This window comes from Streptomyces sp. NBC_01454, from assembly GCF_036227565.1.
Classification (GTDB): Bacteria; Actinomycetota; Actinomycetes; order Streptomycetales; family Streptomycetaceae; genus Streptomyces.
This window is the reverse complement of the sequence record NZ_CP109460.1, coordinates 5,708,343-5,937,616: the sequence shown is the minus strand read 5'-3', so window position 1 is coordinate 5,937,616 and position 229,274 is coordinate 5,708,343. Positions and strand designations below refer to the sequence as shown.

The window sequence follows — 229,274 nt, the reverse complement described above, 5'->3', positions numbered from 1 at the left end:
GACCTTCGGCCCGGCGGTGCCGCTCGACGAGCTGGCCTACGAGGACTGGCGCACGGTGGTGGACACCAACCTCACCGGCGCGTTCCTGTGCGCCCAGGCCGCCTTCCGCGCCATGAAGACCCAGGAGCCGCAGGGCGGCCGGATCATCAACAACGGCTCCCTCTCCGCCCACACCCCGCGCCCGGACTCCATCGCGTACACCGCCACCAAGCACGCGGTCACCGGGCTGACCAAGTCGCTCTCCCTGGACGGCCGTCCGTACGGCATCGCCTGCGGACAGCTCGACATCGGCAACGCGGCGACCGAGATGACCGGCCGGATGCAGACCGGCATCCCGCAGGCCAACGGCGTGCCGGCGGTCGAGCCGGTGATGGACGCGGCGGATGTCGCCCGCACGGTCGTCCACATGGCGGCGCTGCCGCTGGAGGCCAATGTGCAGTTCGCCACCGTGATGGCCACGAACATGCCCTACATCGGGCGGGGTTGAGGCACTTTTCGGTCAGGACCGGCGGGCTCCGGGCGAAGTTGAGCCACCGCGCCGGTCCGGGCGCCGAATCCGCGTACGACCCCTGCCCTCCTGCCGTCTCCAGTGGCACCCTTACCCCGGATCCGCACCGCTCGTCTGCCGGGCCGCCCTCGCGCGGCTCGTCCCCCACGGCCGCGCGCAGCTGCCGCGCGGCCCCCGCAGAAGGAGTTACGCGTGAGACGAACCGTACGTGGCACAGCGGCAGTTCACGGCATACCGGCGCCGCACCCCGTGCGCAGATCCCGGGCCGCCCTGGGCGCCTTGACGGCCGCCGGTACGCTGCTCGCCCTGCTGCTCCCCGTCGCCCCGGCCGGCGCCGCCGGCACGCGCCCCGCCCACCGCTCACCCGCCCCGCAGTCCGCCCTCGACGCCTTCTGGACCGCGGACCGGATGCGCGCCGCCGAGCCCCTCGACCTCGCCACGCCCGCGCAGCGGCCCACCGCCGCGGTCCGGCACAGCGCCCCGCTCACGGTGGCACCCACCCTCCCCCGGCCCCCGAAGGCATCCGCCCGCCCCGGCGCCCTCCCCGAGGCCGGCGGACCGTGGACCGGCGGCGGCGCGATCACCAAGACCACCGGCCGGGTGTTCTTCACCTACCAGGGCCGCACGGCCGCCTGCTCCGGCGACGCGGTGACCAGCGGCAACAAGAGCACCGTGGTCACCGCGGGGCACTGTGTGAAGCTCGGCGGCGTCTGGCACACCGACTGGGTCTTCGTCCCGGGCTACCACGACGGCCAGGCCCCGTACGGCAAGTGGGCGGCCACCAAGACGCTCTCCACCCCGCAGTGGACGGCGAGCGAGGACATCAACTACGACGTCGGGGCCGCGGTCGTGGCCCCGCTCGACGGCAAGAAGCTGACCGACGTCGTCGGCGGCCAGGGCCTGTCCTTCAACTCCGGCTACAGCAAGGCGATGTACGCCTTCGGCTTCCCCGCGGCCGCCCCGTACGACGGCAGCAAGCTCATCTACTGCAGTGGCACCACCTTCAAGGACCCGCTGTTCTCCGGCGACCACGGCCTGGGCTGCAACATGACCGGTGGCTCCAGCGGCGGCCCCTGGTTCACCTCGTTCGACGAGAAGACCGGCACCGGTCTGCAGTCCTCGGTGAACAGCTTCGGCTACCAGTTCTGGGCCCACACCATGTTCGGCCCGTACTTCGGCGACGACGCGAAGAACCTCTACACCCAGGCCCAGGCGACCTGACCTGTGCCCACCGGCCGGCACCGCCCGGCACCGCCCGTCCGAAAGGGCGCCGGGCGGCGCCGGGCGGGATCCTCCCTTCGCGATCCCCTCAGTGCGGCGCCATCTCCCGCAGCGAGGCGAGCAGTTCGGTGCCGTCGGGGACCCCGAGACCGGTGCAGGGGTTCCAGCCGGGGGCGGCGCTGAAGGCACCGTTGGAGCCGTCGATGATCTCGCGGAAGCCGCGTGCGGTGCGGCCCGGTCTGGCACCGGCGTACAGCAGGGGGTGGAGCATGCCCAGCGGGCGCCCGAGCGACTGCACCAGCCGGCAGGTCAGGGCCGCCCAGAGGGGAGCCACCGCGCTGGTGCCGCCGATCACCGAGCGGTGGCCGTCCACCAGCACCTGATAGCCGGTGGCCGGATCGGCGACGCCCGACACATCCGGTACGCCACGGCCCGGCGGGCTCCCGTTGTGCGGCACCCCGGCGGTGGTCTGCCAGGCCGGCAGACCGAACGCCTCGCTGACCCCGCCACCGGTCGCGCCGCCGGCGGCGCTGCCGCCCCACACCCGCTCGTGGCGCACATGGCCGGTGGCCGGGTCGGCGTCCAGGCGGGTGCCACCGCAGGCCAGCGCGTGCGGACTGGAGGCCGGGAAGTCGGTGTGCGGCAGCCCGTCGCCGACGCCGTCCCCGCTGCCGTTGTCACCGGCCGCGGCGCACACCGTCACCCCGAGCGCCGCGGCGTCGGCGAGCGACTCGTCGACGACCGCCCGGGCCTGGTCGGTCCAGAACGGCTCGGCCGCGCCCCAGCTGATGCTCAGCGCGGCCGGCGTCGGGGTGTCGTGGACGGCCATGGCGAGCGCGTCCGCGAACCCCTGGTCGGTGTTGTGCGCGAAGTACACCTTCTGCTCCGCGCCGGGCGCCAGCGCGCCCGCGACCTCGATGTCCAGCAGTACCTCGCCGTCGGCACCGTCGGGGGCCCGGCCCGGCACATTGCGGGCCGTCCCGACGTTCACCGCGGTCACCCGGGGGGCCGTCGGCAGGCCCAGCGAGGCGAAGTAGGTGTCCAGCTCGGAGCGGGCGAAGCCGCCGCCGAGTTCGATGATCGCCAGGGTCTGGCCGCTGCCGTCGGTCCCGGGCGGGAAGTGGTAGATCTCGGCCAGCTGCGACGGCTTGTAGGAGATCCGGTGGGCCCTCGCCCTGGCCCGCCGCAGATGGGGACGGGCCTGCGGCCGGTCGTCCAGTCCGAGCACCGCGACGACCACGCCCGCCAGCTCTACGGGTACCTCCAGCGGGCCCTCACGGTGACGGTGCGCGACGGGTTCGCCGCCGGTGGGATCGGGGCTGGCCGCACGGACCAGCCGGGTCCGGAACGCCGCGGCCATCTCGTCCGCGGTACCCGTCACCGTGACCCGGCGGGACGCCAGGTCGACCTCCGTCACCCGCACCCCGAGGCGCCCCAGCACCTCGCGCACCAGCTCGGCGTCGGCCGGATCCGCACCGTACCTCCGCGCCAGCTCGGCCTGCGGAATCGTCTCGGGCCCCGTGATCAGCTCATGGGGCACCTCCGCCTTACGACGCAGCACCACGGTGGCCTCGACGCTCATCGAACCGTCGAGCGGCCCCGCCGGGCGCACCCGGGGCGCAACCGAGCGCTCACTGCCGGGCACAGGAACAAATCGCTCGCTCATAGCACAAATTATCGACCCAGCCGTACCGGAGCTGCACCTCGGCAAACGAAACCGCAGGCCCCCGGCGGGTTCAGCCTTCCCTTACGGAAAGCCCTTACGGAAAGGGGGTCCGCTTTCGTGGCAGCCTGGCGACCGCCAGAACGAAGGTAACGCCCAGCACGATGCTCGCGAAGACGAATCCGTGGAGAGTTGCCGAAGCCCTGATATTTCCCACGGCGTTGGATTCCGGATCGTTGGCCGCCAGAACGAGTGCGCCGGCCGCGGCGAGCCCGAAGGCCCCGCCCAATTGCCGCAGGGTTTGCCGGAGGACGGAGGCATCCGCACGGTCGTCAACGGATACGGAACTCATCATTTCCGCACTCAGCGCGGGAATGGGCATCCCCATCCCGAAGCCGGCAACGATCATCCCGGGCACCTGCCACAGGTATGCGCCCCCGGGAAGAGCGGCCGCCCAGCCGGCAGTCCCCAGAGTGGCGCCCGCCAATCCCCATAAGACAGGCACACGGACCGACCGGGAGTGCTCAAGGAGATACCCGGAGGTGAAAGTTCCCACAGCAAGAGCGGAGACAAACGGGAGCAGTGACACGCCCGCGCCGAGCACCGGCAGATGCAGGGCCTGTCGCAGATAGACAGCACCGTGCACCAGCACGGGAAATTGGGCGGCCCGGACCAGGAAGGTGACTGCCGCCGCTACGGCGTAGGTGGGATTCCTCAAAAGGCCCAAGTTGAGAACGGGATGGGCGGACCTGACGATGACCCGGACCGAGAGAGCCAGCAGCAGCAACCCGAAGGCCAGGGCAGGAACCGTCCTCGCACCAAGACCCCAGATTCCGCTCTGGTACAGGGCCGAAGCGAGCACGACCAGTGCCAGGGTCATGAGGAGCGGCTGCAGGACACGGACAGGCTCCCCCGGAGCCTGATCGCTCAGCCGGGCTCTGGCGAGCGTCCACAGGACTGCTCCCCCGAGGGGAATGTTGATCAGGAAGATGGAACGCCATCCGAAGAACTGCGTCAGCAAAGCCCCCGCCAGGGGCCCCACCACGAAGAACGTCTGAGCCAGACCGGCATACGTGGCCAGGGCCCGGCCACGCTCGTGTTCCTCGTAGACATCTGTGATCACCGTCGTGGCAACGGGGAGCATCAACGCCGCCCCCGCCCCCTGAGCTGCTCTCGCGGTGAGGACGAACGGTACGGCGAGCCCGCCGGCCGGCGTCAGTCCACAACACGCGGAAGCGAGGGAAAAGAGCACGGCCCCGGACCGGAAGACGGGAAGGAGGCCGAACTTTCGAGCCGCCATTCCGCCGACAGGCACGAGTGCCGCCAGCGACAAGGCGTAGAGGAGCACCACCCGGTGCATGGCGGACGTGCTCATGCCCAGACCCCGCGCCATCGGATCGAGGGCCACCGCGACGACCGTCTCGTCGAGGAGGACCATCCCCCCGGCGCATCCCATGGCGGCAAGGACACATCGCTTGCGGGGCAGCGAGAGATCCGTGCTCGGCGAAACCAATGTGAGCCCCTAGTGAACCCGTTGTCGTCACCGGCTCTGCTCGTCCTTCCCGTCCAGCCCACCGGCTGCCGGGCCCTGGCAGAGTGACGCCACATTAGGCCGGGACACCGTCACCGGCTGATGCTGTCGGCGCCCGGTCCCGGCGAACACACGAACGCACCCAGCTGCCTACGGATGAACAGGTGGCTCGCTATGGTCGACTGATGCAGGTAAGCGAGGAATACGTACGGTATCGGCAGGACGCGCAGGTGCTGGCGGAGGTGGGACGCCAGTTGGCGGGTCAGGTGTCCCCGTTGAGGGTCACCCTGTCCCGCGAGGCCGCCGAGGCTGCTGTTGCGGCGTGGGAGCGTGACGAGCTCGGCGTCGTCGGCGAGGAGACCGTCGAGGAGTTCGAGCTGCGGGACATGGCTGCCGAACTGGCCCTGATCGGTTCCGCGGTCACGCAGCGCGGAGTCTGGGAAGACGGTCAGGTCACCGTGGATCTCGGGGCTGTCCAGGTGGGGGCGGCTCTGCAGGCGGTGGCTCAGGTCCGGCAGCTGGATGGTTGAGGGCGCGTCCGCCCCCTCGGAACAGGTGAATTGCCGCGGCATGAGGCGGGAGCGGCGTGACCAAGCGCTGCTCGCGTTATTGGCCGCTTTCGCTTTTAAGGGCACGGCATTCGCACTGGCAACCCCCAATGTGGCTGAGGCGGTTGACCAGCAGCTTGGCATACCCAACCTAGCGGCACTGGCCATACACCTGCTCGGCGGCGTGGCCTTCAGCGCTTCAGTGCTCGTAGCGCTCACGTTCTGGGCGCATGCACCCGAACAGGCGTGGCCGAAAGCTCGGTGTCGACTTATCGTCGCCATCGTCATAATGCTGACAATGCTGTCGCTGTGGATCACAGCCGCAGCTGGATCGCCGGTGCACTCAATGCACCATCTCCTGCAAAACGTTCATCAGCCCGTGGTATCCGCGTATTCGCTCCTCTATGCGGGAACCGTACTGGTGGCACTTGTCGAGATCGTCCGTCTGTGTTGGAGATACGCCGAAGTCGCAGGGCAGCCATGGCTGCGCCGCGGTTTGCGTATAGCCGCCGCGGGTGCGCTGGTCTATTCGATCAACTTTGTGAACCGAGCTTCGGCTGTTATCTGCGTACAGTGCGGTCTCCACCCGCTGGAGTGGGAGGTACTTACGGTGCTGGGAGCGGGGATTGGCATACCACTCATCGTTGGTGGTCTCACCATGCCTTCCTGGGGGCCCCGCCTGTCGCCCCTGGGTACCTGGTGGAACAACTACCGTATCTACCGCAGCCTTGCACCCTTGTGGATCGCGATGTGCCAGGAACTGCCCGAGATCGTATTACGTTCTCCGACTTCAACCTTGTCAAATCTGAACTATCGTTTGTATCGCAGGGTCATCGAAATCCGTGACAGTCAGATTGCGCTGCGCCCCTACATGAACCCTGAGATAGCAGTGCGGGCGGCCGAACTGGGCGGGGAGGCCTGCCTGACCGGCAATGAAGTTTCCCCGTGATCCTGGACACTCTTCTTCTACGCTGCGAGTGTTTGGGCGTTACGGAACCGCTGACGCGTCTCGTGGGGTGTGAGGTACCCGAACACAGCGTGTTTGCGCAGGCGGCGCCGGTTGTAGAAGGTCTCAATGAACGTGAACACGTCGGCGCGGGCGGTCGCCCGGTCGGGCCAGATCCGGGTGCCGATCTCTTCCTTGAGCACGGCCCAGAAGCTCTCCGCCGCGGCGTTGTCGAAGCAGGAGCCAGTCCTGCCGGTGCTCTCACGAAGCCCCAACGTGTGTACTTCTGCGCGGAATTCAGCTGAGGTGTACTCGCTTCCGCGGTCGCTGTGTGTGATGCAGCCGTCTTCCAGGCCGCCCCGGCCGTGGGCCATCCGCAGTGCGTCGACCACCAGCGCGGCACGGTGGTGGTCCGCCATCGCGTAACCGACGACCTCGCGGGTGGCCAGGTCCAGCCAGCAGGCCAGATACAACCAGCCCTCACGGGTGGGCAGGTACGTGATGTCCCCAACCAGCCGGGTGCCGGGCCGGGCGGCGGTGAAGTCACGGCCGATCAGGTCCGGGGCGGGCCGTGCCTGCTTGTCGGGACGGGTCAGCGAGCGGCGTCTTCGGCGTGTGACGCCGGTGATCCGACGTTCGCGCATGACCCGCTCCACCCGCTTGCGGTTGACTGGTCGGCCCAGCCGCCGTAGCTCGGCGTGCACGCGCGGAACACCGTAGGCGCCCTTCGAGGCCAGGTGGATCACGGTGATCTCGTGGGCCAGCGCGTCATCCGCCCGCGTCCGGGCCTCCCGGGCATCCTCCGCCTCCAGCCAGGCGTAGAACGAGGAGCGGACCACGCCCAGGACACGGCACAGCAGGGCCACCGGGTAGACGGCCTTCTCCGCAGCGATGAACTGGTAGAACTCGCTCACCGGTCGCTGTCCTTCGCGAAGAAGGCCGCTTTTTTCAGGATCTCGATCGTCTTCTGCTGTTCGGCGCTCTGCCTGCGCAGCCGCTTCAGCTCCTCGCGCTCAGCGCTGGTCAGCTCGCCCGACGTGCCCCCGCCGCGGTCGATCCGGTCACGCTTGACCCAGCCACGCAGACTCTCCGGACTCACCCCCAGATCCCGCGCGACCTCCGTGATCGTCTTGTCGGAGGAGCGGGCCAACGCGATCGCGTCCCGCTTGAACTCCTCCGAATACCGCTTGGAGTACTGACTACCCACCTGGCACTACTTCCTCTGGAACCTCATGTCCCAGTCTCCAGGTGTCCAGTCACAAGGGGAAGCTTCACCACTGCGCTTCCCCGGCCAGTACTTCGACGCCGAGACACACCTGCACTACAACCTCAACCGCTACTACGACCCCGAAACCGCGCGCTACACAAGCCCGGACCCACTCGGCCTCAGCCCGTCCCCCAACCCCGACGCCTACGTCCACAATCCGCACACCTGGTGCGACCCGCTCGGCCTCATGGCGCAGAACCAGGGCGACCCCCTCAAAAAGGAGTTGATGGACCTGGGGAAGAAACGGATCCAGCATGTCGCCGACGGGCTCGGTGAGGATGACCATCTCCCGCTTGCCTACTCTGTGGGCAAGGACCGGACCACAGGTAAGGTCTACTACGGCGAAAGTGGGCCGGAATCCGGCCACGAGAAGGCTGTGATGGACGCAATGCCTGAGGAATCGCAACACCCATCAGGCCGTCCAGCTGGTGTATGCGGTGAACCTCGGATGTTCACCAACGCAATCAAGGACGGTGCGGACCCGAAGAACATTGATGTGGCGACCGTCAACATCAAGGGCAAGAAATTCAAAATGTGCGACAACTGCAAGACATGGGTACCCGGTTTCGGGGGAGAGGTCCTGACAGATTGAACGACAACCGCGAGCGGCCGGCAATTCGGAGACTACGGGACTCGCTTACCGGAGTCCGGCGGTTCGAGGCCGGCCCGATGGATCTCGCCGACGCCTGCAGCCAGTACTCCGAGGCCGGATACGAGGTCACTCCCCAGATTCGAACGTTCCTGGGCGATTACGGTGAGCTGACCGTTACCTGGATGTTCCGACAGTCGGAGGTTGAGCTCACCACGTCCGTCGAGCAGGCTCTGGAATTCCCGGCCAGGAACGTGCGCATCTACGCCAAGCGTATTGGCCAGCCAGTTCTACCGGTTGGCATCGTGTTTTCCACCGAGGACTGCGTCCTGCTGGCCGAGAACGGCGACATCTTGATCGGCGGAGACGCAGGGATCCAGCGCGTGGCCAACGGCTTCGCGGAGGCGGTCCAGGCCCTCATCACAGGCAACTGGGACAAGACGTTCTTCTGAGATGACCGGATCCGTCCACCGGCCCGGTCCGGCCCGCCCCAATGTGGCCGGACCGCGAGACGAGGTCCGATTGAAGCTAAACGATCCCCCTCCACCCGCGCCGTGGCTTGAATACGCAGCTTGCCGCCGCACGAACGACCAGCCATGTTCGGTGTCTCCTGCCGGGGACTCGAACCTGCACCAACCGTGCGTCGCCACCACCTGGGCGCTCACCGGCCACCGCTCCCCACCCGTCGCAAACCACCGGTCGTCTTCTCCCAGCGGTCGCACGCAGCGCTGTCCCGCATACCCAACCCAGTGCACATTCCCAAAGGCACTCCCGGGAACCCGCAGGTCAGCAAGGGAAGCCCGCCGGAACGCACAACAGCCCCGACCTAGGCATTCCCCCCGGTCAGGGCCGTAATGGCGGACGAGTCGGCCTGTACGCCGGGTTCTGTCGCCCCCGGTCCTTGCGGGCCGGGGGGAGACGGCCATCCATCTAGGGCTGCCGTTGCCGGCAGCCTCGTGCGGTCTACCCGCGGACTCGGGCGGGCAGCCCTCGGTCGTCCGCGCAGAGGCATCAGCCGATGCCTCCTCTTGACCTTGCTCCGGGTGGGGTTTACCTAGCCCTCCGAGTCACCTCGGAGGCTGGTGGTCTCTTACACCACCGTTTCACCCTTACCCGCGCCTTGCGGCACGGGCGGTTTGTTTTCTGTGGCACTGTCCCGCGGGTCACCCCGGGTGGGTGTTACCCACCACCCTGCCCTGTGGAGCCCGGACGTTCCTCGGGAGGATCCAGGATCCCCACGCGGCCGTCCGGCCGGCTCGTCCGCCGTGGCGACCATGCTACCCGCAGACGGCGGCGCCACGGCCCGCGGCCGGTCCCGTCCGAAAGCCCTTGACCTTGCCGCGGCGGCAACGTTTCTACTGAGCGCATGAGAATCGGGGAAATCGCGGGGCTGGTCGGCGTCAGCACCCGCGCGGTGCGTCACTACCACCACCTCGGGCTGCTGCCCGAGCCCGTCCGCCGGGCCAACGGCTACCGGGAGTACGGGCTGGCGGACGCGGTCACGCTCGCGCGGCTGCGCCGGCTGGTGGAGCTGGGGCTCGGGCTGGAGGAGGTGCGCGACGTGCTGGCGGACGACTCCGGGCGGGAGCTGGCCGAGGTGCTGGCCGAGCTGGATGCGGATCTGGCCCGGCAGGAGGAGGCGATCCGCTCTCGGCGGGTGCGGCTGGCCGCCCTGCGGCGGCAGGCGGAGGAGCTCGGCGGACTGCCCGCCGAGGGGCCCGTCTCGGATGAACTGGCCGCCGTCTTCGGGAAGATGGCCCGTGTCTCCGCCGCCCGCCCCGGTCCGGAACCCGCCATGGCGGCGAAGGAACGGGAGGTGCTGGCGCTGCTCGAAACGACGGGGCAGGAACCCGGGCGCCGGCGGGTGGCGGAGGTGCTGGGGGAGATGGCCGCGGAGCCGGGGGCGGTGGAGCGGATGTACGAGGTGTACGGGCTGTTCGAGGCGCTGGCGGAGGCCGCGCCGGACGACCCGCGGGTGGCGCGGGCCGCGCAGGCGCTCGCCGACTGCGTGCCGGACGCGGTGGCCGCCGAGCTCGTCGGCCCCGCGGGGACGGCCCGGCCGGACGCGGCGGCGGAGAACGGTTTTCTGGCGGCGTTCCACGCGCAGTTCACGCCCGCGCAGGCCGCGGCCGTGCGCGGGGCGGTCCACCTGATCACGGAGCGTGCGCGATGAGCCGGCGCGGCGCGCTGCGGCGGCTGGCCGCCCACGAGGGGCGGTGGCAGCGGAGTCTGCTGTGGTGGGTGGCGCGGCGGCGGATCGGGGTGGCGTCCGGGGAGCGGGCCCTGGGATACGCGGCGGCCCAGGCGGCGTTCGTCTACGGGCTGACGTTCGTGTGCGTGGTGGAGACGGTGGGGTTGAGTGTGCTGCTGGCCGGCGAACCGGTGGTCCACGGGGTGCTCCTGGTGCTCGATGTCTACACGGTGCTGATGGTGCTGGGCCTGCAGGCCGCGGCGGTCACCCGGCCGCATGTGCTGGGGGCGGGCGTCCTGCGGCTGCGCGACGGTGCGCGGCGGGAGCTGCGGATACCGGTCGGGCGGATCGCCTCGGTCCGCTACGACCTGCGGTTCGGCAGGGAGGAGGCCCGGGCCGGCGAGGGCGCGGCCGCGGGGGTGGCGGAGTTCGCCGTGGGCGGGCAGACCTCGGTCACCGTCGAGCTGACCGAACCGGTCGTGCTGGAGGGGCTGTTGGGGCGGCGGACGACCGTGGGCACGGTGCGGTTCCATGCGGACGACGCCCGGGCGGCGGTACGGGCCCTGCGGGAGGCCGTGGCGGGGGACGGCTCCCCCGGGGACGCGGCGGGAGCCGGCGGGGCGGCCGTCACGCGGCCGTGAAGCGGACCGGGTGGTGGCCCGGGTCGGCCTCGGCGAGGCGGACCGGGATACGGCGGCCGAGCGGCAGCGCGGGACCTTCCGGGGCCGCTTCGACGGGGCCGACGACGGCCGGGTCGACGAGGTGGACGGTGCCCTGGGTGGGGTCCTTCTCCTGGATCTCGACGACCAGGCCCTCGAAGACCTCCCCCACCCGGTCCCGCAGCAGCGCCGCCTCGACGAGGTCGACACAGGCCCGCTCCACCTGGTGGGCACGCCGGGTGCCCAGCTCCATCTCCCGTGGCAGGTCGGCCAGCGCGCCGCGGACCCAGGAGGGCGCCTCGGCGCCGGCCGAGGCGGCCAGGCACAGTTCGGAGGTGTAGCGGTCGACGAGCCGCCGCAGTGGTGCGGTGGCGTGCGCGTACGGGGCGGCGACCGCGGCGTGCAGGGCTTCGGAGGCCGGGGGTGCGGTGCCGTCGAAGGCGGTGTAGCCGGCGCCGCGCAGCAGCGCGGTGCAGTCCTGGAGGAACGCGGCGTGGGCGGGGCGGCGCGGGTCGAGGGTGCGCAGCAGCGCCGCGTACGAGGTGTGGTGCGGCCAGTCGACGCCGAGCGCCCGGGCGGTCAGCCGCAGCCGGGCGACCGAGCCGTCCGGGGCGGTGGGGAGCGTGCGGAGGATGCCGGTGCCGGCGGACAGCATCAGCTCGGCCGCCGCCATGCCGGTGAGCAGGGAGATTTGCGCGTGCCAGCCGTAGACCGGGAGCGGGGCGCGGTAGTCGAGGCGGTAGCAGCCGTCCTCCTCGACGATCTCCTGCTCCGGGACGTTCAGGGAGGTCGCGCCCCGGGCGACCTCCCGCTCCTCGCGCAGCAGTCCGATCTCGCGGAGCAGGGCGAGCGGCTCCTCGGCCGTCCCGTCGTCGAGGATCGGCTGCACGGCGGCGTAGTCCAGCCTGGCGCGGGAGCGGACCAGGGCGCGGCGCACCCGGACGCCGGCCGGGGCGCCGTCCGCGTCGAGGTCGAGCTGCCACAGGACGGCCGGGCGGTCCTGGTCGGGCAGCAGGCCGGCGGCGCCCTCACTCAGCACGGGCGGGTACAGCGGGACCCGCTCGTCGGGGAAGTAGAGGGTCGTCACCCGGTGGTGGGCCTCGGCGTCCAGGGCACCACCGGGGGTCACGAAGGAGGCGACGTCGGCGATGGCGTAGTGGACGCGGTAGCCGCCGCCGGTGCGGCGCGCGAGGAACATGGCCTGGTCGAGGTCGAGGGAGCCGGGCGGGTCGAGGGTGAAGAGCGGGAGGTCGGTGGCGTCCTCCAGGGTGTGCTCGGTCGCCACCGCGCCGTCGGCGGCCGGGATCCGCGGGGCACGGGCGGCGCTGTCCGCCTCGGCCTGCGCCGTGGGCGGGAAGTGGTCCGGGATCTCCAGCCGTCCGCGCAGCTCGTGCAGGGCCAGCCGCAGCGGGGACTCGGCTGCGTCGGTCACATGCATATGGAGACGGGGCATGAAACCGAGCGTATGGCGGGCGGCCGCTCCCGGCGCGGCGTGCGGTGACGCCCGGTGCCCGGCGGGGCGCGCGGGTGCCGTACCGGCCCGCCGCAGGCCATACGCTTTTCCCGGGGCCGCACCCCCGCCCGTACCGCCGCGAAGGAGATCCACGTGCTCGTGCTGTTGCCGCCGTCCGAAGGGAAGGCCGCGGGAGGGAAGGGGGCGCCGCTGGACACCGGGGCGCTGTCGCTGCCGGGGCTGACCGCGGCGCGCGAGGAGGTGCTCGCGGAGCTCGTCGAGCTGTGTGCCGCGGACGAGACCAAGGCGCAGGAGGTGCTCGGGCTCAGCGAGGGCCTGAAGAGCGAGATCGCGAAGAATGCGGGGCTGCGGACGGCGGGGGCCCGGCCGGCCGGGGAGATCTACACCGGGGTGCTCTATGACGCGCTCGGTCTGGCGTCGCTGGACGCGGCGGCGCGGCGGCGGGCCCGGCGCTCGCTGCTGGTGTTCTCGGGGCTGTGGGGCGCCGTCGGGGTCGGCGACCGGATTCCGTCGTACCGCTGCTCGATGGGGGTGAAGCTGCCGGGCCTGGGCGCGCTGGGCGCGTACTGGCGGGCGCCGATGGCCGAGGTGCTGCCCGCGGCGGCCGGGGACGGGCTGGTGCTCGATCTGCGGTCGGCGGCGTATGCGACGGCGTGGAAGCCCAAGGGCGAGGTGGCCGGGCGGACCGCGACGGTGCGGGTGCTGCAGTCCAGGACCGTGGCCGGGGTGGAGAAGCGGACGGTGGTCAGCCACTTCAACAAGGCGACCAAGGGGCGGCTGGTGCGGGACCTGCTGACGTCGGGGCGCGCGCCGGACGGCCCGGCGGAGCTGGTGGAGGCGCTGCGGGAGCTGGGTTACGCGGTGGAGGCGCAGCCTCCGGAGAAGCGCGGGAAGGCCTGGGCCGTCGATGTGATCGTGACGGAGCTGTAGGCGCGGTAGCGGCGCGGAGGGCCGGAGGCAGGGCCAGAGGCAGGGCCGGAGACCGCTCGTGGTTGCAACATGTGCAACGCTCGTTGCGGAGAGTGGGTGGCCGCGCGCACCATGGGCGGCGTGACCAGCGACGCCGCTTCCCCCGCTCCCCCGTCGGTGCTCGGGCTCGCGCCCGTCCTCCCGGTCGTGGTGCTCCATGACGTCGCGGACGCCGTACCGCTCGCCCGGGCGCTCGTCGCGGGCGGGCTGCCCGCGATCGAGGTGACGCTGCGGACGCCCGCCGCACTGGACGCGCTGCGCGCCATCGCCGACGAGGTCCCCGAGGCGGTGCCGGGCGCGGGGACCGTGCTGTCCCCGGCGCAGGCCGAAGCGGCCCGTGCGGCCGGCGCCCGCTTCCTGGTGAGTCCGGGGTTCTCGCCCCGGCTGCTGGGGGCGATGCGGGACTCGGGGATGCCGTTCCTGCCGGGCGTCTCGACGGCTTCGGAGGTGGTGACCCTGCTGGAGGAGGGCGTCACCGAGATGAAGTTCTTCCCGGCCGAGGCGGCGGGCGGCACCGCCTATCTGACCTCGCTGGCCGCGCCGCTGCCGCAGGCCCGCTTCTGCCCGACCGGCGGGATCGGCCCGGCGTCGGCGCCGGCCTATCTGGCGCTGCCGAACGTCGGCTGCGTAGGCGGCTCCTGGATGCTGCCGGCCGCGGCGACGGCCGCCAAGGACTGGGACCGGGTGCGCCAACTCGCCCTCCAAGCGGCGGCGTTGGCGGCCTGACGGGCGCCCGCACGAAGGACCACGAAGGGCCCGGCACCTCGGTCGTCCGAGATGCCGGGCCCTTCGCGTACCGCGGCGTCCGGCTGCCCGGGGCGGGCGGCTGCCGCCCCGGCTTCCCCGTCCGCCACCGCGGAGGTGCCGTCTACCGCAGATGCGCCGTCTCGTTCAGCAGCCGCACCGAGGCGTTGCCGTCGGAGTAGTAGGCGACGGCCGAGAGGGACGCCGCCGAGAGCTCCATCCGGAACAGCGCCTCCGGCGGGGCGCCCAGCGCCAGCCGGACCAGCGTCTTGACCGGCGTGACATGCGTGACCAGCAGGACGGTGCGGCCCGCGTGCCGGGCCAGGAGCTTGTCCCGGGCGACGGCGACCCGGCGGGCGACCGCGGCGAAGGACTCGCCACCGCCGGTGGGCGCCGCCTTTGCGGAGGCGAGCCAGGCGTCGAGGTCCTCGGAGTGGCGCTCGCGCACCTCGGCGAAGGTCAGCCCCTCCCACGCCCCGAAGTCGGTTTCCCGCAGGCCCTCCTCGATCCGGACCTCCAGACCGAGCCGGGACGCGACCGCCTCGGCGGTCTCCCGGCAGCGCCGCAGCGGTGAGCTGACGACGGCCTCGATCGTGCCGCGGGCGGCGAGCGCGGCGGCGGTCGCCTCGGCCTGGCGGCGTCCGGCGGCGGAGAGTTCGGGGTCGGTGCCGCCGCTGCCGGAGAAGCGCTTCTCGGGTGTGAGGGCGGTCTCGCCGTGCCGCAGCAGGACGAAGGTGGCGGGCGGGCCGAGGTCGGGACCCCAGCCTGCCGACGGTGCCTCCGGCGCCTCGTCGGACGCCTCCGCGGCGGCGTCCGCGGCCTGCGCGGCGGCACTGCGGGCGGGCGTCACCGCGCAGGTCGCCAAGGCCGCTCGGGAGTCCAGCGGCTCCCACTGCCGGCCCGCTTTCCCGGCGTCCATCGCCTCGTTGGCGAGCCGGTCGGCGTGCTTGTTCCGCGCGCGGGGGATCCACTCGTACGACACCCGGTCGGCCGGGAAGACCGACCCGGCCTCGGCCGCCAGCGGCTTCATGTCCGGGTGCTTGATCTTCCAGCGCCCCGACATCTGCTCGACGACGAGCTTGGAGTCCATCCGCACCCGGATGTCCGCCTCGGGGTCCAGGGCGTGCGCCGCCCGCAGACCGGCCACCAGGCCCTTGTACTCGGCGACGTTGTTGGTCGCCGTACCGATGAACTCGGCGGCCTCGGCGAGCGCTTCGCCGGTCTCCGGGTCGAGGACCACCGCGCCGTAGCCGGCCGGCCCCGGGTTGCCCCGGGAGCCGCCGTCCGCTTCGACGATCAGGGTGCGGGCCATGGCCTACAGGCCCGAGTCGGGCGTACGGACCAGGATGCGGCTGCAGTTCTCGCAGCGCAGGACGGTGTCGGCGGCGGCCGCGCGGACATCGTTGACCTCGGTGATGTTCAGCTCCAGGCGGCAGCCCTCGCAGCGGCGCTGGTAGAGGCGGGCCGCGCCGACGCCACCCTCCTTGGTGCGGATCTTGTCGTAGAGCTTGAGGAGTTCGGCCGGGATGTCGGCGACGGTCAGCTCGCGCTCCTTGGCGACCGTCGCACGCTCCGCCTCGATCTCGGCGAACGCGGCATCGCGGCGGGCGGTGGCGTCGTCGACCTTGGCCTGGATGGCCTCGACCCGGGAGGTGAGCTCGGTGACCCGCTCCTGGGCGGACTCCCGGCGCTCCATGACCTCCAGGACGATGTCCTCCAGGTCGCCCTGGCGCTTGGCCAGCGAGACGAGTTCACGCTGGAGGTGCTCGAGGTCCTTGGGGGAGGTGACGGCGCCGGAGTCCAGCCGCTTCTGGTCGCGGGCGGCGCGCTGGCGCACCTGGTCCACGTCCTGTTCGGCCTTGGTCTGCTCGCGGGTGGTGTCGCTCTCCTCGGTCTGCGCGGCGATGAGCAGGTCGCGCTGCTGGATGAGGTCGCCTTCCAGGGTCTGCAGTTCGGCCAGCTCGGGGAGGTTGTGACCCCGGTGGGCGAGCTGGGTGAGCCGGACATCCAGGGCCTGGACGTCGAGGAGGCGGATCTGGTCGGCGGGCGCGGCGTTCAGCGTGGGGCTCCTGTGGTGTGCGTCGGGGTGAAGAGAGGGGTGGACGCCGCGTGGGCGGTCCAGGGGTCGGTGACCGTACGGGAGACATGCGTGCGCAGTCCCCAGCCGTGCCGGTCGGAGACCGCGTCGAGCTGGGCCGCGGCCTGCTCGCACCACGGCCACTCGGTGGCCCAGTGGGCGGCGTCGAGCAGCGCCGGCGGGCGGTCCGCGGTGCTCTGGACGGCCTCGGAGGCCGGGTGGTGGCGCAGGTCGGCGGTGAGGAAGGCATCCACACCGGCCGCCCGGACGGCGCCGAAGAGGCTGTCGCCGGAGCCGCCGGAGACGGCGAGGGTCCGGATCTCGCGGTCCGGGTCACCGGCCGCCCGGATGCCCTGCGCGGTGGCGGGCAGCCGGCCGGCCGCATACGTCGCGAGAGCGGCCAGCGTCATCGGATGCGGCAGCTCGCAGATCCTGCCCAGGCCGCGGCGGCCGTCCGGATCATCCGGATCCGGCACCAGCGGGCCGAGGATGCGCAGATCCAGGGCACCGGCCAGGGCGTCGGAGACACCGGGGTCGGCGGTGTCGGCGTTGGTGTGCGCGACGTGCAGCGCGATGTCGTGCTTGATCAGGGTGTGCACGACCTTGCCCTTGAAGGTCGAGGCCGCGACCGTCGTCGTACCGCGCAGATAGAGCGGATGGTGGGTGACGAGGAGGTCGGCGCCGAGCTGCACCGCCTCGTCGGCGATCTCCTGGACCGGGTCGACGGCGAACAGCACACGGCGGACCTCGCTGCCGGGATCACCGCAGACCGTGCCGACGGCGTCCCACCCTTCGGCCCGCTCGGGGGGCCAGAGGGCGTCGAGCGCGGAGAGGACTTCAGACAGTACGGGCACGGGTGGAAGGTTACCTCCCAGCTGTGACACCGCGCGGGCCGTCCTGCGCGGGGCCCCGGCGGCCACCGTACGGAGGTGCGGCGGGTCCGCCCCGCCGGGGCCCGCCCCCGACGGCCGGAGGCGACGGCCGGGCGGGCCGATGCACAGCCGCCCCGCCCGGCACCGGCGAACCGGACAACTGCCACCCTTATGCGTGAAGTCCGGCAACTCGCCCTGTTCGGCCGGACGTGCGAAACCTACCTTCGGATGCCGACTGGAGGTGACCGCCCGATGACGATCTGTGCAACCGAGGACGCCACGGCGCCGACGCGCCCGCACCGCGCGACCCTGACGATCGCCGCCGACGGCTCGTACGCCGCCCGGCTCGCCCGTCACGACGACGCCGCCGGGAGCTGGTTCCCGGAGCGCTGGACGCTGGGCGGCCCCGAGCCGTACGCCGTGCCGCTGCAGGGCACCCAGCCCGAGGAGCCGGACAGCGCGCTGCTGGCGCTGGCCGACGGGCGGGTGCTCATCGCGCGCCGGGTCGCCGACCGTTTCGCCGTCTCCCTGCTCTACCCGGCGGGCCCGGGGACCGGTGAACTCCTGCTGGGGGCGGTGGAGGCGCCCGAGCTGACCCTGCTGCCGCCGGCACCGGACGGGACGCGCGGCTACGCCCTGGCGCCCGGCGCGGACCGCACCGCGCTGTGGCTGCTGCACGGCGGCGCGGGCGGGCCCGAGCGGGTCGCCGAGATCCCGGGGCGCTGCTCGGGCGGCGCCTGGCTGGACCGCGGCGGCCGGCTGCTGGCGCTGGACCAGGAGTGGGCGGGCCGGACGAAGGCCGTCACGGTCGACCTGGCACGGGGCGGCGAGACCGGCCCGCTGCTGCAGATCACCGAGGACAGCAACGACCGTCTGCTGCTCGCCGATCCGGACAGCGGACTGCTGCTGGTCCGGTCGGACGCGCCGGGCCAGGACCGGATCGGCTGGGGCGTCCTGGGCAGCCGGCTGCCGGTGCGTTTCCCGGAGTGCCTGTATCCGGCCGGCGCGACGGTCACCCCGTTCGCGATGCAGCCGCGGCAGATGCTGGCACCGGAGAGCTGCGCGGTGGCCTTCCGGGTGGACGGGGCGCACGGCACCTGGCTGGGCGTCTGGCGGCCCTCGGTACGGCAGCTGCGCCAATTCCCGGCACCGCGGGGGTGGCTGACGGGCGCCGGCCTGTGGACGGCCGGCGGCGAACTGCTGCTGCCGCACACGACGGCGGCGGAGCCGTGCGGGGTGGCGCGGCTGCGGATGGCCCTGCCGCCGGTGGCACCGGAGCCGGCGGGACAGCGGGAGCGGGAAGGACAGCGGGAGCGGGAAGGACAGCGGGAGCGGGAGCCGGAGCGGGAGCGGCGGCAGGAGGCGGAGCCGGGGCGGCCGGTGGAGCCCCTGCGGACGGTGGTGCCCGAGCGGGCGGTGCGGACCGTGGTGCCCGAGCGGCCGGTGCGGGCGGCGGTGCCCGGGCAGCCGGCGCGGACCGTGGAACCCCCGCAGGCGGCTTGGACGGTGGAGCCCGCCCGGGCGGTGGTGCCGGTGCGTGCGGCCCCGGCGAGGAGACCGTGGCAACTGGTCGGGCCCTTGCTGCCGGTGCAGGGCCCGCGTTCCGGGATGCGCGTCCGGATGCGTGCGGGGCTGCCTGCCGAGGTGCCGTCCGTCGCACCGTCCGAGGCGCCCTCCGAGGTGCCCTCCGAGGTGCCGTCCGGAGCGGACGCGGAGGCAGACATCGGAGCGGATGGCGAAGCGGGCGTCAGACCGGGCAGCAGACCGGACGCCACCTCGGGTGTCACGAACGACGGCAGGATTGTCCCGGATGCGGGCGAAATCGACAACCGCTCCACATCATCTGCACAACCCCGCGCCGCGGACGCGGAACCGCAGCGGATCACCGCACATCCCCCTTTGTGCAGGCCAGTTCCCTTGCAGCAGGCACCGCTGGCGGCCCGGTAGACCCGGTGGAGCGCGATTTCCGGCCCCGTTAGAATTTCGGGCGGGGGCAGCGCAGCCGGTTGACCGGCCACCGGTCGTGCCGTTCGGGGTCAGCCTTGGCGGTCGTCGGGCGAGGTCCCGACGCGTACAGCTGTAAGCGATCTGACGGAGACTCTTTTCATGTCCGAAGCCCGAACCGACACGACCCAGGCGCGCCCCCAGGAGGCTTCCGCCCAGGCCGCCGAGGCCGCAGGCAGGCACCGTGGCCCGGCCGCCGCGGAGGAGTCCGACTCCACCGCCCATGGCCGGCACCGCCGGAACAAGCAGACGCAGGACGCCTGAGGCCGGTCCGGCGGTCCCCGACCGCCGACCACACACCACGGGCCGTGGCCGCCGCACCGCTTCGCGCGGGTGGCGGCCACGGCTGGTTCACCGTCGTGCGCGGCCGACCTCAGCCGTGTGTGAGGCCCAGTACCTCGGCCGCCGCGAAGGTCTCGTCCGCCGGGCGCTGCGCGTAGTACGGCGTGAGCAGCTCGTCCAGCTCCGCGTAGCTGAAGACCTCCTTGGTGGTGTCGAACTTGGCGGCGATCCGCGGGCGTTCGGCGATGGCGACCATGCCGCCGTGCACCACCAGCAGCTGCCCGTTGACCCGGGCCGCGGCCGGTGCGGCGAGATAGCCGACGAGCGGCGCGACGTGTTCGGGCGCGAGCGGGTCCAGGGCGCCGTCCTCGGGCTCCTGGAAGCCGGCGAAGACGTCCTCGGTCATCCGGGTGCGGGCGCGCGGGCAGATCGCGTTGACGGTCACGCCGTATTTGGCCAGCGCCAGCGCCGTGGAGGTGGTCAGGCCGACGATGCCGCCCTTGGCCGCCGCGTAGTTGGGCTGGCCCGCCGAGCCCGCGAGGAAGGCTTCGGAGGAGGTGTTGACGATCCGGCCGTGGACCGGGCCGCCGGCCGCCTTGGCGCGCTCGCGCCAGTGGACGGCGGCGAAGTGCGTGGTGTTGAAGTGGCCCTTGAGATGGACGCGGATGACCGAGTCCCACTCGTCCTCGGTCATCGAGAACACCATCCGGTCGCGGAGAATGCCCGCGTTGTTGACCAGGATGTCGAGCTGTCCGTACGTCTCGACCGCCAGCCCGACCAGGGCGCGGGCCTGTGCGTGGTCGGCGACGTCACCGAGGTGGGCGATCGCCCGGCCGCCCGCCGCACGGATCTCGGCGGCGACGTCCTCGGCGGGCGCGGCACAGGCCGCGCCCGAGCCGTCGCGGCCCGGCTGCCCGTAGTCGTTGACCACGACCTGTGCGCCGAGGCGGGCGAGTTCAAGGGCTTCGGCGCGGCCCAGGCCGCGCCCGGCACCGGTGACGATCGCGGTCAGGCCCTCCAGTGGCTGTGCCATTCCTGTCCTCTCCAGTCATCGTGGAGCGTGGTGCGGGCGGTGGTGCGGGGGTGCGGGCCCGGGTAAGGGCCGTGCGTGGGGGCGTGTGTGGGGGCCTGTCCTGCCGGCGGCCCGGGGGTCAGATCTCGATGCAGGTGCGCAGTGCGGTGCCGGAGCGCATCTGGTCGAGGGCCTCATTGATCTCGGCCAGTTGGACGCGGTGGGTGATCAGGCCCTCCAGGTCGATCCGGCCGGCCCGCCACAGGGCGATCGCCCGCTCGTAGGAGCGCAGCACATCCGCGCCGCCGTACAGGGACGGCAGGATCCGCTTCTCGTCGAAGAACAGCTCGAACATGTTGACCTGGAAGGTGTCGTCCATGGCGCCCGCGCCGACCACGCACAGGGTGCCGCCGCGCCGGGTCATCTCGTAGGCGGTACGGGCGGTGGCGGACTTGCCGACCACCTCGAAGACGTAGTCGAAGCCCTCCCCCGCGGTGATCCGGGCCTTGGCGTCGGCGAACTCCTCGGGGGCGACGGCTTCGGTGGCGCCGAAGCGGAGCGCGGCCTCCCGGCGGGCGGGCACCGGGTCGACGGCGATGATCTCGGCCGCGCCGCAGGCCTTCGCCCCCTGGATGACGGAGATCCCGACACCGCCGCAGCCGATCACCGCGACCGAGGACGCGGCCTCCACCCGGGCCGTGTTGAGGGCCGCGCCGAGCCCGGTGGTGACACCGCAGCCGATCAGCGCGGCGATCTCGTACGGGACGTCGTCCGGGATCGGGACCGCGCAGTGGGCGGCGACCACGACCTCCTCGGCGAAGGTGCCGGTACCGGCGAAGCCGAAGACGTCCCCGTCGGGGCGCCGGAAGTTGGGTGTGCCGGCACTCATGAAGCCGGCCAGACACAGATGGCTCTGACCGCGCCGGCAGGACGGGCAGCTGCCGCACGCGGGCAGCCAGCACATCAGCACGCGGTCGCCCTGGTGGAGCCCGGTGACGCCGTCGCCGACGTCGAGGATCTCCCCGGCGCCCTCGTGCCCCGGGATGAACGGGGCGGGCTGCGGCAGCACCCCGTTCATCGCCGAGAGGTCGGAGTGGCACAGTCCGGTCGCCCGGATCCGGATCCTGACCTTGCCGGGGCCGAACCCCACCGGCTCGATGTCGTCGACGACTTCGAGCTTGTCCTGGCCTGTCTCGTGCAGTATGGCTGCGCGCATGTCACGGCTCCTCTCGGTTGTTCCACCGGTCCGGGGTGGCGGCCGGCGGGGGTGCGGACGGCGCCGGCCGCGCTAGCGGTGCGTCACCACGGTGTCCGCCAGTACGGGCGCGTCGTCCCGGTCGGCCGCCGTCACCGACACCTGGACCCGGCCGGGCGCGCGCCACATGCGCAGGCGCAGCGTCTCGCCCGGGAAGACGACGCCGGCGAACCGGGTGGTGTACGACGTCACCCGGGAGACCTCGCCGCCCAGCACCGTGTCGACCACGGCCTTCAGCGTCACGCCGTAGGTGCACAGCCCGTGCAGAATCGGCCGGTCGAACCCGGCGAGCGCGGCGAACTCCGGATCGGCATGCAGCGGGTTCCAGTCGCCGGAGAGGCGGTAGAGCAGCGCCTGGTCCTCGCGGATCCGGCGCTCGGTGTGCAGGTCCGGGGCGCGCTCGGGGAGTTCGAGGCGGGCGGACGGGCCGCGGTCGCCGCCGAAGCCGCCCTCGCCGCGGACGAAGATCTGGGTGTCGCAGGTCCACAGCGGGCCGTCGTCGTCGGCGACCTCGGAGCGCAGCACGATGACGGCGGCCTTGCCCTTGTCGTACACGGCGGGGACGGAGGAGGTCTGGACCCCGCGGCCGCGCACGGGGACGGGGCGGTGCACGGTGACGGTCTGGCCGCCGTGCAGGACCGCGGCGAGGTCGACCTCGATGCCGGGGGCGGAGAGTCCGCCGGCGAGTGCCATCCCCCCGCCCGCGACGGTGGCGAAGCTGGGCAGGACGTGCAGTGCGCTCTCCAGGGTGTAGCGCAGTTCGTCCGGGTCGGTGGCGGGGTGCGGTTTCTCCGGCGTGGCCGCGCCGGCGCCGATGCCGAGGTGGTAGAGCTGAACATCCTTGTGGTCCCAGGTGAGTTCGGTGCTCCGCGGTTCGGCGGAGGTGGCCTTGGCGGCGTCGATGGGCATGGGGCTGGCTGCTCCTTCACCACGAGGGGAAGACCCCGGCCCGGCCGTCCGCACCGTCGACCGGGCCGGGGTCGCATCTGGTCGGCCACGGCAGCGCTCCGACCGCGCACAGGGCACACTTCTAGAACGCGTTCTAGCCGATGGCTCTCATGTATAGCCGATCCGTCCGGCAGCTGGAAGACCTGACCTCTGACGACTTGTCAGGTACGGACGGCTCTCGGATACGGCCCGATACGGATGCCGCGGCAAGCCCAGCCCACGGGAGTCGCGCCCGGCCATGACATTTGTCAGGGGCGATGGTCCACATTCGCCTCTGCCGCGCGGCGGGCGACTCTCCGTAATGTCGGACGGGACAGAGAGAGGCGGGGCGGGCATGACAGGAACAACAGGGACTGCACCCACGGCAGCGGGCGTCACGGCCGTGGAGTTCTCCGGGGTGACGCGGAACTATGGCGCGGTGCGGGCCGTGGACGGTCTGGAGCTGACGATCACGGCGGGCGAGACGGTGGCACTCCTCGGGCGCAACGGCGCGGGGAAGTCCACCACCCTCACGATGCTGCTGGGGCTGCTGCCGCCCGACGAGGGCACGGTGGCGCTGTTCGGCGGCACGCCGGAGGCGGCGGTGCGGGCCGGCCGGGTGGGCGCCATGCTGCAGGACGGCAAGGCCATACCGCGGGTCACCGTCCGTGAGCTGGTCACCTTCGTCGCGGCCACCTACCCGCACCCCATGGACGTCACCGAGACCCTGGAGCTGGCCGGCCTCGGGGAGTTCGCCGGGCGGCGGGTGGACCGGCTGTCCGGCGGGCAGGCCCAGCGGGTCCGCTTCGCGGTGGCACTGGCCGGCAACCCCGAGCTGCTGGTGCTCGACGAGCCGACCGCCGCGCTGGACGTGGAGGCGCGCCGCGCCTTCTGGCACTCGATGCGGGCCTATGCGCGCCGCGGCCACACCATCGTGTTCTCCACCCACTATCTGGAGGAGGCGGACGCACACGCCGACCGGATCGTGGTCATGGACGGCGGCCGGGTGGTCGCCGACGGCAGCGGCGCGGCGATCAAGCGCCGGGCCGGCGGCACGCTGGTCTCCTTCGACCTCGCGGGCGCACCCACCGGACCGCTGCCGGGGCTGCCCGGGGTGAGCGCCGTGGAGGTGCGCGGCGACCGCGCGCTGCTGCGGACGACGGACTCCGACGCGACGGTGGTGGCGCTGGCCGGGCTGGGGCTCGTCCGCGGGCTCCAGGTCGCCCCCGCCAGCCTGGAGGACGCCTTCCTCTCGCTCACCTCCGCCGGGACCGCTCCCCCCGCCCCGGCCGCCGCCGGCACCCCCTCCACGAAGGAGCACGCGTGATGCTCGACTACGTCCGGCTCGAAGTCCGCCGCACGCTGCGCGACCGGGGCTTCGTCGTGTTCGGCATCGGGATGCCGGTGGTGATGTATGTGCTGATGACCAACATCGGGGCGGGGGCCGGCGGCGCCGCCATGGAGTGGAAGATCGCGTCGATGGTCGGGATGGCCGCCTACGGCGCACTGGGCTCGGCCATCGGCTCGGGCACCGGCGTGGCCGAGGACAAGCAGCTGGGCTGGTTGCGGCAGTTGCGGGTCACCCCCCTGAGCCCCGTACGGGTCGTGGTGGGCCGCGGGCTGACCGCCTCGGTGACGGTGCTGCCGGCCATCGCCGCCGTGCTGCTGGTCGGCGCGCTGTTCAACGGCGTACGGATGCCCGCCTGGCAGTGGGCCGCGCTGGCCGGGCTGCTGTGGCTGGGCACCGCCCCCTTCACCCTGCTCGGCCTCGGCAACGGCTACCGCCTCTCCGCCCAGTCCACGGGCGTGGTCAACACGGGCTGCATGGTGCTGCTCTCGATCATCGGCGGCCTGTGGTTCCCGGTCCAGCTGTTCCCCGGGTGGCTGCGCGCGCTGTCCTCCTGGACGCCCGGCAACCGCTTCGCCGAGCTCGGCCAGAGCGTCACGCAGGGCGAGGCGCCGGGCCTGGGCACAGTGGCGGTGCTCGCCGTCTGGCTGGCACTCTTCGGCAGTTACGCGGTGTACGCGTACCGTCGGGCCGCACGAACGGCCTGACCGGCGATGGCGCAGACCTGGGAAGCGACAGTGCAGCACACGAAGCAGCAAGGCGCCGGCACCGCGGAAGCGGGCGGCACACACGGCACGGACTCCGACCCGTGCCGGCCCCGCTGGGCGGAACGGAAGGCGGACGGGCCGGGGAAGTACGCCTTCCTGCCCTGGCTGCTGATGGGCCTGGGCGCGTTCTCCAACGTCATCCAGGGCAAGACCGAGCATCCCTGGCTGGCCGGCCTCGGGCTGCTCGCCTTCAACTCCGTCTACATCACCGTCGTGTGGACCTCGTTCGATCCCCGGCTGCGCGATTCCCGCCGGCCGCTGTACGCCCTGGCGCTGCTGACCGCCATCACCTTCGCCATCGCCCTCGGGTTCGGCGGCGACTGGTTCCTGTTCTTCCCGCTGCTGTCGCTGGCCTCCGGCACGGTCCGCGCGCTGCGCGGCAAGAAGCTCGCCGTGTGGCTGATCGCGCTCAGCGGCACGGCCGGCTATCTGACCGGCTGGCACGACGCCGGCCCCGGCGCCTTCGGGGTGGGTTACGGCACGTTCCTGTCCGGCATGGTGACGTCCACGGTCCTGAGCCTGTTCGACACCATCCAGGAGCTCAACACCACCCGCCAGGAACTGGCCCGCAGCGCCGTCGAGAAGGAACGGCTGCGCTTCTCCCGCGATCTGCACGACTTGCTGGGCCACACGCTGTCCGTGGTGGTGGTCAAGGCCGAGGCGGTCCGCCGGCTGGCGCCGCGCAACCTGGACGCCGCGCTCGCCCAGGTCGCCGACATCGAGGCCGTGGGCCGGCAGGCGCTGACCGAGATCCGCGAGGCCGTCACCGGCTACCGCGAGGGCAGCCTGGCCACCGAACTCGACCGCGCCCGTTCGGTGCTGGAGGCGGCCGGCATCGACCCCGTGGTGCGCCAGGCCGGGCCGCCGATGCCGCCGCAGGCCGGGGCGCTGCTGGGCTGGGTGGTCCGTGAGGGCGTCACCAACACCGTGCGGCACAGCGGCGCCACCCACTGCGAGATCTCCGTCCACGCCGACGAGGACCGGGTACGGCTGACGATCACGGACGACGGCCGCGGCCCGCTGCCCTCCGCTGCCGTCACGGCGGCCGCCCCGGGCCAGCCGCGCGACGGTGGTACCGGCAACGGCGCAGGCACGGGCGGCCGTCCCGGGCCGGTGGGCGGCACCGGGCTGAAGGGCCTGGCCGAGCGCCTGGCCGCGGCGGGCGGCACGCTGCAAAGCGGCCCCGACGGCCGGCGCGGCTTCCGCGTCACGGCCGAACTCCCGGTCGGCACGGGCGACATGGCAGGCGCGCAGGAGGTGAACGGGTAGACCGGGCAGCTGCCGTTGCTGTCGGGGGCGGTGACCTGGCTACTCTGACGCCATGACTGACGCGCCCGCCCCGCCCCCCACGAACAGCGTAAAAGTCCTCCTCGCCGAGGATCAGGGAATGATGCGGGGCGCGCTGGCGCTGCTGCTCGACCTGGAGGAGGACATGCAGGTCGTCGCCCAGGTCGCGGCGGGCGACCAGATCGTCACCACCGCCCTGGAGACCCGCCCCGACATCGCCCTCCTGGACATCGAACTCCCCGGCCGCAGCGGCCTGGACGCCGCCGCCGACCTGCGCGACCGACTGCCCTCCTGCAAGGTGCTGATCGTGACGACCTTCGGCCGGCCCGGCTATCTGCGCCGCGCCATGGAGGCCGGGGCGTCCGGGTTCCTGGTGAAGGACGGCCCGGTGGAGGACCTGGCGGCGGCGATCCGCCGGGTGCTGGCCGGCGAACGGGTCATCGACCCCGCTCTCGCCGCGGCGGCCCTGAGCGCCGGCCCCAACCCGCTGACCCAGCGCGAGCGGGATGTCCTGACCGCCGCCGTGGACGGCGCCACGGTCGCCGACATCGCCGGCAAGCTCCACCTCTCGCAGGCCACCGTCCGCAACTACCTCTCCGCGGCGATCGGCAAGACCGGCACCCGCAACCGCATGGAGGCGGTCCGGGCGGCGCGCCGGAACGGGTGGCTGTAGGGCGTCGCGAGCCAGGCGGGACTCCGAGGACACGCCCTGGGAAACGCCTCAGCCGTGCGCGGCGTCCGCCCGTCGCCGCGGCAGCGCCACGATCATCAGCACGATGCTGCCCAGCAGGATCAGCGAGCCGACGTGGAAGGCCAGACCGTAGCCGTCCGCCAGTGCCGTGAGGCCGTTGTCCCGCTCCGTACGGGAGGCCGCGACGGTGGACAGCACGGACAGGCCCAGCGCACCGCCCATCTGGCGGGAGGTGTTGATCAGGCCGGAGACCAGTCCCTGGTCGGCGGGGTCGGCCCCGGAGGTGGCGATGGAGGCGATCGGGGTCGCGGTCAGACCCGCGCCCAGCGCCATCAGGATGCCGGGGCCGAGGATCGTTGTGAGGTAGCTGCCGTGAACGTCCATCGTGCCCTGCCAGGCCATTCCGGCTGCGGAGATCACCGCGCCGGTGACGGCCAGGGTCTTGGCGCCCACCCGGTTCATCAGCCGCGGCGCGATCTTGGAGCCGAGGACGATGGACAGTGAGTGCGGGATGAAGGAGAGCCCGGCCTGCAACGGCCGGTAGCCCAGCACGTTCTGCACGTACAGGGACAGGAAGTACCACATCGAGAACATCGCGGCACCGGCCAGCACCATCGCCCCGTTCGCCGCCGAGACCGAGCGCAGCCGGAAGAGCCCCAGCGGCATCAGCGGCGCCTTCGCCCGCGCCTCGACCGCGAGGAACGCCGCGACCACCACCAGCCCGGCGCCCAGCGGCAGCAGCGCGGACGCCGAGGCCCAGCCGTGCGTCTCGGTCTGCACGATGCCGTACGCCACCAGCGCCAGCCCGCCGGTCACCAGCAGCGCTCCGGGCACATCGAGCCGCCGCCCCGTGCCCTGCCGGCTCTCGGTGAGCCACCGCACCGCGCCCGCCAGCACCAGCGCCCCCACCGGCACATTGATCAGCAACACCCAGCGCCAGGACAGGGATTCGGTGAGCACCCCGCCGACCAGACCGCCCACCGCGCCACCGCCGGCGCCGACCGCCGTCCAGGTGGCGATGGCGCGGGTACGGGCCGGGCCGGTCGGGAACGACGTGGTCAGGATCGTGAGGGTGGCCGGCGAGAGCACGGCGGCGCCGACGCCCTGCACGGTCCGGGCCGCGATCAGCTGCCAGGGCTGCTGCGCCAGCCCGCCGCCCAGGCTCGCGAGGGTGAACAGCGCCAGCCCCAGGACGAAGACGCGCTTGCGGCCGAACAGATCGGCGGCCCGCCCGCCGAGCAGCATGAAGCCCGCGAAGGTGATCACGTAGGCGTTGACGATCCACTGCAGGCCCAGTTCGCTCAGGCCCAGGCCGGTCCGCATGGCGGGCAGCGCCACATTCACCACGGAGACGTCCAGCACCACCAGGAACTGCCCTGCGCACACCAGCAGCATCACCAGCCACGCGGGGGCGGCCTTACGGCGCGCGGTATCGGGCAGCGTGGCGGAGGGGGCTATCGGCATGGGGACCATGCTCGCATTCGGCGCGTGACCCCCGCATCGGGATTTCGACGCACCTGTCCATGACAGGAGACGTAGGCCGGAAGGCGGAGGCGGAGGGGGAAGGCGGGGGTGGCGGGCCCGTACCGGGCGGTGGCCAAGAGCAAAGGCAAGGAGGTTGCGCCTCCTTGCCCTCTTCAACGTACAGCTCACCGGGGGGGCTTGCGACAAGGCCCCGGTCGTCGTGCAGAATCTCCGGCCTGGGCCGGAACCTGCGGAAATCGGCGATTCACGAGATATGCACTCTTTGCCCTGAATCCACTCTCGTCGAACGGGGCACCTGATGATTGACGTGATCATTGCCGGCGGCGGACCGACCGGCTTGATGCTGGCCGCCGAGTTGCGGCTGCACGGCGTGCACGTGGTCGTGCTGGAGAAGTTGACCGAGCCGACCGGGCAGCCCCGCGGGCGCGGGCTGCACACGCGCAGCGTCGAGCTGATGGACCAGCGCGGCCTGCTGGACCAATTCCTCGCCGTCGGTGAGAAGTTCCAGGTCGGCGGCTTCTTCGGCGGCATCCACAAGCCGTGGCCGGAGCGGCTGGACACCGCGCACCCCTACGGCCTCACCGTCCCGCAGCCGGTCACCGAGCGGCTGCTGAACGAGCGTGCCCTCGAACTCGGTGCCGAGATCCGGCGCAGCTGCGAGGTGGCCTGGCTGAGCCAGTCCGATGAGGGGGACGGGGCCGGGGTGACCGTCGGGCTGGCGGACGGTACGCGGCTGCGCTCGCGCTACCTCGTCGGGTGCGACGGGGGCCGCAGTGTGGTGCGCAAGCGGCTCGGCGTCGGCTTCCCCGGTGAACCCGCCACGGTCGAGACGCTGCTGGGCGACATGAAGGTGACCGAGGATCCGGCGACGATCGCCGCCGTCGTCGCGAAGGTCCGCACGACCCAGCTGCGGTTCGGCGTCCTCCCCCTCGACGACGGGTGGTCCCGCGTCGTCGTGCCCGCCGACGGCGTGGCCGAGGACCGTGCGACCGCGCCGACCCTGGAGGATTTCCGGACGCAGCTGCGGGCCTTCGCGGGCACCGACTTCGGTGTGCACGCGCCGCGCCGGCTCTCCCGGTTCGGCGACGCCACCCGGCAGGCCGAGCGCTACCGGGTCGGCCGGGTGCTGCTGGCCGGCGACGCGGCGCACGTCCACCCGCCGACCGGCGGGCAGGGGCTCGGCCTCGGCATCCAGGACGCGTTCAACCTCGGCTGGAAACTGGCCGCCGCCGTCAACGGGTGGGCACCGTCGGGGCTGCTGGACAGCTACCACGCCGAACGGCACCCGGTGGGCGCCGACGTGCTGGACAACACCCGCGCGCAGATCACGCTGCTGGGCGCCGAGCCGGGTCCGACCGCACTGCGCAAGCTGCTCTCGAAGCTGATGGACTTCGAGGAGGCGAACCGGTACATGACCGAGATGATCACCGCGGTCGGGGTCCGCTACGACTTCGGCGAGGGCCATGACCTGCTCGGCCGGCGGATGCGGGACGTGCAGCTGAAGCAGGGGCGCCTCTACGCGCTGATGCACGGCGGCCGCGGGCTGCTGCTCGACCGGACCGGCCGGCTCTCGGTCGCCGGGTGGGCGGACCGGGTCGACCACGTCGTCGACGCGAGCGAGGAACTGGACGTACCCGCGGTGCTGCTGCGGCCGGACGGCCATGTGGCGTGGGTCGGCGAGGAGCAGACGGATCTGGACGGCCGGCTGTCCACGTGGTTCGGCGCGCCCGTCGCCTGACCACGCGGCCCGGCCCGGCAGGGCGTCGGCGCACTCGCCCTCCCCGGCCGGGCCAACCACCCGCTCGTGGTGGGGAGTTAGTCCGCCGGGTGGTCTCCTCGCCGCAGCACGGTGACCACCGCCGCGCCGCCCAGGCCGATGTTGTGCGCCAGGCCCACCCGGGCGCCGGGGACCTGGCGTTCGCCCGCGGTGCCGCGGAGCTGCCAGACCAGCTCCGCGGCCTGCGCCAGGCCCGTCGCCCCCAGCGGGTGCCCCTTGGAGATCAGCCCGCCGGAGGGGTTGACCACCCAGCGGCCGCCGTAGGTGGTGGCGCCGTCAGCGACCAGCTTTCCCGACTCCCCTTCCGCGCACATCCCCAGCGCCTCGTACGTCAGCAGCTCATTGACCGAGAAGCAGTCGTGCAGCTCGATCACGTCCACGTCCTCGATGCCGAGGCCGCCGGCCGCGTACGCCTGCCGGGCCGCGGCCCGCGACATCGGCCGGCCGACCACATCGATGCAGGAGCCCGAGGCGAAGCTGTCGCCGGTGTCCGTCGTCATGGCCTGCGCGGCGATCTCCACCGCCCGGCCGGCCAGCCCGTGTTCCCGGACGAACCGCTCGGAGGCGACCACGGCGGCGGCCGCACCGTCCGAGGTCGGTGAGCACTGGAGCTTGGTCAGCGGCCGGTGGATGGTCGTGGCGGCGAGGACCTCCTCGACCGTGTAGACCTCCTGGAACTGGGCGTAGGGGTTGTGCGCGGAGTGCCGGTGGTTCTTGGCGCCGACCGCGGCGAGCTGTTCGGCGGTGGTGCCGTAGCGCGCCATGTGCTCGCGGGCCGCATTGCCGAAGATCTGGGCGGTGGGCGGGGTCCGCTCGAAGCCGTGGGCGGCGGCCATCACCCCGTAGTGGCGGGCCACCGGGGACGTCCGGAAATCGCCGCTGTCGGCGCCGCCGCCCAGGGCGCCGCGCTTCATCATCTCGAAGCCGAGGGCCAGCACACAGTCGTCGATGCCGCCCTCGACGAACTGGCGCGCCATCATCAGCGCGGTCGCGCCGGTCGCGCAGTTGTTGTTGACGTTGTAGACCGGGATGCCGGTCAGGCCCAGCTCATAGGTGGCGCGCTGCCCGGCCGTCGAGGGCTGGAAGCAGTAGCCTGCCGCCACCTGCTCGACGGCCTCGTAGTCGATCCCGGCGTCCGCGAGCGCGGCGCCGCCCGCCTCCTTCACCAGGCCCCAGTACGGCCGGTCGCCCGTCTCGGGCTTGACGAACCTGGTCATCCCGACGCCGACGATGTACGCCTTGCCAGCCATGCGTGTCCTCCAGGGGAGCGGACGGGCGGGGGTCAGATCAGGGGGCGGGGCTCCGGGTCGCGCGGCAGGCCGAGCAGCCGCTCCGCGACGACGTTCAGCTGCACCTGGGTGGTGCCGCCGGCGATGGTCAGACAGCGCGACATCAAGAAGCCGTGCAGCGCCCGCTCGCCGGCCCCTTCGCGCACCGCACCGGCCGGGCCGAGCAGCTCCAGCGCCAGCTCGGCGACCTTCTGCTGGTGCGGGGTCTGCACCAGCTTGCGGATGCTGGCGCCGGCCCCGGGCTCCAGGCCCGATACCTGCTGGAGCGTGGTGCGCAGCGAGATGCAGCCCAGGGCGTGCGCCTCGGCCGCCAGCGCGCCCAGCCGCACCCGCACCGCCTCGGCCGGCTCGCCGGCCCGGGCGAGAAGCTGTTCCAGGCCGGTGTCGAAGGTCAACTGATCGGCCATGTGGACGCGTTCGTTGTCCAGGGTGGTGCGGGCCACCTTCCAGCCGTCGTCGACCGCACCGACCACCGCGTCGGCCGGCAGCAGCACGTCGTCGAAGTAGACCTCGTTGAAGAGGGCGTCGCCGGTGATCTCCTTCAGCGGGCGGATGTCGATGCCGGGGGACTTCATGTCGACGACGAAGAAGGTCAGTCCCTTGCGCTTGGGGGCCTCGGGGTCGGTGCGGGCGAGCAGGATGCCGTGGCTCGACCACTGGGCGGCCGAGGTCCACACCTTCTGCCCGTTGATCCGCCAGCCACCGCCGTCCACCCGCTCGGCGCGGGTCCGCAAGGAGGCCAGGTCCGAGCCGGCCTCGGGCTCGGAGAACAGCTGGCACCACAGCCGCTCGCCGCGCAGGGTCGGCGGCAGATGGCGCTCCTGCTGCTCCCGGGTGCCGTGGGCGAGCAGCGCGGGCACCACCCAGGTGGCGATGCCCAGATCGCTGACCCGGACCCCGGCGGCCGCCAGTTCCTGCTGGATGGCGAGCTGCTGGACGGGGCCGGCGCCCAGCCCCCAGGGCCGGGGCAGGTGCGGGGCGGCATAGCCGGTGGGGGCCAGGGCGCGGCGGGCCGCCTGCGGGTCGAGGCCGCGTACGCCGTCGATGACCGTGCGGGCCCCGGCACGGAACCCGGCGGCCTCCGCGGGGAGTTCCAGCCGCAGCGCGCGCCGGGCACCGCCGGCGGCGAGGCGGGCGGCGCGCAGCCGGTGGGTGTCGCCGCCGCCGAGCAGCGCGCGGGCCACCAGGGCCCGGCGCAGATGGAGGTGGGCGTCGTGTTCCCAGGTGAAGCCGGTGCCGCCGAGGATCTGGATGCAGTCCTTGGCGCAGCCGACGGCGGCGTCCAGAGCGGTGGCGGTGGCCAGCGCCGCGGCCAGCGAGCGGACCTCGGGCGGCTCGTCCAGGGCGCGGGCCGCGTCCCAGACCAGGGCGCGGGCCTGTTCACAGCGGACGAGCATCTCGGCGCAGAGGTGTTTGACCGCCTGGAACTGGCCGATGGGGCGGCCGAACTGCTCGCGTACCGCGGCGTGTTCGGTGGCGGTGCGCAGCGCCCAGGCGGCCGTACCGCAGCTCTCGGCGGCGAACAGCACCCCGGCCAGGTCGCGGACCAGGGAGTCGTCGACGGCCAGCAGCCGGTCGGCGGGCACCAGGGCCCCCTCGGCGCGCACCTCGGCGGTCGGCCGGGTCGGGTCGGCGCTCTCCTGAACCCGTACGGTCAGCGCCGCGGCGTCGGCGGCGAGCCAGACCGGGCCGTCGGGGGTCCGCGCGGCCAGCACGATCAGGTCCGCGTCGGCGCCGGCGAGGACCGGGGGCGCGGTGCCGTCCAGGATGTAGCCGCCGTCGGCCCCGGTGGCGGTGAGCGAGCCCGCCCCGAGCGCGACGGCGCCGGTCAGGGTGCCGGCGGCGAGGTCCCGGACGAGGTGCCGGGCGCCGCCGCGGTGCAGCAGCTCGGCGGCGAGGACGGTGGGCAGATACGGGCCGGGGAACGCGGTGCGGCCCAACTCCTCCAGCACCACCGCGAGATCGAGCAGCTCACCGCCGCCCCCGCCGTCGGCCTCGGGGAGATGCAGCCCTAGCAGCCCCTGTGCGGCGAGCTGCTCCCAGTAGGCGGGCCGCCCCTGCGGCCCCGGCGCGGCGTCGAGCAGCTTGCGCACCTCTCCGGGCGGCATGACCCGCGCGGCCCAGCCCCCCACCGCCTCGGCCAGGTCACGTTGTTCTTGTGTGATTCCGATGCCCATGCGGGGCAGACTAGAACACGTTTCATTCTGACGGAAGGTCAGGTGGCCATGGGCGACGGGAAGGTGGGCGGATGCTCGCCCTTCGAGAACCTGAATGCGGGCAGCCCCACCTCACGGCGTCGCGACGGCGAGGGCCAGCTTGCCGGTGGTGCGCCCGGATTCGATGCGGCGGTGTGCCTCGGTGGCCTGTTCCAGCGGCAGGTACGCGACCTGCACCCGCAGAGTTCCCTGAGCTGCGGCCTGTACGGCGCGTCGCAGGGCCAGCCCGGCGTCTTGGGGGAAGGCAGCGGCGAAGGCGGCGAGGTTGAAGCCGGAGACGGTCTTGTTGGTGAACCACAGGTGGTTGGCGGGGATGTCGACGTCTTCGGCGCCCGAGGCGTTACCCATCACCACCAGCCGCCCCATGGGGGCCAGCCGGTCCAAGCCGGCAGTGCGGGAGGGGCCGCCGACCATGTCGACGACGATGTCGAACTCGCCTGCCCCGGCGACCTGGTCACGCAGGATCACCTCGTCGTAGCCGAATCGCTTGGCGGTCTCGATCTTCGCCTCGCTGCCGACCGTCCCGACCACACGGCCGGCGCCCAGCAGCCGGGCGACCTGGCCGAGCTGGCTGCCCACCCCGCCCGCCGCGGCATGGACCAGGACACGGTCTCCGGGCTCGATGCGCGCCACCCGGTCCAGGACCAGGAAAGCGGTGGTGCTGTTGGAGGGGAGTGCCGCGGCAACGCCGAGTCCGATACCGAGACCGTCCAGCGGGGCGACCAGGTCCGCGGAGGTGACCACCACCTCGGCGTAGCCGCCGCTGTCGACGATCGTCAGCGCAGCCACCGGCTGGCCGACGGTCAGGTCCGTGACGCCCTCGCCGAGGGCGCGGATGCGGCCGGAAACTTCGATGCCGGGCACGAAGGGCAGCGGTACGTCCACCACGCCGCGTCGGTAGAGCACCTCGGCGAAGTTGGCGCCCGCATAGGCCACGTCGATGGCCACCTGTCCGGGCCCGGGCTCGGGGACCGGCGTCTGCTCGACGCGGAGCACCTCGGCCTCGCCGAACTCGGGAATGGTCACTGCCTTCATCTGCGTGTTGCTGCTGTTCATGGCAGTGATCCTGCCGGACTGTCACGATGCCCTCCAGTGCCCGCTCATCCTGGGTGTGACACCACCAGGCTGTGCGGGCCCCTCCTTGCGCCGCAGCCCCGGCGTCCGCCGCCGCCCACCATCCGGCATACCGACATCAGCAGGTGAGACCCGAGCCCGGCGACTGCGCAGAAGCTCACGGAGCTCGACGCAACGACGGTCACGAGACACGGCAGAACGATCGCTGGTCATGGCCTCCGCCCTGCACGGGGACCCGTACAGGGGCCTCTCCGGGCCCGCACAAGAACCACTCCGGACGCACACAGGAAACGGCCAGGAGGCGCACAGAATCGGCCCGGTGAATTCCGCCGCACGTCTCGCCATTTCCCACTCTCCCCCTCCCGCCCCCTTCTCCACTCCCCGTACGCGAATTCACCGCATGCCGACATCCGGCCTTCCCGGTATCCGGGAAACGGGCGGGCGATACAAATCGAAGGGAACGCACGGAGAACGGACGGAAACCCGCCCGTGCGGCCGGCTCCCGGGGCGGGAATTACGAGCCGCCGTTCCGATATCCGAATCTCCGGTACCGGAGCGCCCCTCCCCTCGCCGCACACCACCCGCACACCACCCGCCCCACCCCATACGGCACGATGAGCCCCTGACCGCACCACCAGGAGGAAGCCCATGTCCGCTCCCACGGCTCCGACCGCTCCGCAGCCGGAGATTCTCGCCGCGTTCGAGGCGGCGAAGGGCTTCATGCCCGTGGACGAGGGGCTCGCCCTGTACGCGGCGGCGGCCGGGGCGGCCACGCTCGGGCTGCCGCTGGTGGAGGTCGGCACGTACTGCGGCCGGTCCACGATCCTGCTCGCGGACGCCGCGCGCGCCGCCGGGGTGATGGCCGTCACCGTCGACCACCACCGCGGCAGCGAGGAACAGCAGCCCGGCTGGGAGTACCACGATCCGACCGTCGTCGACCCGGAGGTCGGCCGGATGGACACCCTGCCCACCTTCCGCCGCACCCTGCACGCCGCGGGCCTGGAGGACCAGGTGATCGCCCTGGTGGGCCGGTCGCCGCAGGTCGCGGCCGTCTGGCAGGCCCCGGTCGGCCTGGTCTTCATCGACGGCGGGCACACCGACGCGCACGCCACCGCCGACTACGAGGGCTGGGCACCGCACCTCGCACCCGGCGGCCTGCTGGTCATCCACGATGTGTTCGCGGACCCGGCGGACGGCGGCCAGGCCCCGTACCGGATCTACCGCAGGGCCCTGGAGTCCGGCGCGTTCACCGAGGTGTCGGCCCACCGTTCACTGCACGTTCTGCGGCGCACCGGTCCCGGTTTCTGAGCGGGCTACCATCGCGGACGTGTCGAACGGCAACACTTTCCCACCGCACCGACGCCTGCGCGGCGTCCTCCTCGCCGTACTGACCGCTGTCGTGGTCGCCGGCGTGGGGGGCTGGCTGGCCTGGCGGGCGGCGGGCGGCGACGGCGGCCCGGCGCACGGAGCCGGGCCACCCGCCGCGAGCCGGTCACCGGGCAGCGCGGGCGGCCACGGCGCCACCGGCCACCCGCCGGACGGCAAGGACTCCCCCGGCCCGGGCACGGGCGCTGCGCACGGCAGCCTCAAGGGCAAGGTCGTGCTCCTCGACCCGGGCCACAATCCGCACAACCGGGATCACGGGCGGGAGATCGCCCGGCAGGTGGACATCGGCAACGCCCACAAGGAGTGCGACACCACCGGCACCTCCACCGACGACGGCTACGCCGAGGCGTCGTTCACGCTCGATGTGGCCCGCCGCGCCCGCACCCTCCTCCAGCGCGAGGGCGCCAAGGTCGTGTTCACCCAGGACGGCGACCGCCGGTACGGGCCGTGTGTGGACGAGCGGGCGGCCCGGGGGAACGAGGCGCACGCCGATGTGGCGCTCTCCGTCCACGCCGATGGCTCGGCCCCCGGGAACCGCGGTTTCCACGTCATCCTCCCGGCGCGCGTCACGGCCGGGCCGGCCGACAACGCCGCGATCGTGGCACCCTCACGGCAGCTGGGCGAACGGCTGGCCGGCCGGTTCCTCGCGGTCACCGGCAGCGCACCGTCCAATTACATCGGCCACGGCACCGGGCTCGATGTGCGCGCCGATCTCGGCGGCCTCAACCTCTCCACCGTGCCGAAGGTGTTCATCGAGTGCGGCAATATGCGCGATCCGAAGGACGCCGCGGAATTGACCGACGCACACTGGCGGCAGAAAGCGGCCCGTGGGATCACCGAGGGCATCACGGACTTCCTGACGCACTGATACCGCCCTGATACCGCACTGATGACGCACTGATGACGCACAGAACGGACCGCCCGCAACGGCTGCGGAACCCTTCCGATACCGGGCCCGATACGCGCTGCCGGCCGCACGGGGAAACCAACCCGACGGCCCGCCGGATTCGGCGGCGGGTTCCCCTTTACGATGGGTGCCCACCGCCGTGCCTCGCACTGCGCGCACCGCAACAGCGACGACCGGACCCACGAAACCGACAAAGGACCCTTACGTGAACATCCGCTCCCTCACTCGAGGCGACGGCGTGGTGATCGGAGCAGCGGTGCTGCTGTTCATCGCCTCGTTCCTCAGTCTCACCGGCGGCCCGGACTGCTCCGGCCTGCCCGCCAAGTACTGCCAGTCCCAGGCCTACTCCAGCCTCAACGCCTGGGATGCGCTGTCCACGCTCATGAGCATGTACCTGGCCGGTGTGATCGGCGCGGCGATCGTCGTCCTCAGCCGCCTGCTGCCGCAGCAGCGCAAGGTCGCCGGCCTCGATCTCGCCCAGTTCGGTGTCGCCCTCACCGTCTTCGCGGCGTGGACCGGGTTCTGGACCATCATCGGCAGCACCAACGCCGGCGCGGGCCTGATCATCGGCCTGATCGCCGCCCTGCTCCTGGCCGGCGGCGCCGTCGCCACGCCGCTGGTTCCGCCGCTCACGGTCGCCCTGGTCGGCGCCCCCAAGCCGCAGCCCGCGGCGGCCCCCTACGGGGCGGGCCCCAACCCGGGTTACGGCTACCCCGGCGCCCAGCAGCAGGCGGGCCACGGCTACGGCTACCCGGGCGGCCAGCAGCAGCCCCAGGGCGGCCAGGCCTACGGCCAGCAGGCGCCCGCCGTCGACGGAACGGCCGGGGGCGCGGCCGGTGCCACCCAGGCGGCCGGCAGCCCGTCGGACTTCGCGCCGTTCTGGTTCGCGGTGCCCGTCGCGCGCCCGCTCTACGGCGAGGACGGCTCGCCGGCGCCGATCGCCGAACTGGCGCCCGGCACCTGGTACCTCGCGGTGGAGCAGCGTGGCCAGGCCCTGATCGCGCAGACCCAGGACGGCCGCCGTGGCGTCCTGCAGGACACCACCGGTATCCAGCGCGGCTGACACCGGACGCACAGCGGTCCTTTCGCGGCCCCTCGCCCCTGCGGGCGGGGGGCCGTTGCGCTGCCCGCGACCCGGCCGTACAGTGCGCGGACGGAACTTGGCCTGACGCATCGTCAGAATCTGCCGTGCCACCCGCCGGAAGCCTCGCCACGCCGCCGAAGAGGGGCGATCAGCATGCGACTCGGTCTGCACCTGGGCTACTGGGGCCGCGGCCCCGACCCCCGCCACCTCGAACTGGCCCGCGAGGCGGAGCGCCTGGGCTATGACTCGGTGTGGACCGCGGAGGCCTGGGGCTCGGACGCCTTCACCGCGCTGGCCTGGATCGGCGCCCACACCTCCCGGATCACACTGGGCACCGGCATCGCCCAGATGGCGGCCCGCACCCCCACCGCCACCGCCATGCACGCCCTGACCCTGGACCATCTCTCCGGCGGCCGGCTGCTGCTGGGCCTGGGGCTGTCCGGGCCGCAGGTCGTCGAGGGGTGGTACGGGCGGCCGTTCCCCAAGAGCCCGCTGACCGCCACCCGCGAATACGTGGACGTGATCCGGCAAGTCCTGTGCCGGGAGGGGCCGGTGGTCTCGGAGGGGTCCTTCCATCCGCTCCCCTACCGCGGCCCGGACGGCACCGGACTGGGCAAGCCGCTCAAGCCCATCACCCACCCGCTGCGCGCCCGTCTGCCCGTTCTGCTGGGCGCCGAGGGGCCCAGGAACATCGCCCAGACGGCCCGGATCGCGGACGGCTGGCTGCCGCTGTACTGGTCACCGCAGCGCACCGACGTCTACCGGGCCTCGCTGGCGCACGCCCCGGACGGCTTTCTCATCGCGCCGATGGCACGCGCCCTGGTCTGTGACGACGTCGCCGAGGGGCTGCTGCCGGTCAAGGCGATGCTCGGCTTCTACATCGGTGGCATGGGCCACGCGGCAAAGAACTTCCATGCCGATCTGATGGCGCGGATGGGCTTCGAGGAGGAGGCCCGGCGGGTGCAGCGGCTCTTCCTCGAAGGGCGCAAGGAGGAGGCCGTCCTCGCCGTGCCGGACGCCTTCGCCGATGAGATCTCGCTGGTGGGCCCGCGCGAGCGGATCGCGGAGCGGCTGGAGTTGTGGCGGGCCGGCCCGGTCACCGACCTGCTGGTCACCGCCCCGGACCCGCACACGCTACGGGTGCTGGCCGAGCTGAACTCCTGACCGCGGCCGGCCGCTCACCCGAAGGACGCCCACGCCAGCCACCGGTCGAGCAGCGCGGCCTCGCCCAGCACCTCGACCCGGTCGCTGTCGGCGGGCAGCCGGCGGTAGAGGACCCGCAGCACGTCGGTCAGGGGGCCGCGCAGGGCGACCGCCGCCTTCTCGTGGGTGCGGCGGTGGGTGGGCGTCTCCCCCGTGAGGTCGAGCAGCCACTCGGCGGTCAGGCCGGGCGGGGCGTCGGTGGCGTGGACGTGGATCGTCCGGCCGGGGCCGCGCAGGTCCGCCGCACGCTCGGCGAAGCGGGCCGCCACCACCGGCAGTTCGCCGATCTGCAGCCACTCCTCCAGACAGTCCGCGGCGACCGGCGCCGGGACCTCGAAGGCGACGCCGGCGGTGAGCGCCGCATCGGCCCGGTGGATGACCGTCTCATGGGTCATCCGGCGGGCCCAGAACCCCGTGGTCCGCGCCGGCGTCCAGCTCCAGACCTCCGTATCGGGGCCGGCCTCCCGCAGCGCGGCCACCAACTGCGCGGCGCCCGCCGCCAGCCAGGCGTCCAGCGCCGCCGCGTCCTCGCCCTCCGGCCCGGCGCCCTCGGGGACGTCGGCGGGGTCGACGCCCTTCGAAGCGCGGGTGGCCACGATCGTGCCGACCCAGCGGTGCGCGCCCCCCACGTGCCGGGCGAGGTCGGCCAGCGTCCAGTCGGGGCAGGTCGGCACGGTCGCCGAGAGATCGGCCGTCCGCACGATCTCCCGGAGCCGGCCGGTCTCGGCGAGGATCCGGTCGCAGTATTCCTCGTGGGTGAGGGAGCCTTGGAGAGTCATGAACCGCACAGTAGTGCGCTCCCCAGGGCTCGTCCCGCGCTTTTCGGGCCCCCGGCCGGCCGCCTACCGGCAGCAGTCCGGCTCGAGCCCCGTCGGCAGCCACTCACCGCCGAAGACCGCGGTGGTGGCCTCGTCGCCGCCCAGGGCCGCGACCGCGAGCAGCATCGAGCCGGCCGTCCAGGAGGTGCGTTCGCGGGGCCAGATCGCGTCGTCGTCGAAGACGTAGCCGGTCCAGTACAGGCCGTCCTCGGCGCGCAGATGCTGGATCCACTTGAGGATCTGCACGGCCCGCTCGGACTCCCCCATCGCCCACAGCGCGAGCGCCAGTTCCGCGCTCTCGCCGCCGGTGACCCAGGGGTTGGGCAGGACGCAGCGCACGCCCAGGCCGGGCACGACGAAACGTTCCCAGTCGGCGTCGATCCGGTCCGTGGCCCGGTCGCCGCGGAGCGCGCCGCCCAGCACCGGGTAGTACCAGTCCATGGAGTAGCGGGACTTGTCCAGGAACCGTTCGGGGTGGCTTCGTATCGCATGGCCGAGCCGGCCGGCCGCCAGCTCCCAGTCGGGCTGCGGCTCCTCGCGCTGGTCGGCGAGCGCCAGGGCGCAGCGCAGGGCCTGGTAGATGGAGGAGGAGCCGGTCAGCAGCGCCTCGTTGACGGGGGTGCCGTCGTCCTCGCGCTTCCAGCCGATCTCCCCGCCGGGCTGCTGGAGCTCCAGCACGAAGGCGATCGACGAGCGGACCGCGGGCCACATGCGGTCGAGGAAGGTCTCGTCGCCGGTGGACAGGAAGTGGTGCCAGACGCCGACCGCGAGATAGGCGCAGAAGTTGGTCTCCCGGCCGCGGTCGGTGGGGGCCTCGGCGTCGCCGTCGGCGTAGGCCGCGTACCAGGACCCGTCCGCGTTCTGGTGCCGCACCAGCCAGTCGTACGCGGCCTCGGCGCGCTCGTGTTCGCCGGCCGCGTCCAGGGCCATGGCGGCCTCGGTGTGGTCCCACGGGTCGAGGTGGTGGCCCCGGAACCAGGGGATGGCGCCGTCCGGCCGCTGGGTCGCGAGGATGCCGGCGACCGTGCGGGCGGCCTGTTCGGCGGTGAGCACGCCCGGCAGGACGAGCCGTTCGGTACGCCCGGGACTCGTCACTTGGCGGCCCCGGCGGAGGGCTTGGCGGAGGGCTTGGTGGAGGGCTTGGTGGAGGCCGAAGCGCCGCGCTTCGCCTTGGACCTGGCGGTCTTCGCGGCGGGTGCGGGGGCGGCCTCGGCGGGCTCGTCCGCCTCAGCGGCGGCCGCCGCGGGCAGGTGCGGCTTGGTGGCGTAGACGACGAAGCTTTTGCCTATGACGGGGTTGAGCGCCCGCTCGGCGAGCCGGGTGGCCAGCGGCTTCTTCATGATGTCCCAGACCAGCAGCTTGTGGTACGCCTGCACCGGCAGCGCCGCGTCTTTACCGTCCCTGCCCACCCCGAAGGCGCACTTGAGCCACCAATACGGGCTGTGCAGCCCGTGGGCGTGGTGCGTGCCGTACGGTTCCAGGCCCGCCTCCCGCACCTTGTCGAGGAGTTCATCGCCGCGGTAGATGCGGATGTGGCCGCCCTCGACCTCGTGATAGGCGTCGCTGAGCGCCCAGCAGACCTTCTCGGGGCCGTAGCGGGGCACGGTGACGGCGATCCGGCCGCCGGGGCGCAGCACCCGGACCATCTCGGCGAGCACGCCCTTGTCGTCCGGGATGTGCTCCATCACCTCGGAGATGATCACGACGTCGAAACTGTCGTCGGGGAACGGCAGGTTGAGCGCATCGCCTTCCATCGCGGTGGCGGAGGCGCCCGCCGGGGCCTCGCCCGCCTCCTCCATCGCGGCGAACCACTTGGCGACCTCGCGGATCTCCTCGCCGTTCTGGTCGAGGGCGACGACCTGCGCGCCGCGCCGGTAGCACTCGAAGGCGTGCCGGCCGGCGCCGCACCCCAGATCGAGCACGCGGTCGCCCGGGGCGAGCGGGAAGCGGGAAAAGTCGACGGTCAGCACGGCGTTCTGCTTTCGTCCGGCGGTGGGTGGCGGTGGTGGCTGCGGAAGGAACTACGGGCCGGCTAGACGTGTCCGGCGGTGCTCGGCGCGGACGCGGTGCCGGCGGCCGCGCCGGTTGCCGCCCCGGGCAGGGTGCGGGCGGCGCCCTGGAGGGCGATGGCCTCGCGGTAGCGCTCGGCGGTGCCGAGGGCGGCCTGCCGCCAGGTGAAGCGGGCCAGCACCCGCTCGCGGCCGGCCGCGCCGAGCCGGCGGCGCAACTGCGCGTCGCCCAGGAGGCGGAGCAGCCCGCCGGCCAGTGCGCCGGCGTCGCCCGGGGGCACCGCGAGACAGGTCTCGCCGTCCGGCCCGGCGACCTCGGGGATGGCCCCGCCGGTGGTGGCCAGCAGCGGGGTGCCGGTGGCCATCGCCTCGGCGGCGGGCAGCGAGAAGCCCTCGTAGAGGGAGGGGACGCAGGCGATCTGGGCGCCGCGGACGAGGTCGACGAGCTCGCCGTCGGAGATGCCCTTGACGAATTCGACGGCGCCGGACAGGCCGAGCCGTTCGATGGCGGCGGCCACCGGCCCGTCGTCGGCGCGCTTGCCGACGACCACCAGATGGGCGTCGGGCTGCTCGGTGCGCACCTTGGCGAGCGCCTCGACGAGGTGGATCAGGCCCTTGAGGGGCACGTCCGCACTGGAGGTGGTGACGATCCGTCCGGGCACCTCGGGGACGGCGGGATCCGGCGAGAACAGCTCGGTGTCGGCGCCGATGTGCACGACGTGGATGCGGCCGGGGCGGACACCGAGGTCGTCGACGATTTCCTGGCGCGAGGAGCCGGAGACGGTCAGCACGGACGGCAGCCGGCGGGCGACCCGCTTCTGCATGCGGGTGAAGCCGTACCAGCGGCGCACGGAGGCGCGGCGCCGCCAGCCGCCGGCGGCTGCCAGGTCCAGCCGCCGGTCGACGGTGATGGGGTGGTGGATGGTGGTGACCAGCGGGGCGCCGAGCGCGCCGGGGCCGCCGAGCAGGCCGTAGCCGAGGGTCTGGTTGTCGTGGACGACGTCGAACTGGCCGTGGCGGGCGGCGAGATGGCGCCGGGCCCGCAGGGAGAAGGTCAGCGGCTCGGGGAAGCCGCCGGTCCACATCGTGCCGACCTCGAGGGCGTCGATCCAGTCGCGGTACTCGCCGCGCTTCGGCGTGCGGAACGGGTCCGGCTGGCGGTAGAGGTCCAAGCTGGGCAGCTCGGTCAGGGTCACCCCGTCGTCGACGACGGGGTAGGGCTGGGCGCCGATGACCTCGACGGTGTGGCCGAGGCGGGCCAGTTCGCGCGAGAGGTGGCGTACATAGACGCCCTGTCCGCCGCAGAACGGGTTCCCCTTATACGTGAGCATCGCGATGCGCAGGGGACGCTCACCGTTCGACGGGGCGGAGGCCGGGGTGGCCTCTGCGGGGCGAGGCGCGGCTGCCTGGACGGCCTCTGCGGTCACGCTCGGCCCCCTTCTCACTGGACTTTCGCCGGAGCGTAACCGCTGGCGGTAATCTAGAACAAGTTTCAGAACTGATTGGCTACTGATCAGTTCACCAAGCCTCGAATCTACCGGCCGAGAACGATGCGAAAAGAGCCGCACCAGGTGATTCGCGCCACCACCCGCGCCCCTGCCATGCTGTGCCGATCACACCACCGGCACTCGCCGCATCGCGGACGGAATGCCACGGAATGGGAAATATGACTACGGAATCCAAGGCAGCCAGGCCGACGCTTCCCGCGAGTCCTCCCCTGACCGAGCGTCAGGAGGCCAGACGCCGCCGCATCCTGCACACCAGCGCCCGGCTGGCGTCCCGTGGCGGCTTCGACGCCGTGCAGATGCGCGAGGTCGCGGAGTCCTCGGGCGTCGCCCTCGGCACCCTCTACCGCTACTTCCCCTCCAAGGTGCATCTGCTGGTCGCCACCATGCAGGACCAGCTCCAGCACATGCACGAGACGCTGCGCAAGCGCCCGCCGTCGGAGCAGGACCCCGGAGCCCGGGTGGCCCAGACCCTGATGCGGGCCTTTCGCGCGCTGCAGCGCGAGCCGCACCTCGCGGACGCGATGGTGCGCGCGCTGACCTTCGCCGACCGCTCGGTGAGCCCCGAGGTGGACACCGTCTCCCGGCTGACCACGGCGATCATCCTCGACGCGATGGCCCCGCCGGTCACCTCGCGCCACCCCTCGCAGGAGCCGGCCCACCCCGCCGCCGCGCCCACCCCCGAACAGCTCTCCGCGGTCCGGGTCATCGAACACACCTGGCACTCCGCGCTGATCACCTGGCTGTCGGGGCGGGCCTCGATCGCCCAGGTGAAGATCGACATCGAAACGGTGTGCCGCCTGATCGACCTCACGGCGCCGGACCGCGAGCGTTAACCTCCGCCCCGTCATGGGTAGTTGGCCCGCAAGGGGCCCTGCGGACCCCTACGGGACCCACCCCGCGCCCCCTTACGGGCCCCGCCACCCAACCCCCCACCCCGCCCCGCCGCCCTCACTCCTCCGGCGGGAACACCGCCTCGCCGCTGCCGGCCGCGGTCAGGGTGATCGCCTCGACGGGGCAGCCCTCGGCCGCCGCCAGGATGTCCGCCGCGGCGTCCGTCTCCGGCACCACCGGGTGCGACTGCCGGGCCGTGTCCAGCCGGAAGCCGTCCGGCGCGGCGGCGACGCACATCCCCGAGCCGATGCACACGCCCCGGTCCACCTCCACCTGCCAGCGGTCCCCCATCAGGCACCCGCCGGCAGATGGATCATCTTGTGCTCCAGATATTCGCCGAAGCCCTCGGGCCCGAACTCCCGCCCGATGCCGGAGTTCTTGTAGCCGCCGAAGGGGCCGAGCATGTCGATGCTGAAGGTGTTCACCGAGTACGTGCCGGTGCGCACCTGCCGTGCGAGATCGATGCCGTGGTCGACGTCGGCCGTCCACACCGAGCCGGAGAGCCCGTAGTCGGAGTCGTTGGCGATCCGTATCGCCTCCGCCTCGTCGCCGTACGGCAGCAGGCAGATGACCGGGCCGAAGATCTCCTCGCGGGCGATCCGCATGGAGTTGGTGACCTCGCCGAAGAGGGTCGGCTCGACATACCAGCCCGTGGGCCGGTCCGCGGGCCGGCCGCCGCCGGTGAGGACCTTGGCGCCTTCCTGCTGCCCCAGTGCGATGTAGTCCAGCGAGCGCTGCTGCTGGCGGCGGGCGACCAGCGGGCCCACCTCGGTGGCCGGATCCAGTGGGTCGCCGACGGTCAGCCCGCTCGCCGCGGCGGTGAACCGCTCGGCGATCTCGTCGTAGTGGCTGCGCGGGGCGAGGATCCGGGTCTGGGCCACACACGCCTGGCCGTTGATCATCCAGGCGAACGGCACGATGCCGGCCACCGCCGCGTCCAGATCGGCGTCCGGCAGGATCACCGCGGCGGACTTGCCGCCCAGCTCCAGCGTGACCCGGCTGAGGTGGCGGGAGGCGACCTCCATGACCCGCCGGCCCGCCGCCACCGAGCCGGTGAACGACACCTTGTCCACGCCCGGGTGTCCGACCAGGTATTCGCTCACCTCCCGGTCGGCCGGGAGGATCGACAGCACGCCCGGCGGCAGCCCGGCCTCCGTCGCGATCTCGGCGAGGAGGTAGGCGTCCAGCGGGGTCTCCGGGGACACCTTCAGCACCACCGAGCAGCCGGCCAGCAGCGCGGGGGCGAGCTTGGCGGCGGCGGTGAACTGCGGGACGTTCCACGGCACCACGGCCGCGACCACCCCGGCCGGCTCCCGCCGCACCAGCAGCGGCCCCAGCAGCCCGGCCCGCCGCTCCTCGAACGGGAAGTCCCGGGCGACCGTGAGCGCGGCGTCCCACACCAGCATCGCGGCCAGCGACTGCACCATGATCCCGGAGGTGAACGGGGTGCCGTTCTCGGAGCTGATGACCTTGGCGATCTCCTCGCTGCGGGCCGCGAAGGCGTCCTTGATGCGGGTGACCACCGCGATCCGGTCCGCCAGCGGGGCGTTCGCCCACTCCCCGGAGTCGAAGGACCGGCGGGCCGCGGCCACCGCCCGGTCGACATCGGCCCGCGAGGCGTGCGGCACCCGGCCGATGACCTGTTCGGTGTGGGGTGAGACGACCTCGATGGTGTCCCGGCCGGCCGGATCGGCCCACTCGCCGCCCAGGTAGAGCTTTCCGTGTTCGACGAGGTCGCTCATCGCTGCCGCCTCCCGACGGTTCCTGACGCTTCATCAGAATCACTCATCAGGAACTGATACCAGTTCTACCGGGAGGAGTCCACGGCGGGCGGGCCGAATCCCCCCGGCGGCCGCCCGGGGACCCGATTCCGGCCGCATTGAAACCCGTTCTAGTTATAGTGAGACGGGTGCCGGACGCCCGGCGGACCGAGAGGGGACCTGGATGACGACGCAGGTGACCGACCACCGGGGCGGGGTGTGGAGCATCGCCGTCCCCATCCCGGACAATCCGCTCGGCCACACCCTCGTCCACCTCCTGGAGACCGACCGGGGGCCGGTGCTCATCGACACCGGATGGGACGACCCGGACTCCTGGGAGGCGCTCGTCGCCGGCGTCACCGCCTGCGGCTTCGCCCTCACCGACCTCCACGGCGTGCTGATCACGCACCACCACCCCGACCACCACGGCCTCTCCGCCAAGGTGCGGGAGGCCTCCGGCGCCTGGATCGCGATGCACGCCGCGGACACCGCCGTGGTCCGCCGCACCCGCGAGGCCACACCGGACGGCTGGCTCGACCACCTCCTCACCCAGCTCACGGCGGCCGGCGCGCCGGAGGAGCATCTGGCGCCGCTGCGCACCGCCCGGGCCACCGGGGGCGGCCGGCGGATGCCCGGCCTGCGGGCCGCGCTGCCGGACCGCGAGATCGGCCCCGGCGAGCTGCTCGATCTGCCGGGGCGCCGGCTGCGCGCCCTCTGGACACCGGGGCACACCCCGGGCCATGTGTGTCTGCACCTGGAGGAGGAGCACCCCGCGCGGCGCGGCCGCGGCTTCGGCCGGCTCTTCTCCGGCGACCACCTCCTGCCGGGCATCACCCCGCACATCGGCCTGTACGGGGACCCGCATGCCGAAGACGGCCCGCCCGGCCTCCCCGGCTCGCACGGGGCGACCGGCCCGGGGGAGGCCGCCGACCCCCTGGGCGACTACCTCGACTCCCTCGAACGCGTCGGCCGGCTCGCCCCCGCCGAGGTGCTGCCCGCCCACCAACACGCCTTCACCGACGCCGGCGGACGCGTCCGCGCGCTCCTCGCCCACCACGAGGAGCGGCTCGCCCATCTCAGGACGCTGCTGAGCGCACCGCGCACGGCCTGGCAGCTCGCCACCGCCATGGAGTGGAACCGCCCCTGGGAGCAGATCCCTTACAGCTCCCGCACCATCGCCGTCTCGGAGGCCGAGGCGCATCTGCGCCGGCTGGTGAAGCTGGGCCGGGCGGAGTGCGTGCCGGGCCCCGGTCCCGTGCGGTACCAGGCGGTGGACGGAGCGCCGTAGCCGGTCGTCGCCTCGGTCGTCACCCCGGCCGTCACTTCGGTCGTCACTTCGGTCGTCACCTCGGCCGCCGACCGGCCCGGGGCGCGGAGCCGGTTCGTACGTGCGAGCGAAGGCCGGGCGGGCGCCGGTTAAGGTGTGCGGGACAACTTCATCCGTACCCGATCGGGGGAAGCCGGTGGAAATCCGGCGCTGACCCGCAACCGTGAGGACGGCCCACCCACGCCAGGCCCTGGCCGGCGCGGACGGGCCGTACGAGCCGGAACACCCGAAGGGCACGGCCAAGGCTCGCGCCACCGCGGCCGCCCGCCCGTGCGGACGGCCGGTGCGCGGCACCGTCGAGGTATACGGAGCTGAGCCCGGTGCCACCGCGCGCGATCCCGGATCGGTGCGCGGGTGGGCGGCCGAGCGCGGCTGTGTGACCCGCCGCGACCCGACCCGAGAGGCACCGACCCGATGGCTCCCACGGCTTCCCCGGCCCACCAGGCCCCTTCGCCGCATTCCGGCGCCCAGCTGGCGCGCCGCGCCACCACGGCGCTGGCCGCCGCGCTGGTGCTGGGCGCGGCCGCCGCCCCCGCGTACGCCGCTGCCGCGGGCTCGCCGTCCGTCCTGTCCAAGGCACCCGGGAAGCTGCCCGACGGTCTGTACGGCACCAAGGACCCGCAGTACGACGGGGTGTGGCGGCAGTCGCTCGCGCTGCTGGCGCAGCACACCGTGGGGGTGCGTCCGGCGGCGCCGGCGGTGCGGTGGCTGGTCGGGCAGCAGTGCGCGGACGGCGCGTTCACCGCGTTCCGTGCCGAGCCGGGCAAGGCCTGTGACGCCAAGACGATGCGGGACACCAACCAGACGGCCGCCGCGGTGCAGGCGCTGGCCGCGCTGGGCGGGCAGGGCGACGCCGTGCACAAGGCGGTGGGCTGGCTGACGTCGGTGCAGAACGACGACGGCAGCTGGAGCTCGATGCCCGGCTCGCCCGGCGACGCCAACTCCACCTCGGTGGTCATCGGGGCGCTCGCGGCGGCGGGGCAGAAGCCGGGGTCGGTGACGTCGAAGAAGGGCAAGAGCCCCTACGACGGGCTGCTCACCTTCCGGCTGGGCTGTGCGGGCAAGGAGGAGGCGCACGGCGCGTTCACCTTCCAGCTCAAGGGCGCGGCCCCGAACGCCGACGCCACCGCGGCCGCCGCGACCGGAGCGCTCGGCCGGGGCTTCGTCGTCGAGCCCGCCGGGCACCGTGCGCCCCTCACGCCGCCGGCCTGCAAGGACGGCGCGGACGCGAAGCCGGGCAAGGTCTCCGCGGCGCGGGCCGCGGACGGCGGCGCCGCGTATCTCGTCGCCCAGCTCGACAAGAACGGGCAGCATCTGGTCTCCGCGATGCCGGGCGCCAAGCCGCAGCCGGACGTCGGCAATACCGCGGACGCCGTGGTGGCGCTGGCGGCCGGCGGGCACGGCGGCGAAGCCCGGCGGCCGCTGGCCTGGCTGCAGAAGAACGCGGCGGACTGGGCGCGGCAGAGCGGCCCGGCCGCGTACGCCCAGCTGGTGCTGGCCGCGCACGCCACCGGCAGCGACCCGCGCTCCTTCGGCGGCAGCGACCTGGTGACCGCGCTCAACGCCACCGGCCCGGCGCCGGCGTCCCTTCCGGGGAAGCACTCCGGGGACGCCGACACCTCCGCCAAGGACGACGGTGGCGGCACCGTGTGGTGGATCACCGGCGTCGGTCTCGCCTTCGGCGCGGGCATCGGCTTCCTGCTCAGCAGCCGCAGGAAGAAGAGCCGGCCGTGAGGCGGCGGGCCGGTCTCGCCGGGGCCGCGCTGCTGGCCGGTACGGTCACCGGCCTGGCCGCCGGGCCCGCCCAGGCACAGGAGTACCGCTACTGGTCCTTCTGGGAGGGCAGGGCCAGTTCCTGGACGTACGCCTCCGAGGGGCCGGGCACGCTGCGGCCGGCCGACGGTGCGGTCGTCGGGTTCCGCTTCACCGTCAGCGCCGATTCCGCCGCGGCCGGCAAGCCCCGTGCGGCCGCCGGTTTCGGCGCGATCTGCGGTGACACCCCCGCCAAGGAGGGCCGCAAGCGGATCGGCGTCGTCGTGGACTTCGGCACCGCGGCGGACGCGCCCGGCGGTGAGCGGCCGCCGGCGTCCCGGACGGAGTGTGCGCAGGTGTCCGGGGACGCCTCGGCGGGCGAGGCGCTGGCGGCGGTCGCCCGGCCGCTGCGCTATGACGCGGACGCCCTGCTGTGTGCCGTCGCCGGCTATCCGAAGGCGGGGTGCGCGGAGCGGGTGAGCGGCTCGAAGGAGGCGCCGTCCGCATCGCCGTCCCCGGGGGCGGCCGCGGACGGCGGGGACGACGAGGGGCCGTCCGCCGGGCTGTTCGGCGGGATCGCGGTCCTGGTCGTCCTGGGTGCGGCGGCCGGGTGGCAGCTCCGCCGCCGGCGCGGATGAGCGCCCCGCACACGACCCGTACCACCGCGCTGCACGCCGGCGCCTGGTGGCTGTGGGCGCTCGGCCTGGCCACCGCGGCCTCCCGCACCACCGATCCCCTGCTGCTGGGGCTGCTGGTGGGCGTGGCCGGATATGTCGTCGCGGCCCGCCGTACGCAGGCGCCGTGGGCCCGTTCCTACGGTGCGTTCGTCAAGCTCGGCCTGGTCGTGATCGCCCTCCGGCTGGTCTTCGCCTTCTTCCTGGGGTCCCCGATCCCGGGTACGCACACCCTGGTCACGCTCCCCGAAGTGCCGCTGCCCGACTGGGCGAAGGGCGTCCGGATCGGCGGCCGGGTCACTGCGGAGGCCATGGTCTTCGCGCTGTACGACGGGCTGAAACTGGCCACCCTGCTGATCTGTGTGGGCGCCGCCAACGCGCTCGCCAACCCGGCGCGGCTGCTGAAGTCGCTGCCCGGTGCGCTCTATGAGGCGGGCGTCGCGGTCGTCGTCGCGATGACCTTCGCGCCGAACCTGGTCGCCGATGTCCAGCGGCTGCGGGCCGCCCGCCGGCTGCGCGGCCGCCCCGACCGCGGGTTCCGGGCGCTGCTCCAGGTCGGGGTGCCGGTGCTGGAGGGCGCGTTGGAGCGTTCGGTGGCGCTGGCCGCGGCCATGGACGCGCGCGGGTACGGCCGCAGTGCCGAGGTGCCGCGGGCCGTACGGCACACCACCTCGGCCCTGACCCTCGGCGGGCTGCTCGGCATCTGCGCCGGCACGTACGGGCTGCTGGGCGCGTCGGGGGGCGGCTACGGTCTGCCGCTGCTGCTGGCCGGGCTGGCGGCGGCGCTCGGCGGGCTGTGGCTCGGCGGCCGGCGGTCGGTGCGCAGCCGCTACCGGCCCGAGCGGTGGGGGGTGCGCGCCTGGCTGGTCGCGGGCTCCGGCATCGCCGTCGCCGCCCTGATGATCTGGGCCGGTGCCTATGCGCCCGCCGCGCTCCATCCGCCCGCCGTCCCGCTCACCGCCCCTGTCCTCCCCCTCTGGCCGGCCGTCTCCGTCCTGGTGGGACTGCTGCCCGCGTTCGTCGCCCCGCTCCCGCCGAGCGGGGACCGTGCGGCGCGCGCCGTGTCCCGTGGCCGTGCCCCCGATGTCGGTCCGCGTGTGAAGGAGCCCACCCCGTGATCCGGTTCGAGCAGGTCTCGGTCACCTACGGCGACGCCACGGCGCCGGCCGTCCAGGGCATCGACCTGACCGTCCCCGAGGGCGAACTGTGCCTGCTGGTCGGGCCCTCCGGCGTCGGCAAGTCCACCGTCCTGAACGCCGTGTGCGGGCTGGTCCCGCACTTCACCGGCGGCACCCTGCGCGGCCGGGTCACCGTCGACGGCCGGGACACCCGCACCCACAAGCCGCGCGAACTGGCCGATGTCGTCGGCACGGTGGGCCAGGACCCGCTGGCGCACTTCGTCACCGACACCGTCGAGGACGAGCTCGCCTACGGCATGGAGTCGCTCGGCCTCGCCCCCGACGTGATGCGCCGCCGGGTCGAGGAGACCCTGGATCTGCTGGGCCTGGCCGAGCTGCGCGACCGCGCCCTGGCCACGCTGTCCGGGGGCCAGCGGCAGCGGGTGGCGATCGGGTCGGTGCTGACGACCCACCCCAAGGTCCTGGTCCTCGACGAGCCGACCTCGGCGCTCGACCCGGCCGCCGCGGAGGAAGTGCTCGCCGTGCTCCAGCGCCTGGTCCACGACCTGGGCACCACGGTGCTGCTGGCCGAACACCGCCTGGAGCGCGTCGTTCAGTACGCCGACCAGGTCATCCTGCTTCCCTCCCCGGGCGCGGCCCCGGTCATGGGCGCCCCCGCCGACGTCATGGCCGTCTCCCCCGTCCACCCCCCGGTGGTGGCTCTCGGCCGCCTCGCGCACTGGTCCCCGCTCCCGCTGTCCGTGCGCGACGCCCGCCGCAAGGCCGGCGCCCTGCGCGAGCGGCTGACGGGGGTGGTGCCGCCGGGGCGGGGAGCCGGGACGGGAACGGTGCCGAGCCGCCCCGGGACGGAGGCGCCCCGGAGCGGCCTTGTCCCGGACAAGATCGCCGCGGCCGTGTCCGGGCTGGGCGTCCGGCGGGGGCGGGCCGAGGTGCTGCACCGGGTGGAGCTGACCGTGCGGCGCGGCGAGACCCTCGCGTTGATGGGCCGTAACGGGGCGGGGAAGTCGACGCTGCTGTCCACCCTCGTCGGGATGCACGAGCCGTCGTCCGGCTCGGTGCGGGTCGGCGGCCGCACCCCGCACCGCACCGGCCCCCGGGAGCTGCTGCGGCAGGTCGGTCTGGTCCCGCAGGAGCCCCGTGACCTGCTCTACGCGGACACCGTCGCCGCCGAGTGCGCCGCGGCCGACCAGGACGCGGGTGCCCCGGCCGGCAGCTGCCGGGCCCAGGTCACCCGGCTGCTGCCGGACGTCCCGGATTCCGTCCACCCCCGCGATCTGTCCGAGGGCCAGCGCCTCGCCCTCGCCCTCGCGGTCGTGCTGACCGCCCGTCCGCCGCTGCTCCTGCTCGACGAGCCCACCCGCGGCCTGGATTACGCCGCCAAGGCCCGGCTGGTCGAGGTGCTGCGCACGCTGGCCGCCGAGGGCCACGCCATCGTCCTGGCCACCCATGATGTGGAGCTGGCCGCCGAACTCGCCCACCGGGTGGTGATCCTGGCCGACGGCGAGATCGTCGCCGACGGTCCCACCGACGAGGTCGTGGTCTCCTCGCCGTCGTTCGCGCCGCAGGTCGCCAAGGTCCTCGCGCCGCTGCCCTGGCTGACCGTGCCCCAGGTGGCCGAGGCGCTGGAGGCCACCGCATGACCGGACATCCGCACCGCACCGGAGGCGAGGGGCCGCCTTCGGGCTCGGCGCCGGTCCCGGGGCGCCGGGCGCGTGCCGTGCGGCTCGGTCCCCGCTCCGTCGCCGCGCTGTGCCTGATCTCGGCGATCGGCGTGATGGCCTTCGGCTGGCCGCTGCTGGCCGACTCCGCGTCCGGTCTGGCCCATTCCCGGGACGCGCCCTGGCTGTTCGCCGCGCTGCTGCCGATGCTGCTCGCCGTCGTCGTGGCGACCATCGCCGACACCGGCCTGGACGCGAAGGCCATCGCCATGCTCGGCGTGCTGGCCGCGGCCGGGGCGGCGTTGCGGCCGCTGGGCGCGGGGACGGCCGGCATCGAGCCGATGTTCTTCCTGATGGTGCTGGCGGGGCGGGTGCTCGGGCCGGGGTTCGGGTTCGTGCTGGGGTCGGTGGCGATGTTCGCGTCCGCGCTGCTGACCGGTGGTGTCGGGCCCTGGATGCCGTTCCAGATGCTGACGATGGGGTGGGTGTCGATGGGTGCCGGTCTGCTGCCCGGACCCGACCGGCTGCGCGGCCGCCGTGAACTGGCCCTGCTCGCCGCCTACGGAGCCGTCTCCGCCGTGCTCTACGGCCTGGTCATGAACCTCCAGGGCTGGCCCTATATCGGCGGCATGGCCTCGGGGGTCTCCTTCGTCCCCGGCGACCCGGTCGAGCAGAACCTCGCCCGTTTCCTCGCCTACTGCCTCGCCACCTCCCTCGGCTGGGACCTGCCCCGGGCCCTGGTGACGGTGGTCCTCACCTTCGTGCTGGGCGGCACGGTGCTCAAGGCGCTGCGCCGCGCCACCCGCCGTGCCGCCTTCGACGCCCCCGTCTCCTTCACGCCCGGTCCGCCCCGGGAGGCCGGCTCGCCGTGACCCTGCCCGCTACAGCCGCTGGATGATCGTCCCGGTCGCCAGCGCGCCGCCCGCGCACATGGTGATCAGGGCGAACTCCTTGTCCCTGCGTTCGAGTTCGTGGAGCGCGGTGGCCAGGAGCCGGGCGCCGGTGGCGCCGACCGGGTGGCCCAGGGCGATGGCCCCGCCGTTCACGTTCACCTTCTCCAGGTCCTGGTCGAAGGTCTGCGCCCAGGAGAGCACCACGGAGGCGAAGGCCTCGTTGATCTCGACGAGGTCGATGTCCTTGAGGGACATGCCGGCCTTGCCGAGCACCGCGCGGGTGGCGTCGATGGGCCCGTCGAGATGGAAGTGCGGATCGGAGCCGACCAGTGCCTGCGCCACGATCCGGGCACGCGGCTTGAGCTTGAGGGCACGGGCCATCCGCTTCGAGGCCCACATCACGGCGGCGGCGCCGTCGGAGATCTGCGAGGAGTTGCCCGCCGTGTGGACGGCGGTCGGCATCACGGGTTTGAGGCCGGCCAGCGCCTCCATGCTGGTGTCGCGCAGCCCCTCGTCCCGGTCGACCAGCCGCCACATGCCCTGACCCGCGGCCTGTTCGTCCTCGGTGGTGGGCACCTGGACGGCGAAGGTCTCCCGTTTGAAGCGCTCCTCGGCCCAGGCGGTGGCCGCCCGCTCCTGTGAGATCAGGCCGAGCGAGTCGACGTTCTCGCGGGTCAGTCCCCGGTGGCGGGCGATGCGTTCGGCCGCCTCGAACTGGTTGGGCAGATCGACGTTCCACTCGTCCGGCCAGGGCTTTCCGGGGCCGTGCTTCGAGGCGCTGCCGAGCGGCACCCGGGACATCGCCTCGACCCCGCAGCCGATGCCGACGTCGATGACGCCGCTCGCGATCATGTTGGCGACCATGTGGTTAGCTTGCTGGGAGGATCCGCACTGGCAGTCCACGGTGGTCGCGGCGGTCTCGTACGGAAGGCCCATCGCCAGCCAGGCGTTGCGGGCCGGGTTCATGGACTGTTCACCGGCGTGGGTGACGGTGCCGCTGACGATCTGTTCGACGCAGTCGGGCTGGATGCCCGTACGGGAGAGGAGTTCGCGGTAGGTCTCGCCCAGGAGATAGGCGGGGTGGAGGTTGGCGAGGGCGCCCTGGCGCCTGCCGATCGGGGTGCGTACTGCTTCGACGATGACGGGTTCCGCGGCCATGACTGACTCGTCCTCTCCTCGCGTCCGCGGGTCCCGGCACCCACGGAAGAAGAACTAGTACGCGTTCTAGTTCCACGACAGTCTCATGAGCCGCCCTCCGGGGCGCAAGGGGCCTGCAACGCCCTTGTCCGCAAAGGGAGTCGCCGCGGCTCTTGCGACCTGGAGAAGTCGTCACTACCTTCACCGCGATCCATTATCTGATGAAGCGTCAGAAATTTCGGATGGACCAGGAGTCGCCGATGCCATGCCCAGCGTTGCCCGACGGGTTCGACTTCACCGACCCCGACGTCTACCGGACCCGTGTCCCGCTTCCCGAGTTCGCGCAGCTGCGGCAGACCGCTCCCGTGTGGTGGAACGCCCAGCCGCACGGCATTGCCGGCTTCGGCGACGACGGCTACTGGGTGGTCACCCGGCATCAGGACGTCAAGGAGGTGTCCACGAAGCCGGACATCTTCTCCGCCAGCCGCAACACGTCGATCATCCGGTTCAACGCGTCCATGACCCGTGAGCAGATCGACGTACAGAAACTCATCATGCTGAACATGGACCCGCCCGAGCACACCCGGGTCCGGCAGATCGTGCAGCGCGGTTTCACCCCGCGCGCCATCCGCGGCCTGGAGGACGCGCTGCGCCGCCGGGCGGTGCACATCGTCGACGAGGCGCGCCGCAGCGGCACCGGGGACTTCGTGACCGACATCGCCTGCGAACTCCCCCTCCAGGCCATCGCGGAGCTGATCGGCATCCCCCAGGACGACCGGGCCCGCATCTTCGACTGGTCGAACAAGATGGTCGCGTACGACGATCCCGAGCTGGCGATCACCGAAGAGGTCGGCAGCAACGCGGCCATGGAGCTGATCTCCTACGCGATGAACCTCGCCGCGGCGCGCAAGGAGTGCCCCGCCGAGGACATCGTCAGCCGGCTGGTGGCGGCCGAGGACGAGGGGAACCTCGGCTCCGACGAGTTCGGCTTCTTCGTGCTGCTGCTGGCGGTGGCCGGCAACGAGACGACGCGCAATGCCATCACCCACGGGATGCACGCCTTCCTCACCCACCCCGACCAGTGGGAACTCTTCAAGCGCGAGCGCCCGGCGACCGCGGCCGAGGAGATCGTGCGGTGGGCGACCCCGGTGGTCTCCTTCCAGCGCACCGCCACCCAGGACACCGAACTCGGCGGCGCGAAGATCAAGGAGGGGCAGCGGGTGGGGATCTTCTACTCCTCCGCCAACCACGATCCGGAGGTCTTCACCGACCCCGAGGTCTTCGACATCACCCGCGACCCCAACCCCCATCTGGGATTCGGTGGCGGCGGACCCCACTTCTGCCTCGGCAAGTCCCTCGCGGTGCTGGAGATCAACCTGATCTTCAACGCCCTCGCGGACGCCATGCCCGACATCACCCTGGCGGGCAGCCCGCGCCGGCTGCGCTCGGCCTGGCTCAACGGCGTCAAGGAACTCCGGGTCCATTACGGCTGACCGGCACCACGGCGAGGAGCGGCAGGGGCGCGCACCCGGATGTACGGGTGGGCGCCCCTGCCGTCTTGCGGGGCACCCACCGCGGCGGCGGCCCGGCCCGGTGCGGGGTCCCGGTGCGGGTGCGCGGTACGGGGAGGGGCGGGCCCGGAAAGCCGGACGCGCGGTATGTCCGAAACCGGCTCCTGCCTCAACCTTGTCAGTTGTCATGCTCAGACTTACATTCAACTCACGGGTAACACTTGGCAGTTCGCCCTCGTCGCGCACCGCTCCGCAGCGTCTCCGGCCGAACCGCACGTTCTTCCCCACACCCGCACACGCCGGCCCCGCGCGTCTCCGGCCCACGCAGCACGTCACACCCACGCAGCACGCCGCACCCACGCCGCACCACACACAGGCACCCCCACACGGTTCGACAGCGCGCTTCCTTGCTCTTCGAAGGGGACACACCGTTATGAAGGACGCACCCGGCAGACCCGTCACGGGACGCATCAGATGGCGCAGGTTCGCCGCGCTGTCCGTCCCGGCCCTCGTCGGCACCGCCGCCCTGGGCATCGCCCTGGCCAACGGGGCGCTGGCGGCCTCGTTCGCCGTCTCGGGACAGCAGTTCAAGGTTTCCGCCGACAGCCTCACGGGCGACGGCTTCGCCCAGTACGGCAGCGTGGACACGAACGCCAGGGGAGATCTCCTGCCGGTCGCCGTCACCGCCATCAAGACCGCACGGATGCACCACCTGTGCCAGTCGGTGGTCACGCATCTGCCCGTCATCGGCGATATCTCGCTCCACCTCAGCGCCGGTACGGGCAGCACGCCCGTCGAGGCGACCAACCTCTTCGTGGACGCCACCCAGCTCTCCGGCGACGCGTCGTTCCACGGCATCGAGATCGGCCGGGACGCCTCCACCCTCGACAAGGGACCGGACAGCGGCCAGGGCATGCAGGACCTCTTCGCCCAGCAGGCCGACGACGTCAGCATCAACAGCCTGCGGCAGACGGCCTGGGCCACCAACGCGGGGACCTTCAAGCTGTCCGGCCTGAACATGAAGATCTCCAAGGGCACCAAGGAATGCTTCTGACCTGGCGGCGCTGGCGGAAGGGCCGGCCCTTCTGGGGCGGTCTGACGGCGATCCTCGCCGGCGCCGAGATCTGCGCCCTCCCCCTGGCGCCGCTGAAGATCATGCTGCAACAGGGCATCGCCGGCATCCCGTCCGTGCTGATGGGGCTGGTGATGATCGTGATGGGGCTCTCGGCGTGGTTCGCCCCGCACTACCGGGGCATGGCGGGGGTGCTCACCGTGCTGTGCGCGGCGGCCGCGCTGGTGATGTCCAACCTCGGCGGCTTTCTGCTCGGCACCGTCCTCGGGATTCTCGGCGGCTCGATGATCTTCGCCTGGCAGCCGGCCACCCCCGCGGAATCCGGCGCCCCCACGGCGCCCGAGGCCCCCGCGGCACCTGAGACCGCCACGGCTCCCGAGGCCGTCGCGGCTTCCGAGGCCCCCGCGGCACCCACCCCCCTTGAAGGAGACCCACGATGACGATGACGCACCCCGCCCGCCGTACCCATCGCAGACGCGTGGGGTGTGCCGCCGGCACCGGGATCGCCGCGGCCCTCGCCCTGCCGCTCGCCGTGACGGGTCCGGCGGTGGCACTGCCCGCCGGAGCGGCGCCGCTCGCCCCGTCCACGACCGTGAGCCCGGCAGGTCACGGCTTCACCGCCACGCTCAGCGGCAAGGCCACCTTCAAGGCCGGTGCGGTGACGGTGACCTGTACGACCTCGACCTCCAGCGGGCAGGTCCCGGCCGCGCCCGGCAACCGGAACCCGGCCGGACCGGTGAGCAGTTCCACGACTCCGGCGACGTACGGCTCCTGCACGACGAGCCTGCCGGGGGTCAGTGCGAGCGTCACCACGACCGGCACCTGGGGCGTCGCCATGCAGAACGGGGCGCCGGTGACCGCCGGACTGACCATCCCCACCGGCGGCTTCGTCCTCAAGACCAGTGGGCTGGCGTCCTGCACGGTCACCGCGGCCCCCACCGCGGCGGCGACGGTGGCCGGCACCTGGACCAACGGCGCGCCGTCCACGCTCACCTTCACCAACGCCGCGGTGCCGGTGAAGGTGGTGGGCGGGTTCGGCTGCCCGACCACCGCGACCAGCTCGCTCTTCAACGCCACCTACAAGGTCGCCGACACCACCGACCCCGCCTCCCAGATCACCGTCACCGGCTGAGCGGCGCGCCGGCACACCGGCCCGGGTGACGGCCGTGCCCCCCCCGCGGGCGTCACCCTCGGCGCACGACCCGGGCGTCACCCTCGGCGCACCGCCATCTGGGCGACCGCCACGGCCACCAGCGCCGCCACGGCGACCGTGCCGCTGACGACCGCGGTGATCAGCCGTCGCCGCAGGGCCCGGTAGACGCCCTCGTATTCGGCCCGCAGGGTGGCGCTGCGGACCGCGATGCGCTCCAGATACGCCCAGGTGGCATCGCGCTGGTCGCGGCGGTAGTGCAGCTCCACCTCCCGCCGCTGGGTGTCGGTGAGCCAGGGCAGACCGGCGCAGAAGGCTTCCGCGCGAAGGCGTGCCCGGCCCTTCTCCGCCTCCCAGAGGAGAAATCCCTCGATCTCGTTGATGGCCCGGTCCCTCGCCGTGCCGTCGACCCCCGGCATTTCTCCCGTGTGCGGCAGGCTCCCTCCGCCGGGCATTCGGCCGCCCGGTCCCGCGCCTTCGCCGCTCCGCCTTCCTTCGCCCATCTGCGTTCCCTCGTTCATATGCGTGCCCCGATTCCGGTGGCGGGCGTGTGCTCGGCGTCCGCCAGGGCCCCGGTCTCGCGTGCGCTCTCCGGGTGGTGCAGATCGAAGGCCGGGGATTCGGAGCGAATACGCGGCAGCGTACGGAAGTTGTGCCGGGGAGGCGGGCAGGACGTCGCCCATTCCAGCGAACGGCCGTATCCCCAGGGATCGTCGGAGGTGACCTTTTCGCCGTACTTCGCGGTCTTCCACACGTTGTAGAGGAATGGCAGGAGGGAGAGCCCGAGGAGGAAGGAGAAGATGCTGGAGACGGTGTTCAAGGTGGTGAAGCCGTCGGCCGCGAGATAGTCGGGGATACGCCGCACCATGCCTTCCGCGCCGAGCCAGTGCTGGACGAGGAAGGTGCCGTGGAAGCCCACGAACAGCGTCCAGAAGGTGATCTTGCCGAGCCGCTCGTCCAGCATCTTGCCGGTCATCTTCGGCCACCAGAAGTGGAACCCGGCGAACATCGCGAAGACGACCGTGCCGAAGACCACGTAGTGGAAGTGCGCCACCACGAAGTACGAGTCGGAGACGTGGAAGTCCATCGGCGGCGAGGCCAGGATGACACCGGTCAGACCACCGAAGGTGAAGGTGATCAGGAAGCCGATCGCCCACAGCATCGGCGTCTCGAAGGACAGTGAGCCCTTCCACATCGTGCCGATCCAGTTGAAGAACTTCACACCCGTCGGCACCGCGATGAGGAACGTCATGAAGGAGAAGAACGGCAACAGCACGCCGCCCGTCACATACATGTGGTGCGCCCACACCGTGACCGAAAGACCGGCGATCGAAACCGTCGCCGCGATCAGACCGATATAGCCGAACATCGGCTTCCGGGAGAACACCGGAATGACCTCGGAAATGATGCCGAAGAACGGCAGGGCGATGATGTACACCTCTGGATGGCCGAAGAACCAGAAGAGGTGCTGCCAGAGCAACGCACCACCGTTCGCGGCATCGAAGACATGCGCCCCGAATTTACGGTCCGCCTCCAGCGCGAGCAGCGCCGCTGCCAGCACCGGGAAGGCCAGCAGCGCCAGTACACCGGTCAGCAGCACATTCCAGCAGAAGATCGGCATCCGGAACATCGTCATGCCCGGTGCCCGCATGCAGATGATCGTCGTGATGAAGTTGACCGAACCGAGGATCGTGCCGAAGCCGGAGAAAGCGAGGCCCATGATCCACATATCGGCGCCGATTCCGGGGGAATGCACGGAGTCGGACAGCGGCGCATAGGCGAACCAGCCGAAGTCGGCCGCGCCCTGCGGCGTCAGAAACCCGCCCACCGCGATGAGCGAGCCGAGGAGATAGAGCCAGTAGGCGAACATGTTCAGCCGGGGGAAGGCGACATCGGGCGCGCCGATCTGCAGCGGCATGATCCAGTTCGCGAAGCCGGCGAACAGCGGCGTCGCGAACATCAGCAGCATGATCGTGCCGTGCATCGTGAACGCCTGGTTGAACTGCTCGTTCGACATGATCTGGTGGCCCGGCCGGGCCAGTTCGGCGCGCATCACCAGCGCCAGCAGTCCGCCGACGCAGAAGAAGGCGAACGCGGTGACCAGGTAGAGCGTGCCGATCGTCTTGTGGTCGGTGGTCGTCCACCACTTCACGGGAAACCTCATGCCCGTTAGGTGTCCGGCACCGCCGCACACCTCACCGCCCGCGGGGACCGGGGCCCGCGGGAGGGCGTGGGAAGTCTCACCGGGCCGGGTGTGATGATCCGGTCCATGCCGGACACCAAGGGTTCATGAGCACGGACGACGCCTTCGCCGAGGCCTATCGCGCGCACTACTGGGCGGTCAGCCGCTTCGTGGCGCGACGGCTGGACGGGCAGGCACACGAGGTCGAGGAAGTCGTGGCGGAGGTCTTCTCCACCGCCTGGAGACGCCGCGCCGAACTCCCCGACGCGCCACTGCCCTGGCTGTACGGGGTGGCTCGCAACTGTCTGGCCAACACCGTGCGGGGGCTGGGCCGTTACCGGCGGCTGCTGCACCGGCTCGGCCACCACGAGGCGGCGCGGCAGCGGCAGCCCGTGGACAACGGCCCGGCGGCGGAGCGGCCCGGGTCCTGGGTGCACGAGGCGCTGGCCCGCCTCTCCCCCGCGGACCAGGAGGTGCTGCGGCTGACCGCCTGGGAGGAACTGACCGTCGGGGAACTGGCGGTGACCCTCGGGTGCGGGCAGAGCGCGGCCGCCATGCGTCTGCACCGGGCGCGCGGCCGGCTCCGTACGCAGATAGAGCGGATGCGGATGGCGCGGATGCGGCAGAAGGACACCACCCGGAGCAAGGACACCCCCGGGGCCGAGGCCGGCGCCCCGACCGGTGCGCCACCGCCCGCGACAAGGCCCGCACCGCTGCCGCCGGCCCCCCGTCCGGCCGCCCGACCTGCCCTCCCTCACCCCCTGTCCCCCCACCCCGTACCGACCCGAGCGGGAGGCCGCCGCCATGACTGACGAACTGGAGCTGCTGCGGCAGGCCGACCCCGCCCCGGCCGACGACGGCTCCTGGCGCGACCGCCCGCTGACCGCCCGGGCGGAGCGCCGGCTGACAGAGCTGACGGACCTGACGGAGCCGGCGGCCGGCGCCGGCCGCCGTGCCCGTCCGCACCCCGTGCCCCGGCGGCGACTGGTGCTGGGCCTGACCGCCGCGTCGCTGGCCGCCGTCGCCGCCCTCGCGCTCACCTTCTCCGGTGCCGGCAGCAGCCCCGCCGTCGCCGCGCCCGCCGCCCTCACCCTGCACACCGGTGCGCCGTCCGTCTCGCTGGACACCCTCGCCCGCCGGGCGGAGGCCCTTGCCGGGTCGGCCGGCGCCGCCGACGGGCCGCGGCGCGGCAGCCATCTGCAGACCTGGTACATGAGCATGGAGACCGGCCCGCACGCCGCGCCGCCGGTCACCGTGCCCGAGGAGCGGATCACCCACTGGAACGCCGACGGCAGCGGCTCGGAACTGGTCGTGGCCACCGACCCCCGGCACCCGGGCCGCCCGGTGATCCACGACAACGACGGCCACTGGCGACATGTCAGCGACGGCAAGGTCCTGCACGACACGACCTATCCGGCCGGCTCGGAGGCCCGGCACAGCGGCCTGGCCTCCCGTACCCGGCCCTCGACGGACCCCGCGAAGCTGCGCGCACAGCTGTCGTGGCTCTACGGCGGACCGGACGGCAACCGCACCACGGGGCAACTCCTCTCGGCGCTCTCCTCCTTCCGCCAGGAGTGGACACCGGGGCCCCGGGAGACCGCGGCCATCGTCCGGATGCTGGCCGACGCGGGCGGGCTGCGCCAGGCGGGCACGGTCACCGACCGGCTGGGCCGGCGCGGACAGGCGTATGTGTACGACGGCCCCGACGGCGCCATGGACTCCACCCGCCAGATGGTGATCTTCGACCCGCGCACCGGCGAACTTCTGGGCCTGGAGGTCACCTTCACCAAGAACCATCCGGAGTTCAGGATCAGGTCCGGTGAGGTGATGTCGTACGAGGCGTGGATGCCGTGACGTACGAGGCGTGGATGCCGTGACGGACGGGGCGTGGATGCTGTGACGGACGGGGCGTAGGTGCCGTGACAGGGCTGGTGTGGCCGAGGTGGGCGTCCAGCACGCCGACCGGCCGGCCGGACCCACGTCCGAGTGGCGGGGTGGGCGGTCATGGCTGATCCTTGAGAGAACGCGACGATCCACATCGGCGCGGCGGTGCCAAGTGCCGCCGCGCCGTTCTCGCGCTCCGGCCCGCCCCTCGCCCGTACGCCCCCCTTCGACTTCATGACTTCATGACTTCACGTGGCGCACGTCACAATCCGCCGATGGTTGCAGCGGATCATCGCGATATGGATCACAGAGGCGAGGGCCGGAAATCGCTCGCGCACAGTGCGTTTCCCCAGCAAGGAGCGGGTATACGGCCGACTGCGCGGTCATCCGCGCACTGTCCGTGATGATCCGGTCTGCCCCTATGGTCGACCTTTGCCCGTCGCTCCCCGACGGGCTCTGGCCCGCCACGCCATGGCGGGCGGTGTCATGTTGTCGTCCAAAGAGAGCGCAGGCGAGCGAGCACGTGCCGACGCAGTCCCCCGTCGACCCCGGGCCCCGTAATCCCGTCGGCCGCCGTGCCGAGACCGCACCCGATCCGCAGCGGAAACAGGCGGCGGATCCGGCGACAGCGGCCTCGGGCGAGGTGACCGTCGTCGACCCCGCGATGGTCAAGCGCGCCGTGTCGGCGGCCGCGCTCGGCAATGCGATGGAGTGGTTCGACTTCGGCGTGTACAGCTACATCGCGGTCACCCTCGGGCATGTCTTCTTCCCGTCCGGGAACCCGACCGCGCAGTTGCTGTCGACGTTCGGAGCGTTCGCGGCGGCGTTCCTGGTGCGCCCCATCGGCGGCATGGTCTTCGGGCCGCTCGGTGACCGGATCGGCCGGCAGAAGGTCCTCGCGATCACCATGATCATGATGGCGGCGGGCACCTTCGCCATCGGTCTGATCCCGTCCTACGCCTCCATCGGCGTGGGCGCGCCCATCCTGCTGCTCGTCGCCCGTCTGGTGCAGGGCTTCTCCACCGGCGGCGAATACGGCGGCGCCTCCACCTTCATCGCCGAGTACGCGCCCGACAAGAAGCGCGGCTTCCTCGGCAGCTGGCTGGAGTTCGGCACGCTGGCCGGCTACGTCGGCGGCGCCGGCCTGGTCACCCTGATGACCGCGCTGCTGTCCACCGGTGACCTGAACTCCTGGGGCTGGCGCATCCCGTTCCTGATCGCCGGACCGATGGGCATCATCGGCCTCTACCTGCGGCTGCGGCTGGAGGAGACCCCGGCCTTCGCGCAGCTGGAGAAGGAGGCGCGGAGCAAGGAGAAGGAGCGCCGCGAGGTCGAGAAGCGGATCGGTATCCGCGAGATGATCTTCGGCCAGTGGCGGTCCATGCTGCTGTGCATCGGCCTGGTCCTGGTCTTCAACGTCACGGACTACATGCTGCTGTCGTACATGCCGAGCTACCTGACCTCGGAGCTGAAGTACGACGAGACGCACGGGCTGCTGGTCGTGCTCGCCGTGATGGTCCTGATGATGGGCGTCCAGCCGCTCGCGGGCCGGCTCACCGACCGCTTCGGCCGCCGTCCGGTCATCGGCGCGGGCTGCGTGGGCTTCCTGGTGCTGTCGGTTCCCGCGCTGCTGCTGATCCGGCAGGGATCGCTGGTCGCCATCGCGCTGGGCATGGCCGCGCTCGGCCTGCTGCTGGTCACGTTCACCTCGGCGATGCCGTCCGCACTGCCCGCGCTGTTCCCGACCAAGGTGCGCTACGGCTCGCTGTCGATCGGCTTCAACGTCTCCGTGTCGCTCTTCGGCGGGACGACGCCGCTGGTGGTCACCGCCCTGATCGGTGCGACCGGCAACAAGATGATGCCCGCCTACTACATGATGGCGGCGGCCGTGATCGGCGGTATCGCGGTCCTGATGATGTCGGAGAGCGCCGGCAAGCCGCTGCCCGGCTCGCCCCCGGCCGTCGAGACCGAGGCGGAGGCCCAGGAGCTCCGAGAGGCGGCCCACCGCCCCGCCACGGCCGGTTCGACGGCCTGACCCGTCCGCCCCGCGGACCGACCCGCACCCGTACTACGCCGAGGGCCCGACCGGAGACATCCGGCCGGGCCCTCGGCGTTCCCGACCACGCCGGCACGCCGACAACTGGTGCGAGAGCCGCTGCGGCCGTAACGGATGCTTGATGTACCACTGATGCTTGAGCCGCGGGAGAACGCACGCGGCGCCTTGTACCCCAGCCACCATGGCTGGGCTATGCATCAAGGAGAACCTGCGGTGCTCTTGCGGCAGACTACTGCTCGTTCTGGGCACGGTACTTGACTGCGTTCATCGTCGGCATGACGGTGGGTCTGCTGGGACGGTGTGGCGATGCCCGGACACCAAACCTGCGTCACATGGGAGCAAGCTGCCTTCGGCGTAGCCCGCACCGTGATGATGCCGATGCTCGCCATTCTCGGCGCCCCTGGTTGCGGCGCCCTATCGTGAGCACTCAACAGATTAAGTTGAGTTGAATCAAGCACCAGTCAGAGGCTTCATCTCGCCCCGGACCAGTCCTATGCCTTGAACAGCGCACACTTAATGGCGAGTTTGAGCCACGACTTGGCTGCATCTGATGGGACGTAATGTGCGCAATCGTCGGGACTCGACTAACAGGTGGGCAGCGTAAGCCGGTTAGGTGCCACCGTCAGTGGCGCAGAGTAAACTCGTAGCGTACTGAGATGAGCATTAAGGGGGACTCGTGGCTGCCTCTGGCTTCGACATAGACACACACCAGCTGAAGAGCGAAGCGCCGACGTTTCACAGGGAATCCGTCGCCTTGGCGAAAGCGACGGAGAAGCTGAAGCACACACTCGATGGGCTCGGAGCGCCCTGGGGGGGGACGACGAACAAGGGAAGAAGTTCGGGCACCTCTACAGGCCACATCGCACCGAAATCGAGCGTGCCGCCCAAGTCTTGGTGAAGGGGCTGGAAAGCATCGCCAAGACCATGAAGGACATGGCTGATAACCACGAGGCCGCGGATCGCTCCAACGCTGCAGGGTTCAAGCGCAACGACGGCGGTGGGCATTGAGCGCCGGAGACAAGGCCAAGGAGATCGTCCAGGACCTCACCGGCATGTGGTGGCCGGAGGGTGATGAGGATCGACTCCGAGAAGCCGCACAGGCTTGGCGGGACTTCGCCGAAGACGTCAAAGACATCACATGGTCGGCGCACAAGTCGGCACAAGATGTCATCGACAACAACAAGGGCCAATCGATCGAATCTTTCGCTTCCTTCTGGCGCAAGTACCACAGCGGCGGAAAGGGCTACCTGGACGACTTGGCCGAATCAGCGCGGGACATGGCCAAGGCACTCGACAAGTTCGCGGACCAGATAGCGGAAGCCAAGAAGAAGATAGAGCACGAGCTGGAGATCGCCGGCGCCGTACTGGTCGCCGGTACGGCACTGGCCCTCTTCACAGGCGGCCTCAGCGAAGTCGCCGCCGCCGGAGCCACGGAGGCAATCGTCGCTGCGGCCGGCACAGCTGGCGTCGCCGTGTCCGCCACCGTCGCCGAGATCGCCGGAACCGTCCTGGCCACTGCCGCGATAGGCGGGATCGAGGCCATCACCGTAGATGTCGTCGTTGCCCAGGGCGGCCGCAACCTCCTCGGCGACCAGAAGGGCATCAACCTGAACGAAGCCGCCTCGGCCGGCTTGATGGGCGGAGCCCTTGGGGGTGCCCTAGGGGGCGCAGCCCGTGGGCTGAGAACCTTCAACGAAGCCCGCCTTCCTGGCATTCCGGCATCAAAACTCCATCTGGCGTCCAACGATGAATGGCTCACCGGCGCTCGACGGCGCCCTCGCGATTTGCTGGATGACCCCGCGCAGACCAAGTGGGCAGAAAACTCCTACGCCAACTTCATGGAAGATTCCCGAGATATCGGAACCATTAGCAAAAATACCCGGGAAGTGTTGCGGGGAGACGGGTCCACTGGGTTCTCCGAAGAGGAGATCAGCACCATCAAGAAGCACGTCTTTGATACAGAGCATCCGATCGAGGACTACGAAACCGGAAAGGTTGTCACCCGAAAGTTCGATGCCGACCCTGAAATCGCAGACACCTGGATCCGCCTGCGTTCCGGGAGCGCGCTACCAGAAGATCACATTCTATTGGAGCACGAACTCACGGAGCTCAAGTACCTGCGCGAGCATCCCGGAGCTACCTACCAAGAAGCGCACCGGATCGCCAACGAATCGTACAATTGGCAAAGCAAGGTTCCGTTGAACAAGCGCGAAGACTTCGAAAGTGAGTGGTAACAGTGGCTGCGCTGGTATATTTTAAAAAGCTCTCCGAGGATGGCAACACCATCGTCTACTCGTTCGGCGATGCCCCCTCGGATATGGCACGGAACCTTACGATGGACAGGGGTACGCGTAGGTCGCAGCCTGATGATGGGAACGTGGACTATACGTTCCTCAAGGCATCTCGAAAAATCAACGCCATGTACGACACGGCAAATGAGTGGCCCGAACGCGGAATGAGCGCCAGCTAAAAGCGCGTCGTCAAGGGTTACTCCTGGCCCCGAAAGGAATCCCGCCGGTCTGCTTCTCCGGACTGCTCGATACCGTTCGGTTGGCCACCGTCGCCGCCTCTGAACAGCGCCCCCGTCGCCAGCCCTTCTGGTAACGGGGGCGTCCCTATATGTGGCCCAACGAGTGCAGTCGAGCACCCCGCCAAGACAGCCGCCCGCTCTCAAACGCTCCCTCGCCCACGCGCTGATCACCGCGGAGTCGATACCGCTGGGTAGGGCCTTTGGGAGTTTACGACCCTGCCCGTTGGTTGCCCCGCCAAGCCGCGGAAGTGAGAGATGGAGTCCATATAGCGGATGCAGGGCCCCTCGCTGGACGCCGCGGGCCGCCCGTACGGCAGGATGGAGCCATGAGCGTAGTCAAGATCAACGTGCTGACCGTCCCTGCTGAACAGCGTGAGGTGCTGGAGAAGCGCTTCGCCTCCCGCGCCGGCACCGTGGACTCCTCCGACGGCTTCGAGTGGTTCGAGTTGCTGCGCCCCGTGGAGGGCACCGACCAGTACCTCGTCTACACCCGCTGGCGGGATGAGGAGTCGTTCCAGGCGTGGATGGAGGGGCCGATGAAGGCCGCGCACCAGCAGGGTGGCGGTGACGGGGGTGGCGAGCGGCCCAAGCCCGCCGCCTCCGGGTCGACACTGTGGTCCTTTGAGGTCGTGCAGCAGGCCGGGCCCCGGAAGGGCTGAGTTTCCGGCGGCGGCAGCACTCGAAAAGCGCTGTGTGGTGGGTCGTTGCCGGCCGCCGCGACAATGGGGGCATGAGTGACGTCGCCCCGCTCCGCCTTTCCTGGACCGTCGCCGCGGAGCCGGTCGGTTCGCCGGATGCCGTGGCGCTGTTGCGCCAGTACTACACCGAGGTGGCCGACCGCTACTTCACCCTGCACGAGGGGCGCCGCTCCACGCCGCGGGAGATCGCGGAGGGGCTGGCGGAGTACCCCAGTGCCGATCTGCTGCCACCGCGGGGTGTGCTGCTGGTGGCCCGGCACGGTGGGGTGGTGGCGGGCTGCGCCGGGGTGCGGCTGCTGGACGGGCGCACCGCGGAGCTGAAGCAGATGTTCGTGCGGGCCGGGTGGCGTGGCCGGGGCGGGGCGGGGCGGCTGTTGGGAGCCGCCGAGGCGGCCGCGGTGCGGCTGGGCGCCGGGCGGATCCGGCTGGACACCCGGCTGGATCTGGTGGAGGCCGTCGCGCTCTACCGGCGGCACGGTTTCGCGGAGATCGCTCCGTACCACGACGACCCCTACGCGGAGATTTTCTTCGAGAAGCGGCTGGGGGTCGACCCTCTGTCCGGCTGAACGGCCGGGGCGGAGTCGGGCCCATGGGCGCCAACTGCCCTGCGGGCGGGCTCACTTCGCCAGGTCGGGTGGGTGTGCCGCAGGCGGTGGGGTGCGGGGCGTCGTTCGCCGGGTGCCGCTGTTGTGCGGCTCCTCCGCGTCCGAGCCGCACAGCTCCGCCGTCAGCTCCCGGACGAGTTCGGTGAGGTCGGTGGGGCGGTCTTCGGTCCACCAGTCGCCCAGCAGTTCCGCGAGCGACTGCTGACGGGTCGCCGAGAGCCGGTCCGCGATGTCCCGTCCGCGGTCGGTGAGCAGCAGCAACAGCCCCTCGCGGGCGCCGAGTCCGCGCTCCTCGATCTGGCGGACGCCCTCGGCGATCACCCCGTACGGCACGTGAGTGCGTTCGGCGAGCAGCCCCGGCTCCACCGAGCCGTAGCGGTGGATGCGCAGGATCAGCCAGCTGGCGGCCGGTCTGAGGTCCAGTCCGGCCCGGGCGGTGATCTTCTCGTAGATGTCTTTACGGCCCGCCATGCTGCCGAGTTTGGACAGCGCACGGGCGACCTCGTCGCGGGAGGAGCGTTGGACGGGGTTGGAGGAGACCACCTCGCTGGCGTCGGGGGCGGTGACGCTGCCGCGCAGCGGCTCCTCCTTGAGGAACCAGGCCAGCACGAACGCCACCAGGACCAGCGGGACGGCGTAGAGGAACACATTGGTGATGGAGACGGAGTAGGCGTTCAGGACAGCGGCGACCTGCCCGGCCGGCAGCCGTGCCACGGTCCGTGGGTCCTCGGCGATCCCCGCCGGGTCGACCCCCGGGGGCAGGGGGTGCCCGGCGAGGGCGTCGGCGATCCGCGGGCGGAGATTGTTGGTGAAGACCGTGCCGAAGAGGGAGACGCCGAACGAGGCGCCGATGGAGCGGAAGAACGTGGCGCCGGAGGTGGCGACGCCCAGGTCCCGGTAGGGGACGGCGTTCTGCGCGATGAGCACCAGCACCTGCATCACCAGGCCCAGCCCGAAGCCGAAGACGAAGAAGCAGGCGCTCATCTCGGCCACGCCGCTGGACGGTTCGAGCTGGTGCAGCAACAGCAGGCCGAGCGCGACGATGCCGGTGCCGGCGATCGGGAAGACCTTGTAGTGGCCGGTGCGGCTGACGATCTGGCCGGAGCCGGTGGAGGCCAGCAGCATGCCGAGCACCATCGGCAGCATGTGGACACCGGACAGGGTCGGAGTCACGCCCTGCACGACCTGCAGAAACGTCGGGAGGTAGGTCATCGAGCCGAACATCGCGAAGCCGACGACGAAGCCGATGACGGCGGTGAGCGTGAAGGTGCGCAGCCGGAACAGCCGCAGCGGCAGCACCGGCTCGGCGGCCCGGCGCTCGATGGCCACGAACGCCACCAGCAGCACGGCGCCGAGCACGCCGAACCCGATGATCCGCCAGGAGGACCAGGCGTAGCTGACGCCGCCGAGCGAGGCCATCAGGACGAAGCAGGCGGCGGCCGCGGCGATGGTGACGGTGCCCAGGTAGTCGATCCGGTGCGGGGTGCGGCTGCGCGGGATGTGCAGCACGGCGGCGATGACGGCGAGCGCGACGATGCCGACCGGCACATTGATGTAGAACACCCACCGCCAGCTGAGGTGGTCCACGAACAGCCCGCCGAGCAGCGGACCGAGCACGCTCGCACTGCCGAAGACGAAGCCGAACAGGCCCTGGTACTTGCCGCGTTCGCGGGGCGGCACGATGTCCCCGACGATCGCCATCGACAGCACGATCAGGCCGCCGCCGCCCAGCCCCTGCAGGGCCCGGAAGGCGATCAGCTCCCCGATGTTCTGCGCGATACCGCACAGCACCGAACCGATCAGGAAGATCACGATGGCGGTCTGGAAGAGCCTCTTGCGGCCGTACTGGTCACCGAGCTTGCCCCACAGGGGCGTCGCCGCCGTCGAGGCCAGCAGGTAGGCGGTGACCACCCAGGACAGATGGTCGAGGCCGCCGAGTTCGCTGACGATGGTGGGCAGCGCGGTGGCGACGATGGTCTGGTCGAGCGCCGCGAGGAGCATGCCGAGCAACAGCGCCCCGATCGCGACGAGGATCGTCCGCCGGGACCGCTCCCCGCCGGGGACGGCAGGAGCGCCGGTGTCCTGCGCCATGAGCCTCTCCCTCTGTGCCGGAGTGTCCATTGCGGTGCCGGGTCCGCGGCGACCGGGGCGGCGGGGCCTCAGCGACCGTTGCGGCGGCCTCCGCAGCGACTGGTGGGGCGGGGCGCGCCCCACCCGTTCCGGGCCGCCGTCGGCCGCCCTTCCCGTGGGGGGCGGCCTTCGGACTTCTTCCATCCTGGGTGGTGGTGCCGGATATGGCTTCCCGAGCGGCGTCCGCCATCCGGGGCCGTACGGGGGACGGTCGGGAGGCACCGGGACCTGCCGGGACGTGCCGGGGAGTGCCGGGGCTGCCGAGGTCTGCCGGGCGAATGTCGTCGAGCGCCTGCGCGGGGCGTGTGGCGTCTGGATAATCGCTGCCGGTTCGAGGCGTCGAGGGAGGGGTCCACTCGTGATGGCACGGAACTGCCCGCACTGCTCCGCCCCGGTACGCGGCGGCGGCCGCCCGTCCTGTCTGTGCGCGGCGGCCGGCGCGGACGACTTCGACCCGCTGCGCGTTCGGCCGTACGTGTCACTGCCCGGCGGGGAGGACACGGACGAGGAGAGCACAGGCGAGGCGGTCGAGGAGAGCGCGGGCGAGGACGACGCAAGGAGCGCCGGACGGGGCGACCGGCTGGATGACTTACCCGGGGTGGACGCGGCGGTGCACCAGGCCGATGCCTCCGCCTCCTCAGCCCCCTCCGCCTTCTCAGCCCCCTCCGCCTTCTCCCTCACGCCCCCTGGCTCCCCCGGCCCGCTCCTCCCCCGACCTCGCCGGCGCTCCGGGCCGACCTCCCGGACGTTCAGCGCCGCCGAGGGGGAACCGTCCGCCGGCGCCGCCCGGTCCGCACCGCGCCGCACCGGTGTCCGCGCCCGGCCGGCCGCGCTGGTGGCCACCGGAGCAGCGGCCGCCGTCGCCGCGGCCCTGCTCGGTACCGATGCGCTGTCCGGCGACACCCGGGACCGGGCGGCGCCGCCCGACCGGAGCGCCGCCTCCCCCAGCGCCGCCCTCCCCACCGGCGACACCCCCACCCGGGGCGGGGCCGCCTCCTCCCCCGCCGCGAGCCGCTCCCCGTCACCGGACGCGACCGCCACCGGCCCGCCCACGGCCACCGTGCGGCTCCCCCGGGCCGGGCGCCCCCGTGACCCCGCTCCCACCAGGGTGTCCGGCAGCGTTTCCGACGTCCCCGGCAGTCCGTCCCCCAGTGCGCCGCCCACCGGGCCAGTGGTGCTGCGCGAGGGGGCCGCCGGTCCGGAGGTGACGGAGTTACAGGGGCGGCTGCGGCAGCTGGGCCTGTATCAGGGCGCGGGAGGCGGCCGCTACGACGCGGAGGTGCGGGCCGCCGTCTCGCGCTATCAGCGGCGCTACGGGGTGACCGGCGACCCGGACGGCGTCTACGGCCCCGGCACGCGGGCGTCCCTGGAAGCCCGCACCGACGAGCCGTAGCCCCCGGTACGAGGCCACTGACCGGGGGCGGTTGTCGGCACCCGGAAACGTTTTGTATCGTAGTCAAACAAAGTGGTTCCGCCCGCACTCCCTGACCGGCGGGCGGAACCGCTTGACCTTCTGCGCGGCCGGGCCCGCCGGCCGCATGCCCGTAGCGCCCAGGAGCCCGCCGATGACGGCCACCACCACGCTCACCGCCCGCGCTCTGCTGCTGGACATGGACAGCACCATCGTGAACTCCGAGGCCGTCGTCGAGCGCTGCTGGCGAAGCTGGGCGGCCGAGCAGGGGCTGGACGCGGACGAGGTGCTCACGGTCGTCCACGGACGGCAGGGCTGGGCGACCATGGCCGCGCTGCTCCCGGACCGCCCGATGGAGCTCAACATGGCGGACAACCGCCGGATGCTGGCGCAGGAGACCGCTGACATGGACGGCGTGGTGCCGGTTCCCGGCGCGCCCGCCTTCATGGCCGCCCTGGCCGGCCTCCCGCACGCCTTGGTGACCTCCGCCGACATCGCGCTCTCCGACGCCCGGATGGGCGCGGCCGGGCTGCCCGTGCCCGAGGTACGGATCACGGCGGAGAGCGTGGGCGCCAGCAAGCCCGATCCGGAAGGCTTCCTCAAGGGCGCCGCAGAACTGGGCTTCGCCCCCGGGGACTGCCTCGTCTTCGAGGACTCCGAGGCGGGCATCGAGGCGGGCCGGGCGGCCGGCATGCGGGTGATCGGCGTCGGCGACCGCGCCGCCGCCTTCGCGCCCACCACACAGGTACGCGACCTGACCCAGGTGCGCGTCGAGGCGCGGGCCGACGGCGTGCTCGCCCTCCACCTCACCGGCTGAGAAACCGGCCGCGCGGGGGACGGACGGCGGCGGAGGACGGAGGCCGGAACCCGGCAGGCCGCCCCCGCCCCCGCCTCAGCCCGCGATCGCCTCGTACAGGCTGAAGCCCGCCAGGACGAGCATCACGCACGCGGCGACCTTGGTGATGAGCCGCAGCGGGACGTACTTCATGAGGGTGCGGCCGCCCAGGATGCCCAGGGCCGCCACGGCCCACAGGGCCAGTACGGCGCCGACGCCGACCGAGAGCGGGGCGTCGTAGCGGGCCGCGAGGTTGGCGGTCATGATCTGGGTCAGATCACCGAACTCGGCGACCAGGATCATCATGAAGCCCGCCCCGGAGACCTTCCAGAAGCTCTGGTCGGCGGGCTTCTTCACCTCTTCCTCGTCGTCGTCCTTCCGGAAGAGCAGCACGGCGGCGCCGGCCAGGAAGAGGACACCGACCACGCCCTGTACCCAGCGGTGCGGAAGCAGCGTCAGCACGCTGCCCGCGGCGATCGCGAGCGCGACATGCACCAGGAAGGCGGCGGCCACACCGGCGAAGACATAGGAGGCGCGGTAGCGGGTGCCGAGCATCAGACCGGCGAGGGCGGTCTTGTCGGGCAGTTCGGCGAGGAAGACGACGCCGAAGACGACGGCGGCGATGGTGAAGCTGAACACGGGGTGGCATACCTCGATCGGTCGGGCCGCACCAAAGAGGCCCGGGAAAGGGGTCGCTTCGGCACGGCAGCGTCAGACACTGCGGCCGAAGGTCTCGCTGGCGCCGTACTGGATGCGTACGTCGCTCCGGGCGCCGGCTCGCCACGTCGTCACAGCGCGCGAAACGCGCTCCACCAGGGGTGGTCGGGCGACGGGAGGGCATTATGTCGACGGTCCGGCAGAGAGCTACTCCCCTTCTGCTGCCCTCGAGGGTACGCGGTGCAGTCGTCCGCGCGCGACCAGCTCCAGCACCACCGCACAGGCCGCCGCCTGCACCGCCAGCAGCGCGACCAGCACGAACAGCTGGACCGCTCCGGCCTGCACGGGCGAGGCGCCGCCCAGCAGCATGCCGACGAACGCGCCGGGGAGTGTGACCAACCCCACCGTCCGGGTCTGGTCGAGCCCCGGCAGCAGGGCGTCCGACGCGGCCGGGCGGGCGACCTCCATCCGCGCCTCCCGGTCCAGCAGCCCCAGCGCGAGACCCGCCTCGAACTCGCCGCGCCGGGTCTCCAGCTCGTCCAGCGCCCGCCGCCCGCCCAGCACGGTGGCGGTCAGCGCGCCGCCGATCAGGATGCCGGTGACGGGGACGAGGCTCAGCCCGCGCGGCGGGACCAGGCCGGTGAGCAGCAGCAGGGCCACGACCGGGACGACCCCGGCGGCGATCGGGGCGGCGGCCCACCACCAGGTGCGGTTCTGGGTGATGCGGCGGCCGGCGGTCCGCACCGCCACCGTGAACATCAGCAGCAGGAAGCACAGCAGCCACGGGAGCGCGTGCACCACCCAGCCGATGAGGTAGGAGACGGCGGCGAGTTGGGCGGCCGCGCGCAGTCCGGCGACGGCGATGGCGCGGGCGTGGCCGAGACGTGCCGCGGCGGCCACGGCCACGGCGGCGATCAGCAGGACGGCGAGGGCGACCCCGAGGGTGGCGTTGACCGGCAGCAGCACGCGCTCACTGTAGGGGCGCGGCCGGGGGCGCACACGCGGGAGCGGTTCAACCGGAGTGCCGCCCTGCAGTTCTGGCCTCCCGTCAGCCCTTGAAGTGACGTGAGCATGTCGCCAGGCTGTTACCTGGTGCTCCTCCCATGGAAACCCCACTTCACCACCATGGGCCGCACCACACGGCAACTTCCCCCCACATACAGGGAGTTTCGATGGCAAAGGTCTACGCGCGTCGCGTTTCCCTCGCCGCGGGCGCGGCCGCCGCCCTGGTCGGCACGCTGGTGTTCAGCGGCCAGTCCGCCCAGGCGGCGCCGCCCAGCCCCCCGGGCGCGGCCACCGCACGGACATATCTCGCGGGCCTCAAGGAGCAGCCCGAGGGCCCGCAGGACGGCTACAGCCGCGACAAGTTCCCGCACTGGATCGACCAGGGCAAGAACTGCAACACCCGCGAGGTGGTCCTCAAGCGGGACGGCACCGGCGTCCAGCAGGACAGCGGCTGCGCGGCCGTGAGCGGCAAGTGGGTCTCGCCGTACGACGGGGCGACCTGGACCAAGGCGGCCGACCTCGACATCGACCATGTCGTACCGCTGTCCGAGGCGTGGAAGTCGGGCGCCGCGCAGTGGACCACCGCGCGCCGCCAGGAGCTGGCCAACGATCTCACCCACTCCCAGCTGATCGCCGTCACCGACAACCTCAACCAGGAGAAGGGTGACAAGGACCCGGCGAAGTGGCTGCCGCCGAAGACCTCGTACCACTGCGAGTACGCCCGGATGTGGGTGTGGGTCAAGCATGAGTACGGCATGACCGCGGACTCCGCCGAGAAGGCCGCGCTGAAGAAGATCCTGGACGGCTGCTGAGCCCTCCCTCCCGGGTGCGCGCCCCGCCGGCCGGATCACCGGCCGGCGGGGCGCGCCGCCCCTGGCCTGACGCCCCGCGCGGTGTGCTCCTATCCTCTGACCACGACAAGGGGAGGCACCGATGGCCGGACTGCGCTTGGGACCGCTGCTGCGGTACGTCGATGCCACCAGCGCGACCGTGTGGGTGGAGACCGACCGGCCGTGCGAGGTGCGGATCCGCTGTGACGGCGGGGCGCACGGCGCACAACGCACCTGGCAGGTGGCCGGGCACCACTATGCGCTGGTCCCGGTGACCGGCCTGGCGCCCGGCAGCGAGACGCCCTACCAGGTACTGCTGGACGAGCCGGGGGCGCCGCCCGGCGGTGACGGGGAGAAGGTCTGGCCGCCGCCCGCCAGCCCCTTCCCCGCGAGCACCATCCGCACCCTCCCCGCCTCCCCGGACCGGCCACTGCATTTCGCCTTCGGCTCCTGCCGCTGGTCCGCGACGCCGTCGGACGCCTCGCACGACCCGGTCGGCCCGGACGCCCTGGACGCCCTCGCCGCCGATCCCGCCCGGCAACGCCCGGACGTGCTGTTGCTGTTGGGCGACCAGGTCTACGCCGACCAGACCTCCCGGGCGACCGCCCGCGTGCTGGCCGGCCGCCGCGACCTCACCGAGCCGCCGTGGAAGCAGGTCGCCGACTACGAGGAATACACCCACCTCTACTACGAGTCCTGGCTCGACCCGAGGGTCCGCTGGCTGCTGTCCACGGTCCCCAGCTGCATGATCTTCGACGATCACGATGTGATCGACGACTGGAACACCTCGGCGGCCTGGCTGGCCCGGATGCGGGCGACCCCGTGGTGGCGCGAGCGGATTCTCGGCGGCCTGATGTCGTACTGGGTGCACCAGCACCTGGGCAATCTGGCGCCCGCGGAACTGGCCGCCGACGCGCTGTACGCCCGGGTCCGGGCCGCCGACGACGGGACGGACCTGGTACGGGAGTTCGCGGCCGCCGCGGACAGCGATCCGGCAAGCGTCCGCTGGAGCTACCGCCGGGACTTCGGCCGGGTGCGCCTGGTCATGATCGACACCCGGGCCGGCCGCATCCTGGAGGAGGGCGGCCGCGCCATGCTCGACAAGGCCGAGGGCGAGTGGCTGCGGCAGGCGGTGCTGGAGGGGCGCGGCGGCTACGACCATCTGCTGCTCGGCAGTTCGCTGCCCTGGCTGCTGCCGCATCTCGTCCATGCCGCCGAGGGCTGGAACGCCGCGCTGTGCGCCGGTGAACGCGGCCCGCGCTGGGCCCGGCACAGCGAATCCCTGCGCCAGCGCGCCGATCTGGAGCACTGGGCGGCCTTCCCCGATTCGTTCGCCGCGCTCACCGAGCTGATCACCGAGGCGGGCTCGGGCACCCACGCGCCGGCGACGGTCTGTGTGCTGTCCGGGGATGTGCACCATGCCTATGTGGCCGAGCCGCGGCGGCGCGGCGCCGGCCCGCACCCCGCGAGCCGGGTGCTGCAGTTGACCTGCTCGCCCGTCCACAACAGCATTCCCGGCGCGCTGCAGGCAGGTTTCCGCTTCGGCTGGAGCCGTCCGGGCCGGTGGCTGGGGAAGCTGCTGGCCCGGCACGGGCGGCTGCCCCGGCCGCCGGTGAAGTGGCGGCGCACGGGCGGCCCGTGGTTCGGCAACCAGCTGATGACGCTGACGCTGGCGGGCCGTGCGGCGCGGCTCGCCCTGGATCAGGCCCGCCGGGAGGACCCGGGCGGCGTCCGGCTCGTGACGGTCTGGCGCACCGAGGTGGCCGATGCCCGCCCTGAGGAGGAATCCGCCGGTGCGGGCGGTCCGGTCCCGGGGACGGAACGGCCGTAGAGCGGAGGAGGCGGGCGGCCCGGCGTCCGTGGGCGGCCGGCGGCGCCCCGATCCACCGTGCGGGGGCGGCCGGTGAGGCGTCGTTCCGCGCCGCACCCCGGTGCCGCGGCCGGGACGGGGGCGGTGATGATAGGGCGCACGTTTGCCGTCGCCCGCACCCGGGCGGCCACGCCCGCGGGCGCCGGCCGTCCGCCGCCCCAGGGAGGGCCTGTCTTGGCCGCCGACCGTCTCGCCGACCGCCGCCCCCGGTCCGCCCTCGCGCTGGTGGGCGCCGGACCGCGCGGCACGAGCGTCCTGGAGCGGCTCTGCGCCTCGGCCGCCGAACTGGCCCCGGGCACCGCGCTGACCGTCCATGTCATCGACCCGGCCCCGCCCGGCGCCGGGCAGGTGTGGCGCACCGCCCAGCCGCCCGAGCTGCTGATGAACACGGTGGCCTCGCAGGTCACGCTGTTCACCGATGACAGCGTCGAGTGCGCCGGCCCGATACGTCCCGGGCCGAGCCTGTACGCCTGGGAAGGCTGCGAGGTCGGCCCGGACGACTATCCGGGGCGGGCGCTGTACGGCCGCTATCTGGAGTGGGTCTTCCGTCGCACGGTGCGCAACGCTCCCTCCGGGGTGACGGTCGTGACGCACCGGACCCGGGCCGTGCGGCTGACCGAGGCGCCCGACGGCTCGCAGTCGCTGTCCCTCGACGACGGCCACACGCTGCACGGCCTGGGGGCGGTGGTCCTCGCCCAGGGCCATCTGCCGGCCGCGCCGGACGACGGGCAGCGGCGGCTGGCCGAGCATGCCGCCGGGCACGGTCTGCACTATCTGCCGCCGGCCAACCCCGCCGACCTCTCCACCGAGCTGGCGGCGCTGGCCCCGGGCCGCCCGGTGCTGCTGCGCGGCCTCGGCCTCAACTTCTTCGACCACATGGCGCTGCTGACGACGGCCCGCGGCGGCCGGTTCGTCCGCGGCACGGACGGGGCGCCGGTGTATCAGCCGTCCGGCCGGGAGCCGCGGCTGTACGCGGGCTCCCGGCGCGGCGTCCCGTACCACGCACGCGGCGACAACGCGAAGGGCGCCCACGGCCGCCATCTGCCGCTGCTGCTCACGCCGGACGTGACCGCGGCGTTCCGCGAGCGCGCCGACTCCGGCGACCTGCCCGACTTCCTGACGGAGGTCTGGCCCCTGGTGGCCAAGGAGGTGGAGACGGTCTACTACGAGGCGCTGCTCGCGGGGCGCGGCGCGGGCCGCGAGCCGGTGCGCCGGTTCCGGGAGCGGTTCCTCGCCGGCGCGCACCGCGGCCCCGAAGAGGCCGCCGCCCTGGACGCCTTCGGGATCGCGCCGGCCGCACGCTGGGACTGGGACCGCCTGGCCCGGCCGCACGCGCAGCGGTCCTTCGCCGGCCGCGCGGCCTTCCGCGCGTGGCTGCTGGACCATCTGCGCACGGACGTCGCACACGCCCGGCAGAACAATGTGTCCGGCCCGGTCAAGGCGGCCCTCGACATCCTGCGGGATCTGCGCAACGAGCTGCGGCAGATCGTCGACCACGGCGGACTGACCGGCACGTCCCGCCGGGACCATCTGGACCGCTGGTACACCCCGTTCAACGCTTTTTTGTCCATCGGGCCGCCGCGGCGCCGAATCGAGGAGATGACCGCGCTGATCGAGGCGGGGGTGCTGGAGGTGATCGGCCCGCGGATGGCGGTCCGGCCCGGTACCGCCGACGGCCGCGGGCCCGGTTTCACGGCCTGGTCCCCGGAGGTGGCGGGGTCGCAGGTGACGGCGGCGGCGCTGATCGAGGCGCGGCTGCCGGAGCCGGATCTGCGGCGCACCGGGGACCCGCTGCTGGCCCGGCTGCTGGCCGACGGCGGCTGCCGCCCGCACACCGTGGACGGCTACGAGACGGGCGGGCTCGATGTGTCGCCGAGCCCGTTCCATCTGATCGGGGCCGACGGCCGGCACCATCCGCGGCGTTTCGCGGTGGGGGTGCCGACGGAGGGGGTGCACTGGGTGACGGCGGCCGGGGCCCGCCCCGGGGTGGGGTCGGTCACCCTCGCCGATACGGACGCGGTGGCGCGGGCGGCGCTGCGGGCCGCGGTCGCGGGGGTGCCTACGGGTACCGGGGCGGGCACGGACACGGTTCCGGCTGCGCGATCGGCGGCTTCGAGCCAAAGGCCCGGTATGGCCAGAGGTTGAACTTGCAAGTACTGCTTAGGTGTCCCTAACCTGTGCCTCCAGCGGTGACCCGTCCCCACAAACCGTAGGAGTCCCCACATGTCCACACCCCTGGACTCATTCCTCCAGAGATCCACCCCGCACGTCCTCGCTCTCTTCCGCGTCGTCGTCGGGCTGCTCTTCGCCTGCCACGGCGCGTCCTCGCTCTTCGGCGTCCTCGGCGGCGCCATGGGGCAGGGCGGCACCCTCCCCACCGGCAGCTGGCCGGGCTGGTACGCCGCCGTGATCCAGCTGGCCGGCGGCCTCCTGGTGATCTTCGGCCTGGGCACCCGCCCCGCGGCCCTGCTCAGCTCCGGTTCGATGGCGTACGCCTACTTCTCCACCCACCAGGGCACGGCGCTGTGGCCGATCCAGAACGGCGGCGAGGCGGCCGCGATGTTCGCCTGGGCCTTCCTGCTCGTCTTCTTCACCGGCCCCGGCTCCTGGGCACTGGACCGGGTCTTCTTCGGCACGCGCACAGGGACGGCGGCCCCGGCCGCTCCGCAGGAGCCGTCCACCGCCTGACGCACCGTCCACGGCGCGCCCCGGCGCCGCGCCGCCGCGGACCCGCACCTCCCCGGCCCGTACGGCTTCCCCGCCGTACGGGCCGTGCCGTGTCTCCCGGGCCCACCGACGCCCCCGATCCCCCCGTCCACCCACCGGACCGGGCCCGGGAACCCAGGCGTACGCTGTATGGCTGAAGGGCCGCCCCTGCCGCACCGAGCGACGTCGCGGCGGGGTTCGGACCGGGAGTGGGACGTTGCTGGAAAGCCTGGGGTCCCTCGGCGGCACCCCGTGGGTGTATGTGGTCGTCAGCTGCTCGATCGTGCTCGATGTCTTCCTCCCGATCCTGCCCAGCGGGATCCTGGTGATCGCCGCGGCCACCACCTCTGCCGGCGCTGCCACCTCTGCCGGCGCTGCCGCCAGCGCCGCGCACGCGGTCGGCCGCGTCGAAGCCGCGTCCGTCCGCGGCGGTACCCATCTGGCCGGGGTGTTCGCGCTGCTGCTGTGTGCCGCCACCGCCTCGGTCCTCGGCGACATGGTCGCCTACCGGCTCGCCCGGCGCGGCGGCGACCGCTTCGACCGCGCCATCGGCCGCTCCCGCAGGCTGACCGCGGCGCAGCGGCGGCTCGGTACGGCGCTGAGCCGGGGCGGCGGCATCGTCGTCGTCCTGGCCCGCTTCGCACCCGCCGGACGGTCCGTGGTCAGCCTGGGCGCCGGTGTCGCCCACCGTACGGTCCGCGAGTTCCTGCCCTGGTCCGCGCTGGCCGGCCTCGCCTGGGCCGCCTACAGCGTGAGCCTGGGCTACTTCGGCGGCCAGTGGCTCGGCACGTCCTGGGTGAGCACCGCCCTCTCGGCCGCCGCCCTCTTCGCCGCCGGATCGGCCGCCGCCTTCCTGATGCGCCGCCCGGAACGCCCCGCCGCGCACTGACCGGCGGCCGGTGACGGGCCCGATGACGGGCCAGGTGACGGGCCGGTGAGGCGCTTCCGTCAGCCGCCGGGCCCCCGGCCGACGAGACGCCGGCGGTGCACGGAAATCCGCTGGCCGGGCGCCGGACCCCGGTGCGACGATGACGGGCATGAGCGGCACCGGCACCTCCGACGGCCCTGACGGTCCCCACGGTGGCGACGGCGCTCGCGCTGGCGGCTCCCCCTCTCCGGCCGCCGTCCCCGGCGCCTGGCAGCCTCGCCCCGAGACCACCGCGGACCGGCCGGCCGTCCGCCGCATCCATCTCGCCGCCTTCGAGGCGCCCGGGGAGGCCGACCTCGTCGAGGCGCTGCGCCGCGACCCGGCGGCCTGGCTGCCGGGACTGTCCTGGGTGGCCGACGCACCGGACTTCACCCCGGCCGCCCATGCCCTGCTGACCCGCTGTCAGATCGACGAGGCGCCCGCCGTGGCACTCGCCCCCTGTGCGGTGCTGCCCGCGTATCAGCGGTGCGGTGCGGGTGATGCGGTGATCCGGGCACTGCTGGCGGCGGCGCGGGCGGCCGGCGAGCGGACCGCGATCGTGCTCGGCCATCCGTCGTACTACCCGCGCTTCGGCTTCGTACCGGCCGTCCCTCGGTTCGGCATCCTGCCCCCGCAGCCCTGGCCGGAGGCGGCCTTCATGGCGCTCTCCCTGGACGGCTCCCCGCCCCCGCGCGGCACGGTGCGCTACGCCGGGGCGTTCGGCACCGGCTGACCGCGGGCCGAGCGGGCGGTGCCGTGGGGCGTCGCGCGGTGAGGGACCTCGCGCGGGCGGGCGGGGCCTCGAGCGGGAGCGGGCGGGAGCGGGCGGGAGCAAGACGGGAGCAGAGGAAGTCTCGATCCGGAGTAAAATCGACCGGCACACCCACCACACCCCCCTCCCCGTCTCCTGTGAGCCGTTCGTCGCTCCCCGGACGCCGGACCGGGACCGCTCCCCTGGGCGGCGCCCCGGCGGGGTCCGCCCACACACGCGAAGGCACACCTCGGTGAACCAACCGCCGGTCGTCGAATGGACCGAGGCCGACGAGGCCCGTTCCGCCCGTTGGCGCTCCGAGAACGGCGCTCCGCCGCCCCGCCGCATCGTCATCGCCGACGACCGGACGAAGGCCGACGACGCCTACAAACTCGCCTGTGAGGGCACCGCTCTGCTGTGGCGGGGCGACTTCCACAACGCCCGGCAGCTGCTGACGGCGATGGCCCGCCGCATCGACCGCCGCCCCCGCAAGACACCGCCCGCCGATGTCACCCAGGCGTTCCACCAGCACCGCGCCGCGCAGAACCAACGCGCCCGCATCCTGGGCATGCTGCTGGTCCCGCTCGATGCGACCCTCGCCGTCCCGCTGCACCGCGCCCCGGACGTCCGCGAGGCCTGCGCCAGGGCATACGGCCCCGCCGGTCCCGCCCGCGAGGAGGCGCCCGGGACCGCCGAGGGCGCCGATCCGACCGCCTCCCTGGTCTCGCTGCGCGAGCTGCTCGGCCTCATCGGCGCCAACGAATGGCGCAGGAAGGGCGTCGAGATCCCGGCGCTCGGCGGCGACCGCATCCATCCGCACTACGGCGTCTTCTCCCCGGCCCGCGGCGAGTACGTCGACCTGGTGGCCGAGGCGCCGCTGCCCTCCCAGGAGCTGGCGTTCGACATCGGCACCGGCACCGGCGTGCTGGCCTCGGTCCTCGCCCGGCGCGGGGTGCGCCGGGTCGTGGCCACCGACCAGGACCCGCGGGCGCTGGCCTGCGCCCGCGAGAACACCCAGCGGCTGGGCGTCGCCGGACAGGTGGAGGTGGTCGAGGCCGATCTGTTCCCGGCCGGCCGCGCCCCGCTGGTCGTCTGCAACCCCCCGTGGGTGCCCGCGAAACCGACCTCCCCCGTGGAGCATGCGGTGTACGACCCGGGCAACCGGATGCTGCACGGATTCCTCAGCGGTCTCGGGGACCATCTGACACCGGACGGCGAAGGCTGGCTGATCCTCTCCGACTTCGCCGAACACCTCGGCCTGCGTGCGCACACCGCACTCCTCGACGCCATCGCCGCCGCCGGCCTGACGGTCCTGGGACGGCTCGACATCACCCCCCGCCATCCGCGCGCCCGCGACACCTCCGACCCGCTCCACGTGGCCCGCGCCGCCGAGGTCACGTCCCTGTGGCGCCTGGGACTCGCGGACGGGGGTGCGGCCGACTCCCGCCGGGACGGGGAGAGTTAGGGGCGCGGGAGGCAAGGGCTGGGGGTCGGGAGCCGCGGCCGCCGGATCGTGCCCGGGCCCGGGGGGCCGGGCCTCGCGGAACGCCACCGGGTGCGCGGCCGCCCCTCAGCCCGCCGGCTCAGGCACGATGGGGCCTCATGGATCTCCCGTACCTGCTCTCCCGCGCCCGTGACCTCGCCGCCTCCGCGACTCCCGGCCGACGCCGGCTGCTCGGTATCACCGGCCCGCCCGGCGCCGGGAAATCCACCCTCGCCGCCCATCTCGTGGCCGGGCTGGCCGGGCAGGCGGCGCTGGTGCCGATGGACGGCTTCCATCTCGCCGAGGCGGAGTTGCGCCGACTGGGCCGCAGGGACCGCAAGGGTGCGCCGGACACCTTCGACCCCGCCGGCTACGCGGCGCTCCTGGCCCGCCTGCGCTCCCCCGAACCGGACACCGCCGTCTACGCCCCGGCCTTCGACCGCCGTATCGAGGAGCCGGTCGCCGGCAGCATCCCCGTCGCCCCCCACCTCCCGCTGATCGTCACGGAGGGCAACTACCTGCTGCTCGACACCGCCCCGTGGTCACGGGTGCGCGCACTGCTCGACGAGGTCTGGTACGTGGAGCTGGACGGCGCGGAGCGGATCCGGCGGCTGGTCGACCGTCATGAACGCTTCGGGCGCACCCGCGCCGACGCCGAGCGGTTCGTGCACGCCTCGGACGAGGCCAACGCCCGCGTCGTGGCCGCCTCCCGCGAACGCGCCGACCTCGTCCTCACCTTCACCCCCGACAAGGCCCCGCCCCCCGAAGGCACATAGCCCCCGTCCCCTCACCTCTGCCTCTCACCGCTCACTTCTGCCTCTCTCCGCTCACCTCTGCTCACTTCTACCTCTCTCTGCTCGCCTTCTGCCCGTCGGCGAGCAGCCCGGCCACCGACAGGGCGCCCCAGCCCACCGACACCGCCACCGCCCCCACCCGGCGGCCGCGCCCCGGCAGCGTCGCACCGAGCAGCACCGCGTCCCCGAAGTCCGCCGCGATGCGCACATATGCGGCGGTACGCAGCGCCGGCCCGTCCGGAGCCAGCGCCAGCGCCAGCCCGCTCACCGCGTCCCGCCAGGCCAGCGGGCGCAGCGAGGTCCGGATCGCCGGCGCGGTCCGCCCGTCGTCACCGGCCAGCCCCGAGGGCCGTGCCAGCAAGCCGGGCGTCACGGCCACCGCCACCCCGTACGCCGCCGTGGCCACTCCGACCGCACGCAGCAAAGAGACCTTCATCCGCCGTCCGTCCTTCCTTCCTCGCCCACGAGTCACATGAGACCCTCCGGCCCCACTCTTCCCTTCGGACTCACTTACCTCCTCACCTCCTTTCCGCGGCACCCCCCTTCCCAAACGACATCAACGATGTCACCCTGACACTATGAGTGTCATTGAGGGGGAGTCCATGAAGACCGCCGAGCACACCATCGGGCGCGCCACCGAGCCGGCCGTCGAGCCCGACGTCGAGCGCGACAGCGAGCGCGACAGCAAGGGCGCCACCGAGTCCGACGACGAGCGCGCCATCGAGCAGGACGGCAACGAGGCGCCCACGCCGGCCGAAGACCTGCTGTACGGCGTCATCCGACGCCTGTGGCCACTGCACCGCAGGGTCGTGCGCGCGGTGGAACGCGAACTGACCGGCACGGGCCTGACCGCCGGCGAACACGCACTGCTGGACGCGCTGCACAGCGAAGGCCCGCGGACCGTCCCGCAGTTGGCGCGCGCGATGGACCTCGACCGGCAGCCGGTGCAGCGCTGGGTGAACCACGCCGTCGAACTGGGCCTGGCGGTGACGGCCCCCAATCCGGCACACCGCCGCTCGTCCCTGATCCAGCTCACGACCGAAGGCGCGGCGGCGATACGCGGGATCCAGCGCTTCGAGTCGGCGGGCCTGCACCGGCGACTGGCCGATCTGCCCGCCGAGGACCTCCGCACCGCACTGCACGTCCTCGACCGACTCGGTGAGGAATTCCGGCACCTCGGGAACGGCTCGCACGTTCCACCGGAGGAAACCGACAGTCGCGGCAATCAAGACGGCAGTCGCATCCAGCCCAGCTCACCGCATCCGACGCACAAAGGACGGCCCAGAGAATGACCCGCAGAATCACCGCCTGGTCCGAGATCGACAACGGCATCGTGCCGGTCGAGGAGGGCGAGCTGTTCTACGAGACGGCGGGCGAGGGTCCCGCGGTGGTACTGCTCCACGGCGCGATGCTCGACCAGCACATGTGGGACGAGCAGTTCGCCTGGCTGGTGAACTCCGGTCTGCGCGCGATCCGTTACGACTTCCGCGGCCACGGCCTGTCCTCCACGGTGGCCGGGGACTACGCCCACCACGAGGACCTGTGCACACTCCTCGACACCCTCGGCGTCCCCCGCGCCGTCCTCGTGGGCCTCTCCCACGGCGCCCGGGTCGCGCTGGACACTGCCCTCGCCCGCCCGGAGCGGGTGGCGGCCCTCGCGCTCGCGTCCCCCGGGATCAGCGGCCGCGCCTTCACCGACCCCTTCCTCCTGGAGCACATCAAGGAGCAGGTGGCGGCGATCGGCGCGGCGGACGGCGTGGAGCGCTATATCGAGCACTTCCTGCGGATGTGGGTGGACGGGCCGCATCGCGAACCGTCCGCGGTGCACCCGGGATTCCGTGAGCGGATGCGCGCCTCGGCCGAGGCCAATGTGGAGGTGCATGCCGAGGAGCGGGGAGCCGGGATGCCCGTCGAGGTCGGTGCCGCCGGGCGGCTGAGGGAGGTCCGGGTGCCGACGGTCGTGTTCGACGGCGATCTCGACAGCAGCGACATCTCCGCCAACGCCCATGCGATAGCACTGTCCGTCCCCGGCGCCCGCAGAGTCCGGATACCGGGCGCGGCCCATATGGTCAATCTGGAGAACGGCGCGCTCTTCGACCAGGAGCTTCATGCCTTTCTCTGCTCCCTGGACTGGTGACGGGCGGGCCTCCTGCGGCGGGCCGCGCCCCCGCCCGTTCCCGGACCCGCCCCACGCACCGCACCCCTCCCGCACGGCGGTTAGAGTGGCCGGGCCGTGGTGTTCGGGAAGACCGGTGACGGACCTTGAGGTCCCAGACCGGAGCGGCCCTCGCCACTGTGATCGGGGAGTTTCCGTCCCTTCCGCAGACGCACGACGCCTCTGCGGCGCCACTGACCGCAGCCCGCGGCCGGGAAGGCGGGGCGGACGCGTGCACCCGTAAGCCAGGAGACCGGCCACGGCATCTCACGAACTGATCCACGAGGTGCTGGAGCGTGACCGCCGGATGGCCCTGTCCACCGATACCCCGACCACCCCTGCCCACGGCGCGTTCCGCTGGCGCCGGCAGGACACCCTGCGTACCGCGGGCCTGATGGCCGTCATAGCCGGGCTGCACGTCGTCGCCTTCGGCGTGCTCTTCCTGCTGGTGGTCCCCGAGCACTACACCGTCGGCAACCGGGCCTTCGGCGTCGGACTGGGCGTCACCGCGTACACCCTCGGCATGCGGCACGCCTTCGACGCCGACCACATCGCCGCCATCGACAACACCACCCGCAAGCTGATGGCCGACGGCAAGCGGCCGGTCTCGGTCGGCTTCTGGTTCGCTCTCGGCCACTCCAGCGTGGTCGTCGCCATGGCAGCGCTCGTGGCGGGGGGCGCCCAGCTCGCCGGCATCCTGCTCAACGACGAATCCGGCATGCACCAGATCCTGGGCATGGTCGGCACCACCGTCTCGGGGACGTTCCTCTACCTCATCGCCGCCCTCAACCTCATCGCGCTGTCCGGGATGTGGCGGGTCTTCCGCGGGATGCGCAACGGCCGCTACGACGAGGCCGAACTGGAGCGGCAACTCGATGCGCGCGGCTTCATGAACCGCTTCCTGGGGCGCTTCACCCGCTCCGTCACCCGTCCCGGCCAGATGTTCCCGCTCGGCTTCCTCTTCGGGCTCGGCTTCGACACCGCGACCGAAGTGACCTTGATGGTGATGGCGGGCAGCGGCGCCGCGGCCGGCCTGCCCTGGTACGCGATCCTGTGCCTGCCGCTGCTCTTCGCCGCCGGCATGAGCCTGTTCGACACCCTCGACGGCACCTTCATGAACTTCGCCTACCAGTGGGCGTTCTCCAACCCGGTGCGCAAGGTCTACTACAACATCGCCATCACGGGCCTGTCGATCGCCGTCGCCTTCTTCATCGGCACGATCGAGCTGGTGACGGTGCTGCACGACAAGCTCGCCCTCAGCGACCCGCTGACCGGCTGGGTCTCCGGCCTCGACCTGGACAACGTCGGCTTCCTCATCGTCGGCCTGTTCGTCGTGGTGTGGGCCGTGGCGCTGACCTACTGGCGACTGTCCGGCGTCGAGAAGCGCTGGACCGAGCGGGCCGAGCGGGCACGATCGACGCAGCCGGCACAGCCGGACGAGCAGGCGGTGCCGGAGGGGCGGGCGGTGCCGGACGCGCGGACAACACCGGAGAACCGGGCGGCCTCGGACGTCTGAGGCATCCGAGGGGCCGAGAGTCAGAGACCTCTGAGGCGCCCGGTCCAACCGGTCAGGACCTGTCCGCCCGGGCGGACAGGTCCCACCCGTCCCACCCACCCAGCCGATCAGACTCTGGCTCTCCCCTCTCCCCTCACCCCTCACCCCTCACGTGGCTGACCCCGCCGCCGCCCCCGTCGCCAGATCCGGGCCCCAGCGGTCCAGTGCCGCCGCCAGATCGAGCGGCAGCAGCCGGTCCGGCTGGTCCGGGCCCGGCCAGTCCTCCCGCGGGACCCGCCACATCACCTCGAACTCGTTGCCGTCCGGGTCCTTGGCGTACAGCGACTTGGCGACCAGGTGATCGCTGGCGCCCAGCAGGGCGCCCTGCTCGTCGAGCCGGTCACGCGCCGCGAGGAGTTCGCCGAGCGTGCCGACCTCCCAGGCGAGGTGGTAGAGCCCGACCCGTCCCGCTTCGGGCCCGGGAGCCCCGGTGCCCACGGCGAACAGCCCCAGGTCGTGATCGTTGAGCGAGCCGGGAGCGCTGAGAAACGCCGCCCGCCCCGGCACTTCGGTATCCACCGTGAGCCCGAGGGCCTCGGTGTAGAAGGCGATGGACCGCGCTACCTCGCGTACGTAGAGCACCGCGTGGTTGAGACGTCGTACCGACATGACCCTGCTCTCCGCTTCTTCCGCCGCGGCACCACCGTGGTGCCGCCCCACTCCCCGTTCCCGGCCCGGCTCCACCTGCCGCCGGGCCGGCGTCACTTCCGGACCATGAGCACCACGCCCGCCACGACCACCGCCAGCACCAGCGCGACCACACCGCGGACCGGCCGGTGGACCCGCAGACCGGGCAGGAAGCGGTCGGCGGCGAACCGGCCGGGCCCGGTCAGTGCCAGGGCCGCCGCACCGGTGGTCAGCAGCAGCTCGTACTCCACACCCTTGGGCGCGAAGAAGCCCCCGCCCCACTTCACGGCCAGGGCATTGACCATCGTGCCGACGACCGCCGCGGCGGCGAGCGGGGTGAGCAGTCCGGCCGCCAGCCCGAGCCCACCGAGCGTCTCGCTCAGACCGGCGACGACGGCCATCGTCCGGCCGGCCGGATAGCCGCTCATCGTGAAGAACTGCCCGGTCCCGTCGAGCCCCGGCCCACCGAACCAGCCGAACAGCTTCTGGGCGCCATGGGCCGCCATGGTCAGCCCGAGCGCGAGCCGCAGCACGAGCAGCCCGGCGTCGTAGCCGTACGCGGCGGACTGGTCGCGCCGCGAAACGGCGAGGCGGGTGGACTCAAGAGTGCTGAGGGGGGACGTCATGAGGAGCGCTCTTTCCCAGGTCGAGGACCGGCCCGCGAACCCACGGACCAGTTACTTGAAACTTCAAGTCACCCTCCCGACGATACACAGCACCCCCGCGGCGAACAACAGTCACTCGGCACCCCCGGGCGGCCACCCGCACACCCGCCCCGCACCGGCCCTGCTCACGACGAGGGGAGGGCGACGGCGGGCCCGGGGCCGGGGCCGGGTGACAGGGTCACTTCACGGCCCTCCGTGCACGGAGGCGGGCCAGTTGTCCGGGGCCGGCCCCGAGGGCGGTCAGTACCTGTGCGGTGTGCTCACCGTGCCGGGGCGCCGGGGTGCGCACGACCGTCGGCTGTCCGGACAGCTTGAGGGGCGAGGCGAAGGTGCGCAGGGTCCCGGCGCCGGGGTGCTCGATCTCGGCGACCATGCCGCGGGCGACGACCTGAGGATGTCGCAGGGCCTGATCGACGGTGTTGATCGGACCGACCGGGGCCCCTCTCCGGTGAGCAGCCCGGCCCACTCCTGGGCACCACGGGAAGCCGGCGCGCGTTCTATGAGCGGCAGCAGTTCCCCGCGGTGGCGGACCCGGTGGGGGTTGGTCGCGAACCGTGATTCGTCGACGAGCCGGGCGAGCCGGGCGAGCCGGGCAAGTCCGATCGCGGTGGCGAAACGGCGCCACAGGCCGTCGTTTCCGGCGGCCACCATGAGGTGACCGTCGGCGGTGCGATCCAGCACCTGCACGCCGGTCAGCGTTCCGTCGTGGAGGAGCCAGGGGTCGGGGTGCGGTGTGTGGTGTGTGGTGGATGCGGGTCTCACTCCTCCGTTTCGGTGGGATGCGCCAAGGAGCCGGTGGCCGAGCCCAGTTCGAGCAGGAGCTCCATGCAGATGGCGGTGGCGTCGAGGAAGTAGTCGACGCGCAGGTTCTCGTTGGGCGCGTGGTTGGCCTGGTCGGCGTTGGCCAGCGGCAGGCCGATGCTGGGCACCCCGAGGACCTCGGTGAAGACCCAGTCCGGAAGGGTGCCGCCGTAGGCGGGTACCAGCAGCGGGGGCCGCCCGGAGACCCGGGAGACGGCCGCCGCCACCCGCGGCGTATAGGGATTGTCGATCGTGGTCCGCGAGGCCGGTGTGCCGCCGGTCTTGGTGACTGTCACCTCGGGGGCACGCTCCCGCAGATGCGCAGCCACCCGCTCGAAGACGGCCTGCGGATCCTGGCCCGGCGTCAGCCGGATGTCGACGCCCGCCTCCGCGGTGTCGGGGATGATCGTGCGGGCCACATCACCCGTGCTGATCCCGTTGATCGTCAGCGTGGGGCGGTCCGCGAGGCGCTCGTAGAAGGACAGCCCGTCGAAGGCGGGGTCCATCGCGCTCAGCCCGATGTCCCCCAGGACCTGCTGCAGATCGAGCGGGAGCGCGGCGAACGCGGCGCGGTCGGCGTCGGGCAGGGGTTCACGGCCGTCGTCGAAGCCCTCGACGAGGACCCGGCCGTCGGAGTCCTTGAGGCAGGCCAGCGCCTGGACCAGCTGCCATGCAGGATTGGGCGCGACATTGCCGAAGTTGCCGGAGTGCAGGGGCCGGCTCGCACCCCGTGCCCGCAGCCGGAGCCGGAGCATGCCGCGCACCCCGTGCGAGACACACCATTCACCGGACTCGTGCACCGAGCGGTCGCTCCAGACGACCAGATCACAGCGGTCGAACAGCGCCCGGTGCGCCCGCAGGGTGGCCGCCAGCGTGGGGCTGCCGATCTCCTCCTCACCGTCGAGCAGCACCGTGACCGAGCAGGGCAGTTGGCCGGCGTACTCGTCGAACAGGCGCAGCGCCTGCAGATGCGCGTAGTGCTGGCCCTTGTTGTCGCCGGTGCCGCGCCCCCAGATCCGCCCGTCCCGCAGAACCGGGGTGAAGGGGTCGGAGTCCCACCGCTCGCGGGGGCCGGCCGGCTGGACGTCGTAATGGCCGTAGAGGAGGACGTGCGGCGACCCGGCGGGCCCCGCGCGGTGGCCGACCACCAGCGGCCGGCCACCGTCGCCGACCAGTACCGACGGCGTCAGTCCGGCCCGCTTGACCTCGTCGAGAGCATGGTCGGTCGCGGCGGGGAACCCCTCGCCGGTCGCACTCACGCCGGGGTGGCTGACGTACTCCATCAGTCCGGCGATGAGCGCGTCCTGGTGCGTGTCCACCAGGGAGCGCGGGGTGCCGGGGAGCAGAGCGCGGATCGTGGCAGCATCCGTCATGGAAGGACCTCGTTCTCTCGTGGGCGCCGTCGGGCAGGGGCCCGTCCGGCGGAAGCCGTGGGCGGCTCGTCAGAAGTGCGTACGGGATACGGCCACCGCGTCAGCGCAGGGCGAGCAGGCGCCGGGCGGCCAGCAGGGCGGCGATGCTCAGGACGCCGGCCGCCATGATGTAGAAGCCGGGCGAGAGGTGATTGCCGGTGGTGACGATCAGCCAGGTGATGACCACGGGGGCGAAGCCGCCGAAGGACAGCACGCCGATGTTGTAGCTCAGGGACAGGCCGGTGCTGCGGGTGGCTGTCGGGAACGCCTCGGACATCAACGCGGGCAGCGCGCCGAAGTAGCAGGCCTTCAACAGCCCGAGCACCGCCATCACCACGCCCATGACCAGCAGCGACGGGTGGCCCGAGAGCAGCAGGAACAGCGGGCAGATGCAGACCACCATCGCGGCCCCGGCGATGAGCATGATCTTGATCCGGCCGACCCGGTCCGAGAGATGGCCGACCAGGGGCGTCACGGTCGTCAGCACCACACCGGAGACGGCCGCACCGACGTATCCCGCGGAGGACGGCAGCCCCAGGACCTTCTGCGCGTAAGTCGGCATATAGACGATCACATACGTCGCAGCGGTGGACATCACCATGGCGCCGACCATGAGCAGCACCCGCAGCTTCTGCCTGCTGAGCACCTGCCGGACCGGGGTCGTGGTGGCTTCGCCCTCGTCGGTGGTCTCGACGAATGCGGGTGTCTCCGGGAGCCGGCGGCGGATCACATACCCGACCGGGCCGATCAGCAGGCCGAGGAGGAACGGAATGCGCCAGCCCCATGCGTCCAGCTGGGCATCGGAGAGCGTCATGCTGAGCACGGTGCCGAAGGTCGCGGCCAGCAGCGTCGCCAGGCCCTGCGAGGCGAATTGCCAGCTCGCCATGTAGCCTCGCCGGTCCGTCGACTGTTCGGACAGGAACGCGGTCGCACTGCCGAATTCGCCGCCCGCCGAGAACCCCTGGAGCAGCCGGGCCAGCAGAATCATGACCGGTGCGGCAACGCCGATGGAGGCATAGGTGGGCAGCACGGCGATGAGCAAGGTGCCGGCCATCATCAGCCGGATCGTCAGCAGCAGACCGGCCTTGCGTCCGGCACGGTCCGCGTAGGGCCCCAGAACGAGTGCGCCCAACGGCCGGACCAGATACGAGATCCCGAAGGTGCCGAGGGCGAGCATCAGGGACACCGTCGCGTCGCCGGTGGGAAAGAACGCCTTGGAGATCGAAACCGCGAAGAAGCCATAAGAGGTCAGGTCGTACCACTCAAGCGTGTTTCCGGCCGTGGCCGCGAGCACGGCGCGCCGCGCCCGATTCCCGCTCAGGGGCTTCTCGGCAATCATCCGGCCTGTCTCTCCAACGGTCGTCATGAGTGTTACTCCCTCGAATCGAGCAGGCGAACTGTCGCGCAGGGTGAAAACGCCGACGGGTGAGCCGGAGCCGAGAAAAAGGGGCCTCGCGGGCTCGTTGAGCGAAGACGCTAGAGCCCACCGATCGTTCGCACAATCGCAACTTTTAGAACACCTGGTTGCCGAATGGGCAACAGCGCCGCATGGGCAACAGCGCCGGCCTGGGCACCACCTCGGGAATGCCGCTCAGGCCGCCGGGAGGTGCGCCCGGCGGGTGATCCCAGCGGGTGATCCCGGCGCGGTGCGCCACGGCGCCGTACCGGACGGACAGGGCCGAGGGCAGGTGCACGCGGCCGCCCGGGGACGCAGGCGTCCGCATATTCGCGAATTCGCAATTCATTGAACGAATCGTTGCCCGCAGAGCAATAGCTTTCTATGCTGACGGCATGCTGAACAGCCCGGCACTTGAGTACTTCCTCGAGGTGGTTCGCACCGGCTCGGTCAATGAGGCATCCAGGCGACTCCTGGTGGCGGGCTCGGCCATCAGCAGACAAATCGGCAAGCTTGAGCAGGAAATCGGCGTCCCACTCTTCGAGCGTCGGCCGCGCGGAATGGTACCCAGTGAGGCCGGTGCCCTTTTGGCGGCCTATGCACGCAGGGCCGCCCTGGAAACCGATCAGGTCCTCGCGGAGATCCGCGGCCGCGGCCGGCTGGGCAGCACCGTCCGGGTGGCGAGTTCACAGGGTGCCGCGCAGGAATTCCTGCCGCACGCCATGGCCGCATTCCGCAAGGAAAATCCGGGCGCCACCTTTCAACTCCCGGTGGTGAGCCCGTCATTGGCCACGCAAATGGTCCATGACGGTTCGGCCGATCTGGCGGTCACCTTCAGCCTCGCGCCCGCTCCCGACGTCCACGTCATCCATGCCCAACGGGCCCCGATCCAGGCCATGGTCAGGTCCGATCACCCGCTCGCGCAGCGGGACGAAATCCATCTGCACGAGCTGCTGCCCTATCCGGTCGCCCTCACCGAGGAAGGCACCACCAACCGCCGCCTCTTCGACCTCTGCTGCTCGATCGAGGGCATCAGCTTCGAACCCCTGCTGATCAGCTCCAGCTCCAGCGCGCTGTCCACCTTCGTCAAAGAGGCGAATGCCGTTTCGCTGATCGGCCACATCACCGTGCACGAACGGCTGCGCAACCAGGGGCTGAAGGCCATCGCCATCCGCAACCCGGAAATGCATCTGCGCACCCTCCAGATCCAGGCCATGGCCGGCCGTCAACTCCCGGCCGTCGTGGACGCCTTCGCCCAGTACCTGATCCACCGGCTTTCGGAGATCGAGGTCTAGGAACCACGGGTAAGGCCCCGGCCCCGCCTCGCGGAAGCTACCCGGCGGCCGCCGCCCGGACCATGCGGGTCAGCTTCCGCTCGGCCAGGAACGTACCCAGCGGAAGCCAGGCCGCCAGCACCACCAGGATCTTCGTCCCGGTGGACGCCTTGAGTCGGGAGGAAAGAAACAAAGCGGCGAGCACGTACAGGATCAGGAGGAATCCGTTGAGCACAGGGATGACGGCCAGCTCCGTCCCCACCGCACGGCCCAGCACGATCACATACGTCAGCAGGGTCAGCACACCGCTGGCGTAGGCCGCGGCCCGGAACCCCAGCATCGCGCCCCGCCCGACCGGCGGCCCGCCCGCCCGCGGTGCGGCACTACTCTTCCGGGCGGTCGGCACGCCCACCCCCGTCGCCCGGGCCCGCGGCCGCGGTCCCGCGGCGGAGGCCGTCACGGCCTCCGCCACACCGGGCCCGGCAGTTGCACCGGAAGCGAGCACGGTCCCTCCCGGCCCACCCACCGGCCCCGGCGCTTCCGCCTGTCCCGGGGCTTCCGCCGGCCCTGCGACATCGACAGAACCTGCGGCATCGACCGTGCCCGGAGCCTCTCCCCTCCCCACCGTCCCCAGTGCCATGGCCGCGAGGTCCGCCGCCCGGGGCCGTTGCGCCGGCTCCTTGGCCAGACATGCCTCGATCAACGGCCGTACCCCCGGCGCCACCTCGCTCAGCACCGGCGGCTCGTGCACCACGCGGAAGAGCAGCGCATGCGTCGGCCCGTCCCCGAACGGCCCCCGCCCCGTGGCCGCGAACGTCAGCACCGACCCGAGCGAGAAGATGTCCGACGCCTCCCCCACCTCCCGGCCCACGGCCTGCTCGGGGGACATATAGGCGGGGGTGCCCAGCACCGTGCCCGTCACCGTCAGCGCCGTACCGCTGTCGTCCTCCAGGGCCTTGGAGATCCCGAAGTCGATGACCCGCGGCCCGTCGTCGAGCAGCAGCACATTGGACGGCTTCAGATCGCGGTGCACCAGCCCGGTGCGGTGGAACGCCTGCAGCGCCTCGGCCAGTCCCGCGGCCAGCTGCCGCAACGCCGCCTCGTCCAGCGGCCCGTGCGCCGCCACCTGCTCCGCCAGCGAGGGCCCCGGCACGTACTGACTGGCCACCCAGGGCGTCGGCGCGTCCGGGTCGGCGTCCACCACGGGAGCGGTCCAGAAGCCGCCGGCCTTCATCGCCAGCTCGACCTCCCGCCGGAACCGCCTGCGGAAGCCGGGGTCCGCGGCGATCTCGGCCCGTACGAGCTTCACGGCGACCCGCCGCCCCGAAGCGGACTCGCCCAGATACACCTGCCCCATGCCGCCGGCCCCGAGCCGGGCCGTCAACCGGTACGGACCGACCACCGCAGGGTCTTCGGCACCCAGTGGCTGTGGCATCGCTCGCTCCCCCCGACGTGGTACGCGCGGCGCACTCTACCCAAGGCCCCGCGCCCTCCCACGGCCGCACCGGCCGACCACTCCACACCGCCGACCGGCCCCGACTCCCCGGCCGAACCGGACATACCGGCGGCCCCCGCCGAAGAGACGAAGGGGCGTGTCCGCAGCCCGGCGCGTTCGTTGGCCACCGCGCCGGTGGTGGGTGTGGGGTACGTCAGGAGCGTGGAACAGTGGCCCGTTGGCTCGTGAGCAACCTTCCGCCCTGGTTGCTGCTGACCGGGCTCATCGTCGTGATCACCGGCGGCACAGCGGTCGTCCAGGCCCTCGTCCGGCACCGCTTCCCCCACCTCCGGCAGGGCGGCCGCAACGAGGTCGCCCAGTTCATCTATCCCGTTGTCGGTCTGGTCTACGGCTTCCTCATCGGCTTCATGGTCCTCGCTCTCTGGGGCCAGGTCAGCGCCGCCGACCAGACGACCCGGACCGAGGGCGCCGCGGCGGTGCAGCTGGCCAGAAGCGTCGAGGCGTTCGGCGAACCCGAGGCCGCACAGATCCGGCAGAACCTCCTGGCGTACGGACGCGCGGCGACGGCCGAGTGGCCCCACGCCTCGGAAGGCGGCACCACGCCCGGAGCCGAAAACGCCCTCAACCGCCTGCACGCCACCTACGAGAGCATCAAGCCGCGCAACGACGCCCAACGCGCCTTCCTTGCCAGCTCACTCGCGTCCCTGAGAGACCTGACCGCCGCACGAGCCCAACGCCTGCTCCAGGCACGCACCAACACCGGCCCGCCCTTGGCCCTGTGGCTGGTGATCTTCCTGAACAGCGGCCTGGTCCTCGGCTTCTCCGTCGTCTTCGACTCCCAGCAACCCCGGATCCACTACGGAATGGTCGCCGCAGTCAGCATCCTCGTAGCCGCCAACCTCTTCCTCATCACAGAACTGGCCTACCCCTACGTCGGCGAACTCGCCACGTCACCGGCACCACTGGGCGAGGTCCTTGCGGTCTTGTCGCCGCCTGGGTAGACGGGGGGCGCGGAACGGAGCTTGCCGGTCCAGCGCCAGTAGCTCACCGCGGAACTCGGTTACTTCGGCATGACCATCCCCTGGTCCGTCACGTAGTAGCTAGCCATACAGGTCGGGAACGCCGAGCTGTCTCCGGCGGGCCCACGCATCGGGGATGAAGTGCAGAAGGTGGAGAGAATCTGGCTCTTCTGCTGGTAGGTCAGCCCCGCCGGCTGGACGCTCTGCGGCTGCTGGGACCGGGGTGACGTCGACGGAGCGTGCGAGCTGTCGCTGGACGTGCCTGTGTCCGGGCCGATCACGGACATTGCCGCCGCTCCGACCAGGGTGCCCGCGACCGCCCCGCCTACGATCATGGCCACGGTGCTCTGCCACCACGGTCGCTCCCACTTCGCCGGGATGGCCTGGTACTTCGCCAGGATGGCCTGGTCCTCCGGGTCGCTCTCATGGTTCTCCGGAGAGACATAGGGAGTGTGCTCCACTGCAGCCTCCTGTGAGCCCTGACCACAGCCGCATCATGCGCGAAGCGGCGGGCACACAGGCTATCCGTCAGACGTGCCAGCGCTCTTCAACGAGATCGCCCATCAGAGGGGCTGCTCCTCGGCCACCCTCGCGAGCCACCCCCAGCGCCCCTGCGGCACACCGCGGCTTCCCTCGCCGTTGCCGGCGGCGCCGACGTCCATGTGGTCACGGCCATGCTGGCCAGAAGCGGGCGAGGCCCGCAAGGCAGCCAGGGCGCTCGCCGAGCTGGAGCAGGAATCAGCGCCGGAAGCGGCTGCCTGACAGTGCCGGCATGTACGCCATGTGCACCGACAGAAAGAGGCCCTCCGCATGTCGCTGCGAAGGGCCTCTGACCTGCTATTTCTCTGTGGGCACAACAGGATTCGAACCTGTGACATCTGCCTTGTAAGGGCAGCGCTCTACCGCTGAGCTATGCGCCCCGGCCGAGCCGACAGACTACCTTGCCTTCGGGCCTGAACCGCAAACCAGTGAGTGCAGGCGAACTTACCGGCCGGGGTGTTCGTTTCCGGTGAGTGGGACAATGACATTCGGCCTGGGGCGATGCGATCGGGAGAGGGAAGTGACGGCGACAGAGACGCAGCCGCATGAGCAGCGAGGACGCCGTCGCGCCCGTGGGGGTGTCCGGGATGTGGTGGCGCTCGCGCTGCTGCCGTTGCCGTTGCTGGCGGCGATGGCGCCGCTGGCGTTCGCGGGCGGGGGGACCCGGCGCTGGTTCGGGCGCGGGGAGGGCCAGCGGGCCGATGCGCAGGCCGCGAAGGATGCCGCGGCGGAGGCGTTCTACGAGCTGGACACCGCGCAGCGGGATCTGCGGATCTCCATAGAGGCGATCACCGCCGCGGACGGCTCGCCGGCCGCGCGGAAGGCGGCGGCGGATTACGAGGGCCTCGGCCGGCGGATCGACGAGGTGAGCCAGGGCTACATCACCGCCGTCGACTCACACGATCTCGACCGGGACGATCTGGACGGCGCCACCATCGCGCGGGCGCGGGCCGATCTGACGCGGGCCAAGGAGGAGCTGAACCGCGTCAAGGGCGAGCTCGACCGGTTCGCGCAGGGGCTGGGGCCGCTGCTGCAGTCCGCCGAGACACAGCTGGCGCGGCTGGCCCCTGCCGTGGAGCGGGCCCGGCAGGCGCTGCTGGCGGCGAGCAACGGGCTGGATGCGGTGCGTGCACAGAGGCTGCGGGCGGATGATCTCGCGGCCCGGCTGGCGGCGCTCGGGCCGGAGCTGACCAAGCTCAATCAGGGCGCCGGGCAGCACGGCGTCCAGGAGACGATCCGGCGGGCCGACGAGGTGCTGCGCGAGGCCGAGGCCGTACGGGCCGAGGCCGAGCGGCTGCCGGGCAGGGCCGCGGAGATCGACAAGCGGCTGGTGTCGCTGCGGACCAGGGCGCAGGCGATCACCACGCGTGCGGGGCAGGTCGACCCGGTCCTCAGCGAGCTGCGGCGGCGGTACAGCGCGGCGTGCTGGCAGGACCTGCAGCAGGTGCCGGAGCAGGCCGCGCAGTCCGTCCGGCAGGCCGAGACCACGCTGCGGGAGGCGCAGCAGGCGCGTGAGGAACAGCGCTGGGCGGATGCCACGAGCCGGCTGGCGACCGTACGGGCGCTGTTGGACACCACCGACGAGGCGGTGTCGGCGGCCGGTGACCGGCTGCAGCGGCTCGATGCGGTGTCGTTCGACCGGCAGAAGGAGATCGACCGGACCCGCTTCGCGGTCCGTGACGCGCAGCGGCTGGCGATGACCGGCCGCAGCACCCCCGACCCGCGGCACGCCGGCCCCCTGGACGAGGCGGTGGCGCGGCTGGAGCGCGCGGTCGCGGGTCTGGAGGGGCGGCATCCGGACTGGTGGCACTTCCTGACGGAGACCGAGGCCGTCCGGCAGACGGCGGCCGGGGTGGTGCAGGAGATCAGGGACGCCAGAGGCGGGGCGGGGAGCGGCGGCGGACGCGGCTGACCCGGCGGACGCGGTTGCCCCGGCCGGCCCGACGGACACGCCCCGGGCCCGGCGCAGTGGCACGCGGGCGGGCCCCGGTGTGCGGCCCTCCGCCCCGGTGGCGCTGAGGACGGCCTGCCGCGGCTTTCCTCCGGCACGTGCAACGGCCCGCCCCGTCCGGGCGCGATGGCGCGATGTGCCGCGTGGGCGGATCCTGGAGACAGGCACGGCCCAGGCGGCACCCCTGCGCGAAGGAGGCCGGACATGGCTACTGGGGTTACTGGCCATTCCCTGCACGGGCCCACGCAACCGTTCCACCGGACGAAGGCGCGGCACACCCGCCTCGACGAGCATCTGCCCGTGGACCACCGGCTCAGCAAGGTCTACCGCATCGGCGCGGGGCTGATGGGTCTGGTGCTGATCGCCTTCGGCATCCTCGGACTGACGCACCACATCGGCTACTTCGACACCGGCGGCGACACCGTGGCCGGGCTGAACACCAACGGCACCCTGAGCGTGCTGTCGATCGTGGTCGGCGCGATCCTCGTCCTCGGCATGGTGATCGGCGGGAACTTCGCCTCGACCCTCAACATCGTGTTCGGCGGGCTGTTCCTGCTGAGCGGGTTCGTGAACCTGGCGCTGCTGCAGACCGACGCGAACTTCCTCGCCTTCCAGCTCCAGAACGTCCTCTTCAGCTTCCTGGTGGGGCTGCTGCTGCTGATCTTCGGGATGTACGGACGGGTCAGCGGCGGCCTCTCGCACGACAATCCGTACTGGCGGGCCCGGCACCCGGACGAGGCGGAACGGTTCGACCGCGGACAGCTGCAACCCGTCTCCGGCATGACGGCCGCGCGGCAGGCGGCACGGCTCTCGATGCAGGGCGCCTCGCATGCGGGACGCGGTTCGTTCGGGGCCGGCACCAGTGGGAGCAGACGGCTCAGCCGGACGGCCGCCGGCACGGACGCGCTCGCCGGCGGCCAGGACACCGGCACCAGCGGCCGGAACACCGGCAGGGGCAGGGGCAGAGGCAGAGGCAGGGGCGCGGACTCCGGCACCGGCACCGGCGGCAAGAAGACCTGAGCCGGGGCGCGATGGCGTCACCCTCTCGTAACGGCGGGCTGGGCGGGGGGCTGTTGGCGGAGCGGCGGAAGCAGGGAGTACGGAGCAGGGAGCAGCACGATGAGCCGTTCCGGGCATGCCACCTCCGCCGCGGGGCACGGGGTGCACACCATGGCGGTGGAGGCACTCGCCACGCGGATCCTCACGGGCACCTACCGGGAGGGCGACAGCCTGGCCGCGCCCGAGGTGATGGCGGAGCTGGCGGTGAGCCAGACCGTGCTGCGCGAGGCGATCAAGGTGCTGACCACCAAAGGGATCCTCGGCACCGACACCAAGCGCGGCACGTTCGTGCGCTCGCGGGAGGACTGGAATCTCCTGGACGCGGACGTGCTGCGGTGGAAGCTCGCGGCCGGCGTCTCCTCCGACTTCTTCGCCGACGTGCTCGAACTGCGCCGTTCCATCGAGCCCGCGGCGGCCGCGCTCGCCGCGGAGCGCCGTACCGATGACGATCTGGCGGCACTGGACGCCGCGCTGCGCGCGATGGCCGCGAGCGCCGGCGACCCGGTGATGCTGGTACGCGCCGACGCGTCCTTCCACACGGCCATGCTGGTCGCGTCGAACAACCGCTTCTACGCGCAGATGCACCGGGTGATCGTGCCGGTGCTCGTCCAGCGCGACCGGGAGGTGCTCGCCGCGGCCGGTGCGCTCGCGCCGCCGCATGCGCCCCATGCCGCGGTCGTCGAGGCCGTACGGAACAGGGACATCGACGGCGCCTATATGGCCATGCTCGAACTGCTCGATCTGTCCGCGCGGGAGCATCCCTAGCACAGCGGGGAATCCGCGGACGGCAGCCGTTACGGCGGGGACGCGGGTGGGCAGGACGCCGGTGGGCAGGACACGGCCCCATCCGCCCCGTGCCGCACGCCGAAAGGACGGCCCGGTCCCCATGAAGATCAGCCGCATCGAGACCTTCCTCGCCCCGCCGCGCTGGATGTTCGTACGGGTGGAGACCGATGAGGGCGTCATCGGCTGGGGTGAGCCGGTGGTCGAGGGGCGGGCCGAGCCGGTGCGGGCAGCGGTGGACGTGCTGGCCGAATATCTCCTGGGCCGGGATCCGGCACGTATCGAGGACCACTGGCAGGTCATGACCAAGGGCGGCTTCTACCGGGGCGGGCCCGTCCTGTCGTCCGCCGTCGCCGGCCTGGACCAGGCGCTGTGGGACATCAAGGGGAAGCGGCACGGGGTGCCCGTCCATCAGCTGCTGGGCGGTCCGGTCCGCGAGAAGATCCGCGCCTACGCCTGGGTCGGCGGCGACGAGCCGCATGCCCTGCGCGACGCGGTCAGCGCTCAGACCGAGGCCGGATTCACCGCCGTCAAGATGAACGCCTGCGGCCGGATGACGCCGGTGGCGACCCGTGCCGAGGTACGGGCGTGCCTGCTGCGCGCCGAGACCGTACGCGAAGTCCTCGGCGACGACCGGGACTTCGGCCTCGACTTCCACGGGCGGGTCTCGCCCGCCAACGCCCGCAGGCTCCTCCCCCTGCTGGCCGACTACGCGCCGATGTTCGTCGAGGAGCCCGTGCTCGGCGACTACGTGCATGTCCTCCCCGATCTCGTCAACGCTTCCGGAATTCCTCTCGCACTCGGTGAACGGCTCTTCACCCGACGGGAGTTCCTGGCTCCGCTTCAGGCCGGCGTCGCGATCGTCCAGCCCGACATCTCGCATGCGGGCGGCATCTCCGAGCTCCGCCGGATCGCCGCACTCGCCGAGGTCTACGGTGCGCAGCTCGCTCCGCACTGCCCCCTGGGTCCGGTCGCCCTGGCCGCCAGCCTCCAAGTCGCCTTCACCACCCCGAACTTCCTCATCCAGGAGCAGTCCCTCGGCATCCACTACCACCGGGGCGCCGAACTGCTGGACTACGTCGCGGATCCGGAGCCGTTCCGCTTCCACGGCGGGTCCCTGCTGCGGACCGACCGCCCGGGGCTCGGTGTGGAGGTGGACGAGGCCGCCGTACGGGCAGCGGACGAGCGGGGGCACGCGTGGCGGAACCCGGTGTGGCGCCACGAGGACGGCGCGTTCGCGGAATGGTGACGGGGCAGCGGACGGGGCGGGGCGGGTGGGACAGAACCGCGCGGGGCGGGTGGTGGCGGAACCGTGCGGGGCGGGTGGCCCGGTGACAGTACGAGTGGTGACGGTGCGGAAGGGGCGCGTGAGGACGGGGCGGAGGAGAAAGCCAGATGGTGGCAGAGAGCCGTGACGGCTGTGACGGTCGGGCACGCGAAGGGCCTGCCCGACCGGAATAATCAACGGTGTCACCCGCGCGCCCGAACGACCCAGTCGCGCAGTACACACGCGGCGGGGTGCAGGAGAAAGCAGGAAACGCCATGGACCTCAGCGAAGCGCTCCGGACCGAGCGGCTGGTAGCGATCATCCGGGGCAGGGATGCGGAAGCGTCCTTCCGCACGGTCATGGCGCTTGCGGAGGCAGGCCTTCCGCTGATCGAGATCTCGCTCAGCGGACAGGACGCCCTCACCGTCATCCGACGGGCCCGCGCCGAGCTCGGCGACGCGGCCTGGCTCGGCGCCGGCACCGTCCAGACCGCCGCCGACGCCCGGCGCGCCGCCGAAGCCGGGGCGAACCTCATCGTCACGCCGGGTCTCGGCGCCGGCCTGGAGGAGTCCGTACGCCAGGGGCTGCCGACGCTCGCCGGGGTGCTGACGCCGTCCGAGGTGATCGCGGCCGATGCGATGGGCGTCTCGGCCCTGAAGCTGTTCCCGGCGTCGATGGGCGGGCCGGCCTATCTGGAGGCGCTCCGCGGGCCCTTCCCCGACCCGGCGTTCGTGCCGGTCGGCGGGGTGGATGCGGCCACCGCGCAGGCGTATTTCGACGCGGGGGCGGTGGCGGTGGGCGTCGGCTCACCGCTGATCGGGGACGCGGCGGACGGGGGCGACCTGGACGAGCTGCGCAAGCGCGCGGCGGAGTTCCAGGCGGTGTGCGCAGGGTGACGGGGACAGCCGGCCTCCGTGCGGGGAGACGGGGACGGCGCACCGGCCCGCGTGGAGCCGGGCATGCTGAACGCGCCGCCCGATCCCGTCGTGTGCGGAGCGGCGCCGCGGCTAATCTGTGCTCATGCCTCGTTATGAATACCGGTGCCGCCCCTGTGACAGCACCTTCGAGCTGAACCGTCCGATGGCCGAGTCCTCCGCCCCGGCGGTCTGCCCCCAGGGCCACGAAGACACCGTGAAGCTTCTCTCCACGGTCTCCGTCGGCGGTTCCGCCGCCGCTCCCGCCGCCCCCGCCCCGCGCGGTGGTGGCGGCGGCTGCTGCGGAGGCGGCCGCTGCGGCTAGTGCGGTGACCGCGCGCGGTCAGAACCAGTGCAGGCAGTGCGGGGGCCGCTCGGCGCGGAAGAGGGCGTCAGCGAGGGTGGCCGCGCCCGGGCGGTGGGCCCGGATGTGTCCGGCACGTACGAGCGTGCTCGGGGCGGTGCCGCCGAGGTAGACCGAGCCGAGGTCGCGCACGTCCAGGGACAGGTCGGGCTCCCGGCCCGTCGGGACGCAGTCGGCCTTGCCGTCCCGGACGGTCAGCAGGTAGCGGCCGGGTTCGCCGAGGAACGGGTCGTCGACGTCGAGGACGAGCTCGCCGTCCGTGAACCAGCCGCGCGCGGTCAGCGCACGCGGGACGTCCAGCAGCCGCACCCAGAGCCAGTCGGTGTCCTCGCTCACCCGGCCGGCGCGGAAGTCCGCGAGCTGCCGACGCAGCGGGTGCCCTGGCGGGAAATGCTGGAACACGACCTCAGTGACCAGGTCGTGTCCGAGGACGAACCGGGCCAGGGCCGTGAAGACGGCGTCGTCGGCGGCGACTGTCTCGTCGACCGTCAGGGTGCCGGACTCGACCGAGTAGCCCGCGTACCCGTCCGGGACCCCGTCGGCGTCCCGGTGGACGGCGACGTGGCGCGGCGCCGGAGCGACCGGGGGCTGCCCCGCGCCCAAGGCCCACCAGCGGTGCGGCCGGGACAGCGCGCCGGGCTGTGCGCGGCGGTACCGGTCGTAGACCTCTTCCAGGATCTCGCCGCACTCGGCACGCCGCAGCAGCTCGACCGAGCCCGTGTCCGAGCCGGTCGCCGGGGCACCGGCCGCTCCGCGCGCCCGGGGGACGTCGAAGGCGGCCTGGTGGCGCGACACCGTCAGCCGCTGCGTGTAGGTCGCCGGTCCATAGCCGAACCTGCCGTAGATCGGGGACTCGGAGGCCAGCAGCACGGAGAGGAATTCCCCTCGGGCCCGCAGCTCGGCGAGCTGATGCCGCATCATCGCGCTGAGCACGCCGCGGCGTCGGTGCGAGGGCAGGACGCCGACAGCGCTCACCCCGGCGGCCGGAACGAGGATCTCACCGGGCAGGGTGAGTTCAAAGGAGTAGGCGCCCGCGGTGCCGACGGGCCGCCCGTCCGCCGTCATGGCGAGCAGGTTGCGGCCCATTTCGAGCGCCGACCACCAGACCCCGCCGCCGCCCTCGGCCGGGGTTTCCGGGAAGCGCCCGAACGCGGCATGGAGTGTGTCGACGAAGACGTCCAGATCCTCGTCGGTCGTGGAACGGATCTCCATCGCTGCCGCTGCCTCCCCGGATGCCGGCACCACGACGCGTGGTGTCCCGCCACAGTGCAGCGTTGCCCCCGTGGCCCGGTCAAGCGCATTGCGGCGGGGCCCGCGGCTCAACGGCCCTTCCTGGCCCTAGCGCTTGCGTGCCAGCGTCAGGCCGTCCGCCACGGTGAGCAGCACCGCTTCCATCCGCTGGTCCGCCGCGACATGGTCGTTGAACGCCCTGATCGCCAGGGCCGAGCCGGTAGCCGCCGGGTCGACGACCTGGCCGCTGTACAGGACGTTGTCCACGGCGATCAGACCGCCCGGCCGCATGCGGGGCACCAGCTCCTCCCAGTAGGCGATGTAGCCGCCCTTGTCCGCGTCGAGGTAGGCGAGGTCGAACTGCGGGCCGTCGGGCAGCGCGCGCAGGGTCTCCAGCGCGGGTGCGATGCGCAGCTGGATGCGGTCCGCGACGCCGGCCCGCTCCCAGCACTCCCGCGCGTATGCCGTCCACTCCTCCGACACGTCGCAGGCGAGCAGCGTGCCGTCCGCGGGCAGCGCCTGGGCCATCGACAGCGCCGAGAAGCCGGTGAACGTGCCCACCTCGACGATCTGCCGGGCCCCGGTCAGCCGCACCAGGAACGCCAGCAGTGGCCCCTGTTCCTGTGCCGACTGCATCCTCGCCGCCTCCGGGAACACGCGATGGGTGAGCTCGACGATGTCGCGCTGGGCGTCGTTCAGCGGCGGATTGTGCGCGAGGACGTAGTCGTACGTCTCCGCGGTGATCTGCGTGCTCTTGGACTCGGCCACTGACTCTCCTCCTGCTCAAGGATGACGGTCGCGGCCGGTCACCGGACGGTGCGGCCGACCGCCCCGGCGAGACTAGCCGAGGCCGCCTCCCCGCACCGTGTGTCCCGGGGCGGCGGCGCCGCGGAGGAAGGCGCGGACGATCTCCTCGCCGGCGGCGACGCCCCGTGCCTCCAGCGCCGTGACATGGGGGGCGGACCAGCCGGCGTCCGCCAGTTCGCCGTGTCCGGGCCGCCATCCGCGGTCGGCGGCCAGCAGCAGATCGGCGTCGAGCAGGGAGTCACCGGCCGCGAGGATCTCGGCGGCGCCCGTGCGGCGGGCCACCTCCGCCACGGCGGCGCTCTTGGTCAGCGGCTGCGGTACGGCATAGATCTTGCGGCCCTGGAGGGACACCGTCCAGCCGCGCTCGGCCGCCCAGCCGGTGAGGTCCTTCACCCAGGTGTCCGGCAGCAGCGGCCGCTCCACGACGAGATAGACGAAGAGGTCCTCGGCCACCCGCTCCTTGCGCAGCCAGGCCGGGTCGGCGGTGCCGGCGAGATGGGCGCGGACCTCGGCCAGCGGCGCGCAGTGCGCGGCGATCCGCTCGGCGACGGTGCGCTGCCAGTCCGGGTCCGACGCGCCCCGTACGAGCAGATGGCCACCGTTGGCGCAGACGGCGAACTCCGATGCCGGGCCCGGGAGGTGAATGCGGCCGTACTGCGCGCGGGTGCGGGTGGTGGCCGGCACGAAGGTGGTGTGGGCGGCGAGTTCGGCGAGCAGCCCGGCGGCCGTCTCGGTCAGGTAGGACTGCGGTGCGCGCGCGTAGGTCTCGACGCACAGGAGCCGGGGGGCCTGCGCGTCGGGCATGGTGAGGTCCAGTGCGGCGGCCGAGTAGATCAGGGTGCGGTCGAGGTCGCTGGCGACGAGGGTGCGCATCAGGAGGCCACCGCCGTGCCGTCGGCTCCGGTGGCGCCGCGGGTGAAGCGGGGGTGGATCAACCCCACACAGGTGTAGGGCAGCTGGTCGACCTCTTCGACGGGGACGCCCCGCTGTTCCGCCAGGAGACGCACATGGGCGAGGTCGGCCCCGGCGCCGCGCCGGGCCAGGATCTTCCAGGGGACCCGGCGCAGCAGGACGCGGGTGGTCTCCCCGACACCGGGTTTGACCAGATTGACGTCGTGGATGCCGTACTCCTCGCTGATCCGCCGGACGGCCTCCCAGCCCTCCCAGGTGGGTGTCCGGTCGGCGGCGGCCAGCTCCTTCACCTCCGCGGCGACCTCCCCGGCGACCTCGTCGAAGCGCGCGGCGACCGCGTCCAGGAACGTGCCCGACAGATCGGCGCCGGCCAGCTCGCGGTAGAACTTCGCGCCGTGGAAGTCGTCCGGGCCCACCAGGTCGTCGCGCAGGACGGTGCGCGATATGAGGCCGGAGACGGTGGAGTTGAGGCAGGCGGACGGGATGAGGAAGTCGTCGCGGGTGCCGTAGGTCTCGACGCAGCCGCCGGGGTCGGCGAGCACCACGATGCGCGGGTCGAAGCCCGGGAAGTCCTCCAGCGCCTCGGCGAGTTCGCGGGTGATGGCGCCCTTACCGGTCCAGCCGTCCACGAAGACGACGTCCGCCGGATCGTGCCGGTCGGCCAGCCAGCGCAGTGCCGTGGTGTCGATGCCCCGGCCGCGGACGATCGAGACGGCGTAGTGCGGCAGCTCCAGCCCGTGGGCGTGCCGGGCCCAGCGGCGCATCAGCACCCCGACGGGGGTGCCGGCCCGGGCCAGCGAGACCAGTACGGGGCGCGGGCCGCGTTCGGCGAGCACGGTCTCGGTGACGGTCCCGACGGCGCGCGCGATCCGGCCCGCCGAGGCGTCAAGTGCGCTGTGGAACAGCGCCTGGTACTCCTCGCTCGGCTGGTATTCGACCGGCAGCGACTCCGCGTAGTGGGCGCCGCCGCGCTGGATCGCCTCCTCGCGTTCCTCGGTCGGCGCTTCCAGGGTGAGGCCGGAGAGGTCCTGCAGCAGCCAGCCGACCTCGTCGGCCCCGTAGGAGGAGAAGGCGGGGCCGCGCAGCGGCTCGGGGAGGGGCATGGGTCCGGCTTCCGGTTGCGGCGGGTACGAGGGAACGACGGCGAGCAGCAGCCGGTCGGTGTGCGCGGCGAGACGGTGCAGCAGTCCGCCTTCGGCGTGCAGCTCGGGGCGGTCGCCGGGTGAGTCCACGACGGCGACGACCGCATCGAAGCGGCGTTCCGGTGCGGAGCCGGGCGCCACGTTGTAGGCGTACCGCTCCCCCGGCCCGTCGGCCGGCCCGTCGTGGGCGGGGAAGGACAGCCGGGTGCGGATCGCGTATCCGGGGTCGTCGACGGCGAGCACCGGCGAGCGGGTGGTGGTGGAGAAGAAGACGCCCGCGCCGGTGCCGTCGGCGGGTGCCGGGGCGGGGTCGCCGTCCGGCGCGGTGACCCGTGCTTCCAGCGCCCCGGCGATCCGCAGCGGCGCGTACATCAGCTCCTCGTTGCCGAGGACGAGGACGCGGCGCGCACCGTCCAGATGCCGCGCGAGCCGGTCCGCCATGGCGGGCAGGTGGGCCTCGAGCCGCTCGCGGTGCGCGGGGGTGAAGCCGTGCCGCCCGCCGTCCGGCAGACCGGCGGGCCAGCCGAGGTCTATCCGTACGGCGGGGGCGGGGCCGGCGCCGGGCATCGGGTCCGGGCCGGCCGCCAGGGCCGGGGCCGCGAGGGCCTCGTGCCGGGCGACGAGTTCCTGGCCGCGGGAGAGCACCTCGTCGGGGAGGCGGACGCCGCCCGCGGCCAGCGCCACGAGATCGACGCGGGCACCCAGCTCCGCCGCGCACTTCTCCAGCCGGCCGCGGTCCTCCGGGGAGCGCATGTCGACCAGGGCGACGACCACGTACCGCTCGCGCGGGAAGCGCGCGTGCAGCGCCCTGATGGTGTTCAGCACGGTCGTGCCGGTGGAGAACTCGTCGTCGACGAGGACCAGCGGTCCGTCCCCGGCCAGCAGCGCGGGGTCCTCGGGGAGCAGCAGATGCGAGGTGGCGTGGCTGTGCTCCTCCTCGAACCCGCCCACCGGTGCGACGCCCGCCACCGGCCGCCGGGTGGAGTGCAGATACGGCGCCGACGCCAGGCCGTCGGCCACCGAATGCCCCAGGCCGGTGGCGGTCTCGGCGTAGCCCAGGACGACGGAGCGGGCGGCGGCCTCCTCGCCCAGCAGCTGCCGCACCCGTCGCCCCAGCCCGACGCCGGCCCCGTGGACCACGTCCGGCCGCTGCGGCACATGCTTGCCGAGCACGTTCGACACGAGCAGATGAGCCCGCTTGGGGTTGCGCCGCAGCGCCAGCCCCAGCAGCTCGGGCAGCTCGTCCCCGCCGCTCAGCGAGACCCCGAGCCGACCGGCGACCCATTCCCCTGTCCAGACCACGCGCTTTGTCTCCTTGCTCGTACCGTCATGCCGTTCACCCATGCCGTTCACCGGGGTCATGTCTGCGGAACGCTCGCCGTCAGCAGTTCCACGAACCCGACGCCCTCCCCCGCGACCCCGAACGCCTCGGCGCGCAGCAGGGTCCGCTCCGCCCAGGCCCGGTGCGGTTTCACCTCGTTCATCTTGTTCGTGTAGGCGGAGCGCAGCACCCCGCCGTCGCCCCGTTCGGGACGGAGGATGTCGACCGCGTCGCTGAACTCCTCATGGCTGACGACCGAGAGGGCGTGCACGGGTGCGACATGCGAGGGGTGGATGCAGGTCTTGCCCTGCAGGCCGTTGGCGCGGTCGAGTTCGATCTCGCGCAGCAGGCCGTCCATGTCGTGCTCGATCAGGGCGGTCCGCAGTTCCTCGGCGTGCCCGAGGAACGGGCTGCGCCGCAGCTGCGGCTTGAACATCCGCTCGTGCAGCCGGAAGTACTCCCACACCGGGCCGGTGACCGTGAAGCCGCTGCCGTCCGCCCGTCCCAGCACATTGACCACGTCGGAGATCACGGACGCCACGATCCGGACGTCGTACGCCGTCATGTCGGGGGCCCTGCGCAGCCCGTAGGCGGAGCAGAAGTCGGTGACGCCGAGGCGCAGGGCGAGCACCCGGTCGCGGTATTTGTCAACGGTCCTGGCGATGCCGTACAGGGTCTCGGTGCGGCTCTCCAGATGCAGCAGCTGCGGGGATTCCAGCACCGGCATCGCGAACAGCCGCCGGTCGCTCACGGACTCGGCCGCGGTCAGCGCCTCGAGGAACGGGACGCCGCTTTCCTCGGTGAATTTCGGAAGTACAAATCCAGACAGCCTGTGCACGGCGGCTCCCATCCGCCGTACCAGGTCCGGTATCTGTGCGGGGGTGCGGACCCGGATGAACAGCAGCGGGAGGGACTCCCCCGCGGCGGCCGCCTCGTCGAGCAGCGCGAGCTGGCGGACGAGGTTCTCCTCGCCGGCCTCGACGTCCGCGTCCCCTATGGAGTCCTCCAGGCACAGCACCATGGACAGCACGCCACGCCCGGCCTGTTTGAGGACGTCGGCGGCGAGCTGCGGGCGGGTGGCGGGGCTGTACAGCGTGGCGCCCAGGGCGACCGCGAGCGTGCGGGCCGGGGAATCGGCGGTGAACTCCACCGGCTCCTGATGGAACAGCGCCTTCCGAACGTCGGGCGCAAGGTACCCAAAATGCTGCATATGACTCCCCGTATACCTGCGGGATCCGGGCCCCCCGCGTGTCTCGCTGTCTGGATCCAGCCGATAATCGTACGTGCGTGGGGGTGTGGTTGGTTCCCGCGTGCGTGAAAATCACGTATCCCCCGCGGGGCGCCCGGGTGTCCGCCGTCCGTGCCCGTGCGCGGCTCACGGGGCCCCGCGTTGTCCCTGCGAGCTGAGGGAAGGCAGGATTGCGGCATGACGCACGCGATGCTGAAAGGGTCGAACGTACCCCTCGATGCCACGGCGGTCCGGGCCGTCCTGCGCTGGACGCCCGGCGCCGGTGTGCCCGATGTCGATGCCTCGGCCCTGCTGGTGGGCCCCGGCGGACGCGTGCGCTCCGACGAGGACTTCGTGTTCTACAACCAGCCGCGCCACCCCAGCGGCCTGGTGCGGCATCTGCCCAAGACGCAGCGCGATGAGGCACTGACCGACACCCTCGAGGCGGATCTGGCGGCGCTGGACCCCTCGGTGGACCGGGTCGTCCTGGCCGCCTCCTCGGACGGCGGGCCGTTCGCGGGCGTGACGGATCTGCGGGTCCTGCTGTACGACGCGGCGGCCGGCGACGGCGAGCCGATCGCGGTCTTCGACGTGGTCCCCGAGACGGGCGACGAGACGGCCTTGATCTGCGGGGAGTTGTACCGCCGCGGCGAGGCCTGGAAGTTCCGCGCCCTGGGCCAGGGGTACGACAGCGGGCTGGTCGGCCTGGCGACCGAGTTCGGGATCTCGGTGGAGGACGGCGAACCGGACGGCGCGGACACCGGTGCGCAGGCGGCGTCGCAGCCGCCCGGCACGGAGCCCGCGGCCGAGGGCCCGGCCCCCCGCGGCGAGCCCGCCGCGGACGGCCCCGCCGCCTCCCCCGTGACCCCGCCGCCCAGCACCTGGCCCGAGCAGGCCTCGGGCGCGCCGTCCGCGGCGGATCCGCAGAGCGCCGCGGCGGCCGATTCCGAGGCGGTCACCCAGCATGTGCCGGAGGGCATGCCGGAGCCGTTCTCGTCCGCACCGCTGCCGCCGGCCGGCGCGCCGCCGGCCGCTCCCGCACCCACGGGTGGCGGCTACGGCTACCCGCAGAACGTGCCGCCCCCGCCGACGCAGCCCCCGGCCCAGCCCGCGTACGGCTACCCGGGGCCGCCGCCCCAGTACCAGCCCCAGACGCCGACCGGCTACGGCTTTCCCCCCGCGCCGCCGGCCGGGACGTACGGCTATCCGGTGCCGCCGCAGCAGCCCTTCGTGCCGGACCCGTCCTTCGTGCTGCCGCCCCAGGGCCCGCAGTTCCAGCGCCGTTAGGGAGGGTGCGGCGGGCCGGGCCGCGACACCGGCGGCGGGCCCGCCGCACCTCGCGCCACGGGGGCGGCTCACACCTTCGACTTGTAGCCCCGCCCCCACTGCAGGCCCCAGCCGTACAGCCGGTCGAGCTCCGCCTGGAAGCCGTAGACGTACTTCACCTCGCGGCGCACCGTCAGCTCGCCCTTGACGTTCTCCAGCATGAAGACGGCGCACGAGCGGGCCTGCGGCGCGCGCTCGTCCAGCTTGAGCTCCACCCGCGGTCCGCTGCTCGGATAGAGCGTCACGACCGCATGCGTACGGTCGAACGCCGGTGTGCCGTCGTAGATGTAGACGAAGATCAGCAGTCGCTTGATCTCCTCGCGGTGGTCCAGGTTGATGTAGAGCGTCTCGCCGGACCCCGAACCGAAGCGGTCGTCGCCGCTGAGCTTCACGAAGGGCGCGCCGTTGAGGTCGCCGAGGAAGTTGCCCAGCGGCTGCACCACGCCCTTGGTGCCGTCCTGGAGCTCGTAGAGACAGGCCAGGTCCAGATCGACATTGACCACGGCCGGCCCCTGCGCCTGCACGATCTCCGGCTTGAACAGCTTCCCCGGATGCCGCAGCAGCCCGCCCCTGGCGTGCCCGCTCCGTTCGTGAAGGTCGGACGTGCGCATCTGCCAGTGCAGATTGACCCGCAGATGCCCGCTGGCCGCCCCCTGCTTGCTCAGTGAGACGACCGGATTCCGCTTCGTCAGCTCGACGACGTACGACGCGCCGCCGCTGTCGAAGTCGAACTTCGCAGCGCCACCGCGCCGCAGATTCTCCAGGAACGACACGTTGCCCACCCCATTGCTCGGCCCCGACAAACGGGGCGGCCCGAGGTCTGCACCCCATGCCGCCCCGCAGAAAGCGTTCCTCAATCAGCGCCGTGTCACACTCCGGACGCGACTTCCGACGTCTGTCCCGCGGTGTCCCCCGGTTTGCCCTCGCGCCGGTTGCGGAGCACGGAGGAGCCGAACGAGAGGCCGATCAGCACGATGCCCACCAGGCCGGTGATGACCTCGTTGATCTCGTACTTGATCGTGATGAGCAGGATGACGGCCAGCGCGCCGATGGCGTAGTGCGCCCCGTGCTCGAGGTAGACGTAGTCGTCCAGGGTCCCCTTGCGGACCAGGAAAACCGTCAGGGAGCGGATGTACATCGCGCCGATGCCCAGACCCAGCGCCATCATGAAGATGTCGTTGGTGATGGCGAAGGCGCCGATGACGCCGTCGAAGGAGAAGGACGCGTCGATGACCTCGAGGTAGAGGAACATGAAGAACGCGGCCTTGCCGGCCAGCCCCACCGCCGCGCCGGTCCCGTTCCTCACGGGCGCCGCCGCCGGCTGATCGCCCTCGCCGTCCTCGTCGTCCTCCTCCAGCTTGTCCTCGAAGTAGCCGGAGATTCCGGCGACGACGAGATACGTGAGGAGGCCCGCGACACCGGCCAGCAGGACCGTGGCGCTCTTGTCACCGGCGCCGTGGGCCGCGGCGGTGGCCACGGTCATCGAGGTCACCAGCAGGACGACCAGGGCGATGATGACGGACAGCATGTCGAGCTTGCCCATCTTGGCCATGGGCTTTTCGATCCAGGACAGCCATTTGTAGTCGCGCTCCTCGAATATGAAGTCGAGAAAGATCATCAGCAGGAAGATCCCGCCGAAGGCTGCGATGGCCGGATGGGCGCTGGTGACCAGGTCCTGGTAGCGCGTCTTGTCATTGATGGCGAGATTGACCGCCTCGATCGGCCCCAGCTTCGCGGTGATCGCGACAATGACAACCGGGAACACCAGCCGCATGCCGAACACCGCGACGAGGATGCCGACAGTAAGGAAGATCTTCTGCCAGAAGGCGTTCATCTTGCGCAGGATGCCCGCGTTGATGACGGCATTGTCGAACGAGAGCGAGATCTCCAGGATGGACAGGATCCCGACAATCGCGAGCCCCTGCCACCCCCAGAGCACGCCGGCCAAGGCGAGGCCGGCCGCCGTGATGGCGAACGACCAGCCAAAGGTTTTCAGGAGCACTGCCTACCCAATCCTTCGCTGTGTGGGTCCCCCGCGCGCAGTGCGCGGCGCTTTACGAAACGTTGACCCCGAAGTCTAGAGCGATGCCCCGCAGACCCGACGCGTACCCCTGTCCCACTGCCCGGAACTTCCATTCGCCGTTGTAGCGATACACCTCGCCGAAGATCATCGCCGTTTCGCCGGAGGCGTCTTCACTGAGGTCGTAGCGGGCGAGCTCGCTGCCGTCGGCCTGATTGACGATGCGAATGAAAGCGTTGCTGACCTGGCCGAAACTCTGGCCTCGCACCTCGGCCTCATGGATCGAGACCGGAAAGACGATCTTGTCGACCCGCTCGGGCACCTGCGTGAGGTCGACCAGAACCGACTCGTCGTCGCCCTCACCCTCGCCGGTGAGGTTGTCCCCCGTGTGTTCGACGGAGCCCTCCGGGCTCGTGAGGTTGTTGTAGAAGACGAAGTATTCGTCCCCCAGCACCCGGCCCGACTGGCACAGCAGTGCGCTGGCGTCGAGATCGAAGGGCGCTCCGGTCGTGGACCGCGCGTCCCAGCCGAGGCCGACCATGATCTGTGTGAGATCCGGAGCGGCCTTGGACAGAGAGACATTGCCCCCCTTGGCAAGCGTGACGCTCATCGTTCGCTTCCTCCCCTATGCCGGTGCGGCCCCGCCCGGGCACGGCCGCATCCCTTCCTGCCCTGCAAGCACGTCCGGCGCCGCACTCCCCGGACGGGGGCGTACGGCGCCGGACGCGGTTATTCCTGGCCCGGGCAGCCACTGCGCCGGCGCTGCCCGGCCGGACGTCGACGATCAGCTCGCGGCCGCGGCCGCTCAGACGTTGACGCCGAAGTCCTGCGCGATGCCGCGCAGACCCGAGGCATAGCCCTGCCCGATGGCCCGGAACTTCCACTCCGCGCCGTTGCGGTACAGCTCGCCGAAGACCATGGCGGTCTCGGTCGAGGCGTCCTCGCTCAGGTCGTAGCGCGCCAGCTCGTTGTTGTCGGCCTGGTTGACCACCCGGATGAAGGCGTTGCGGACCTGGCCGAAGCTCTGCTGACGGGTCTCGGCGTCGTAGATCGACACCGGGAAGACGATCTTGTCGACCTCGGCGGGGACGGCGGCCAGATTCACCTTGATCTGCTCGTCGTCGCCCTCACCCTCACCGGTGATGTTGTCACCGGTGTGCTCGACCGAACCGTCCGGGCTCTTCAGGTTGTTGAAGAACACGAAGTTCTGGTCGTTGCCGACCTTGCCCTGGTCGTTCGTCAGCAGGGCGCTGGCGTCCAGGTCGAAGTCCGTACCGGTGGTGGTACGCGCATCCCAGCCCAGACCGACGACGACGGCGGTCAGATTGGGGGCTTCCTTCGTCAGCGAGACGTTGCCGCCCTTGCTGAGGCTGACTCCCACGAGTCCTCCCAAAGATTCGAGGGGTACGTAAAGATTTGCGCCCCCATCGTGCATGGCATCGGATCAACGAATTGATCCTAGTGACCGGTTCCCGCCGATTGCAGATATCGCACCTGGATCCGTGCGGATGTCCGTCCGGTGGACGCACCGGCGCCGTGGGAGAGGCGGCTCAGAGGGTGCCGAGCGCCTTGACGTAGTCGTTGAGGTCGCGGGCGTCGGGCAGGCCGTTGACGACCGTCCAGCGCACCACGCCATCCTTGTCGATGATGAACGTGCCGCGCACCGCGCAGCCCTTCTCCTCGTCGAAGACGCCGTACGCCCGCGAGGCCTCGCCGTGCGGCCAGAAGTCCGACAGCAGCGGGTACTCAAGCCCCTCCTTCTCCGCGAAGACGCGCAGCGAGAACGGGGAGTCGTTGGAGACGGCCAGCAGCTGGACGTCGTCGTTGACGAACGCCGGGAGCTCGTCACGGAGCGCGCACAGCTCACCGGTGCACACACCGGTGAAGGCGAACGGGTAGAAGAGGAGAACAACGGCCTTCTCGCCGCGGAAGTCGGAGAGCCTGACCAGCTCGCCGTGCTGGTTCTTCAGCTCGAAATCCGGAGCCTTCGTGCCGACCTCGATCGCCATGGGGTGCTTCCCTTCCGCTCACTGCCAACAGAACGCGACCAACCCTACGCGCCGGGGTTCACCGCCGGGGAACGCGCCGTGAACAGGGCCGAGCCCCCTCCACAACAGGTGGAGGGGGCTCGGCGGGGGACGTCGGGGCGGTGCGGCTCAGCGCTTGCCGGACTTGGGTGTGACCAGTCGGCTGCCGGCCCAGTCCCTGCCCGCGTTGATGCTCTTGGTCTGGGACAGACCCGCGGTCTGCGCGGCCTCATTGATGTCGCTCGGCTCGACGTAACCGTCACGGCCGGTCTTCGGGGTCAGCAGCCAGATCTGCCCGCCCTCGTCGATCAGCCCGATGGCGTCCACCAGCGCGTCCGTGAGGTCGCCGTCCTCGTCGCGGAACCACAGCAGTACGACGTCGCAGACGTCGTCGTATTCCTCGTCGACGAGTTCCTGGCCGATCACGGTCTCAATGCCTTCGCGGAGATCCTGATCGACGTCGTCGTCGTATCCGATCTCCTGGACCACCTGTCCGGGCTCGAACCCAAGCCTGGCGGCAGGGTTGGTCCGCTCCTCCGCGTGGTCCGCGGTCGCGCTCACGGATTGCCTCCTGTCATGTTTCGGAAATGCTCGGGGACCCCGCGCGTGCGCGGAGCATTGGGCGTAGTCCACACGGGCCGGGCGGATCGCGCAAGTACCCGGCGATCCAGACCGCCGAAACGGTGACGTTTGGCGGCGTCTCGCCGCAACCACGACCCCGGCGGGACAAGCCGAAGTGATTCACACCACAGCATTCTGCCGGGTTTGTCGGGTACTCGCGCGAGACTGGTCCCTTCGGGGGGCACCGGCCGGTTCCGGATCTCATTTCGGGGTCCGGACGTCCGTACGCGAAGCACTTTCGACATGAGCGTATGGTTGCGATTTGGCCGACCCGAGAAACCGGCCTTTTCAGCGCCATCTCTCTACGGATGGGTTACCCATCAGTAGAGGTGACGTATCCCTGTGGCTCGGTACACGATGGAGACGGCGCGACACCAAGGCAGAGACAGCATTCGTCCCGTGCACAGCATCCACAGCCTGCACAGCGCGGCACGAACCGAACACGAAGGAACAGCGTGGCTTCCGGATCCGATCGAAACCCGATCATCATTGGCGGCCTTCCCAGCCAGGTCCCGGACTTCGATCCCGAAGAGACCCAGGAATGGCTCGACTCGCTCGACGCAGCCGTCGACGAGCGCGGCCGGGAACGTGCCCGCTACCTCATGCTCCGCCTGATCGAGCGCGCCCGCGAGAAGCGTGTGGCCGTGCCCGAGATGCGCAGCACGGACTACGTGAACACCATCGCGACCAAGGACGAGCCGTTCTTCCCCGGCAACGAGGAGATCGAGCGCAAGGTCCTGAACGCGACCCGGTGGAACGCCGCCGTCATGGTCTCGCGCGCCCAGCGTCCGGGCATCGGCGTCGGCGGCCACATCGCCACCTTCGCCTCCTCCGCCTCCCTCTACGACGTGGGCTTCAACCACTTCTTCCGGGGCAAGGACGAGGGCGACGGCGGCGACCAGATCTTCTTCCAGGGCCATGCCTCGCCCGGTGTCTACGCCCGCGCGTTCCTCCTGGACCGACTGTCCGAGGCCCAGCTCGACGCCTTCCGGCAGGAGAAGTCCAAGGCCCCCCACGGTCTGTCCAGCTACCCGCACCCGCGGCTGATGCCGGACTTCTGGGAGTTCCCGACCGTCTCGATGGGCCTCGGCCCGCTCGGCGCGATCTACCAGGCGCGGATGAACCGCTACATGGAGGCGCGCGGCATCGCCGACACCTCCAAGTCGCACGTCTGGGCCTACCTCGGCGACGGCGAGATGGACGAGCCCGAGTCGCTCGGCCAGCTGTCCATCGCCGCCCGTGAGGGCCTGGACAACCTGACCTTCGTCGTCAACTGCAACCTGCAGCGCCTCGACGGCCCGGTCCGCGGCAACGGCAAGATCATGCAGGAGCTGGAGTCGCAGTTCCGCGGCGCCGGCTGGAACGTCATCAAGCTGGTGTGGGACCGCAGCTGGGACCCGCTGCTCGCGCAGGACCGCGACGGCATCCTGGTCAACCGGCTCAACAGCACGCCCGACGGTCAGTTCCAGACGTATGCCACCGAGACCGGTGCCTACATCCGTGAGCACTTCTTCGGCGACGACCAGCGGCTGCGCGCCATGGTCGAGAACATGACCGACGACCAGATCCTGCACCTGGGCCGCGGCGGTCACGACCACAAGAAGATCTACGCGGCGTATGCGGCGGCCAAGGCCCACAAGGGCCAGCCGACGGTGATCCTCGCGCAGACCGTCAAGGGCTGGACGCTCGGCCCGAACTTCGAGGGCCGCAACGCGACCCACCAGATGAAGAAGCTGACGGTCGAGGACCTCAAGGGCTTCCGTGACCGGCTGCGCCTGCCCATCCCGGACAAGGACCTGGAGAACGGCGCGCCGCCGTACTACCACCCGGGCCGGGACTCCGAAGAGATCCAGTACATGCACGACCGCCGCAAGGGCCTGGGCGGGTATGTGCCCACCCGCCTCGTGCGGGCCCAGCCGCTGGCGCTGCCGGACGACAAGGCCTACGCGGGTGCCATGAAGGGCTCGGGCCAGCAGAAGATCGCCACGACGATGGCGTTCGTGCGGGTCCTGAAAGACCTGATGCGGGACAAGGAGATCGGCAAGCGGTTCGTGCCGATCGCCCCCGACGAGTACCGCACCTTCGGTATGGACGCGTTCTTCCCGTCGGCCAAGATCTACAACCCGCTGGGCCAGCAGTACGAGTCGGTCGACCGCGAACTTCTCCTTGCCTACAAGGAGTCGCCGACCGGCCAGATGCTGCACGACGGCATCACCGAGGCGGGCTGCACGGCCTCGCTGATCGCGGCGGGCTCCGCCTATGCCACGCACGGCGAGCCGCTGATCCCGGTCTACGTCTTCTACTCGATGTTCGGGTTCCAGCGCACCGGTGACCAGTTCTGGCAGATGGCCGACCAGCTCGCGCGCGGCTTCGTGCTCGGCGCCACCGCCGGCCGGACGACGCTGACCGGTGAAGGTCTGCAGCACGCCGACGGCCACTCCCAGCTGCTGGCCTCGACGAACCCGGCTTGTGTCGCCTACGACCCGGCCTATGGTTACGAGATCGCGCACATCGTCAAGGACGGTCTGCGGAGGATGTACGGGGAGAATTCCGAGGACATCTTCTACTACCTCACCGTCTACAACGAGCCGATCCAGCACCCCGCGGAGCCGGCCGACGTCGATGTCGAGGGCATCCTCAAGGGCCTGCACCGCGTCAAGGCCGGCGAGAAGGGTGAGCACGCCGCCCGGATCCTCGCCTCGGGTGTCGCGGTGCCGTGGGCGATCGAGGCGCAGCAGATCCTCGCGGACGAGTGGAACGTCAAGGCCGATGTCTGGTCGGCGACCTCCTGGAACGAGCTGCGCCGCGACGCGGTGGAGATCGAGGAGCACAACCTTCTGCACCCGGAGGAGGAGCAGCGCGTCCCGTACGTGACGCAGAAGCTCCAGGGCGCCGAGGGCCCCACGGTCGCGGTCTCGGACTGGATGCGTGCGGTTCCCGACCAGATCGCGCGCTGGGTTCCCGGCACGTACCAGTCGCTGGGCGCCGACGGCTTCGGCTTCGCGGACACCCGCGGCGCGGCCCGTCGCTTCTTCCACATCGACGCGCAGTCCATCGTCCTGGGTGTGCTCACCGAGCTCGCCAAGGAGGGCAAGGTCGACCGGTCGCTGCTGAAGCAGGCGATCGACCGCTACCAGCTCCTGGACGTCACGGCCGCCGACGCGGGTGAGGCCGGCGGCGACGCCTGACCTCACCGCGGCCGGCCGCCGCAGCGTGCTCACCGTGCCCCTCGACCGGCGTTCTTCGCCGGTCGGGGGGCGCGGCGCTGTGGCCGCGGGCGGGCGGTTCAGCGCTCCCATACCTTGAACGCCCTTACCTGATAAGGGGATCGGGGTGCCCAGGTGCCGCCGCCCGGATAGGTGTTGAATTCGGCGGTCTCGGCGCACTGCGCGCTCTGATAGGTGGTGACCGGCCGGCCGGTGCGGTTGGCGAGCGCCGCGGCGGTGCTTCCCTTGGGCAGCGGGACGCAGCTCTCGATGTCGATGTCGGACAGCTCGTAGGTCCGCCGCTTGCCGCGGAAGTCGGCCGCCGGCCAGACGCAGAACTGGCCGGCGGCACAGTCCCCCGAGGCGGCGCCCCGGCCGCCGGTGGCCGCCCGCGCGGCCGGGGTACCGACGGCGGGCGGTACGGCGAGCACGGCGGCCAGAGCGGTGAGGCCGGTCAGCAGCGCGGTGGTGCGGGGCGTACGCAGACGCAGTCGCATGGGAATGTCCCCCGTGGAGTAGGCGATGGCAGTCCCGCGGCGGGCCGGCTGCCCGCGGCGGGTTCTTTCGGCTACGAGCTTCGCGAGGGTGCGGCGCGGCTGCCAAGGCCGTGGCGGCTGTCCCACCCGGATCAGGTATGTGGACGAGCAGAGCGGTCAGCAGCGGGGCGCGGGGGCGCGGTGTTGACGCGGGACGGGGTGGCGGAAGCGGGCCGCAGAAACCGTTCACCCCGGTACGCACCGAGGGCCCGCGCGGGCGTGCGACACCAGGAGCGCCACAGGCGGGGCGGAGGTTCCCGCGCCGCATCATCCGGATGAGGGATTCACCGCCGCGGCCGGGGCCAACTCCCGTGGGGCGTACGGCGGAAGGGACGGCCGCCGGCCCCGGACGGCGGGTTGACGCGGACTGCTGACGTCCGGCGGGCGCGCATGCCCCTGGTCCGTCGGCCACCGTGCTCCGGACCCACCCCGCTCCCCCTCCCCACCGGCACACAAAGGCGCGCGGCCGGTCCGGGACATTCCCGGACCGGCCGCGCGCCGGAGTGATGCGGGCCGACAGGTGCCGCCGGGCCGTGCGACCGGTCGCCGCACGGCCGGTGCCCTGGTCAGATGTGGCCGACGCCGGCGCCCGCCTCGGCGTTCGCGCCGCGCTTGGTGAAGAAGGCGACGAAGGCCGCGACGACGGCCACCCCGCAGGCGACCGTGAAGGCCAGGCCCATGCCGGAGACGAAGGTCTCGTGGGCGACGGAGGTGATCTTCTCGGCCAGCTGCGGCGGGGTGCCCTTGGGGACCGGCGCGAAGCCGGCCGAGACCGCGTCGGACAGCTGGGACGCCTGGGCGGGCGGGGCCGGCGGAAGGCCCGCCGCACTCCACGCGCCAGGGAGTTCGTTGTCCACACGAGAGGCCATGACCGCGCCGAGCACGGCCGTGCCGAGGCTGCCGCCGACCTGCATCGCGGCCTGCTGGAGGCCGCCGGCGACGCCGGAGAGCTCCAGCGGGGCGTTGCCGACGATGACCTCGGTGGCACCGACCATGACGGGCGCGAGGCCCAGGCCGAGCAGCGCGAACCAGAGGGACATCGGGCCGGTCCCGCTGTCGGTGTCCAGGCCGGACATGCCGTACAGGGCGACGGCGGTGAGGACCATGCCGCCGACCAGCGGGAGGCGTGGGCCGAGCTTGGTGATCAGGACGCCGGCGAGCGGCGAGCCGACGATCATCATGCCGGTGAGCGGCAGGAGGTGCAGACCGCTGTCCACCGGGGACATGCCGTGCACGTTCTGGAGGTAGAACGTCACGAAGAACAGGCCGCCCATGAAGGAGAAGGCCATCAGCACCATCAGGACCGTGCCGGCGGTCAGCGGCAGCGAGCGGAACATCCGCAGCGGGATGAGAGGTTCGCGAACCCGGGTCTCCAGGACGGCGAACAGGACGAAGAGGACCACGGAGCCGATCAGGAAGCCCCAGGTCTTCATGTCGCCCCAGCCCCATTCCGACGCCTTGATCAGCGGCCAGATGAGGCAGAACATCGCGCCGGAGAGCAGCACGATGCCCGGGACGTCGAACGAGCGCGGGGCGTTCTCGGCGCGGTGGTCCTTGAGGATCACCAGGCCCAGGACCAGGGCCAGCACGCCGACCGGGACGTTGATGAAGAAGACGGACTGCCAGTTGACGTGCTCGACCAGCAGTCCGCCGACTATCGGGCCGCCGGCGGTGGAGGCGCCGATGACCATGCCCCAGATACCGATGGCCATGTTGAGCTTCTCGGCCGGGAAGGTGGCGCGCAGCAGTCCCAGCGCGGCGGGCATGAGCAGGGCGCCGAACAGGCCCTGCAGCACGCGGAAGGTGATGACCAGCGAGACCTCGTGGGAGAACCCGATGGCACCGGAGGCGGCGGCGAAGCCGAGGATGCCGATGAGGAAGGTCTGGCGGTGGCCGAAGCGGTCACCGAGCTTGCCCGCGGTGATCAGCGAGACGGCCAGGGCGAGCATGTAGCCGTTGGTGATCCACTGCACATCGGCCAGCGAGGCGCCGAGGTCCTGCTTGATGGCCGGGTTGGCGATGGCGACGATCGTGCCGTCGAGGGCGACCATCATGACGCCGATGGCCACGGAGAAGAGGGTCAGCCACGGATGGCCTCGCAGCCCTCTGGGGGGCTCCGGTACGGGAAGTTCCGGCGCGGCGTGGGCAACCGGGGTCTGAGAGCTCATACCGAGGAGGCTAATGACAGCCACTGACAGTTGACAAAGCAATTCATCAGTCGGTGACTGTCACCTCGCTCACAGGTAATCTGAGCAGCGAGAACACCAGGGAAAGGCGGCGCTGGATGGCCACCTCGACGCCGCATTCGGCACCCGCGGGCGGCCTGCGGGAACGCAAGAAACAGCGCACCCACGACGCCCTGATCCGTGCGGCGCTGGAACTGTTCACGGAGCAGGGGTACGAGGCGACGACCGTCGACGAGATCGCGGAGGCCGTGGATGTCTCCCAGCGGACGTTCTTCCGCTACTTCGCGAACAAGGAGGACGTCACCTTCGCGGTCCAGGGGATGGTCGAGGCCCGCTTCCTCGACGAGCTGAGGGCCCGGCCCGCGGCGGAGGCCCCGCTCACCGCCCTGCGCCGCACGGTGGCGGCGGCCTGGGACGACATCGGCAGCGCCATCGCGTCGGTGATCCCGGTGGAGCTGTACATGCGCACCTACCGGATGATCGAGTCGACGCCGGCGCTGGTCGCCGTCCTTCTGCGGCGCTCCGCCGAGCTGGAGGAGCAGATGGCGCGGCTGGTCGCCCGGCGCGAGGGGCTGGATGTGGACGCCGATCCGCGGCCGCGGGTGCTGGTGGCCACGTTCAGCGGGGTGATGCGGGCCGCGGGCAAGGTCTGGAGCGTGGGCGAGGACTGCAGCGTCTCCGCGATCCGTGAGCTGACCATGTCCTATCTGGACCACATCGGGCCGGCGATCGAGGGGAACTGGCGGACGCGGTGAGCGCGGCCGGCGGCACCAAAGGCAGCCAGGGCGAACGCCACGACCTCGCCCACTCCCCGTAACTGCCGTCCGGCGCTGCGCGATCGGCGACGGTGACCCCTGAGACCACCCCTGCACGACTGAGCACCGAAAACGGACTACGTGTGTCCGGTTTGGTCGAAATACCCACCGGGAAACGTGAGATCACTCACGGCCACCACAGGCATGCTTCCGCTTCTCCTAGGGTGGCTCGCGGTGACTTCCTTCCCGGGCCTCGGCCCCTCCTCCGGTTTTCTTCAGTCCACCGCCTTGCGCACCGCACTCGCCCTGGTGGTGGTGTTCGTGATGCTTGCGATGACCGGCTGGACCGCCGTCAGAGGTACCAAGGACGACGCCAACCCCCTGGCCACCGCGAAGGCCGCATGGAAGCACGCCACCTTCCTGGGGCGCCCGCTGCCCGACCCCAACGGGCCGCCGGCCGCGGTCCGGGCCTTCTTCGCCCCCCTCAGCCGGGCCGAGCAGCAGCAGCTCACCACCCGCTATCCGCTGGTCGTCGGCAATATGGGCGGCGCCCCCGCGCAGCTGCGCTACCGCGCCAACCGGATGGCCATCGACGACGCCCGCGCGGTCGAGAAACGCCGGATGGGTGACCACCGGCTCACCCCCGTCGGCCGCCAGGAAGCGGGCCGGCTGATGCACCGCCTCGAATCGCTGATGACCCCCGGCCGGCAGATCCTGGCCTTCGACCCGGCCGATGGCGGGCGGGCCGCCGAGGTCTTCGGAAATCTCACGAAGGCGGACCGGGTCTCGGTCGTGGTGCCCGGCGTGGACACCAATCTGTCGACCTTCGAGCGCACCGCGCGGGCCACCGCCGCCCCCGTCGGCATGGGGCGCGCCCTCTACGGCGCCGAGCGGGCGGCCCGCCCGAGCGCCCGTACGGCCGTGATCGCCTGGGCCGACTACACCTCGCCGTCCGGCCTCGGGGTCGAGGCCGCCACCGGGCAGCTCGCCGAGGCCGGCGCGGTGCGGCTGCGCGCCCTGGTGAACGCGCTGCCGTCGGCCGACTCGGTCTCGCTGTTCTGCCACAGCTACGGCTCCGTGGTGTGCGGCGTCGCGGCCCGCACCCTGCCCTCGAACGTCAAGGACATCGCGGTGGCCGGCAGCCCGGGCATGCGGGCCGGCAGCCTCGCCGGGCTGGGCACCCACGCCCGGGTCTGGGCGATGCGGGACTCCGACGACTGGATCCAGGACGTGCCGAATCTGGAGGTCGGCGGGCTCGGCCACGGCGCGGACCCGGTCGATCCGGCCTTCGGCGCGCGGGTCCTGTCGGCCGACGGCGCCGTCGGGCACGCCGGCTACTTCGCGCCCGGCACCCGCAGCCTGAAGAACTTCGCACTGGTCGGTGTCGGCGACACCGGCACCGTCGACTGCGCCTCCGCCGACCCGCAGTGCGCCTCCGCCACGGCCTGAGCGGGCCACGGCAGCACAGACCAGCGGCCGCAGGTACGGCCCGGCGCCCGGGGACGGGCCATACCTGCGGGAACCGCGCCCGTCGCGGGTGACGTCCATGAGGCGGAGAAGGAGCGGGTGGCCGGAGTGACGCGCGTAGCTTCGGTAGGCCCCCTTGGGGTGTCCGGAAGGGGGACGGGCGGGCAACCGCCCGCATACGATGAGCCACATGGGTGATGTGCTGGCCGGTTTTCACGCCGTCTGGGAGTTCGATGCGGACTCCGTACTCATCCGCTTCGAACGGGGGATCCGCAGGCCGAAGCTGTTCCAGGCGCTCGGCGAGCGACGCATTCCGTACGAGGCGCTGAGCACTGTCGAGGTGAGCGAGGGCAGACGGGGCACGGTGGTGCTGCACGCCGTGCCGCGGCACGGTGCCGATCCGCTGATGGAGGCGGCGGACGGGCAGCTGAAAGAGGACTCCGATCCCTACCGGCTGGTGCTGCCGGCCGGGCGCGAGACCCTGGCCGAGTTCTACGCCGATGAGCTGCGCACGGTGCTCGGCCCCGATGCGAAGGAGCCCGCCGACCGCCATCTGGTGGCCGCGCCGGAGCCGCCGCTGCACTTCAAGGCCTATGACGGCAAGGCCTCCTTCGACGGCCGGTCCGTCGCCTTCCGCTGGTTTTGGACCGGCGCGTCCTCGGCGAAGTGGAAATGCGGCGACCAGACCTTCCCCGTCGGCGAGTTGGCCGGGGTCGAGTGGCGGTCGCCGGAGATCCTCAACGGCTATCTGCGGCTGCTGGAGCGCGGCGCCCGCGACGCCGCGGCCGACGAGGCGGACCAGGATCCGGCCGCCGTGGTGTTCGGGCTGGGATACGGCCCGGTGCATGAGTCGCTGCCGTTCGCGGCCTCGGTGCTGCAGGCCGTGCGCGCCGCCGATCCGGCGCAGGAGTCGCCGGACGGCGAGCCGGTGCGCCGCCGGACCGGGGACGCCCGACGCGATCCGGCGGACATCGCGGACCGCATCCGGCACCTCGGCGAGCTGCACGGGGCCGGTCTGCTGACCGACGACGAGTTCAGCACGAAGAAGGCCGAGCTGCTGGCGGAGCTGTAGGCGCGGTGACCCGGCGACCGGACGGCGCCCCTCCGGAGCGTGGGCTCCTCCCTGGGTACTGCCGCAAGTCCGGCCCCAGGGAGGACGCCGCCGCCCCCACGGTCCGCTTACCGTGAGGTCGTCATGACCGAATCCCCTCCCCCACTGCCTCCCTCACCGTCTCCCTCTCCTCTTTCCGCACCCGGGCCGGTCCGGTACCGGGCGCTGCGCGCCGTACGCCAGGCGCTGCGGCTGCTCGCCGTCGAGCTCGGCACCCCGGCCGAGCCCGGTACCCCGCTGTTCGGCACGGTCCACAACCCCTGGCTGCGCCGGCTGCCGTATGCCGTCGCGTTCGCGTTCGCGGTGTCCCTGCTGCCGACGACCATCACCGTCCTCGCCCACGATTACGGCCTGGCCGGCGGGCTGGCCGGCGCGCTGGCCACCGCACAGACCGCGCCCCTGCTGCTCGCGGTGACCCGGCCGCTGCAGGCCTGGTGGGTGATCTTCGCGGCGGATGTGGTCTGCGCGCAGATGCTCTCCCTGCTCGATGGCGTGACGGGCCGCGCCTGGCCCTGGCCGCCCCCGGTGATCGTGGGCTATCTCGCGCTGATGCTGGCGCTGTCGCTGCGTGAGCGCCGCCGCACCCTGATCGCCGTGTGGCTGACGACCGGTGCGGCGGGCATCGCCGCCGACTTCGGCGCGCCCGACCGGAGCCAGAGCACCTGGGTGCTGCTGTTCGTCCTCTCCGGTGTGGTGCTGATGATGGGCGCCACGCTGCGGGAACGGGGCGACGCCCAGCGGAAGTTGATCGAGCAGGAGACCATCAGCGAGGCCGAGCGGGCCCGTCGCACCCTGCTGGAGGAGCGCACCCGGATCGCCCGTGAGCTGCACGATGTCGTCGCCCACCACATGTCGGTGATCACGGTCCAGGCCGACAGCGCCCCGTACCGCATCGGCGGCATCCCCGCGGCGGCCGTGGACGAGTTCGGGGCGATCGCGGCGAGCGCCCGTGAGTCGCTGGCCGAGATGCGCCGGCTGCTCGGGGTGCTGCGCAGCGAGGAGTCGGAGCGGCTCGGCGGCCCGGAGAAGACCCCGCAGCCCGGGATCGGGATGCTGCCGAAGCTGGTCGAGGCGACCGTACGGGCCGGTGTGCCGGTCGAGTTGGCGCTGCCCGAGGAGGCCGCGGCGCTCGAACCGGCGGTGGATCTGTCGACGTACCGCATCGTCCAGGAGGCGCTGGCCAATGTCGTACGGCACGCGCCGGGCGCGCCGACCCGGGTGTCGCTGCGGGCGACGGCGGACGGCACCCGGCTGACCGTGCTGATCGTCAACTCCCCGCCGCCCGCGCCGTCCACCCCGTCAGCGCCGCTGGAGACCGGTGGCACCGGCCACGGCCTGGTGGGGATGCGGGAACGGGTGCGGCTGGTGGACGGCTCGCTCGACACCGGGCCGCTGCCCGACGGCGGCTTCCGGGTCGCCGCACAGCTTCCGCTCGCGCCGCCGGCCGCCCCGGCGTCGTCCCTGCCCACGAAGGACTCCGGTGCCCTGTGACCACGCGCGTGATCATCGTCGACGACCAGGCCATGGTGCGTGCGGGCTTCGCCGCGCTGCTCGCCGCGCAGAGCGATATCGATGTGGTGGGTGATGCGCCGGACGGTCTGCAGGGCGTGGCGCTGAGCCGCCGGACGCACCCCGACGTGGTGCTGATGGACGTGCGGATGCCGGAGATGGACGGGCTGGAGGCGGCCCGTCAGCTGCTCGATCCGCCGGCCGGGGTCACCCACCGGCCGAGGGTGCTGATGCTGACCACCTTCGATGTCGACGACTACGTCTACGAGGCGCTGCGCGCGGGTGCGTCCGGATTCCTGCTCAAGGACGCGCCGCCGGCCGATCTGATCTCCGCGGTGCGGGTGGTGGCGGCCGGTGAGGCGCTTCTCGCGCCGTCCGTGACCCGGCGGCTGATCGCCGATTTCGCCCGGCAGCGGCCGGCGCCCCGCGCGGGGCGCACCGCGCTGCGGCTGAACGGGCTGACCCCGCGCGAGACGGAGGTCCTGGAGCTGATCGCCCGCGGGCTGTCCCAACCAGGAGATCGCCGAGGCGCTGATCCTCGCGGAGCAGACCGTGAAGACCCATATCGGCCGGGTGCTCGCGAAGTTGGCGCTGCGCGACCGTGCGCAGGCCGTGATCTTCGCGTACGAGTCGGGGCTGGTCGCGCCCGGAGAGCGTTAGGGCGCGCAGGCCATCGCCCGCCCCCGTTCCGCCCCTCCTCCTTCCGGACGAGGGGCGGGGCGGACCCCCTACCCCGGTATCACCCGGGAGTTGGCTCCGCGGTGTGACGCCGCGTCACCCACCCCCTTCCTACGTTTCCCTCCGTCGCACCAACGGGAGGGAGACCCACCATGTCCAGGCTGCGCAGCGCCGTGGGACGCAGCAGGCGCACGCTCCTCGGGGCCGCGCTCGCGGTGGCCGTGGCCGCCGGTACCGGCGGCTGGGCGGCCGGCACCGCGCAGACCGCGGTCACCGGCCCGCCGCCGGGCGCCGCCGCCTGGCGGGCCGACCACTCGCTCGGCGTCCGGCTGCCGGACCCGGCGACCGCGGCCCCCACCGAAGTCGCCCGCTTCTTCGCCTCGCTGACCGGACGTCAGCAACAGTCACTGGCGGCCCGGCACCCGCTGAGCGTCGGCAATCTCGACGGCGCCCCGCTCGCGCTGCGCTACCGGGCCAACTCCCGTGCCCTGCGGGCGGAACGGGACCGCCGGCTGGCCCGCGCCACCGACCCGGCCGGGACCCTCGAGGACCACCGGCAGGCGCGGGCCGCGGCCCGCCGCTACACCGCGCTGCTCGCGCCCGGGCGCCACATCCTGGCCTTCGACCCGCGCGGCCGGGGCCAGGTCGCCGAGGTGTACGGCGACCTGGCCGCCGCCGCGCACACCGCGGTGATCGTGCCGGGCTCGGACATCGATCTGACGTCCTTCGACCGGGCGAGGGACCCCTACGGCGCCCCCTCCGGGATGGCCCGGTCGCTGCGCGCCGAGCTGGCCGCCGAGGCGCCCGGGACCCCTACCGCGGTCATCGCCTGGGCGGGGTACACCACACCGGTGGGGCTCGGTCCGGACGCCGCGACCGGGCGGCTCGCCGAGGCGGGAGCGCCGCGGCTGGCCCGTCTGCTGTCCGGTCTGACCGCGGTCGGTGCCCGGCCCCCGGCGGTGCTGTGCCACAGCTACGGCTCGGTGGTCTGCGGGCTGGCCGTCCCGCGGCTGGGCGGTGGCGGCCTCGCCGACCTGATCGTTCTCGGCTCCCCCGGGATGCGCCGGGACAGCGTGGCGGAGCTGCACACCTCGGCCCGGGTGTGGGCGGGGCGGGACGCCTCCGACTGGATCGGTGACCTCCCGCACGTCGAACTGCTGGGGCTGGGCCATGGCACCGACCCCACCGATCCCGCCTTCGGGGCCCGCCGGCTGCCCGCCGTGCGGGCCGAGGGCCACACCGGCTACCTCGCGCCCGGCACGGACTCGCTCCGGAACGTCGCGGCCGTCGTGCTGGGCCGCTACGGCGCGGTGCGCTGACGCCGCCCCCTTGCCGCTGCCTCAACGCGCCCGCATCTCCACGCCGTTCACCGCACGGCATGCACACACGGCACACGCACCGCGCACGCACCTGCCCCGAGGACTCGACGACCCGGCGCCGCCACGACGCCACGCCGCCAACGACGCCACGACGGAAGAACCCAAGGACGCCTCATGGACACCGCCTTCCTCGTCCCTCTCAGATCCGCCGCCCGGCACACGGTCCGCAGGATCGAGGACCGCACGCCCGCGGACCGCGACCGTGCGATCGACGGTCTGCGCGCGCTGGCGCTGCTCGCCGTGCCCACCGGCCACTGGCTGCTGGGCGGCTTCACCCTGGACGCCGGGGGCGCCCTGCACAACGCCAGTCCGCTGAGCGCCTTCGGCTCGCTCGCGCCCGCCAGTTGGGTACTCCAGATGCTCGGCGTCTTCTTCCTGGTCGGCGGGCGCGCGTCGGTGCTCTCCTACCGGCGTGCCCTGGAGCGGGGCACCGCCACCGGCGCCTGGCTGGGCGGCCGGCTCGTCCGGCTGGGCCGCCCGGTCGTCGGGGTGACCGCCGTATGGGCGGCGCTGCTGCTGCTCCTGTCCGGCCTGGGGGTGCCGGAGGCGACGCTGCGGACCGGGGCGACGCTGGTGGTCCAGCCGCTGTGGTTCGTCGCGGTGTACGCGGGGACCACCGCGCTGACGCCGTACTGCGTGCGGGCTGCCCGGCGGATGGGCGCCTGGGCGGCGGCGCCGCTGGCGGGGGCGGTGGCCGGGGTGGACTTCCTGCGCTACGGGCCGTTCGCCGACGCCGTGCCGTCCTGGCTGAGTCTGCTCAACCTCCTGCCCGGCTGGCTGTTCGCCTATCAGCTCGGGGTCTGCTGGGGTGAGCGGCGGCTCGGCCGGCGCGCCGCCCGGTGGCTGCTGCTCGGCGGCGCCGCGCTGTTCGCCGCGCTGCTGCTGTTCTTCCACTACCCGGCGAGCATGGTGGGCGTCCCCGGTGTGGCCCGGACGAACTCCCACCCGCCGTCGCTGCTGGTCCTGGCGCTGGCCGCCGCCCAGTCGGGCGCCGCGGTGCTGCTGCGGGACCGGCTCGCCCGGCTGCTGCGCCGGCCCGCCCTGTGGGCGCCGGTGGTGGTCGTCAACCTCTCCGCGATGACGATCCTGTGCTGGCACCAGACGGCGATGCTGGCGGCGGCGGTGCCCGCGTCGTTCCTGGGGCCGGTGCCCGGGCTGACCACGGCGCCCGACACCGTCGGCTGGCTGCTCGCCCGGCTCGCCTGGCTGCCGGTCTTCGCGGCCGTACTGCTCCTGATCGCCCGCACCACCCACCGCTTCGAGGCCCCCTGGACCGGTGTCACGCGGGCCCGCCGTGCCGCGGCGGCCCTCCTGGCGGCCGGGTTCGCAGCCTTCGCGCTGGGGCTCGCATGAGCCGCCGCGCCCCGGCACCGGCCGGGGCCGGAGACTTCCTCCGGCCCCGGGACCCGGCTACTCCCGGCCCGCCGAGGTGTGCGACATGTCCGCGTACCGCGCCCCCGCGACCTTCCCGGCGATCGGCTCCAGCAGCGCCAGGTCCCCCTCGGTCAGCCGGATCGCGGTCGCCGCGGCGTTCTCCTCGACGCGGCTGCGCTTACGGGTGCCGGGGATCGGTACGACGGCCAGACCGCGCGCCGTGGCCTGGTGCTGCACCCAGGCCAGGGCGATCTGGCCGGGCGTGGCGCCGTGTGCCTCGGCAATGCTGCGGACCGGCTCCAGCAGCGCGGCGTTGGCGGCCGCGTTGTCGCCGGTGAAACGGGGCTGGGTGCGGCGGAAGTCGTCCGCGGTCAGCTCCTTGTCGGCGCTGACGAACGCGCCGGTGAGGAAGCCCCGGCCGAGCGGGGAGTAGGGGACGAGGGCGACGCCGAGCCCGGCGGCGGCCGGCACCGCGCTCTGCTCGACGTCCCGGCTGAACAGCGACCACTCGGACTGCAGCGCCGCGATCGGATGCACGGCGTGCGCCGCGCGCAGCTCGGCGCCGGTCACCTCGCTCAGCCCCAGGTGCTTGACCTTGCCCTCGGCCACCAGCTCGGCCATGGCGCCGACCGACTCCTCGATCGGGACGCCGGGGTCGCGGCGGTGCATGTAGTACAGGTCGATCTCGTCCACGCCCAGGCGCCGCAGGCTGCCCTCGACGGCCTCGCGGATGTAGGCCGGGTCGTTGCGGATGATCCGCTTCGCCGGGTCCTCGGGGTCCTGGGATATCGCGAACTTGGTGGCGAGCACGACCTCGTCGCGGTGCGCCCGCAGGAACGGGGCGAGGAACTTCTCGTTCTCCCCCATCCCGTACATGTCGGCGGTGTCATAGAGCGTGACGCCCAGCTCCAGTGCCCGCTCCAGCGTGGCCCGCGCCTCGCCTGCGTCCGTCGGGCCGTAGGCGAAGCTCATGCCCATGCAGCCCAGGCCCTGCACCCCGACCCGGGGACCGCCGGTGCCCAGCTCGACCGTTTCGATCTTCTTGCCGCTCATAGAGACCTCAGCACCTCTCGGACGCCCGCCGGGCGTCGCCATAAATGTCGATCTTGTAGTCGAGGACGTCCAGCGTGCTCCGCAGCTCGGCGATCCGCTGCCGTACGTCTTCGCGGTGTGCGGTCAGCAGTTGCTCCCGCTCGGCGAAGGTGCCCTCACCCGCCCGCACCAGCTCGGCGTAGCGGACCATGTCCGCCACCGGCATCCCGGTCAGCCGCAGCTTGGCGACCAGGTCCAGCCAGTCCAGATCGCGGTTGCTGAAACGCCGCTGTCCGGTGTGGGTGCGGTCCACGTGCGGCATCAGGCCGATCCGCTCGTACCAGCGCAGGGTGTGTGCGCTGAGGCCGGTGTGCTCCGCGACCTCGCTGATCGTGTACCGGTCGCGGCCGGTGGGCCGTGGGTGCGGCGGTCGGGTATGGCAGCCCCGCGCCGTCGCCGGCCCCCGGCCGACCGTGGTCGTGCCGCTCGTGACCGGTTCGCTCTGCGTGACCGTCATGCCCGTCTCCCCTGCTCGCCGGATGTCCCCCGGCGTTCTCGCCGGGTGCCTCTCGACGTCTTCAACGCTAGAGACTTCGAGCGCACTCCAGGCAAGCGCGATCTTGACCGGGATTTGGGACGGCGGGTCGGCCGGCGGGCGGACGGCGGGGCCTTGCGGACACCACCTAGGCTCGTGGGCATGCAGAGCCTGCGGATGATCGAGAACTGGCCGGTGCCCACCGCTGCGGCCGCCGTCGTACGAGCCGACGGCTCGGTGGCCGGCGCGTACGGCCCCCTGGAGCAGCGCTTTTCGCTGGCGTCCGTGACCAAGCCACTGGCCGCGTACGCCGCGCTGCTGGCCGTCGAGGAGGGCGCGGTCGAGCTGGACGAGGCGGCCGGGCCCCCGGGCTCGACGGTGCGTCATCTGCTCGCCCACACCTCGGGGCTGGCCTTCGACGAGCCGCGCACCCTGTCCGAGCCGGGCACCCGCAGGCTCTACTCCAACGCCGGTTTCGAGGCGCTGGGCGATCACATAGCCAAGGCGACCGACATCCCCTTCCCGCAGTATCTGCACGAGGCGGTGCTCGCGCCGCTCGGCATGTCCGCCACGGACCTGACCGGCTCCCCCGCCAAGGACGCCGTCTCCACGGTCGCCGACCTGATCCATTTCGCCGCCGAGCTGCAGTCGCCGCGGCTGCTCGCACCGGAGACGCTCACGGCGGCGACCCAGGTGGTCTTCCCCGGTCTGACGGGTGTGCTGCCGGGCTTCGGCCACCAGAAGCCCAACGACTGGGGGCTGGGCTTCGAGATCCGCGACGGCAAGTCGCCGCATTGGACGGGCGCCGCGTCCTCACCGCGTACGTTCGGGCACTTCGGGCAGTCCGGGACGTTCCTGTGGGTGGACCCCGACGCCCGCGCGGCCTGTATCGCGCTGACCGACCGCGCCTTCGGGCCGTGGGCGGCGGAGGTCTGGCCGCAGCTGACCGACGCGGTGCTGGCCGAGCTGGCTCGGCCGGCCTGACCTGCGCACGGGCGCGGGCCCGGACGGCGACGGACGTGGGCGGGCCCGCCACGGCCTCACCCGTGGCCCGGCTCCGCCCCCATCTCCCACACCAGGCACTCCGCGCCCGCCAGCCCCTTGAGCTCCAGCCCCGCACCGTCGGTGATCCGCGCCGCGTCACCGGCCGCGAGGTCCTGCGCACCGAGCCGTACGGCGCCGCGCACCACGTGCACATAGGCCCGTGCGGCGTCCGGGACCGCGGTGCGCTCACCGTCGGCGAGGCGGCGCAGGTGCAGCAGCGCACCGGCCCGCGGCACCGCGTACGGGGTGCCGTCGGCGATGCCGCGCACCACCTCGTACGCGGGCTCGCCGCCGAATGCGAGCGGCGCCAGCCACATCTGGACGAAGCGCAGCGGCCCGGCGCCGTCATTGCGCTCCACGTGCCGGACGCCGCCGGCCGAGCTGAGCCGCTGAAGATCCCCCGGGCGTACGGTGGTCTCGTGGCCGGCCGAGTCGCGGTGGGTCAGCTCGCCCTCCACCACCCAGGTCACGATCTCCGTGTCGCGGTGCGGATGCTCGTCGAAGCCGGCGCCCGCCGCCAGCCGCTCCTCATTGCAGGCGATCAGTGCCCCGAAGCGCAGATTGTCCGGGTCGAAGTGGGGGCCGAAGGAGAACGCGTGCCGTGACTCGATCCCCGCCTCCGGCTCGCCGCCGCGGTAGCGTTCCTCGGCCCTGCGCACCTGAATCATGGGCCCACCGTAGCCCCGCCCCCGCACCTCCCCGCCCCGATAGTGCAGGCTTGTCCCGTGTCTGAACCCCCATCGCGCGACGCGCACCCGCACTCGGCGACCCTCCGGCGTCTGGAGAATTCGTCCGGCAAGCTGGCGGCCGCCGCCATCGCCCGCATGGACGCCACCCTGCCGTGGTACCGCGCGATGCCCCCGGAGAACCGTTCCTGGATCGGCCTGGTGGCGCAGGCCGGCATCGCCGCGTTCACCGAATGGTTCCGGCATCCGGAGACCCCGCAGGCGATCAGTACCGACGTCTTCGGCACGGCCCCGCGCGAGCTGACCCGGGCGATCACCCTGCGGCAGACCGTCGAGATGGTCCGCACCACCATCGAGGTCATGGAGTCCGCGATCGACGAGGTCGCGGCGCCGGGCGATGAGTCCGTGCTGCGGGAGGCGCTGCTGGTCTACGCCCGGGAGATCGCCTTCGCCACCGCCCAGGTCTACGCCCAGGCCGCCGAGGCCCGCGGCGCCTGGGACGCCCGGCTGGAGTCGCTGGTGGTCAACGCGGTGCTGTCGGGCGAGGCCGACGAGGGCGCCGTCTCCCGCGCGGCGGCGCTGGGCTGGAACTCCCCCGAGCACGTGTGTGTGGTGCTGGGCACCGCCCCCGACGGGGACAGCGAACTGACCGTGGAGGCCATCCGGCGGGCCGCCCGGCACGCCAAGCTCCAGGTGCTGACCGGGGTGCTGGGCTCGCGTCTGGTGGTGATCGCGGGCGGCTCGGACAATCCGCTGAAGGCCGCCAAGGCGCTGATCGGCCCCTATGCCGCCGGTCCCGTGGTGGCCGGTCCCGTGGTCTCCGACCTGCTGGCCGCGACCCGCTCGGCGCAGGCCGCGGCGGCCGGGCTGCGGGCGTGTGCCGCCTGGCCGGACGCGCCGCGGCCGGTGCTCGCGGACGATCTGCTGCCGGAGCGCGCGATGGCCTCGGACCCGGTCGCGCGCGACCAGCTGGTGGAGGAGATCTACAGACCGCTGGAGGAAGCGGGCTCGGCGCTGCTGGAGACACTGAGCGTCTATCTGGAGCAGGCCAGCAGTCTGGAGGGCGCGGCCCGGATGCTCTTCGTGCACCCCAACACCGTGCGCTATCGGCTTCGACGTGTGACCGACGTCACCGGCTGGTCACCCTCCGATGTGCGCTCGGCGTTCACCCTCCGTATCGCGTTGATTCTGGGGCGCCTGGCTGACAGTGAGGCGCAACTCTAGACTTTTGTCGGACACCAACAATTACCCCGATGGTTCTTCGTCCTTGTCCCCACGGGCGGGCGGAACCACCCACAAGAGAGAGTGTGAGGGTGCTCGTACTCGTCGCTCCCGGCCAAGGCGCTCAGACGCCCGGCTTCCTGACTCCCTGGCTCGACCTCCCCGGTGTCGAGGACCGGCTCCGTGCCTGGTCGGACGCCATCGACCTGGACCTGGTCCACTACGGCACGAAGGCGAACGAGGAGGAGATCCGCGACACCGCGGTGGCGCAGCCGCTGCTGGTGGCGTCCGCCCTCCTCTCCGCCCGGCAGCTCTTCGCGACGGCCGACGCGGTCGCCGCGCAGGTCGGCGCGACCGCCGGCCACAGCGTCGGTGAACTCGCCGCCGCGGCGCTGGCCGACACCCTCTCCGACGAGGCCGCGATGGCGCTGGTGCGCCGGCGCGGCCAGGCGATGGCCGAGGCCGCCGCCGTCACCGAGACCGGCATGGCCGCGCTCCTCGGCGGCGACGAGGCCGTGGTCCTCCCGCATCTGGAGCAGCTGGGCCTGACCGCGGCGAACGTGAACGGCGCGGGCCAGATCGTGGCCGCGGGTACCGCCGAGCAGATCGCCGCGCTGGTCGAGAACAAGCCGGAGGGCACTCGCCGGGTCGTACCGCTGAAGGTGGCCGGCGCGTTCCATACTCACCACATGGCACCTGCCGTCTCGGCCCTGGAATCCGCGACCGCCCAGCTGGCGGTCGCCGATCCGCGCACCCGTTATGTGTCCAACAAGGACGGGCAGCTGATCTCCTCCGGCCAGGAGCTGGTGCGGCGGCTGGTGGGCCAGGTGGCCAACCCCGTGCGCTGGGACCTGTGCATGGAGACCTTCAAGGAGCTCGGCGTGACCGCGCTCATCGAAGCGGCTCCCGGTGGCACCCTCACCGGCCTGGCCAAGCGCGCACTGCCCGGCGTGCGGACCCTCGCCCTCAAGACGCCCGACGACCTCGACGCGGCCCGCACGCTGATCGCCGAAACGACGTCAGCCGCAGCCGCGGCGGGCTCCGCACCGGCCGAATAGGAGTCCGAAGCGCATGACCTCGAAGATCAAGCCCGCACAGGGCGCCCCGTACGCACGGATCATGGGCGTGGGCGGCTACCGCCCGACCCGTGTCGTGCCCAACGAGGAGATCCTCAAGCACATCGAGTCGTCCGACGAGTGGATCCGCTCGCGGTCCGGGATCGCGACCCGCCACTGGGCGGGTCCCGAGGAGACCGTCGCGACCATGTCGGTCGAGGCGTCCGGCAAGGCGATCGCCGATGCCGGCATCACGCCCGAGCAGATCGGCGCCGTGATCGTCTCCACGGTCTCGCACTTCAAGCAGACCCCGGCGATCGCGACCGAGATCGCGCACCGTGTCGGCGCCGGCAAGCCGGCCGCGTTCGACATCTCGGCGGGCTGTGCCGGCTTCGGCTACGGACTGACCCTGGCCAAGGGCCTGGTGATCGAGGGCTCGGCGGAGTACGTCCTGGTCATCGGCGTCGAGCGGCTCTCGGACCTGACCGACCTTGAGGACCGTGCGACGGCCTTCCTGTTCGGTGACGGCGCCGGCGCGGTGATCGTCGGCCCGGCCACCGAGCCGGCCATCGGCCCGACGGTCTGGGGCTCGGAGGGTGACAAGGCCGAGACCATCAAGCAGACCCTCGGCTGGGACGTCTACCGCTCCACCCCGGTCCCCGGAGGGGATGCCCCCGAGGCCCGCCCGGCCCCGGAGGAGATCCGCTACCCCGCCATCACCCAGGAGGGCCAGGCGGTCTTCCGGTGGGCGGTGTTCGAGATGGCGAAGGTCGCCCAGCAGGCGCTGGACGTGGCCGGCGTCAGCCCGGACGACCTGGACGTCTTCATTCCGCACCAGGCCAACATGCGGATCATCGACTCGATGGTGAAGACTCTGAAGCTGCCGGAGAGCGTGACGGTCGCCCGCGACGTGGAGACCACCGGCAACACCTCGGCCGCCTCCATCCCGCTCGCCATGGAGCGGCTGTTGGCGACCGGTCAGGCCAAGAGCGGCGACACCGCGCTGGTCATCGGCTTCGGGGCGGGTCTCGTCTACGCCGCGACGGTCGTTACCCTCCCCTAGGCAAGATCTGCGCAACGCCGGATGTCCTCGGATGTACCGGCCGTCGCAAGGATCTTCACCGCAAGTAACCCAGTTTCCTCACAAAATGACCGAAGGAGCGCCATCATGGCCGCCACTCAGGAAGAGATCGTCGCCGGTCTCGCCGAGATCGTGAACGAGATCGCCGGGATCCCCACCGAGGACGTCCAGGTGGACAAGTCCTTCACCGACGACCTGGACGTCGACTCGCTGTCCATGGTCGAGGTCGTCGTCGCCGCTGAAGAGCGCTTCGACGTGAAGATCCCGGACGACGACGTCAAGAACCTCAAGACGGTCGGCGACGCGACCGACTACATCCTCAAGCACCAGAGCTGATCCAGCTCCCGCGCATGTCGCCACCCCGCGGTGGCGCCGTCGATTCAGACCCCTCTACCCGTGGAGTAAGAATTCCCGTGAACGCGACCAATCGCACCGTGGTCGTCACCGGTATCGGCGCAACCACACCGCTGGGTGGCGACAGCGCTTCGACCTGGGAGGCCCTGCTCGCCGGACAGTCCGGCGTCGGCAGCCTCGACCAGGACTGGGCGGCCGACCTTCCCGTCCGGATCGCCGCACAGGCGGCCGTGGACCCGTCGGAGGTCCTCCCCCGGGCGCAGGCCCGCAAGCTGGACCGCTCGGCGCAGTTCGCGCTGATCGCGGCCCGTGAGGCCTGGGCGGACGCCGGTTTCACCGCCAAGGCCGGCGAGGACACCTCGGTTGACCCCGACCGGCTCGGCGCCGTCATCGCCTCCGGCATCGGCGGCGTGACCACCCTGCTCGGCCAGTACGACGTGCTCAAGGAGAAGGGCGTCCGCCGCGTCTCCCCGCACACCGTGCCGATGCTGATGCCCAACGGCCCGTCCGCCAACGTCGGCCTGGACGTGAACGCCCGCGCCGGTGTGCACACCCCGGTCAGTGCCTGTGCGTCCGGCTCCGAGGCCATCGGCTACGCCATCGAGATGATCCGTACGGGCCGTGCCGACATCGTCGTCGCGGGCGGTACGGAGGCGGCCATCCACCCGCTGCCGATCGTGGCCTTCGGCAACATGATGGCGATGTCGAAGTCCAACGACGACCCGCAGGGCGCCTCGCGGCCCTTCGACACCGCACGCAACGGCTTCGTCATGGGCGAGGGCGCCGGCGTCATCGTCCTGGAGTCGGCCGAGCACGCCGCCAAGCGCGGCGCCCGGGTCTACGCCGAGGCCGTCGGCCAGGGCATCTCCGCCGACAGCCACGACATCGTGCAGCCCGAGCCGTCCGGCAACGGCATCGCGCACGCGCTGCAGAACCTCCTTCAGGCCACCGACCTCGACCCGGCGGAGGTCGTGCACGTCAACGCGCACGCCACCTCCACGCCGCAGGGCGACCTGGCCGAACTGAAGGCGCTGCGCAAGGTCTTCGGCGACGACGTCGACCACATGGCGGTCTCCGCCACGAAGTCGATGACCGGCCACCTCCTGGGCGGCGCGGGCGGTATCGAGACGGTTGCCTCGATCCTGGCGCTGTACCACCGGGTGGCTCCGCCGACGATCAACCTCGACGAGCTCGACCCGGAGGTCGACGGGGACATCGTCCGCGGCGAGCCCCGCAAGCTGCCGGCCGAGGGCCGGATCGCGGCCCTGAACGACTCGTTCGGCTTCGGCGGCCACAACGTGGTCCTGGCCTTCCGCTCGGTCTGAGGCCCCCTCAGTACCCGTAACGGGCCCGTCCGGTGAGAGATCACCGGACGGGCCCGCTGCCGTCTCAGTCGTCGAAGCCGGCGTAGTACGCGGCCGACGCGTCCTTGTCGCCGTGGCCCTGCCGCTCGGCGCGGCGGAAGCGCTCCGCGGCCGCCGCCAGCAGATCCACGTGGACGCCGGCGTCCTGGGCGGCCTCGGTGATGAGCCGGGCGTCCTTGCGGGCGGCGGAGACGGTGAAGCTGGCGGGGTAGTTCTCGGACAGGATCAACTCGGATTTCAGCCGGAGGTACGGCAGATCGAGCGCCCCGCCGGCGATCGCGGCGAGGAAGTCACGCGGGTCCACCCCGAGCCCCTTGGCGAGCGCGAGAGACTCACCCGTACCGCTGATGACCGTGAGCACCCAGGTGTTGACGACGAGCTTGAGACGGCTCGCGGCGCCGTCGGCGGCGTCCTCACCGACCCACCGGGTGTGGCTCCCGACGATGCCGAAGATCCGCTCGGCGCGCTCGCGGACGTCCCGCGACCCGGCCGCCAGGATCGTCAACTCCCCCTTTTCCGCGGGATCCTTGGTGCCCAGAACGGGCGCGTCCACGAACCGCAGTCCGTGTTCCGCGGCGAACCGGGCGAGCGGGGCGAGCCCTTCGGCTCCCACCGTGCCCATCTGAAGCCACAGCGCACCTGGGGTAAGGACGGGGGCCGCCTGCCGCAGCGCGTCGAGGGCCGCGGGCCCGTCGAGCAGCATCGTGAGGACCACGTCGGCGCCGTCCACGGCCTCGGCGGGGGTGCCGGTGACCCGGATCCCGTCGGCGGCCAGCGGCTCGGCCCTGGCGCGGGTGCGGTTCCAGGCGCGGACGTCCAGACCGGCCCGGGCGAGGTTGCGGGCCATCGCCGCGCCCATGATGCCGGTGCCGAGCACCGCCACGGAGCGGGTGTCGGAAGCGTTGTTGTCAGCCATGACGGCACGCTAGAGCGTGAAGTGGACTCGAAGGCAAGGCCGGCGCATGTCGGGCGCCCCCCGGCGGCGTGCCGCGCGGACCGGGCCCGCGCGACAGGCCCTAGACGACCTGGTGCAGCCAGCGGACCGGGGCGCCCTCGCCCGCGTACCGGAACGGCTCCAGTTCGTCGTCCCAGGGCTTGCCGAGGAGCTTGTCGACCTCGGCGGCCAGCTCGGTCTCGCCGCGCGCGGAGCGGGCGACCGCGGCGCGAAGCCGGTCCTCGGGGATCAGGATGTCGCCGTGGATGCCCGTGACGGCGTGGAAGATGCCCAGGTCGGGGGTGGAGCTGTAGCGCTCGCCCTCGGCGCCGGGACAGGGCTCCGCGGTCACTTCGAAGCGCAGCAGATGCCAGCCGCGCAGCGCGGAGGCCAGCTTGGAGGCCGTGCCGGCCTCGCCCTGCCACGAGAACTCGGCTCTCCAGGTGCCCGGGGACGCCGGCTGGCGGATCCAGTCGAGATTGACGCGCACGCCGAGGACGCCCGCCACGGCCCATTCAACGTGCGGGCACAGCGCGCGCGGAGCGGAGTGGACGTACAGAACTCCACGTGTCGTCACCGGGACCTCCAGTGCGGTTCGAGGTTCGCCTTCCCCAGCGGCCTCGTGCCCGTTCCGGTTGCGGCCGGGACAGTTGTCATTCTGCCCCAGTGGTCACTTCGGCACCAGCGTGCTGGTGACCTACAGTAAACACCATTAGGCGGAATTTGCCGCAAATGGGACAGGAAATGACGTGATGTAATTTGTCTGTGCCGACTGCACTTGCCACGTTGGGTCACCGCCCGGCAGGCACGGGGCAAAGCTACCGCGCGGCGCCGGTCGGGTGGTGACGTACCGTCGGTACCCGAAGAGATATCACTCGCACGCCGGAGGGGACAGGGGATGACGCAGATCAATCGGCCCTTGCGCCCCCGCCGTCACTCCCTTTGCCGGTTCCCCTCACGTACCGTCGCCGCCGCGTCCGCACTCCTGATCGCCCTCACCGGCTGTAGTGCCGACGACTCCGGGGCACACTCCGGCGCGTCGGGCAAGCGGCACGGCAGGCCCGCACCCGTCTGGCGCACCGACCCCGGCTCGATCGCGGCGCTCGGCGACTCCATCACCGCCGGCTTCGACGCCTGTACGGTGCTCGCCGACTGCCCCCGGGTCTCCTGGGCCACCGGCACCGACCCCACGGTCGACAGCCTCGCCCGGCGGCTGGTCGAACGGCCCGCCACCCACAGCTGGAACTTCGCCCGGACCGGTGCGCTGATGAGCGATCTGCCCGAGCAGGTCGCCTCGGCCGTCCGCCGCAAACCCGAGCTGGTCACGGTCCTGATCGGCGCCAATGACGCCTGCCGGAACGACGTGACGGCGATGACGCCCGAGGCCGGCTTCCGGGCCGACTTCGAACGGTCCCTGCGGCAGCTGCGGCGTGCTCTGCCGCACACCCAGGTGTATGTCGCGGCGGTGCCGGACCTGTTGCGGCTGTGGTCCGAGGGGCGCAAGAACCCGCTCGGCAAGCAGGTGTGGAAGCTGGGCCTGTGCGGATCGATGCTGCGCGATCCGGACGATCTGACGAAGGCGGCCCAGGACCGGCGGGCGGGCGTGCAGAAGCGGGTGAAGGCGTACAACTCCGCGATGGCGCAGGTGTGCGGCAAGGATCCGCTGTGCCGGTTCGACCCGGCGGTCTTCGACTACCGCTTCACCGGACGGCAGTTGAGCACCTGGGACTGGTTCCACCCCGGCGCCCGCGGCCAGCAGGAGCTGGCGGAGCTGGCGTACCGGGTGGTCACCCGGCCGGGGCGGTAGCGCCGCACACCGGGTCCGCGGCGCCCGCCGGCGGGCATAGGCTCACGGACATGACGACGCAGGTCAGCAGGGAACCCTTCGGCGCGCTGGAGGACGGCACACCCGTCGAGCGCTGGACCCTGGAGTCGGGCCCGGGCGGGCTGCGGGTGCGCGTCCTGACGTACGGCGGGATCATCCAGACCCTCCAGGCCCCGGACCGGGACGGGACGCGGGCGCAACTGGCCCTGGGATTCGCGGATCTGGACGGGTATCTCGCGCACAGCGGGTCGCACTTCGGTGCGCTGGTCGGGCGGTATGCGAACCGGATCGCCGGGGCATCCTTCCCGCTCGACGGCAGAAGGCACCGGCTGACGCCGAACGACGGGCGGCACAGCCTGCACGGCGGGCCGCGCAACTTCTCCCGGGTGGTGTGGAGCGCCCAGGAGGTTGCCGGCGGCGTGGAGCTGCACCGGGTCAGTCCGGACGGCGAGGAGGGCTTTCCCGGCGCCCTGGACGTGCGGGTGGCCTACACCCTGACCCCCGACGGTGCGCTGCATCTCGTCTCGCGCGCCCGCACCGACGCCCCGACCGTCGTCAACCTGACCAACCACACCTACCTCAACCTGGGCGGTGACGGCAGCGGCCCCGCCACCGGCCATGAACTGCGGCTGGCGGCGTCCCGGTACACGCCCGTCGACGGCACCGGCATCCCGCTGCCCGGCGCGCCCGCCGACGTGGCCGGCACCCGCTTCGACTTCCGGGCGGCGCGGGCGGTGAGCCGCGGATACGACCACAATTTCGTGCTCGACGGCGGGGCCGTGGCGGCGCCGCGCACGGTCGCCGAGCTGTCCGACCCGCCGTCGGGCCGGGTGCTGGAGCTGGCCACCACCGAGCCCGGTCTGCAGCTCTACACCGCCGACCACCTCGACGGATCCCTGACCGGCAGCTCGGGAATCCCCTACGGTCCGCGGGCCGGACTCGCCCTGGAAACCCAGCACTTCCCGGACTCCCCCAACCGTCCGGACTTCCCCGGTACCGTGCTGCGGCCCGGCGCGCACTACCGCACGCACACCGTGTACCGCTTCTCGGCGCGGCCGCCGGCTGCGGGAGCCCCCTAGGGGCGCGGCCGGGCGAAGGTCATCCTGTGCGGCGACGCGCGCAGGGCGCGATGACGGCACGATGAACAGTGACCGGCTTTCCGGTCCGATCCGATCCGCCGTCTGCCCCGGGAGAACCGACACCATGGCCCGCCTCCGTGCTCCTCATCTGCTTCTGTCCGGTGCGGCGTTGGGCGTGCTGGTGGTGGCGGGCTGCTCGCTGCCGGACTACGGTCCGACGAAGACGGCGCAGCGCACGTACGCCGTACCGGGCACGGTCGGCGCGCTGTCGGCGACCACACACGGCGGGAACATCGAGATCGTGCCGGTCGACGGCGCCGGCCCGGTCCGGGTGACGGAGAAGTACCGCTACAACGACCGCAAGCCGAGCCCCGCCCACACGGTCAAGGACGGCCGGCTGACGCTGAAGGCCGCGGAGTGCGGCATGGGGCGCCGGTGCGAGGTCGACTACCGGGTGCTGCTGCCGCGCACCGCCTCGGTCGATCTGCTCACCAGCGGCGGGGACATCACCCTGCGGGGCACCAAGGGCGCCATCGCCGCGGAGACCAGCGGCGGCGACGTCAAGGTCACGGACTGTGCGGCGCGCTCCGTACGGGCGAAGACCAGCGGCGGCAATGTGGACCTCGCGCTGGCCGCGGCGCCCGACCAGGTGGCGGGCCGCACCAGCGGCGGCAATGTCACCATCCGCCTCCCGAAGGGGGCGTACGCGGTCGAGGCCTCGACCAGCGGGGGGCACCGCAAGGTCGCCGTGCCGGTGGACGGGCGCTCCGCGCACAAGGTGACGGCGCGCACGAGCGGCGGTGATGTGTCGGTGGTGACCTCCTGAGGACCGGCGGGGGCGCACCCGGTGGGCGGCGCCCCCGCTCCCGGGCCGGTCAGCCGACGGTGACCTCCGCCGTCAGCCGACGGTCCTCGGCGCTGTGCGCGGCCTCGACGAGGTAGACACCCTTGACCCGGCGCCAGCCGTCGTCCGCCTCGCTCCCTGCCGAGCCTTCGGAAGCGGAGCCCCACACCGCGAAGGCCCGGTCCGGCAGCGGGATCTCGGCCTCCGCGCTCTCGCCCGGGCCGGCCTCGACGACGGCGAAGCCGGCCAGCCAGCGCTCCGGGCGCTCGGGTGCGTCCGGGGCGGCGTCCGCGGTGGGCGCCAGGTAGATCTGGACGACCTCGCGGCCGGGCCGTCCGCCGGTGTTGCGGACCCGCACCCGCACCGAGTCGGGGGTCGTGTCCAGCGACTCGTACTCCCAGTCGGTGTAGCCCAGACCGTGGCCGAAGGGGTAGGCGGGAGTGGCGGCGGACCGCTGCCAGGCGCGGTAGCCGATGAACACTCCCTCGGAGTAGTGAAGTTGACCGCCGTCCGGGATGACGGTGGTGACCGGGGCGTCGGTCAGGCGGGCCGGCCAGGTGGTGGGGAGCCGTCCGCCCGGCTCGTGGGCGCCGAGCAGGACGTCGGCCAGCGCCGCACCGGCCTCCTGGCCGGGGAACCAGCTCAGCAGCACGGCCGGGACCTGTTCCCGCCACGGCAGTTCCACGGGGGAGCCGGCGTTGACGACCACGACGGTGTGCGGGTTCGCGGCGGCGACCCGGGTGACCAGCTCGTCCTGGCGTCCGGGCAGTCGCAGATCGCCGCGGTCGAAGCCCTCGGACTCGACTTCTTCGGTGGTGGCGACGACCACGATCGCGACATCGGCGTCCTCGGCGGCGCGGACCGCCTCCGCGATCCGGGCCTCCGCGTCGGACCGCGGCGAGTGGTGGCCGAGGGCGAAGTGCAGCCCGTCCAGGCCCTCGCCCAGGTCCGGGCCGCCCGGCACGAACCGCACGGTGACCTCGACGCGTTCGCCTGCCGTCAGCTCCGCCGTCACCCGCCGCTCGACGGGCTTCATGAACGCCTCGAAGGGGTCGTTGCCCTCCGGCGCACACCGGCCGTCGAAGAGGACCGAACCGCCGACGATCAGCCGCAGTTCACCGGTGCCGGAGACGGCGAAGGTGTGGCTGCCGCCGCACTGCGGGAGGTAGCTGCCGGTCAGCTCGACGGCGTGCAGATTCTGCCGGGTGACGCCCCGCGGGAAGCAGCCCATCACCTGCACCGCGCCGTCGGACTGCCGGGTCTCGGCGAGGAGTTGGCCGTCCGCGGCGAGGTAGCGGGCGGTCAGCGTGAAGCCGTCGCGGGCGTGGGGCACCCGGGTGTGCGCCTCGGCGCCGGCGGCGTAGGTGACCTCGACCCCGTCGGGCAGCGCGGCGCGCAGCCCCTCCAGCGGGGAGATCACGGCCTCGGGGAAGACGGTCGCGGAGCCGCCGCCGAGCACCCGGGCGTCCCGCGCGGCCGCCCCGATGACCGCGACCCTGCGCAGCCCCGCGGCCTCCAGCGGCAGCGCCCGCCGTGCCCCGGCCACGGGCTCGTTGCGCAGCAGGACGCAGCCACGCCGGGCGAGGTCGCGGGCCACGGCCCGGCCGTCGATGTCCCCGGGGACCGCGGACGGGTCCACCGCGGCCGGCACCCCGTCGAGACACCCCGTGCGGGCCGCGAGCAGCAGCACCCGGCGCACCGCGTCGTCCACCTCGGACTCCGCCACCTCACCCGCACGGACGACCTCTGCCAGCGGCGCGCCGTAGACGGTACGGGGGCCGGGCATCGCCACATCGAGGCCGCCGCGCAGCGCGCGCACGGTGTCGCGGGCGGCCGTCCAGTCGGAGACGTTGCAGCCGTCGAAACCCCATTCGCCGCGCAGCACGCCCTGGACCAGCGCGCGGTGCTCGGTCATGGTCGAGCCGTTGACCTGGTTGTAGGCGGTCATGACCGCCCAGGGGCGGGCGTTTTCGACGAGGTGCTCGAAGGGCGCGAGATACAGCTCGCGCAGCGGGCGCGGGGCGATGCGGTTGTCGACGGTGAACCGGTCGGTCTCGGCGTCGTTGCCGACGAAGTGCTTGACCGTCGCGCCGACCCCGCCCTCCTGCACCCCGCGGACATATCCGGCGCCGATCACGCCGGTGAGCAGCGGGTCTTCCGAATAGCACTCGAAATGACGGCCACCCAGCGGGGAGCGGTGCAGATTGACGGTCGGCGCCAGGAGGACGTGCACGCCCTTGCGGCGGGCCTCCTGCGCGAGGAGGTGGCCGGCCCGGCGCGCGAGTGCGGGGTCCCAGGTGGCGGCCAGTGCCGTGGGGCCGGGCAGCGCCACCGAGGGGTCGTCGGCGCTCCACTCCCGGCCCCGGACCCCGACCGGGCCGTCCGACATCACCAGCGACCGCAGCCCGATCGCCGGCACCGCCGGCAGGGTCCACATGTCCTGGCCGGACAGCAGGCGGACCTTGGTGTCGAGGTCGAGTGCGGCGAGCGCCCGCTCCACCGCCGCGGCGTGGTCCTGCGCGTGGCCGCGGGCGGGCGGACCGGCGTCGGCGGCGGCACCGGCGGGCCCGTGGGTCTGGTCATCGGTCATGCGGTTCTCCGGTGTTCCCTGAGTGGTCGAACAGGCCCCCTGTCCGGATTCTGACCTGGTCACCAGGCACGCGGTAGGGACCGTTACTTTTCCGATGCATCAGTCGTACGGGATCTCCACGCGAGGGATACGCTCGGCCGGTGACTGCACGAGACCAGGACGGATCCCACGACGGCGGACCGGGCGCACCCCGGACCGGCGGCGGCGGCCGGGAGGCCCGGCGCGTGGAGCGGCGGGAGGCCATCCTGCAGTCCGCGATGGAGCTCATCGCGGAACGCGGCTACCGCCGCACCACGCTCGCCGCCGTCGCCGAGCGCGCCGGACTGACCCAGCAGGGGCTGCTGCACCACTTCCCGACGAAGGAACAACTGCTGGTCGGCGTGCTGGAGGCACGCGACCGCTGGGACCTGGCCTCGGCCGCCGCGGCGTCCGGGAGCCGCACCGGCACCCTCGCCGCGCTCGTCGACTACAACGCCACCCGCCCCGGCATCGTGCGGACCTACACGGTGCTGTCCGCCGACAGCGTCACCGAGGACCACCCCGCCCGCGCCTTCTTCGAATCCCGCTTCCGCTCCGTACGCGCCTCGCTGGCCGAGGCGCTGCGGACGGAGTGCGGCGACACCCTGCCCGGCGGACTGACACCGGAGCGGGCGGCGCCGCTGATGGTCGCCGTGCTGGACGGGCTCCAGCTGCAATGGCTGCTGGATCCCCAGGAGGTGGACATGCCGGCGGCCTTCCGGGACTTCCTCGCGCTGCTCGGGCGGGGGGAGGAGAGCGGCGAGCGGGCGGAGGGGTCGGGCGGCGAGTCGGCATCGGGCTGACGGGGGCTCACCGCCTCCGTAGTGGCGTCGCCTTGAGGGCCTCTACCGTCCCGGCCCCGGCGCCGCTTTACTCGCCTCATGAGACGCATACGTACCAGGATGGGCGCGCTCGGTGTCGCGCTGCTGGCCGCCGTCCCGCTGTCGCTGGCGGCACCGGCCCACGCGGCCACCGCGCCGGACAGCACCGTCGAGGAGGGCCGGCTGGCGCAGGCCGCGCCGCAGGAGATCCTGCGGCGCAGCGGATTCGACGCCTGGGCAGGGGAGTTCGGGGCCGGGCTGGCGCGGGTGACGACGTACCCGCAGGCCCTGCGCTATACCGCCAAGGAGGGGCGGGCGCTGTGGCGGCGGGCCGTGGACCGGGCCCAGGGGCGCGGGCCGGAGGGTGGCGATCTGAGCCGGGACGACGACCGGCCGCTGTACTGGGCGCGGCTGAGCATGACCAGGCAACTGCGGACGTGGCAGCCGGACTTCGCCCTGGACGGGGCGCGCCGCGCCGCCCTCCTCGACGCGCTGGAGCGGGGCTCGCGCGGACAGGACTCGATCGATCTGCCGGCCGGAGGGCACGTGCGGCGGATCGTGGTGACCGGATTCGACCCCTTCCAGCTGGACGACGACGCCCGCCGGAGCAACCCGTCGGGGGCGGCGGCGCTCGCCCTGGACGGAACCACCGTACGGACCGCATCGGGTGAACCGGCCCGGATCGAGACCGCGGTCTTCCCGGTGCGCTGGGACGACTTCGCACAGGGCACGGTGGAGCGCACCCTGCTGCCGCACTTCCGCGGCGGGCCGCGGCAGGCCGACCTGTTCACCACCATCAGCCAGGGGCGGCCCGGGCGGTTCGACGTCGAGCGGACCAACGGGGCCTGGCGGGGCGGCTATCCGGACAACGCGCGGGTATCACGCACCGAAACCGTGCCGATTCCGGCGGGGCTGCCGACCGTGCGGCCGCAGCCGCAGTGGACGGTCACCAGCCTGCCGTACGCACGGATCGTGGCCGCCGGCACCGGCCCGTACCCGGTGGTCGACCACACCGCCGTCACGGAGATCCCGGCGGGCGCCACCACCCCGGTGGAGCGGCCGGACGGGCCGACCGCGGGATCCACGGCCCGTGCGGGCGGCGGCGGGGACTATCTGTCCAACGAGATCGCCTACCGGGCGACGCTGCTGCGGGACGCGGTGCGGCCGGCGCTCCCTGGAGGGCATCTGCACACCCCGGTCCTGGAGTTCGGCCCCGGCAACACGGATCCGTCCGGCCAGGTCACCGACCCGGTCTTCGTCCGCAACCGGGTCGCGATCACCGGGCAGGTGCGGGAGATCCTGACGGTGGCGGCGTCAGAGGCCACGCGCAGGTAGGCGAAGGGGGCGGGTGAGGGGGCCGGTTGACCACAGGTGGCTCAGCCGGCTGCCCACCGGGGGTCGGTTGTCCACAGGGGACCGGTTGTCCACAGGCTCGCCCGCCCCGCGCCGTCGCCGGGCATCATGGGCGAATGATCATTGCTGCCGCACAATTCGCCCCCGTGCCGGGCGACATCGAGGCCAATGCCGCACGGATGGCCCGGCTCGTCGGCGAGGCCGCCGACCGCGGCGCCGGTCTGGTGACGTTCTCCGAACTCGCGCTGACGCACTATGACCTGCGTCTGATAGCCGCCGACCCGGTGGGGATGACGGTCACCGAGGACGATGCCCGGCTGGCGCCCGTGCGTGCGGCCTGCCGGGCGGCCGGGATCGCGGCGGTGGTGAACGCGGCGGGCCGGGCGCGCGAGGGCGCGGCCGGGCCGACCATCTCCTCGTTCGTCCTGGGGCCGGACGGTGCCCTGCTCACGCGGTACGACAAGCTCCATCTGTCCGGGGAGGAGCGGAAGCTCTTCACACGGGGCGCCGCGGACGGCCGCTTCTTCCTGGGCGGGATCCGCTTCGCGCTCGCCACCTGCCTGGACAGCAGCTTCCCCGAGGTGCCGGCGCGGGCCGCGGCGGACGGCTGCGGGGTCTATCTCGCCAGCTCCTTCCACGACTCCACCGAGCGCGTGGATCGGTATGCGGAGCTGGCGCGGGACAGCGGGCTGCAGGTGCTGCTGGCCAACGGCATCGGCACCGGCAGCTCCGGCCCGGGGTGCGGCCTCAGCGGCGGCTGGCTGCCGACCGGCGAGCGGGTGGCGGCGGCCGCCGAGTGGCGCGGGCCGGTGGCAGGGGCACCGGGCGACGGGGCGGAGCTGGTGCTGAGCGATGCCCGCGACCGCATCACGCTGATGGCGGACCCGGCGGTCGCCGCGATACCCGTCAAGGAGTGCGGTGAGCCGCTGGTGGACCTCCGGACGGCGGCGCCCGCGCTGCGGGTGGCCGGGGACCGGCACGACGTCCGGGGGCACTTCGCGCATCTGCGTCGGGGGGTGGCGCAACGGCTGGTGGCGGCCCAGGAGTTGCTGCCGGACGGGTTGCGGCTGCGGATCGTCGAGGGCTACCGTCCCCCGGCACTGCAGCGCCGCTACTTCGAGGAGTACGCCGACGAGCTGCGGGCCGCCTTCCCCGACCGGGATCCGCAGCGCCGCCACCAGGACGCCAGCCGCTATGTCTCACCGCCCGGGATAGCCCCGCACAGCGCGGGCGGGGCGGTGGATCTCACCCTGGTCACCGCGGACGGCGCGGAGGTCGACATGGGGACACCGATCAACGCCTCCCCCGAGGAGAGCGGCGGCGCCTGCTACACGGGCGCGCCGGATCTGACGCCCGCCGCCCGCACCCACCGCCGGGTGCTGAGCGCCGCACTGACCTCGGCGGGCCTGGTCAACTACCCGACGGAGTGGTGGCACTGGTCCTACGGCGACCGCTACTGGGCACTGGCGACCGGCGCGGACCACGCGCTGTACGGCCCGAAGGAGCCCGCCGGGCGGTGAGGCCGGGCCGGGCCGGCCTCACCGCCCGGTGTCAGGCTGCGCCGCCCCGGCATCGGCCCTGCACCGCCCCGGCGTCAGCCCTCCGCCGGCTCCTCGGGCACCGTGGCCGTCAGCTCCGCCAGGGTCGGGTAGGAGGGCTGGGCGCCCGGCTTGGTGACGGCGGCGGCACCGACCCGTACGGCGAAGCGCGCCGCCTCGGGCAGGGCGTCGCCGCGTGCCAGGCGGGTGGCGAGGGCGCCGGTGAAGGCGTCACCGGCGCCGGTGGTGTCCACCGCTTTGACCCGCACCCCCGGGATGTCCTCGCTGCCCGAGGCGTCCAGGACCAGCGCGCCGTCACCGCCGAGGGTGACCACGACGGAGCGGGCGCCCTGTTCGCGCAGCGCCCGCGCCCACTCGGCGGGGCTGCCGTCGGCGCGCCCGGACAGCTGCCGCGCCTCGTGCTCGTTGACCACCAACGGGTCGGCCACCGCCAGGAGTTCGGGAGCCAGGGCCGCCTCGGGGGCCGGGGAGGGGTTGAGGACGACGCGGGTGCCGGCCCGCTCCGCGGCCGCGGCGGCGGCCCGTACCGACTCCATGGGGATCTCCAGCTGGAGGGAGACCACCGAGGCGGCGGCGATGGTGTCCCGCGCGGCGGCCACGTCCTGCGGGGAGAGGGCGGCATTGGCACCGGGCGAGACCACGATGCTGTTGTCGCCGTCCGGATCGACAATGATCATCGCGGTGCCGCTGCGGGCCGCGCCGTCCACGATGACCGGGCCGACATCGGTACCCGCGGCGCGCTGCGCGGCCAGCAGCATCTCGCCGAAGGCATCGCCGCCGACCCGCGCCAGCAGTGCGGTGCGCCCTCCGATCCGGGCCGCGGCGGCCGCCTGGTTGGCGCCCTTCCCGCCGGCCGATTCGACCAGGTCCGTGCCGAGCACGGTCTCGCCCGCGCCGGGCCGCCGGTCGACCCGCACCGTCAGATCCGCGTTGGCCGAACCGACCACCAGGACGTCATGCATGCACCGCTCTCCCACTTCTCTCCGCTCTCCCACTTCTCCCCGCTCTCCCACGCGTCTCCACTCCCCCGCGTCTTCTCCGCTGTCGTGGCCCACCGCCCGCCGCCGGGCCACGGGCTCAGCCGCCGAACCGTGCGGCGTTCTTCCCCGTCACCAGCACCACCGGCACCCGGACCGACTGCGGCAGCTTCTCACCACGGGCCGCCTTCAGCGCCCAGTCCACGGCCTGCTTGCCGAGGAGTTCGGGCTGCTGGGCGACGGTCGCGGTCAGCGTGCCGTTGCGGACCGCCTTGACGCCGTCCGGGGTGCCGTCGAACGCCACCACCTTGACGTCCTTGCCGGAGCGGCCGCCCAGCGCCTTGGACGCGCCCAGCGCCATCTCGTCGTTGGCGGCGAACACCCCGCCGATGTCGTGATGCGCCTGCAGCATGTTGGACATCACGTCCATGCCCTTGGTGCGGTCGAAGTCCGCCGGCTGACGGGCCACGACCTGGACGCCGGGGTACTTCTTGATGCCTTCCTCGAAGCCCTGGCTGCGCTCCCGGGCGGCGGAGGTACCGGCCTGGCCTTCCAGGAAGGCCACCTTGCCCTTGCCGCCGAGCGAGTCGGCCAGCGTCTTCGCGGCGAGCCGGCCGCCCGCGACGTTGTCGGAGGCGATGGTCGAGCCGACCGTGCCGCCGTTGACGCCACGGTCGATGGAGATCACCGGCACCTTCGCGCGGTTGGCGACACCGACGGCCGGCACGGCGGCGTCGGAGTCGACCGGGTTGATGATGGCCGCCTTGACGTTCTGGCTGGTGAACGTCTCCATCTGGTTGATCTGCTGGGTGGGGTCGTTCTGGGCGTCGGTGATGTTGAGGTGCAGACCGCGGGCGTCCGCCTCGGCCTGTGCGCCCTTCTTGATGCCGACGAAGAACGGGTTGTTCATCGTGGACAGCGCCAGCCCCAGGTCGGTGTTGCCGCCGCGGTCGCAGCCGGTCAGCGCCAGGGCGGCGGTCGCGGCCAGCGCGGCCACCAGCGACACCGTCGCCCGCGCCGGCGTCCGGGAGCCCGTCCGGGCCTTGGCCGGCGAGGTCCTGGACACCCTGCGGGCCGTCGTCCGCGCCGTCATCGCGTGCTCCGGCGGCGCAGCGTGTCCAGGAGCACCGCGAGCGCGATGACCAGGCCGGTGGCCACCTGCTGCCAGAACGCCGAGACGCTCAGCAGGTTGAGGCCGTTGCGCAGGACGGCCAGGATCAGGGCGCCGATGAGGGTGCCGGAGGCCTTGCCGGAGCCGCCGGAGAGGCTGGCCCCGCCGATCACGACGGCGGCGATGGCGTCCAGCTCGTAGCCGGTGGCGGCCTGCGGCTGGGCGGAGGTGAGCCGGGCCGCGAGCACGATGCCGGCGACCGCCGCGAACAGGCCGGACAGCGCGTAGATCACAAGCTTGCGGCGCTTGACGTGGATACCGGAGAGCCGGGCCGCCTCCTCGTTGCCGCCGATCGCGAACATCGCGCGGCCGGAGTACGTACGGGCCAGGATCAGTGCGGCGAGCAGCCCCATCGCGATCATGACGAGGACCGGCACCGGCAGCCAGCCGCCGAGGGTGTCCCCGAGCGCGCCGACCGAGCCGGGGAAGGCGATCGGCGAGCCGCCGGAGATGACCAGGGCCAGGCCCCGCCCGACCGAGAGCATCGCCAACGTGGCGATGAAGGCGGGCAGTTTGCCGTAGGCGACCAGCGCCCCGGAGACGAGACCGGAGACCGCACCGACCGCCAGGCCGAGCAGCACGGCCAGCCACACCGGCAGGCCCTCCCCGGTCGCCGCCCAGGCCACCACGGTGGCGGAGAGCGCGGCGACCGAGCCGACCGACAGATCGATGCCGGCCGAGACGATCACGAAGGTGACGCCGAAGGCGAGGATCGCGGTGACCGACGCCTGGACGCCGACATTGAGCAGGTTCTGACCGTTCAGGAAGTCCCTGGACAGCACGGCCATCACCACGACCAGGGCGATCAGACCGCCGAGCGGGCCGTTTTTGAGGACCGCCCGGTTCAGCCACGGCGCCAGGCCGTCCCGGTCGGGTACCCGTCCCACCGCCTCGGCGGCGGCTCCTGTCTTCACCTCAGTGGACATCGGAGCCCTCCATCGCGCTCTCGTCGTGGTGCTTCGTGCTCTTGGGGTCGTGGTCCGGCGCCTGGAGCGCCAGCTCCATCACGGCGTCCTGGGTGGCCGCTTCGGCCGACAGCTCACCGGCCAGCCGGCCCTGCGACATCACCAGCACCCGGTCGCTCATCCCGAGCACCTCGGGCAGATCGCTGGAGATCATCAGCACCGCCCGGCCGGACGCCGTCAGTTCGTTGATGAGCTGGTAGATCTCGACCTTGGCGCCGACGTCGATCCCGCGGGTCGGCTCGTCGAGGATCAGCAGCCGGGTGTCCGTCAGCAGCCATTTGCCGATGACGATCTTCTGCTGGTTGCCGCCGGACAGGGTGCGGGCGCTCTGCCCCAGACCGCTCATCCGGACCTTCAACTGCGCGGCGACGGCGGCCGCTTCGCGCCGCTGGGTGCCCCGGTCCACCAGCCCGCCGCGGGTGTCGCGGTCGAGCCGGGCGAGGGTGAGGTTGTCCTGGAGGGACGCGTCGAGGACCAGGCCCTGGCCCTTGCGGTCCTCCGGCACGAGGCCGAGCCCGGCGCGCATCGCGGCGCGGACATCGCCGCGGGCCAGCTCCTTGCCGTCGATCTCGACCGTGCCGGCGTCATAGCGGTCCACGCCGAATATCGCCCGCACGACCTCGGTACGGCCCGCGCCGACCAGCCCGGCCAGGCCCACGACCTCACCGGCCCGCACCTCGAAGTCGATGCCCTCGAAGACCGGCCCGGCCGTGGCGCCGCGCCGGGTCAGCCCGCGGACCCGCAGCACGGGCGCGCCGGCCTCGTCCGGGCGCTGCCGCGGGTACTGCTCGGCGATGTCGCGGCCCACCATGAGCCGGATCAGCTCGTCCTCGTCGGTGGCGGCCGGCACCTCCCGCACCGAGCGGCCGTCGCGCAGGACGGTGACCCGGTCGCCGAGGACGCCGATCTCGTCCAGGTGGTGGGTGATGAAGATGATGCCGACGCCGCCGTCGCGCAGCTCACGGACGATGTCGAAGAGGGTCTCGACCTCCTCGGAGGTCAGCACCGCGGTCGGCTCGTCCATGATCAGGACGCGGGCGTCCAGGCTGAGCGCCTTGGCGATCTCCACCATCTGGAGGCGGGCGATGCCCAGTTCGCCGACCGGGGTGTCCGGGGACACGTCCAGCCGCACGCGGCGCAGTAGTGCGGCGGCGCGCGTCCGCATCGTCTTCCTGTCGACCAGCCCGAGCCGGGTGCGCGGCTGGCGGCCCAGGAAGATGTTCTCGGCGACGGTCAGCCCGGGGACGAGGTTGAACTCCTGGTAGATGGTGGCGATGCCGAGCCGTTCGGCGTCCTGCGCGGAACGGATGTGCACCTCGTGCAGGCCCTCGCGCGTGCCGTCCTGGCCGCCGTCCGCGAGGAGACGGCCCCCGTCGGGGCGGTGGGCGCCGGAGAGCATCTTGATCAGGGTGCTCTTGCCCGCACCGTTCTCGCCGAGCAGGACATGCACCTCACCGGCGCGCAGGGTCAGATCCACGCCGTCCAGCGCGCGCACGCCCGGGAACGACTTCGTCACCCCCTCCACGCGCAGCAGTGGGCGGCCGCCCGGTACGTCGTCCTTGACGCCGGTCATGCGCTGCACCTCTCTTCTTCGGGTGGGTTGCTCGGGGGGTGGGAATCGCGGACCCGGCGGCGGACCGGCCGGCCGGGCTCAGGGGGTGGGCGGCTCGCCGCAGGAGCGGCGGGGGACCAGGTGTGCCGGCAGCAGTACCGAATCGGCGGGCCGGCCCTCGATCCGGGCCAGCAGGGTGTGCACGGCGGCCCGGCCCAGTTCGCGGGTGGGCTGGGCGATGGCGGTCAGCGGCGGATCGGTGTGGGTGAACCACGGCACGTCGTCGTAGACCACCAGCGCCACGTCGTCCGGGACCCGCAGCCCGCGCGCGCGGAGTTCGTCCATCGCGCCCAGCGCCATCAGGTTGTCGGTGGCCAGCACCGCGTCCGGCGGCTCGGCGAGGTCGAGGAATGCGCTCATCACCCGTCGGCCGCCGGTGTGCTGGAGGTCAGGGGTGCTGCCCACCCGCTCGTCGGGCAGCGCGAGGCCGTGTCCGGCCAGCGCCGCGCGGAAGAGCGCGAGGCGCTCGTCACCGGTCGGGGTGCCGGCGGGGGCGACGATGATCGCGGGCCGGCGGCGGCCGAGGGCGGCGAGATGGCCGGCGACTTCGGTGAGCGCGGCGCGGCCGTCGGCGCGTACGCAGGGGGCGTCGATGCCGGGCACGGAGCGGTCCAGCAGGACCAGCGGGGTGCCGGAGGCGACGACCTCACGGAGCATCGCCGAGCCGGTGCCCGCCGAGCTGACCAGCAGGCCGTCGATCCGGCGGTCGAGCAGGGTACGGATGTAGTCGTCCTGCTGTGCGGGGCGCTCGCCGGCGTTGCCGATGACCAGGCTGTAGCCGAGGCTGCGGGCCTCGTCCTCGACGGCGTCGGCCAGTTCGGTGAAGAACGGGTTGGTCAGATCGCTGATGATCAGGCCGAGCGCGCCGGTCCGTGCGGTGCGCAGCGCGCGGGCGACGTTGTTGGGGCGGTAGCCCAGCTCCTGCACGGCGGCGAGCACCCGCTCACGGGTCTCGGCAACCGGGCTGCGGCCGTTGAGGACCCGGGAGACCGTGGCGACGGACACTCCTGCCCGCTCTGCCACATCCTTGATGTTCGCCATGGCGCCGTTGCCATTCTGTCCGTGCGATCGCTCAGCGGCCCGGAGCCGGCTGCGCAAGATCGGGGTGTAATCGATTTCGTAGGGAGGTGCGAGGGCCTACGAAATCGATTACATGGCGGGTGCGTCAAGACGGCTTCACTGTTGCCTGCGTCACAGGGAGGGTGCCTGCACGTTGAGAGTGCCCGCACGTTGAGGGTGCTCGCGCATCGAGGTCGTCCGCGGCGGGAGCGTCACGCGGTGCCGGGGGCATCACGCGGCCGTCGGGCTCGTCACGCGGCGGGCCGGGTACTTCAGCCGCTGGCCGGGCTCATCATGCGGTGGTCCGGCACCTCACGCGGTGGCCGTGCCGGAGCGGTCCGGGACTGCCGACGGACCTACCGAGCCCGGGCACTCCCCCGTTGACCTCCCCGCCTCCACGGCGGGCACCGGCCGTGTCCGGACCCTGTGGGGCAACCCGGCTCAGCGGGTGAACTGCCCCACACACGCGACGATCGCCACACACAGGCCCAGCGCCCCGATGATGACCTGCCATCTGTCAGACGGCGCCCACCGGTCGCTCTCCTGCTCGGTGTCCTGATCGTCCATCGCTCCTCCTCGCTCCTCCGGACAGGCCCCGGAGACCAGGGCCCCCACCGGCGGGCCGCCGGTGGAGCTGTGGGGAGGAACGTGGTGAAGCGCCGCCAGAATAGCGTGAGTTGACGCTGCGTCGACGGGAATCGGGCGCGTGTGCCGGGGGCGCATGTTGGGGGACCGGGTGTCTGCCTGGGTGCCACACCCCGACGTACCAGCCCCGAGGTACCGGGCACCTGGGCCGGGGGTGCAGTGCGGCGGGGCCACGTGACTGCACCGGGGGCCACGCCCCGACCTACGAGGCACTGCGCCGGGGCGCACCGCTGCCGGGTCGCCCACCCCACCCACAAGGCCGCACCCCGTAGCGGGATGCGGCCCCTGGTGTGGCAACGCCGGCGGCGTCAGATGCCGGGTGTCAGATGTCAGGCGACGGTCAGCTTGACGTCGATGTTGCCGCGGGTGGCGCGGGAGTACGGGCACACCTGGTGCGCCTTCTCCACGAGGTCCTGGGCGGTGGCCGCGTCGACATTCGGGATCTTGGCGGAGATCTCGACCGTGAGGCCGAAACCGCCGTCGGGGGTCTTGCCGATGCCGACCTCGGCGGTGACCCGGGAGCCGGAGACATCGACGTTCTCCCGGCGGGCGACGACGCTGAGCGCGCCCTGGAAGCAGGCGCTGTAGCCGGCCGCGAAGAGCTGCTCCGGGTTGGTGCCGGCGCCGCTGCCGCCCTGCTCCTTGGGCGGGTTGACGACCACGTCGAGCTTGCCGTCGTCGCTGGCGACGCGGCCGTCACGGCCGTTCTCAGCGGTGGCGACGGCGGTGTAGACGACATCGACGGACTGGATGGACATACCGAATCCTCCTGTGGTTCGCCGCGACTCGCGCCCACGGATCGCGACGGCGTGCCGCCGAGCCTAACGGGCCGGGGTGCGGGGGTGGCGGGAGAGCCGCGCGATTTCTTCGGCTCCTCTCCCCCACCACCCGGCGCCCGCCCGTCAGCCCTCGAGGCTCACGATCATCTTTCCGGTGTTCTCGCCGCGCAGCAGGCCGAGGAAGGCCTCGACGCCGTTCTCGATACCGGAGACCTTGGTCTCGGCGTACTTCAGCTCGCCGGAGCGGATCCAGGCAGAGACCTCCTCGACGAACTGCGACTGCAGCGCGGCGTGATCGCTGACCAGCAGGCCCTGCAGACGCAACCGCTTGCCGATCACCATGGCGAGGTTGCGCGGCGCCGGGGTCGGCTCGGTGGAGTTGTACATCGAGATCATGCCGCAGATGGCGGCACGGCCATGGACGTTGAGGGAGTTGATGGCCGCCTCGAGGTGGTCACCGCCGACATTGTCGAAGTAGACGTCGATGCCGTCCGGCGCGGCCTCCTTGAGCTGCTTGCTGACATCGCCGTTCTTGTAGTTGAAGGCGGCGTCGAAGCCGTACTCCTCGACCAGGAGCTTGACCTTCTCGTCGGAGCCGGCCGAGCCGATGACCCGGGAGGCGCCCTTGAGCTTGGCGATCTGACCGACCTCGCTGCCCACCGCACCGGCCGCACCGGACACGAAGACGGCGTCGCCCTCCTTGAAGGAGGCGACCTCCAGCAGTCCCGCGTACGCGGTCAGGCCCGGCATGCCGAGCACGCCGAGGTACGCGGTGAGCGGAGCCAGCGACGGGTCCACCTTGGCGGCGCGCTTGGCGTCCACGACGGCGTACTCGCGCCAGCCGAAGGCGTGCAGCACATGGTCGCCGACGGCGAAGGAGTCAGCGCGCGAGGCGATGACCTCGCCGACCGCGCCGCCGTCCATCGGCTGGTCGAGCTGGAAGGGCGGGACGTAGGACTTCACGTCGTTCATCCGGCCGCGCATGTACGGGTCGACGGAGAAGTGCTTCGTACGGACGAGGATCTGGCCCTCGCCGACCTCGGGCACCGCGGCCTCCCGCAGCGCGAAGTCCTCAGGGGTGGGCCAGCCGTGCGGGCGGGCGACGAGGTGCCATTCGCGGCCGGTCGTGGGCAGTGCGGACATAGCGCGATCCTCCAAATGCTTCAGGTGATGAAACAATCATGCTCCTCGATATTTCATGTTGTCAAGCAATTGGGTATCCTGGTGTGCATGACACCGTGCGCAGACTCCTTGACCGTCGAGGTCGTCGATCTCATCGGCACCGTCGTCGCCCGTTACTACGAGGAGTACGAGCACGCCGCGGCCGAGCACTCCCTCACCGGCGCGCAGGCCCGGGTACTCAGGCTGCTCTCCCTCGAACCGCTGCCGATGCGCAAGATCGCCCAGTGCCTGAAGTGCGAGCCGTCGAACATCACCGGCATCGTGGACCGCCTGGAGTCCCGCGGCCTGGTCGAGCGCCGCCCCGATCCGGCCGACCGCCGCGTCAAGCTCGCCGCCCCGACCGACGAGGGCGCGCGCACGGCCGAGGCGCTGCGTACGTCACTGAGCTTCGCGCGCGAACCCCTCGGCCGGCTGACGGTCACCGAGCGGACGCTGCTGAAGGAGCTGCTCCAGCGGATGCTCGGCGTCGCGCCGGAGTGAGTGGGCCGGGGCGTGGTCCTCCGAGCAACGCCCGTCAGGCCGCGACTCCTCTGCCTCTACCCCTGCCTCTGTCTCTGTCTCCCCCTCAACTCCCCCCGCCCCGAGCCCCCGCAGCAGGGTCAGCGCCAGTACCGCGGCGCAGACCATCACGCCCGCGGCGACCAGCACCGCCGTCTGCAGCCCGTCGGTGAACGCCGCACGGGCGGCGGTCAGCAGGGAATCGCCCGCCCGGCCCGGGAGTTCGGCGGCCACCGCGAGCGCGCCGGCCAGCGTCTCCCGAGCCGTGCCGGATGCCGCCGGAGGAAGGCCGGCGGGCAGTGCGTCGCCGATGCCGCTCCGGTAGACGGCGTTGCCGATGCTGCCCAGGAGGGCCATGCCCAGCGCGCCACCCAGTTCGGTGCCGGACTCCAGCACGGCCGAGGCGGAGCCGGCCCGCTCGGGCGGTGCGAGGCCGATGGCCATCTCGTTGCCGAGCGACATCACCATCACCAGGCCCGAGGCGTAGACCGACGAGCCGAGCAGGACGAACCACAGCGCCGAGCCCGGCTCCAGCCAGGACAGCCAGGCGAAGCCGCCGGCCGCGACGGCGAAGCCCATGGCGATGACATAAGCCCGGTCGATCCGCCGGGCGAGCGCCGTGGCCGCCGGCGCCATCCCGCCCACCGCGAGGGTCGGCAGCAGGTTCCACAGTGCCGCCTCCATGGGGCTCATGCCCCGTACGGACTGCAGGTACTGGGTGAAGAACACCGCGCAGCCGACGATCGCGAACATCGCCAGCAGATTCAGCAGCACCGAGACGCTGAACCCGCGGTTGCGGAACAGTTCCAGGTCGAGCATCGGATGGCGGGCGGTGCGCTGGCGGTACACGAAGGCCGCGGCGGCCAGCAGGCCGGTCAGCAGCGCGAGGACGGGCAGCACCGCCAGTCCGTCGCGGGCGATCTCCTTGATGCCGTAGACCGCCGGCAGCATCGCGAGCAGCGACAGCAGCGACCCGGTCAGATCGAAGCGCCCGGCGGCCGGCTTCTTGAACTCCGGGAGCAGCAGCGGCCCGCAGACCAGTAGCAGCACCATCGCCGGCGCGTTCATCAAGAATACCGAGCCCCACCAGAAGTGCTCCAGGAGCGCCCCGCTGAGCACCGGACCGATCGCGATGCCGCCGGTCACCGCAGCCGACCAGATCGCGACCGCCGTACCGCGCTGCTTGGCGTCGTGGAAGAGGTTGCGGATCAGGGCGAGCGTGGACGGCATCAGGGCCGCGCCGCCGATGCCGAGCAACGCCCGTGCGGCGATGAGCATGTCGGCGCTGCGCGCATAGGCGGCGACCCCGGAGGCGAGACCGAAGAGGAGCGCGCCGGACAGCAGCAGCTTGCGTCGGCCGATGCGGTCGCCCAGGGCGCCCATGGTGATCAGCAGGCCGGCCAGCACGAAGCCGTAGACGTCCAGGATCCACAGTTGCTGGACGCTGCTGGGCTTCAGTTCCGCGGTCAGGAACGGCACCGCGAAGTAGAGCACCGAGACGTCCATCGAGACGAGAAGGCAGGGCAGCAGAAGGACGCCCAGGGCGGTCCATTCCCGGCGGCCGGCCCGTGGCCGAGGTGTGTACGAGGTAAACGTCATGGATGACACGGTAAACAGGCTGCGCTTACGGCGCAAACACCTTGCACTGTAAGGGAATTGGAGGTGCGTCACACTAGTGCACTTGCTTGACGCAATGCCCCTGCGAGGCGGCCACTGCTACCCTCGTGGCCAGCAAAACCGCCCTAGTGCACTAGTACGGAGGCCGTCCCGTGGCACAGTCCGTCCCACCGCCCTACCGCCGGATCACCGACGAGATCCGGCGCCGTATCGACAGCGGCGAACTGGCGCCGGGCGCCCGGGTGCCGTCGACGCGGCGGATCACCCAGGAGTGGGGTGTGGCGATGGCGACCGCCACCAAGGTGCTCACCACGCTGCGTCAGGAGGGCCTGGTCAGGGCCGTGCCGGGGGTGGGCACGGTGGTGGCCGAGGCGCCGGCGCCGCGGGCTTCCGCGGGCGCGGCGGCCCCGCGCGAGCGGCAGCCGCGCGAGACGGACCGCGGGCTGAGCCGCGAGAGCGTCGTCCGGGCGGGGGTCAGGGTCGCCGATGCCGAGGGGCTGCGGGCGCTGTCGATGCGCCGGGTCGCCGCCGAGTTCGGGGTGTCGTCGATGGCGCTCTACCGGCATGTGACCGGCAAGGACGCGCTGGTGCTGCTGATGGCGGATGCCGCGTTCGGCGAGATCGAGCTGCCCGAGCCCGCGCCGGACGGCTGGCGCGAGCGGATGGAGGCGGGCGCACGGCTGCAATGGGAGCTCTACCGGCGCCACCCCTGGCTGGCGCACTACCTGTCGATCACCAGGCCGCAGCCGATGCCGCGGGCGATGGCGCTGATCGAATGGACCATGGCGCGGGTGACCGGCATCGATCCGGTGACGCTGATCCACATGGCCATCACGCTGCTGAACCATGTGCTCGCCACCGCCGCCGGCTTCGAGGACGATATGGAGGCCGAGCAGGAGACCGGCATGGACCAGAACCAGTGGATGGCGTCCATGGAGCCGGTGTTCGAGGGCATCCTCACCTCGGGCGCGTACCCCATGTATGCGGGGATCTCGGGGACCGAGGAGGACGTGGTGAACCTGGAATCGCTCTTCGAGTTCGGGCTGGCGCGCCTTCTGGACGGCATGGCGACACTGATCGAACGGCGGGGCCGGGGATCCGGCGGGGTGGGCTGAGAACGACGACGCACGACCGGTGGCCGGCGGCCGGCGGCCGGCGGCCGGCGGGATCGGGATCGGGCGGGGCCGGCTCACGACTCACCCCTGCGGGATCCGGCGAAGGCGGCTGCGTTCCCCACCGGGAAACCGCCGGGCCCCGCCGTCCCCCACCATGTCCCTCATGAACCGCTCCCGCACCCCCGACAACGACCCGCCCGCCGGCCACGGCACCCCCTCCGGTCTGCCGGGTCCGGTCGCCTTCCAGCTCGTCCTGCTGCGCCGGATGGCCGACCACCACCCGGACCTGGTCGAGGAAGCGCTGCGCACCCTGGGGGTCTCCCGCGCCGACCTGCGCGAGGCCAACCGCCGCTGGCAGGCACGGATGCACGCCCCACGGGCGGCCGGCGGCATCCAGCCTTATCGTGCGCTGCTCGGCACCCCCGAGACCGTCGCGCCCCGCCGGATCGGCGATCTGACCTGCGAGGCCCTGACCTGGCCCGTCCCGCTCTGGCCCGATCTGCGGTTCGAGGTCCTCACCGGCGGCCGGGGCGCCGTCTGGAACGCCTGGCTGATCCGCGCGCCCGGCGCCACAGCCCCTGACCTGCACACGACCGCGGATCTGCGGCCCTGGTCCTGCACGGTCGACGAGGTCGCCCACGCCTTCGCCCCGGCCCGCCCGATGGAAGGCAGCGCCCCCACCCGCTGGCGCCTGGCCTGTACCGCCCCCGGCCCCGACGGCACGCCGCAGGACATCGTCCCCGAATTCACCTGGGGTCTGTACCAGCGACTGACCGGCTGAGGGCCCGCCGCGGCCGCTCGCCCCGCCGCCTCACTCCGCTGCCGCAACCGCCCCGCACCCGTCCCCCGAGCGGACCTCCCGACAGGCGGCCGGCCGCGCGCGCCCGGAGGATGACGCACAGCGGCTCCTGGCGAACGGGCCGCCCGCGCGCTCCGTCCACACCGGCCCATCGGGGAGGAATCACCCATGAACATCAGCCTCGCCCAATTGCGCCGCTGCTCGGCCGCCATCGACATCGGCGCCGCCCGGACCAGGGTGTATGTGAAGCACCAGGGGCTGGTCGTGGATGAACCGACCGTTGCGGCGATCAACACCCGCACCGGGGCGCTGCTGGCCGTGGGCGCACAGGCCGAGGTGATGGACGGCCGTACCCCCGACTACATCCGGGTGGTGCGCCCGGTCTCGAACGGCACCATCGTCGACATCGACATGGCCCAGCGGCTGCTGCGCACCCTCGTCGGCGACAAGCTGCGCAAGACCTGGCGGCGGCGCCCCTCGACACGGGCCGCGATCTGCCTCCCGCACGGCAGCGAGCCGCTGGCGCAGCGGGCCGCGGTGGAGACGCTGACGGGGCTGGGCGCGCGGCGGGTGGAAATGGTCGACACCCTGGTGGCGGCCGCGGTGGGCACCGGACTGCCGGTGGAGCAGCCCGAAGCCACCATGATCATGGTGTGCGGCGCGGGAACCACGCAGGTCGCGGTGCTCTCCCTCGGTTCGATCGTGGCCGCCGAGACCGTGCCGGTGGGCGGCAACGCCATCGACCACGCGGTCATCCAGCACCTGCGGCTGCACCACGAGTTGATGCTGGCGGGTCAGGCCGTCCGTCCGCTGCAGATGGTCCTCTCCGGGGGCGACGGTCTCACCCCCGGCTCCACCGAGGTACACGGCCGGGACCTGGTCAGCGGCATGGCGCGCTCCGTGCACGTCGACACCGAGCGGGTACGGGACGCCATCACCACCCCGCTGACCGCGATCCTCGACGCCATCGGGGCCGTCCTGCGGCGCTGCCCACCGGACCTGGTGGCCGACCTCGGGGAGCGCGGCATCGTGCTCGCGGGCGGCAGCGCACTGATCCCCGGCCTGGAACCGATGATCCATCAGGCCACGACCATGCCGGTGCACACCGCGGACCGCCCCGACATCTGTGCCGTCATGGGCCTCGGAGCCATGATCGAGGGCAAGGTACAGCCCCTGCACCTCGACCCGATGGCCCCCTAGGTGTATTGACCTGGAGCGTGTCCGGAGTCCCGCTCCTCGCGGAGCGGAAGACCGCCGGTCCACGCGCGCCGAAAAAAACTTCGGCCCGCGATGTCGAGAACCCGAGTCCGGCTCCGTCCCCGGGGTGCACGCGACCACAATGGGTCGCACCAGCACCGAGGAGAAGCACGATGGCCAAGTACCTGCTGCTCAAGCACTACCGAGGCGCACCGGCCGCGGTCAACGACGTCCCCATGGACCGGTGGACGCCGGAAGAGATCTCGGCGCACGTGCAGTACATGAACGACTTCGCGGCCCGGCTCGAGAAGACCGGCGAGTTCGTCGACGGTCAGGCGCTCGCCCCCGAGGGGTCGTGGGTGCGGTACGACGGCGAGGGGCGCCCGCCGGTCACCGACGGTCCCTTCGCCGAGACCAAGGACCTCATCGCCGGCTGGATGGTGATCGACGTCGACAGCCACGAGCGCGCCGTCGAGCTGGCCGGGGAGCTGTCGGCCGCCCCCGGGGCGGGCGGGAAGCCGATCCACGAGTGGCTCGAGGTGCGCCCGTTCCTGACCGCGCCGCCCACCATCACGGAGTGACCTCACCCATGGACGAGGCCCTGCTCCGGAGCCTCACGCCGAGCGTGCTCGCCATCCTCGTCCGCCGCGGAGCCGACTTCGCGGCGGCCGAGGACGCCGTGCAGGACGCGCTGGTCGAGGCGGTCCGTGTCTGGCCGGACGACCGGCCGCGGGACCCGAAGGGCTGGCTGGTCACCGTGGCCTGGCGCCGGTTCCTCGACGCGACCCGGTCGGACACCGCCCGCCGCCGGCGTGAGGACCTCGTCGACGAGGAGCCGGCGCCCGGGCCCACACCCGCAGTGGACGACACGCTCCAGCTCTACTTCCTGTGCGCCCACCCGTCGTTGACGCCGTCGTCCGCGGTCGCGCTCACGCTGCGCGCCGTCGGCGGGCTGACCACCCGCCAGATCGCCCGGGCCTACCTGGTGCCCGAGGCGACCATGGCGCAGCGCATCAGCCGCGCCAAGCGCACCGTCTCCCGAGTGCGGTTCGACCGGCCCGGCGACGTCGCCACCGTGCTGCGCGTCCTCTACCTGGTCTTCAACGAGGGCTACTCCGGCGACGTCGACCTCGCCGCCGAGGCCATCCGGCTCACCCGGCAGCTCGCGGCCGCGATCGACCACCCCGAGGTGGCGGGGCTGCTCGCCCTCATGCTGCTCCACCACGCCCGGCGCGCCTCCCGCACCGCGCCCGACGGCAGCCTGGTGCCGCTCGCCGAGCAGGACCGCGGCCGGTGGGACACCGAGTCGATCGCCGAGGGCGTCGCGATCCTGCAGGCGGCCCTCGCCCGCGACCGGCTGGGCGAGTTCCAGGCCCAGGCCGCCATCGCGGCACTCCACGCCGACGCGCCCTCCGCCGAGGAGACCGACTGGGTGCAGATCGTCGAGTGGTACGACGAGCTCACGCGCCTGACCGACAACCCGGTCGTCCGGCTCAACCGCGCCGTGGCGGTCGGCGAGGCCGACGGACCACGCGCCGGCCTGGCAGCGCTCGCGGCCCTGCACGACTCACTGCCCCGCCACACCGCGGTGGCGGCATACCTCCACGAACGCGACGGCGACCCGACAACGGCCGCCCGGCTCTACACCGAAGCCGCCCAAAAGGCCCCCAACCTCGCCGAACGCGACTACCTGACCCGCCAGGCCGCCCGGCTCCACTCCGGCCGGGGGCGTTGAGGGGGCGTGCGGCCCCGCCCCGCCGCCCCGCCCCGCCCTCACAGACTCCTGGCGTTCCAGGCCACCACCGCCGGGCGGTCGTGCTCGGTGCCCAGCACACACACCGCCCCGGTCTCGAAGGTGAAGAGTCCGCCGGCGGCGGCCGGCAGGCCCAGACGGCGGGCGGCCAGCACCCGCAGGAAGTGCGCATGCCCCACCAGCGCCACATCGCCCTCGTCCGCGGCGAGCTGTGACGCGAGCCGCGCCAGCACCCGGTCGGCGCGCGCCCCCACCTGCTCGGGCGACTCCCCCGGGTGTGCCTCGGGTCCCTCGGCGACACCGTCGGAGAACAGATACCAGCCGGGCCGGCTGCGGTGGATCTCGGCGGTGGTGACGCCCTCGTAGCCGCCGTAGTCCCATTCCCGCAGGTCGGCGTCGATCTGCGGTCGGGCCAGGCCCGCCAGCTCGGCGGTGCTCAGCGCCCGCCGCATCGGGCTGGCGTACACCGCCCCGATCTTCCGGCCCGACAGCAGCGGCCGCAGTGCGCGGGCCTGCTCCTCACCATCCACGGTCAGCGGCAGATCGGTCCAGCTGGTGTGCCGGCCGTCCCTGCTCCACTCGGTCTCGCCGTGTCGGACCAGAAGAAGGTCGCTCACGAGCTCTGCGCCTGCTGACCCTGTTCGCCCTGCGCCTGCTCGGGCTGCTCGGGCTGCTCGGCCTGCTGAGATTCCGTGACCGACGCCCGGACCTCGTCCATGTCCAGCGCGCGGGCCTGGCCGATGACGTCCTCCAGGGCCTCCGCGGGCAGCGCGCCCGGCTGGGCGAAGACGGCGATGTTCTCCCGGACGATCATCACGGTCGGGATGGACTGGATCTGGAGGGCCTGCGCCAGCTCGGGCTGCGCCTCCGTGTCGACCTTGGCGAAGACGAGGTCCTCGTGCGTCTCCGAGGACTTCTCGAAGACCGGGCCGAACTGCTTGCACGGCCCGCACCACTCGGCCCAGAAATCGATCAGGACGAAATCGTTGCCGGAGACGATCTCGTCGAAGTTGTCCTTGGTGAGCTCGATGGTGCTCATGCGTATGTCCCTGCTTCCGGTCTGTCGACGATTGTCAGTCGGTCTCCGGCTGCGGTAACGGGAACAACCCGTGACGTATTCCGCACGCCGGACCGTCCCGCACCCCTGCCCACCGATCACGTTCCTAGACATCCCGATTGACGTGGGGATCGCCACGCCCTCTCACCGTCTCCCACCGCGGGGCCGACGGCGCCCACGCCGCCCCGTCCCCTCACCGCCGGCCGGGGTCCGGCGGGCCGGGACGCGGCACGGCCGGGGTCCGGCAACCGCCGCACCCCGGCCGGCCACATTCCAGCTCCCACGCCACCCAGGGCGCAGGCGGCTACCCCTTCGCCTTTCCGTACTCGGTCGCCATGGCGCCCGCGAAGTCGTACACCACGACCTGCTCGTCCCCCACGACCCAGGCGTCGTGACCGGGCGTGCAGACGAAAACGTCGCCGGGTCCCACTTCGGACTCCGCGCCGTCATTCATCCGGATCCGCATCCGGCCCTGGACCATGAAGCAGTTGTGGTGGATCTCGCAGCTGTCGGTCCCGGCGATCGGGCCCACCGACTCCGACCAGCGCCAACCGGGCTCAAAGGTGGCCACGGCGAAGTCCAGTCCGGTGAGGTGCAGGGCTTCGAGGTGACCCCGGGGAAAGTCGCGCCGTTCATCCGGCTTGTCGACCGTTTTGACTTCCATCATGAGGGCTTCCTCCTGCCACCCCCCTGGTCCTCCGTATCTGCCCCTGGCCCTTCCATCTGGTCCTTCCATGGTGCGCCGCGACCGCGCGCCCGGCCACCGGTGCGGCCACCCCGCCGGGGCCGCCCGGCCGGGATGTCGCCGGGGAGGTGCCGTGGCACGCGGTGGCCTCCCCCGGGGGCTAGCATCCCGAGAGGACCGCCAAGAACGGAGCATTCTTCTGTGCGTCATCTGCGCGTAGGCGTCGCCATCTTGACCATGGGGAACCGCCCCGCCGAACTGCAGGCCCTGCTGGATTCGGTCGCCAAGCAGGACCTTCAGCCGGCGCATGTCGTGGTCATCGGAAACGGCTCGCCGCTCCCCCCGCTTCCGCACGGCGCGATGGGCGTCGAGCTGACCGACAACCTCGGCGTCTCCGGTGGCCGGAACGTCGCCCTGGACGAGCTGCGCAAGCTCGGGGACATCGACCTGGTGGTCGACCTGGACGACGACGGCCTGCTGATCAGCAACGACGTCTTCAGCCGGCTGGCCGAACTGCACAGCCGCGAGCCGAAGTTGGGCATCGTGAGCTTCCGCATCGCCGACGAACGGGGCCGCACCCAGCGCCGGCACGTCCCCCGCCTGCGGGTCGGCGACCCGGCGCACGGCGGCCTGGTCACCACCTTCCTCGGCGGCGGGCACTCCCTGTCCGTGCCCATGCTGGACAGAATCGGCGGCTGGCCCGAGGAGTTCTTCTACGCCCACGAGGAAACCGACCTCGCCTGGCGGGCCCTGGACGACGGCTGGGACATCCGCTACGCCCCGGAGCTCGTACTCCAGCACCCCTACACCTCCCCCACCCGGCACGCCGTCTACCACCGCATGGTCGCCCGCAACCGCGTCTGGCTGGCCAAGCGCCACCTCCCCGCCGTCCTGGTACCCGTCTACCTCGGCGTATGGGCACTACTGACGGTCCTGCGCACCCGCTCCCTGCCCGGCATCCGCGCCTGGGCCGCCGGCTTCGCCGAGGGCGTACGCACCCCCTGCGGACGACGCCGCCCGATGCGCTGGCACACGGTCTGGCGCATGACGAGACTGGGCCGTCCCCCGGTCATCTGACGGTCGACGAGCGCGTCACCGCAGCGGACGCGCCATCGCTGCGGTCGCTCCTCGGAGAACGCAACGGCCAGACCCCTTCGAACGCGAAGTGCAGCACTGCGTCACCGGGGAGCCCGCCCAGCAGACCGGACGCCGGCCGGACCATGTCGCCCTGCTGAGGGGACGCAACGCCCTTCCTCCCGCAAGCGAACTACCCATGGTTTACCGGGGGTTGGGGCTGACGGTCTCCACTCCCCACACGCAAGCCGGTTTCCGATGGCGTGACCTGGGCCCAGTATCTGGCCATATTCACCCTTGGGGGAATTCACGCCTTCACTGTCAACAAGGTCCCGGGAACGCGAGGCAAGAGCGCCCGAGAAAGCTCCGCTCTCCAGCTGTCGTGGCGTCACACGTCAGCGACACTAGCCTTCTTGCCTCTGGCCGGCGCCATGGCCGCCGGGACGTCAGACAGCTCGGCGCCGGTCGGGCGGCCCGGCACGCGTCCGGTGATGAGGGCGGTCCGCGGCGGCACGGACCTGGGTAGACCGGGCAAGGCAGACGCAGCGGCCACACCCCATCCGGCGCGACCAGCAGGATCACCGTCCCGGCCGCCGCCAGGTCGGCCCGGTCAGCAGCATGGGCTCACGGGCGACACGGTCCGATAACCGGCCGAGACCCATGAACGAAGTGCTCACCACCGCTCCGGAGGTGGCCGGCGCGATACAGGCTGCAGCGGTCGCCTTCCCGCCACGCGCGGATGCTTGTCTGTGCCCTGCCCCCTGTGCCCGGCTCCGTCGGGGACACGGCGAGCGTCTCCCTGTCGGCGGCAGTGGTGGTCGTCCCGGAGCGACGGGCTGTCACGGACATACTCCACTCGGGACGTTGGGCGCTCAGCGGTAGCGGGTAAGGCAACCGTAGGAATGAGCGCGCGCTCCAGCCCAAGTGAATCCGCACGAGGGCCGGCCATGCTGCCGGGCGTGCGGCCTCTTGCCCGACGCCACACCCGCCCCGGGGGAACCATCGGCACGCCGGACGGCCCCGTATGGCACGGAGGCGGAGTTGCTTGTGTGAGGCTTGAGGGGCGCCATATCGACCGTCGCGCATGGGCCATGTGAGGCGACGGTGTGGCGAGGCCGCTGTGACAACCTCCCCGGAGGGAGGCTGTCACGGGCGGATCGATGCCGTGCGGTGGGGCGGGTGGGACTCGAACCCACGGCCGACGGATTATGAGTCCGCTGCTCTAACCGGCTGAGCTACCGCCCCCCACGGCGCGTCGCGCACATTTGTGCGCGCCGTCTGCCGCAGCATAGCCGCTCATACGATCTGCTGCCCGTGAGGGCTGCCGTCCGGCGACCACGCACGTCCAAGAGGACCTCGATCGCCGGGGGTTCGGTTCCATGGCACAAGAAAAAGGACCCCTCGCGGGGTCCTCGTTCTCTCTGCTCCCCCGACTGGACTCGAACCAGTAACCCTCCGGTTAACAGCCGAATGCTCTGCCAATTGAGCTACAGGGGACCGAGCTCCCCCGACTGGACTCGAACCAGTAACCTGCCGGTTAACAGCCGGCTGCTCTGCCAATTGAGCTACAGGGGATTGCTCTGTGTGCCTCGAATGCACCGCTGTCCGGGGGAACCGGACGGCGCGCGCTCGCTGCGACACATACATTAGCGCAAGCAGGGGGGTGCTCCGCCAATCGGTATCGCCTCAGGTCACCTCGGGTGATCTCCGGCCCCGGAGGGTAGGCGCGCGGCACAGCCCGGCACTCCGGTGCGTACCGGCACCGGACGGGACCGACGAGAGGGAAAGGTGGAGCAATGCGCTACCGGCTCACGTTCATCGCGGGACTGGCCACCGGGTACGTGCTCGGCGCACGAGCCGGCCGGGAACGGTATGAGCAGCTCCGCAAGGCCGCCCAGCGGGTCACCCAGAATCCGGCGGTCCGGAACACCGCCGAGTCTGCGGCGCTGACCGGGCGCGACGCGGCGTCGAAGGCCTTCGGGACGGTGTCGGCCAAGGTCGGGGAGCGGATGCCGCAGGCCGTCAGCGACCGGGTCCGCTCGCTGCGCGAGCCGCGCGGCTCCGACCAGGACGACTGGGGTACGAGCAATACCTGAGCCGTCCGGAGGCGGAGCCCGGCCGGGCCGGCCGCGGGCCGTGCCCGGCCGGGAAAACCCTGACTCTTTCCTTATCCGTCTCATGCGGCATCATCTAAAACCATGGGGATAGTCGCCGGATTGGACAGTTCGTCCGAAAGCACACGGATCGTGGTCTGCGATGCGGACACAGGTGCCGTGATCAGGCAGGGCTATGCGCCGCACCCTGTCGAGAAGGGGCCCGAGGTCGATCCGCAGGCATGGCTGATTTCCCTGGGTGAGGCGGCCGGCAGCGGGCTGCTCGAAGGGGTGCAGGCGATCGGTGTCTCGGCGCAGCCGCACGGCCTGGTGCCGCTGGACATCGAGGGCAACCTCGTCCGGCCCGCGCTGGTGGGCAACGACAAGCGAGCGCAGAGCGCGGCGGCGGATCTGATCGACTCGCTCGGCGGGCGCAGCGCCTGGGCGCAGGCCGTCGGCGCGGTGCCGCAGGCGACCCATCCGGTGACGAAGATGCGCTGGCTGGCACGTACGGAGCCGGCGCACGCGGCCCGGATCGCGGAGATCATGCAGCCGCAGGACTGGCTGGCGTGGCAGCTGCTGGGGCGCCCCGCCCGGCGTACCACGGACCGCGGAGGGGCCTCGGCGACCGGGTTCTGGTCGACGGCGACCGCGACCTACCGGCCGGATCTGGTGGAGCTGGCGCTGGGCCATCAGATGCGGCTGCCGGAGGTGCTGAGCCCGTCGGGGACGGCCGGGTTCACCCCGGAGGGGCTGCTGATCTCGGCCGGTACGGGCGAGACGATGGCGGCGGCCTTCGGGCTCGGCGTCGGGGACGGCGACGCCGTGGTGTCGCTGGGCGCCTCGGGGTCGGTGTTCGGGATCCATCACAAGGCGCTGGCCGACCCGACGGGGACGATCACCTCTTTCGCGGACGCGACCGGCCGGCATCTGCCGGTGGTGCACACCAACAATGCGGTGCGGGTGCTGCGCGGTGCGGCGGAGCTGCTGGGGACGGACCTGGAAGGGCTGTCCGAGCTGGCGCTGAAGTCGTCACCCGGTGCGTACGGCATGGTGCTGCTGCCGTATCTGGAGGGCGAACGGACGCCGCATCTGCCGCACACCGCGGGGTCGTTGCACGGCATGCGGCGGGAGAGCATGAAGCCGGAGCATCTGGCGCGGGCGGCCGTGGAGGGCATGCTCTGCGGGCTCGCGGACGCGCTGGACGTGCTGCGGGGGCGGGGGGTGGCGGTGCGCCGGGTGTTCCTGCTGGGTGCGGCGGCGGATCTGGGTGCGGTGCAGACGGCGGCTCCGGGGCTGTTCGGGGTGCCGGTGGTGGTGCCGCAGCCGGGTGACTACGCGGCGCTGGGTGCGGCGCGGCAGGCGGCCTGGGCGTGGGGAGTGGCACACGGCACGCTCACCCCGGCGCCCGGCGCGGAGACCGGGCCGGGCGGCGGGGCCGCCTGGGTCGATCCGCCGCAGTGGCCGGCCGCGGCGAGCCAGGTCTTCGAGCCGGGTGAGGAGCTGCCGGTGGGCCGGGCCGTGCGCCAGCAGTACATGGCGGTGCGGGACGAGGCCTATCCGGGGGCGTTCCAGCGGGAGGCGTGAGGCCGGTGCGGGGCCGGTCCGGTGCGCCGCGGCGTCAGTCCAGGTAGCCGCGGAGCTGGTCGGCGAACGCGTGGTCGCGGAGCTTGTTCAGCGTCTTGGACTCGATCTGCCGTATGCGTTCGCGGGTGACGCCGAAGATCCGGCCGATCTCCTCCAGGGTGCGGGGGCGTCCGTCGGCGAGGCCGTAGCGGAGCTGGACGACCTTGCGCTCGCGCTCGCCGAGGGTGGACAGGACCGCGTCGAGGTGCTCGCGGAGCAGCAGGAACGCGGCGGATTCGACGGGTGAGGCGGCGTCGCCGTCCTCGATGAGGTCGCCGAGGGCGACGTCCTCCTCCTCGCCGACGGGGGCGTGCAGCGAGACCGGCTCCTGGGCGAGCCGGAGGACTTCGCTGACGCGTTCCCCGGTCAGGTCGAGATGGGCGGCGACCTCCTCGGGGGTGGGCTCGTGGCCGCGTTCCTGGAGCATCCGGCGCTGGACCCGTACGACGCGGTTGATCAGTTCGACGACGTGGACCGGGACGCGGATGGTGCGGGCCTGGTCGGCCAGGGCGCGGGACATCGCCTGGCGGATCCACCAGGTGGCGTACGTGGAGAACTTGTAGCCGCGGGCGTAGTCGAACTTCTCCACGGCGCGGATCAGCCCGAGGTTTCCCTCCTGGACGAGGTCGAGCATGGTCAGCCCGCGGCCGACGTAGCGCTTGGCGACGGAGACCACCAGGCGCAGGTTGGCCTCGATCAGGCGGCGCTTGGCCATCCGGCCCAGGACCACCAGCCGGTCGAGGTCGACGGCGAGCCGGGAGGAGAGGTCGGGGGTGCTGGTGAGCTTTTCCTCGGCGAAGAGACCGGCCTCGACGCGGCGGGCGAGTTCGACCTCCTCGACGGCGGTGAGCAGCGGGATCCGGCCGATCTCGCGGAGGTACTGGCGGAAGAGGTCGGAGGACGGGCTGCCGGCCTCGGGGCGCGGCGCCGGCTCCGGGATGATCTCCTCGACGATCATCTCGGCGGCGGGGGGTTCGGCCTGCTGCGGCACGGTGGGCGGCTGCGCGGCCTGATCCTTGACCGGTTCTTCGGCGGCCTGCGCGTCGGCGAGGGTCTGGCTCTGCACGGGGGCGACCTCCAGGGTGATCGCTGCTGAGGCGGCAGAAAGGTCGGGCACGGTTGCGGCCGAGCCGCCGTCCGTCCCGTACATCAAGAGCGGTTCCGCGGGGGTTTCGGGTGGGGTGCGTCCGGGCCCGCCGCGCTCCGAGGACTCAGGCACCGCTTCTCAGTGTGGAGTACGACACGCGCCTGCCACGAGGGGCGTGCGAGCACTTTTTGAGTCCGTTCCGTGACCGGACGGCTACCGCGGGGTGAGCGCGGCGGCCTCCGGGGCCCCGGCCCCGCGGGCTACAGTGCGGCGGCGCCGCGCTCCCGCAGGGTCTTGCCGTACTGCTGGAGGACCCACAGTTCCTGGAGCATGGCGGCGGAGCCCGCGTGGTCGCCCTGGGCCTCGCAGCGGCGGGCGGCGCCCTCCAGATCGGCGATCCGGGAGTCGACGGCGGCGATGCGGACGGTGGCCAACTGGACGCCGGCATAGGCCTCGTCGGGCTCCCGGCGGGTCAGCAGCGGTTCGACGGCGAGCTCGGTGACCATGGCGCGGACGGTGTCGTCGGGGGCGGCCGCGCGGACCCGGGGGACATAGGACTGGTCGGCGGCGCCGGCCGTGGCGCCGCCGGCGTCCTCGATGCACTGGCGGACGACGGCGTAGGGCGGGGCGGTGAACTCGTCGGCTCCGTAGGCGTCGAAGGCCGGGGAGACCAGGTCGGGGCGTTGCAGCGCCAGTTTGAGGAGTTCTCGCTCGACGCGCCGGGCGGGGCTGCGGAGGTTGAGCGCCGGGCCGCGCGGGGCGGCGGGGCGGGCCGGCTCGGGGGGCGCGGCCTGGCCGCGGCGCTGCGGGCGGGCCTGGTCGGGGCCGCCCTCGCGACCGCGTTCGCGGGCCCAGCGGGCGAGCTGGCTGACCCGGCGGACGACGAACTGGGTGTCGAGGATGCCGAGCATGCCGGCGAGCTGGACGGCGGATTCGTGCTGGATGGAGCTGTTCTTGATGCGGGCGACGATGGGGGCGGCCTCGTCGAGGGCGGCGGCGCGGCCGACGGTGGTGTCGAGGTTGTGCCGGGACGCCACATGGCGCAGCGCGAACTCGAAGAGCGGGGTGCGGGACTCGACGAGATCGGCGACGGCCTGATCCCCCTTGGCCAGCCGCAGATCGCAGGGGTCCATCCCGCCGGGGGTGATGGCGATGGAGGTCTCGGCGGCGAACTTCTGGTCGTCCTCGAAGGCGCGCAGGGCGGCCTTCTGGCCTGCGGCGTCGCCGTCGAAGGTGAAGACGACCTCGGAGCCGGAGTGGTCCATCAGCAGCCGGCGGAGGATCTTGATGTGGCCCTCACCGAAGGACGTACCGCAGGTGGCGATGGCGGTGGTGACGCCGGAGAGATGGCAGGCCATCACGTCCGTGTAGCCCTCGACGACGACCGCGCGGCTGGTCTTGGCGATCTCCTTCTTGGCGAGGTCGATGCCGTAGAGGACATGGGACTTGCGGTAGATGGAGGTCTCGGGGGTGTTGAGGTACTTGGGGCCGTTGTCGTCCTCGCGGAGCTTGCGGGCACCGAAGCCGACGACCTCGCCGGCGATATCGCGGATCGGCCACATCAGGCGGCCGCGGAAGCGGTCGATGGGGCCGCGGCGGCCCTCCTGGGAGAGGCCGGAGAGGACCAGCTCCTGGTCGCTGAAGCCGCGGCCGCGCAGGAAGCGGGTGAGGTGGTCCCAGCCGGCCGGGCTGTAGCCGACGCCGAAGTGCTGGGCGGCGGACTGGTCGAAGCCGCGCTCGGCGAGGAACTTGCGGCCGATCTCGGCCTCGGTGCCGTCCAGCTGCTCGGCGTAGAACTGCGCGGCGATCTTGTGGGCCTCGACCAGGCGGGTGCGCTCGCCCTGCTGGCGGCCGGGGGTGTAGCCGCCCTCCTCGTAGCGCAGGGTGATGCCGGCCTGGGAGGCCAGCCGCTCGATGGTTTCGGCGAAGGAGAGGTGGTCGATCTTCATGATGAAGTCGACGGTGTCGCCGCCCTCCTGGCAGCCGAAGCAGTGGTACAGGCTCTTGGCCGGGCTGACGTGGAAGGACGGGGACTTCTCGTCGTGAAAGGGGCACAGGCCCTTGAGGTTGCCGCCGCCGGCGTTGCGGAGCTGGAGGTATTCGGACACGACGGCGTCGATCGGGACCGCGTCCCGTACCGCCTTCACATCGTCATCGTTGATCCTGCCTGCCACGCGTGAATTCTACGGCCGGGGTAGGACACTCCGGTCCGCCCGCCCCCGGCGGCGGCCGCGGCCGCCTCCCGCCTCACCCCATGAGCTCCAGGAATCGCTCCAGGCCGATGTTGCCCCCGGAGACGATCACGCCGATGCGGAACGGGTGGGGGTGGCGCCCGGGGGGAGGCGCGACGCGGCCGGCGAGCAGGGCGGCCAGGGCGGCGGCGCCGCTGGGCTCGGTGACGATCTTCAGCCGTTCGAAGGCCAGCTTCATGGCCGCGCGGATCTCGTCGTCGCTGACCAGGACGACCGAGTCGAGCAGCCGCCGGTTGACGGCGAAGGTCAGCTCGCCGGGCCGCTCGACGGCCTGGCCGTCGGCGATGGTGCGCGGGACGGGGATGGTGACGGGGTGGCCGGCGGCCAGTGAGCGCCGGGTGTCGTCGCCGGCCGCCGGCTCCACGCCGATCATGCGGATGCCGGGGGCCAGCGCGGTGGCGGCGAGGGCCGACCCGGCCATCAGCCCGCCCCCGCCGACCGGCGCGAGCAGCGCGTCCAGCGGGCCGGTCTCCTCCAGCAGCTCCAGGGCGGCGGTGCCCTGGCCGGCGATGACGTGCGGATGGTCGTACGGCGGGATCAGGGTCAGGCCGCGCTCCTCGGCGAGCTGCCGGCCCAGGGCGGTGCGGTCACCCGTGTAGCGGTCGTAGCGGACGATCTCGGCGCCGTATCCGGCGGTGGCGGCCACCTTCGACGCCGGGGCGTCCTCGGGCATCACGATGACCGCGCGGCTGCCCAGCTCCCGGGCGGCCAGGGCGACGGCCTGGGCGTGGTTGCCGGAGGAGTAGGCGGCGACCCCGCGGGCGAGCTGCTGCGCGGACAGCCGGGAGAGGGCGTTGTAGGCGCCGCGGAACTTGAAGGCGCCGACCCGCTGGAAGTTCTCGCACTTGAGGTGGATCTCGGCGCCGACGAGTGCGTCGAGGGTGCGGGAGCGCAGCACGGGCGTGCGGTGTGCCACGCCCGCCAGCCGCCGGGCGGCGTCCCGGACGTCGTCGAAGGTGACGAGGTCCGGGACGCCGGTGCCGGTGGGACCGTCGGGGCTCGCTGTCATGACCGCACGCTACGGGAGCAGCGCGGTCAGCGGCACGTCCGGATCGGCGAGCGCGCCGGCTTCCAACGGTGCCCCCGAGCGGATCAGTTGCGCGAGGGTGTCGGCGACGTCCCAGACGTTGACGTTCATCCCCGCGAGCAGCCGGCCGTCCGCGTCGAGCCAGAAGGCGACGAACTCCCGCTTGGCGAGGTCCCCGCGGCAGACGACCTGGGCGTACGAGCCGGGCGGGGCGTGGCCGGTGTACTCCATGCCGACGTCGTACTGGTCGGAGAAGAAGTACGGGATGCGGTCGTGGCTGACGTCCTGGCCGAGCATGGCGCGGGCCGCGGCCGGTCCGCCGTTGAGGGCGTTGGCCCAGTGTTCGACCCGCAGGCGGGTGTCCGCGGGGGTGGCCCCTGACAGGGTGAGGGGGGCGGCGGCGACGTCGCCGGCGGCGTAGACGTACGGGTCGGAGGTGCGGAGCGAGGAGTCCACCGCGATGCCGCCGCCGGTCGTGCCCGTGCGGTCGACGAGGTCGAGCCCGGCCTGTTCGGCGAGCGCGGTGCGCGGGGCGGCGCCGATCGCGGCGAGCACGTCGTGCGCGGGGTGTTCCTCGCCGTCGTCGGTGCGTACCGCGAGCACCATGCCGTCCTGTCCGACGATCTCGGTCAGCTTGGCGCCGAAGTGGAAGCGGACGCCGTGTTCGCGGTGCAGATCGGTGAACAGGGCGCCGAGTTCGGGGCCCAGGATGCCGTGCAGAGGGGTCGGGGCGGCCTCGACGACGGTCACCTCGGCGCCGTAGGAGCGGGCGGCGGCGGCGACCTCCAGGCCGATCCAGCCGGCGCCGGCGATCACCAGATGGCCGTTGTCCCGGCCGAGGGAGGCCAGCACGCCGCGCAGCCGTTCGGCGTGCGCGAGGCGGCGCAGGTGGTGCACGCCGGCCAGGCCCGTGCCGGGGACGTCCAGGCGGCGCGGTTCGGCGCCGGTGGCCAGCAGCAGCCGGTCGTAGACGATCAGGGTGCCGTCGCCGAGGCGGACGGTCTTGGCCTCGGGGTCCAGATGGACGGCGGGCTGGCCCAGGTGGAGTTCGATGTCGGCCTGCGCGTACCAGGCGGGTTCATGGACGAAGACGCTGTCGCGCTCCTCCTTGCCGAGCAGGTACCCCTTGGAGAGCGGGGGGCGCTCGTACGGGTGGTCGCGCTCGTCACAGATGAGGATCACCCGGCCGGTGAAGCCCTCCGAGCGGAGCGTCTCCGCGGCCTTCGCTCCGGCCAGGCCACCCCCGACGATGACGAACGTCTGGTGTGCGTCGACCACTTGCTTCCTCCTCGTTGCGGTGCCGTACGTCCGCGTCCGCGTCCGTAAACGCCCCCGATATACCCCCGGTTTCCTCTCCCCCGTTGATGTGCTGGGCGCCGCCGGGGTTCCCGTTCGCCGCCGATCGGGGTGTCCCGTTTGTCCGTGGCCTGGGTGCGCGGTGCGCTGTTGTCAGGTGCTCCGTTCGAAAGCGGCCGGGTTCGAGCGTCCCGCACGGAGCGTGAGGGGGGAAGAGGGGCTTTCCCCCAGGGTCACCCCTGATTCGCCCTCCGGTGACCGGGCGGCCGGGTGAGACGGGCGTGCAGGGAGCGGGCCGAGGTGTCGGTCAGGGCCGCGATCTGGTCAATGACGGCGCGCATCCGCGCGGTGTCATCGGGGGCCGAGTCGAACAGTGAACGGAACTGTGGATCAAGGCCGTCGGGGGCGCGGGCGAGCAGTGCCTCGGCCAGTTCGGCGAGGACGACACGCTGGTCGGCGCGGAGCACTTCCTGGTCGGGGCGCTGCATGACGTACCGGTCGGCGACGGCTTTCAAAACGGCGCATTCGAGCCGGGTTTCGTCCGGAACCACCAGTTCGGCCCCGTAGCGGGTGAGTCGTCCGCTCCCCCACTGGGCCCGGGTGGCGGCCTCGGCCGCGAGGCAGAAGCGGCCGATCAGCTGGCTGGTGGCGTCCTTGAGGCGGGCCTGGGCGAGCGCGGAGCCGTCGTAGCCGTGCGGCCACCACTCCTGTTCCAGCAGGCGGTCCAGCGCCGCGGCCAGCTCCTCGGGGCCGGCGCCGGGCGCGTAGCGCTCACCGGCGACGGCGAAGATCTCGGCGCGTTCGGCGTCCGCGAGCAGGAGGTTGGGGTCCAGATGCCCGGCGTGCAGGCCGTCCTCGACGTCGTGCACGGAGTAGGCGACATCGTCGGACCAGTCCATGACCTGTGCCTCGAAGCTCTGTGCCCCGTCGGGCGCGCCCTGCCGGAACCATGCGAAGACCGGCAGGTCGTCCGCGTAGACCCCGAACTTCGGGGACGCGGGGTCGCTGGGGTGGGTGCCGCGCGGCCAGGGGTACTTGGTGGCCGCGTCCAGGGCGGCGCGGCTGAGGTTCAGCCCGACGCTGACCGCCGTGCCGTCCGCGGCGGGCACGAACCGTTTGGGCTCCAGACGGGCCAGCAGCCGCAGCGACTGGGCGTTGCCCTCGAAGCCGCCGCAGGGTTCGGCGACTTCGTTGAGGATCTGCTCGCCGTTGTGGCCGAAGGGCGGGTGGCCGAGGTCGTGTGCCAGGCAGGCGGTCTCGACCAGGTCCGGGTCGCAGCCGAGGGCGGCGCCGAGTTCCCGGCCGACCTGGGCGCACTCCAGGGAGTGGGTCAGCCGGGTGCGCGGGGTGGCGTCCCAGGCGTGGGTGTGTCCGCCGGGGGTGACGACCTGGGTCTTGCCGGCCAGCCGGCGCAGCGCGGCGGAGTGCAGCACCCGGGCGCGGTCGCGCTGGAAGGCGGTGCGCCCGGGCCGTTTGTCGGGCTCGGTGACCCAGCGCTCGATGTCGGCCGAGGTGTAGCCGGGGATGGTCGGTCGTGTGCCCGTCATACCGCGACGGTAGCCGCCCCGGTGCTCTCGTAGTCGGATCCGGTGGCTGCGAGCAGCACCTGGTCGTAGCGGTGCAGCACGAGACGGGCCAGTGCGGGGTGGTCCGCCAGGGGGGCCGCGGCGATGCCGGGGGCGGCCTCGGCGCACCGGGTGGCGAAGCGGCCGGGGGCGGTGAAACAGCCGGCCACGGCGATGTGGTCGTGGCCGCGGGCGGTCAGCGCCCGGACCGCGTCGGCGACGGTGGGCAGGGCGCCGCCCGCGGGGGCGGGCGCCGTGCCGGTGGCGGGCGCGGAGTGGGCGGCAGCGGGCCGGACGGGGAGCCCGCCGAGCCGGGCCGAGAGCAGCTGTGCGGTGCGCTCGGTGTCGCGGGCGGAGTGCGGGGACCGGGAGCCGGCGGCGGCCAGGACCACGGCGGTGCGCGGGCCGGGGTCCGGGGGGAAACCGGCCTCCAGGAGGCGGCAGTGGAGCGCCTCGGCAAGGAGGGGGTGCGGCCCGAGGGGGGTGGCGATCCGGCCGGTCAGATGGGGTGCGTCCGCCAGCGCGGCGGGCAGGTCGTGGGTGACGTGGTACCCGCGGCCGAAGAGCAGCGGTACGAGGACGGCTTCGCCCCGCAGGTCGGCGAGGGTGTCGGTGAGCAGCGGCCGGTTCAGCTCGACGTGTCCGAGCCGTACGGGCAGGCCGGGGCGCAGCGCGCGGACCCGGTCGAGCAGCGCCCGGACGGCGGGCAGGGCGCGGGGGTCGCGGCTGCCGTGGGCCACGGCGACGAGGGTGGGGACGGGCGGCCGTGAGGGGCGCAGGCCGTGCAGCCGGACCCGGCTGAGCCGCCTGCTGAGCTGCGCGGTGATCTCGGCGGCCAGCTCCCCCGTGCCGAGGGGCGCGGCGGGGGCGGGACGGGAGGCGGAGTGCGGTATCGGCGCCGTCATGAAGGGAGCGTGGCAGCGGGGCGTTGCGGTCCCGTTTCCCGGCCGCGACGTTCGTGTTCCGTCGGGCTGTCACGGGCGGCGGCCCGCCGGGCGGGACCGACGGGCCGGGCGGGACGGGCGGCGGCAAAGGCCCCTCGCCCCGCCGCCGCCCGTGCGCCGCCGCCCGTGCGCCGCGGGGCCGCGCTACGCCTGGTGGGCGTCCACGTCCCGCAGATGCCGCTCGCGGGCCGCCTCGTCGAGGAAGGCGGCGCGGAAGGAGTTGCGGGCCAGGGTGCGCAGGGTCTCCTGGTCGAGGCCGAGGGCGTCGCGTACGGCGCGGAAGTTGTCGTCCGCGTAGCCGCCGAAGTAGGACGGGTCGTCGGAGTTGACGGTCACCAGCAGCCCGGCGTCGAGCATCGCGGGCAGCGGGTGGTCGGCGAGGTCGTCGATGACCCGCAGCCGGACGTTGGACAGCGGGCAGACGGTCAGCGGCACCTGGTCCGCCACCAGGCGGGCCACCAGCCGCTCGTCCTCCATGCAGCGCACCCCGTGGTCGATCCGGTCCACGCCGAGGACGTCCAGGGCCTCCCACACGTAGGCCGGGGGCCCTTCCTCCCCCGCGTGCGCCACGCACTTGAGCCCGGCCTCCCGCGCCAGCGCGAAGACCTCCCGGAACTTCGACGGCGGGTGCCCGACCTCGGCGGAGTCCAGGCCGACGGCGGTGAGGCGGTGGAGGTGCGGGCGGGCCGCCTCGAAGGTCGCCAGGGCCGACTCGGCGCTCTCGTCGCGCAGGAAGCACATGATCAGGCGGGTGCTGATGCCGTAGGCCTCCTCGGCGCCGTCGAGCGCGCGGGCCAGACCGTCGATGACGGTGCCGATCGGGACGCCGCGGGCGGTGTGCGCCTGCGGGTCGAAGAAGATCTCGGCGTGCCGTACGCCCTGTTCCTTCGCGCGGGCCAGGTAGGCGTGCGCGAGGTCGGCGAAGTCGTCCTCGGTGCGCAGCACGGCCATCAGCGCGTAGTAGAGGTTCAGGAAGGACTGCAGGTCGGCGAAGGAGTAGGCGCGGCGCAGCGCGTCCTCGTCGGCGTAGGGCAGTGCGATGCCGTTGCGCCGGGCGAGCGCGAAGGCGAGTTCGGGCTCCAGGGTGCCCTCGATGTGCAGATGCAGCTCCGCCTTGGGCAGCGGCGCGGGGGCGGGAGCGGACGGGGAGGAAGGCACGCGGGTCACACCTGTTCTGCGGTACGGGGGAACGACGGGAAACGACGGAAGCGACGGGGAACTACCGGGAACTACGAGGAACTACGAGGAACTACGAGACAAGCAGTACGGGAAACGCGGACGGGGGGCCTCCGCCGGGGAGGAGTCGTCCAGGTTAGCCGGGGTGCGGCGGGGGGCCGTGGCGGCGCCCCGGGCCGGACGGGGGCCGCTGGTGTTCCGCCGGGTCGCCGCCGCGCCAGTCGCCGCCGGCGAGGGGGGTGGCGGTGGCGCGCAGCCGGTCGGCGAGCGGGGCGGCGGCGAGGTAGACCCAGGCGTGGACGGTGCGGCCGTCGGCGAGGACCGCTTCGGTGCGCACCCGCTCGTAGCGGTTGCCCGGGGCGCCGGGGACATAGCCCTCCAGCCGATCCAGGACCGTGCGCACCTCGTCGTAGTCGCGCTCGCGGGGCCGGACCAGGGCGCCGTGCACCACCGCGTCGGCGGGGCCGGCCGTCGCGTAGGGGTATCCAGGGCCGTCGTAGAGCAGGGCACCGCGGATGTGGGCCGGTTCCTCGGCGGCGGTGCGGCCGCGCAGGGTCCGGGCGTGGTTGGCCTCGCCGGGGCGCAGCGTTCCGTAGACGAAGAACGGCAGCCGCTCGGGCTCGGTGGTCATGGGGGCTTTCCTCTCCGGGAGACGGTCTCCCCCGGCCACGATGCCAGGCCGCCGGTGCAACCATCGACGCGTCGCCCGGCGTCGCAGCCTGCGGATCACACACAGACACGAACACATACGCGAGCGACAACGCGGGGCGGGACGGGCGCAGATGCGAGACCCGGAGCCGGTACGGCGGATACGGCAGCCGGTACGGCGGATACGGCGGATACGGCAGGGGATACGGCGCCTGCGGCTGCCGCGGACGCGGCGGGGCCAACGCCGGGCGTTCCAGGCCGTGGTGGCCCTGACGGTGCTGGCACTGGCGCCGGCGACCTGGCTGAACGCGACCGCGGGGCCGCGGGTGCGCACGGTGGCGGACGCGCCCGCCGCCCCGGTCGCCATCGTCTTCGGCGCGGGCCTGTGGAAGGGCGGGCCCTCGCCGTATCTCGCGCACCGGCTGGACGCGGCCGCCGAGCTGTACGCCCGCGGCACGGTCCGCGCGGTGCTGGTCACCGGCGACAACAGCCGGCGCGACTACGACGAGCCGGACGCGATGCGCGGCTATCTGCTGCGGCACGGCGTCCCGGCCCGCCGGATCGTCAGTGACTACGCGGGCTTCGACACCTGGGACTCCTGCAGCCGCGCCCACCGGATCTTCGGTGTGAACCGGGCGGTGCTGGTCAGCCAGGGTTTCCACATCCGGCGGGCGCTGGCGCTGTGCGGGGCGGCCGGGGTCGACTCCTACGGGGTCGCCGTCGCCGCGAAGCACGATGTGACCTGGGCGTACGGCGGTGTCCGGGAGATCTTCGCGGCCGGGAAGGCCTCGGCGGAAGCGTTGTGGCGGCCCGATCCGCACTTCCTGGGGCCGCGGGAGAAGGGGGTGACGGAGGCGCTGCGGTAGCGGGGACCGCGTGCCGCGGCGCCGCCGTCACCCCGGGCTCAGCCCTTCGCCGCCCGGGCGTAGAGGCTGAGGATCTTCGTCCCGAAGAACGGGCTGTAGCTGGTCCGGTCGTTGTCCGGGCCCTTGGGACCGCCGCCGTTGAGCCCGCCGATCAGGCCGATGACCCGCCCGGTGCGGCTCTCCTCGTCATAGTCGCTCAGCCAGGGGCTGCCGGAGGTGCCGCCGTAGAACCCGCCGCAGTTCATGCGCAGTTGGCGGGTGCCGGTCAGCCGGCCGGTGTGGGTGGCACAGCGGACGGCCCGGTCCTGGGGGTCGTTGCGGACGTTCGGGTAGCCGATGACGGTGACGTCGTTGCTGTAACCGGGCGTCGGGGTGAGGATGTTGCCGCCGGTGACCTCTTCGACGCGGCGGCCGTCGTCGTCGGGGGCGACGGTGGCGAAGGCGAAGTCGAGGTCCGCCCCGTCGCCGGTGGTCCCGCGGCCCGGGTAGGCGAAGGTGTCGTCTATCGCCCACACACCGTAGGGCTGGGTGGTCGCGCCGGAACGATACTGCGGGACAAAAGCGGCGCGGGTGCCCGGATGGCAGTGCCCGGCGGTGAGGATCAGATTGCCGTGCGGGCTGTGCACCACGCTGGCGGTGCAGTGGTGGGCACGGGCGTCCCCGTCGACGGAGAACAGCACGCCGATGGACGGAATGCCGTCGAAGTGCTGTGCGGTGGCGGCGCGTTGGGAGGCGGCCGGGGCGGACTCGGCGGCCAGGGCGGAGGTACGGGCGTGGGGCCCGGTGGGCGCGGCGGCCGCCATCCGCTCCGCCGTCCAGTAGGCGGTGGCGTCCCGGCTGGTCCAGCCGGCGTCGGTGGCGGGGCGCTTGGCCTGCGGCGCCTGGCGCCGGGCGCCGTCGACCGCGTGTCCGAAGGGCGCGGTGGCCAGGCACACCGCGAGGCCGAGTGCGGCCGTCGCGCCCCTGCGCCACCGGCGGTTGCGCCGCCGCTGCTCGGCTCGTGTCATCTGGCGATTCCCCGTGTGGTCTTGCTGCACGTCAGCTCACCTCCTTGGTGACCCAGGACAGATACCCGGCGCCACCGCGGGTGACGGGGGTGGCGATGATCTCGGGGGTGTCGTAGTCGTGTGCGTCGAGGAGATAGGCCTCCAGCGCCTCGTAGCGCGCTTCGGCCGTCTTGAAGAGCACCTGCCACTCCTGGCTGGTCTCGACCGCGTTGTCCCAGCGGAACACCGAGGTCACCGGGGCGCCGATCTGTGCGCAGGCGGCGAACCTGCCCTCGATCGCGCCGCGTGCCAGTCGCCCGGCCTTGGCTTCGCTGTCGATGGTGGTCATGACGGTCAGGAACCGGGCCTGCCGCCCGGTGGGGTCGGGCACGTCGTTCGGGGCAGTCGGGTCGGCCACGTTGCGCATCCTTCGCGGTGGGGGGACGGGACGGTGGGGCCGCATCGGACAAGCACACCTGTCCGATGGCGCTGGACCGCAATGCATCGTACGGACCGACATGATCATCCCGTAAGTGACTTGGCCCGCCCGGCGCGGGTATGCACCCGGACGCCGCTCCGCTCCCGCCGCGGAGGTCCGGCCCGGCGGGCGAACTCCCCGGTTGCGCGGCTTCGTGCACCGGCAACGATGGAAGGGGAGCCCGGCCCGCCGGTCCGCACGCGAAAGGCCCGCATCATGGACGACCTCAGCGCACTCGCCCGTCAGCAGCTCGACGACGCCAGGGCCTCCGCCCACGGGCGCAGCGGCCATCTCTTCCTGCACGACGGCCCGCTGCGGCAGAGCGTGATCGCGCTGATCGCCGGCACCGTACTGGACGAGCACAACGCCCCTCCGGCCGCCAGCCTGCAGGTACTTCACGGGCGGGTCCGGGTGACGTGGTCCGGCGGCGGCCAGGAACTGACGGCCGGCCAGGTCGCCATGACCCCGCGCGAGCGGAACGGCCTGATGGCCCTCGACGACGCGGCGGTACTGCTGACGGCCGTCACGGAGATACCGGACGGGGAGCACCGGCAGGCGACCGTGGGCGCGGCCCGGACGTAGCCCCCGATGCCCGGCCTTCCACCTTCCCCCTCTCCCCCCATGTTCCGAATATTCACATTTTTCTGAATGTTATGTACTCTCGCGAGTGTGACCACTCCGCGTGCGAAGGTGCAGCTGACCGGCGAGAAGGAGACCCTCCTCGCCACGCTCTACGGTCGCGCGGTCGACAGCCGCGCCGAGGACCCGATCCTGGGTGACCCCATGGCCGCCGATACCGTGCGGCGGCTCGACCACGACTTCGCGAAGATGCGGATAACCCCCGGCGAGGCCGCCGCAATCGCCCTGCGCGCCCGGCAGTTGGACGAGTGGACGGCGGGCTTCCTCCCCCGGTACGAGGAGGCCACGGTGGTCCATCTGGGCTGCGGGCTCGACAGCCGCGTCCACCGCCTCGACCCGGGACCGGGCGTGCGGTGGTACGACATCGACCACCCCGAGGTCATCGCGCTGCGGCGGGAGCTCTCTCCGGAGCGCGCGGGATACACGACCATCGCCGCGTCGGTGACCGACCCGGAGTGGATGGCGCGGATCCCGGCCGACCGGCCGACGATGATCGTGGCCGAGGGCCTGCTGATGTATCTGACCGAGGAGGACGGCAGCGCGCTGCTGCGCCGGCTGATGGCGCACACCCCGCGCGGCGAGCTGGCCTTCGACGCCTTCAGCCGGTTCGCGATCCGCAGCCGGCGGATCAACCACGTCGTCGTGGCGGCCGGCGCACGGCTGTACTGGGAGCCCGAAGATGAAGATCGTCGAGAACCTGAGCGCCCTGGAGCTCCCGGGCATCGCGAAGATGCCGGCCCGCTACCGTCTGGGCGTCCGCGCCCTGGCGAAGGTGCCCGCGGTACGGGACATGGCACGGCTCTACCACTGCCGGTTCTGAGCGGGGCGGGCCGTGGCGGGGCCGGCCGGTGACCGGTCAGCCCGCCAGCCACTGGTCGTAGGCGAGCTTGCACAGCAGCGCGACGACCACGACCACCAGGACCCCGCGGACGAAGCCCGCACCGCGCTTGAGCGCCATCCGGGCGCCCGCCATTCCGCCGGCGAGGTTGAACAGCGCGAGCAGACCGCCCAGTTGCCACAGCACGGTGCCCTGGATCGAGAACATGGTCAGCGCGCCGATGTTGGTGCAGACGTTGACGACCTTGGCGGTGGCGGAGGCGGTGACCAGGTCCATGTGCAGCAGCGCGGCGAGCGCGAGGATCAGGAACGCACCGGTACCGGGCCCGATCAGGCCGTCGTAGAAGCCGATGCCCAGGCCCGCGACGAGGACGGCCGCCAGGACGCGCCGGGCGGTGACCGGGCCCGAGGGCGCCGGGGCGGTACCGAAGCCGGGGCGGACGAGCACGAACACGAGCACCGCCAGCAGCACGCACATGATCAACGGCCGTAGCACCGCGCTGTTGATGCCCGCCGCGAAGAACGCCCCGCCCAGCGAACCGGCCATCGCGGCCAGGCCGATCCGCAGCGCCGTCGGGACGTCGATCGGGGTCTTGCGGACATAGGTGATCGCGGCGGCGGAGGTGCCGACGATGGCGGTGGACTTGTTGGTGGCCAGGACGTAGGCGGCGGGCGTGTGCGGGAGGCCGACCAGCAGGGCCGGGAGCAGCAGCAGTCCGCCGCCGCCGACCACGGCATCGATCCAGCCCGCCGCGAGGGCGGCCAGCGCGAGCAGGGACAGTGTGAACAGCGATATGTCAGCGGGCACCTGGCGATCCTAGGGACCACGCGCGCCGTGACCCGGGGGTATTCGGCCGCCGGGTCCGTGAGGGCAGGACGCCCACCAGCAGGCGGGCGCCCGCCGGTGCCCGTCACAGGCGGCCGGGGCCGGTACCGCACCCCGAAACGCGCTGCGCCAATCAGGCTAATTCGCTCCCCAACTGTGGTGCGCCGTCAGGCCGGTCACTTCAATCGGTGCTACCGACGGTGGGGTGCCCATCCCCTGTCGGGGGACCAGGGACGAGTGCCGTCATGCGGCGATTCCGTCCTGTTCTTCAGGGCACCCCCGGCAGGTGAGCGCGTGCGGAGAGAGTCCTTCCCTGGCGTGCAGCAGCCCCCCACCTCCTTCGTGGAGCCTTCGAAAGGGGCTGTCCAACATGGCACTCACCCTCACCCTCACACCGTCCTCTCTTGCGGCGGGGGCGACCTTCCAAGCCGCGGTCACCGGTGCCGCAGCGGGAGAGGTGATCACCTTCACCTACGACGCGGCAACGCCGCAGTCAGTGACCGCCGACGGCACCGGTGCCGCGTCCGTCACGTTCACGGCGACCACCACGAGTGTGGTGGTCGCTGCCGGTCAGACCAGTGGGGCCGCCTCCGCGACGCTGACCGTCACCGCCCCGTCGAACTGTGTGGTTACCCTGACCTCGTCGCCGGCCACCCCGGTCGCCGGCCAGCCCGTCACCCTCACCGCCACCGTCACCTGCGACGGCGTCGCCGTACCGGGCGCGACGGTCATCTTCGCCACCACCGCCGGCTCCCTGGGCACCGGCGTCACCTCCGCCGCCGGCACCGCCACCGTGACCACCAGCGGGCTGCCCGTCGGCCCCACCGTCGTCACGGCCACCGTGATCGGCGCCACCACCACCTGCGTCTGCATCGGCATCTTCGCGAACACGACCGTGACCGTCGCCGCGCCGACGAACTGTGTCGTCACCCTGACCTCGTCGCCCGCCACCCCGGTCGCCGGCCAGCCGGTCACCCTCACCGCCACCGTCACCTGCAACGGCGTCGCCGTACCGGGCGCGACGGTCATCTTCGCCACCACTGCCGGCTCCCTGGGCGTCGGCGTCACCACTGCCGCCGGCACCGCCACCGTGACCACCAGCGCGCTGCCCACCGGCGCCACCGTCGTCACGGCCACCGTGGTCGCCGCCACCACCACCTGCACCTGCATCGGCATCTTCGCCAACACGACCGTGACCGTCACCGCGCCGACCCTTTGTGTCGTCACGCTCACCTCCTCGCCCGCCAACCCGGTCGCCGGCCAGCCGGTCACCCTCACCGCCACCGTCACCTGCGGCGGCGCCCCGGTCGTCGGCGCGACAGTCCTGTTCACCAGCACCGCCGGACCCATCGGCCTCGGCGTCACCACCGCCGCCGGCACCGCCACCGCGACCACCAGCCTGCTGCCCATCGGTGCCAACGTCGTCACGGCCACCGTGATCGCCGCCAGCACCACCTGCACCTGCATCGGCACCAACGCGACCACGACCGTGACCGTCACCGCGCCGCCGAGCTGCGTGGTCACCCTGACCTCGACGCCCGCCAACCCGGCCGTCGGCCAGGCCGTCACCCTCACCGCCACCGTCACCTGCGGCGGCGCCCCGGTCGTCGGCGCAACGGTCCTGTTCACCAGCACCGCCGGACCCATCGGCCTCGGCGTCACCACCGCCGCCGGCACCGCCACCGCGACCACCAACCTCCTGCCCGCCGGAGCCAACGTCGTCACGGCCACCGTGATCGCCGGCACCAGCACCTGCCTCTGCACCGGCGTCTTCGCGACCACGACCGTGAACGTCGGCACGGTGGCCGGGCTCAACGCGCACCCGGCCTGCTACCGGCTGGACCTCGCGACGCTGACCGCCCACGCCACGTTCAGTGCGAGTGGCGCGACGCCGGGTTCGACGGTCACGTTCCACCTGGGCGGTCCCGGCGGACCCGTGGCGTGCAGTGCCGTGGCCGACGCGAGCGGCAACGCCAGTTGCACGGCGGTCCTCACCCTCGCGCAGCTCATCTTCGTCACCTACACCGCGACCAGCGGGACGCAGTCCTCGACCAGCACCCTGCTGCCCTGCATCCTGTGACCCCCCGGCGCGCATGCGGCACAGCCGACACCGTGCCATCGCCCGCCTGAACCGGTGACACCGGCCCAGGGTCGCTGAGCGGCCCGACACCACAGCCGTCCCCCGTAACGCAACTACGGGGGACGGCTGTAGGGCCCCAACGATAGGCCCGAAGAACGGTGGGTGCGCTGTCGACACCCACCGCACAAGCGTCACGAAAAGGAGTGCGACATGGGCTGCAATTGCGGCGGAGACCGTCAGAGCATCACCGTCTACCAGTTGTTCCTGCCCGACGGCACCGTCCGCCAGTTCCCCACCCGGCAGGAGGCCGAGGCCGCCAATCAGCGCGCGGGCGGCGTCGGCACCGTCGTCACCATCGGTCAGTAACCACCTTCGTCCCGACGCGAGCGGAACGCGCCGGTCACGCGCACGGCCACGGCGAACCACTTCGCCGTGGCCCGGCGGGCCGGCTTCCCGGGGAACTCACGGTGAGAGGACGGACTCCCCATGCACCTCGCAGAGTTTCTGCTTTCCCTCGGCGCCACCTGCCGCCTCACCCGGTTCATCACGAAGGACACCCTCGCCGCCGGCTTCCGCATCTGGATCGCCGACCGCTTCGGCGACGACTCCAAACCCTCGTACCTGGTCAGCTGCAGCTGGTGCACGAGCATCTGGGTGGCTGCCGCGATGACCGCCCTCACGCACTGGGCCGGCGGCAGCCTCGCGCTGCAACTCACCACCACCGCCCTGTCGCTCTCCTACGTCGCCGGGCTCGCCTCGCGCTGGCTCGACTGATCGTCGCGGCAGGCGTGGAAGAGCAGGCGCATGCCCCGGCTCTCCGCGACCCGGTGCACCTCCACCAGCGCCTCGGTCAGCTCCACGGTCAGCAGCTGGAGCTCCCCGGACGTCCACCCGCGCACCGCGAGCACGCACCGCGCCTCGTCGATGAGATCGACGGCCGAGGCGAGCTGTTCCTCCTCGACGGCGTCGGCGACCCGGGACACGTACCCGGCCCCGTCACTGACCAGAAAGCACGGCTTCCCGTCCGGGCTCGACCACGGCAGCAGCCGCGCGACAGGATCGGCCATCTCCTCAACTCCCTACTGATGGACTCCCGGTGTAGTCAAATCGTCACTGGAACAACGCAACGGGCAATAGAATCGGGGTGCTTGAGTCAGTGGCACTCAAGCCTGCGACCTGCTGCGCCCTGGGCGCGCGCTCCCCTCACATGAGGTCAAAGCGTTGGACGAGACGACCCCACCCGAGCACTTGAATCCGCTACAGCGTTTCGGTCGTGACGTCAGATCCGTGACTCCAAGAACCCCGACGGTCCGGCGCTGGTCTTCCCGGCGGGCGGCTGGGCCTCGTTCGTCTCGGCGGTCAGGGACGGGGAGTTCGCGGTCTGACGGCCGAAAACCGGTGTTGCTCCGCAGGCACCGCCGATAGCGTCGGCGACCATGCGCATTCTCGTTCTTGGCGGTACGTCGTTCGTGGGCCGCGCCCTCGTGGAAGACGCCCTGCGCACCGGGGCCGAGGTCACCTTGTTCGGCCGGGGCAGGACCGGGGTGGAGCTGTTCCCGGAGCTGAACCGGCTGCTCGGTGACCGGGACACCGGTGACTACGCGGCGCTGAGCGGGGGCAGTTGGGACGCGGTCGTGGACGTCAGCGGCTATGTCCCGCGGCATGTCGGGCAGGCGATGGACGCACTGGGCGACCGGGTCGGCCGGTATCTGTTCCTTTCCAGCCATGCGGTCTACCGGCGGGAGGGGGTGGGGCCGGGCTCCGACGAGGACACCCCGCGCCGCCCGCCCGTGCGCGACACCGAGGAGCTGACCGAGGCCACCTACGGTCCATGCAAGGTGGCCTGTGAGGACGATGTGCGGGCGCGGTACGGCGCGCGGGCGACGCTCGTGCGGGCCGGGAAGGTGGCCGGGCCGCACGACCCGTCGGACACGTTCACGTACTGGGTGCGCCGGGCCGCCCGCGGCGGGCGGGTGGCGCTGCCCGCCGATCCCGGGCAGCCGGTGCAGATCGTCGACTCCCGGGATCTGGCCCGTCTCGTCGTGCAACTGCTCGCCGACGACCGTCCGGGGGTCTTCCACGCGGTGGGGCCGGACGAGCCGGTCACGCTCGGCGGGCTGATCGAGACCTGTGCCCGGGTGGCCGGCAGCCGGGTCGAGGTCGTACGGGTGCCGGACGACGGTCTGCCGCCGTTCTTCCCGCTGGTGCGGGCCGACTGGGCGACCCAGCAGCGCAGCCCGGCCCGGGCGCGGGCGGCGGGGCTGCCGGCGACCCCGCTGGAGGTGACCGCGGCCGACGTCCTGGCCTGGGACCGGGCGCGCGGTGAGCCGCCGCTGACGGCGGGGTTCACACCCGAGGAGGAGCGGGCGCGGCTGGCCCGCCGGGAGGGCTCGTAGGGGTCATCCGTTCGGCACTCCAGGCAGGCGTGCCGCATACCGTCAGGGCAGGGTGAGGACGGGTCGATCTCACCGAGGAGCTGCCGCCATGTCCCGAAGGTATCCGGAGATTTCTGCTTGACGCCCTGCACAACCGGGGGACGGCCTTCACCGCCTCGGAACGGGTGGAGCTGGGCTGGCCGGGCGGGCCGACTGGAGCCCTGGCGGGCCGAGTTGATCGCGAAGGTCTCCGACGAGGTGATCAGCGGTGCCCTGTGCGCGCGGCCGGCGGCACGCTCTTAGAACCTTCTTAGACCTGACGCATATTCAGTTCTGCATGGAACCCAACCTCCACAAGATCACCGGACGCCGCCGTCGCACGCGGCTGCTCGCCGGCTCCCTCGCGCTGGCCGCGACCACCGCGGGCGTCGTCGGATACGGCAGCGCCAGCGCCGGCACCACGGAGGACAACCGCCTCGCTCTCCCCGTCTCCGGCGGCACCGCCTTCGTCGACACCGGCTCCCTCGCGGTGACCGCGCGCACCGGCGGCGGGCGGCAGCTGGTGCTGTCCGAGGCGGCCGCCGCCGGCGGACTCGGCAAGCCCGGTCCGGTGGTCCGGACGGCCGACGGGGCGCACTGGAGCTACCCCGACAAGGGCCTGCGGGTGACGGCGAGTTCGGAGCGCGGGCGGCTGCGGATCAAGCTGACGGCGGACCGCGACGAGTCGGTCGACTGGCCGGTGACCGGAACCGACCGGGCCGCCTCCGCCGTGCAGCTGCCGCGCGGCGAGGGACTGGACATCCCGGTGAAGGACGCGTTCTGGAACGCCGGCCCCGAGACGGGCGGGCTGGCCGGGAGCAGCGTCGACGTGGGCGAGGGCCTCTCGATGCCGTTGTGGGGCTACTCCCTGGGCACGGCGGGCGGCAAGGGCGGCAGCGGCGTCAGCTACCTCACCCCCACCGACATCGGCACCTCCCTGGGCTTCGCCTCCACCGGCGGCCGGCTGCGCACCACGGCCACCCATGCCTTCGACGCCGGTGAGGGCACCCGCGACTACGAGGTCACCTTCGCCCTGACCGACGGCAACCCCGTCGCCCCCGCCGCCGACTACCGCTCCTACCTCTCCCAGCACGGCCAACTCGGCAGCCTGCGCAAGAAGATCCGGCAGAACCCGGCCGGCGAGAAGCTGCTGGGCGCCTTCCACGCCTATGTGTGGGGCGACGCGCGCAAGACCGCAGGGGTCGACAAGCTGAAGAAGCTGGGCGTGGACCGGATGTGGCTCGGCTACGACGCCGACGACAGCCCCATGAACGCGCAGGCGGTGCAGGCCGCCGAGAAGGCGGGCTACCTCGTCGGCCCGTACGACACCTTCGCCAACGGCCAGGATCCCGAGAAGGCCGACAGCCCCACCTCCATCTGGCCGGACCGGGTTTATCCCGACTTCTGCGTCCGCAAGGCCGACGGCACCCCGCAGACGGGCTTCGGCAACCGCGGCTGCTACCTCAGCTCGCAGGCTTTCGAGAAGGCCGAGCCGTCCAAGCACTACCTCGCCGACCGCACCCGCAAGATGGTCGCCAACGGCGCGGACAGCTACTTCCTCGATGTGGACGCGACGGGAGAGGTGTTCCGCGACCACGGCACAGGCCATGAGATGAGCAAGGCCGGCGACCGCGAGAATCGCCTGGCCCGGTTGGAGCGGCTGTCGCAGCACCTCGTCCTCGGTTCGGAGGGCGCCCAGTCGTGGGCCAACAAGGTGCTGACCTACAACCACGGCTCGGGCACCCCGGTCGACGACCGCCTGTGGAAGCTGGAGAAGGACAAGGAGACGTGGGGCGGCTACGCCCCGGCGAACGCCCCGGGCGCCTTCTTCAAGCCGGTGAAGCTGCCCCGCGACATGGCCACCGCCATGTACGACCCCAAGTACCGCGCGCCGCTGTACGAGACCGCGCTGCACGGCTCGCTGGTCAATGTGGAGCGCTGGGAGCTGTCGTACGACAAGCTGCCGGACCAGAAGACCGACCGGGCACTGCTCGCGATGCTCTACAACACGCCGCTGAACTACGTCCTCGACGGTCCGACGCTGGAGAAGAACGGTCCGGAGCTCGCGGCGCTGCAGAAGTTCTTCTCGCCGCTGCACCGGGCCGCCGGCACCGAGCAGCTGACCTCGTTCCGGTGGCTGACCGGCGATCGCAGCGTCCAGCGCACGGTCTTCGGCGACGGCAAGCTGACGGTCACGGCCAACTTCGGCAGCACGGCCCACGACGGTCTGCCGGGCGACTGTGTGGACGCGAAGCTGGCCACCGACCAGCAGCCGCGGCGGCTGTGCCCGGCGCAGCTGAACGGCTGACCGGGAGAGGCCGGGGGCGGCCCGCGGACCGGCTGGGCGGCCCGGGGGCGGCCGTCCCCGCGGCGGCCGCCCTCACACGGCGGCCGCCGCGCCACTGAGGGCAGCGTTCCGCCCGGGAAACAGAGCAGATGCGGGCGGGTAACAGCCGCGCCCCAGGCTGAGGGGCATGACCTCGATGCCGCCGCCCCCGGATGCCACGCCCGATGCCGCGCCCGGCACCACCCCCACCCTCGTCCTCGTCGGCCACGGCATGGTCGGCCAGCGCTTCCTGGAGGAGCTGGCCGACCGTGGCGTCACCGAGCGGACGCGGGTGGTGGTGCTGTGCGAGGAGCCGCGCCCGGCCTATGACCGCGTCCAGCTGACCTCGTACTTCGCCGGACGCACCCCGGACGACCTGAGCCTGGCCGATCCGGACTTCCTGGGCCGGCACGGCATCGAGCTGCACCTGGGCGACCCGGCCACCGCCGTCGACCGCGCCACCCGCACGGTCACCGCCCGCTCCGGGCTGACCGTCCGCTACGACACCCTGGTGCTGGCCACCGGCTCGTATCCGTTCGTGCCGCCGGTGCCCGGCAAGGACAGCGCGGGCTGTTTCGTCTACCGCACCCTTGAGGACCTGCTGGCCATCGAGCGGTACGCCGCGGGGGCCCGCACCGGTGTGGTGGTCGGCGGCGGGCTGCTGGGGCTGGAGGCGGCCGGTGCGCTCAAGGGGCTCGGGCTGCGCACCCACATCGTGGAGTTCAGCCCGCGGCTGATGGCGCTCCAGGTCGACGAGGGCGGCGGCCGGGCGCTGCGTCGCACCGTCGAGGAGATGGGCCTCTCGGTCCACACCGGCGTCGGCGGCAAGGAGATCGTCGCCGACGAGGCGGGCGCGGTCACCGCCATGGGTCTGTCCGACGGCTCCCGCATCGACACCGACCTGGTCGTCTTCTCGGCCGGGGTGCGCCCCCGCGACCAGCTCGCCCGGGACTGCGGGCTGCCGGTCGGCGAGCGCGGCGGCATCGTCGTCGACGAGCGGTGCCGCACCGCCGACCAGGCCGTGTACGCGATCGGCGAGTGCGCGCTGGCCGCCGACGGGCGGGTCTACGGCCTGGTCGCCCCGGGCTACGACATGGCGCGGGTGACGGCCGGCGACATCGCCGTCCGGCTCGGCGACGACACCGGGGAGCCCGGCGGCTTCACCGGCGCCGACCTGTCCACCAAGCTCAAGCTGCTCGGCGTGGACGTCGCCTCCTTCGGTGACGCGCACGGCACCGCGGACGGCGCGCTGGACGTGGTCTACGCCGACTCCCGCAGCGGCGTCTACAAGAAGCTGGTGATCGGCGCCGGGGGCGAGCTGCTGGGCGGCGTCCTGGTCGGCGACGCCGAGGCGTACGGCATGCTGCGGCCGCTGACCGGCACCGTTCCGCCGCTGGCGCCCGAGCAGCTGGTCCTGCCCGCGGGGGTCGCGGCCGGGGGCGGCGGCGTGCTCGGCCCGTCCGCGCTGCCGGACGAGGCGGTGCTGTGCAACTGCCACAACGTCACCAAGGGGACGGTCCGGGCCGCGGTCACCGAGCACTCCTGCACCACGCTGCCCGAGGTCAAGACGTGCACCAAGGCCGGTACCGGCTGCGGCAGTTGCGTCAAGTCGCTGACCGCGGTGGTGAACGACGAGCTGGCCGCGTCCGGCGCCACCGTCGACACCGGGCTGTGCGGCTGCTTCCCGCACACCCGCACCGAGCTCTACGAGATCGTGCGCACCCTGCGGCTGACGACCTTCGCCGAACTGCTGGACTCGCACGGCCGGCCGGAGGCCAGAAACGGCGACGGCTGTGAGATCTGCAAGCCCACCGTCGGCTCGATCATCGCCTCCCTCGCGCCCAGCGTCGGCGCCGGCGGCTATGTCCTCGACGGGGAGCAGGCCGCGCTCCAGGACACCAACGACCACTTCCTCGCCAACCTCCAGCGCAACGGCTCGTACTCGATCGTGCCGCGGATCCCCGGTGGTGAGATCACCCCGGAGAAGCTGATCGTGATCGGCGAGGTGGCCCGCGACTTCGGCCTCTACACCAAGATCACCGGGGGGCAGCGGATCGACCTGTTCGGCGCCCGCGTCGACCAACTCCCTCAGGTGTGGGCCCGGTTGGTGGACGCCGGCTTCGAGTCGGGGCATGCGTACGGCAAGGCGCTGCGGACCGTGAAGTCGTGTGTGGGGCAGACCTGGTGCCGCTACGGCGTCCAGGACTCGGTCCGGATGGCCATCGATCTGGAGCTGCGCTACCGGGGGCTGCGCTCCCCGCACAAGCTGAAGTCCGCGGTCTCCGGATGCGCCCGGGAGTGCGCGGAGGCCCGCGGCAAGGACTTCGGCGTGATCGCCACCGCCCAGGGCTGGAACCTCTACGTCGGCGGCAACGGCGGCGCCGACCCGCGCCATGCCGGCCTGCTCGCCCAGGACCTCTCGGACGAGGAACTGATCCGGCTGATCGACCGGTTCCTGATGTTCTACATCCGCACCGCGGACCGGCTGGAGCGCACCTCGGCCTGGCTGGAGCGGATCGAGGGCGGCCTCGACCACGTCCGCGAGGTCGTCGTGGAGGACTCCCTGGGACTCTGCGACGAGCTGGAGTCCCTGATGGCCGCGCACGTCACCCACTACCGCGACGAGTGGGCCGAGACGCTCGCCGATCCCGAGCGGCTCGCCCGGTTCGTCTCGTTCGTCAACGCCCCCGACGTGCCGGACCCGTCCGTCCGCTTCACCCCGGAGCGCGACCAGGTCAAGCCCGATCTGACGCTGCTGGCCGGCCCCACCCTGCCCGTTCGGACCCTGGAAGGGACCTCCGCCTGATGACCACTCTCACCGCCGAGCACCACACCTCCGCCCCCCTCGCCGCCGACGGACCGCCCTCCCCCGCCGGCACCGGCACCGGCACCGGCATCACGGCCACCGGCCCGGTCGAGATCCACTGCCCCGCGGGCGGCTGGCTCCCGGTCTGTGGGCCGGGCGCCCTCCTCCCCGGGCGCGGCGTCGCCGCCCTGCTGCCCGACGGCGCCCAGGCCGCGCTGTTCCTGGACCGCGGCGGCCGGATCCACGCGATCGGCAACCGCGACCCGTTCACCGGCGCCCAGGTCCTCTCCCGCGGCCTGACCGGCTCGGCCGACGGCCGCCCGTTCGTGGCATCGCCGCTGCTCAAGCAGCGCTTCGATCTGCTCACCGGGGACTGCCTGGACGATCCGGCGGCGTCGGTGCCGGTGTATCGCGTACGGGTCCGGGACGGGGCGCCCGACAGCTGAGCCCACCGCACCGGGAACAATGCGCAACCGAAAGGTTGCACCTCCTGCCGCCACGTGCAACCATTGGGTAGCACGTCATCAGGATCAGCATCGCGGCAGGAGGAGTTCCCATGAGCACCCAGAGCGCCCACGACACCGGCAAGGGCGCCGGTGAGGACCGCAACCGCATCGAGCGGGAGATCAGCATCGACGCGCCCGTGGAACGGGTCTGGGCGGTGCTGACCGAGCCCGAACACGTCGGCTCGTGGTTCGGCCAGGGCGAGCCGACCCCCGTCGACCTGCGGCCGGGCGGCATCATGCACCTCGACCACGGCCAGTACGGCCAGTTCCCCACCACGATCGTGACGGTGGACCCGCCGCGCTTCTTCGCCTACCGCTGGGCCGGCGCGCACCCGGGCGAGGTGGCGGTCGAGGGCAATTCCACCCTCGTGGAATTCACCCTCACCCCGGAGGGCGACGGCACCCGGCTGCGTGTGGTGGAGACCGGGTTCGAGGAAATCACCATCCCGGAGGAGCGGCAGCCCACCGCCGGGTACGACAGCCACCGCGAGGGCTGGACCGGCCAGATGGAGAACGTCAAGCAGTACGCGGAGCGGCTCGCGGCATGACGACCGGCGGAGGAACGGACACGGGCGCCGGCCGGGATCCCGCCGGGGGTGCGGGCCGGGGCTCCGGGGCGAACGCGGGCGGGGACGCCGTGGCGGAGGTGTTCTCCGCGCTGGCGGACCCGACCCGCCGCCGGATACTCGACGCCCTCGCCGCACACGGCGAGGCCACCGCCACGGTCCTGGCGGCCGAACTGCCGGTCAGCCGCCAGGCCGTCGTCAAGCACCTGGGGGTCCTGGACCGGGCCGGCCTGGTCGCCGGCCACCGGGAGGGCAGGGAGGCGCGCTACCGGGTCATACCGGAGCGGCTGGGGGTCACCGCCCGGTGGATGGACCGGGTGGCCGCCGCCTGGGACAGCCGCCTCTCGGCGATCAAACGCCTCGCCGAGGGGGAGTGACCAGGCGGAAGGCGGGGGCGGAAGTGACCAGACGGGGCCGGGGGGCGCCTGGTCACTTCCACCCCTCCAGCCCCAGCTCTCCCACCCCACGACGTACTCTTGGTGCCCCCTACGGAGGAGTGCAGGCGTGACCCGGTGGAACACCAGCCACATCCCCGACCAGACCGGCCGCTCGGCGGTCGTCACGGGCGCGAACAGCGGCATCGGCTATGTCACCGCACGTGAACTGGCCCGCCGCGGCGCCCGTGTGCTGCTGGCCTGCCGCAGTGCGTCGCGGGGCGTCGCCGCGCTGGACCGGCTGCGGTCCGAGGTCCCCACCGCCGAGGCCGAGTTCCGGCCGCTCGACCTGGCCGATCTGACCTCCGTACGGGACTTCGCCGCCGCCCTCGACGACTTCGACGGCGACCGCCTCGATCTGCTCATCAACAACGCGGGCGTGATGGCGCTGCCGTACCGCACCACCGCCGACGGCTTCGAGATGCAGTTCGGCACCAACCACCTGGGCCACTTCGCGCTCACCGGTCTGCTCCTGCCCAAGCTCCTGGCCACGCCCGGCGCCCGGATCGTCACCGTCTCCAGCATGCTGCACCTGCTCGCCGACCTCGACCACGGCGACCTCAACAGCGAGCACTCCTACCGCCGCTGGATCGCCTACGCCCGTTCCAAGAGCGCCAATCTGCTCTTCGTCCACGAGCTGTCCCGGCGGCTGGCCGCGGCCGGCTCGCAGGTCGTCGCGGCGGCCGCGCACCCCGGATACGCCGCCACCAATCTCGCCACCGCGGGCGTCCGGATGGAGGGCCGCACCTCCGCCGAGCGGATGGTCGACCTGGTCAACCGCGCGGTCGCCCAGTCCCCGGACGGCGGCGCCCTGGGCACCCTCTGCGCCGCCACCGCCCCGCACATGCGGCCGGACTCCTTCATCGGCCCCCGCAGCGGCCTGCGCGGCGCCCCCGCCCAGTCCCTCCGCGCCCCGTGGACCAGGAACAACGCCAACGGCGAGCGCCTGTGGACCGCCTCCGAGCAACTCACCGACGTGCACTACGACTTCTCCCGGCGGGCCATGACCCTCTGAGCGGCGTTCGCACGGGGGACACCACGGACGTCCAAACGGAGTGACGCCACGTCCGCACGCCCCGCCGTGACGCCGGATTGTCAGTGCCGCGCTCTAGCGTGACGTCATGAAGTCGACCATGGAGTACGACAGTCACTGCGCCGAGATCGTCACGCAGGCCGGCCTGCTCGCGTCCTGCCTCCGGAAGGAGGGCACCGACCTCACGACGACGGTGCCGTCCTGCCCGGACTGGAACCTCGCCCAGCTGCTGCGCCATCTGGGCGAGGCCCACCGCTGGGTCGAGGAGATCGTGCGCACCCGGGCGTCCCGGCCGCCGGCCGACACGGCCCTGCGCGTTCTGCCCCGCGACACCGCCCAGACCCCGGCCGAGGCGGCCGACTGGCTCACCGAGGGCGCGGAACTCCTCGCCACGACCCTCCGCGCCACCGACCCGGACACCCGGATCTGGACCCCGCTCCCCTCCGGAAGCCCCCGCTTCTTCGCCCGCCGGATGGCCCACGAGACCGTCGTCCACCGCGCCGATGCCACCCTCACCCTCGGCGCGGACTTCACCGTCGGGCAGCCGGTCGCCCTCGACGCCCTCGACGAGTGGATGGAACTGGGCTCGCTGCCCGAGATGTTCGACTTCCACCCCGACCGGCGCGACCTCCTCGGCCCCGGCCGCACCCTCCACTTCCGCGCCACGGACACCCCGCCGGACGCGGCCGCGGACTGGCTGGTCGACCTCACCGGCGACGCCCTCGCCTGGCGCCGTGCCGACGAGCCGGCCGCCGTCTCCGTCCACGGCCCGCTCACCGACCTCCTACTCCTCCTCTACGGCCGCCGCCCCGCCGACAACGACACCTTCGAGATCACCGGAGATGCGGACCTGCTGGAATTCTGGCTCTCCCGGGTCCTGTTCGGCTGAGCCGCCGCACGGGCGGCCACCCGCACCGCAGGAGAACCGTTCAGGCCACCGCGGCGTACGCGACGTCGGCCCACCGCCGACACGATCAGCCCCAACGGGAGAGCAGCCATGGCCGATTCCCCCCGCACGGAGAGCCACCCCGGCCTGCCTCCCACGCCTCCGCCCGTCCCACCACCGTCCGGCCCGGCGGACGGCACACCGCGGCCCGTCCCGGCGGACGCGGACGAGGCACTGGAGCTCGGCCGGCGGCACTTCCCCGACGTCGGCTCACCCGGCGGCCCCACCGCGCTGTTCGTCCATGAATGCGACCTCGGCTACCTCCTCCATGCGAGCCGGCCGCCCCCCGCGGACCCCACCGCGCCGCCCGCGGAGCCCGGCGGAAGCGCCGTCGTCCTCGCCAAGGCCGACGGCGAGGTGACCTGGCTGCCGCACTTCCCTCCGGAGGCGGCCGTGGAGCTCTATCGCCGCCGCTCTCGCCCGAAAAGCCCCTGAATCCGGCGGATTTACCCGTCAAAAGAGTCCTGGCAGGGCGCCAGGAATGCCCGCTAAACTTTGGCTTGAACATCTCGTTAGGCAACCATTACGAACGCGGGGGACGTTGTGGCCGGTGCGGGCGGTTTTCAGACCGACGTGGAGAGCCTCAAAGCCGGGGGAACGAACTTCGTCAAGCTGGGCGAGGATTTCTACTCCTCGGTCGCCCGCCTGATGGACGGCCTGCATGCGCTGGGCGCCGGGCCGCCCAGCAATGGGCAGGACGCGGCGCCGCCGGACAAGTCGTTCGGCCAGCAGTTCATGAGCGGCCTGACGACATTCGACAGCAAGGACGGCGCCCCGCCCTGGGGGGACGACGACCTCGGCGAGAAGTTCGGCGTCGTCTACGAGGGTGTGCGTGACGGCATGAACGAGTCGATGGGCCATCTCTCCTCGAAGCTCCAGGAGATCGGTAAGGCGCTGACCTCGATGTCCAGGAACCATGCGGAGAACGAGGAGTTCAACGACTCGCTGATGAAGCAGCACGTCGAGAACAAGCAGGCGTGGCAGGACCCGACGGTCGACCCCAACGTCCAGGTTTCCTTCCGGCCCGCCCAGCACTGATTCCACCGGCCGGTTCCGGATTCCGGCCCGGCCGCCTTCTCACCCGGCCGCCGGCTGACCCGGCCGCCTTCTCGCACCAGCTGCGTCTGTCGCACGCCTCATCGCACGCTTTTCACGGGGGAGCTCCATCGTGTCTGTCATGCTGCCGGATCCGCTCGAGTGGGTCCTGGAGATGCTCGGCTTCAACTGGCCTACCGCGGATGAGGACAAACTCATCGAATGCGCCCAGGTCTGGCGGCAGTTCGCCGCGGAGGTCGAGGGGCACCAATCCCGTGGCAACACCTATGCGGGCAATGTCCTCGGGGAGAACTCCGGCGATGCCATCGAGGGCTTCAGCAAGGCCTGGGAGAAGTTCTCCGGCGGCTCGGGGTATCTGCACGACGCCCGCGAGGCGGCCGAGGTCCTCGCCTTCACCTTCGAGGCCGCCGCCGCGCTGGTCATCGGCATGAAGGTCGCCGTGATCGTCCAACTGGCGATTCTGGCCGCCGAAATCATCGCGGCACAGGCCGCGGCTCCCTTCACCCTGGGCCTGTCCGAAGTCGGCGGGGCGGCCGCCACCCTGGCCACCCGTGAAGTGGTCCGCAAGATCCTCAAGGAAGTCGCCAAGCAGGTCCTTGATGCGATCATGGAGGCCGCCAAGGAGCCGGTGATCTCCGCACTGGAGGCCATGGCCTCCGACCTCATCGCCCAGACCGTCAACCAGAACTTCGGCGCCCAGAACGGCTACAACGTCGGCCGGACCCTCAAGGAGGGACAGAGCGCCGCCACCGACGCCCTCAAGAACACCGGCGAGTCCCTCGGCGAGAGCCTCCGCGACGGCGCCGGCCACCGGGCGGGCCACCGCGCCCGCGGCGGGCTGGACCACGCGGCCGGCCGCGGCGGCGAACACGGCGACGGCGGCGACAGTGACGGCGGGTCCGGCGGGTCCGGCAGCTCCGAGAGCAGCAGCGGGGGCAGCGGGGATTCCAGGGGTTCGGACGGCGGCTCCGACAGCGGGTCGGGCAGCGGCAGCGGGGACAGCGGCAGCACGGGGTCCGGCAACGGTTCGGACAGCGGGTCCGGCAGCGGGTCCGGCAGCGGATCGGGGTCCGACGGCGGCTCCGGAAGCAGCACGGACAACGGCTCCGGCAGCGGCGGCTCCTCCCACGACTCCGGGGCCGGCAGCGGCAACCGCAGCGGCTCGGACGGCGGCGGCTCCCCCACCCACAGCCCCCGTGCGTCCGACCACACGGGCACGTCGGACGGGCGGGACAACGGCGGCGCGGGCCACAACCCGTCCACCTCCGACACCTCGTCCTCGTCCGACACCCCTTCCTCCTCCGACACCCCTTCCTCCTCCGACGGCACCTCTCGCGGTTCGGACCCGGCCCGCGACGTCCCCGCCACACAGCCCCTGCCGCCCCCGGACCAGCGCTCCCCCTTCGACGAGGGCTTCCAGAGCGGCGGCCACCACAGCCCCTACGGGGATTCCCCCACCCCTGACTCCGCCGGCACCCCTGACTCCGGGGCCACCCGCGACTCCCACTCCACCCCGGACACTTCCCGCCCGGACTCCGACTCGGTCAGCACCCAGCCGGCCCACGACCACACCCCCGACGCCGCACGCCCGGACGCGGCACCTCACGACTCCGACCAGGTCAGCACCCACCCCACGCCCGACCACACGCCGGACGCCGCACGCCCCGATGCCGAGGGGGCCGGCACCCGGCCCACCCCTGACACCGCCCCCGACGCGGCACGCCCCGACGCCGCCCACCCGGACTCCGACCCGGTCAGCACGCAGCCCGCACGGGACTCCACCCCGGACTCCGCCCGCCCGGACCCGGACGGCATCAGCACCCAGCCGGCCCACGACCACACCCCGGACGGAGCGCGCCCCGCCCCCGCCCCGGACCCGGTCAGCACGCAGCCCGCACCCGACCATGCGCCTGACGGGGCCCGCCCGGACGCCCCCGAATCGCCGTCTCCCTCACCGTCACCGTCGCCGGCTCCCGACCCGGTGGCCGGCAACCCGCCCTCGTACCACGGCAATTCACCTGACGCGGGCGGCGACGGGACCCACAACGGAGCCACTGACGGGGACCGTTCCGCCACCGGCGGCGGACGCCCCTCGATGCCGCACGCCGGCCCCGCACCGCAGGGCGCCCCCGTCCAGCACTCACCGTCGAGCGGCCAGCCCGTCCAGCAGCGGGACCCGGCCCCCGGCGACCCCATGCCCACCGTCGACGGCTCCGACGACACCACGGTCACCACCCAGTCCGCCGACACCCTCACCGCTCCCCCGCCCACCCCGCAGACCGCCGACGCCGGGACCGGCACCCCCTCCGCCCCACACCAGGCGCAGGCGCACTCCCCCCAGGCCGGCGGCCCGATGATGGGCACGATCCCGCCCCAGGGCGGCCCCGCTCACGCCGCCCCACCCCGCGGCGGCACCCCCTCCAACGGCAACACCGCCCCGCGTGCCAACCGCCGCCCCGACGGCTCCCAGGCCATCCAGGACGCCACCGACCGGCCCCGGCCCGAGCGCCCCGCCTACAACCCGCGCCTCGACGGGCCCCGCCGGGAAGAGACGTCCCGGCCCTACAACCCGCGCCTCGACGGCCCCCGCCGGGACACCCCCACCACGCCCCCCGGCACCAACCGCCGCCCCGACGGCTCTCAGATCGTCCACGACCACACCCAGCACCCCACCCCCGACAGCCCGCCGCACAACCCCCGCCTCGACGGCCCCCTCCCCCACAACGCGCACCCCGAGGGCAATCGGCCTGACGACGCCCGCACCGGCGACAATCGGCCCGACGCCCCCCGCCCCGAAGGGATGCACCCGGACGGCACCCGCCCCGACAGCAGCCGTCCCGACGCATCGGGACCGGCGGCCGACGCTTCCCGTCCGCACCACGACGACGCCCCCACCACCGATCAGGCCTCGGCACCCCACCAGGACACGCCGCCGCCCCCGGCCGACCCCGGCCACCAGCAGCAGCCCCCCAACCAGCAGCCTCCGCACCCCAACTACCAGCAGCAGCCGTACGCACCGCAGCCGACACCGCAGAATCCGTACGCGCAGCAGCCACCCCAGAACCCGTACGCGCAGCCGCCACAGCAGCAGTCCCAGACACCGCACACGCAGCCGCAGCCGCAGCAGGCACCGCAGCAACCTCACCACCAGCAGCAGCCACACCAGCAAGCCCCACAGCAACCGCATGCCCAGCAACCGCATGCCCAACAGCCGGTGCAGCAGCAACACCCGCAGCCCCAGTACCAACAGCAGCAGCCACACGCTCAGCAGCCCCCGCATCAGCAGGCTCCGGCCCCTCAACCACACGTCCCGCAGCAGCCGTCCCACGGCATCCCTGCCGACGCGCCGCACTCCCTCGGACGGATCCGCCACGATCTCCAGGGCGGCCCCCAAGGTCTGCTTCCGGCCCGCGCCATCGACCAGCAACTACTGGCCGACGCGGTGCCACGCCACCCCGACGGCACCCCGGTCCGTCATCCGGACCCCTTCCAGCCCTGGGCGCAGCTCCAGAACGACGGCGGACTCGTCATCCCCGGCCGCTCCAACAACTGCGTCGACTGCAGCCGTTCCTTCCTGGAGACCTGGTTCGGCAATCCGCAGGTGTCCGCCCCGCGCACCTGGGACACCAACCCCGACGGCAGCCTCGACCGGCGTACGGGCGAGCGCAGCGGAATCCAGAACATCAACCGCTGGGCCAACACGCCCTTGCGCCACTCCGGGAACACCGCCGAGGGCTACGCCCGCGTCGCCCAGGACCTGCACCACGCCGGGCCCGGCGCCGGAGCCATCATCGTCGTGGCGTGGCCGGACGGCTCGTCCCACGCCTTCAACGCCGTCAATCACCACGGCAAGGTGGTCTGGGTCGACGCGCAGTCCGGCCAGGTCAGCGCCCAGCCCATCCACACTCAGGGGGTAGGGGTCTGGCACCTCACTCTCGACGCCAACCGCCAGCCCTACGACCCCACCGCCCAGCCCCAGCAGCACACGCAAAACCAGCAACAACTGCACCACCAGCAGACGCAGCACGCCCAGCAACAGCAGCAGCAGCCCCACCAACAGGCCCCGCAGCAGCCCTCGCCGTACCAGCAGCACCAGCAACCCGGCCCGCACCAACAGCCCCACCAGCAGCAGCCGGGCCCGTACAACCAGCAGCAGCAACCGAACCCGTACACCCAGCAGCCCCCGCAGCAGCCCTCGCCCTACCAGCAGCACCCGCAGCAGTACCAGCAGGCGCAACAGCACGCCCAGCAGCAACCTCACCAGCAGGTTCCGCAGCAGCCCCATCAGCAGCAGAACCCGTACGTCCAGCAGCAGGCACAGCAGCCCGGGCCCTATCAGCAGCCTCACCAGCAGCAGCCGGGCCCCCATCAGCAGCAGAACCCGTACACCCAGCAGCCGCACCAGCAACAACAGCCCGGGCCGTACCAGCAACCGCATCAGCAGCAGCCCGGCCCATACTCCCCACAGCCCCACCCGCAGCAGCCCCCGCACCACAACCCGTACCAGCAGCAGGCGCCGCACTACCCGCAACAGAACCCCCAGCACCCGCCGCACCCTGCGGGAGCACCCGACAGCACCGCCGACGGTTCACCGTCATCCCCCGGTTCCCACCACGCCGATAACGGGGAACGGCCCGGTACAGAGCCCACGGACACCACACCGCACCCCGAAAACCCGGACCACCCCAACCACCCCAACCACCCCAACGACGCCGAACACCCGGAACACCCGGAGCACTCCGACCCCGCTGCCCCCTCTGATCCCTCCGATCCCTCCGACCCCTCCGACGCACACGACCCTCAGCCCGCCTCCGAGACCCGCAATCGTGAGCGCCCGGGTGGCCTGGACGGGCCCACCGACGAGCATCAGCAGCACGTCGCGGATTCCATCCCCCGGGACGAGAACGGCGAGCCGCAGCGCCACCCCGACCCGGACGACGGCAACTGGCTCGACTCCATCAACGACCCGGGCCCCGACGCGCCGGGCCGCAACAACAACTGCGTCGACTCCGCGCTGGCCGCCGCCGACACCTACTCCGGCAACCCCACCGCCGCCGCCCACCGCACCCCCGACCTCAACCCCGACGGCACCCCCTCCGACCGCGGCGAGACCAACGGCCGCGACCGCATCGAGAACACCCTCGGCGCCCGCTTCCACGACTACGGCAACGGCCGCGACGCCTTCCGCCGCCTGGAAAACGACCTCCGCGCCACCGGCCACGGCTCCCAGGCCGTCATCATCACCCAGGACCGCAACGGCCGCGCCCACGCCTGGAACGTCGTCAACCACCGCGGCACCCTCACCTACGTCGACGCCCAAACCGGACAGCGCAGCAACACACCCCTGCACAACGGCGACAACGGCGTCCACGCCATCCCGCTCGATCCCCACCGCCGCCCCACCACCAGCAGTGGGTCCCCGACGCATCCCGACGGAGCGGGAACGCGTCGGCCGGCCGCCGAACCCGCCGGAAAGCACAAGGCGGATGACGCCGACGACAAGGACAAAGAGCAGGAAAAGCCCGCCTCCAAGAAGCGAAAAGCCCGGCCCGCGAAGGACACTCGCGAGGCGCTGCAACAGCCGCTCGACTCCGTTCAGGCAGAGGGCACACCCGGTTACGGGCACGAGCAGGGCCCGGGGCACACCGCACTGGGCATGCTCGGCGACGAGGCGCAGCAGCGTCTGCGCACGACACATGTCGTGCGGCAGGTGAACTGGGACAGGGTGCTGGGAAACCTGGACACCTGGGCAGAGCCCGACGCCGCGTCGGGCACGTCCCCACTGAACCAGGTCTTCGACCACATCCGTGCGCAGGGCCGGATCAGCGAGGCCGACCTCGGAAATGTGCTGGGCGACTCCTACCGCGATCTGAAGCAGCACGAAAAGCTTGCGACCGTCTCGTGTCTGGCCCGGCTGAGCTACGACTACCACGCTCAGCACACCCGGATCGACGGCCATGACATCAATCCCGAGGGCCTCCAGCACCACAGGGATCACAAGCCGGCCGAAGGAAAACTGAACGACGCCCGGGGGCGGGCGATCGAATACGTGGCACAGCAGAACGTTCCGCAACCCGAGGACATGACGAAGGAGGAAGCCCGGCAATACCGGCGCGATCTGAAGGCGGAGCGGGACCGCATCCAGGCCGTCCTGAGCTCCAAAACGGGTGATCTCGCTGTCCTGCCGGACTTCTCGGGGCGGAATTACGCGGTTTTCGAGGTCACGGAAACCGGCAGCGACGGCAAGACGAAGGATGTGCACTTCATCATCGGTTCGTCCGTTCCGGCGGGTGGCGGTGTCCCGAACCCGGACCACTCGGAGCCTGCCGCGGGCGAGGGCCTGCGCGCACTCGATCCACAGAGGTTCCAGCGGACCGCGATGTTCACCGAATACGAACCGTGTGGCAACGCCGGAGATCTCGGCGGTGCGGCCTGCGCTCACTACATCAGTGAAAATCTGGACCGCGCACCGGGCAAGCCGCGCGTCCCCCATGGCGAAATGAAGAAGCAGGGAACGCTGACCACTCCCCAGCACAAGAGCCCCATGGAAGTCTCCTACGCCACGAATTATCGCTACGGACAATTCGCCGAGGGTGAGACGACCAAGGACGCCCAGGAAGAGGTCAAGCAGCGGTGGAAGGACGATATGGATCGCGTACGGGGTGAGTTGCTGAACGTCTGGCTCAAGGTGCACGCCTAGCACGCGCGTAGTAGCGTGCCGCCCGCGCGCCACCCTCTGCCCACACCCCCTCTCCCCCTCTCCCCCTCTCCCCATATCCCCATCTCCCTCTCGTGACTGTGACTGATCGGAGTCAAGTGTCGTGTCCCGCGGAACGGTCGTCACCCGGCTGTCAGAGTGGCTCCAGGAGTCGGGGCCCCGTCACCTCAAACTGGCCGTGACCGGGCCCGTCGGCTCCGGAAAGACCTCCGGTGTGCGGCAGGCGGAAGCGGCCTGCCGGGAAACCGGCGAGGACATTTCCACCTCCGTGGACTGCCGTGGCCTCGCCGCCGATGACGTGGCCACGCGACTGATCAGCGCCTGGGGAGGCGACGAACGGTTCCGCCGTACCCGCAAAGCCCCGCTGACCGAGGCATTCGCGCACTGGACCCACGGCAAGGAGAGGGCGGTCGTGCTCTTCTCCAATGTCCAGTGGGCGGGTGTGACGGCCACCTCGACGGAACCCGGGCGCGTGCTCACCCAGGTCATCGTCCCTCTCCTGCGCGCTGCCACCTGCCCCGTCGCCGTGCTCTTCGAGGTCGACCAGGAGCAGGAGCGCGTACCCGTATCGTCGGCCCTTGAGGTGGAACTCCTGCCGGCTGCGGAAATGCCGCCCGATTCCGGAGCAGCCGCCGCTTCCGGCCCACCACTCGCCGAATGCCTCGCATCATTCCCGCAGTTGCGCGCACTCGCCGCTGCCGAAATCCGCGACCTTCCCCTGCGGGCCGCCGCCGTCCTCTGCAGTGCGCTCGATCTGCCCGGCGGCGCACCCGAAGAGCTGCGCACCGCGGCGCGCGAACTACCGCAGCTCCTCACCAGTTGGACCGATGAAACGGGCGTGGAGTACCTCGCGTTCCGCACGGACGGGGTGCGGCACCTCCTGCGCGCCCAGCTGCCGCTCAGCCGGACGGAACACGGACGTCTCGCCGAAGCCCTGCACGACCGGCTGCCCGACGGCGAGGACGCACACGGCCCCCGGGATGCGCCGGACGCGGTGGCCGCCTACGCATTCCGTACGCTCCCGCTCCATTTCGCGGCCGCCGGGCAATTGGCCGACCGTGCGCAGGACCCGCGCTTTCTCGCACAGGTCGACCGGCACGCCCTGCTGACCGGGCTCGCCCTGACCTACCCAGCGGGAATTCCGGCGGGAATTCCCGCGTCCGACATCCATTACCTGGAGGCGGCCGGCGTCGAGCCGGCCACCCATGAGGAATGGCTCTCCTGGCTTCACTGGGCCTCGCTGAACCGGGGTGCCGCCGAGGTCGCGGCAGAGCTGGCGCGCTCGGCCGGCGAACTGCCGTGGCACACCCTCTGGTCACGGTGGCGTCCGTACGGGCTCTTCGGTCCCTCGCCGCGGCACGATGCCGCGGTGGCGGAGGAACTCGTCCTGGGCCTCGCCGGCGGCGCCCGTGTGGTGGCCGGCCAGCAGGAGATCGACGAGGACGACCTGGACGACGAGGTGGATCCGGACGCCGACTGGTACGCCGTCGAGCGGGTGTGGAGCCTCGATGACGGGACACCGCTGGGTGACGCCGTGCAGGTGCAGTTGCGGTACGGCGACGACGGTGAGGCCGACCAGGCGGACGGCCGGGCGTTCGAACCGGTCGGCGAACCGGACGAAGCGGAGGAGGTGCCCGCCCCGAGGACACCGTCCGCCAGCACCTGCCTGGTCAAGGCGGCCGGCGGCACACAGGTCCACGGCGGTTCCGGCGGCATCTACGCCCTCCGCGTCCATGACCCCACCCGCGTGACCCCGAAGCCTTCCTGGCGGACCCGGCCCCTGCTCGCCGCCCACAACACCTCCGCGGTGTGGCCCCTGCCCGAGGCCGCCCGCGCGCAGGGTCCGGCGGCGCGGGAGTGGTACGAGGGCGTGTTCGGCCAGGGCGCGTGCCGGATCGTGCCGCCTGACGCACTGCCGGACGGGCTCGTGCACCCGGACACGGTCCGCTTCCTGACCGAGGTCGGCGTGCCGGACCTCGACGACGAGTTCCGCCACCTCTCCTTCGCGCGGCCGCACGCGCTGCCGGACGGCGCCGAGCCGTCCGCCCTGCCTTCCCCCGCCGGTCCCGGGCCCTTCTTCCGTCTGGGCAGGTGGGTCAGGGGCGAGTTGCTGCTGGACGGCGCGTCGGGCCGGCTCTACGTCACCGAGGTCGGAGACGGCGCTGCCGACCACCTCGTGAGCAGCGGTCTGCGGCAGGCGTGCACGCTGCTGGCGCTCACGGTGCAGTGCCGCGAGAGCGGGTTCACGGTCCGCGCGGAGGAGCTGGACGCACGGCGCAGCCTGGCCGCCTGGGCCCAGGACATCGACCCGGTGGCCGCCTCGCATCCGCACTGGACGGCGATTCTCTCGGGCCACTGGGACGACCCGGACGCGGTGTAGTGGCGGTCATGCCGTGCCAGGGACTCCTTGGCACGGCATGAGCCGGGCTGCTGACCGGTCGCCGCGGGCCTGTGTTCCGGGCGCCGGAAATTGCCTGCGAACTCTGCTTTCGACAGGGCGAGTTGATCGTGTGCGCATTGCTATTGTCGTGCGCTGACGGTGAGCACTGTGGGGGCATGATGGGGAGACCTGGACGACGGCCGGGGCATCAGCGTTGGGCCTGGGGCGCCGGAGGATTGGCCGTCATCTTCGTTCTTTACCTCTCCTCGGAGACGGCGGCCGGACTGTTTCCCGATGTACTGAAGTCGGTGGTGGGGGAAAGCCCGCGATGGGTGACAGCAGCCTGTGTGGGCGCCCTGATCGTGGCGGGGGTCGCCCTCTACATCCGCCATCTCCACACGCGGCTGGCGGACTCGTGGGACGACGGCGCGGAGACGGATACGGAACAACTGCGGCGTGGGCGCAAGGCGCTGATGCACCGCGTGCACCACACCTGGACGAGCCCGCTCGCATTCCGCTGGAATGACGCCGTCCGCCTCGAAGTCGGTCTGCGGGACTTTCCGTCCGCCGTCCATGACCCCTGGGGGGCGGGCGAACTCACCACCGCGTCCGACGCGCCTCCGCCGGCCGGGACCGCCCTGCGGACCATGTTCGAGCGGCACGATCAGCAACTGCTGGTGCTCGGCGCGCCGGGCGCCGGCAAGACGGTACATCTGCTGGAGCTGACAGCCGCTCTGCTCGAAGAGGCCCGGGCGGATGCCGACGCGCCCGTCCCGGTGTTCCTGCTCCTGACCACCTGGCGCGGCGGGCCTTTGGACGAGTGGCTGATCTCGGAACTCCACCACCGCTACCGGACGTCCGCCGACGTCACCCGCACACTGCTGGCCCAGGGGAAGATCTGCTTCCTTCTTGACGGCCTGGACGAGGTGGATCCGGAACGTCAGGAGGAATGCCTCTCCCGCATCAACGCCTTCATTTCCGCCGACGGTTATCCGCACTGTTCCCTCGCCGTTTCCTGCCGCCTCGCCGACTACCGGCTCCTGTCGCAGCGGCTCACCATGAATGGCGCCGTCACCGTGCAGCCGCTGCCGGTCACCGCCGTGCACGCCTTTCTGCACGCGGCCGGAAACCCGGTGCGGGGATTACGTGCGGCCGCCGCGGCCGATCCCGATCTCGCCCGGCTGCTCAGCACTCCCCTCATGCTCGGAGTCGCCGTGCTCGCCTACTCCGGGGTGGACGAGAGCGCGGTCCGCAGCGCCGGAACTCTGGAGGAACGGCGCGGGCTGGTCTACGACGCCTTTCTGACACGCATGGTCACCCGGGACCGCACGCTGCGCGGTGCGCCGAAAGCACCGCGCTTCAGCGTCACGCAGGTGGAGAGCCGGCTCCTTCTCATGGCCAGGGAAATGCGCAGATACCAGGTCACGGTCATCTATCCGAAAGACCCGTTGCGGCTCATGCTGCAGGCATCGCCCGAGGTACTGGAGCAATTGCACAGCGGCAGCCGGCTCGGGCTGATGATCGCCAAGGTGCAGATCGGGTACCTGCGGATGCTCACCGCCGTCTCGCCCTACCGCAGCCTCATCAACGCCACGTTCTCCCTGGTCAGGCACTCCACCCTCTTTCCCTACCTGCGCAAGGACTTCGTGAACTTCGCCTGTGAACGCGCCCTTTTGCGGCGCTCGGGAGACGGGGTGGCCTTCCTGCACAAGACGTTCCAGGACCACCTTTCCCAACGGGCCGACGGCATGACGCCGCAAGAGCGGGGAGCTTTGTACCGGCAGGCCGTCAGGTCCTGAGCGGCGCCTCGGTCCAGCCGTTGCCGCCTCGCCGCCTCGCCGCCGTGCCCGGCCGGACCGGCGGGAGTTCATCCGGCCGCAGAAACAGCTACTGTCATCCGGGGGGATACTTCTTGCAGGTCGTGAGGCGTGCGGACCGCCGATTCGGCGCATTTCGCACCTTGTCGCGGCAGCTGCCAAGTGCTCCGCGTCGCAGCCGGCTTCGTCGCCGCGGTGTCCGACGGCCGTCCCACGCCGGACTGTCGCCGGAAACGACCGGGGCGGGCGGCACCGGAAACGACTTTTTCCCCCACCACCCTGCCCCGTGCAGCCATGAGACCGGAGACCGAATGAATCCGCCCCTGCCCCGCCCGGCCAAGCCTGACTACACAGCGGTGTTCAAGGAACCCGCGTACCCCGGCGGCGAGCCGTACAAGAGTTCCGAATACGACGACGAGGAGGCAGCCGGCGGTTCGCCGGGCCGGCCCGGCTCCGACGTGAGCGACGAGCGATAGGCCGAGGGGGCGAGCGGGCGACAGTCAGCCCCGACCCGGCAACCCGGATTCGTCGGGATGCCCTGCGCGTTGCGCGGCCGTGCGGCAGAGTGGACGGTCGCACCGTCGGTGATCGGTGATCACCGCGAGGTTACGAGCGCAGGGGGCGACGTGCCATGACGGAGATCGACAGACGGCGACTGCTGGCGGCCGGCGGTGGCGTCGCGCTGGCTGCGGCGGTGGCGACGGCCTGCGGGTCCAACACCGGGCGGGGCGGCGGCGGTTCGGGTCCGGCGATCAGCCAGTGGTACCACCAGTACGGGGAGCCCGGCACCCAGCAGGCCGTGAAGCGGTATGCCGCCGCCTACCGGCAGGCCGAGGTGCGGGTGCAGTGGCGGCCGGGCGACTACGACCGGCAGACCGCGGCCGCGCTGCTCACCAGCTCGGGGCCGGATGTCTTCGAGGTCAACGGACCGCTGCTGGACCAGATCCAGGGCGGCCAGGTGGTCGATCTGACCGCCGAGGTCGAGCCGGTGAAGGACGACTTCCACCAGGCGGTACTCGCCCCGAAGATCTGGCAGGACAAGGTCTGGGGCATCCCCCAGGCCGTCGACATGCAGCTGCTCTACTACCGCAAGAGCCTGCTGAAGGAGGCCGGGGTCCGGCCGCCGCAGACGCTCGACGAGCTGGTGGACGGCGCGAAGAAGCTCAGCGGCAAGAAGACCAAGGGCCTGTTCCTGGGCAATGACGGCGGGGTCGGGGTGCTCAGCGGGACGCCGCTGTCCGCCGCGGGGCTGAGTCTGATCGGTGCGGACGGCAAGGCCGGGTTCGACGATCCGGCGGCGGCCCGGGTGCTGGGCAAGATCCGGCAGCTGTACGCGGACAAGTCGCTGCTGCTGGGGGCGCCCACGGACTGGTCCGACCCGGCGGCGTTCGTTCAGGGGCTGACCGCGATGCAGTGGTCCGGACTGTGGGCGCTGCCGCAGATCAAGAAGGCGCTCGGCGACGACTTCGGGGTGCTGCCGTTCCCGAAGGACGGGAGCGGAGGGAAGCCATCCGTTCCGGTGGGCGCCTACGGCTCCGCGGTGAGTGCGCGCAGCCGGCACATCAAGGAGGCCAGGGCCTTCGCCACCTGGCTGTGGGTGGACCGCACCGACTTCCAGCAGGACTTCGCGCTGTCGTACGGCTTCCACATCCCGGCCCGGATCTCGCTGGCGAAGAAGGCCGCACAGCTGCGCGAGGGCCCGGCGGCCGACGCGGTGCGGTTCGCCACCGATCACGGCACTGCCGAACCGCTGTTGTGGACGACGGCGGACCGTACGGCCTACCAGGACGCGCTGAGCCGGATCATCAAGGGCGGCGCCCATCCGGAAAGTGAGCTGAAGAGCGTGGTGCGCACGGTCAATGCCGAACTTCAGCGGGTCAGGAAGAAGTGACGGAGGGGACCGAGGGGGTGGCGGCGGCGGTCGCCACCACGCAGCGCCCCGCGGCCGCCATGACACCGGCCGCCCCGCGCCCCTCGTTCGCCGTCCGGCTGCTCGGCCCGCAGCGCCGGAACCTGTGGTTCTGGGTCTTCGTCGGGCCGTTCGCCCTCGGGCTGGGGCTGTTCACGTATGTGCCGCTGGTGTGGAGCGTCTACCTCAGCTTCTTCGACGCGCACAACACGGTCAGTCCGTCCGGCTCGGACTTCGTCGGGCTGGGCAACTACACCGCGATGCTGCACGACGATGCCTTTCTCGGCAGCCTGGGCACGTTCGCGCTGTTCACGGCCTTCATCGTGCCGGCCACCTATGCGCTCTCGCTGTCGCTGGCGTTGATGGTCGGCCGGCTGCGCTTCGCCCAGGCGTTCTTCCGGTCGGTGTTCTTCCTGCCGACGGCCTGCTCGTATGTCGTCGCGGCGGTCATCTGGAAGCTGTCGATCTTCAACGGGGTGCGGTTCGGGCTGGCCAACACCGTGCTGGGGTGGTTCGGCGCGGACCAGACCGCCTGGCTGTCGACCACCGATCCGCCCTGGTACTGGCTGGTGATCGTGACCGTACGGCTCTGGCTGCAGGCGGGGTTCTACATGATCCTGTTCCTGGCCGGGCTGCAGCGGATCCCCCCGCAGCTGTACGAGGCGGCGGCCGTGGACGGGGCGCGGCCCGGCTGGCAGACCTTCCGCCACCTCACCTTCCCGCAGTTGCGCGCCACCTCCGTGGCGGTGGTACTGCTGCTGGTGATCAACGCGTTCCAGGCGTTCGACGAGTTCTACAACCTGCTGAGCGATGCGCGCGGCTATCCGCCGTACGCACGGCCGCCCCTGGTCTATCTGTATTACACGGCGCTCGGCCGGGATCAGAACCTCGGGCTGGGCAGCGCGGGTGCGGTGATTCTGGCACTGATCATCGCGGTGGCGACGGTGGTGCAGGCCCGCTGGTTCGGCCTCGGCCGCAAGGAGGAATGAGCACCGTGGAGCACTCATGGAGCACCCATGCATGACGCGCTGACCAGGGCCGGGCGCGCGCTGCGGCGCGTCACTCTGATCGCCCTCGCGCTGCTGTTCCTGATCCCCTTCTACCTCCTGGTGCGCAACGGTCTGGCCACCGAGCAGGACATCACGGCGCCCGACTGGACGTTTCTGCCGCACAGCCTGCACTGGTCGAACCTCACCGAGGTCTTCCGCGATCCGAACCTCCCCCTGGGGCGGGCACTGCTCAACTCCACGCTGATCGCGGTGTCGACGACCCTCGGTACGGTGCTGCCGGCCTCGCTCGCGGGCTACGGCCTGGCGCGCATCCCCTACCGGCACGCCAATGCCGTCTTCTACGCGATCCTGGGCACGCTGATGGTCCCGGCGGCCGTGACGTTCGTACCGAGCTTTGTGCTGGTGTCGACGCTCGGCTGGCTCTCGACGCTGCGCGGGCTGGTGATCCCGACCCTGTTCAGTGCCTTCGCCTGCTTCATCTTCCGGCAGTTCTTCCTCGGCTTCCCCAAGGAACTGGAGGATGCCGCGCGGGTCGACGGGCTCGGCTACTGGCGCACGTACTGGCGGATCGTGGTCCCCAACGCCCGGCCGGTGTTCGCCGCCGTCGGCACCCTCGTCTTCATCGGCGCCTGGAACGCCTTCCTGTGGCCGCTGGTGATCGGGCAGGACCAGGAGTCCTGGACGGTGCAGGTCGCGCTGTCCACGTTCACCACCGCGCAGAACCTCAATCTGCATGAGCTGTTCGTGGCCGCGGCGGTCTCCATCGCCCCGCTGGTGGTGGTGTTCCTGCTGCTCCAGCGGTATATCGTCGCGGGGGTGGAGCGCAGCGGGATCGACGACTGAGGCGTCGGCGGCCGGCGTATGAGGTACGGTGCGTGGCATGAGCACGCAGTCGGACGTCCGTGAGGTGGAGCCGCGACATCGCGCGCCCCGCGGCGAGTGCGCGCCCCGCGGTATGAGCTTTCTGCGCCGCCGCGGCCGGGTGGGGTCTCCCCCGGCCTGTTGTTTCCCCACGGCCTGAACGGCTGACGCCTGACCGGTCGAGCGTCTGACGGGCCGATCCCGCCCGTCGGCCGGCGTTCCTGACGACCGGCACCCCTGACGACCGGCGTCCGGCTCACCCGCCGCCCCGCGGAGCTTCCCCCGCCCCGCCTCCCCCTCAGCTCCCCTCCCCTCGCCCTTCCAGGAGGATCCGTTGACGACCACACCCCTGCCGCCCGTCCTGCGCCCCCACCGCATCCCCGCCGACGGCCTGTACGAAGGGCGGCGCATCCTGCGTCGTACGCCTGACGGCTGGGCGGAGCGGCCGTACGAACGGTTCGAGGTCATACCGCAGGCAGCCACCATCGGGGCCGAAATCCGTGGGCTGGACCTGTCGCGGCCGCTGTCCGGCGCGCTGCGCGCGGAGCTGAACCGGGCGCTGCTGGAGTGGAAGGTGCTGTTCTTCCGCGCGCAGCATCTGACCTCCGGGGAACAGCGTGAATTCGCACGAAATTGGGGGGAGTTGGAGAGCAATCCGTTGCTGGCGCAGGGCGATTCGAAGGATGTCGTACGGTTCGACAAGGCGGCCGGTGGCGCCCCGACGTTCGAGAACGTATGGCACACGGATGTGACGTTCCGAGAACGTCCGGCCATGGGTGCGGTGTTGCAGCTGCGCGAGGTCCCACCCTCGGGCGGCGACACGCTCTGGGCTGATATGGCAGCGGCATACGACAATTTGCCCGGGCAAATCAGGGACCGCATCGAGGGGGCACGGGCGGTGCACGACTATCTCCCGGGCTTCGCACGCTTCTGCTCGGCGGCTCAACTCGCGCCATTTCAGGCCGACTTCCCGCCGGTGGAGCATCCGGTGGTACGCCGGCACCCGGAGACCGGGCGTCGAATGCTGTTCGTCAACGCGTCCTTCACCACCCGGATCACCGGCCTCGAGGAGACGGCGAGCGACCGGCTGTTGCGGCTGTTGTTCCAGCAGGCTCAGGTGCCGGAGTTCCAGGTGCGGTGGCGCTGGCAGGCCGGGGACATCGCGTTCTGGGACAACCGCGCCACCCAGCACTATGCCGTCAACGACTACGGGGCGCACCGCCGGGTCGCCGAACGCGTCGCCATCGCGGGCGATCGCCCCCGCTGAGCGGACCCGGCGCCCCTGCCGCGCGCCGCCCTCACGTCACGGCTGCCCAGCCCGCCTCACCTCAACCGCTCGTACGTCGCCTCCTCCACCGAGCGCGCGCCGCGCAACAGGGCCGCGCCCAGGGGGGTGAGGGTGTGCAGCACGGCATTGCCCTGCCGCAGGGTGAGCAGCAGACCGGCGTCGCGCAGCACGGTCGCGTGCTGACTCGCGGAGGCCAGCGAGACATCGGCCCGGCGGGCGAGTTCGCTGGTGGTGCAGCCGACGCCGATCCGCTGGAGGATCGCGGAGCGGGTCTGGCCGACCAGCCGGCCAAGGGAACGCTCGGGCGGGACCTGAGGGGTCAGCCGCGCCACCGGATGCTCCACGGGGTAGACCAGGACCGGCGTCAGATCCGGGTTGTGGAAGGTGACGGGGGTGCGCCGGCAGAAGTACGACGGCAGCAGCAACAGCCCCCGGCCGCCCAGATGGAGGTCGCGGTCCACCGGGTAGTCGCACTCCAGGACGGGCGAGCGCCAGCGCATCATCGGCGGCAGCGAGGCGAGCAGCCGGTCCGCGCCGCCGTCGAGCAACGCCCGGCCGCGGGCGGCCCGGTCGCCCTCTATTCGGCCCTGGACGCGCGGCCAGTACGGGGCGACGGCCGCCTCGTAATAGCGCTGGAGAAGCCCGGCGAGCCGGCCCAGGACACGGGTGTCGCCCTCCGCCAACTCCCGTATCCACGAAGGGAACGGGCGGGACGCGGCGGCGAGCCGGGCGAGTTCCTCGTGCAGCCGGACGGCCGGCGTCTCGCGGAGTGCGGCGAGCGCGTCGGTCATGCCGAGGAGCCCTTCGGCGGGCGTCAGGAAATCAGGGAAATAGCCGCGCGTGGGCACCAGCGGTGCCAGCAGACGCGCTTCGCCATTCAACCTTCCACGTGTTTCCGATCGCCATTTGCCGAACGCCGAATCGTCCCGCCTGTCACGTAGCCGGTGAAAGCTTAAGACGGTCTCCCACAGCGCGTCCGGGCGTGCCGCAATGCGCACACGGGCCAGATCGAGTCCACTGAAATGGACGCGTAACACCGAACCCCCACCTCTGGTTTCCTCAGTCGACCCCCGGCACGCCTGAGTATGCACGCCAACACGTGCGGTTACCATGCCCTTTTGGCCAGACTTGAAAGTGCTCGCGCCACCAGGCAGCCGGCGGGAATGCTTGTACTCAATTCGACGGCGGCGCGGACGGACCGGATTGCTCGATCCCGTGGGGGGTGATGGGCAAGGAACCGGCCGCTCGGCAGCCCCGTTGAAGGCCGCACCCCGCGCCGACCGGGGTGACGGCAGCTCCCGAGGGGGGAGTCCGGAGAAAGGCGAGGGCGGCACCTCCGCACAGGTGCCGCCCTCGTTCGGGTGCCGGAGCCCACAGCCGGACGGCTGAGGGTTGGGTGCCTGGCCGCGGCTCCGGTGGTCGTGTGCGGTCACCGCGGGCGCACCCGGCGCCCACGGTGACCGGTCGGGTCAGCGGCTGTCGCTGCCCTTCGATTCGGCGGCCGCGCGGCCCGCCTCCAGCCGTGCGACCGGGATACGGAACGGCGAGCAGGAGACGTAGTCCAGGCCGGCCTCGTGGAAGAAGTGCACCGACTCCGGGTCACCGCCGTGCTCACCGCAGACACCGAGCTTGAGGTCCGGGCGGGTGGCCCGGCCGGCTGCCACGGCGTTGCGGACCAGCGAGCCCACGCCGTCCTTGTCGATGGTCTCGAACGGGCTGACGCCGAAGATGCCCTTCTCCAGGTACGCGGTGAAGAAGCTGGCCTCGACGTCATCGCGGCTGAAGCCCCAGACCGTCTGCGTCAGGTCGTTGGTGCCGAAGGAGAAGAAGTCGGCGGACTCGGCGATCTGTCCGGCCGTGAGGGCGGCGCGGGGCAGCTCGATCATCGTGCCGAGGGTGAGCTTGAGGCTGACGCCGTGGGCCTTCTCGACCTCGGCGATGACCTGCTCGGCCTCCTCGCGGACGATCTCCAGCTCCTGGACGGTGCCGACCAGCGGAATCATGATCTCCGCACGCGGGTCGCCCTTGGCGTTCTTGCGCTCGGCGGCCGCCTCGGCGATGGCGCGTACCTGCATCGCGAACAGACCGGGGATGACCAGGCCCAGGCGCACACCGCGCAGACCCAGCATCGGGTTCTGCTCGTGCAGCTTGTGCACGGCCTGCAGCAGCCGCAGATCGTTCTCGTTGGCGTCCTTGCGGGCCTCGGCGAGCGCGACGCGGACCGACAGCTCGGTGATGTCGGGCAGGAACTCGTGCAGCGGCGGGTCCAGCAGCCGGACGGTCACCGGCAGTCCGTCCATCGACTCGAGCAGCTCGATGAAGTCGGCCTTCTGGAGCGGCAGCAGCTGGCTGAGCGCGGCGTCCCGGTCGGTCTCGGTGTCGGCCAGGATGAGGCGCTCGACCATCTCGCGGCGCTCACCGAGGAACATGTGCTCGGTGCGGCACAGGCCGATGCCCTGGGCGCCGAAGCGGCGGGCACGGGCGGCGTCCTCGGCGTTGTCGGCGTTGGCCCGTACGCGCAGCCGGCGCACCCGGTCCGCGTACGCCATGATCCGGTGGACGGCCTTGACCAGCTCATCGGCGTCGTCGGCGCCGGCGTGCATCCGGCCCTCGAAGTACTCCACGACCGGGGACGGCACGACCGGCACCTGGCCGGTGTAGACCTTGCCGCTGGAGCCGTCGATGGAGACGACGTCGCCCTCCTCGATGACGGTCCCGTCCGGGGTCGTCATCCTGCGGGACTTGGTGTCGACCTCCAGCTCCTCGGCGCCGCAGACACAGGTCTTGCCCATGCCGCGGGCGACGACGGCGGCGTGCGAGGTCTTGCCGCCGCGGGAGGTGAGGATGCCCTCGGCGGCGATCATGCCGTTGAGGTCGTCGGGGTTGGTCTCCCGGCGGATCAGGATGACCTTCTCGCCGGAGCGCGACCACTTGACGGCGGTGTACGAGTCGAAGACGGCCTTGCCGACGGCCGCGCCCGGGGAGGCGGCGATCCCGCGGCCGATCATCTCGGACTTCGCGCCCAGATCGAAGCGGGGGAACATCAGCTGCGCCAGCTGCGCGCCGTTGACCCGCTGGAGGGCCTCGGCCTCGTCGATCAGGCCCTGGTCGACGAGCTGGGTGGCGATCCGGAAGGCGGCACCGGCGGTGCGCTTGCCGACCCGGGTCTGCAGCATCCACAGCTTGCCGCGCTCGATGGTGAACTCGATGTCGCACAGGTCCTTGTAGTGCGTTTCGAGCGTCTCCATGATCTGCATGAGCTCGTCGTACGACGCCTTGTCGATGTTCTCGAGGTCGGCGAGCGGCACGGTGTTGCGGATACCGGCGACGACGTCCTCACCCTGCGCGTTCTGCAGGTAGTCGCCGTAGACGCCCTGCTGGCCGCTGGCGGGGTCGCGGGTGAAGGCGACACCGGTGCCGGAGTCCGGGCCGAGGTTGCCGAAGACCATGGAGCAGACGTTGACGGCCGTGCCGAGGTCGCCGGGGATGCGCTCCTGGCGGCGGTAGAGCTTGGCACGGTCGGTGTTCCACGAGTCGAAGACCGCGCGCACCGCGAGGTCCATCTGCTCGCGGGGCTCCTGCGGGAAGTCCCGGCCGGTCTCCTTGGAGACGATGTCCTTGAAGTGCGCGACCAGGTTCTTGAGGTCGGCGGCGTCGAGGTCGATGTCGACGCGGACGCCCTTGGCCTGCTTGGCCTCCTCCAGCGCCTCCTCGAAGAGCTCGCCGTCGACGCCCAGCACGGTCTTGCCGAACATCTGGATGAGGCGGCGGTAGGAGTCCCACGCGAAGCGCTCTTCACCGGCCTGCGCGGCGAGGCCGGAAACCGATGCGTCGGAGAGGCCGATGTTGAGGACGGTGTCCATCATGCCGGGCATGGAGAACTTCGCCCCGGAACGCACCGAAACCAGCAGCGGGTCGTCGGCCTGGCCGAGCTTCTTGCCCATCTTCTGCTCAAGGGCGTCGAGGTGCGCGGAGACCTCGGCACGCAGTGCCGCGGGCTCGCTGCCACTGTCGAGGTAGACCTTGCAGGCTTCGGTGGTGATGGTGAAGCCGGGCGGGACAGGAAGTCCCAGGTTGGTCATCTCGGCAAGGTTCGCCCCCTTGCCGCCCAAGAGGTCCTTGAGGTCCTTGTTGCCCTCGGTGAAGTCGTACACGAACTTCGCGGAGGAAGGCTGGGTTACGTGGGGATCTTGTGTTTCCGGCACGGCACTGACTCCTCGCCGACGGGCTGCCCTGACGGCGAGGAACATACCCAGATCGAAGGCGTATGGGTACGTCCACTTGGTCGACATACCCGTGTAACCAGTCGTCCGCCACCAGATCGAAAGTGATCATGCGTTTGGCACACAGTTCATTACCTGAATGCACCACTCCAGTGCGTAGCGAAATTTCGAAAGTGTGCTACTCAACGCAATAATTGTGTTCATCGCTCGAACGGATCAGCCGTGGCACCCGGTGCCACCATTGGAGAGGTGGAACCCCGCGCGATTCGCTCATCTGAGCGCACCCCCTATCAGGGGTGGCGAGAATCACGCGCTCATGTGTGCCCGGGTTCCATCATTTGGACCCCTCGCGGGCTACGTGATCAAGGAATGTGTCCACCAGCGCGCGGGCCCGCGCGCGTACGGCGGGCAGCTCGGCCCGCAATTCGGCCACCAGTTGGTCCGGATCGGCCCCGATCTCGGCCGCTCTCTCCGTCCCGTCCTCGTCGAACCAGGCCCGCAACACCTCCGGCGTCAGCTCCGGATGGAACTGGACACCCCAGGAACGGCCGCAGACGAAGGCCTGCGAGGCGACCTCGTTGCGCGCCAGCTCCCGGGCGCCCGGCGGCAACAGCCAGCGGTCACCGTGGAACTGGAACCACGGCCCCGGCCCGACCAGGTCCGGCGCCTCGGTCGTGATCCGGCTCCAGCCCAGCTCGAAGCGCGGGGCGACCTCGATGCCCCCGCCGAGCGCGGTGGCCAGCGCCTGGCCGCCGAAGCAGATGCCGAGCACCGGCACCCCGGCCTCGTGCGCCGAGCGCAGCAGCGCGAGCTCCGCCTCGATCCAGGCGTTCCTCCGCGCCACCGACCACGGGGCACCCAGTGTCAGGATCAGGCCATAGTCCTCGGCCGCCGGGAACTCCACCTCGACATCCGGATTCGTATACCGCTCGGCCGGCACGACGAGCAGTTCGTCGAGTTCAAAGCCCCGTTCGGCCAGCCGCTCGCCTACATGGCCCGCGGTGGACAGATGGTCGTGGACGATGACCAGGGCACGCATGATCGGCACTCCCCTCCCCTGACGAGGGCCCGGCGGGCCCTTGGCGGACGCATTCCCTCCGGTGTCACCCGGCGCCACCCGGCCGGGTGGCGGCGGCCGCGGGGGCTCCTCGCCCCCGCCTCCGGCGGAACGATTCGCGCTGCTCCCCCGGTTCCCGGACCCCGCGCCGCGGACACGGCCCGTGCCGTACGGAGCCGCAGCGAGCCTGGTACCGGCGCCATCCAGAGGGCCGTGACCGGGTCCCGCGTGAGGGGGTCGGCGTCCTCCACCACCCCTCCCCCGCCGGCGCGGCCTGCCGGCCTGCTGAACTCGCCGCGGGGGTCTCGCGCCCTACCGCTTGGCGCGCCGCCCGCTGCGCCGTGGCCGGGGCTGTGCACCGTCCAGCAGTTCCAGCCGCCGCTCCGCGCCGCGGGTCTCGACCTGCACCACGACGCGGCGCAGCAGATCCGCCAGGTCCAGGGCCTCGTCATCGCTCAACGCCTCGGTGACGAAGACTTCTTCGGCGTTGAACTCCGGGAGGATCCGGGCCATCAGCCGCTCCCCCTCGGGGGTGGGTGCGAGCAGCGCGAGCCGCCCGTCGGCCGGGTGGGGCTTGCGCTCCAGCAGGCCACGGCTCTGCAGGGTGCGGGCCACGCCGGTGAGCGTGCCCTTGGAGATGCCGGCCTCCTCCGCCACCCGGCGGGTCTCCCGCTCGCCGCCGACCCAGACCACCCACAGCACGACGAAGGCGGTCCAGGTCAGTTCGGCGTCGCGCAACACGGAGTTCTCGAAGTGCTGCCGTACGGCGGCCGCGGCGCGGTAGATGTTCGCGACCGCGGCCATCTGCTCATGGCGGAGGGGGGTGTCCGCGATCTTGGCCCGGACGGCCTTCTCCGTGTCCGCGACGGAACGGTGCCCGCTCACCACAGCATCTCCTCGGTGTCGTCCGCGATCCGCACGCTGCCGTGCCGGGCGCCGGCTGCGGCCGTGGGCCGTCCGGTCCGCCGCACGGGCTCCCGTACGGAGCCAAACGGTATCGCGGTGCCACCGGCCGGCTCGCGTCCCGGCCGCTGACATGCCCCGAATGGCCCTGTCCGCACGCCCAGTTGGGGGGAGGGAGGGGCGGGAGGGGCCAAGGGGTCGTACGATGCCGGCCCCCGTGCCGGCACCGGACGACACCCGGCCGACGGACCGGGCATGCCCCGGCCCGCCGCTTTCGCTCCGCCGTCAGACTGCGGCCTCACCTCGCGTGAGGGTCAAGCCGGCCGGCCGGTGCGACACGGCAATGGTGCGCCACGGCGGAGCGGGGCGCCTCGGCACCGAGGAGGAGAAGCGGGCGCCGCCCTCCATCATTCGGGGGAGGGCGGCGGACGGAGACGGTGGGTGGGCCACCTCTCACAGCGGACCGCGCGCCCCGCCGCGGGCCGCACCCGTCCCGTCGTGCGGCCCGGGCCCAACTCGCCGCGCGGCACCGGGAGTCGGGCGGCCCGGCAGCGTCAGCCGCCCGAAGTGTCCAGCTCGGCGTCCGCGTCCACGCCCGCGCAGTCGTACGGGTCGTCCAGCCAGCCGTCGGGCAGGACGACGCGGTTGCGGCCCGAGGTACGGCCCCGCGGACCGTCCGCGCCCAGCGGCCACGGCTGATCGAGGTCCAGCTCCGACAGCAGCGCGTCCAGCTCGTCGAGGGAGGAGGTCACCGCGAGGCTGCGGCGCATCTCGGAGCCGACCGAGAAGCCCTTGGTGTACCAGGCGACATGCTTACGGAAGTCGATCACGCCGCGGGTCTCGTCACCGATCCACTCACCGAGCAGCGTGGCATGCCGCAGCATGACCGCCGCGACCTCCTTGAGGGTGGGCTGCGCGTAGGTGCCGGTGCCCTCGAAGGCCGCCACCAGATCGCCGAACAGCCAGGGCCGCCCCAGGCAGCCGCGTCCCACGACCACGCCGTCGCAGCCGGTCTCGCGCATCATCCGCTGTGCGTCGTCGGCGGACCAGATGTCGCCGTTGCCGAGCACCGGGATCTCGGGGACGTGCTCCTTGAGGCGTGCGATGGCGTCCCAGTCGGCGGTGCCGCCGTAGTGCTGGGAGGCCGTGCGGCCGTGCAGCGCGACCGCCGTGATGCCCTCCTCGACCGCGATCCGTCCCGCGTCGAGGTAGGTGAGGTGATCGTCGTCGATTCCCTTGCGCATCTTGATCGTCACCGGCAGTGACCCCGCGTTCGCCACCGCCTCGCGCAGGATCGAGCGCAGCAGATTCCGCTTGTACGGGAGGGCCGAGCCGCCGCCCTTGCGGGTCACCTTCGGGACCGGGCAGCCGAAGTTCAGGTCGATGTGGTCGGCGAGGTCCTCTTCCGCGATCATGCGGGCGGCCTTGCCGACGGTGTCCGGGTCGACGCCGTACAGCTGGATCGAGCGCGGCCGCTCCGTCTCGTCGAAGTGGATCAGCTGCATGGTCTTCTCGTTGCGCTCGACCAGTGCCCGCGTCGTGATCATCTCGCTGACGAACAGGCCCTTGCCGCCGCTGAACTCCCGGCACAGCGTCCGGAACGGGGCATTGGTGATCCCGGCCATGGGCGCGAGGACCACGGGCGGCTGCACCGCGTGCGGACCGATCTGCAGGAGAGTCATGGCGGCGATACCTTCGGCTTTCGTCGGCTTCCGTTGGTGGGGCGGGCGGGCCGCGGCCTGCCAGGAGAGCGGCCGCTGCGACCTCCCATTGTCCCGCACCGCGCGAGTGGCCCCGCCAGGACCGGCCCACACCGATCGTTGTAGCGTTCAAGAATGTCTGAGCTCGGGCGTCGACGGCGTCTTCTGGTGCTGGCGATCTGCTGTATGAGCCTGCTGATCGTCAGCCTCGACAACACCATTTTGAACGTCGCCCTGCCGTCCATCCAGCATGAGCTGCATGCCTCGGTCTCCGGTATGCAGTGGACGATCGACGCCTACACCCTGGTCCTGGCGTCGCTGCTGATGCTGGCCGGCTCCACGGCCGACCGGCTGGGCCGGCGCCGGGTCTTCCTGACCGGGCTGGTCGTCTTCGCGCTCGGCTCGCTGCTGTGCAGTCTGGCGCCCGGGCTGGGGTGGCTGGTGGTCTTCCGGATGGTGCAGGCGGTCGGCGGCTCGATGCTCAACCCCGTCGCAATGTCGATCATCACCAACACCTTCACCGAGCCACGGGAGCGGGCCCGTGCCATCGGGGTGTGGGGCGGGGTCGTCGGCATCAGCATGGCGGCCGGGCCGGTGGTCGGGGGGCTGCTGGTGCAGAGCGTCGGCTGGCGCTCGATCTTCTGGATCAACGTCCCGATCGGCGCGCTCGCGGTCTTCCTGACCCTGCGCTACGTTCCCGAGTCGCGTGCCCCCAGGCCCCGCCGGGTCGACCCGGTCGGCCAGTTGCTGGTGATCACGCTCCTCGGCTCGCTGACGTACGCGATCATCGAGGCCCCGGACGCCGGCTGGACGTCCCCGCAGATCCTGGTGTTCGTGCTGGCGGCACTGGGCTCCCTGGCCGGTCTGCTCGTCTACGAGCGGCGCCGCGACGAACCCCTCATCGATCTGCGGTTCTTCCACAGCGCGCCGTTCAGCGGGGCCACGGTCGTGGCGGTCTGCTCCTTCGCCGCGCTCGCCGGCTTCCTGTTCATCAACACGCTGTATCTGCAGAACATCCGCGGGCTGTCCGCCCTGGACGCCGGGCTCTACATGCTTCCCATGGCCGGGATGACGCTGATCTTCGCACCGGTGTCGGGCCGGCTGGTGGGCAGCCGCGGGCCACGGCCGTCGCTGCTGGTCGCCGGCGCCGCCATGGCTGCCAGCGGGGTGCTCTTCGCGGCCTTCGGCGCCCAGTCGGTCAACCCGCTGCTGTTCACCGGCTATGTCCTCTTCGGCATCGGATTCGGCCTGGTCAACGCGCCGATCACCAACACCGCGGTGTCCGGTATGCCGCGCGCCCAGGCCGGTGTGGCCGCCGCCGTCGCCTCCACCAGCAGGCAGGTCGGGCAGTCGCTCGGCGTCGCGGTGATCGGCGCCGTACTGGCGAGCGGGGTGCATGCCACCGCCACCACGGACGCCTTCCTCGCGGCCGCCCACCCGGCCTGGTGGATCATCGCGGGCTGCGGCGCGGCCGTACTGCTGCTGGGCGCGGTGACGACGGGCCGGTGGGCGCAGGAGACGGCCCGCCGCACGGCGGCACTGTTCGACGACGGGACCCGGGGGCAGAGCACGGCGGACGCCCGCCCGTAACCGGGCCCGGCGCCCGCTGCTCCCCTACGGCGGCCCCCGCCTCATCTCACGGCGAGGGCCGTCAGCTCCGCCAGCCGCTCCAGGCGCTCCCGGGACGTCTCGTCGACGGGGGTGTAGGACAGCAGCTTGGGGCCGGGGTTGGGCCCCGTCCACAGGCTCGTGCCGGACAGCTGGAGCAGGCCCACCCGGGGGTGCCGGAAGACCTTGACCGAGCTCATGGGGCGGATGACCTCGTGCTGCGCCCAGATCTCCCGGAACTCCGACGACGCCTCCGTCAGCCGCGCGAGCAGCGCCTTCCACGCCGGCTCCGCGACGTGCTCGGCCATCGACGCCCGGAACTTGGCGGCCATCACCCGCATCGTGGCGTCCAGATCGACCACCCGCGCCCGCCACTCGGGGTGGGTGAACGCCAGCCACAAGCAGTTGCGGTCCTCCTCGGGCAGCGCGTCGAGATCGCACATCAGCCGGCTGTACGTGCTGTTGTGGGCGAGGATGTCGAACCGGCCGTTCTGGACGACCGCGGGGAACGGGGCGAGCTGGTGCAGGACCTGCCGCAGCGCGGGCGGCACGCTCGTGCACTCGCTGCCGGGCATCGGGTCCACCGCCCCGGCCAGCGCGAACAGATGGCTGCGCTCGGCGCGGTCGAGCAGCAGCGCACGGGCCACCGCGTCCAGGACCTGCGGCGACACATGGATGGCACGGGCCTGTTCGAGCCAGGTGTACCAGGTGACCCCCACCGCGCCCAGCTGTGCGACCTCTTCACGGCGCAGGCCGGGGGTCCGGCGGCGGGCGCCCCGGGGCAGCCCGACCTGTTCGGGAGTGATCCGCTCCCGCCGGCTGCGCAGAAAGGCGGCCAGCTCGGCCCGGCGGGCGGCGTGGTCCCGCGGGGCGGTCATGGCACCGGAGCCTGTGGCAGGCTGCGTCGCGGTCACATCCAGGGTCATGGCTCCAGCCTGCCGCACGCCCGAGCCGGTTGCCAGGTAGAGCTGGTACCAGGATAAAGACACTCTGGTACCCGGCTGGGCGGTCGGCGATCGTCAAGTCCGTGAGCACTACGCCAGCACAGACGACCACCACGAAAGCCCCGGCAGACCCCGGTGTGCCCGTCGCGGCCCTCGCCGCCCCGGAGGCCGCGTCGCCACCGCCCGGGGCCGCCCCGGCGGCGGCGACGTCCGCGCCCGGCCCGCAGCAGCACCGCACCCCGCCCCTGCTGACCCCGCTCGGCCTGCTGACCGTGCTGCTGGGGGCGGCGCTCCCGCTGATCGACTTCTTCATCGTCAATGTCGCCCTGCCGACCATCGACCACGATCTGCGGGCCGGCCCGGCGATGCTGGAGATGGTGGTGGCCGGCTACGGCGTCGCCTACGCGATGCTGCTGGTCCTCGGCGGCCGGCTCGGCGACATGGTCGGCCGCCGCCGGCTGTTCCTGTGGGGGCTGGCCGCCTTCGGCGTGACCTCACTGGCCTGCGGCCTCGCTCCGGACGCCTGGACCCTGGTGGCCGCCCGGATCGCCCAGGGCGCCGCGTCCGCGCTGCTGCTGCCGCAGGTCCTGGCCACCATCCAGGCGACGACCACCGGCAAGCGGCGCGCCCGGGCCCTCAGCCTGTACGGCGGTACGGCGGGGGTCTCCAGCGCCGTCGGCCAGGTGCTCGGCGGTCTGCTGGTCTCCGTGGACCTGGCCGGGACCGGCTGGCGCGCGGTGTTCCTGGTGAACGTCCCGATCGCCGCCGCGGCCTGGCTGCTGGCCGCCCGTACGGTCCCCGAGACCCGCTCCCCGCACCCGACCCGGGTGGACGGCCCCGGCACCGCGCTGCTCGCCGCCACGCTGATCACCCTGCTGCTGCCGCTGACCGAAGGCCGGGCGGCCGGCTGGCCACTGTGGTCCTGGATCCTGCTGGCCGTCTTCCCCGTTGTCGCCACCGCGTTCGTGCGCGTCGAGCGCCGGGCCGAGCGCGGGGGCCGCACGCCGCTGGTCCCGCCGTCGCTGCTGCGCATACCGTCCGTGAACAGCGGCCTCACCATGATCGTTCCGTTCACGCTGGGCTTCGGCGGCTTCATGTTCGTCATCGCCGTGGCGCTCCAGAACGGCCTGCACTACGGGCCGTTCACGGCCGGGCTGTCCCTGGTGCCGCTGTGCCTCACCTTCTTCCTCGCCTCGCTCGCCGGTCCGCGGCTGGTGCTGCGGTTCGGGCGGCGGGTGGTGCTCGCCGGTTCGCTGATCCAGGGCGCCGGGCTGAGCCTCCTGGCGCTGACCGTGTACGCGGGCTGGCCGGGGATCTCGGTGGCCTCGCTCGCGCCGAGCATGGCCGTACTGGGCTTCGGGCAGGGCATGGTGCTGCCGGTCCTGCTGCGCATCGTGCTGAGCGAACTGCCGACGGCACAGGCGGGCGTGGGCGGCGGGGTCATGGTCACGACCCAGCAGTCCGGCATGGCCCTGGGTGTGGCCACCCTCGGCACCCTCTTCCTGTCGCTGCTGCCGTCCGTCGGCATCCGCGATGCCCTGCTCGCCGCCCTTCTGACGCAGCTGGTGATCGTCGCGGGCACCACGCTGCTGGCCCTGCGGCTGCCCCGCGTCCTGCGCTGACCTGCGGCGGAGCGCGCCGAGGAAGGACACGAAGGGTCTGACTCACATCTGACGGATGACAGATATTGAAATCTGTCATCCGTCATGTCATGGTGAATACGCGGCGGCACGGCAGCGCGGCCGCCCGCCCCTCCCCCTCTCTCAGGAGCACGCAGTGCAGACCCGCACCCTGGGCACCACCGGCCCACAGACCTCCGCCCTCGGCCTCGGCTGCATGGGCATGTCCGCCCTCTACGGCGACAGCGACCGCGCCGAGTCCCTCGCCACCGTCCATGCCGCCCTCGAAGCGGGCATCACCCTGCTCGACACCGGCGACTTCTACGGCATGGGCCACAACGAACTACTGATCAACGAGGCGTTGCGCACCGCCCCCGCCGCGGCCCGCGAACAGGCGCTGATCAGCGTCAAGTTCGGCGCTTTGCGCACCGTCGAAGGCGGCTTCACCGGCTACGACGGCCGGCCGGAGGCGGTGAAGAACTTCGCCGCCTACTCCCTCCAGCGCCTCGGGACCGACCACATCGACATCTACCGGATCGCCCGGATCGATCCGGACGTCCCGGTCGAGGAGACCGTCGGCGCCCTCGCCGAGCTGGTCGAAGCCGGGCACGTCCGGCACATCGGCCTGTCCGAGGTCGGCGCCCGGACCCTGCGCCGGGCCGCCGCCGTCGCCCCGATCTCCGACCTCCAGATCGAGTACTCCCTCGTCTCCCGCGGCATCGAGGAGTCGATCCTGCCCACCGCCCGTGAACTGGGCATCGGCATCACCGCCTACGGTGTCCTGTCCCGCGGCCTGATCAGCGGCCACTTCAGCCGCGGGCGCACGCTCGCCCCGAATGACTTCCGCGGCCGGAGTCCGCGCTTCCAGGGCGAGAACCTCGACCGCAATCTCGACCTGGTGGACGCCCTGCGCAAGATCGCCGAGCAGAAGGGCGTCTCGGTCGCCCAGATCGCCATCGCCTGGGTGCTCTCCCGCGGCGAGGACATCGTCCCGCTGGTCGGCGCCCGCCGCCGCGACCGCCTGACCGAGGCCCTCGGCGCCCTGGACGTCGCCCTGGACGCCGAGGACCTGACCGCGATCGAGCGCGCGATCCCGATCGGCGCCGCCGCCGGTGACCGTTACCCCGCCGACCAGATGGCCCACCTGGACAGCGAGCGCTGACCGCGCGGCGGCCGTGACCACGG

General features: G+C 72.2%; 194 protein-coding genes, 4 tRNA genes, 1 other RNA gene, 7 pseudogenes and 2 riboswitches (1 of these 208 only partly in view). Of the genes and pseudogenes, 117 read left to right on the top strand and 89 right to left on the bottom strand.

The window, feature by feature from the left end; translation table 11 throughout:
• Nucleotides 1–487 carry the 3' portion of an SDR family oxidoreductase gene (locus OIU81_RS26315; RefSeq protein ID WP_329151637.1) on the top strand. Its footprint begins 449 nt before the window's first position, so only the last 487 of its 936 coding nucleotides appear in the window; its start codon lies off the left edge, out of view; it ends in the stop codon at nt 485–487.
• 213 nt (nt 488–700) lie between these two features.
• The gene (locus tag OIU81_RS26310) at nt 701–1,729 is read left to right on the top strand and encodes a trypsin-like serine peptidase (RefSeq protein WP_329151635.1); all 1,029 of its coding nucleotides are present in this window, start codon (nt 701–703) and stop codon (nt 1,727–1,729) included.
• An 88-nt stretch (nt 1,730–1,817) separates the two neighbouring features.
• Here OIU81_RS26310 and OIU81_RS26305 read toward each other — a convergent pair whose 3' ends face one another.
• On the bottom strand, nt 1,818–3,395 hold the full coding sequence (locus OIU81_RS26305; RefSeq protein ID WP_329151632.1) for a S53 family peptidase: 1,578 nt from the start codon (nt 3,393–3,395) through the stop codon (nt 1,818–1,820).
• A gap of 94 nt (nt 3,396–3,489) precedes the next feature.
• Complete coding sequence (locus OIU81_RS26300; protein ID WP_329151630.1) at nt 3,490–4,830, bottom strand: MFS transporter; 1,341 nt, start codon at nt 4,828–4,830, stop codon at nt 3,490–3,492.
• A gap of 278 nt (nt 4,831–5,108) precedes the next feature.
• Between OIU81_RS26300 and OIU81_RS26295 the strand changes: the two genes are divergently transcribed.
• Complete coding sequence (locus tag OIU81_RS26295; protein WP_329151628.1) at nt 5,109–5,453, top strand: hypothetical protein; 345 nt, start codon at nt 5,109–5,111, stop codon at nt 5,451–5,453.
• Entirely contained in the window at nt 5,446–6,420 is a 975-nt protein-coding gene (locus OIU81_RS26290; protein WP_329151625.1) for an MAB_1171c family putative transporter, read from the top strand. Before OIU81_RS26295 ends, OIU81_RS26290 begins: the two co-directional genes overlap by 8 nt.
• Nucleotides 6,421–6,437: 17 nt before the next feature.
• On the opposite strand, the gene OIU81_RS26285 is transcribed toward OIU81_RS26290, so the two are convergent.
• Together OIU81_RS26285 and OIU81_RS26280 are read right to left on the bottom strand one after the other, a co-directional pair.
• A complete protein-coding gene (locus OIU81_RS26285; RefSeq protein ID WP_329142503.1) occupies nt 6,438–7,331 on the bottom strand; it encodes an IS3 family transposase in 894 nt (297 codons plus the stop codon).
• Complete coding sequence (locus OIU81_RS26280) at nt 7,328–7,624, bottom strand: transposase (protein ID WP_329151624.1); 297 nt, start codon at nt 7,622–7,624, stop codon at nt 7,328–7,330. Before OIU81_RS26280 ends, OIU81_RS26285 begins: the two co-directional genes overlap by 4 nt.
• Nucleotides 7,625–7,688: 64 nt before the next feature.
• Here OIU81_RS26280 and OIU81_RS42405 point away from each other — a divergent pair.
• Together OIU81_RS42405 and OIU81_RS26270 are read left to right on the top strand one after the other, a co-directional pair.
• Nucleotides 7,689–7,875: pseudogene (locus OIU81_RS42405) on the top strand (RHS repeat-associated core domain-containing protein); the annotation flags it as partial.
• 478 nt (nt 7,876–8,353) lie between these two features.
• Nucleotides 8,354–8,725, top strand: coding sequence for an SUKH-3 domain-containing protein (locus OIU81_RS26270; protein ID WP_329331163.1), 372 nt, complete (start codon nt 8,354–8,356; stop codon nt 8,723–8,725).
• A gap of 406 nt (nt 8,726–9,131) precedes the next feature.
• Here OIU81_RS26270 and rnpB read toward each other — a convergent pair.
• An RNA gene (gene rnpB / locus OIU81_RS26265) (RNase P RNA component class A) lies at nt 9,132–9,532 on the bottom strand.
• Nucleotides 9,533–9,639: 107 nt separating this feature from the next.
• Between rnpB and OIU81_RS26260 the strand changes: the two genes are divergently transcribed.
• Together OIU81_RS26260 and OIU81_RS26255 are read left to right on the top strand one after the other, a co-directional pair.
• A complete protein-coding gene (locus OIU81_RS26260) occupies nt 9,640–10,446 on the top strand; it encodes a MerR family transcriptional regulator (RefSeq protein ID WP_329151617.1) in 807 nt (268 codons plus the stop codon).
• Nucleotides 10,443–11,105, top strand: a complete 663-nt coding sequence (locus tag OIU81_RS26255) for a hypothetical protein (RefSeq protein ID WP_329151616.1) — start codon at nt 10,443–10,445, stop codon at nt 11,103–11,105. The genes OIU81_RS26260 and OIU81_RS26255 overlap by 4 nt, the downstream gene beginning before the upstream one ends.
• Here the strand turns inward: OIU81_RS26255 and OIU81_RS26250 are convergent.
• On the bottom strand, nt 11,092–12,576 hold the full coding sequence (locus OIU81_RS26250) for an RNB domain-containing ribonuclease (RefSeq protein WP_329151615.1): 1,485 nt from the start codon (nt 12,574–12,576) through the stop codon (nt 11,092–11,094). The genes OIU81_RS26255 and OIU81_RS26250 overlap by 14 nt on opposite strands.
• Before the next feature lie 153 nt (nt 12,577–12,729).
• Here OIU81_RS26250 and yaaA point away from each other — a divergent pair, with 153 nt between their 5' ends.
• Both yaaA and eda read left to right on the top strand, forming a co-directional pair.
• Nucleotides 12,730–13,527 (top strand): peroxide stress protein YaaA, encoded by a 798-nt coding sequence (yaaA, locus tag OIU81_RS26245; protein ID WP_329151614.1) that lies wholly within the window; start codon nt 12,730–12,732, stop codon nt 13,525–13,527.
• 111 nt (nt 13,528–13,638) lie between these two features.
• The gene (gene eda, locus OIU81_RS26240) at nt 13,639–14,292 is read left to right on the top strand and encodes a bifunctional 4-hydroxy-2-oxoglutarate aldolase/2-dehydro-3-deoxy-phosphogluconate aldolase (protein ID WP_329155362.1); all 654 of its coding nucleotides are present in this window, start codon (nt 13,639–13,641) and stop codon (nt 14,290–14,292) included.
• A 142-nt stretch (nt 14,293–14,434) separates the two neighbouring features.
• Here the strand turns inward: eda and OIU81_RS26235 are convergent, their stop codons facing one another.
• From OIU81_RS26235 to OIU81_RS26225, 3 genes are read right to left on the bottom strand one after another with little or no spacing between them, the layout of a single operon-like run.
• Entirely contained in the window at nt 14,435–15,622 is a 1,188-nt protein-coding gene (locus tag OIU81_RS26235; RefSeq protein WP_329151613.1) for a bifunctional RNase H/acid phosphatase, read from the bottom strand.
• A 3-nt stretch (nt 15,623–15,625) separates the two neighbouring features.
• The gene (locus OIU81_RS26230; RefSeq protein WP_329155360.1) at nt 15,626–16,369 is read right to left on the bottom strand and encodes a zinc ribbon domain-containing protein; all 744 of its coding nucleotides are present in this window, start codon (nt 16,367–16,369) and stop codon (nt 15,626–15,628) included.
• On the bottom strand, nt 16,366–17,241 hold the full coding sequence (locus tag OIU81_RS26225; RefSeq protein WP_329151611.1) for a Nif3-like dinuclear metal center hexameric protein: 876 nt from the start codon (nt 17,239–17,241) through the stop codon (nt 16,366–16,368). The genes OIU81_RS26230 and OIU81_RS26225 overlap by 4 nt, the downstream gene beginning before the upstream one ends.
• A gap of 270 nt (nt 17,242–17,511) precedes the next feature.
• Here OIU81_RS26225 and OIU81_RS42400 point away from each other — a divergent pair, with 270 nt between their 5' ends.
• Entirely contained in the window at nt 17,512–19,206 is a 1,695-nt protein-coding gene (locus OIU81_RS42400) for a hypothetical protein (protein WP_443074048.1), read from the top strand.
• Nucleotides 19,207–19,365: 159 nt separating this feature from the next.
• Nucleotides 19,366–19,527: a hypothetical protein gene (locus tag OIU81_RS26215; RefSeq protein ID WP_329151609.1), complete on the top strand. Its 162-nt coding sequence runs from the start codon at nt 19,366–19,368 to the stop codon at nt 19,525–19,527.
• 109 nt (nt 19,528–19,636) lie between these two features.
• On the opposite strand, the gene OIU81_RS26210 is transcribed toward OIU81_RS26215, so the two are convergent.
• The 3 genes from OIU81_RS26210 to OIU81_RS26200 form a co-directional block, all read right to left on the bottom strand.
• The gene (locus tag OIU81_RS26210) at nt 19,637–20,578 is read right to left on the bottom strand and encodes a 3-oxoacyl-ACP reductase (protein WP_329151607.1); all 942 of its coding nucleotides are present in this window, start codon (nt 20,576–20,578) and stop codon (nt 19,637–19,639) included.
• 118 nt (nt 20,579–20,696) lie between these two features.
• Nucleotides 20,697–21,773: a Zn-dependent alcohol dehydrogenase gene (locus tag OIU81_RS26205; RefSeq protein ID WP_329151605.1), complete on the bottom strand. Its 1,077-nt coding sequence runs from the start codon at nt 21,771–21,773 to the stop codon at nt 20,697–20,699.
• 72 nt (nt 21,774–21,845) lie between these two features.
• Nucleotides 21,846–22,721, bottom strand: a complete 876-nt coding sequence (locus OIU81_RS26200) for a MaoC/PaaZ C-terminal domain-containing protein (protein ID WP_329151603.1) — start codon at nt 22,719–22,721, stop codon at nt 21,846–21,848.
• A gap of 373 nt (nt 22,722–23,094) precedes the next feature.
• Here OIU81_RS26200 and OIU81_RS26195 point away from each other — a divergent pair, with 373 nt between their 5' ends.
• Genes OIU81_RS26195 through OIU81_RS26180 form a run of 4 tightly spaced genes read left to right on the top strand, consistent with a single transcriptional unit; the run spans nt 23,095 to nt 26,814 of the window.
• On the top strand, nt 23,095–24,066 hold the full coding sequence (locus OIU81_RS26195; RefSeq protein WP_329151601.1) for an ABC transporter ATP-binding protein: 972 nt from the start codon (nt 23,095–23,097) through the stop codon (nt 24,064–24,066).
• Nucleotides 24,066–24,794: an ABC transporter permease gene (locus OIU81_RS26190; RefSeq protein ID WP_329151600.1), complete on the top strand. Its 729-nt coding sequence runs from the start codon at nt 24,066–24,068 to the stop codon at nt 24,792–24,794. The genes OIU81_RS26195 and OIU81_RS26190 overlap by 1 nt, the downstream gene beginning before the upstream one ends.
• Nucleotides 24,795–24,800: 6 nt before the next feature.
• Nucleotides 24,801–26,123, top strand: a complete 1,323-nt coding sequence (locus tag OIU81_RS26185; protein ID WP_329151599.1) for a sensor histidine kinase — start codon at nt 24,801–24,803, stop codon at nt 26,121–26,123.
• A gap of 52 nt (nt 26,124–26,175) precedes the next feature.
• On the top strand, nt 26,176–26,814 hold the full coding sequence (locus tag OIU81_RS26180) for a response regulator transcription factor (protein WP_329151598.1): 639 nt from the start codon (nt 26,176–26,178) through the stop codon (nt 26,812–26,814).
• Nucleotides 26,815–26,862: 48 nt separating this feature from the next.
• Here OIU81_RS26180 and OIU81_RS26175 read toward each other — a convergent pair whose 3' ends face one another.
• Nucleotides 26,863–28,305 carry an MFS transporter gene (locus OIU81_RS26175; protein ID WP_443074047.1) on the bottom strand — a complete coding sequence of 481 codons (1,443 nt, stop codon included), beginning with the start codon at nt 28,303–28,305 and terminating at the stop codon, nt 26,863–26,865.
• A gap of 310 nt (nt 28,306–28,615) precedes the next feature.
• Between OIU81_RS26175 and rox the strand changes: the two genes are divergently transcribed.
• Complete coding sequence (gene rox, locus OIU81_RS26170) at nt 28,616–30,055, top strand: rifampin monooxygenase (protein ID WP_329151596.1); 1,440 nt, start codon at nt 28,616–28,618, stop codon at nt 30,053–30,055.
• Between the two features lie 77 nt (nt 30,056–30,132).
• Here rox and OIU81_RS26165 read toward each other — a convergent pair whose 3' ends face one another.
• The 4 genes and pseudogenes from OIU81_RS26165 to OIU81_RS26150 all read right to left on the bottom strand — a co-directional run.
• Entirely contained in the window at nt 30,133–31,344 is a 1,212-nt protein-coding gene (locus tag OIU81_RS26165; protein WP_329151595.1) for a thiolase C-terminal domain-containing protein, read from the bottom strand.
• 32 nt (nt 31,345–31,376) lie between these two features.
• A complete protein-coding gene (locus OIU81_RS26160; protein WP_329151594.1) occupies nt 31,377–33,560 on the bottom strand; it encodes an acyl-CoA dehydrogenase in 2,184 nt (727 codons plus the stop codon).
• Nucleotides 33,561–33,671: 111 nt separating this feature from the next.
• Entirely contained in the window at nt 33,672–34,655 is a 984-nt protein-coding gene (locus OIU81_RS26155) for a quinone oxidoreductase family protein (RefSeq protein ID WP_329151593.1), read from the bottom strand.
• Between the two features lie 81 nt (nt 34,656–34,736).
• Nucleotides 34,737–34,886, bottom strand: a pseudogene (locus OIU81_RS26150) (transcriptional regulator); the annotation flags it as partial.
• Nucleotides 34,887–35,321: 435 nt separating this feature from the next.
• Here OIU81_RS26150 and OIU81_RS26145 point away from each other — a divergent pair.
• From OIU81_RS26145 to OIU81_RS26130, 4 genes are all read left to right on the top strand, one after another.
• The gene (locus OIU81_RS26145) at nt 35,322–35,981 is read left to right on the top strand and encodes a class I SAM-dependent methyltransferase (protein ID WP_329151592.1); all 660 of its coding nucleotides are present in this window, start codon (nt 35,322–35,324) and stop codon (nt 35,979–35,981) included.
• Between the two features lie 19 nt (nt 35,982–36,000).
• Entirely contained in the window at nt 36,001–36,927 is a 927-nt protein-coding gene (locus OIU81_RS26140; protein ID WP_329151591.1) for an N-acetylmuramoyl-L-alanine amidase, read from the top strand.
• A gap of 244 nt (nt 36,928–37,171) precedes the next feature.
• Nucleotides 37,172–38,029 (top strand): DUF5336 domain-containing protein, encoded by an 858-nt coding sequence (locus tag OIU81_RS26135; RefSeq protein WP_329151590.1) that lies wholly within the window; start codon nt 37,172–37,174, stop codon nt 38,027–38,029.
• Between the two features lie 174 nt (nt 38,030–38,203).
• On the top strand, nt 38,204–39,214 hold the full coding sequence (locus OIU81_RS26130; RefSeq protein ID WP_329151589.1) for an LLM class F420-dependent oxidoreductase: 1,011 nt from the start codon (nt 38,204–38,206) through the stop codon (nt 39,212–39,214).
• A gap of 14 nt (nt 39,215–39,228) precedes the next feature.
• Here the strand turns inward: OIU81_RS26130 and OIU81_RS26125 are convergent, their stop codons facing one another.
• The 4 genes from OIU81_RS26125 to OIU81_RS26110 all read right to left on the bottom strand — a co-directional run bounded on the left by OIU81_RS26125 (nt 39,229) and on the right by OIU81_RS26110 (nt 43,507).
• On the bottom strand, nt 39,229–40,032 hold the full coding sequence (locus tag OIU81_RS26125; RefSeq protein WP_329151588.1) for a maleylpyruvate isomerase family mycothiol-dependent enzyme: 804 nt from the start codon (nt 40,030–40,032) through the stop codon (nt 39,229–39,231).
• A 63-nt stretch (nt 40,033–40,095) separates the two neighbouring features.
• Nucleotides 40,096–41,166, bottom strand: a complete 1,071-nt coding sequence (locus tag OIU81_RS26120) for a prenyltransferase (protein ID WP_329151587.1) — start codon at nt 41,164–41,166, stop codon at nt 40,096–40,098.
• Entirely contained in the window at nt 41,163–42,041 is an 879-nt protein-coding gene (locus OIU81_RS26115; RefSeq protein ID WP_329151586.1) for a class I SAM-dependent methyltransferase, read from the bottom strand. Before OIU81_RS26115 ends, OIU81_RS26120 begins: the two co-directional genes overlap by 4 nt.
• Nucleotides 42,042–42,103: 62 nt before the next feature.
• The gene (locus OIU81_RS26110; protein ID WP_329151585.1) at nt 42,104–43,507 is read right to left on the bottom strand and encodes a glycosyltransferase family 4 protein; all 1,404 of its coding nucleotides are present in this window, start codon (nt 43,505–43,507) and stop codon (nt 42,104–42,106) included.
• Nucleotides 43,508–43,746: 239 nt separating this feature from the next.
• Here OIU81_RS26110 and OIU81_RS26105 point away from each other — a divergent pair, with 239 nt between their 5' ends.
• The gene (locus tag OIU81_RS26105) at nt 43,747–44,421 is read left to right on the top strand and encodes a TetR family transcriptional regulator (RefSeq protein WP_329151584.1); all 675 of its coding nucleotides are present in this window, start codon (nt 43,747–43,749) and stop codon (nt 44,419–44,421) included.
• Between the two features lie 115 nt (nt 44,422–44,536).
• Here the strand turns inward: OIU81_RS26105 and OIU81_RS26100 are convergent, their stop codons facing one another.
• Complete coding sequence (locus OIU81_RS26100) at nt 44,537–44,770, bottom strand: ferredoxin (RefSeq protein ID WP_329151583.1); 234 nt, start codon at nt 44,768–44,770, stop codon at nt 44,537–44,539.
• Entirely contained in the window at nt 44,770–46,221 is a 1,452-nt protein-coding gene (locus tag OIU81_RS26095; RefSeq protein WP_329151582.1) for an aldehyde dehydrogenase, read from the bottom strand. Before OIU81_RS26095 ends, OIU81_RS26100 begins: the two co-directional genes overlap by 1 nt.
• Nucleotides 46,222–46,423: 202 nt before the next feature.
• Between OIU81_RS26095 and OIU81_RS26090 the strand changes: the two genes are divergently transcribed.
• The 6 genes from OIU81_RS26090 to OIU81_RS26065 all read left to right on the top strand — a co-directional run bounded on the left by OIU81_RS26090 (nt 46,424) and on the right by OIU81_RS26065 (nt 53,661).
• Nucleotides 46,424–47,527, top strand: a complete 1,104-nt coding sequence (locus OIU81_RS26090; protein ID WP_329151581.1) for an MBL fold metallo-hydrolase — start codon at nt 46,424–46,426, stop codon at nt 47,525–47,527.
• Nucleotides 47,528–47,635: 108 nt separating this feature from the next.
• Nucleotides 47,636–47,779, top strand: a riboswitch (cobalamin riboswitch).
• Between the two features lie 201 nt (nt 47,780–47,980).
• A complete protein-coding gene (locus OIU81_RS26085; RefSeq protein ID WP_329151580.1) occupies nt 47,981–49,300 on the top strand; it encodes a prenyltransferase/squalene oxidase repeat-containing protein in 1,320 nt (439 codons plus the stop codon).
• A complete protein-coding gene (locus tag OIU81_RS26080; RefSeq protein ID WP_329151579.1) occupies nt 49,297–49,956 on the top strand; it encodes an SCO2322 family protein in 660 nt (219 codons plus the stop codon). Before OIU81_RS26085 ends, OIU81_RS26080 begins: the two co-directional genes overlap by 4 nt.
• Nucleotides 49,953–51,110, top strand: a complete 1,158-nt coding sequence (locus tag OIU81_RS26075; RefSeq protein WP_329151578.1) for a CbiQ family ECF transporter T component — start codon at nt 49,953–49,955, stop codon at nt 51,108–51,110. Before OIU81_RS26080 ends, OIU81_RS26075 begins: the two co-directional genes overlap by 4 nt.
• On the top strand, nt 51,107–52,771 hold the full coding sequence (locus tag OIU81_RS26070; protein ID WP_329151577.1) for an ABC transporter ATP-binding protein: 1,665 nt from the start codon (nt 51,107–51,109) through the stop codon (nt 52,769–52,771). The genes OIU81_RS26075 and OIU81_RS26070 overlap by 4 nt, the downstream gene beginning before the upstream one ends.
• Nucleotides 52,768–53,661 (top strand): ECF transporter S component, encoded by an 894-nt coding sequence (locus OIU81_RS26065; protein WP_329151576.1) that lies wholly within the window; start codon nt 52,768–52,770, stop codon nt 53,659–53,661. Before OIU81_RS26070 ends, OIU81_RS26065 begins: the two co-directional genes overlap by 4 nt.
• A gap of 9 nt (nt 53,662–53,670) precedes the next feature.
• Here the strand turns inward: OIU81_RS26065 and OIU81_RS26060 are convergent, their stop codons facing one another.
• A complete protein-coding gene (locus tag OIU81_RS26060) occupies nt 53,671–54,840 on the bottom strand; it encodes a steroid 3-ketoacyl-CoA thiolase (protein WP_329151575.1) in 1,170 nt (389 codons plus the stop codon).
• A 239-nt stretch (nt 54,841–55,079) separates the two neighbouring features.
• Here OIU81_RS26060 and OIU81_RS26055 point away from each other — a divergent pair, with 239 nt between their 5' ends.
• The 4 genes from OIU81_RS26055 (at nt 55,080) to OIU81_RS26040 (ending at nt 58,534) form a co-directional block, all read left to right on the top strand.
• Nucleotides 55,080–56,312, top strand: a complete 1,233-nt coding sequence (locus OIU81_RS26055) for a cytochrome P450 (protein ID WP_329151574.1) — start codon at nt 55,080–55,082, stop codon at nt 56,310–56,312.
• Nucleotides 56,313–56,763: 451 nt separating this feature from the next.
• The gene (locus OIU81_RS26050; RefSeq protein ID WP_329151573.1) at nt 56,764–57,384 is read left to right on the top strand and encodes a DUF6230 family protein; all 621 of its coding nucleotides are present in this window, start codon (nt 56,764–56,766) and stop codon (nt 57,382–57,384) included.
• Nucleotides 57,375–57,842, top strand: coding sequence for a DUF6114 domain-containing protein (locus OIU81_RS26045; RefSeq protein ID WP_329151572.1), 468 nt, complete (start codon nt 57,375–57,377; stop codon nt 57,840–57,842). Before OIU81_RS26050 ends, OIU81_RS26045 begins: the two co-directional genes overlap by 10 nt.
• Complete coding sequence (locus tag OIU81_RS26040) at nt 57,839–58,534, top strand: hypothetical protein (protein WP_329151571.1); 696 nt, start codon at nt 57,839–57,841, stop codon at nt 58,532–58,534. Before OIU81_RS26045 ends, OIU81_RS26040 begins: the two co-directional genes overlap by 4 nt.
• A 77-nt stretch (nt 58,535–58,611) precedes the next feature.
• On the opposite strand, the gene OIU81_RS26035 is transcribed toward OIU81_RS26040, so the two are convergent.
• A complete protein-coding gene (locus OIU81_RS26035; RefSeq protein ID WP_329151570.1) occupies nt 58,612–58,971 on the bottom strand; it encodes a hypothetical protein in 360 nt (119 codons plus the stop codon).
• A gap of 98 nt (nt 58,972–59,069) precedes the next feature.
• Nucleotides 59,070–60,716, bottom strand: a complete 1,647-nt coding sequence (gene ctaD, locus OIU81_RS26030; protein WP_329151569.1) for an aa3-type cytochrome oxidase subunit I — start codon at nt 60,714–60,716, stop codon at nt 59,070–59,072.
• A gap of 125 nt (nt 60,717–60,841) precedes the next feature.
• Here ctaD and OIU81_RS26025 point away from each other — a divergent pair, with 125 nt between their 5' ends.
• From OIU81_RS26025 to OIU81_RS26000, 6 genes are all read left to right on the top strand, one after another.
• Nucleotides 60,842–61,546, top strand: coding sequence for an RNA polymerase sigma factor (locus OIU81_RS26025; protein ID WP_329151568.1), 705 nt, complete (start codon nt 60,842–60,844; stop codon nt 61,544–61,546).
• Nucleotides 61,539–62,588: a CU044_5270 family protein gene (locus OIU81_RS26020; protein ID WP_329151567.1), complete on the top strand. Its 1,050-nt coding sequence runs from the start codon at nt 61,539–61,541 to the stop codon at nt 62,586–62,588. Before OIU81_RS26025 ends, OIU81_RS26020 begins: the two co-directional genes overlap by 8 nt.
• 553 nt (nt 62,589–63,141) lie before the next feature.
• Nucleotides 63,142–64,653: a glycine betaine/L-proline transporter ProP gene (gene proP / locus OIU81_RS26015; protein ID WP_443074046.1), complete on the top strand. Its 1,512-nt coding sequence runs from the start codon at nt 63,142–63,144 to the stop codon at nt 64,651–64,653.
• 1,025 nt (nt 64,654–65,678) lie between these two features.
• A complete protein-coding gene (locus OIU81_RS26010) occupies nt 65,679–66,908 on the top strand; it encodes a WXG100 family type VII secretion target (RefSeq protein WP_329151566.1) in 1,230 nt (409 codons plus the stop codon).
• 622 nt (nt 66,909–67,530) lie between these two features.
• Nucleotides 67,531–67,863 (top strand): antibiotic biosynthesis monooxygenase family protein, encoded by a 333-nt coding sequence (locus OIU81_RS26005; protein WP_329151565.1) that lies wholly within the window; start codon nt 67,531–67,533, stop codon nt 67,861–67,863.
• 71 nt (nt 67,864–67,934) lie between these two features.
• The gene (locus tag OIU81_RS26000; RefSeq protein ID WP_329151564.1) at nt 67,935–68,468 is read left to right on the top strand and encodes a GNAT family N-acetyltransferase; all 534 of its coding nucleotides are present in this window, start codon (nt 67,935–67,937) and stop codon (nt 68,466–68,468) included.
• Nucleotides 68,469–68,519: 51 nt separating this feature from the next.
• On the opposite strand, the gene OIU81_RS25995 is transcribed toward OIU81_RS26000, so the two are convergent.
• A complete protein-coding gene (locus tag OIU81_RS25995) occupies nt 68,520–70,628 on the bottom strand; it encodes an MDR family MFS transporter (protein WP_329151563.1) in 2,109 nt (702 codons plus the stop codon).
• Between the two features lie 370 nt (nt 70,629–70,998).
• On the opposite strand from OIU81_RS25995, the gene OIU81_RS25990 reads away from it, so the two are divergent.
• Together OIU81_RS25990 and OIU81_RS25985 are read left to right on the top strand one after the other, a co-directional pair.
• On the top strand, nt 70,999–72,030 hold the full coding sequence (locus OIU81_RS25990) for a peptidoglycan-binding domain-containing protein (protein ID WP_329151562.1): 1,032 nt from the start codon (nt 70,999–71,001) through the stop codon (nt 72,028–72,030).
• A gap of 172 nt (nt 72,031–72,202) precedes the next feature.
• Nucleotides 72,203–72,865: an HAD-IA family hydrolase gene (locus tag OIU81_RS25985; RefSeq protein WP_329151561.1), complete on the top strand. Its 663-nt coding sequence runs from the start codon at nt 72,203–72,205 to the stop codon at nt 72,863–72,865.
• Between the two features lie 75 nt (nt 72,866–72,940).
• Here the strand turns inward: OIU81_RS25985 and OIU81_RS25980 are convergent, their stop codons facing one another.
• Together OIU81_RS25980 and OIU81_RS25975 are read right to left on the bottom strand one after the other, a co-directional pair.
• The gene (locus OIU81_RS25980; RefSeq protein ID WP_329151560.1) at nt 72,941–73,522 is read right to left on the bottom strand and encodes a TMEM165/GDT1 family protein; all 582 of its coding nucleotides are present in this window, start codon (nt 73,520–73,522) and stop codon (nt 72,941–72,943) included.
• A gap of 225 nt (nt 73,523–73,747) precedes the next feature.
• Entirely contained in the window at nt 73,748–74,506 is a 759-nt protein-coding gene (locus OIU81_RS25975; RefSeq protein ID WP_329151559.1) for an ABC transporter permease, read from the bottom strand.
• 206 nt (nt 74,507–74,712) lie between these two features.
• Here OIU81_RS25975 and OIU81_RS25970 point away from each other — a divergent pair, with 206 nt between their 5' ends.
• The 8 genes from OIU81_RS25970 (at nt 74,713) to OIU81_RS25935 (ending at nt 83,868) form a co-directional block, all read left to right on the top strand.
• Nucleotides 74,713–75,357: an HNH endonuclease family protein gene (locus OIU81_RS25970; RefSeq protein WP_329151558.1), complete on the top strand. Its 645-nt coding sequence runs from the start codon at nt 74,713–74,715 to the stop codon at nt 75,355–75,357.
• A gap of 121 nt (nt 75,358–75,478) precedes the next feature.
• Nucleotides 75,479–77,206 (top strand): alkaline phosphatase D family protein, encoded by a 1,728-nt coding sequence (locus OIU81_RS25965; RefSeq protein ID WP_329151557.1) that lies wholly within the window; start codon nt 75,479–75,481, stop codon nt 77,204–77,206.
• A gap of 213 nt (nt 77,207–77,419) precedes the next feature.
• Nucleotides 77,420–79,390, top strand: a complete 1,971-nt coding sequence (locus tag OIU81_RS25960) for an FAD/NAD(P)-binding protein (protein WP_329151556.1) — start codon at nt 77,420–77,422, stop codon at nt 79,388–79,390.
• A 78-nt stretch (nt 79,391–79,468) separates the two neighbouring features.
• Nucleotides 79,469–79,933, top strand: coding sequence for a DoxX family protein (locus tag OIU81_RS25955; protein ID WP_329151555.1), 465 nt, complete (start codon nt 79,469–79,471; stop codon nt 79,931–79,933).
• Between the two features lie 235 nt (nt 79,934–80,168).
• Nucleotides 80,169–80,840, top strand: a complete 672-nt coding sequence (locus OIU81_RS25950; RefSeq protein ID WP_329151554.1) for a DedA family protein — start codon at nt 80,169–80,171, stop codon at nt 80,838–80,840.
• 148 nt (nt 80,841–80,988) lie between these two features.
• On the top strand, nt 80,989–81,591 hold the full coding sequence (locus tag OIU81_RS25945; protein WP_329151553.1) for a GNAT family N-acetyltransferase: 603 nt from the start codon (nt 80,989–80,991) through the stop codon (nt 81,589–81,591).
• Between the two features lie 271 nt (nt 81,592–81,862).
• A complete protein-coding gene (locus OIU81_RS25940) occupies nt 81,863–83,074 on the top strand; it encodes a class I SAM-dependent methyltransferase (protein ID WP_329151552.1) in 1,212 nt (403 codons plus the stop codon).
• Nucleotides 83,075–83,211: 137 nt separating this feature from the next.
• Complete coding sequence (locus tag OIU81_RS25935; protein WP_329151551.1) at nt 83,212–83,868, top strand: nucleoside/nucleotide kinase family protein; 657 nt, start codon at nt 83,212–83,214, stop codon at nt 83,866–83,868.
• Between the two features lie 67 nt (nt 83,869–83,935).
• Here OIU81_RS25935 and OIU81_RS25930 read toward each other — a convergent pair whose 3' ends face one another.
• Nucleotides 83,936–84,322 (bottom strand): hypothetical protein, encoded by a 387-nt coding sequence (locus tag OIU81_RS25930; protein WP_329151550.1) that lies wholly within the window; start codon nt 84,320–84,322, stop codon nt 83,936–83,938.
• 142 nt (nt 84,323–84,464) lie between these two features.
• On the opposite strand from OIU81_RS25930, the gene OIU81_RS25925 reads away from it, so the two are divergent.
• The 3 genes from OIU81_RS25925 (at nt 84,465) to OIU81_RS25915 (ending at nt 87,557) form a co-directional block, all read left to right on the top strand.
• Nucleotides 84,465–85,178: a MarR family winged helix-turn-helix transcriptional regulator gene (locus tag OIU81_RS25925; RefSeq protein ID WP_329151549.1), complete on the top strand. Its 714-nt coding sequence runs from the start codon at nt 84,465–84,467 to the stop codon at nt 85,176–85,178.
• The gene (locus OIU81_RS25920) at nt 85,175–86,023 is read left to right on the top strand and encodes an alpha/beta fold hydrolase (protein ID WP_329151548.1); all 849 of its coding nucleotides are present in this window, start codon (nt 85,175–85,177) and stop codon (nt 86,021–86,023) included. The genes OIU81_RS25925 and OIU81_RS25920 overlap by 4 nt, the downstream gene beginning before the upstream one ends.
• A gap of 80 nt (nt 86,024–86,103) precedes the next feature.
• A riboswitch (cobalamin riboswitch) is annotated at nt 86,104–86,317 on the top strand.
• 31 nt (nt 86,318–86,348) lie between these two features.
• A complete protein-coding gene (locus OIU81_RS25915) occupies nt 86,349–87,557 on the top strand; it encodes a HoxN/HupN/NixA family nickel/cobalt transporter (protein WP_329155357.1) in 1,209 nt (402 codons plus the stop codon).
• Nucleotides 87,558–87,704: 147 nt separating this feature from the next.
• Here the strand turns inward: OIU81_RS25915 and OIU81_RS25910 are convergent, their stop codons facing one another.
• From OIU81_RS25910 to OIU81_RS25890, 5 genes and pseudogenes are all read right to left on the bottom strand, one after another.
• Complete coding sequence (locus OIU81_RS25910) at nt 87,705–88,205, bottom strand: VOC family protein (RefSeq protein WP_329151547.1); 501 nt, start codon at nt 88,203–88,205, stop codon at nt 87,705–87,707.
• Between the two features lie 92 nt (nt 88,206–88,297).
• Entirely contained in the window at nt 88,298–88,849 is a 552-nt protein-coding gene (locus OIU81_RS25905; protein WP_329151546.1) for a DoxX family protein, read from the bottom strand.
• Between the two features lie 217 nt (nt 88,850–89,066).
• Nucleotides 89,067–89,539 (bottom strand): annotated as a pseudogene (locus tag OIU81_RS25900) (CoA transferase).
• Between the two features lie 107 nt (nt 89,540–89,646).
• Nucleotides 89,647–91,062, bottom strand: coding sequence for a M20/M25/M40 family metallo-hydrolase (locus tag OIU81_RS25895; protein WP_329151545.1), 1,416 nt, complete (start codon nt 91,060–91,062; stop codon nt 89,647–89,649).
• 100 nt (nt 91,063–91,162) lie between these two features.
• The gene (locus tag OIU81_RS25890) at nt 91,163–92,467 is read right to left on the bottom strand and encodes an MFS transporter (protein ID WP_329151544.1); all 1,305 of its coding nucleotides are present in this window, start codon (nt 92,465–92,467) and stop codon (nt 91,163–91,165) included.
• Between the two features lie 425 nt (nt 92,468–92,892).
• Here OIU81_RS25890 and OIU81_RS25885 point away from each other — a divergent pair, with 425 nt between their 5' ends.
• A complete protein-coding gene (locus tag OIU81_RS25885) occupies nt 92,893–93,792 on the top strand; it encodes a LysR family transcriptional regulator (protein WP_329151543.1) in 900 nt (299 codons plus the stop codon).
• A 37-nt stretch (nt 93,793–93,829) separates the two neighbouring features.
• On the opposite strand, the gene OIU81_RS25880 is transcribed toward OIU81_RS25885, so the two are convergent.
• The gene (locus OIU81_RS25880) at nt 93,830–95,206 is read right to left on the bottom strand and encodes a protein kinase domain-containing protein (protein ID WP_329151542.1); all 1,377 of its coding nucleotides are present in this window, start codon (nt 95,204–95,206) and stop codon (nt 93,830–93,832) included.
• Between the two features lie 245 nt (nt 95,207–95,451).
• On the opposite strand from OIU81_RS25880, the gene OIU81_RS25875 reads away from it, so the two are divergent.
• On the top strand, nt 95,452–96,228 hold the full coding sequence (locus OIU81_RS25875; RefSeq protein ID WP_329151541.1) for a bestrophin-like domain: 777 nt from the start codon (nt 95,452–95,454) through the stop codon (nt 96,226–96,228).
• Between the two features lie 59 nt (nt 96,229–96,287).
• Here the strand turns inward: OIU81_RS25875 and OIU81_RS25870 are convergent, their stop codons facing one another.
• On the bottom strand, nt 96,288–96,707 hold the full coding sequence (locus OIU81_RS25870) for a hypothetical protein (RefSeq protein WP_329151540.1): 420 nt from the start codon (nt 96,705–96,707) through the stop codon (nt 96,288–96,290).
• Nucleotides 96,708–97,094: 387 nt separating this feature from the next.
• Nucleotides 97,095–97,166 (bottom strand) — tRNA-Val (locus OIU81_RS25865).
• 140 nt (nt 97,167–97,306) lie between these two features.
• Between OIU81_RS25865 and OIU81_RS25860 the strand changes: the two genes are divergently transcribed.
• From OIU81_RS25860 to OIU81_RS25835, 6 genes and pseudogenes are all read left to right on the top strand, one after another.
• A complete protein-coding gene (locus tag OIU81_RS25860) occupies nt 97,307–98,698 on the top strand; it encodes a hypothetical protein (protein WP_443074045.1) in 1,392 nt (463 codons plus the stop codon).
• Between the two features lie 243 nt (nt 98,699–98,941).
• A pseudogene (locus tag OIU81_RS25855) lies at nt 98,942–99,484 on the top strand (DUF4383 domain-containing protein); the annotation flags it as partial.
• 372 nt (nt 99,485–99,856) lie between these two features.
• Nucleotides 99,857–100,561, top strand: a complete 705-nt coding sequence (locus tag OIU81_RS25850) for a FadR/GntR family transcriptional regulator (protein WP_329151538.1) — start codon at nt 99,857–99,859, stop codon at nt 100,559–100,561.
• Nucleotides 100,562–100,682: 121 nt separating this feature from the next.
• Nucleotides 100,683–101,828, top strand: coding sequence for a galactonate dehydratase (gene dgoD / locus OIU81_RS25845; protein ID WP_329151537.1), 1,146 nt, complete (start codon nt 100,683–100,685; stop codon nt 101,826–101,828).
• Between the two features lie 293 nt (nt 101,829–102,121).
• Nucleotides 102,122–102,742 (top strand): bifunctional 4-hydroxy-2-oxoglutarate aldolase/2-dehydro-3-deoxy-phosphogluconate aldolase, encoded by a 621-nt coding sequence (locus OIU81_RS25840; RefSeq protein ID WP_329151536.1) that lies wholly within the window; start codon nt 102,122–102,124, stop codon nt 102,740–102,742.
• A gap of 124 nt (nt 102,743–102,866) precedes the next feature.
• On the top strand, nt 102,867–103,085 hold the full coding sequence (locus tag OIU81_RS25835; protein WP_329151535.1) for an FmdB family zinc ribbon protein: 219 nt from the start codon (nt 102,867–102,869) through the stop codon (nt 103,083–103,085).
• 18 nt (nt 103,086–103,103) lie between these two features.
• Here the strand turns inward: OIU81_RS25835 and OIU81_RS25830 are convergent, their stop codons facing one another.
• The 5 genes from OIU81_RS25830 to OIU81_RS25810 all read right to left on the bottom strand — a co-directional run bounded on the left by OIU81_RS25830 (nt 103,104) and on the right by OIU81_RS25810 (nt 109,746).
• Nucleotides 103,104–104,336, bottom strand: a complete 1,233-nt coding sequence (locus OIU81_RS25830) for a GNAT family N-acetyltransferase (protein WP_329151534.1) — start codon at nt 104,334–104,336, stop codon at nt 103,104–103,106.
• 126 nt (nt 104,337–104,462) lie between these two features.
• Nucleotides 104,463–105,122, bottom strand: a complete 660-nt coding sequence (locus OIU81_RS25825) for an O-methyltransferase (RefSeq protein ID WP_329151533.1) — start codon at nt 105,120–105,122, stop codon at nt 104,463–104,465.
• A 72-nt stretch (nt 105,123–105,194) separates the two neighbouring features.
• A complete protein-coding gene (locus OIU81_RS25820) occupies nt 105,195–106,034 on the bottom strand; it encodes an HAD family hydrolase (RefSeq protein ID WP_329151532.1) in 840 nt (279 codons plus the stop codon).
• Nucleotides 106,034–108,559 (bottom strand): phosphoribosyltransferase, encoded by a 2,526-nt coding sequence (locus tag OIU81_RS25815; RefSeq protein WP_329151531.1) that lies wholly within the window; start codon nt 108,557–108,559, stop codon nt 106,034–106,036. Before OIU81_RS25815 ends, OIU81_RS25820 begins: the two co-directional genes overlap by 1 nt.
• A gap of 14 nt (nt 108,560–108,573) precedes the next feature.
• Nucleotides 108,574–109,746, bottom strand: coding sequence for an HpcH/HpaI aldolase/citrate lyase family protein (locus tag OIU81_RS25810; protein WP_329151530.1), 1,173 nt, complete (start codon nt 109,744–109,746; stop codon nt 108,574–108,576).
• 216 nt (nt 109,747–109,962) lie between these two features.
• Here OIU81_RS25810 and OIU81_RS25805 point away from each other — a divergent pair, with 216 nt between their 5' ends.
• Nucleotides 109,963–111,051 carry a TerD family protein gene (locus tag OIU81_RS25805; RefSeq protein WP_329151529.1) on the top strand — a complete coding sequence of 363 codons (1,089 nt, stop codon included), beginning with the start codon at nt 109,963–109,965 and terminating at the stop codon, nt 111,049–111,051.
• A 68-nt stretch (nt 111,052–111,119) separates the two neighbouring features.
• Here OIU81_RS25805 and OIU81_RS25800 read toward each other — a convergent pair whose 3' ends face one another.
• From OIU81_RS25800 to OIU81_RS25775, 6 genes are all read right to left on the bottom strand, one after another.
• Nucleotides 111,120–111,863: a TerD family protein gene (locus OIU81_RS25800; RefSeq protein ID WP_329151528.1), complete on the bottom strand. Its 744-nt coding sequence runs from the start codon at nt 111,861–111,863 to the stop codon at nt 111,120–111,122.
• A gap of 95 nt (nt 111,864–111,958) precedes the next feature.
• Entirely contained in the window at nt 111,959–113,092 is a 1,134-nt protein-coding gene (locus OIU81_RS25795) for a DUF475 domain-containing protein (RefSeq protein ID WP_329151527.1), read from the bottom strand.
• 52 nt (nt 113,093–113,144) lie between these two features.
• On the bottom strand, nt 113,145–113,720 hold the full coding sequence (locus OIU81_RS25790; protein WP_329151526.1) for a TerD family protein: 576 nt from the start codon (nt 113,718–113,720) through the stop codon (nt 113,145–113,147).
• Nucleotides 113,721–113,915: 195 nt separating this feature from the next.
• A complete protein-coding gene (locus OIU81_RS25785; RefSeq protein WP_329151525.1) occupies nt 113,916–114,491 on the bottom strand; it encodes a TerD family protein in 576 nt (191 codons plus the stop codon).
• A 169-nt stretch (nt 114,492–114,660) separates the two neighbouring features.
• Nucleotides 114,661–115,119: a peroxiredoxin gene (locus OIU81_RS25780; RefSeq protein ID WP_329151524.1), complete on the bottom strand. Its 459-nt coding sequence runs from the start codon at nt 115,117–115,119 to the stop codon at nt 114,661–114,663.
• A gap of 147 nt (nt 115,120–115,266) precedes the next feature.
• Nucleotides 115,267–115,698: a DUF3052 domain-containing protein gene (locus OIU81_RS25775; RefSeq protein ID WP_329151523.1), complete on the bottom strand. Its 432-nt coding sequence runs from the start codon at nt 115,696–115,698 to the stop codon at nt 115,267–115,269.
• Between the two features lie 515 nt (nt 115,699–116,213).
• Here OIU81_RS25775 and aceE point away from each other — a divergent pair.
• Nucleotides 116,214–118,946, top strand: coding sequence for a pyruvate dehydrogenase (acetyl-transferring), homodimeric type (gene aceE, locus OIU81_RS25770; protein WP_329151522.1), 2,733 nt, complete (start codon nt 116,214–116,216; stop codon nt 118,944–118,946).
• A 98-nt stretch (nt 118,947–119,044) separates the two neighbouring features.
• Here the strand turns inward: aceE and OIU81_RS25765 are convergent, their stop codons facing one another.
• Both OIU81_RS25765 and OIU81_RS25760 read right to left on the bottom strand, forming a co-directional pair.
• Entirely contained in the window at nt 119,045–119,461 is a 417-nt protein-coding gene (locus tag OIU81_RS25765; protein ID WP_329151521.1) for a peptidase inhibitor family I36 protein, read from the bottom strand.
• Nucleotides 119,462–120,066: 605 nt separating this feature from the next.
• Nucleotides 120,067–121,668, bottom strand: coding sequence for an MFS transporter (locus OIU81_RS25760; RefSeq protein WP_329151520.1), 1,602 nt, complete (start codon nt 121,666–121,668; stop codon nt 120,067–120,069).
• Between the two features lie 116 nt (nt 121,669–121,784).
• Between OIU81_RS25760 and OIU81_RS25755 the strand changes: the two genes are divergently transcribed.
• From OIU81_RS25755 to OIU81_RS25725, 7 genes and pseudogenes are all read left to right on the top strand, one after another.
• Nucleotides 121,785–122,441, top strand: a complete 657-nt coding sequence (locus tag OIU81_RS25755) for a TetR family transcriptional regulator (protein ID WP_329151519.1) — start codon at nt 121,785–121,787, stop codon at nt 122,439–122,441.
• A gap of 234 nt (nt 122,442–122,675) precedes the next feature.
• Nucleotides 122,676–123,890, top strand: coding sequence for an alpha/beta hydrolase (locus OIU81_RS25750; protein ID WP_329151518.1), 1,215 nt, complete (start codon nt 122,676–122,678; stop codon nt 123,888–123,890).
• A gap of 208 nt (nt 123,891–124,098) precedes the next feature.
• The gene (locus OIU81_RS25745; RefSeq protein WP_329151517.1) at nt 124,099–124,980 is read left to right on the top strand and encodes a DUF4429 domain-containing protein; all 882 of its coding nucleotides are present in this window, start codon (nt 124,099–124,101) and stop codon (nt 124,978–124,980) included.
• A 123-nt stretch (nt 124,981–125,103) separates the two neighbouring features.
• The gene (locus tag OIU81_RS25740; protein ID WP_329151516.1) at nt 125,104–126,510 is read left to right on the top strand and encodes a sensor histidine kinase; all 1,407 of its coding nucleotides are present in this window, start codon (nt 125,104–125,106) and stop codon (nt 126,508–126,510) included.
• Nucleotides 126,507–127,188, top strand: a pseudogene (locus OIU81_RS25735) (response regulator). The gene OIU81_RS25740 and the pseudogene OIU81_RS25735 overlap by 4 nt, the downstream one beginning before the upstream one ends.
• Nucleotides 127,189–127,358: 170 nt before the next feature.
• On the top strand, nt 127,359–128,525 hold the full coding sequence (locus tag OIU81_RS25730; protein WP_329151515.1) for an alpha/beta hydrolase: 1,167 nt from the start codon (nt 127,359–127,361) through the stop codon (nt 128,523–128,525).
• A gap of 174 nt (nt 128,526–128,699) precedes the next feature.
• Nucleotides 128,700–129,938: an acyltransferase family protein gene (locus OIU81_RS25725; RefSeq protein WP_329151514.1), complete on the top strand. Its 1,239-nt coding sequence runs from the start codon at nt 128,700–128,702 to the stop codon at nt 129,936–129,938.
• A gap of 57 nt (nt 129,939–129,995) precedes the next feature.
• Here OIU81_RS25725 and OIU81_RS25720 read toward each other — a convergent pair whose 3' ends face one another.
• Entirely contained in the window at nt 129,996–131,012 is a 1,017-nt protein-coding gene (locus tag OIU81_RS25720) for an aldo/keto reductase (RefSeq protein ID WP_329151513.1), read from the bottom strand.
• Between the two features lie 7 nt (nt 131,013–131,019).
• Nucleotides 131,020–131,508: a MerR family transcriptional regulator gene (locus OIU81_RS25715; RefSeq protein ID WP_329151512.1), complete on the bottom strand. Its 489-nt coding sequence runs from the start codon at nt 131,506–131,508 to the stop codon at nt 131,020–131,022.
• A 180-nt stretch (nt 131,509–131,688) separates the two neighbouring features.
• Here OIU81_RS25715 and OIU81_RS25710 point away from each other — a divergent pair, with 180 nt between their 5' ends.
• Nucleotides 131,689–132,510, top strand: a complete 822-nt coding sequence (locus tag OIU81_RS25710; protein ID WP_329151511.1) for a serine hydrolase domain-containing protein — start codon at nt 131,689–131,691, stop codon at nt 132,508–132,510.
• A 56-nt stretch (nt 132,511–132,566) separates the two neighbouring features.
• Here the strand turns inward: OIU81_RS25710 and OIU81_RS25705 are convergent, their stop codons facing one another.
• Nucleotides 132,567–133,238 carry a pirin family protein gene (locus OIU81_RS25705; RefSeq protein ID WP_329151510.1) on the bottom strand — a complete coding sequence of 224 codons (672 nt, stop codon included), beginning with the start codon at nt 133,236–133,238 and terminating at the stop codon, nt 132,567–132,569.
• Between the two features lie 57 nt (nt 133,239–133,295).
• Between OIU81_RS25705 and OIU81_RS25700 the strand changes: the two genes are divergently transcribed.
• The 5 genes from OIU81_RS25700 (at nt 133,296) to OIU81_RS25680 (ending at nt 138,292) form a co-directional block, all read left to right on the top strand.
• Nucleotides 133,296–134,480 (top strand): PucR family transcriptional regulator, encoded by a 1,185-nt coding sequence (locus OIU81_RS25700; RefSeq protein WP_329151509.1) that lies wholly within the window; start codon nt 133,296–133,298, stop codon nt 134,478–134,480.
• An 89-nt stretch (nt 134,481–134,569) separates the two neighbouring features.
• Nucleotides 134,570–135,535, top strand: a complete 966-nt coding sequence (locus tag OIU81_RS25695) for an ACP S-malonyltransferase (RefSeq protein ID WP_329151508.1) — start codon at nt 134,570–134,572, stop codon at nt 135,533–135,535.
• Between the two features lie 13 nt (nt 135,536–135,548).
• A complete protein-coding gene (locus OIU81_RS25690) occupies nt 135,549–136,595 on the top strand; it encodes a ketoacyl-ACP synthase III (protein ID WP_329151507.1) in 1,047 nt (348 codons plus the stop codon).
• A 105-nt stretch (nt 136,596–136,700) separates the two neighbouring features.
• Nucleotides 136,701–136,949 carry an acyl carrier protein gene (locus OIU81_RS25685; protein ID WP_006605825.1) on the top strand — a complete coding sequence of 83 codons (249 nt, stop codon included), beginning with the start codon at nt 136,701–136,703 and terminating at the stop codon, nt 136,947–136,949.
• A 77-nt stretch (nt 136,950–137,026) separates the two neighbouring features.
• Complete coding sequence (locus tag OIU81_RS25680) at nt 137,027–138,292, top strand: beta-ketoacyl-[acyl-carrier-protein] synthase family protein (RefSeq protein WP_329151506.1); 1,266 nt, start codon at nt 137,027–137,029, stop codon at nt 138,290–138,292.
• Nucleotides 138,293–138,356: 64 nt separating this feature from the next.
• Here OIU81_RS25680 and OIU81_RS25675 read toward each other — a convergent pair whose 3' ends face one another.
• Both OIU81_RS25675 and OIU81_RS25670 read right to left on the bottom strand, forming a co-directional pair.
• The gene (locus OIU81_RS25675) at nt 138,357–139,247 is read right to left on the bottom strand and encodes an NAD(P)-dependent oxidoreductase (protein WP_329151505.1); all 891 of its coding nucleotides are present in this window, start codon (nt 139,245–139,247) and stop codon (nt 138,357–138,359) included.
• A 100-nt stretch (nt 139,248–139,347) separates the two neighbouring features.
• A complete protein-coding gene (locus tag OIU81_RS25670) occupies nt 139,348–139,842 on the bottom strand; it encodes a DUF3145 domain-containing protein (RefSeq protein WP_329151504.1) in 495 nt (164 codons plus the stop codon).
• Between the two features lie 321 nt (nt 139,843–140,163).
• Here OIU81_RS25670 and OIU81_RS25665 point away from each other — a divergent pair, with 321 nt between their 5' ends.
• The 3 genes from OIU81_RS25665 (at nt 140,164) to OIU81_RS25655 (ending at nt 142,995) form a co-directional block, all read left to right on the top strand.
• On the top strand, nt 140,164–141,072 hold the full coding sequence (locus OIU81_RS25665; RefSeq protein WP_329151503.1) for an SGNH/GDSL hydrolase family protein: 909 nt from the start codon (nt 140,164–140,166) through the stop codon (nt 141,070–141,072).
• A 50-nt stretch (nt 141,073–141,122) separates the two neighbouring features.
• Entirely contained in the window at nt 141,123–142,169 is a 1,047-nt protein-coding gene (locus OIU81_RS25660) for an aldose epimerase family protein (RefSeq protein WP_329151502.1), read from the top strand.
• A 124-nt stretch (nt 142,170–142,293) separates the two neighbouring features.
• Nucleotides 142,294–142,995: a DUF4097 family beta strand repeat-containing protein gene (locus OIU81_RS25655; RefSeq protein ID WP_329151501.1), complete on the top strand. Its 702-nt coding sequence runs from the start codon at nt 142,294–142,296 to the stop codon at nt 142,993–142,995.
• A gap of 49 nt (nt 142,996–143,044) precedes the next feature.
• Here OIU81_RS25655 and OIU81_RS25650 read toward each other — a convergent pair whose 3' ends face one another.
• Nucleotides 143,045–145,603, bottom strand: a complete 2,559-nt coding sequence (locus tag OIU81_RS25650; RefSeq protein ID WP_329151500.1) for a beta-glucosidase family protein — start codon at nt 145,601–145,603, stop codon at nt 143,045–143,047.
• A gap of 140 nt (nt 145,604–145,743) precedes the next feature.
• Here OIU81_RS25650 and OIU81_RS25645 point away from each other — a divergent pair, with 140 nt between their 5' ends.
• The 3 genes from OIU81_RS25645 (at nt 145,744) to OIU81_RS25635 (ending at nt 149,315) form a co-directional block, all read left to right on the top strand.
• Nucleotides 145,744–146,424 carry a TetR/AcrR family transcriptional regulator gene (locus tag OIU81_RS25645; protein WP_329151499.1) on the top strand — a complete coding sequence of 227 codons (681 nt, stop codon included), beginning with the start codon at nt 145,744–145,746 and terminating at the stop codon, nt 146,422–146,424.
• 78 nt (nt 146,425–146,502) lie between these two features.
• Nucleotides 146,503–147,777: a pyroglutamyl peptidase gene (locus OIU81_RS25640; protein WP_329151498.1), complete on the top strand. Its 1,275-nt coding sequence runs from the start codon at nt 146,503–146,505 to the stop codon at nt 147,775–147,777.
• A 134-nt stretch (nt 147,778–147,911) separates the two neighbouring features.
• On the top strand, nt 147,912–149,315 hold the full coding sequence (locus OIU81_RS25635) for a nitrilase-related carbon-nitrogen hydrolase (RefSeq protein WP_329151497.1): 1,404 nt from the start codon (nt 147,912–147,914) through the stop codon (nt 149,313–149,315).
• A 74-nt stretch (nt 149,316–149,389) separates the two neighbouring features.
• Here the strand turns inward: OIU81_RS25635 and OIU81_RS25630 are convergent, their stop codons facing one another.
• The 7 genes and pseudogenes from OIU81_RS25630 to OIU81_RS25595 form a co-directional block, all read right to left on the bottom strand.
• Complete coding sequence (locus OIU81_RS25630; protein WP_329151496.1) at nt 149,390–150,316, bottom strand: ribokinase; 927 nt, start codon at nt 150,314–150,316, stop codon at nt 149,390–149,392.
• A 115-nt stretch (nt 150,317–150,431) separates the two neighbouring features.
• Nucleotides 150,432–152,428, bottom strand: a pseudogene (locus OIU81_RS42395) (ABC transporter permease/substrate-binding protein).
• A complete protein-coding gene (locus tag OIU81_RS25615; RefSeq protein WP_329151493.1) occupies nt 152,418–154,040 on the bottom strand; it encodes a sugar ABC transporter ATP-binding protein in 1,623 nt (540 codons plus the stop codon). Before OIU81_RS25615 ends, OIU81_RS42395 begins: the two are co-directional and overlap by 11 nt.
• Before the next feature lie 78 nt (nt 154,041–154,118).
• Nucleotides 154,119–155,120, bottom strand: coding sequence for a LacI family DNA-binding transcriptional regulator (locus OIU81_RS25610; protein WP_329151492.1), 1,002 nt, complete (start codon nt 155,118–155,120; stop codon nt 154,119–154,121).
• A 459-nt stretch (nt 155,121–155,579) separates the two neighbouring features.
• Nucleotides 155,580–155,705 carry a hypothetical protein gene (locus OIU81_RS25605; protein ID WP_329151491.1) on the bottom strand — a complete coding sequence of 42 codons (126 nt, stop codon included), beginning with the start codon at nt 155,703–155,705 and terminating at the stop codon, nt 155,580–155,582.
• Between the two features lie 407 nt (nt 155,706–156,112).
• On the bottom strand, nt 156,113–156,541 hold the full coding sequence (locus OIU81_RS25600; RefSeq protein ID WP_329151490.1) for an organic hydroperoxide resistance protein: 429 nt from the start codon (nt 156,539–156,541) through the stop codon (nt 156,113–156,115).
• Nucleotides 156,542–156,685: 144 nt separating this feature from the next.
• The gene (locus tag OIU81_RS25595; RefSeq protein WP_329151489.1) at nt 156,686–157,705 is read right to left on the bottom strand and encodes an NADP-dependent oxidoreductase; all 1,020 of its coding nucleotides are present in this window, start codon (nt 157,703–157,705) and stop codon (nt 156,686–156,688) included.
• 87 nt (nt 157,706–157,792) lie between these two features.
• Here OIU81_RS25595 and OIU81_RS25590 point away from each other — a divergent pair, with 87 nt between their 5' ends.
• Complete coding sequence (locus OIU81_RS25590) at nt 157,793–158,224, top strand: MarR family winged helix-turn-helix transcriptional regulator (protein ID WP_329151488.1); 432 nt, start codon at nt 157,793–157,795, stop codon at nt 158,222–158,224.
• Here the strand turns inward: OIU81_RS25590 and OIU81_RS25585 are convergent.
• Nucleotides 158,123–159,841 carry an MFS transporter gene (locus tag OIU81_RS25585; RefSeq protein WP_329151487.1) on the bottom strand — a complete coding sequence of 573 codons (1,719 nt, stop codon included), beginning with the start codon at nt 159,839–159,841 and terminating at the stop codon, nt 158,123–158,125. The genes OIU81_RS25590 and OIU81_RS25585 overlap by 102 nt on opposite strands.
• Before the next feature lie 170 nt (nt 159,842–160,011).
• Between OIU81_RS25585 and OIU81_RS25580 the strand changes: the two genes are divergently transcribed.
• The 5 genes from OIU81_RS25580 (at nt 160,012) to OIU81_RS25560 (ending at nt 164,705) form a co-directional block, all read left to right on the top strand.
• Nucleotides 160,012–160,974 (top strand): TetR/AcrR family transcriptional regulator C-terminal domain-containing protein, encoded by a 963-nt coding sequence (locus OIU81_RS25580; RefSeq protein WP_329151486.1) that lies wholly within the window; start codon nt 160,012–160,014, stop codon nt 160,972–160,974.
• Nucleotides 160,975–161,128: 154 nt separating this feature from the next.
• Nucleotides 161,129–161,755 carry a hypothetical protein gene (locus OIU81_RS25575; protein ID WP_443074044.1) on the top strand — a complete coding sequence of 209 codons (627 nt, stop codon included), beginning with the start codon at nt 161,129–161,131 and terminating at the stop codon, nt 161,753–161,755.
• A gap of 186 nt (nt 161,756–161,941) precedes the next feature.
• Nucleotides 161,942–162,973 carry a rod shape-determining protein gene (locus OIU81_RS25570; RefSeq protein ID WP_329151484.1) on the top strand — a complete coding sequence of 344 codons (1,032 nt, stop codon included), beginning with the start codon at nt 161,942–161,944 and terminating at the stop codon, nt 162,971–162,973.
• A 170-nt stretch (nt 162,974–163,143) separates the two neighbouring features.
• Nucleotides 163,144–163,551 (top strand): YciI family protein, encoded by a 408-nt coding sequence (locus OIU81_RS25565; RefSeq protein WP_329151483.1) that lies wholly within the window; start codon nt 163,144–163,146, stop codon nt 163,549–163,551.
• A gap of 8 nt (nt 163,552–163,559) precedes the next feature.
• Nucleotides 163,560–164,705, top strand: a complete 1,146-nt coding sequence (locus tag OIU81_RS25560; protein WP_329155354.1) for an RNA polymerase sigma factor — start codon at nt 163,560–163,562, stop codon at nt 164,703–164,705.
• Nucleotides 164,706–164,743: 38 nt separating this feature from the next.
• On the opposite strand, the gene OIU81_RS25555 is transcribed toward OIU81_RS25560, so the two are convergent.
• The 3 genes from OIU81_RS25555 to OIU81_RS25545 all read right to left on the bottom strand — a co-directional run bounded on the left by OIU81_RS25555 (nt 164,744) and on the right by OIU81_RS25545 (nt 166,447).
• Nucleotides 164,744–165,340, bottom strand: a complete 597-nt coding sequence (locus OIU81_RS25555; RefSeq protein ID WP_329151482.1) for a histidine phosphatase family protein — start codon at nt 165,338–165,340, stop codon at nt 164,744–164,746.
• Nucleotides 165,337–165,762, bottom strand: coding sequence for a thioredoxin (gene trxA, locus OIU81_RS25550; protein WP_329151481.1), 426 nt, complete (start codon nt 165,760–165,762; stop codon nt 165,337–165,339). The genes OIU81_RS25555 and trxA overlap by 4 nt, the downstream gene beginning before the upstream one ends.
• A 322-nt stretch (nt 165,763–166,084) precedes the next feature.
• Nucleotides 166,085–166,447, bottom strand: a complete 363-nt coding sequence (locus tag OIU81_RS25545; RefSeq protein WP_329151480.1) for a cupin domain-containing protein — start codon at nt 166,445–166,447, stop codon at nt 166,085–166,087.
• Nucleotides 166,448–166,666: 219 nt separating this feature from the next.
• On the opposite strand from OIU81_RS25545, the gene OIU81_RS25540 reads away from it, so the two are divergent.
• The gene (locus OIU81_RS25540; protein ID WP_329151479.1) at nt 166,667–167,542 is read left to right on the top strand and encodes a glycosyltransferase family 2 protein; all 876 of its coding nucleotides are present in this window, start codon (nt 166,667–166,669) and stop codon (nt 167,540–167,542) included.
• A gap of 1,168 nt (nt 167,543–168,710) precedes the next feature.
• On the opposite strand, the gene OIU81_RS25535 is transcribed toward OIU81_RS25540, so the two are convergent.
• The 3 genes from OIU81_RS25535 to OIU81_RS25525 all read right to left on the bottom strand — a co-directional run bounded on the left by OIU81_RS25535 (nt 168,711) and on the right by OIU81_RS25525 (nt 169,114).
• A tRNA-Ile gene (locus OIU81_RS25535) sits at nt 168,711–168,784 on the bottom strand.
• Nucleotides 168,785–168,963: 179 nt separating this feature from the next.
• Nucleotides 168,964–169,036 (bottom strand) — tRNA-Asn (locus tag OIU81_RS25530).
• A gap of 5 nt (nt 169,037–169,041) precedes the next feature.
• Nucleotides 169,042–169,114: transfer RNA gene (locus OIU81_RS25525), tRNA-Asn, on the bottom strand.
• 221 nt (nt 169,115–169,335) lie between these two features.
• Here OIU81_RS25525 and OIU81_RS25520 point away from each other — a divergent pair.
• Complete coding sequence (locus tag OIU81_RS25520; protein ID WP_329151478.1) at nt 169,336–169,635, top strand: YtxH domain-containing protein; 300 nt, start codon at nt 169,336–169,338, stop codon at nt 169,633–169,635.
• Nucleotides 169,636–169,737: 102 nt separating this feature from the next.
• Nucleotides 169,738–171,219 carry an FGGY family carbohydrate kinase gene (locus OIU81_RS25515; RefSeq protein ID WP_329151477.1) on the top strand — a complete coding sequence of 494 codons (1,482 nt, stop codon included), beginning with the start codon at nt 169,738–169,740 and terminating at the stop codon, nt 171,217–171,219.
• A gap of 34 nt (nt 171,220–171,253) precedes the next feature.
• Here OIU81_RS25515 and OIU81_RS25510 read toward each other — a convergent pair whose 3' ends face one another.
• The 8 genes from OIU81_RS25510 to OIU81_RS25475 form a co-directional block, all read right to left on the bottom strand.
• Nucleotides 171,254–172,477, bottom strand: a complete 1,224-nt coding sequence (locus OIU81_RS25510) for an RNA polymerase sigma factor (protein ID WP_329151476.1) — start codon at nt 172,475–172,477, stop codon at nt 171,254–171,256.
• 128 nt (nt 172,478–172,605) lie between these two features.
• Entirely contained in the window at nt 172,606–174,519 is a 1,914-nt protein-coding gene (gene dnaG, locus OIU81_RS25505; protein WP_329151475.1) for a DNA primase, read from the bottom strand.
• Between the two features lie 73 nt (nt 174,520–174,592).
• A complete protein-coding gene (locus tag OIU81_RS25500) occupies nt 174,593–175,606 on the bottom strand; it encodes a threo-3-hydroxy-L-aspartate ammonia-lyase (protein WP_329151474.1) in 1,014 nt (337 codons plus the stop codon).
• Between the two features lie 9 nt (nt 175,607–175,615).
• Nucleotides 175,616–176,902: an NAD(P)/FAD-dependent oxidoreductase gene (locus OIU81_RS25495; protein WP_329151473.1), complete on the bottom strand. Its 1,287-nt coding sequence runs from the start codon at nt 176,900–176,902 to the stop codon at nt 175,616–175,618.
• Between the two features lie 251 nt (nt 176,903–177,153).
• Complete coding sequence (locus OIU81_RS25490; RefSeq protein WP_329151472.1) at nt 177,154–178,467, bottom strand: deoxyguanosinetriphosphate triphosphohydrolase; 1,314 nt, start codon at nt 178,465–178,467, stop codon at nt 177,154–177,156.
• Nucleotides 178,464–179,390, bottom strand: a complete 927-nt coding sequence (locus tag OIU81_RS25485; protein WP_329151471.1) for a sirohydrochlorin chelatase — start codon at nt 179,388–179,390, stop codon at nt 178,464–178,466. The genes OIU81_RS25490 and OIU81_RS25485 overlap by 4 nt, the downstream gene beginning before the upstream one ends.
• A gap of 183 nt (nt 179,391–179,573) precedes the next feature.
• Nucleotides 179,574–180,587 (bottom strand): adenosine deaminase, encoded by a 1,014-nt coding sequence (locus tag OIU81_RS25480; RefSeq protein ID WP_443074043.1) that lies wholly within the window; start codon nt 180,585–180,587, stop codon nt 179,574–179,576.
• Nucleotides 180,588–180,741: 154 nt separating this feature from the next.
• On the bottom strand, nt 180,742–181,236 hold the full coding sequence (locus OIU81_RS25475; RefSeq protein WP_329151469.1) for a gamma-glutamylcyclotransferase family protein: 495 nt from the start codon (nt 181,234–181,236) through the stop codon (nt 180,742–180,744).
• Between the two features lie 151 nt (nt 181,237–181,387).
• On the opposite strand from OIU81_RS25475, the gene OIU81_RS25470 reads away from it, so the two are divergent.
• Nucleotides 181,388–182,119, top strand: a complete 732-nt coding sequence (locus OIU81_RS25470) for a SanA/YdcF family protein (RefSeq protein ID WP_329151468.1) — start codon at nt 181,388–181,390, stop codon at nt 182,117–182,119.
• Between the two features lie 38 nt (nt 182,120–182,157).
• Here OIU81_RS25470 and OIU81_RS25465 read toward each other — a convergent pair whose 3' ends face one another.
• Both OIU81_RS25465 and cutA read right to left on the bottom strand, forming a co-directional pair.
• A complete protein-coding gene (locus OIU81_RS25465) occupies nt 182,158–183,126 on the bottom strand; it encodes a trypsin-like serine peptidase (RefSeq protein WP_329151467.1) in 969 nt (322 codons plus the stop codon).
• 31 nt (nt 183,127–183,157) lie between these two features.
• Nucleotides 183,158–183,523, bottom strand: a complete 366-nt coding sequence (cutA, locus tag OIU81_RS25460; protein ID WP_329151466.1) for a divalent-cation tolerance protein CutA — start codon at nt 183,521–183,523, stop codon at nt 183,158–183,160.
• 276 nt (nt 183,524–183,799) lie between these two features.
• Between cutA and OIU81_RS25455 the strand changes: the two genes are divergently transcribed.
• Nucleotides 183,800–184,165 (top strand): cupin, encoded by a 366-nt coding sequence (locus OIU81_RS25455; protein ID WP_329151465.1) that lies wholly within the window; start codon nt 183,800–183,802, stop codon nt 184,163–184,165.
• 87 nt (nt 184,166–184,252) lie between these two features.
• Nucleotides 184,253–185,074 (top strand): class I SAM-dependent methyltransferase, encoded by an 822-nt coding sequence (locus tag OIU81_RS25450; RefSeq protein WP_329151464.1) that lies wholly within the window; start codon nt 184,253–184,255, stop codon nt 185,072–185,074.
• Between the two features lie 4 nt (nt 185,075–185,078).
• Here OIU81_RS25450 and OIU81_RS25445 read toward each other — a convergent pair whose 3' ends face one another.
• The gene (locus OIU81_RS25445) at nt 185,079–185,867 is read right to left on the bottom strand and encodes a sulfite exporter TauE/SafE family protein (protein WP_329151463.1); all 789 of its coding nucleotides are present in this window, start codon (nt 185,865–185,867) and stop codon (nt 185,079–185,081) included.
• 388 nt (nt 185,868–186,255) lie between these two features.
• Between OIU81_RS25445 and OIU81_RS25440 the strand changes: the two genes are divergently transcribed.
• The 3 genes from OIU81_RS25440 to OIU81_RS25430 all read left to right on the top strand — a co-directional run bounded on the left by OIU81_RS25440 (nt 186,256) and on the right by OIU81_RS25430 (nt 188,739).
• Nucleotides 186,256–187,965, top strand: a complete 1,710-nt coding sequence (locus OIU81_RS25440; RefSeq protein ID WP_329151462.1) for an Ig-like domain repeat protein — start codon at nt 186,256–186,258, stop codon at nt 187,963–187,965.
• Between the two features lie 210 nt (nt 187,966–188,175).
• Nucleotides 188,176–188,331, top strand: coding sequence for a DUF7196 family protein (locus OIU81_RS25435; protein WP_329151461.1), 156 nt, complete (start codon nt 188,176–188,178; stop codon nt 188,329–188,331).
• A 120-nt stretch (nt 188,332–188,451) separates the two neighbouring features.
• Entirely contained in the window at nt 188,452–188,739 is a 288-nt protein-coding gene (locus tag OIU81_RS25430; protein ID WP_329151460.1) for a hypothetical protein, read from the top strand.
• On the opposite strand, the gene OIU81_RS25425 is transcribed toward OIU81_RS25430, so the two are convergent.
• Complete coding sequence (locus OIU81_RS25425; protein ID WP_329151459.1) at nt 188,703–189,032, bottom strand: hypothetical protein; 330 nt, start codon at nt 189,030–189,032, stop codon at nt 188,703–188,705. The two genes, OIU81_RS25430 and OIU81_RS25425, sit on opposite strands and share 37 nt — an antisense overlap.
• Nucleotides 189,033–189,248: 216 nt before the next feature.
• On the opposite strand from OIU81_RS25425, the pseudogene OIU81_RS25420 reads away from it, so the two are divergent.
• The 19 genes and pseudogenes from OIU81_RS25420 to OIU81_RS25330 all read left to right on the top strand — a co-directional run.
• A pseudogene (locus OIU81_RS25420) lies at nt 189,249–189,350 on the top strand (DUF397 domain-containing protein); the annotation flags it as partial.
• A gap of 51 nt (nt 189,351–189,401) precedes the next feature.
• Entirely contained in the window at nt 189,402–190,361 is a 960-nt protein-coding gene (locus tag OIU81_RS25415) for an NAD-dependent epimerase/dehydratase family protein (RefSeq protein WP_329151458.1), read from the top strand.
• A gap of 316 nt (nt 190,362–190,677) precedes the next feature.
• Nucleotides 190,678–192,687 carry a glycoside hydrolase gene (locus tag OIU81_RS25410; protein WP_329151457.1) on the top strand — a complete coding sequence of 670 codons (2,010 nt, stop codon included), beginning with the start codon at nt 190,678–190,680 and terminating at the stop codon, nt 192,685–192,687.
• Between the two features lie 166 nt (nt 192,688–192,853).
• Complete coding sequence (nirB, locus tag OIU81_RS25405; protein WP_329151456.1) at nt 192,854–195,511, top strand: nitrite reductase large subunit NirB; 2,658 nt, start codon at nt 192,854–192,856, stop codon at nt 195,509–195,511.
• Nucleotides 195,511–195,957, top strand: a complete 447-nt coding sequence (gene nirD / locus OIU81_RS25400; RefSeq protein ID WP_329151455.1) for a nitrite reductase small subunit NirD — start codon at nt 195,511–195,513, stop codon at nt 195,955–195,957. Before nirB ends, nirD begins: the two co-directional genes overlap by 1 nt.
• 110 nt (nt 195,958–196,067) lie before the next feature.
• Nucleotides 196,068–196,565: an SRPBCC family protein gene (locus tag OIU81_RS25395; protein WP_329151454.1), complete on the top strand. Its 498-nt coding sequence runs from the start codon at nt 196,068–196,070 to the stop codon at nt 196,563–196,565.
• A gap of 89 nt (nt 196,566–196,654) precedes the next feature.
• Nucleotides 196,655–196,960, top strand: coding sequence for an ArsR/SmtB family transcription factor (locus tag OIU81_RS25390; RefSeq protein ID WP_093483115.1), 306 nt, complete (start codon nt 196,655–196,657; stop codon nt 196,958–196,960).
• A 127-nt stretch (nt 196,961–197,087) separates the two neighbouring features.
• Nucleotides 197,088–198,032, top strand: a complete 945-nt coding sequence (locus OIU81_RS25385; protein WP_329151453.1) for an oxidoreductase — start codon at nt 197,088–197,090, stop codon at nt 198,030–198,032.
• A 106-nt stretch (nt 198,033–198,138) separates the two neighbouring features.
• Nucleotides 198,139–198,939: a maleylpyruvate isomerase family mycothiol-dependent enzyme gene (locus OIU81_RS25380; protein ID WP_329151452.1), complete on the top strand. Its 801-nt coding sequence runs from the start codon at nt 198,139–198,141 to the stop codon at nt 198,937–198,939.
• Nucleotides 198,940–199,047: 108 nt separating this feature from the next.
• On the top strand, nt 199,048–199,431 hold the full coding sequence (locus tag OIU81_RS25375; RefSeq protein WP_329151451.1) for a hypothetical protein: 384 nt from the start codon (nt 199,048–199,050) through the stop codon (nt 199,429–199,431).
• A 138-nt stretch (nt 199,432–199,569) separates the two neighbouring features.
• The gene (locus tag OIU81_RS25370; protein ID WP_329151450.1) at nt 199,570–200,034 is read left to right on the top strand and encodes a hypothetical protein; all 465 of its coding nucleotides are present in this window, start codon (nt 199,570–199,572) and stop codon (nt 200,032–200,034) included.
• A gap of 139 nt (nt 200,035–200,173) precedes the next feature.
• Nucleotides 200,174–206,752, top strand: coding sequence for a toxin glutamine deamidase domain-containing protein (locus OIU81_RS25365; protein ID WP_329155350.1), 6,579 nt, complete (start codon nt 200,174–200,176; stop codon nt 206,750–206,752).
• A gap of 121 nt (nt 206,753–206,873) precedes the next feature.
• Entirely contained in the window at nt 206,874–209,150 is a 2,277-nt protein-coding gene (locus OIU81_RS25360; protein ID WP_329151449.1) for an SUKH-4 family immunity protein, read from the top strand.
• Nucleotides 209,151–209,221: 71 nt separating this feature from the next.
• The gene (locus OIU81_RS25355) at nt 209,222–210,949 is read left to right on the top strand and encodes an NACHT domain-containing protein (RefSeq protein WP_329151448.1); all 1,728 of its coding nucleotides are present in this window, start codon (nt 209,222–209,224) and stop codon (nt 210,947–210,949) included.
• A gap of 329 nt (nt 210,950–211,278) precedes the next feature.
• Nucleotides 211,279–211,443 (top strand): hypothetical protein, encoded by a 165-nt coding sequence (locus OIU81_RS25350; RefSeq protein ID WP_329151447.1) that lies wholly within the window; start codon nt 211,279–211,281, stop codon nt 211,441–211,443.
• A 155-nt stretch (nt 211,444–211,598) separates the two neighbouring features.
• A complete protein-coding gene (locus OIU81_RS25345; RefSeq protein WP_329151446.1) occupies nt 211,599–212,858 on the top strand; it encodes an ABC transporter substrate-binding protein in 1,260 nt (419 codons plus the stop codon).
• A 59-nt stretch (nt 212,859–212,917) separates the two neighbouring features.
• Complete coding sequence (locus OIU81_RS25340; RefSeq protein ID WP_329155347.1) at nt 212,918–213,865, top strand: carbohydrate ABC transporter permease; 948 nt, start codon at nt 212,918–212,920, stop codon at nt 213,863–213,865.
• A 27-nt stretch (nt 213,866–213,892) separates the two neighbouring features.
• Nucleotides 213,893–214,729: a carbohydrate ABC transporter permease gene (locus tag OIU81_RS25335; protein ID WP_329151445.1), complete on the top strand. Its 837-nt coding sequence runs from the start codon at nt 213,893–213,895 to the stop codon at nt 214,727–214,729.
• 352 nt (nt 214,730–215,081) lie between these two features.
• The gene (locus OIU81_RS25330; RefSeq protein ID WP_329151444.1) at nt 215,082–216,014 is read left to right on the top strand and encodes a TauD/TfdA dioxygenase family protein; all 933 of its coding nucleotides are present in this window, start codon (nt 215,082–215,084) and stop codon (nt 216,012–216,014) included.
• A 56-nt stretch (nt 216,015–216,070) separates the two neighbouring features.
• Here OIU81_RS25330 and OIU81_RS25325 read toward each other — a convergent pair whose 3' ends face one another.
• From OIU81_RS25325 to dusB, 5 genes are all read right to left on the bottom strand, one after another.
• Nucleotides 216,071–216,916: an ArsR/SmtB family transcription factor gene (locus OIU81_RS25325; protein ID WP_329151443.1), complete on the bottom strand. Its 846-nt coding sequence runs from the start codon at nt 216,914–216,916 to the stop codon at nt 216,071–216,073.
• A gap of 588 nt (nt 216,917–217,504) precedes the next feature.
• Nucleotides 217,505–220,285 carry a pyruvate, phosphate dikinase gene (gene ppdK / locus OIU81_RS25320; protein WP_443074164.1) on the bottom strand — a complete coding sequence of 927 codons (2,781 nt, stop codon included), beginning with the start codon at nt 220,283–220,285 and terminating at the stop codon, nt 217,505–217,507.
• A gap of 307 nt (nt 220,286–220,592) precedes the next feature.
• Nucleotides 220,593–221,297 (bottom strand): type 1 glutamine amidotransferase, encoded by a 705-nt coding sequence (locus OIU81_RS25315; protein WP_329151441.1) that lies wholly within the window; start codon nt 221,295–221,297, stop codon nt 220,593–220,595.
• 330 nt (nt 221,298–221,627) lie between these two features.
• Nucleotides 221,628–222,200, bottom strand: a complete 573-nt coding sequence (locus tag OIU81_RS25310) for a MarR family winged helix-turn-helix transcriptional regulator (RefSeq protein ID WP_329151440.1) — start codon at nt 222,198–222,200, stop codon at nt 221,628–221,630.
• Between the two features lie 572 nt (nt 222,201–222,772).
• Nucleotides 222,773–223,900, bottom strand: coding sequence for a tRNA dihydrouridine synthase DusB (dusB, locus tag OIU81_RS25305; protein WP_329151439.1), 1,128 nt, complete (start codon nt 223,898–223,900; stop codon nt 222,773–222,775).
• A 153-nt stretch (nt 223,901–224,053) separates the two neighbouring features.
• Here dusB and OIU81_RS25300 point away from each other — a divergent pair, with 153 nt between their 5' ends.
• Nucleotides 224,054–225,508 (top strand): MFS transporter, encoded by a 1,455-nt coding sequence (locus tag OIU81_RS25300; protein WP_329151438.1) that lies wholly within the window; start codon nt 224,054–224,056, stop codon nt 225,506–225,508.
• 41 nt (nt 225,509–225,549) lie between these two features.
• On the opposite strand, the gene OIU81_RS25295 is transcribed toward OIU81_RS25300, so the two are convergent.
• Nucleotides 225,550–226,452, bottom strand: a complete 903-nt coding sequence (locus tag OIU81_RS25295; RefSeq protein WP_443074042.1) for a helix-turn-helix transcriptional regulator — start codon at nt 226,450–226,452, stop codon at nt 225,550–225,552.
• A 101-nt stretch (nt 226,453–226,553) separates the two neighbouring features.
• On the opposite strand from OIU81_RS25295, the gene OIU81_RS25290 reads away from it, so the two are divergent.
• Together OIU81_RS25290 and OIU81_RS25285 are read left to right on the top strand one after the other, a co-directional pair.
• Complete coding sequence (locus OIU81_RS25290) at nt 226,554–228,092, top strand: MFS transporter (RefSeq protein ID WP_329151437.1); 1,539 nt, start codon at nt 226,554–226,556, stop codon at nt 228,090–228,092.
• Between the two features lie 154 nt (nt 228,093–228,246).
• Nucleotides 228,247–229,251, top strand: coding sequence for an aldo/keto reductase (locus tag OIU81_RS25285; RefSeq protein WP_329151436.1), 1,005 nt, complete (start codon nt 228,247–228,249; stop codon nt 229,249–229,251).
• Nucleotides 229,252–229,274: the final 23 nt, after the last annotated feature.

Bases quoted from the DNA above. Each gene is read 5' to 3' on its own strand.
- OIU81_RS26180 (WP_329151598.1), top strand. From the start codon at position 26,176: ATGACTGACGCGCCCGCCCCGCCCCCCACGAACAGCGTAAAAGTCCTC.
- OIU81_RS26195 (WP_329151601.1), top strand. From the start codon at position 23,095: ATGACAGGAACAACAGGGACTGCACCCACGGCAGCGGGCGTCACGGCC.
- OIU81_RS26095 (WP_329151582.1), bottom strand. From the start codon at position 46,221: ATGAGCGACCTCGTCGAACACGGAAAGCTCTACCTGGGCGGCGAGTGG.
- OIU81_RS25640 (WP_329151498.1), top strand. From the start codon at position 146,503: ATGAGACGCATACGTACCAGGATGGGCGCGCTCGGTGTCGCGCTGCTG.
- OIU81_RS26250 (WP_329151615.1), bottom strand. From the start codon at position 12,576: ATGCCCCGTCTCCATATGCATGTGACCGACGCAGCCGAGTCCCCGCTG.
- OIU81_RS25805 (WP_329151529.1), top strand. From the start codon at position 109,963: ATGACGCACGCGATGCTGAAAGGGTCGAACGTACCCCTCGATGCCACG.
- OIU81_RS26215 (WP_329151609.1), top strand. From the start codon at position 19,366: ATGTCCGAAGCCCGAACCGACACGACCCAGGCGCGCCCCCAGGAGGCT.
- OIU81_RS25790 (WP_329151526.1), bottom strand. From the start codon at position 113,720: ATGAGCGTCACGCTTGCCAAGGGGGGCAATGTCTCTCTGTCCAAGGCC.
- OIU81_RS26290 (WP_329151625.1), top strand. From the start codon at position 5,446: ATGGTTGAGGGCGCGTCCGCCCCCTCGGAACAGGTGAATTGCCGCGGC.
- OIU81_RS25955 (WP_329151555.1), top strand. From the start codon at position 79,469: ATGTCCACACCCCTGGACTCATTCCTCCAGAGATCCACCCCGCACGTC.
- OIU81_RS25635 (WP_329151497.1), top strand. From the start codon at position 147,912: ATGATCATTGCTGCCGCACAATTCGCCCCCGTGCCGGGCGACATCGAG.
- OIU81_RS25515 (WP_329151477.1), top strand. From the start codon at position 169,738: ATGGGGATAGTCGCCGGATTGGACAGTTCGTCCGAAAGCACACGGATC.
- trxA (WP_329151481.1), bottom strand. From the start codon at position 165,762: ATGAGCACCATCGAGCTCACCAAGGACAACTTCGACGAGATCGTCTCC.
- dusB (WP_329151439.1), bottom strand. From the start codon at position 223,900: ATGACTCTCCTGCAGATCGGTCCGCACGCGGTGCAGCCGCCCGTGGTC.
- OIU81_RS25475 (WP_329151469.1), bottom strand. From the start codon at position 181,236: ATGACCACCGAGCCCGAGCGGCTGCCGTTCTTCGTCTACGGAACGCTG.
- OIU81_RS25910 (WP_329151547.1), bottom strand. From the start codon at position 88,205: ATGTCGGTACGACGTCTCAACCACGCGGTGCTCTACGTACGCGAGGTA.
- OIU81_RS25905 (WP_329151546.1), bottom strand. From the start codon at position 88,849: ATGACGTCCCCCCTCAGCACTCTTGAGTCCACCCGCCTCGCCGTTTCG.
- OIU81_RS25815 (WP_329151531.1), bottom strand. From the start codon at position 108,559: ATGGGTGAACGGCATGACGGTACGAGCAAGGAGACAAAGCGCGTGGTC.
- OIU81_RS25720 (WP_329151513.1), bottom strand. From the start codon at position 131,012: ATGAGCGGCAAGAAGATCGAAACGGTCGAGCTGGGCACCGGCGGTCCC.
- OIU81_RS25610 (WP_329151492.1), bottom strand. From the start codon at position 155,120: ATGGCGAACATCAAGGATGTGGCAGAGCGGGCAGGAGTGTCCGTCGCC.
- OIU81_RS26145 (WP_329151592.1), top strand. From the start codon at position 35,322: ATGTCCGCTCCCACGGCTCCGACCGCTCCGCAGCCGGAGATTCTCGCC.
- OIU81_RS26175 (WP_443074047.1), bottom strand. From the start codon at position 28,305: ATGGTCCCCATGCCGATAGCCCCCTCCGCCACGCTGCCCGATACCGCG.
- OIU81_RS26050 (WP_329151573.1), top strand. From the start codon at position 56,764: ATGAAGGACGCACCCGGCAGACCCGTCACGGGACGCATCAGATGGCGC.
- OIU81_RS25705 (WP_329151510.1), bottom strand. From the start codon at position 133,238: ATGATTCAGGTGCGCAGGGCCGAGGAACGCTACCGCGGCGGCGAGCCG.
- OIU81_RS25945 (WP_329151553.1), top strand. From the start codon at position 80,989: ATGAGCGGCACCGGCACCTCCGACGGCCCTGACGGTCCCCACGGTGGC.
- OIU81_RS25350 (WP_329151447.1), top strand. From the start codon at position 211,279: ATGAATCCGCCCCTGCCCCGCCCGGCCAAGCCTGACTACACAGCGGTG.
- OIU81_RS25485 (WP_329151471.1), bottom strand. From the start codon at position 179,390: ATGACGGCGCCGATACCGCACTCCGCCTCCCGTCCCGCCCCCGCCGCG.
- OIU81_RS26305 (WP_329151632.1), bottom strand. From the start codon at position 3,395: ATGAGCGAGCGATTTGTTCCTGTGCCCGGCAGTGAGCGCTCGGTTGCG.
- OIU81_RS25725 (WP_329151514.1), top strand. From the start codon at position 128,700: ATGGACACCGCCTTCCTCGTCCCTCTCAGATCCGCCGCCCGGCACACG.
- OIU81_RS25915 (WP_329155357.1), top strand. From the start codon at position 86,349: ATGGCCCTGTCCACCGATACCCCGACCACCCCTGCCCACGGCGCGTTC.
- OIU81_RS25715 (WP_329151512.1), bottom strand. From the start codon at position 131,508: ATGACGGTCACGCAGAGCGAACCGGTCACGAGCGGCACGACCACGGTC.
- OIU81_RS25740 (WP_329151516.1), top strand. From the start codon at position 125,104: ATGACCGAATCCCCTCCCCCACTGCCTCCCTCACCGTCTCCCTCTCCT.
- OIU81_RS25490 (WP_329151472.1), bottom strand. From the start codon at position 178,467: ATGACGGGCACACGACCGACCATCCCCGGCTACACCTCGGCCGACATC.
- OIU81_RS25830 (WP_329151534.1), bottom strand. From the start codon at position 104,336: ATGGAGATCCGTTCCACGACCGACGAGGATCTGGACGTCTTCGTCGAC.
- OIU81_RS26125 (WP_329151588.1), bottom strand. From the start codon at position 40,032: ATGACTCTCCAAGGCTCCCTCACCCACGAGGAATACTGCGACCGGATC.
- OIU81_RS26205 (WP_329151605.1), bottom strand. From the start codon at position 21,773: ATGCGCGCAGCCATACTGCACGAGACAGGCCAGGACAAGCTCGAAGTC.
- OIU81_RS42400 (WP_443074048.1), top strand. From the start codon at position 17,512: ATGACGATCTGTGCAACCGAGGACGCCACGGCGCCGACGCGCCCGCAC.
- OIU81_RS26155 (WP_329151593.1), bottom strand. From the start codon at position 34,655: ATGAACAGCAGCAACACGCAGATGAAGGCAGTGACCATTCCCGAGTTC.
- OIU81_RS25760 (WP_329151520.1), bottom strand. From the start codon at position 121,668: ATGAGCTCTCAGACCCCGGTTGCCCACGCCGCGCCGGAACTTCCCGTA.
- OIU81_RS26045 (WP_329151572.1), top strand. From the start codon at position 57,375: ATGCTTCTGACCTGGCGGCGCTGGCGGAAGGGCCGGCCCTTCTGGGGC.
- OIU81_RS25810 (WP_329151530.1), bottom strand. From the start codon at position 109,746: ATGCAGCATTTTGGGTACCTTGCGCCCGACGTTCGGAAGGCGCTGTTC.
- OIU81_RS26300 (WP_329151630.1), bottom strand. From the start codon at position 4,830: ATGGTCCTCCTCGACGAGACGGTCGTCGCGGTGGCCCTCGATCCGATG.
- OIU81_RS26200 (WP_329151603.1), bottom strand. From the start codon at position 22,721: ATGCCCATCGACGCCGCCAAGGCCACCTCCGCCGAACCGCGGAGCACC.
- OIU81_RS26035 (WP_329151570.1), bottom strand. From the start codon at position 58,971: ATGCCGGGGGTCGACGGCACGGCGAGGGACCGGGCCATCAACGAGATC.
- nirB (WP_329151456.1), top strand. From the start codon at position 192,854: ATGACCTCGATGCCGCCGCCCCCGGATGCCACGCCCGATGCCGCGCCC.
- OIU81_RS26185 (WP_329151599.1), top strand. From the start codon at position 24,801: ATGGCGCAGACCTGGGAAGCGACAGTGCAGCACACGAAGCAGCAAGGC.
- OIU81_RS25995 (WP_329151563.1), bottom strand. From the start codon at position 70,628: ATGGACACTCCGGCACAGAGGGAGAGGCTCATGGCGCAGGACACCGGC.
- OIU81_RS25415 (WP_329151458.1), top strand. From the start codon at position 189,402: ATGCGCATTCTCGTTCTTGGCGGTACGTCGTTCGTGGGCCGCGCCCTC.
- OIU81_RS25600 (WP_329151490.1), bottom strand. From the start codon at position 156,541: ATGTCCATCCAGTCCGTCGATGTCGTCTACACCGCCGTCGCCACCGCT.
- OIU81_RS26165 (WP_329151595.1), bottom strand. From the start codon at position 31,344: ATGGCTGGCAAGGCGTACATCGTCGGCGTCGGGATGACCAGGTTCGTC.
- OIU81_RS25590 (WP_329151488.1), top strand. From the start codon at position 157,793: ATGACACCGTGCGCAGACTCCTTGACCGTCGAGGTCGTCGATCTCATC.
- OIU81_RS25395 (WP_329151454.1), top strand. From the start codon at position 196,068: ATGAGCACCCAGAGCGCCCACGACACCGGCAAGGGCGCCGGTGAGGAC.
- OIU81_RS26160 (WP_329151594.1), bottom strand. From the start codon at position 33,560: ATGGGCATCGGAATCACACAAGAACAACGTGACCTGGCCGAGGCGGTG.
- ppdK (WP_443074164.1), bottom strand. From the start codon at position 220,285: ATGTTCCTCGCCGTCAGGGCAGCCCGTCGGCGAGGAGTCAGTGCCGTG.
- OIU81_RS25615 (WP_329151493.1), bottom strand. From the start codon at position 154,040: ATGACCGGCGTCAAGGACGACGTACCGGGCGGCCGCCCACTGCTGCGC.
- OIU81_RS25560 (WP_329155354.1), top strand. From the start codon at position 163,560: ATGGACGAGGCCCTGCTCCGGAGCCTCACGCCGAGCGTGCTCGCCATC.
- OIU81_RS25935 (WP_329151551.1), top strand. From the start codon at position 83,212: ATGGATCTCCCGTACCTGCTCTCCCGCGCCCGTGACCTCGCCGCCTCC.
- OIU81_RS25985 (WP_329151561.1), top strand. From the start codon at position 72,203: ATGACGGCCACCACCACGCTCACCGCCCGCGCTCTGCTGCTGGACATG.
- OIU81_RS26075 (WP_329151578.1), top strand. From the start codon at position 49,953: ATGAGCGCCCCGCACACGACCCGTACCACCGCGCTGCACGCCGGCGCC.
- OIU81_RS25970 (WP_329151558.1), top strand. From the start codon at position 74,713: ATGGCAAAGGTCTACGCGCGTCGCGTTTCCCTCGCCGCGGGCGCGGCC.
- OIU81_RS25765 (WP_329151521.1), bottom strand. From the start codon at position 119,461: ATGCGACTGCGTCTGCGTACGCCCCGCACCACCGCGCTGCTGACCGGC.
- OIU81_RS25345 (WP_329151446.1), top strand. From the start codon at position 211,599: ATGACGGAGATCGACAGACGGCGACTGCTGGCGGCCGGCGGTGGCGTC.
- OIU81_RS25295 (WP_443074042.1), bottom strand. From the start codon at position 226,452: ATGACCCTGGATGTGACCGCGACGCAGCCTGCCACAGGCTCCGGTGCC.
- OIU81_RS26060 (WP_329151575.1), bottom strand. From the start codon at position 54,840: ATGGCCGCGGAACCCGTCATCGTCGAAGCAGTACGCACCCCGATCGGC.
- OIU81_RS25470 (WP_329151468.1), top strand. From the start codon at position 181,388: ATGCGAGACCCGGAGCCGGTACGGCGGATACGGCAGCCGGTACGGCGG.
- OIU81_RS25730 (WP_329151515.1), top strand. From the start codon at position 127,359: ATGTCCAGGCTGCGCAGCGCCGTGGGACGCAGCAGGCGCACGCTCCTC.
- OIU81_RS26085 (WP_329151580.1), top strand. From the start codon at position 47,981: ATGGCTCCCACGGCTTCCCCGGCCCACCAGGCCCCTTCGCCGCATTCC.
- OIU81_RS25990 (WP_329151562.1), top strand. From the start codon at position 70,999: ATGGCACGGAACTGCCCGCACTGCTCCGCCCCGGTACGCGGCGGCGGC.
- OIU81_RS25840 (WP_329151536.1), top strand. From the start codon at position 102,122: ATGGACCTCAGCGAAGCGCTCCGGACCGAGCGGCTGGTAGCGATCATC.
- OIU81_RS26105 (WP_329151584.1), top strand. From the start codon at position 43,747: ATGACTACGGAATCCAAGGCAGCCAGGCCGACGCTTCCCGCGAGTCCT.
- OIU81_RS25665 (WP_329151503.1), top strand. From the start codon at position 140,164: ATGACGCAGATCAATCGGCCCTTGCGCCCCCGCCGTCACTCCCTTTGC.
- OIU81_RS26000 (WP_329151564.1), top strand. From the start codon at position 67,935: ATGAGTGACGTCGCCCCGCTCCGCCTTTCCTGGACCGTCGCCGCGGAG.
- OIU81_RS25435 (WP_329151461.1), top strand. From the start codon at position 188,176: ATGGGCTGCAATTGCGGCGGAGACCGTCAGAGCATCACCGTCTACCAG.
- OIU81_RS26295 (WP_329151628.1), top strand. From the start codon at position 5,109: ATGCAGGTAAGCGAGGAATACGTACGGTATCGGCAGGACGCGCAGGTG.
- ctaD (WP_329151569.1), bottom strand. From the start codon at position 60,716: ATGAGGTTTCCCGTGAAGTGGTGGACGACCACCGACCACAAGACGATC.
- OIU81_RS25315 (WP_329151441.1), bottom strand. From the start codon at position 221,297: ATGCGTGCCCTGGTCATCGTCCACGACCATCTGTCCACCGCGGGCCAT.
- OIU81_RS25440 (WP_329151462.1), top strand. From the start codon at position 186,256: ATGGCACTCACCCTCACCCTCACACCGTCCTCTCTTGCGGCGGGGGCG.
- OIU81_RS25650 (WP_329151500.1), bottom strand. From the start codon at position 145,603: ATGACCGATGACCAGACCCACGGGCCCGCCGGTGCCGCCGCCGACGCC.
- OIU81_RS26190 (WP_329151600.1), top strand. From the start codon at position 24,066: ATGCTCGACTACGTCCGGCTCGAAGTCCGCCGCACGCTGCGCGACCGG.
- OIU81_RS26090 (WP_329151581.1), top strand. From the start codon at position 46,424: ATGACGACGCAGGTGACCGACCACCGGGGCGGGGTGTGGAGCATCGCC.
- dgoD (WP_329151537.1), top strand. From the start codon at position 100,683: ATGAAGATCAGCCGCATCGAGACCTTCCTCGCCCCGCCGCGCTGGATG.
- OIU81_RS26235 (WP_329151613.1), bottom strand. From the start codon at position 15,622: ATGGCCCGCACCCTGATCGTCGAAGCGGACGGCGGCTCCCGGGGCAAC.
- OIU81_RS25425 (WP_329151459.1), bottom strand. From the start codon at position 189,032: ATGGCCGATCCTGTCGCGCGGCTGCTGCCGTGGTCGAGCCCGGACGGG.
- OIU81_RS25755 (WP_329151519.1), top strand. From the start codon at position 121,785: ATGGCCACCTCGACGCCGCATTCGGCACCCGCGGGCGGCCTGCGGGAA.
- OIU81_RS25570 (WP_329151484.1), top strand. From the start codon at position 161,942: ATGAACATCAGCCTCGCCCAATTGCGCCGCTGCTCGGCCGCCATCGAC.
- OIU81_RS25380 (WP_329151452.1), top strand. From the start codon at position 198,139: ATGAAGTCGACCATGGAGTACGACAGTCACTGCGCCGAGATCGTCACG.
- OIU81_RS26005 (WP_329151565.1), top strand. From the start codon at position 67,531: ATGAGCGTAGTCAAGATCAACGTGCTGACCGTCCCTGCTGAACAGCGT.
- OIU81_RS25675 (WP_329151505.1), bottom strand. From the start codon at position 139,247: ATGGCTGACAACAACGCTTCCGACACCCGCTCCGTGGCGGTGCTCGGC.
- OIU81_RS26255 (WP_329151616.1), top strand. From the start codon at position 10,443: ATGAGCCGGCGCGGCGCGCTGCGGCGGCTGGCCGCCCACGAGGGGCGG.
- OIU81_RS25885 (WP_329151543.1), top strand. From the start codon at position 92,893: ATGCTGAACAGCCCGGCACTTGAGTACTTCCTCGAGGTGGTTCGCACC.
- OIU81_RS25690 (WP_329151507.1), top strand. From the start codon at position 135,549: ATGACCTCGAAGATCAAGCCCGCACAGGGCGCCCCGTACGCACGGATC.
- OIU81_RS26065 (WP_329151576.1), top strand. From the start codon at position 52,768: ATGACCGGACATCCGCACCGCACCGGAGGCGAGGGGCCGCCTTCGGGC.
- OIU81_RS26210 (WP_329151607.1), bottom strand. From the start codon at position 20,578: ATGGCACAGCCACTGGAGGGCCTGACCGCGATCGTCACCGGTGCCGGG.
- OIU81_RS25335 (WP_329151445.1), top strand. From the start codon at position 213,893: ATGCATGACGCGCTGACCAGGGCCGGGCGCGCGCTGCGGCGCGTCACT.
- OIU81_RS25300 (WP_329151438.1), top strand. From the start codon at position 224,054: ATGTCTGAGCTCGGGCGTCGACGGCGTCTTCTGGTGCTGGCGATCTGC.
- OIU81_RS25375 (WP_329151451.1), top strand. From the start codon at position 199,048: ATGGCCGATTCCCCCCGCACGGAGAGCCACCCCGGCCTGCCTCCCACG.
- OIU81_RS26100 (WP_329151583.1), bottom strand. From the start codon at position 44,770: ATGGGGGACCGCTGGCAGGTGGAGGTGGACCGGGGCGTGTGCATCGGC.
- OIU81_RS25710 (WP_329151511.1), top strand. From the start codon at position 131,689: ATGCAGAGCCTGCGGATGATCGAGAACTGGCCGGTGCCCACCGCTGCG.
- OIU81_RS25340 (WP_329155347.1), top strand. From the start codon at position 212,918: ATGACACCGGCCGCCCCGCGCCCCTCGTTCGCCGTCCGGCTGCTCGGC.
- OIU81_RS25780 (WP_329151524.1), bottom strand. From the start codon at position 115,119: ATGGCGATCGAGGTCGGCACGAAGGCTCCGGATTTCGAGCTGAAGAAC.
- OIU81_RS26130 (WP_329151589.1), top strand. From the start codon at position 38,204: ATGCGACTCGGTCTGCACCTGGGCTACTGGGGCCGCGGCCCCGACCCC.
- OIU81_RS25835 (WP_329151535.1), top strand. From the start codon at position 102,867: ATGCCTCGTTATGAATACCGGTGCCGCCCCTGTGACAGCACCTTCGAG.
- OIU81_RS25655 (WP_329151501.1), top strand. From the start codon at position 142,294: ATGGCCCGCCTCCGTGCTCCTCATCTGCTTCTGTCCGGTGCGGCGTTG.
- OIU81_RS25565 (WP_329151483.1), top strand. From the start codon at position 163,144: ATGGCCAAGTACCTGCTGCTCAAGCACTACCGAGGCGCACCGGCCGCG.
- OIU81_RS25820 (WP_329151532.1), bottom strand. From the start codon at position 106,034: ATGCGCACCCTCGTCGCCAGCGACCTCGACCGCACCCTGATCTACTCG.
- OIU81_RS25925 (WP_329151549.1), top strand. From the start codon at position 84,465: ATGAGTGTCATTGAGGGGGAGTCCATGAAGACCGCCGAGCACACCATC.
- OIU81_RS25520 (WP_329151478.1), top strand. From the start codon at position 169,336: ATGCGCTACCGGCTCACGTTCATCGCGGGACTGGCCACCGGGTACGTG.
- OIU81_RS25890 (WP_329151544.1), bottom strand. From the start codon at position 92,467: ATGACGACCGTTGGAGAGACAGGCCGGATGATTGCCGAGAAGCCCCTG.
- OIU81_RS25410 (WP_329151457.1), top strand. From the start codon at position 190,678: ATGGAACCCAACCTCCACAAGATCACCGGACGCCGCCGTCGCACGCGG.
- OIU81_RS25745 (WP_329151517.1), top strand. From the start codon at position 124,099: ATGGGTGATGTGCTGGCCGGTTTTCACGCCGTCTGGGAGTTCGATGCG.
- OIU81_RS25850 (WP_329151538.1), top strand. From the start codon at position 99,857: ATGAGCCGTTCCGGGCATGCCACCTCCGCCGCGGGGCACGGGGTGCAC.
- OIU81_RS25605 (WP_329151491.1), bottom strand. From the start codon at position 155,705: ATGGACGATCAGGACACCGAGCAGGAGAGCGACCGGTGGGCGCCGTCT.
- OIU81_RS25585 (WP_329151487.1), bottom strand. From the start codon at position 159,841: ATGACGTTTACCTCGTACACACCTCGGCCACGGGCCGGCCGCCGGGAA.
- OIU81_RS26025 (WP_329151568.1), top strand. From the start codon at position 60,842: ATGAGCACGGACGACGCCTTCGCCGAGGCCTATCGCGCGCACTACTGG.
- OIU81_RS25920 (WP_329151548.1), top strand. From the start codon at position 85,175: ATGACCCGCAGAATCACCGCCTGGTCCGAGATCGACAACGGCATCGTG.
- OIU81_RS26055 (WP_329151574.1), top strand. From the start codon at position 55,080: ATGCCATGCCCAGCGTTGCCCGACGGGTTCGACTTCACCGACCCCGAC.
- OIU81_RS25575 (WP_443074044.1), top strand. From the start codon at position 161,129: ATGTCCCTCATGAACCGCTCCCGCACCCCCGACAACGACCCGCCCGCC.
- OIU81_RS25930 (WP_329151550.1), bottom strand. From the start codon at position 84,322: ATGAAGGTCTCTTTGCTGCGTGCGGTCGGAGTGGCCACGGCGGCGTAC.
- rox (WP_329151596.1), top strand. From the start codon at position 28,616: ATGATTGACGTGATCATTGCCGGCGGCGGACCGACCGGCTTGATGCTG.
- OIU81_RS25465 (WP_329151467.1), bottom strand. From the start codon at position 183,126: ATGACACGAGCCGAGCAGCGGCGGCGCAACCGCCGGTGGCGCAGGGGC.
- OIU81_RS25500 (WP_329151474.1), bottom strand. From the start codon at position 175,606: ATGACAGCGAGCCCCGACGGTCCCACCGGCACCGGCGTCCCGGACCTC.
- nirD (WP_329151455.1), top strand. From the start codon at position 195,511: ATGACCACTCTCACCGCCGAGCACCACACCTCCGCCCCCCTCGCCGCC.
- OIU81_RS25880 (WP_329151542.1), bottom strand. From the start codon at position 95,206: ATGCCACAGCCACTGGGTGCCGAAGACCCTGCGGTGGTCGGTCCGTAC.
- OIU81_RS26020 (WP_329151567.1), top strand. From the start codon at position 61,539: ATGACTGACGAACTGGAGCTGCTGCGGCAGGCCGACCCCGCCCCGGCC.
- OIU81_RS25455 (WP_329151465.1), top strand. From the start codon at position 183,800: ATGGACGACCTCAGCGCACTCGCCCGTCAGCAGCTCGACGACGCCAGG.
- eda (WP_329155362.1), top strand. From the start codon at position 13,639: ATGGGCGGCGTGACCAGCGACGCCGCTTCCCCCGCTCCCCCGTCGGTG.
- OIU81_RS26260 (WP_329151617.1), top strand. From the start codon at position 9,640: ATGAGAATCGGGGAAATCGCGGGGCTGGTCGGCGTCAGCACCCGCGCG.
- OIU81_RS25365 (WP_329155350.1), top strand. From the start codon at position 200,174: ATGCTGCCGGATCCGCTCGAGTGGGTCCTGGAGATGCTCGGCTTCAAC.
- OIU81_RS25685 (WP_006605825.1), top strand. From the start codon at position 136,701: ATGGCCGCCACTCAGGAAGAGATCGTCGCCGGTCTCGCCGAGATCGTG.
- OIU81_RS25430 (WP_329151460.1), top strand. From the start codon at position 188,452: ATGCACCTCGCAGAGTTTCTGCTTTCCCTCGGCGCCACCTGCCGCCTC.
- OIU81_RS25545 (WP_329151480.1), bottom strand. From the start codon at position 166,447: ATGATGGAAGTCAAAACGGTCGACAAGCCGGATGAACGGCGCGACTTT.
- OIU81_RS26270 (WP_329331163.1), top strand. From the start codon at position 8,354: ATGGATCTCGCCGACGCCTGCAGCCAGTACTCCGAGGCCGGATACGAG.
- OIU81_RS26040 (WP_329151571.1), top strand. From the start codon at position 57,839: ATGACGATGACGCACCCCGCCCGCCGTACCCATCGCAGACGCGTGGGG.
- OIU81_RS25965 (WP_329151557.1), top strand. From the start codon at position 75,479: ATGGCCGGACTGCGCTTGGGACCGCTGCTGCGGTACGTCGATGCCACC.
- OIU81_RS25595 (WP_329151489.1), bottom strand. From the start codon at position 157,705: ATGTCCGCACTGCCCACGACCGGCCGCGAATGGCACCTCGTCGCCCGC.
- OIU81_RS25630 (WP_329151496.1), bottom strand. From the start codon at position 150,316: ATGCATGACGTCCTGGTGGTCGGTTCGGCCAACGCGGATCTGACGGTG.
- OIU81_RS25895 (WP_329151545.1), bottom strand. From the start codon at position 91,062: ATGACGGATGCTGCCACGATCCGCGCTCTGCTCCCCGGCACCCCGCGC.
- OIU81_RS25660 (WP_329151502.1), top strand. From the start codon at position 141,123: ATGACGACGCAGGTCAGCAGGGAACCCTTCGGCGCGCTGGAGGACGGC.